Raw genomic sequence first — 230,686 nt, forward strand, 5'->3', positions numbered from 1 at the left:
TCCCTGATAGCTCAGTTGGTAGAGCACTCGACTGTTAATCGAGTTGTCACAGGTTCGAGTCCTGTTCGGGGAGCCATATGGAGAGGTGTCCGAGTTTGGCCGAAGGAGCACGATTGGAAATCGTGTAGGCGCCACAAGCGTCTCGAGGGTTCGAATCCCTCTCTCTCCGCCATAAATTTTTACAGGTATGGCCCGTTGGTCAAGGGGTTAAGACACCTCCCTTTCACGGAGGTAACATGGGTTCGAATCCCATACGGGTCACCATTTTTTCACTTGATTTCATATAGTGAAATTGCTACAATAACAATTGTTCGTTTATGGAGGCTTAGCTCAGCTGGGAGAGCATCTGCCTTACAAGCAGAGGGTCGGGGGTTCGATCCCCTCAGCCTCCACCATTGTAACTTTTAAATGAATACTTTTCTTACTGACGCGGGGTGGAGCAGCCCGGTAGCTCGTCGGGCTCATAACCCGAAGGCCGCAGGTTCAAATCCTGCCCCCGCAACCAATTTGGAACCGTGGTGTAGTTGGCCTAACATGCCTGCCTGTCACGCAGGAGATCGCGGGTTCGAATCCCGTCGGTTCCGCCATCAATACCTTAACAACTTATATGGCTCGGTAGCTCAGTCGGTAGAGCAAAGGACTGAAAATCCTTGTGTCGGGGGTTCGATTCCCTCCCGCGCCACCATTTTCTTTAACTGAATATGCCGGTGTAGCTCAATTGGTAGAGCAACTGACTTGTAATCAGTAGGTTGGGGGTTCAAGTCCTCTCGCCGGCACCATCTGTGGAGGCTTAGCGAAGTGGCCAAACGCATCAGACTGTAAATCTGCTCACGTACGTGTTCGGTGGTTCGAATCCATCAGCCTCCACCATCCTTAGGGGCATAGTTTAAAGGTAGAACAACGGTCTCCAAAACCGTTGGTGTGGGTTCAATTCCTGCTGCCCCTGCCAATGAAAATTTTAAAGCTTAATATGGCGACCGTGGCGAAGGGGTTAACGCACCGGATTGTGGTTCCGGCATTCGTGGGTTCGAGACCCATCGGTCGCCCCATTTCTTTAAAACAAGATTGGCAAATTGTTAGTAACAGCTTCATATGGCGACTGTGGCGAAGGGGTTAACGCACCGGATTGTGGTTCCGGCATTCGTGGGTTCGAGACCCATCAGTCGCCCCATTTTTATCTAAAATGTTATTGGGGATTAGCCAAGCGGTAAGGCAACGGACTTTGACTCCGTCATGCATAGGTTCAAATCCTATATCCCCAGCCATTTTGCGGACGTGGCTCAGCGGTAGAGCATCGCCTTGCCAAGGCGAGGGTCGCGGGTTCGATTCCCGTCGTCCGCTCCATTTTTGTGGCGCCATAGCCAAGTGGTAAGGCAAAGCTCTGCAAAAGCTTTATCCCCAGTTCGAGTCTGGGTGGCGCCTCCATTATTTTTTGAACTGATTGTTATCATTATCTATACGCCGGCGTGGCGGAATGGCAGACGCGCTCGACTCAAAATCGAGTGGGAAACCGTGGAGGTTCGAGTCCTCTCGCCGGTACCAACTACAACCTTTAGAAGTCCATTGATATTATATCAATGGACTTTTTTGTGTAATTATTAAGTACAAACTTGGACATAAGGAGATGTGTGGTGTCGGAGAGTAATGGAATACAATGTCCTGACATATAACATAGTTTCCTTTTCAAATGGATATGTATATGCGCGCGGTGGGCCGTGTGCATATTAACAAGGCATCACTATGCTTTCATAAGGTGAAGGATAAGTGTTAGTTCAAGCTGCTGATGGTAAGTCAGCATCATAGCATTAACTTTATGACGAAGCTCCCCCTCATCCGAGCGGGCTGCCCCCAATACCGTGACGTTGGCCGGGCAGAAGTATCATAATCCCTTTCTCTAGTCATGGCGATTCATCCCACCACAGGATGATTTTAGCCGGAGAAGTGGTTGCTCAAGCCCCGTTTTGGGACTGTCACAGCGCTTCCGCTTCGTCGCTTCTGGATTTCACAGAGGAGAGAGGAACGTACTTGAAACAAGCATTATGAAGTTTTCAAGGATCAAATTGTAATCAAGGAAGTAAATATATGATGATTGCTTCCTGTTATATAAATGGGGATTAGGAGTGAAAAGGGAAACTGTTTCCTGGGAATTTTCTCGAAATAGAGTGTGTAAAAAAGAACTGGCCCCGTGTAGTAAGATACACAGAGCCAGTCCCTTTTTTATTCGTAGTGACTAAGATCAAAGCGATGAACTACCATGATCTAGGCAATCGTCATCTGCTGTTTGCACGCCGGTTCCATTTGTTTTTGCGTACTTAATAATAACTGGCTCATAATGAGCAATTAAAGCTGATAACCTCCATCAGAACAGGCACTTCGCAGAACCAACAAATTGATCCCTAGCCGCACCCAGACCAAAGATACCGAGTAGAGCAGAAGCGCCAACCAATATCAGGAGTGGAACGCTCCAACTATGAGTGGCATCATGCAAGTATCCAATCAGCGCTGGGCCAATTGCTGCTAGTAGATATCCGATGGATTGGGCCATGCCCGATAATTCAGCCGCCTGATGGGCACTTTGGGTACGCAAGCCGAAAAACATCATGGACAAGCCAAAGGCAAAGCCCGCCCCAATACCAAGAATAATAACCCAAAACAGAACCAGATGGATACTGCTATAGAGAAGTCCAAGTGTTCCGATCAAAAGCAGAATCGTTGTAATAACCACTAACAACCGTTGGTTAGGCATGCGTCCAGCTATAACAGGAACGACAAATGCAAAGGGGAGTGAAGCCATAATCAGAATCGAGAGAAACCAGCCGGATTGACTTGAACTGATGCCTTGATCTTTTAGTATTTCAGGCAGCCATGCCACCAGCACATAAAAAATGGCCGATTGTATTCCCATAAAAAGAGTTACCTGCCAAGCCAACGGAGAGCGCCATATATTGATCTGATGGTTGTTCCCTGCGCTGCTGGCAACAGCGGCTGGTTTCGCTGGAGCCTTGAGTTGCGGTACCCAAAAGAGAATGGAGATGACGCTAAGTATCCCCCATACTCCCAAGGCACCTTGCCAGTTCAAGCCTGCCCCCACAGCTAAGGGAACACTAATGCCGGAAGCAATCGCCCCGCATAGATTCATGGAAACAGAATAAACCCCTGTCATAGTACCCATTTGCTGCGGAAATTCCCGTTTAATCAGGCTCGGTAGTAACACATTACATATGGTGATAGCAAACCCCAGAACTGCGGTTCCAACATATAAGGTCACCGCTCCGGATAACGAGCGAACAACAATACCGATGACCAAAAAAATAAGGGAAATCAGGATAATACGTTCTACACCATATTTACGTCCTAATTTTGGTACAAAAGGTGATAATAATGCAAATGCAATCAGTGGAACTGTGGTAATCAGGCCTGCTAAGGTATTTGAAATATGCACGTTCTCCCGAATAATACTGACTAATGGCCCCACCGATGTGAGGGGAGCACGCAAATTCGCTGCGATAAAAATAATTCCTACGATCATGAACCATAATGTAGCTTGCTTGCGAATGCCGGTACTGGATATTTTATCCTGTTTTTTTAACAATTGTTCTGGCGAACTCATAAGGGTTCCTCCTGCGTTTTAAGTTAATTAATCGTCAATTTCATCCATGTGGAGGAAGTAACCTTAAGAGGGAATGTATTGTACATCACCAAACTGTGGGCGAAAAACGACTGTAATGTCCAACAGCGGCAAGCAATGCTTCGTGCTTTCCTTGTTCTTCAATGCTATATGCGGTACGACCACAATTTGATCTGCTCTCTTTATGGTTGCCAGACGGTGAGCAATCATCAAAGTTGTTCTTCTCGCTGAAAGCTCAGCAAGAGAATGCTGAATTGAAGTTCGGTATCCAGTGCAGTGGGGGTCTGGTCCAGGATCAGGATGGGCGAATTCTTGAGGAACATCCGTAAATAGCCAGTCACTGTTTTTGTCCCCCGGACAATCTACCCCACGTTCTCCGATCACTGTATCCATCCCTTCAGGTTGTGCATGGATAAAGGTCTCTAGTTAAGCCCGGTGAGTGGCTTCCCAGATTTCGTCATACGCTATATTCTGTACGGGCCTTTTCAATGTATAAACGAACAGCCTCCTCGGCTTGATGGCAATCCTGATTGGCAATGGCTTGATAAAGCAGGTCATGAGAGTCGTGATAAAAAGCTGCATTTTTGAAGTCCTTCGTTTCCAAAACCATGTTTTGCAGCGCCTCGGAAATATGATTGTACAAATTCGCCATCAATTGGTTATGTGAAGCAGCAATCACCATTTTGTGAAACTCGACATCCCAGTGAGCATAAGCTTTGAGATCCTGCTGGCTGGCTGCTTGTCTGCACTGGTCCAAGCATGTCCGAATCGCCTCCAAATCTTCTTCGCCTCTCCTGAGGGTAGCCAGGACAGCAGCCTCTCTTTCCAATGCATATCGGACCTCCAGGCTCTCTAGCTTATCGGTATGCTGAATCACTTTTTTAATCACTGACCCCAAAACACTTGAGGAGCAGACATAGGTCCCATCCCCTTGTCTGGTCTTCAGCAGACCCGCATACGTTAAAGCCCGAATGGCTTCCCTCAAGGTATTACGGCTGACTTGAAGCTGTTCCATTAGCTCGGGCTCTGGAGGAATACGCATCCCTACTTGCCATTCGCTGTTTTCGATCTTCTCCTGGATCTGGTAGGCCACCTGTTCCACCAAGGTTAAACGTTGAGTTTGAGTTAACAACAGCATTACTCCTTTACGAAACGTAGGATGTTTGGTATTTCGGTGTTATTATATCAGATTGACTTTAACTTGGAAAGATGAAATTGATAATGATTATCATCAAGTTTTTTCATAGAATCCAATTGAAAGGTAGGAATAACTGGCTCATAACGAGTGATCAACGTGGCTTCTGCTTCCTTGTCACCATTTTGCGCTAAATGGAGCAGAGTAGAAGTACTATTCATGTTTATCCTCCTTTTATCATCCAATTGCAAAATATCAGCGCTGTATGATAAAGCGGGAGGAGGGAAGACTGCGACAAGCAAAACGAGCCTTTACTTCTGTTGTGGTGACGAACTAAAAAGTTGATATCGATCTCGAAATTGACAACATCCGAAGGAACAACATAAGAGTGAATCACACCTCAGTTTCTCAAAAAAAAAAAATATTTGATGAATTACTGAACTGAACAGTGAAAAGTTCCTTCAGCTGCTTTCACAGTCAGGCGGATGTCCCGTTGCGCTTTCTCGTCTTCCACCAACTCCAAGGGATGGACCTCTCCCTTTTTCAAATACCGGTTGAGCTTCGGCATGGGTTTGCTACAAAGTGGTTCTGTGGCAGGTGTACCGGGACGTTCCGAAGCATGAGGCCGATGACAATGACACGAACCAATGAAAAGCGACTCCAGAATTGCGTCACACTGAACACAATTGATATTGATAATCAATATCAATTGTGTTAATATGATTTTGTTCTCTTGTGAACAAAAAATAATCTATTGCTGACACTGAACTTGGTCTGCAGCTACTACAAGAGAGGGGAGATTACGAAATTGGAGTTTCAAAATCATTTTAAAGGTCATCTTTACGAGCAATATATTAGAATGCTGCATCTGAATGAGCTGTATACTGAGCAAGAATTTAACTCGTTTCGGCAACAGGCCAGAAAGTACCAGATTGACATGCTCTCCAACAATATTACTAGTGTACACGTTATTGATTGCATTGGTGATTATGAACCGATAAATCATACCGGGATTGTGGAGAAGATGGGGTTGTCCAAAGCTGGCATTACTAAAATTAGTGCAAAGCTGCTGGAAATGGGCTTCATTATGAGAAGTCAACTGAACAACAATCGTAAGGAGATTTACTTTAGTTTAACGGATAAGGGAAGACACGTTTATCATTTGCATAAAGAGCTGCACAAAGAAAAAGAAGAAAGGTTTTACCAATTCATTGAATCCTATTCAGAGGCTGAGCTGCAGATTATTGGAAAATTTATGAGTGATTTGGTGGCACGTGCCGAAGATTACTCCGAAGGGAAGTTTACAATAAATGACGACATTAAAGATTGAGGAATTAAGATCCAAGATTGAAGGGAAAGAAATTTTAAAAGGGCTCACACTGGAGATTCATGGCGGAGAGATTCATGCGATTATGGGGCCTAACGGGACGGGGAAAAGTACGTTGGCTTCAGCTTTAATGGGCCATCCAAAATATGAGGTTACTGGCGGCAAGGTGACATTAGACAATGAAGACCTTCTGGAGATGGAGGTGGATGAGCGTGCCCAGGCAGGCTTGTTCCTCGCTATGCAATACCCAAGTGAAATTGCCGGGGTGACCAACTCGGACTTTCTCAGAAGTGCCATCAATGCACGGCGTGAAGAAGGCGATGAGATATCCTTGATTCGTTTTATCCGTGAAATGGAGAGCAAAATGAAGGGGCTGGAGATGAACCCGGAATTTGCGCATCGTTATTTGAATGAGGGATTCTCCGGCGGTGAAAAAAAGCGGAATGAGATTTTGCAATTGATGCTGCTTGAACCCAAGTTTGTGATCCTGGATGAAGTGGATTCCGGGCTTGATATTGATGCACTGCGTATTGTGGCCAATGGCGTAAATGAGATGCGCAGCCCGGGTAGAGGCTTTTTAATCATCACCCATTATCAGCGCCTGCTGAACTATATTACCCCGGATTTTGTGCATGTCATGATGCAAGGCCGGATAGTTAAATCTGGCGGCCCGGAGCTTGCCCACCGTTTAGAGGCTGAAGGATACGATTGGGTAAAAGAAGAGCTTGGGATTACGGATGAGACGGTAGGCGAGGAAGTTTGAAAGCTGAAGAGGAGGAAAAGCAAGTGGGTATACAAGCAAAAATTTCAATGAATGCGAACGCTTTATGCGCTTGGTCAAGTGCTAAGGATGAACCTCGTTGGTTGCTTGAACGCCGGATTCGGGCACTCGAGCTGGCAGAGACGCTGGAGCTGCCTAAAGTGGAGAAAATCAAACTTGAAAAATGGGATATCTACGAAAGTGGTGGTTACAAAGCTGAGAATGCGTGGTCAGGTTTGGAAGATGCGCCGGAGGTTGTTCGAGGTTTGTTTGCCTCTCCGGTGGAAGGCGGACTCATCGTTCAGATCAATTCGGATGTAGTGTACACAGAATTGTCGGCTGATTTAGCCGCACAGGGAGTGATTTTAACTGATTTGCATACTGCTGCGAGAGAACATGAGGAATTGGTTCAATGTTACCTCGACCGGGCTGTGAAGCCGGAAGAGCACAGATTGTCTGCTGTGCACAGTGCCTTATGGAGTGGTGGCGTTTTTCTATATGTCCCGGACGGTATAGAGGTTGAAGTTCCCATTCAAGCGATCTTTTATAGCGATACGAGCGGGGCGCTTTTTGCTCCTCACATCTTGATTGTGACTGGTAACAACAGCAAGATCAGCTATGTGGATCATTGTATATCGAGCAGAGATGATATCAAGGTTTTGCATAATGGTGTGGTAGAGGTGTTTGCAGGGGCAGGCTCCAAGGTGCAGGTCGCTTCTGTTCATCAGCTTGCTGCAGCAACAACGGACTTCACCCAGCGGCGTGCGATTGTGCTTGCGGATGGCGGTGTAGAATGGATTGTCGGCGAGATGAATAATGGCTATACCGCCAGTGATACGAAGACATTACTCCAGGGCAACGGGTCCATCTCTGACGCTAAGGTGATTGCGATAGGCTCTGGGGACCAGAAATTGAGTTATACTACGCAAGCTCAGCATTTTGGCAGAAGCTCGGTGAGCCAAATGATCACACGCGCAGTAATGCGTGAAGAAGCTACGGCCATTATCAACGGGATTACAAAAATTGAAAAAGGTGCAACCAATTGTGATGGTCAGCAAACAGAACGTGTACTGATGTTAAGTCCAAATGCGCGCGGTGATGCCAATCCGATCCTGCTGATAGATGAGGATGATGTAACCGCCGGTCATGCTGCATCCGTGGGGCAAGTAAATGCGGAACAAATCTATTATCTGATGTCTCGTGGGATCTCACGGAGCGAAGCCGAATATCTTGTTATTTTCGGATTCCTCGCTCCTGTCATTTCGGAGATCCCGCTGGAGGGAATGCGTAGCCGCCTGCAGGATGTAGTGGAGAAAAAGCTTGGCAGATTATAGGGAATCTGAGCCAATCAAAGTGAGTCTTATGAAGGTTAAAAGGAGCGATAACAATGGCTAAAAAAGCGCCGGATATGGGTGAATATAAATATGGGTTTCGCGATGAGCACCAGTCTATTTTTCAATCTGGAAAAGGTCTGACTGAAGAGATTGTCCGTGAAATTTCCCGAATCAAGGAAGAGCCGGAGTGGATGCTCGATTTTCGGCTGAAAGCTTTGAAGCAATTCTACAAAATGCCGATGCCTGGGTGGGGAGCGGATTTGTCCGGATTAAATCTTGATAACATTCAATACTATGTTCGCCCTTCCGAAAAACAAGGAAAGACCTGGGAGGAGGTTCCCACCGAGATTAAAGCAACCTTTGACAAGCTAGGGATTCCTGAAGCGGAGCAAAAGTTTCTGGCAGGCGTATCCGCTCAATACGAGTCGGAAGTAGTCTATCACAGTATGCGGAAGGAACTGGAGGAGCAGGGCGTTGTTTTCCTTGATACGGATACTGCTTTAAAGCAATATCCTGAAGTGTTCAGGCAACATTTTGGAACGATCATCCCTCCCGCCGACAATAAATTTGCAGCGCTTAACAGTGCGGTTTGGTCAGGCGGCAGCTTTGTATACATTCCGAGGGGCGTTCAATGTGAGGTTCCTATACAAGGGTATTTCCGTATTAATTCTGAAAATATGGGCCAATTCGAGCGGACATTAATTATTGCCGAAGAGGGTAGTTTTATCCATTATGTTGAAGGATGTACAGCGCCTATTTATAGTACCAGTTCTCTGCATAGCGGAGTTATTGAAATTATTTGCAGGAAAGATTCCCGTGTCCGTTACACGACAATCCAGAATTGGGCTCCTAATATCTACAACTTGGTAACCCAAAGGGCTGTAGCAGAGGAAAATGCCACAATGGAATGGGTGGACGGCAACATCGGCTCCAAGGTAACCATGAAGTATCCGGCTGTAATATTGAAAGGAAGGGGAGCCAAGGGGTCCATCCTGTCTATTGCCGTAGCCGGTAAAGATCAGCATCAAGATGCCGGTGCGAAGGTAATTCACCTTGCTCCCGAGACAACATCTACGATTATATCCAAATCGATCAGCAAGCAGGGCGGCAAAGTAAACTACCGGGGATTGTCAAGCTTCAGCCGCGATTCCGCAGGATCCAAGTCCAATATTAAGTGTGATACGTTGATTTTGGACAACCTGTCATCATCAGATACGATTCCTTACAATGAAATTAAAAACGATCAGATTACTTTGGAGCACGAGGCAACAGTATCCAAAGTGTCCGAGGAACAATTGTTTTACTTAATGAGCCGCGGGCTTACAGAACAAGATGCCACACAAATGATTGTAATGGGCTTTATTGAGCCGTTTACCAAAGAATTGCCGATGGAATATGCCGTTGAAATGAATCGGCTGATTCAATTTGAAATGGAAGGCAGCATCGGTTGATTCAATAATTTAATAGATCAAACCTTTATCACTCTTTAAAGAAGTACGAGGTGTTGGTAATGAAGAAGAATAATTCGGACAATTCAGAACTAGCTGAAATTACCCGAGAGATACGGAAACTTCAGTTCTACTTCAATATGCTGTCAGGATTGAGCGCAAGTTGTGGTGTGATGATACCTTTAGACTCTATTTATACGCTTATAAGGGAACTTTCGGATCAAGAGGCCATTCTTAGGCAAAAAGCAAAGGATCAGTCAGACTATCTAGGGTGAAAAAAGGCTTGAATTGACTGTTGGTAAAACAATGAGAGGAGCTGGAATAATGGAGGGGAATGGAATTTTATTCGATGAAGTATCGGAAGTGCTTCTCAAACTACGTCCTTTCTTACTGCGTGACGGTGGAGATGCTGAATTAGTCGAGGTTGAGAACGGTATAGCCAAATTAAGATTTTTGGGAGCTTGCAACGGTTGCCCAAGTGCTACGATTACGTTAAAGGCTGCTATTGAGCGCGCAATTCTTGAAGAGATTGAAGAGATTAAAGAAGTTGTACAAGTATTCTGAATTTATTTAGGTAAAAGACACTAAATGTATCCTCAAATGTATGCATACTGTGTGTCTGAGGCATCTTGAGAGAGCTGTCAGCACTCATTCGCTCGTTCTCACCATAGAGAAAGGAGCACACTTGAAGTGAATAATATGAAGGTATAAAAGATCAAGAAGCAGTCAAAGTTATGGCTTCTTATAAATGGGAATATGGAATGAGAAAGGCAACTATATATAGAATAAAATGATAATATTTAGCTAAAATTAAATATTTTTAAAAATGCAAAGCCCTATGAAGTGTACCCCATATGGCTTTGCAAATAATTAGTTGTAAAGATAAAAAACAACTGCCAGTATAAAAGTAATTGTCAACTGTTGTTTGCAATCTTCATGAATGATTTCATTTCATTTTGCTTATTTATTGATAACTGGCTCATAATGGGTAATCAACTTGGCTTCAGCTTCTTTGTCACCTTTTGTGCTAAATGGAGCAGAGTTAAAATGCTATTCATGTTCATCCTCTTTTTATCGTCTAGAAGTGAATGATAGGTGAATTATGACATAAACGGAGGGCTACGACATAGGTTTACCCTTTTTATTATCTATGGGAAACCAGGTGCGGGAATGTGTGTCTATTAGCCTGACGGCAGCATTATCCGTCCCTGCCCGAATTATCGGAAAGCACGCAGTTGCAAGGGTCTGCGTCCGATAGCTCATTTTTTTATTGCATCAAAATTGTAACAACTCATTGAGCTTACTTTCAGGCTCTTCACCATTTTCTACACGTTTTATATTATTGACAAAAAAGTCATATCTTTTCTTATGAAATTTCCGGCCATCAGGCATTCCTGCTGTATGGGGCGTAAGGATCACATTCCCCAGATTCCGGAGCTCACTGTCCAAAGGAAGCGGCTCAGTTTCAAACACATCTAAGCATGAGCCGGCAATATCCCCGTTTTTTAGAGCATTAATCAAGTCTCGTTCGTTGACAATCCCGCCGCGGGCCGTATTGATAAACAAAGCGGTTTTCTTCATTTTTTGAAACATCGTTTTGTTGATCAACTGCTTGGTTTGCGAATTCAAAGGCAAGTGTACACTGACGATGTCCGATGTGCTTACAAGAGTATCAAAATCCGTCATTTTCACAAAACCGTCCGATTGTGCAACGTAATTTCTCTTATAAGCCAGCACCCTCATATCAAACACTCGGCAAAACTCAGCTACTTTTTTCCCAATAGCGCCCAAACCGATAATCCCAATGGTTTTCCCTTCTAATTCATATCCGGTATAGTCCAAATGATGTTCATCCATCCTGTTTTTCATGAACGCATCCAGAAACGGTATGTTTTTATAATAAGACAAGATCAGCGCCATAACGTGCTCAGCTACTGCGTGTGCATTCACGCCTGCAGCATTGGCCACCCAAATGTTACGTTGTGTGCAGGCAGGGATATCCACATTATCAAATCCTGCACCTGTCTGTACTAACTTTAAATCTTTTGCAGTAGAAAGCAGGCTGTGATCTACTTTAATATGTTCAGGGATTATGACCTGACAATCTTCGATATGATGCAGCATATCTTTTCCGGGAGGGGCAATAACTACGTTCCAATCTTGCGGAAAATATCTTGCGATGTTTGATTTTGAGGTTTCGTTAAAATAACCAACTATAAGAATTTTCATGTTAAACCACCCTTCGTTGCTGTTTGTCTTGATTAATGATAATTTTAAATATGAAGAATAATAGTGTAAAACTCAAATATTTTGAGAACTATATTAAGTATTTCTATATATCGAGGGGATATTCTATGTATTTTCCTGGGATTGAAGCATTTTTAGCAATTGTACGGACCCAGAATATAAGCAAGGCGGCCGAATGGCTGCACTTGTCACAAGCGACGGTAAGCTACCGGTTAAAGACATTGGAGGAGCAAATGGGCGGCCTTTTGGTTGAACGGAGAAAAGGGGCATCCAAAATCAGTCTGACCCCAAAAGGTGAAAACTTTTTTAGCATTGCGGAACGATGGGAGGCTCTTTGGAGGGAAACACAAATCTTACAGGCTAGCGGTTCGCAGTTAAGTTTGGCCATAAGCGCTGCCGAAAGTATAAGTCATTTTGTTTTGCCACCTGTGTATAAAATGCTAAATCAGCATACTCCGTCAATTCGTCTGCAAATTCGAACGCAGCATACTCAGGAAGCTTTTGACAGTATTGAACGACGCGAGATGGATGTGGCATTTGTGGTGCGGGAAATCGTGTCGCCTAGTGTCACGGTTAAACCGTTTTTTAAGGAAGAAATGGTACTACTGCGTCTGGCTGTGCCGGGGCGTCAGGCTGGAGGTGCGGTTGAAATGAAAGAATTGGAGGCACAGCACGAAGTCTTTATCAATTGGAACAGAGAGTTTCAATTCAGACATGATCAGTGGTGGGATCCTCTTTGCCCATCCCGTGTTCATCTGGATACAGCGGGACTCATCACTACTTTTTTGAATAACACCAAACAATGGACGATCGTGCCTGCTTCGATTGGCAATTATATGATGCAGATGGGAGATTTTGTTCTCCAGAAACTATCTGTTTCTGTGCCTCCAAGAATGTGTTATAAAGTAACGCATAAGTTTCCAAACCAGGCTTTACACGAGCCCCTTCGTATTCTTGATAACTACCTACAAGATTTACTTGGAATAACATGATCCGGGATATATTTGCAATTGATTATTGGCTTGCAAACTGGTGTATGAAGAAAATAGAGCATTAGACTGAAGCTTGCGAAGCGCTTTAGATAAGTTGGGCTGCAGTAATTGGCAGACTGACATGTGCTGGTACAGGCATGCTGATGATGGCTTTGGAGGATTCTCCTAATAGGCATACTTGACTGAACAAAGCGAATGCAATAGTGAAGGCCCAACTGGTGTTGATCCAGATGGATCATGGCCTGAATCTATACGATATCATCATGCAGCTTTAGAGCGGTTTGTCGGTTATACGAAGGTGCTTGAGAATATGACGGGTGAGAATTGGTTTGAGAGTACTACGCTGTTACATATGTTTAATATAGCGTAGGTATGCAGACTCCGGGGTATGAATACTTCGGCGACGGGATATCCACACCTCCTTTTGGCGAAAGGCCTGTGAAGCCGGTTTCAATGCGGTATAGTTGCTGGTGGCGGTAAGTTCATAAACGGGAAGCGTTAGGGTTTTCGTTGATGGACAAGAAGTTTTAAATAGTTCTGGAGAAGTTCAACGCCTCTATCCCGAGCTGTTCCCGGCAATGTTTAAAATTCCTATTCAAGCAGGTGGTGAACTCACGATAACTATTGAGGAACGAAAAAGTATGGGATGTCGGGTATAGGAAGATGCAATATTCTTGGAATTGAGTCCATTGATTAAATTCGACTTACGAGGACTTCATCATTCCCAAGGCCGATTCGGACTAGGATGTGCGACGGGGCTGAAAAAGGCGGGCATCAGTTCTCGGCCGGGGACGGTTACGCCATTATTGCCATGGTGGAAAAAGGCCTGGGCAGCATCATCCTCCCGGAGCTGGTCACCCGGTTCCAGCATGAGCATGTAGCCATGCTTGAGCTGGAAGAGAGCAGCTTCCGTTCCCTTGGCTTCGCGGGTCAACTCGATGAAATATGCTTCACCAGCAACGCGGCGGTTTCTGCACATGTGCAGAGCTGGTCGTCCGGCAAGGGAGTGATTTGACCCAGTAAATATGCACACAAAAGGCATGTTTTTGAAACTGAAAACATGCCTTTTTGCCAATGGTCATCATTTGCTTAATTTTTGTCCTTCGTTGTCAAGAAACAACAGCTCGTAGTATTTTTTTGGCCGCCCTTTACTGTTGTCCCGTTTTTCAAATACCGTTTGTACGTACTTACTTTCTTCAATTTTGTTAAGGATACGGTTTGCACCTCTGACGGTCATGGACAGGCACTCGGCAACATCCTCAGAGGATAATTTATTGGTTCTCATGATTTCTGCATAGGACATGATTTTTTGCAAATTGATGTTGTTGATTCCGATCCTTTTGGCTAACGCAATGATTTCCGGGTCACCCTGTTCGGAGAACTGGATGACATTCATGCTCCGCATGGGGCCGACAACCTTCTGATTCTCGTCTATAAAAAAGCTGCAACTGCCCGTAAAGGCCTCCGCCTGTCTGTGAGCTTTGGTAGCGTTGACGTTCGCTTGAAAATATTCATGCCCCGAGCCCCACCCAATCTTCACCTTGTCGCTTATGCGCTCTTCCAGATATTCCAGCAGGGTGCAGTTATGCGCGTTAGAGGTGATCCTCATGAAATTTCCGTAGGTAGTGTACAGTCTGACAAAGCCTTCTGAAATTTGGGCCGTGTCTGCCAGATTCATGCTATGCAGAAACCTGCCGACAAGGACTTTTAGCTCATGAAGCTGCTCTTCAGAGGGTGGCTGCTCAGTTATGGCCGATAAGCATGCAACAACTGCCCTCTGGTTCTTAAGCTTGAGGATGGTAATTTCGTTGATGATCTCGCTTATGGTCTCTTTGACGTTCTCCAAGGTGGGGCGGATTAAGATATATCTGACTCCGTGCTTTTGCAGTTCCGGCACAAAATGGCCGAACGCCGTGATGGATAGATCTATTTTCTCATCTTCCCACAGCGTGATATGGTTCTCCAGCATGGTCTCCACCCGTTTGAGCAAATCTCCGCTGTCAATGGGTTTGCCCTCATGAGTCAGGTATTGCTGGAATTCGCTGAAAGACTCGATGATATACGCATAATCCACATAGATCCGAGAGATATCCAGCCCATGTTCTGTAACCAGCAGCCGGAAAAGCTCCCTGTACAACAGGTTCTCATCATCCTGCAAAATGTGAACAGGCACCTTGTCATCCAGGCTTTCCTTATCGATGGACTCGTAAAGCATCCTGCCGCTGATCACAAATCCATCCACCGAATCCAGGTTTTTGAGATAGATGTCTGTTGTTTCCCGGAAATTGCTGATTGTAAGAAACCGGAACTGACATAGTGGCCGCATTTCTTCTTCAATGGCGCGGAAATAGTCCATATGGGTCTCAGGCGTGATAATACCCAGCTTGATTTTCATGATAGATTCCTTTCATAAACAGTTCAATCAAAAGAGTTATATCACAATAAATGTGATATTACAATGTTCCGCCAGCCTCTGAAATAATGTTCTTAAAATGTCTTAATATCTCTTGACAGGGAATAAAAATGCCAGTACGATAAATTCGTTCTTAAAAAGTCTTAAAATACAAAGGGGGGAATGTTAACTCTGTTCTAACGTTCATTTAATTTGTGCTTTGGGAGATGTTCATTGTGTTTGAAGAAGCTGAAGACTTTTTGATTATGGCGCATCAGCTGCAGGACAAATTGGTCAAGTATCGGCATCATCTTCATGCGGTTCCGGAACTTGATCTAAGTTTGCCCAGGACAACCTCATATGTAAAAGAGGCCTTGGAGTCGATGGGCCTTAAGCCCGCTCCCGTAGGAAAATCAGGCTTAATGGTTACCATTGGCGGACAGCATGAAGGGAAGGTGGTTCTGATCCGTGCGGATATGGACGGGCTGCCGATTCAAGAAGAAACGGAGCTGTCTTACGCATCGTTGAATGGAAACATGCATGCTTGCGGTCATGACATGCATACTTCCATGCTGCTGGGAGCTGCGGAGATTCTGAAGGCTAACGAACAGCAGCTTCGCGGGACGGTTAAGCTTATGTTTCAGCCGGGTGAAGAGACGCTGCACGGGGCAAAAATGATGCTGGAGAGCGGGATTCTCGATAATCCCAAGGTGGATGCAGCCATGATGCTTCACGTATTGACTGGAATGCCGCTTCCTACCGGACAATTTGTAGTGCCTGAGGAAGGTGGAGCGATATCTGCTTCTTCGGATTGGTTCGAAATTATCATCCGCGGAAGGGGCTCACATGGCGCAATGCCCGAGGCCGCAGTGGACCCCTTAAATGTGGCTGCTCATCTTCATCTGGCGTTGCAGGGTATCCTTAGCCGGGAAGTTTCGCCAATTGATAATGCAGTGCTTACCATTGGCGTGATGGAAGGCGGAAGTACAAACAACGTGATTCCCGATATGGCCAGAATGAAAGGAAGTGTACGTACCTTTAGCGCCGCATTGCGGGATAAAATGGAGACTCGTATCTGTGAAATTTCCGCAGGAATAGGAGAAACTTTTCAGGCCAAGGTGGAAGTGATCTATACGAGGGGATGTCCTGAGGTGAAAACGGACAGCGGGCTGAACCGGCAAATGAGAACGACGATTGCCAACACTTTTGGCGCGAGTTCCTTCATCGGTATAACCCAACTGGTACCCGGTGGTAAATTAATGGGATCAGAAGACTTCGCATTTGTCTCACAGGCGGTGCCAAGTACGACAGTGTTCCTTAACGCAGGCAATATCGAGGAAGGCTATAGTTACCCTGTACACCATCCAAAGACGATGTTCTCGGATGAGGTGCTTCATAGAGGGGCTGCGGCTTACGCTGCTTTTGCCAGAGATTGGCTTGAAAGTAATAGATAAGTTCTAAACCAAACTTAGGAGGAATTAAGATGACAGAGAGACGTATGATTGGACCCACTAAATTTGAAGAGTACTCGGAGAAATACAAGGAATTCCTGTTAATGACCCGCCGTGACGGAATCATTGAAGTGCGTCTGCACACCGACGGAGGTTCGTACAAGCACAATTGGGAAGCTCATACCGCCTGGTCTCATGCCTGGTCAGATATTGGCCGTGACCCTGAGAACGAAGTCATGATTATTTCGGGAACTGGGGATAAATGGTTGATTGGCGACCCTGAGGTCTGGAATACGAAATTCATGGATTGGCCGAAGCAAAAGAAGCTCGAACAGTATCATGAATCACTGAGACTGCTTGAAAATCTGATCTTCTGCATTGACATCCCGACCATCGGGGCGGTCAACGGGCCGGGAACGCACTGTGAACTCGCAACGCTCTGTGATATTACCATTTGTACAGAAGACGCTGACTTTTTCGATCCGCATTATCTGGGAGGCACGCCTCCGGGAGATGGAATGCTGCTCACACTGCAGAGCATGATCGGTTTCAAAAAAGCAGCCTATTACGCCTACACCGGCAAGAATATCAATGGTCAGACCGCCTTGGATCTGGGTATTGTCAGTGAAGTGCTGCCCCGCGAAAAGCTTCTTCCACGCGCTTGGGAGCTCGCGGAGATGATCATGCAGGCACCGCGTTCAACGAGACATCTGTCTCACTCCATTATCTCCCGGCCATGGAAGCAAGCTCTGGTCGCCGATCAGGGATTCCAGCTTGCCCACCAAATGTACGACATGGCCATTGATGAAGAAGGAGCGCTGGAGCGGCTGAAGAAAATGCAAGGACGCCTGATGGGCAACGATGTTCAATAGAAAGATGACGGGACCTACTCGGCTCGAAGAATACTCGGAGAAGTACAAGGACTTATTCCTCATGACCCGCCGCGGCGGTATCCTCGAAGTGCGTATGCACACTGACGGGGGACCTATACAATTCGACTGGCCGGTCCAAGCGGCATATGGTCATGTATGGTCCGATATTGGCCGTGATCCTGAGAATGAGGTCATGATCCTTACAGGGACAGGAGAGCTGTGGCAGACAGGCAATCCTGAAGTCTGGACAACCAAATTCATGGATTGGCCGAATCGCCGGAAGCTGGAAATGTACCATGAGTCACTCAGAATGATTGAAAATATGATCTATTGCATGGACATCCCCACGATTGGGGCGATCAATGGCACAGGCGCACACTGGCAGTTGGGGACGCTCTGCGATATTACCATTTGTGCGGAAGACACAGCATTCTTCGATGCCCATTATCTGGGCGGTGTTCCGCCTGGAGATGGAATCGTCCTGGCACTTCAAAAGATACTGGGAATCAAGAAAGCGGCATTTTATGCATACACGGGCATGAACATTAATGCTCAAACGGCATTAGAGCTCGGTCTGGTCAGTGAGGTGCTGCCTTATGAACAGCTTCTTCCACGGGCATGGGAGCTGGCAGAGATGATCATGCAGGCACCCCGCTCTACAAGACATCTTGCTCATTCGATTGTATCGCATCCGTGGAAAGAAGCCCTTGCCAATGATCAAGGCTTCCAGCTTACTCACCAATTGTATGACATGGCCATTGATGAAGAGGGAATTCATGAGCGGCTGATGAAGATCAAGGAACGTTTTCAGAGGAGTGGGCAATAGCCGGAAAGGATGTATGGGTGCTATGAGATCGTTGACTGAACTCTATAAGATTGGCAGTGGACCGTCCAGCTCCCATACCATGGGGCCGGAGAAAGCGGCCAGAATCTTCAAGTCAGAAAATGAAGATGCAGACCAATTTAAGGCGTTGATTTATGGTTCCCTTGCCAAAACAGGTAAAGGCCATATGACGGACAAAGCTATTATTAGAGCACTGTCACCCGTTAGGGCGGAGGTTCAATTTGTTCCGCAGGCAGATTTTGTTCTGCCCCATCCCAATACCATGGACTTGTTCGCTTACAAAGGCGGGCGGCAAACCGCATCCATGCGTGCTGTCAGTATCGGCGGCGGGGATATCGTGATTGAGGGGCGGGAGGAGACGCATGGGCCTGATGTTTACCCGGAGAACAGCTTTGCAGAGATCAGTACCTTTTGTAAAGCGAATCATATCCGGCTAAGCGATTACGTCGAGCAGCGTGAAGGCAAACAGATCTGGGAATTCCTCCAAGGAATCTGGGAAGCGATGAAGTATTCGATCGACGAAGGGCTGTCCGTCACAGGTATTCTGGAAGGCGGTCTTAATGTCGAACGCAAGGCGAAATATCTCTATCATCAGGGGCATGTGGATGAGAGCCCGGAGACACGGGAGAACCGGATCGTCAGCGCATACGCTTTCGCCGTCAACGAACAGAATGCCGCCGCCGGCACAGTCGTAACGGCTCCGACCTGCGGAGCCAGCGGTGTTGTCCCTGCCTCGCTTCGTTATATGCAGGGGAAGATGCAGGTCCCGGACGAACAGATTCTCAGGGCTCTGGCCGTCGGAGGGCTCATGGGCAATCTGGTCAAGCAGAACGCCTCCATCAGCGGCGCTCAGTGCGGCTGCCAGGCGGAGGTTGGCACGGCTTGCTCGATGGCATCAGCTGCACTGGCTGAACTGTCTGGTATGGAGATCGATCAGATTGAGTATGCGGCGGAGGTTTCCATGGAGCACCACTTGGGATTAACCTGTGATCCGATTAACGGACTGGTTCAGATTCCTTGCATCGAGCGGAATGCTGTCGGTGCGATGCGGGCGATCAATGCGCTGAGTCTGGCCAAATTCTTGTCTGGTACCCGTAAGATATCCTTTGATTTGGTTGTACAGACCATGTATGAGACAGGCCTGGATATGAACAGTAGTTACCGCGAAACTTCAGAGGGCGGGCTCGCTAAGCTCTATAAAATGGACAGCTAAATGATGCGATGATGGGGCATTAATTCCATACTTATGTAATGAGATTGAAGAACATCCCTAACTGGTGGTTGGCAGAAGGGATGTTCTTTTGTGCGATTGACACCGCATCGTGCTAACGGGTGAAAATCCCAAGTATACCGCGGATGGCTAACGTATCGGCTGCGTGTGTGAACATGGCCTTAACTATGTTCAGACAACCGACCCTGGTCTTTATAAATTTCAGAATATCTCGTTCAGTTAACCCATAGATGATGTGAAACCTAAAAAAACGGATTGTCTCATGACCACCCGTTTTTTTAGGTTAGGTATAGATATATAAGTTTATTGCATAGTCAGATTTTTGGTAATGACGATGCCGATAACTTTCCCATTCTTTATACTGAATTGAATCCAGTACTGATTATCTGTTGAGTGTTGAAGCTATGCATCTTTTGAGCGTATAAACTACTCATCACTTGAAGAAGGAACAGCGTCAGGGTAAGCCTCATTTATTTCCGCAGTAGTGCTTCCAATGTGAATCCCCCGAGGCGTACTTCCTTCAAAGCCACCGATAACATTGAATTGCCAAATTGAGGTTCCAAAATCAATGGTGCCCCCATGATCCTTAAAAATCTAGTACTGCGTATCGCCTAAATTTCAGGGTATAATCTGTTGAGCCTGATCCGAGCATCTTTTGTTGTGAATTGCCAATTAACGGTCGAACGTGCAGTGTTCCGGTCGGATTGCCAAGCCGCTACGCGTGAGATCATTTCTTCTTTGGTGGCCACATAATCGGAAAGCGCCTGTCGGCTCAACACGCCTATCTCAATTTCAGCCATGTTCAGCCAGCTTCCATGCTTCGGCGTATGATGGATTTCCAGTTTGTCCGCTAATCGTTTTGCCTCGGCTGGCTCAAACGCTTCGTATAACGAGCCGATGCTATGCGTGTTGAGGTTGTCCATAACCAAGACGATCTGCTCGGCTTCCGGATAGTGGGTGTCTACAAGTTCCTTGATGCAAGCTGCAAAATCAACACGCGCCCGATGATCACTAACACGTACATGACGCTTTGCTTCCTGCGGCGCGAACATCATAAACAGGTTGACAACACCGTTGCGTTTGTATTCGTAATCGATACGCTTCGGCTCGCCTGGCTTGGCCGGAAAGGAAGGCCTCGTTTCCATTGTGAGCTGGCGGTTCGTTCATCCAAACAAATCAAGGGCCGCTTGGGGTCATAGGGACGTTGGTAAACATCCAGTACATCCTCCATGCGTGCCACGAACTCGCCGGAAGCTTCCGGGATACACCACTGTTTCTTCAGCCACGGTTTAAGTTTGTTTTTTTCATCATACGTTGTATCGTCATGGGCGAAATTTCATCTACAATTTCCAGTTTAACCATGCGATCGGGGAGCAGTCGAACCGACCATCTGCTGTACCCTTCGGATGGCTCACTACAGGCAATGGCGACCAGTTTCGCCTCGGTCTCACCATCAAACTTGATCTTGCGATTGGCTTGTTTTTCAAGCTCCAATGCCGTTTCGAAGCCTTTTTCGACCAGCCGTTTTCGCAAATTTCGGACGGTGCTTTCACTTGTATGATAGGCTTCTGCAATTCGGGTATCTGGCCACGCTGGTCCCAACTCGTCTTCATCGGCTTTCAGTACATATGAGCGTGCTTGATTTTATATCCGACAACTTTACCTTTTTTAATCAGTTGTTCTAATTGCTCACGCTCTTCTTGGCTCAATTCAACGACCCATCTTTTTTCCATTTCCAGTTCCTCAAATCCTTTTTATTGGATTTATCGGCTGGCGAGTCTTTCACTATTAATTCCTGAAGAGAAGTACGAGGTGTTGGTAATGAAGAAAAATAATTCGGACAATTCAGAACTAGCTCAAATTACCCGAGAGATACGGAAACTTCAATTCTACTTCAATATGCTGTCAGGATTGAGCGCAAGTTGTGGTGTGATGATACCTTTAGACTCTATTTATACGCTTATAAGGGAACTTTCGGATCAAGAGGCCAGTCTTAGGCAAAAAGCAAAGGACCACTCAGACTATCTAGGGTGAAAAAAGGCTTGAATTGACTGTTGGTAAAACAATGAGAGGAGCTGGAATAATGGAGGGGAATGGAATTTTATTCGATGAAGTATCGGAAGTGCTTCTCAAACTACGTCCTTTCTTACTGCGTGACGGTGGAGATGCTGAATTAGTCGAGGTTGAGAACGGTATAGCCAAATTAAGATTTTTGGGAGCTTGCAACGGTTGCCCAAGTGCTACGATTACGTTAAAGGCTGCTATTGAGCGCGCAATTCTTGAGGAAATCGATGATATTAAAGAAGTTGTACAAGTATTCTAAATTCATTTTAACAGAAACATAGAAGGTGTCGTCGGAAAGGAACTCTTCATGGGTTCCTTTTTCAATAATCATACCGTTCTTCATCATAAGGATGACATCCGCAGAATTTTATAGCCGATGAGCAATAGTACTCATTATTTTGATTGCCCTCATAATACTATCACCTGATCTGCGTATATACACTCCAGCTATTTACAAAGTGGCCGATGGAGAATATAAGGGCAGGGACAACAAAGAGATAAGAGTGCAGCCAATATGCCAGAAGGACAAAATACAACATTGGGAAGAGGGCCATGGGTATTGGGATAGGACCTAAGGGTTTAAACAATAATGAAAACTCCCGGCCGCCCCCAAAAAAGCGAATCCAGCATAGGTAGTAAATTATGAGGCAGATCCCCATTAGAAGTGTTATATAGTCTATAGGTTGCTCTGCAATCTTTCGCCCATAGAGGATAGGCAGAACAAAACAAGTGATTTGGCCAATCCGTTCGAATACCGTAAAGAGAATAGAGGTAGAGGTTAATTTGGGAATGGATCGTGGTGCAAAGCGTAATAATAGAAGGTTTGGCAACAAAATCAGAAGCGATATCAGAAACCCCTTATAGTGTAACCCCATCTGCAAGCTCCGTTCTACTTATCCTTTAGAAATAAAATATCCCAGTGTATGAAAAAGGTCAATCAGATTATGTACACTCTTGATCCGCATGATAATTTCAGAAAGGATGTTAGTTGTTAATACCAAAAAGTACTCCGGTAACCTTAAGCGGCTTCTGAAGTACTCTTTGTTTGATTTACAGATGTTCTTAAGCTATGGCTGGTCCAGAAATGGGACAAGTTAAGGAAGCTTGTTGCCCGCTGCACGATAAATCTCGTACCATTCCTGACGGGTCAGCGTGATATCCGACGCTTTGGCAATATCAAGCAGACGCTGGGTATTAGTCGTGCCCACGATGGGCTGCATGTTGGCCGGATGTCTGAGCAGCCAGGCAATCGCGATGGCGGTGTCGGCAACCTCTTTTTCAGCGGCCAGGCGGCCAATGACTTCATTTAATTCAGGGAACTTCTCGTTGCCCAGGAATACGCCCTCAAAGAAGCCGTATTGGAACGGTGACCAAGGCTGGATGGTCATATCATGCAGGCGGCTGTACTCCAGAATGCCTCCATCATGTACAACCGAACCGGTGTTGGTCATGTTGACGTTGAAGCCGGCATCAATCATGCCTGAGACCATAATGCTAAGCTGCAGCTGATTGAAGAGCAGCGGCTGTTTGACATTTTTTTTGAGCAGCTCGATTTGCAGCGGGTTCAGGTTGCTGACACCGAAGTGCTTAACCATGCCCTTTTGCTCCAGGAGATCAAAGGCTTCAGCCACTTCCTCCGGCTCCATCAGCGTGTCGGGGCGGTGCAGCAGGAGCACGTCTACATAATCGGTTTTCAGACGCTTCAGGCTGTTCTCCACCGACTGGACAATATGCTCCTTGGAGAAGTCGAAAAAGCCTTGGCGGATTCCGCATTTCGTCTGGATCATCAGCTGATCACGCATGCCCGGGCTGGCGGCAAGTACGCCGCCGAATACTTCTTCAGCTTTACCGGCTGCATAAATATCCGCATGATCAAAAAAGTCTATTCCGGCCTCCAGCGCACTGTGAATATGCATGTCAGCGTCTTGCGGAGACAGATCGGCAAGACGCATGCAGCCTAAAGAAATCTGGGCGACCTCAAGCTGGCTGTTGCCTGCTTTAATTTTTTTTACCATTGTTTGCTCACTCCTCAAATGTAAGGTTCCTAGTAAAGTGTAGACCTTAGAGTTAACTGTAAGTCAATAGATTTTTAAAGCGCTTTTAATAGAACGCGAATGGTGTTACTTTAGAGATGGAACCAAAGCCAAAGGCGGAAGGGAGCTGTTATCATGGGATACAGCATCAAAACCATATCACAAAAAAGCGGTCTGAGCCAATATACGTTACGTTATTACGAAAGAGAGGGCGTACTGCCCGTGGTTGCCAGGGATGAGAACGGAAACCGTTGTTTTCACGATGAGGATCTGGAGCTGATTTCGTTAATTTGCTGCCTGAAGGATACCGGGATGCCGATAGCAGATATCAAACAGTTTATCTTGTTATCCAAGGAAGGAATCAGCACACTATCCGAGCAGCGGAAATTGCTGCAGGCTCATAAGCTGCATATTGATGAGAAGATTAAGTTTTTCCAGACCTTTGCGCAAAAGATAGATCATAAAATTGCTTATTTTTCCTCGCTTGAGGAGGAGGCTAAGGCGGATTGCAAGTAATCTTACAGAGGTAGTCAGCGTCAGCGATGGCTGCGTATTAAGGGATGAGGAGATATACCCATTCGGGTGGGGGATCGGCATCTAAAGTTCAACCTATAGAGAGATCCATAGCCACTATCCGTTAGCTACGGATAGTGGCTTGTTTGCTTGCTGCGGCTATCCACACGGATACCCGCCCATCCGCAGCAGTGCATTTCATCAGGAGAAGCGCTGGCGGTATTGCCGGGGAGAGATCCCTTCCAGCTTCATGAAGCTAGAGCTGAAATAGGGAGCCTGGTTGAAGCCGACTTCTTCAGCAATCCGTGCGATGGGGAAGCTGGTCTGCATCAGCAGCAGCTTGCTCTGTTCAATGCGGTAGCGGAGCAGGTATTCCATTGGAGAGCAGCCGTACTCCCTGTTCATACAGCGGGCAATATAGACCGGATGAAAATTCAGGCTGTCTCCCAGCATGCCCGTCGTGATCTCCTCGCGGTAATGGGCACGCAGATAAGAGGCGGCTTGCTCGGCGCAAGCGGTGGTCAACGAGACGGTCTGCTCCCGGTGCATGGAGGCGGAGAGCTGCTGCAAGCTGCTTAAGACACGGCTCCCCCCGGTTCTATCTTCAATCCGAAGAAGAGCCGGGGGTTATTTGTGTGCTCACGAAGCTGCCGGAAAGGTCCAAATTCTCACGATTCTGCACAAAAGTCCGAAATGTACACTGCACGGTTAGCAACATAATGCAGGAATACCCTCAAGCTGCACTGTTCGCCGGAAGGGGGGGCTCCTATACTTGGGTCATACATTGGACGGAGCCGCTGAGCGCAGCAGGAGTGTCCAAGCGGAGGCGGGAAATCGGGCGCCGCTGCAACTTATATATAGGTATAGGAGAGTGAAGGCTTTGAGACAGCGCAAACGCAAGAATCGAATGCCGCTAGCCATTGAACTTCCCTTAAAGGGAACGGGTCAGCTGTCATCACAGATGGGGGCCGGCATGAAAAAGAAGAAAAAAGGATTTCTGCATGAGCTAATCCATAACCGTGTTCTTTTTCTGATGCTGCTTCCGACACTGCTGTTTTTTCTGGTGAATTCGTATTTTCCGATGGTCGGAGTTTATTATGCGTTCACTCAATTTGATTTCAATTCCGGACTGTTCGATGCACCGTTCGTGGGCCTCAAAAACTTTGAGTTTCTCTGGAAATCCGGGACATTGGTGAAGCTTACGCTCAATACGATCGGTTACAATCTGGCGTTTATCCTGCTGGGCAACATGCTGGCGATTGTCTGTGCCATTCTGCTCAGCGAGCTGCGCGTCAAATGGTTCAAGAAGCTTACCCAGTCGATCATGTTCCTGCCGTACTTTGTCTCCTTCGTGATCCTGAGCGTTATCGTCTACAATGTATTCAATTATGATAACGGTTTCTTGAATACCCTGCTTGCCCAGTTCGGAGCCGGTCCAGTGGATGTCTACAATAAACCGGTCGTCTGGATCTTCCTCATCATCTTGTTCTATCTCTGGAAAAACCTTGGCTATAGCATGGTAATCTATCTCGCGGCCATTACGGGGATCAGCGATGAGTACTATGAAGCGGCCAAAATTGACGGAGCGCATATTTTCCAGCGGATCTGGTATATCACGGTGCCCATGCTGAAATCGACCTTTGTTGTGCTGCTGCTGTTCTCGCTGGGCAGCATTATGAAAGGGCAGTTTGACCTCTTTTATCAGCTGATCGGTAACAATGGCGTGCTCTACAATACCACGGACATTCTGGATACGTATGTATTCCGGTCACTCAAGGTTACCTTTGATATCGGAATGGCGACTTCTGCGGGGCTGTACCAATCCCTGTTCGGCTTTATCCTGATCATGACGGTGAACTACATTATCCGCAGAATCAATGATGACTACGCGTTGTTCTAAAAGGTGCAATAGGAGGAAAAGAGCATGCATATCAAAGATGACCATTATACAAGGATGCTGCAGGGGCTGGCTTACACCGTAATCATATTAGGTTCACTGGCCTGCCTTATTCCATTCCTGCTGATTATTTCGGCTTCCTTGACTGCCAATGATTCTATCATTAAGGATGGGTATCATTTTATACCGGCGCAATTCTCGCTGGAAGGCTACAAGACGGTGTTCACGTTCCCGGATGAGGTGTTGCGGGCTTATGGTGTTACGCTGTTTACGACGGTGACGGGTACGGTGCTGGGGCTGTTTTTTATGACGATGGCCGGGTATGTGCTGGCACGTAAAGACTTCAAATACCGCAATACGTTTTCCTTCTACATCTATTTCACAACCTTGTTCGGCGGGGGGCTGGTGCCTTGGTACATCATGATGACCAAATATCTGCATCTGACCGATTCGTATGGTGCGCTGATTTTTCCGGGGCTGATGACCCCGTTCCTGATTATTCTGATGAAGAACTTTATCCGCTCGGCCGTTCCTGAGGAACTGTTCGAATCCGCCAAAATTGATGGGGCCGGTGATTTCAAAATCTACTGGCGGATCGTGCTCCAGCTGTCGATGCCCGGCATTGCCACGGTAGGCCTGTTTCTTGCCCTGGCTTATTGGAATGACTGGTTCTCGTCTTCGCTGTTCATCAATGATCCGCATAAATATCAGCTGCAGTTCCATCTGTACAATGTAATCAACTCAGCGGCATTCATTGCTAATATGGGCGCTGGTACGGGTGTCAGCCTGGGAGCCGACCTGCCCACCGAGTCGACCAAGATGGCGATGGCGATTGTCGTTACCGGACCTATTCTGTTTCTGTATCCGTTCATCCAGCGTTATTTTGTAAAAGGCTTGACGATCGGGGCTGTAAAAGGTTAGAACCGTATGGTGGAGCATGCCATTACGGTGTGCCTGTTATCCGGCTAACATAGCGTCATATTCTGATAGATGTGCTGACAAACAAACTTTAGGAGGGTTCATCATGAAAAAGAAAGCAGGCAGAAGATCACTGGTAACGCTTACGACAGCTGCGCTGGCTCTTTCGCTGCTCGCGGGATGCGGCGGCAATAACAGCAGCAACAATAGTGCAAGCAGCGAAACAGACGGTAATGCAGGCACAGCCGTGAAAACAGACAGCAGCACGGCAGCCCCGGCAGATACCGGAATCGACACTTCGAAGAAGGTGGAGCTGCAGTTCTATATGCTTGGGGATGCCCCTAAGGATCTGCCGGTGATTCAAGAGGAAATTAACAAGATGGCTCAGGAAGAACTGAATGCTACCGTTAAATTCAACTATACGAGCTGGACGGATTGGGACCAGAAATATAAGCTGCTGCTGTCTTCCGGCCAGGCGATTGATCTGATTTTTACAGCGGACTGGACGCAGTACCAATCCTATGCGAAACGCGGCGCGTTCCTGGCCATTGATGAATTGCTGCCAAAGGCGGCCCCGGAGCTGCAGAAATTTGTACCTGAGTCCATGTGGGAAGATGTGAAGGTGGATGGTAAAATCTATACGGTTCCTGCAACTTATAAAGAGTATGTGACCAACGGTTTCGTATGGCGGGAGGATCTGCGCAAGAAATACAATCTTCCACAGCCTACCGATATGGCCAGCTATGAGGCCTATATGGACGGTATTGCCAAAAACGAGCCGGATATGATGCCTATGTCCCTCAACAGCGATATCGGCAATAATCTGCACTACATTTATACTGAGCTGAACAAAATGGTTGGAGCGCTGCCTTATGGTATGGGTGTGAAGTATGAATCTCCTGCTACCGTATACACCTACTGGGGTTCCGATGAGCAAAAAGAAGAGCTGAAAACGATGAAACGCTGGGCAGAAAAAGGCTTCATTCCTAAAAACGTGCTGAACATCAAAGACACGATGCAGGACCCGGTCACCTCCGGCAAAGCGGCCAGCATGTTCGGGGATAACCCGACACGCTATAATGACATGAAGATGAAGATCAGTACGACGCATCCCGATTGGGAGCTGGGCTATTATCCGTTCGGGAAAACCACAGGTTATGCTACACCGGTACATCCGATACACAATGGTTTTGCCATTCCCAAGAACAGCAAAAATCCGGAAAGAGCACTCGCTTTCTATCAGAAGCTGGTCCTGGACAAACGGTATAACCAGTTGACGGAATACGGTATTGAAGGCAAGAATTACACCGTGGAAGACGGCTACTACAAACTGGTCGGCACGAGCCAATCTAATGGCTTCTCCCGTGAGGGGATGAACGGCTGGGCGTGGAGAAATCCGGAATTCATGCTGTTCGACAAAGGTTTTGATGGTGTGAAGGCTATCTTCGAAGAACTGGACAAAATTCAGAAGCCAGACCTGTTCCTGGGCTTTGCAGAAGACTATTCCTCGTATCAGGCGGAAAAAGCGGCACTGGAGCAAGTGGAGAAGCAATACCTCTTCCCGCTGGAGGCAGGCCTTGTGGATGATATTGATAAAGGGCTGGAAACCTTTATGCAGAAGGCTAAGCAAGCCGGGCTGGAGAAGATTCAGGCCGAATGGACGAAGCAGTGGAACGCTTATGTGGCGGAGAAAGGGATTAAGTAGTGCAGAGATGCCCCGAAAGCCTATGGCTGGCGGGGCTTTTTGCTGCGCTTTGCTCAGGGGGAAGGGCATTTTGGTGCTGGGCAGCTGCGTGGAATGTTTGGACTTTCGGCCGCTGGCGCTCCTACAGTTCCAAACTTCCCCTCCGCTGCTTTCACCTTGAGGAGAGTAGAAGAGGCGGCCACTACCGGGACTATCTCGGGCTCGCCCAAATCAGATGAACCATGTTAAGCCAGTAGCTTTCCACCTTATTGATTTTGAGACCCGACTCTTCGATCAGTCCTAAAATGTTTCTTGTATAGTGACAGCCATAAGCACGATATAATAGCGGATTAAGTGTTTTTTGGACAACAGACACCGCAGGGTTAGAGCTGATCCCATGCTCCATGAGAAGAATTTGCCCATTCGGTCTGCACCACCGGTTGATCTTATTCAACACCAGTAATGGATTATCATAACTGCAGAAGGATAACGTAGAAACAATGGTGTCGAATGAATGATCGGAGAAGCTCATTTCTTCAATATCCGAACAAATAAAAGTACCCTCAATATGGTGATGTTGTGCCGCCCGTTTGGCTTTCTCTAGCATCGCCTCACTAAAGTCAGTTGCGGTAACCTTTATGTCTGGAGGATAAAACGGGAAATTCGCACCTGCCCCCACGGCAAGCTCAAGCACCTCGCCCTTCGCATGACTTAAAAGCTGTTGGCGCCAACGTTTTTGTTGCGGATCTTCTCTTTTGTTATCATATTGGTTTGCCTGCTTATCAAAAATACGTATTAGCTTCTGCTTCTCCACCGATCTCCCACCTTGCAATTGAACTTGGAACTTTCCCTGTTAAAGTCTATTTCGCCAAAAGGCTCACGTTACCTTTTTTTGTAACTGATCTGCCCTTACTTCAATAAAGAGGCTTGCAGAACGCTTTCTTTTTGCGCAAAAAGAAACAGGGGCATCCCAGCAGCCATTTCATGGCTTTTGAGGCAGCCCCTGTTTTCACGCGTTTTTGGAACGCCGGTAATCGGTGGGGGTGGTGCCGAAGCTGCGCTTGAACATCCGGTGCAGGTAGGAGCTGCTGGTAAAGCCGCAGCGCTCGGCGATGATGGTTACCGGAAGATCGGTACTCTCCAGCAGGCTGCATACTTCACGCATGCGCACCTCCAGAATGGTGTCCACGATGCTGGACATGGTCTGCTGCTTGTATAGCCGGCTGATATAGATCGGGGACATATCAAGTTCGTCCGCGATCTGGTTCAGGCTAAGGTTCGGCTCCATATAATTCTCGTTTATTTTCTGATTAATCATGAGGATCAGATCATGCTGCTTGGAGCTTTTTTTCTCAGCGAGCTGCTCCCGCATTTCACTGAACAGCACGAAGAAGGCTTCTTCCAGTTCAGCAACGGTTTCTACGGAATCCAGAGCGGGCAGCCCTGATGTCCCGTCACATTGTAAACGGTTACGTTTTTGGACGGTACTGATGATTTCTTTGATCGTCACACTGAGCCTGGACAATGCTAATTGCACGGTATGGAACGGATAAGATTCCGCTTCACGGAGGATGGCGCTGAAATGCTCCTGGGCGTCCTCCACTTTGCCGCTCATCAGAGCGTCGATAAGTTTCTTTTCCTTCTCGGTAGGATAGTGGTAGGTATTGGCCTGCAGACTGCTAACGGCCTGGGCGCTGATGATGCAGCCATGCCCGTAGAACAGACGATGATTTGAAGCTTCCCGGACCTGCTTATACAGCTGATGCAGCTGCAGGGCATTCCGGTCAATATGGCTGTAGGTAAGGGTGAGGCTCACTTTCAGATAATCCGAGCAGGCCTGCTGAATCTGCCGCAGCAGCGTCTCGATCAGTCCTGTATCGGTGTATTCTACCGGATCAATGATATTCAGCAGCACCAGTATGCCGTCATCATTCATATCTACGGTCTCGACACGGTAAGTCTGGCCGCAGATTTCCGAAGCGATGTTCATAATGGCAAATTTGTAGGCCAGCAAATAAGAGGATCTGGCTTCCCTGAATTCATTATAGTTGTCAATCCGCAGCAGGATGAGGCGGTAATCGTCATTGAACGTAAAGTGAATGCCAAGCTGCCTCAGCTTCTCCACCTGCTGCATGGATTGCAGCGGCTTTAACCCCAGCACCAGATCGCGCACCGTATTTTGTCTAATCATAAACATGCTGTCACGTTTTTCGCTTTCGAGAATATTCATCTCGCTGACGATCCGGTGAATGGGCAGGTACAGCCTTTTGGACATGATCCAGGACAGCCCGATGCCTCCCACCAGAATAATGACGGCAATGAGCAGGGTAGCGTTCCGGATGTTGTCGGTCTGCTCGGTGATGATGTCATACGGTGTGATCCGCACATACTGCCAGCTTAAAGCATCCGGGGCGGTATAAGAAATCAGTGAATTCACTCCTGCAAATTTGCCGATAAAATAACCTGCGGAGTCGCCCTTGACCTTCTGGTCGATCCAGCGGGTTTCCTCCGGGGAAAGCTCCTGCTGCTCCAGGCTGTTGCTGGACAGGAAGGCGCCATGGTCTGCCAGGATAAAGGTTGAGCTTTTGGAATCTATAGAACTGGTAATCTCTTTGTTGATCCAGGGCGCGGAGATGTTCACAATCACTGCTGAATTAATCGCCCGGTCCCAACCGATGGCATCAAAGCATAGAAAGGTATAGGCCCGGACCTGATCGTCCTCCTCGGCACCATTGGAATAGACCCGCGGAATCGGCATAAACGGCTTGTATTCCTCATAGTGGTTCAGGATGTCCAGAATGTTCTTATCCACCAGTTCCTGTTCGGTAAAAACACCGTTTTGTCCGCTGGAGGAGGCAATATAGAGTTTTTCGCTTTTCGGATTATAGACATAAATGGATTCAATGTATGGCATCGAACTTAAGTAATTACCAAGCTCGGACATTGCGGCCGTGACGTCGTAAATATCCGGCTTGTCGTAAAGTACAATTTTGGAGACGGTGCTGTTACGGTAGATTTGAAAGGAAAGCGATTGTGCAGCATCGTTCATGTTTACAACCTCTCTGCTTGTTTTGGTGAGGTCGCTAAGGTCGGAGCGGAAGGCCTGCGTCTTTTCGACGCCAATATAGTAGTTGTAATAAATGATCGTGGAGACGAGGAAGGTTAAGGACACACATAACGTCATACTGACTAATATTTTGCTGTACAGTGCTCTTTTGTTGCCAATCTTATTCAGTCTCATTGACATCCCCCTGACTTCATTGTCTGTACTGGCGATATAAGCCCTCTCTATATTGTTCACAGTATAATTATAAACTTCACCCTATGAACAGAACAGTAGAGCAAGATTACAATAGTGAACAGGATGAATTGCCAGGGAGTGAACAAATCCAATATCTGTGTACAAAAGCTACTATATACGCATGATCTATTGAAAGTGAACTCCACCAGTTATGTGCATGGGATCAGACAGATTTGTTGATATTTCTTTCATTCCGCTGGCAGTACAATACGTTGTATATACCGTTAATCAACAATTTAGGGATTAAACTGCCTGAAGGCAAGGCAGTGCCTGACTACGGATGGAGGAAATAAAGATCATGAGTGCACACAAGCAGGAGAGTTATGATGTGGTCGTCTGCGGGGGCGGGCTGGCGGGAGTCTGTGCCGCCATCGCCGCAGCCAGGCAGGGGGCCAGCACCTGCCTGATTCAAGACCGGCCGGTGCTGGGCGGCAACAGCTCCTCGGAAATCCGGGTGACTCCACATGGTGCGGCGCAATTTCACGCGTATGCCCGGGAAACAGGTATTATCTCTGAACTGCTGATCGAAGAGCGTGCCGCCAATCATGAACCTATACGGGAAAACGGCTGGACGAACAGTGTATGGGATATGGCCCTCTATGATATGGCTATCCGCACTCCGAATCTGACGGTGCATCTGAATTCGACGGTTACGGCGGTGGAGAAGCATGAAACGCGGCGGCTCTCGGCGGTTAAGGTGCGGGTAGCGAATGCAGATACGATGATGACCATACAGGGCAAGGTATTCATCGACTGCACAGGCGACGCCGTGGTTGCTGACCAGGCAGGCTGCGAATGGCGCTGGGGCTCGGAGAGCCGGGAGGAGTTCGGGGAGCCGCATGCACCGCTTGCCGCCAGTACGGATACGATGGGCAGCTCGATCCATTTTAAGGCCAAAGATATGGGCCGGGAGGTTCCTTTTCGGGCACCGGATTGGGCAGTCCGGTATGACGACCCGGCTTATTTCTATGAACAGGGAAGACATTTCTATGATTTGGATGCAGGTTATTGGTGGATTGAAATCGGGGTGCCCTGGAATACGGTGTACGACAATGAACAGATCCGGCATGAATTAACCCGCCATGTGCTGGGCATCTGGGATTGGATCAAGAATAAGGACCCGCTGCTGAGAGAGAAGGCGGCCAATTATGCGCTGGACTGGGTGGGGCAGGTGCCGGGGAAAAGAGAAAGCCGCAGGGTAATGGGGCGTTATCTATTGACCGAGCATAACCCGGCAGGCCGTACGGTATTCGCGGATGAGATCGCCTACGGCGGCTGGTTCATCGACCTGCACAGTGCCGGAGGCTTGCTTGCGGCGACGGCTGAGCCCTCCAGTGCAGAAGGCTACACGGAGACAAGCGATTATGCGGTTCAGAGCTACTGCGGACCGTATGGCCTGCCGCTGCGGATGCTGATCGCGAAGGATATGGATAATCTGCTGATGGCGGGACGCAACATCAGCGCTACGCACGCGGCGCTTGGCACAGTGCGTGTGATGGGGACGACCGCGCTGCTGGGGCAGGCCGCCGGAACGGCGGCGGCTGTCGCCCTGAAGCGCGGAACCGAGGTGTGCGGACTGGAGGCGGAAGGCGTCCGCGAGGTGCAGCAGTCGCTGCTGCGCCAAGGCTGTTTTCTGCCGAACTGCCGTGGCGCAGACCCCGGGGACCTTGCCCGGGCGGCGGATATCCGGGCCAGCAGCGAGGCCCGGGTCTTCGGGGCAGGACCGGAGAGCAGGGACGGCTCCGGCGGTTTCAGCGCGGCCAGGCCCGCACCGCCGCAGGGCGGAGAGCCGTTGTCCAGCCTGCGCGGGCAGTGGATTGCCATCGGCAGACCGGAGATCAGCAAGCTGTCCGTCTGCCTCAGCAATGACTCCGGCATAGAGCAGACGGTTAAAGCAGCGCTACTGCCGGTGGATTCGATCTGGGACTACAACTGCGGTGTCGGTAAACCGCTGGCGAGCGGAACGCTCAAGGTTCCGCCCGGGCAAATGCAGTGGGTAGCCTGGGAGGTGGGGCTGGGTCCGCAGGATGGGCTGTCCGCCGGGCAATACATCCGGCTGGAGCTGGCAGAGAATCCGCAGGTGGAATGGCATATGGCCGGGATGGTCATTCCGGGCCATACCTCGGCTTATGAGATGGGGCTGTCCAGAATGCGCCGCTACCGGGATGGGGGGACGTTAAGCTTCCGCATTGATCCACCGCAGTCGTGTTACAGTCCAGCCAACGTCACCACAGGGATAACCCGTCCCTATGACTATACGAATGTGTGGCGTTCCGATCCGTCAGAGCCGCTGCCGCAATGGCTGGAGCTGCAGTGGGAGGATGCGCAGTGGATCGAAACAGTAGAGCTTACGTTTCCCGGCCATCTATTCCGCGAGTATCATTTGTATGAGCCGTTCTATCGTGATCCGCAGTGTCCCAAAGACTACTGCATTGAGATTTGGATTGCAGGGAACTGGCAGCCGGCGGTCACCGTTTATGACAACTATCAATGCCGCCGCCAGCATGTTCTGCCGGAAATGGTCAAGACAGATCGATTGCGCATAACAGTTCAGTCCACGAACGGTGATCCCAGCGCTGCGATTGCCGAGATCCGCTGCTACGCCTGATCATACATGCTCCAGTGCCGAACGCCGGCAGAAGCATATTGAATTTGGGCAAGCTGTGCTAAAATTTGGGGTATCAAGCAGTAAATATCCAACGGATAGCCGGAAGGAGAGAGGGTATGGGCAGAAGATTAAGCTGGTTGTGGCCTGCAAGCTTAAAAAACCGCTTGTTTATCTCTATTCTGCTGTTCGTGCTCATTCCCTCTGCATTCCTGCAGACCCGCAGCATTACGAAGCTGGAGACGATGATGAAGGACAATATCTCCCAGCAAAATACAGCTCAGCTTGCCTTCCTCAAGAACAACATCGAAAGCCTGAAATTCGGCGTGCTCGGTGCGATGCTGCAGCTTGAGCGTGATCCTAATCTGAAGGACCGCCTGGGCCGGAACGGACAGGAGAGCGGGGAAGACCGCAAGCTGCAGATTGAGAACACACTGTTGCTGGTGAAGCAAAGGCTGATGAATGCGGTGGTTCCCGTTCATATTACGCTGCTAGACAAGCAGGGACAGGTATACAACACGCTGGAGGAGGGCTTAACGGTCCTGCCGGTCCGCGGGAGCGAGATCTTGCAGCAGCCTGGATTCTCTGCACTGGTAAGCTCTTCCGAGTCTTACCTATGGAACGTCCACGAACCGGATTATCTGTTGTCGAGCGCACTGCCGGGTACACAATTGTTCTCCCTGTTTGCCAAGCTGCAGGATACGGGCGGCGGAACATTCGCTTACCTGCGCATTAGTCTCGACATGAAAACCTGGCTGAACTCCATCACCAACGGATTCCAGGTGAAGCAGACATACTACCTGCTGGATGGGAAAGGGCAGCCTATTCTGATGGAGCGCAATGACCGCATCGCCCAGCAGCTGCATGGGATGCTGGCGGCGTTCAAGCAGGATTCCGCCCGTTATTTTACCGATCCGAACGGCCTGTTCATCTATAACGGCATTTATCTGCCCAATATGGATTGGTATCTCATCAACCGCTTTCCACTGGAAGCGCTCTCCGGCAACATTGAGGCGATGAAGCGGCAGGTGATGGTGTCGCTTTTGGTCACAGGAGCCATCTTTGTCCTGATCATGTATGCCATCGTGTCGTCCACCGTCCGTCCGCTGCACAATTTGCAGAAAAAAATGAGCGAACTCGTCGACAAAAATTTGAATGTCAGCATTCCCGAACGTAAATATAGAGGTGAGCTGCTGAGTCTGGCCCGCGCCTTCAATCTGATGACCGGCGATATCCGGAAGCTTATAGAGCGGCTGCGCATGGAGGAACGGCAAAAGGAGGCGATCCGCTTCCAGATGCTGATGTCACAGATGAATCCGCACTTTTTGCTGAACACGCTGAATACAATCAAGTGGAATGCCCGGGGCCACGGTGACACCGGCACCTCGGAGATCTGCCAGAATCTTGGGAAGCTGCTGGAGTCAGGACTGAACAGTGATGCCGATCTGGTCTTCCTAAAAGAAGAAATAGAGTTGATCCGGGCCTATGTCTATATCCAGTCCTTCCGCTATGATCACCGGTTCACTGTCGATTACCGGATCGGCGAGGGGCTGGAGTATGCGCTGATTCCCAAATTCAGCCTTCAGCCGCTAGTGGAGAATGCAATCTATCACGGTCTGGTGCACATGAAGGATGGTGGAAAGATCACCATTCTGATAATCGGCACGGGTGACAGGCTGCGGGTGGAGATCGGGGACAACGGGCAGGGGCTGGAGCAGGGGGCCGCTGCCTCGGGTAAGAGACGGCGTAAGGGCATCGGACTCAGCAACCTCAGAGAACGGATTCTGCTGCTGTATAAAGGCCGGGGGGAGCTGCTTCTCCTCCCGTTGCCGCAGGGAACAGTTGCTGTATTGGATATTCCGCTGCTGAATTCATCGCCTTATGAAGAGGGGGATCACCATGTGGAAAATACTCTTGGTTGAGGATGAGCCGTTCGTCCGCCGCTCGATCCGCCAGGCGATACGATGGGAGGAGCATGGGTTCACCATTGCCGGTGAAGCATCGCACGGGCAGGAGGCGCTGGAGATGATGGCAGAGCATCAACCAGACATTGTGGTATCAGATATATTTATGCCCTACATGGATGGCCTGGAGCTGCTGCAGGCCGCACGCGCCAAGGGTTTCGAAGGCTCATTCATCATGCTAACCTGCGCAGGAGAATTTGAATACGCCAGGCTGGCGCTGGAGCACGGCGCTTCCGGCTATATCCTCAAGCTGTCCATGAGTGATGAGGAACTGCTGCAGGCGCTTAATAAGGCCAAGGCCGGGCTGGTGAAGCAAGCAGAGCAGCAGGACCGCTTGCAATGGCAGTCCTTCCACGAATATGCCGATTGCCTGTGGCGGGAAATGTACGGCAAAGAGCTGTACCCTTACGAGGCGGGCAAACTGGAGGGATTCCGCCGGCTGCTGGAGGCTTCGCCTGGACTGCTGCTGGTTTCGGTATTGAACGGTTCCCGCCCGCTGCATGTTGAGGAGCTTCAGCATCTGCTGCCTCCAGGGGCTGGTGAAGCTGTGCGCAGCTGCCGGTTTAATCATATGGGGCAGACGACGTTTTTTGTCTGGCCCGGAGAAGCGGCTCGCGGTGCAACACCGCAGCTCCGTGGACCCGTTCTTGAGACGGCGTATGAGGGGCTCCCCGTCATCTGCCGATCCATAACATCTGCCTCCGGGTTGAAGGCCGGCTGGCTGCTGAATTTATCCATGCTGGACCGCCACTATTATGGCAGTGTCCCCCTTGCTCATTTTCCGCACGACCTGCCCGGGCTTACCCCTGAATCGTTATCCGTTCCGTGGGAACAGGAGCACGAGGTGATCAGCTGTTTTGAGCGCCTGGAGGTGAAGGAATGCTCCGGCAAGCTTGAGCAGCTCTGGGCCTTCATGCAGACAGCCAACATGCCGATGGCGTCTGTGAAAGAGACGGCGGAACGTCTGGACAAACTGTTTGCACGGATTAGCGGAAAGAACGCGGAACCGCCTGGACCGCTGCTTGATGCTGAGCGCCACTCCGGCCTGCTGGAGCAGATGGACCGGCGGATGCGTGCATACGCCAAGGGTCTCAGCAGGGTGCGTCTGCCGGAGACAGACCATCCCGAGATCAATGCAATGATCCGCTATCTGCTGCAGCACTATGACCAGGACATCTCGCTGCAGGCAATGGCCCATTACGTCAAGATGGATGAGAATTATTTGAGCGGGCTGTTCAAGAAAAAAACCGGGCAGACCTTTATTAACTATTTGCAGCATATCCGGGTGAATGAAGCAAAGTTCTATCTGGAGCAGACCGGGCTCACGGTGGCTGAAATCGGAGAGCGTGTCGGTTTCGCCAACCCCAGCTACTTTTTCAAAATCTTTAAACGCTGGACCGGACTGACGCCCAATGAACACAGGCTGCAGCGAAAGGGTCAGGAAGCCAATTCATAGATCCCGGCGGAGTGTCCCGAAATCCGGGTAGACCTTTCTCAGCTCCCGCTGCTTCACTCATGCCAACTCGAAAAAACGAACCCGTCCTCCGCTTTATTACGGAATACGGGATCGTTTTTTTGTTCAAAGATAATTTATATGTTTCACGCTATAAATTATCCTTCTATTTCTCGCTGAAGCGGATACCATCCTTTTGAGGACGGCAAAGCCGTTTCCACTTGTTTCCCGCTTGCAGGCCCAATCTTAAAATCGTGCACTGAATCGCTGAGATATGAAGATTACGCCAGTCCGCAGCCATCCGCTATGCTATAAGCAGGCCAAAGAATTAGACGGAGAGGTTGAGTATATGGAACAATCTGTTGTCACTACAAGAAGAAAAGCGGGCAAGTGGTCCATGCGCCGCACATGGGCAGGAATTTGGGGAATGAAGACATTCTACCTGATGCTGCTTCCTTGCCTCATCTGGTATTTCATTTTTAAGTATCTGCCCATGTATGGTGTCGTCATTTCGTTCAAGGATTATAATTTTACAGACGGTATTCTGAACAGCCCTTGGGCTGACCCCTGGTATAAATATTTTAAAATGTTTTTTGATTCCCCATACTTCTCACAGCTGATGACCAATACGCTGCTGATCAGCCTCTACAAGCTGGTGTTTGGCATGCTGCCGTCGATTATCCTGGCGATTCTGATCCATGAATGCCGGATAACCTGGCTGAAACGCTGGGTTCAGACGCTAAGCTATATGCCTCATTTCCTGTCGTGGATTATCATCTACGGGATCTCGGTAGCTTTCTTTTCGGAAACGACCGGGCTGGTTAACCGCTGGATCACGGAAGGCGGAGGGTCGAGCATCCCTTTTCTGAACTCGACGGAATGGTTCCGCAGCATGCTCGTCTCAACAGAAATCTGGAAGGACCTCGGCTGGGGCGCGATCATCTACTTGGCGGCGATCAGCAGTATCGACCCGACGCTGTTTGAAGCGGCAAAGGTGGACGGAGCCAGCCGGCTGCGGATGATCTGGCATATTACACTGCCGGGGATCCGGGGGGTAATCATGCTGCTCCTGATTCTCAAGATTGGCAGCATCATGGATGCCGGCTTCGAGCAGATTTATGTCTTTTATCATCCGCGTGTATATGAGGTTGGCGATATTATCGACACCTGGGTGTACCGTACCGGACTGGAGCAGATGAATTTCAGCCTGGCAACAACAGTCGGACTGTTCAAATCCGTCATCGGCTTCGTGCTGGTGGTCGGTGCCAATAAACTGGCCAAAAGATGGGGGGGCGGAATATGGTAAGCGGAAAATCGGATAGAATCTTCAACACGCTGGTCTATATCCTGCTTGCGGCAGTGGCGGCACTTTCAATTTTTCCGCTGCTCTACGTGATTTCGATGTCACTGACCCCGTACAGCGAGGTTATTAAGAACGGGGGGTTCGTGGTCATTCCCCGAAACATATCCTTTGAGGCGTATCACCGGATTTTGACGGATCCCGCGCTTGGCCGATCCATGCTAATTACGGTGCTGGTGACTACGGCAGGCACCACCATTAATATGATTCTGACTACGCTGGCCGCTTATCCGCTCAGCCGGAGGAATTTGCCGGGACGTACGTTCTTTCTGCTCTTCATCGTCATTACGATGTTGTTTAACGGCGGTCTGATTCCTACCTATCTGGTTGTCCGTTCGCTGGGTATGCTGGATACGATTTGGTCACTCATTGTTCCGGGAGCGATTGCTACCTTTAATGTTTTGATTATGAAAAGCTTTTTCGAGAGCCTGCCGGAGGAACTGTTCGAATCGGCCCGGATGGACGGGGCCAAGGAGTTCCGGATCTTGTGGCAAATTGTGATCCCGCTCTCCATTCCGTCAATGATGACGGTCGGACTGTTCTATATGGTCGGCCATTGGAACTCCTTTTTCTCAGCCGTTCTGTACATTACCGATACCCATCTGCATCCGCTGCAGGTAGTGATCCGCAACATGCTGCTGCTCACCCAATCCAATGAGCTGCAGGCAGAAGTGACAGTGCCTACAGCGGCCATGCAAATGGCGGCCGTTATTGCCGGCAGTCTGCCGATTATCGTGGTGTACCCGTTCATACAGAAGCATTTCACCAAAGGCATGCTGCTGGGAGCCATTAAGGGATAAGGCGGAGCCCCGCAAGGGGTTCCAATTCATTCATAAGCTAGTGCAAGGATAAACTTCTTACAGAAGGCAGGGGTTCAAAATGAAGCAGAGAAACAAACGATTCACGGCTTGGGTCACGGTGGCAGCGGCAACAGCGATGATTGGCGGATGCGGCGGCGCGGATAAAGCACCCGCAGCAACGGAGGGCGGGAATGCAGCTGCGCCCTCAGGTCCGGTGGAGCTTGAAGCGGCAGAGATCAGCTGGGGCACGAGCCTGCCGGCAGACGATTTTATTAAGAAAGCACTGGATGAACAATTGGGAACAAAACTGAAGCTGACACTGGTAGGCGACCAGAGCGATTATGAAAATCAGATGAATGTGCGCGCTGCCTCCAACAACCTGCCTGATTTACTGATGGCTACGAGCAAGGCGCACCTGCAGAAGCTGGCCCAATCCGGTTCGCTGCTTGATCTGACATCCTATATGGAGAAGCTGCCGGAATACACCGCCTTTGTCGGTGAGGAAGTGCTGAAGAAGGGCATAGTGGACGGCAAGCAATATGCGCTGCCCAAAGCGGGACAGTCCATTTCCTACACTTACTGGATTCGGAAGGATTGGCTGGATAATCTGAAATTGCAGCCGCCGACTACAGTCGATGAACTGTTCGAAGTTGCTAAAGCGTTTACAACCGAGGACCCCGACAAGAATGGCAAAAATGACACCTTTGGACTGTCCGGCACGAACTTTCAGACCTTTGAGCCGATTTTCGGCGCTTACGGGATTACGAATATTTTCGACACCTCGCAATTATTTGTCCGTGATGGCAAGGTTGTAAGCACGTTCTACCAGCCGGAAATGAAAGACGTGTTGGCGAAGCTCAAGCAGTTTCTTGATGCCGGGGTCGTAGACCCGGAGATTGTCAGCAACAAGGGCACAATGGCGATCGACAAAGCTTTTCAGGGCAAAGTGGGCATTATTAACACAGAATGGGCGCAAATTATGAAGGATGACAAGGTTGAGGTGTGGAAAGGCGCAAATCCAAAAGCGGAATGGCTGCAGCTGGCGCCGCCCAAGGGGCCGACGGGGATTCAAAATGCCAACTCCCTCAACATCGGTGCTTCCAGCGGGTTGTGGGTCATCCCGAAGAAACTGGAAAATGAGCCGGATAAGCTGAACAAGGTGCTGGAATTGTTGAACTACGTATCCACGCCTGAAGGCAACCGTCTGGTCCAATACGGAGTGCAGGATACCCACTACACGCTGGATGGAGACAAGGTCGCCATTACGGACAAAGGACGCTCGGATGCTTCTTTCACCTGGTTGTACCAGTTCACGGGCCGCCCAGAAACCGAATATCTCAAGACGAAATTCAGCAATTTGGCCACCTTTATTGATTTCGAGGCCGGACTGCCGCGGATTCAGACGCTGGATGGTTTTGTGTCCAGTCCGCAGGGCTATAATCCCGCAGATGCCAACCGGTTCATTGAGGAGGAAATGATCAAATTCATCTATGGCAAGGCCAAAATAGAGGACTATGACAAATTCCTCAGCACACTGGAAGGAACATTCAGCTACAAAAATTACCTCGACACGGCGGTTGCCCAACTAAAGGAGCTGGGTTACGGGGAGTGACCGTTACACCCTGTAAGGGTGCTTGCGTTCCATCAGACCAAAAGACAGGAAGCTAAATCGCTTCCTGTCTTTTGGTCTTTATTTCATTTACTCTTCATCCGGAAGGTCCGGGGGGAGAGGCCGACCTCTCTTTTGAACATATTGCAGAATTGGGCATCGTTTACAAACCCTGCCGCAGCTGAAACCTCAGCGATTTGCATTTGGGTATGAAGCAGCAGTGATTTCGCATAATTGATCCGCTTTGACAGAAGATAACGGTGCGGAGAATGCCCGAATCTTTCCTTGAATAAATGCCGGAACCTGTCATAGCTGTAGCCGGACATTTCTGCGAGCGATTGAACCGAAAGCTTATGGCGGTAATGCTCGTCCATATAGTTCAGAACATACTGCATCTGATCCTCTGAAGGAGATGGCGTATGTCCCGTGCCAAGCAGCCGCAGCAGATGAACGATGATCTCACTCATCTGCAGATTCATAAGCTCGGTGTAGCCATCCCGTTTGCGGGAGAACTCCTCTTTCATCCGCAGCATGATCTGCAGCACGGTCTGATCCTTGTCGTCGTCATAGACTCCGGCTAAAGCGCGGAGATTCGGATGGCCGCAGATAAACCCTACGAACAGAACATCCGCCTCCGGCGTGTGTTTCTCATCATGCTTAAAGTTGGGCGGGATCAGCGCGAATGAATAGGGCCGGAAATGATAGTTGCGGGTCCCCACATTCGAGGAACCAAGCCCCTGGATGTAATAAATCAGTTCGAAGCATTCATGCTGATGCGGAGGGATATAAGTATTAGCTTCATGATCTGCACTTACAATATATAGGACTCGATCCATTGTGATCCTCCGTTATTCTGTCATTTAGCCGAATCGTGCAAAAACCTGACCGAATCCATATAAATATTTGCTGCCTTATTTGTTATGATCGTATCAATTAAACCGAAGATTCGCAACCAGACTGGCCATCTCGTTCGGGAATTACCCGGTTTTTCAAGATTTGTATCCATGTAATGTTTGCTTTTGAAAGTAATTCACTAATTTTCATAGTTTTTATGAATTTGCCGAAACTCAACGGGGTCATCGCTATAACACAAAACGTGCAATTGGGACATTCAGCCATTTCTTTAAGGTAAACCAACTACAAACAGGGGTGTGAACAAAAATGAAAAAGAACGTTCTTGCTTTATTGTTGCTCATGGTAATGGTACTTGTCACGGCTTGCGGAAATAATACGTCCGGCAAAGGAAATACAGCAAATCCCGCAAATGATGCAGAAGGCGGAGAAGCGGCTGCAGGGGACAAGCTCAAGGTCGTGCTGCTGATTCCGGGAACGCTTGGAGATAAATCATTTTTTGACGCGGCCAATAAGGGTCTGCAGAAGGTGAAGGATGAGCTTGGTGCGGAAACCAAGGTTGTAGAAATGGGAACCGACAAGACGAAATGGGAGCCTACGTTTAACGATATCGCCGCCGAGGATTGGGATGTTGTCATTTCAGGCGGATCGGAAATTACAGAGATGTTCAATGCAACGGCTGAAGCCAATCCGGATAAAAAATTCATCAACTATGACACGGACATCGAAGAAGCACCTGCCAATATGTACAACATGTCCTATTCCACCAATGAAGTATCCTTCTTGGCTGGTGCAGCAGCAGCATTGGCTACGCAATCCGATATGCCGAATGCGAATAAGGAGAACATCATCGGGTTTGTAGGCGGAATGGATATTCCCGGAATCAATGCTTTCCTGGTAGGTTACATTCAGGGCGCGCAATATGTTGATCCTGAAGTGAAGGTGGCTGTATCCTATGCGGGCGATTTCGTGAACCCGGCAAAAGGGAAAGAGCTGTCGCTCATTCAATACAACTCCGGCGTGGACATCATCTTCAACGTAGCGGGCGGAACAGGGCTTGGAATCTTCGATGCTGCCAAAGAAAAGACCAAATATGCCATCGGCGTCGATTCCGACCAAGCGATGCTGCTGAAAGATACAGACAACGACAAAGCCAACCTGATCGTTACATCCGCGATAAAAAAGATCGACAGTGCCATCCTTGGAGCAGTGAAGAAGCTGCAGGACGGAACGCTTGAAATGGGCAAACGTGATGTGCTCGGCTTTGTGGAAGACGGCGTGGGCATTGCAGAGAACGAGATCTATAAAAGCGTCTACCCGGCTGACCTGCAGGCCAAAGTTGAAGAAGTGAAGCAGAAGCTCATCAACAAAGAGATTACTGTAGACAATGCAATGGGCATGGAAACCTCGGAAGTTGAAGCTATCCGTAATGCCGTTAAACCTTAATCGGATTTAAGATTTAACATGTTAACTCATGCAGTTGGAATTCTTCCGCAAGAAGATTTCCAGCTGCCTATTTTTGCAGACACCTAAGTTGAAAGGCGTTGATGACCCATGCAGAACGCTCTGCTGGAAATGCGGGGAATTACCAAAGTATATCCAAATGGCGTCGTTGCAAACAAAGACGTTCACTTTTCTCTGCGTGAAGGAGAGATCCATGCGATTGCTGGAGAGAATGGGGCCGGCAAATCGACCCTGATGAAGATCATGTTCGGGATGGAAGAGCCGAGTGAAGGCGAGATCTACATCAGGGGTGAAAAGGTGAAGCTGCAATCCCCCCAAGACGCGATTGACCGGGGCATTGGCATGGTTCATCAGCATTTCATGCTGGTGCCTTCCTTTACCGTAGCCGAGAATATGGTGCTTGGCATGGAGCCGCGCAAAGGCGTGAGCTTCAACTACAACGAAGCCGTACGGTTGACCGAAGAGACGGCACGTAAATATAATCTCGCGGTGAATGCCAAAGCCAAGGTCGAGGATCTTACCGTCGGCATGAAGCAGAAGGTGGAGATTCTGAAGGCACTGGTGCGCGGTGCCAAAATCCTGATCCTGGACGAGCCGACAGCGGTGCTGACTCCGCAGGAAACGGAAGAGCTGTTCCATGAGCTGCAGCAGCTTAGGGAGCAGGGTCATACGATTGTGTTTATTTCGCACAAGCTGAAGGAGGTCAAAGCGATCTGCGACCGGATTTCGATCATGCGCGGCGGCAGAAGCGAAGGCGTCTTTCAGACGAAGGATGTAACGGAGCAGGAAATTTCGCGGCTGATGGTGGGCCGGGATGTGGTCCTGAAATATGACAAGGACAACGTGGCTCTTGGGAACTCCGTGCTTTCGGTAGAGAGCCTGGGTGTCCATGACAGTCAGGGCAAGGCGCTACTGTCAGACATTAATTTCTCTGTCCGCGCAGGGCAGATTGTCGGAATCGCCGGAGTGGAAGGCAATGGGCAGTCGCAGCTGATTGAGGCTCTGACAGGCGGACTTCGCGGAGTGTCTTGTACCGGATCAGTCAAGGTAAAAGGGACGGAGGTCCGGGAATCAGATATTCGTGACATCCGCAGCCTGGGCGTTTCTTATATCCCGGAGGACCGGATGCGGCAGGGCTCAGCCGGGGAGGCGAGCATTTCCGATAACCTGATCTCTACCCGTTACCGCTCCAAGGAGATGAATAAAGGCCCTCTTCTGCATGGCTCCAGAATTGCCAGCCTGGCCGCGTCACTGGTGGAGGAGTTCAAAGTGCGCTGCTCAGGACCGCAGCAGCCGATTGCCATGCTGTCGGGAGGAAATATGCAGAAGGTTGTAGTGGCGCGGGAATGTTCGACCGGGCCGGAGCTGCTGATTGCCGAGCAGCCGACCCGGGGCGTGGATATCGGTGCGGCCCAGTTCATTCACCAGAAGCTGCTGGAGCTGCGTTCCGGCAGTTGTGCCATTGTGCTGGTGTCGGCGGACTTGAATGAAATTCTGGAGCTGAGCGATCAGTTGCTCGTGATGTATGAAGGTCAGATTGTTGCCTGCTTCGATGAGCCTTCTAAGGTCAGCGAAGAGGAGCTCGGACTATATATGCTGGGGATCAACCGGCAGGATAAGCAGCACACCGGGAGGGCCGAAAACCATGTTTAAAGTCAAATATTTTGAGGCAATCCGAACTACAGCGGTCATATTGATTGCCCTGGTCATCGCCTTTATGATCATCTCGCTGGTCAGTGACCAGCCGCTCAAGACGATTGGCATTTTCTTATGGGAGCCTATTTCCACGAAAGGGCATATCGGCAACGTGATCGAGATGGCCATTCCGCTGATGTTCACGGGTCTGGCCGTCTCCCTGCTGTTCCGGGCCAATATGTTCAACCTTGGTGCTGAAGGAATCTTTTATTTCTCCGGGGTAGTGACCTCGGTGCTGGCGGTCCATTTGACCCTGAACAGCTGGATTCATCCGCTTGTGGCGATTGCAGCCGGTTCGATTGTAGGTGCTTTGCTGTCGGCGATTCCCGGAATTCTCAAGGCCAAGTGGAATGCCAACGAACTCGTTACCTCTTTAATGTTCAACAATATCCTGTTCGGGATTGGCCTGTATCTGCTCAACTATCATCTTCGTGATGCCAAGGCATTCGCCAACGTTTCTTTTAAATTCGAGAAGACGGCGCAGCTGGATAAAATCTTTCAGGGAACCCGGATTCATACCGGCCTTATTATCGTGCTGGTGCTTATTGTGCTCGCCCATCTGTTCCTTTACAAAACCAAGTGGGGCTATGAGCTGCGGATGACCGGTGTGAACCGGGAGTTTGCCCGCTACTCGGGAATGAAGACCGCCAAGGTCATCATCCTCGTCCACCTGATTGCAGGATTTATCGCCGGCATGGGCGGATCGGTGGAGGTGCTGGGGATGTACAACCGGTTCCAGTGGACCTCACTGCCGGGTTACGGTATGGACGGTGCACTTGTTGCGATGCTGGCCAAAAATAACCCGCTGTCCGTGATTGCCTCGGCGCTTTTCCTTGCGTATATCCGTATTGGAGCGGATCTGATGGCACGCCTGTCCGATGTGCCTTCCGAGATGATCTCGATCATCCAGGCTGTCATTATTCTGCTGATTTCCGCTGAACAGTTCCTGAAATTCTGGAAAAACCGGATGCTGCTGAAGGAGGCGAAAAATAACGCATGAACAGCCTGCTGGATGTTATTTTTACCACGGACTTTGCGTTCTCTCTGCTGCGTGTAACGACGCCAATTCTGTTCGCCGCGCTGGGTGCGCTGATCTCAAACCGGGCGGGGATTATCAATATCGGGATGGAAGGGATCATGCTGGTGTCCGCCTTGGCCGGTGTTATTGTAAGTGCCTATAGCCACAGTGCCTGGATAGGGCTGCTCGGTGCGGTGCTGTCGGGGACGGTCATCGCCGGAATTCTGGCTTTTTTCACCCTGAGATTCAAGACGCATATCATTCTCGGCGGTGTGGCGATCAACATGTTCGCATCCGGAGGGACGGTATTTATCCTGTATCTGCTCAGCGGGGACAAGGGTTCTTCCACCTCCCTGGCGAGCAAGGTGCTGCCGAGTGTGCAGATTCCGCTGCTGAAGGATATTCCGGTGCTTGGCCCGATCCTCTCGGGTCACCATATTCTGACCTACTTCTCTATACTGTCTGTGCTGATCGTCTATTACCTGCTGAACCGTACACCGCTTGGCCTGCGCATCCGTTCCGTAGGGGAGAATCCGCATGCGGCCCAGTCGGTTGGTGTCAGTGTGATCAAGATTCAATATGCGGCTCTGCTGCTTAGCGGATTTTTTGCCAGCCTGGGCGGCGCTTATATGTCGATGGGTTATCTGTCGCTCTTTACCCGCGATATGATTGCAGGCCGGGGCTGGATTGCTATTGCGGCAGAATCAATGGGCCGGAGCACAACGGTCGGAACGGCGCTTACCTCACTCCTGTTCGGGGCGGCTGATGCACTATCCAATGCGCTCCAGGTGCTGAAGATCCCGGCAGAGCTGATTGCGACGCTTCCTTATGTGGCAACGGTCATCGGCCTGGTGATTTACGCGGTCTCCGAGACCCGGAAGAAGAACCGCAAAATAAAAACTACGACCACGAAATAATTCAGAATTCAGATACACACACAAGGGAGCGAACGTTATGCCAACACCTATAATTATTGACTGCGATCCCGGGCATGATGACGCGATTGCCATTCTGCTCGCGCTGGCTCATCCGGAGAAGCTGGAGATCCGGGGAATTACGACGGTTGGCGGCAACCAGATTCTGGACAAAATTACCGACAACGCGTTGAAGGTGCTCAGCTTTGTAAATGCCGACATTCCTGTGGCCAAAGGAGCAGTGGGACCGCTGCTTGGCAAGCTGGTTACGGGCGCAGAAGCGCATGGGGAATCCGGGATGGATGGCCCGGCGCTTCCGGCCAGCACATTCAAGCCTGTAGATCAGGGGGCGGTAGAATTTATGCTGGATATTATCCGCTCTTCGGAGGAGAAGATTACACTTGTGCCGATGGCACCTTTAACGAATATAGCCCTGCTGATCACTGCTTACCCAGAGGTGAAGGAAAGAATTGAGAAAATTTCACTGATGGGCGGCGGCTTGTCATACGGAAATGTAACAGTGACCGCAGAGTTCAACATTTATGTTGATCCGGAGGCAGCCCGGATCGTCTATGAATCCGGTATTCCGATTGTGATGAGCGGTCTGGATGTGACGGATCAGGCGGCTATATTTGAGGATGAAATTCTCGAACTGAAACGCCGGGGACCGGTCTCCGTCATGGTAGGGGAGCTGCTTGATTTCTATTCGATATATGGCAAAAAAATGGGCTATGTCGGCAACGCGCTGCATGATCCGTGTGCCGTGGCCTGGCTGCTGCATCCGGAGCTGTTCGAATCACAACATTTGTATGTCACGGTGGAGACGGAAGGTAAGCTGACCCGTGGGATGACCGTGGCCGACAGAAGGAAGAAACCGGACCGCGCCGCGAACACGGAGGTGCTGCTGGGGATCGACCGGGAAGCATTCATGAAGCTGCTGTTTGATTCGCTGGACAGACTTGACCGTGAGCTTCTGCTTGCGTCCGGGGGGAACTAGCGGATGGCTGGATGGGAACAGCTTCAGGAGACGGTCCGGCTGGAACTGCTGCAGCGGATGGAAGAAGGCTGCCAGGCCGGCAGTCTGACCGAGAAGCTTGCCGCCGCCGGAAGCGATGAAATGAAGCTTATGGAGGTATACCGCGAGCTGATGGAGCTCAAGGTAGCTGAGGATTTCCCGTACCGGGAGCCGTCGGGTCTTGCGGAAATCCGCAGCCTGCGCCCGGATGGACCGCGGAAGCTTGACGCCCGGTGGAGTCCTGCGGAGTGGAGGGACAAGTTCTACGGGGCTTGGCTGGGCAGAAGTGTCGGCTGTGCACTGGGCAAGCCGCTGGAATATTGGGATTACCTGTATGGCAAAGACGGCCGGCCGGGCTGGCAGAATATTGAGCTGTGGTTCCAGGGTGCAGACGCGTGGCCGATTACCGGCTATACCCCGGAGCATTCACGGGCGGAGAAGGAATACGGTCTGGGCTTAAGCGGCTGGTCCTTTACCAGCACCCGGGAGACTATCCGGTACATGGAGAGTGACGACGATATCCGCTATACGGTCCTCGGTCTGATGCTGCTGGAGCAGAAAGGCTTGGACTGGGATTCATGGGATGTCGGCAAGCTGTGGCATGGAAACCTGACGTATAGCCAGGTCTGCACAGCAGAGACCCAGGCCTATATGAATTTTGCCCGGGAAACTTCCCATATGCATGGAGAAAAGCCGGCGGATTGGCCCCAGCGGCAGGAACGTGTGCGCATGTTTCTCAATCCGTACCGCGAATGGATCGGCGCCGCAATACGTGCGGACGGTTTGGCCTACGGGGCGGCCGGGTATCCGGAGCTCGCGGCGGAGCTGGGCTGGCGGGACGCTTCGTTCTCGCATGTGAAGAACGGAATCTACGGCGAGATGCTGAATGCCGCGATGATATCCGCCGCCTTCGCCGAGCAGGATAACGAGCGCATCCTGGAGATCGGGCTCAGCGAGATCCCAAGCACAAGCCGTCTGGCCAGCGATGTGAAACGCGGAATCGATATTGGCCGGAAGGCCAAAAGCGAACGTGAGCTGGTGAGCAAAGTCTGGGATCAATTCAGTCATTATGATCCGGTGCACACCAATAATAATGCTGCGCTGGTCGCCGCCTCACTTGTCTATGGCGGCAATGATTTCGAGAAGGCCGTAGTCACCTCTGTGTACGGCGGGATGGATACGGATTGCAACGGCGCCACAGTAGGCTCGATTATGGGAGCGAAGCTTGGCGCGAAGGAGCTGCCGACGAGCTGGACAACGCCGCTGAATGACACACTATACGCCGATCTGCCCGGCTTCCATCCGATAGCCATTTCGGAATGCGCCGAGCGGAGTTATCAGGTATTTCTGAAGATCCGCAAGGAGCTTGAGACACAAGAACAGCAAGTTTGAGTGAAACATAGGGATGTTCCACAGCCTTGAAAAGAAGGCCGGGAACATCCCTTTTTGTTCCGAAGGATTTGCGGCTCCTGCGGGGGAGCATCTTGGGAAATTCCCGAAATTTACTGAAATGGGAAGTTCTATTGGATACAGTATATATGCCCAGAGCCTATTCCATAACTCAGTCTATCTGTGTTAGCATGATCTATAGTAATTTTGCTATCGTATCTGTCTATAAAAAAAAGGATATGAAGGAGCGAGACTCATGCTGAAAGTCATGCTTGTTGACGATGAACCGTGGGTTCTTGAAGGTCTGAGAACGATGGTGAATTGGAAGAAGTTCGGTTTTGAGATATGCGGGGAAGCCTTGAACGGCCCGGATGCGCTCAGGCTTATCCAGGAGCAGAAACCGGATTTAGTATTAACGGATATCAATATGCCTGTATTCAATGGTCTCGAATTGATTGCCAAGCTGAATGTAAGTATGGCCATGCCGCCAAAGTTTGTCATTCTAAGCGGTTATGATGATTTCCAGTATGCCCGGACCGCGCTCCGTCAACGGGTGGATCAATACCTGCTGAAGCCGATTGACGACGAAGAAATCGAGTCCTTGCTGGGCAAGATGCAAACGATCATCCAAAATGAAATCGCTTCCAATGTGGATCGTCAGAAAAAGCGGGCATTTATCGTAAATAATCTGATCACTCGCCTGATTCAGGGTGAGCATAGTGAAGAGCTGCGGATGATGGCGGTCAATCTGCTGAACCTGCAGCCGGATACGGAGCTGGTATGCATTCTTATCGCCCCGCCTTATACCGCCGTCGATATCGACCAGCGCCTAAACGATTATTTCCCCTGGGAATCCACTTGTTTCTTTCAGGATGCGGCGGGCAGGTCGGGCATGATGATTCAGTCGGCTTCGATCAGCTGCGATAGTCTGGCGGAGAATGCCAGACGGCTCCAGAAAGCACTTGCGGAACAGCTGCTTGAGCCGGCAGCCATTATGATCAGTGACAGAATGACCGGGATAGAGTCCATGCGGGAAATTTATTCGCAGACGCTTGAAGTATGGAAGCTGAAGTACCACCGGGAGAAGGGCGGAGTCTTTTTTTATAGTGACCTCAAGAGAATGAGTGCAGGGACGGAGCTTCAGAATGACAGTCTGGAGAGGCTGCTGGAGAAGGTAAAGGCTAACGATACGGCTGGAATTGAACCCGGCATCAGGGAACTGTTCGCTTCTTTTGCAGAACAGCTGCTGACTGTTGAAGCGGTGCAGGCTCAGGTGGCTCACCTGGAGATGACGTTATGCCGGCTGCTGGCGGAGATGAACGGGGACCCGGCTATCCTTATGAACGAGCTTCAGAAGGAATATGGAGAACTCGGCAGTCTCGGCGATTATTTTATGCTGGGCAAATATGCGGATGGACTATGCAGGCAGACAGCTGTCTATCTGGCAGAGCTGCACAGCGCCAATGAAGGGAATACGATTTTTAACGTTATCCAGTATGTCGATCTTGAATTCCGCAACAAGCTGCAGCTTCAGGAGCTGGCGAGGCATTTCCACATGAATTCCGCTTATTTGGGACAGCTGTTCCGTAAAGAGACCGGCCGCAGCTTCAGCGAGTATTTGAATGAGAAACGGATTGAAGCCGCGAAAGGACTACTTAAGCGGACGCAGCTGAAAATATCTGATATTGCCCTTCAAGTGGGGTTCTCCAATACGGATTATTTTATCGACAAATTCAAGCTGATCGTGGGTGTTGTGCCCTCGGTCTATAAAAATGCCAAAAAGAATAAGCAGCTCTAAGAAAGCCGGGTGCATGAGGCGTGGAAACCAAAAAAGTAAAAAGATTCGGAAATATCGTCAACGACATTCCGCTGAATTATAAGTTCATCCTCATTTACATCGTGGGTGTGCTGTTGCCGATTATGGTGATCAATCTGGTCTTTCTGGACCGGATCTCGGATTTGATCAAATCAAGGGAGCAGCAGAACCTGGAGATTTCTTTGGAGCGGGCGCGAAAGGACGTTCATGATTTTATCGAAGGTGGTGTAGCTGTCAGCTACACGCTGTCTGCGGATAAGAGTCTGTATGAAATGCTGGACCGGACGTATAAGGACTCGATTGACTTTTACAGTACCTATGATGAGCAGCTGCGGGACCGGCTCAACAGCTATATGCCGGTGAATAATCAGATCGAGCGGATCAGTGTGTTCACCAATAATACATCGATTGTGTCCGGCGGCAACTATCAGATCATGAACCAGAAGGTCTGGAAGAGCGAATGGTACAAGCAGGCGAAAGCATCGGGCAACCGGGTTATTGTCACCGCTTACAGGACTAGCGAGAATGAGCTCAGTACCTCCTCCATTCCCACACTTAGCGTAGTTGAGCAGATGGACAATTACAGCTCACTGAATAAATTTGATAAGCTGCTGCGGATTGATCTGGATCTAAGTGAAATTTACGACATCATTGTCAGGGAAAAGGACTATCTTAGCCTATACCTGGTCAATGAGCAGAATCAGATCGTCATGTCAGCGGACGGCGGTTACCAGCGGGTGACAAATGAGCCGTATCCGCTGTTCAAACAGCTGGATGACGGCCAGCAGGAGGACCTTCATGTTGTGGCTGTGGGTACAGCCAATTACCTCAAGGGCTGGAGAATCATTGGAATTACCCAGGGAGAGCGGCTTACCCAGGCCATTCTGGATATGCAGCTGTATGCGGCAGTTCTGGCCACTACAGTCACCTTACTGACCTCCTGCTTTATCTACGTGATGTTAAGATCCTATAATTACCGCGTAAAACGGCTGTCCAGACATATGCAGAAGGTATCGAACGAAAAGTTTGAGCTGATCCGCATCGACGAGGGCCGGGATGAGATCGGCGGCCTGATCCATAATTTCAACCGGATGACCTCCAGGATCAATTCGTTGATTAATGATGTGTATAAGCTGGAGATTCAGAGCAAGAATCTGGAGATGGAGCGGGTCAGGGCGGAGCTCAATTTCCTGCAAAGCCAGATGAACCCGCATTTTCTGTTCAACACCTTAAATGCAATTCTTGTGGTCTGCACCAAAAACAACTACTCCGATGTGACAGATATTGTGAAGAGCTTGTCGAAGCTGCTGCGCAGGCTGCTCAGCTGGAAGGAGGATGTGGTGTCGGTGCAGGAGGAGATGTTGTTTATTGAAATGTATCTGAAGATTGAAAAGTTCAGGTTCAGGGATAAATTTGACTATCAGTTTGACATTGATGAGCAGGCGCTGCGGTACAAGATTCCCAAGCTGAGCATGCAGCCGCTTGTGGAGAATTCCTGCAAGCACGGCCTGCAGACCATAGAGGGGCTTGGCATTATTAAAGTGAAAGCTGCAGTTCAGGATAACCGCCTGCAGATCACGGTTTCGGATAACGGCAAAGGGATGGAAGCCGCGAAGCTGAAAGAGCTGCTGTCCGCGGTCTCCACGGAGGACTCCTCTGGAGCGAACATCGGACTCCGCAACGTGTACCGCAGACTGGAGCTGAATTATGCGGATCAGGTCCGCTTTGAGATTGTCAGTGCGCCGGACCAGGGGACTATAGTTTCCTTCGGTATCCCGCTTAAGCTGCTTGAACAAATTAGTCCGCCGGGAAATGAGGGGAACTTATGAAGTATAAAGTGCTGTTGATTGATGATGAGCCGAGTGCCCTGGAGGGTATGCTGCTGTGGATTGATTGGCAGGAGCTGGGGTTCGAGGTGTGCGGAACCAGCAGCAATGGCAGGGAAGGGCTGCAGCAGATGAAAGAGCTAGAGCCGGATCTGGTCATTACGGATGTGAATATGCCGCTGCTGAACGGGCTGGAGATGATTGCCGCCTGGCAGCGGGAGGGCCAAAGAGAGATTAAATTTGCCATATTGAGCGGCTACAGCGAGTTCGAATATGCCCAGACAGCTATCCGGTATGGCATTAACCATTATCTGCTCAAACCGGTATTTCCGGAAGAGGCGGCGGAGGAATTGCGGGAAATACATCAGGAGCTGAAGCAGGAGACCCGCAGCCGGATGATGAATCTGATCGCGGCGTCGGAGGAGAGCAGTACTCTTATTAAGGAACTGCTGAATGAAAATCCGGTGGACAAGACCTATACTGCGCTGTATGCCAGGCTGTCGGAGGGTATCAGCTACTGGAACCTGTGCCTGATTCAAAGTACGCCGGAAATGTACGCGGAGGTAAGAGAAAAGGCGGCATCCCTGCTGACCGGGAAAGCTGCGATGTATTTGATTGATCTGGAGGCGGGAAGCTTCGGCATTGTGTACGGGAGTTCCCCGCATGCCGTGGAGGGCGACGGCATTCATGAGCTGACGCTTGCCTTGCGTGAGGCGTACCCCGGCCAGCCCTTATTTATTGCAGGTGGAGACTGTGAAGAATCCTTATGCAATATAGCGAACTGCTACCGGACGGCCAAAGAAGCGCTTATGCATTACTTCTACCAGCCGGAGAATCCCGGATTGTTGGCCTATCGGGAGATCCGTGAACAGACATTCAGCTATCACTATGATCCTATCCGGCTAATCGATGCCTTGCTCAGCCCGGTCAATACCTTGGATATTGCCGGTTACCGCCAGGCAGTTGAAGCGGCAGCCCGCGGCTTTCGGGAGAAGCGGGTCGCCCCGGAGGTAGTGAAGAAGTTTGCAATTCATATTATGTACCGCATACAGGAGCTGACCCCTGAAGCGGGCGGAGAACACGGGGAGAATACGGCCAAGGCCTTTAAGCTTCCTGAAATTCAGCATTCCATGATGAGTTTGAGCGGGCTAATGGACCACCTGCGGGTCTTCGGCGAGAGCTGTATTGAACTGCTTCTGCAGGAGCAGGACAAGTGCTCGCACGGGATTGTGCGGGAGATCAATCAGTATATGCAGCAGCATTACCGTGAAAGCCTGAGCATTCAGAAGCTGGCAGAAGTCTTTTTCCTGCACCCGGTTTATCTGGGACAGCTGCTAATGAAGAAGAACGGAATTAACTTCAATGAGCAGCTTCATAACCTGCGGATTGCGGAGGCTTCGCTGCTGCTGCGTGAGCATAAATTAAAGCTTTCAGAAATTGCCGAGCAGGTGGGCTATGCCAATTATGGACAGTTTCTGAAGCAATTTGAGAAGAAAATGCATATGGGTCCGAATGAATACCGGAATGCAAAGTTCTAAACTTTTTGGGGATACACCTTTAATTCAGTCGTATTTTACAGGTATTATCACCTCTATAATTTATGAATGTAAGTGCTTACAAGATGCAGCGTCAAAAAATTATGGAGGTGCTTTATGGGGGGCAAGTCTAAAACAACGTTTAAGTTTTCCCTGATTATGCTGTTATCCCTGAGCTTTACCCTCGCCGGATGCGGCGGGAACAACAACACCAAGAACAACGCTAAAGCGGAAGAGACCGGTGGAGCACAAACTACGGCGGCTGCAACTACGGGCGACAAAGCCGAGCCGTTCAACATCAGCATCTTCCTCGGCGAAGCCGGACAGCAGCCGACACCGGACAATAAGATTTACAAGAAAATCAAAGAAGAAACGGGTGCCAGCTTTAATTTTGAATTTTTGGCGGGCGACATCAACCAGAAGCTGGGTGTTATGATTGCCGGCCAGGATTACCCGGATATGATGACGGGCAATACGAAGCTGACGGCTGCAGGCGCCTACATTCCGCTTGAAGATTTGATTGAACAATACGCACCGAATTTGAAAGCGCATTACGCTGATTACTGGAACATGATGAAAGACCCGAATGACGGACATATTTATATCCTGCCAAATTACGGGGTGTATAACGGTAAGGTCAATAGTGCCTATTACTCGGGGCCTGCCTTCTGGATTCAAAAGGCAATCCTCAAGGAGTTCGGTTATCCAAAGGTCAAGACGCTTGATGAATATTTCGATCTGATTGAAAAATATAAGGAGAAATATCCAAAGATTGACGGAAGCCCGACCATCGGGTTCGAAATTCTTAACTCTGACTGGAGAAACTGGGGGCTGTTCAATGCGCCGCAGCATCTGATCGGCCATCCGAACGATGGCGGTGTAGTTGTAAATGACGGTGTGGCCGAAATTTTTGCAGACAAAGATTATGCCAAGCAATACTACCAGAAACTGAACGAAGTCAACCAGAAGGGCCTGATCGACAAAGAGACCTTTGTTCAGAACTACGACCAGTATATGGCGAAGCTATCCAGCGGTACGGTTCTGGGGATGTTTGACCAGCACTGGAACTTTGGCTCCGCCGAAGAATCGCTGACCACGCAGAATAAAATCGAGCGTACTTACGTAGGTCTTCCGCTTGTATACGACACGGCTACTAAAGACTACTATCGCGATAGAGCGGCTTTGAACCTGAACAACGGCTTCGGGATCAGCATCAACGCTAAAGATCCGGTGAAGATTATCAAACTGCTGGATACACTGATCAGTGAAGACTGGCAGAAGACGTTTGCCTGGGGGATTGAAGGCGAGGATTACATCGTGAACGAGAAAGGCCGCTTCATGAGAACGCAGGAGCAGCGCGATAAAGCTACAGATGCGACATGGCAGCTTGCCAACAAGGCCAAATCGCTGTACAGCTGGATGCCTAAAATCGAGGGCAGCTTCAACGACGGCAATGCCACCGGCGTATCCGAGCAGCCTGAAGAATATCAAGCCGGCTTAAAACCTTTTGACAAGGAGTTCCTGGATGCTTATGGCTTTAACAGCTATGTCGATTTCTTCAGCGAACCCCCTGCCAACCCTGTCTATTACCCGGCCTGGTCCATTGATTTGGTGGAAGGCTCAGATGCCAAAATTGCCAGCACCAAGCTGAATGAATTGTCGACAAAGTTCCTGCCTAAAGCCATCCTTGCCAGCCCGGCTGAATTTGATTCCGTCTGGGGCGATTATGTCGGAGAGGTTAAGAAGGCCAATGTAAAGGCTTATGAAGACAAGATCAATGAGCAGATAAAATGGAGAATTGATAACTGGAGTAAATAACGAAGCAAAGGTGGGGGGCCGGCTCCGGCCTTCCACCTGCTAAATTAAAATAATGGAGTGGGGAGACAACAACTATGGATGAGACCCTAGAAATAGATACCGTCGTCCGGCATCCCAACAAAAAGAAGAAGAAGCGGCCCGTCACCTGGTCGTTGATCAAAAGCCAGAATCAGCTCATATGGATGTCTGTACCTCTAATGCTCTATATTATTCTTTTTGCCTATGTCCCCGTTTGGGGCTGGACAATGGCTTTCCAGAATTACAAGCCGGCCAAGTCCTTCAGCGAACAGGAATGGGTAGGATTGAAGCAATTCAAGTTTCTGTTTACCGATGATAACTTCCTCCGGGTGCTGCGCAATACATTGGCGATGGGGATTATCAATCTTGTGCTTGGTTTTGTTACGGCCATCGTACTCGCGCTGCTGCTGAATGAAATCAAGAAGGTGTTCTGGAAAAGAACCGTGCAGACAATTTCCTATCTGCCGCACTTTTTGTCCTGGATTATTGTTACCGGGATTGTGGCCACCTCGCTGTCCATCAATGACGGGATTGTCAACATCGTTCTGATGAAGCTGCATCTGATTAAAGAACCGATTCTATGGCTCAGTGAAGGCAAGTATTTCTGGGGAATAGTAGGTGCCTCGCATGTATGGAAGGAAGTCGGCTGGAATACGATTATTTATCTCGCGGCCATTGCTTCCATTGATCCAGCACTTTATGAAGCCGCCGAAATTGACGGCGCGAACCGCTACAAGAAAATGATGTTTGTAACTTTGCCTGGTATTAAAGCAACGATCGTAATTCTGATGATTATGTCCATAGGGCATGTCCTGGAAGCGGGCTTTGAGGTTCAGTACCTGCTCGGCAACGGGCTTGTTGTGGACTGGGCGGAAACGATAGATATATTCGTGCTTAAATACGGGCTTGCCCAAGGGAATTATTCACTCGCGACTGCTGGCGGGATTTTCAAAACCGTCGTCAGCGTAACATTGCTGCTTATGGCTAACGGAATTTCTAAGCGGCTTGGGGAAGAGAGGCTGTTATAACCATGGATAACCGACAAATTAGCCCTCAGCAAAAAGCAGGCTTCACGATGAAAAAGAGCTTAGGCACCGGCAGGCTTGAACCGGTTCTATTCACTTCGTTCAATACGGTCTTTATGATCTCCCTGGTGCTTGTGACATTATATCCGTTCCTCAATACCATTGCTGTTTCGTTTAACGCGGGCAATGATACGATCCGCGGGGGCATTTACTTATGGCCGAGAGTCTGGACTGTTCAGAACTACAAGGCGATCTTTGCCTCGGGGACGATTTATGACGCATTTCTGATATCAGTGGCGCGCACAGTAATTTCAACGATTCTAAACATTTTCCTGACGACCATGCTTGCCTACACATTAAGCCGGAAGGAATATGTATTCCGTAAACCGATCACTGTGATCTTTGTACTCACCATGTATTTCAGTGCCGGTTTGATTCCAGGGTATTTCCTGATCAAGGATCTGCACCTGCTGAACAACTTTTGGGTATATATTCTCCCGTCCATGATCAGCGCATTTAATATGATCGTCATCCGTACGTACATCGGCACGATTCCGGAAAGTCTGCTGGAGTCGGCGAGAATCGACGGTGCAGGGGATTTCAGAATTTTCATGAAGGTTGTTTTCCCTTTGTGCAAACCGGTACTTGCTACCATTGCCCTGTTTGTGGCTGTCGGCGCGTGGAACTCCTGGTTTGATGCCTTTATCTATACCTCCTCCAGACAGAATCTTAGTACCCTGCAATATGAGCTGATGAAGCTGCTGTCTTCAACGATGAATTCCAACAGCAATCCGAACGTTTCCGCCGGGGTAGGGATGGATCAGGAATCGGCCAGAGCATTGGTGACCCCGCTGTCGATCCGGGCAGCTATTACCGTAGTGGCTTCGGTACCTATCTTGCTCGTCTATCCGTTCATGCAGAAATATTTCGTGGTTGGTCTAAATGTGGGCAGTGTGAAGGAATAACGCAGCCGTAATTAACGATACAGAAAGGTTGTCTGCAGGAATATGAACCCTTCTTCAACACAATACACGAATCCGGTTCTTCCGGGTTTCTATCCCGATCCGAGCATAACCCGGGCTGGAGAAGATTATTATCTGGTGTGCAGCTCCTTTGAATATTTTCCGGGAGTGCCGATTTTTCACAGCCGGGATCTGATTCACTGGCAACAGATCGGCCATGTGCTGGACCGGATCAGCCAGCTGGATATCCGCGGCTGCGGCAGCTCCGACGGCATTTATGCACCGACGATCCGCTATCATGAAGGAACCTTCTACATGATTACAACGGATGTGCGGGGAAGAGGCAACTTTTACGTTTCAGCAACCGATCCTGCGGGGCCCTGGTCAGATCCGGTCAGTATCCCGTTCGGGGGGATCGACCCTTCCCTGATGTTTGACGAGGATGGCAAAGTTTATGTGACCACTCAGCAGGGAGCTAATTATGATTCCCATGTCATCCAATATGAGATTAATATTACTACCGGAGAGGCGTTGACCGAACCGGTTGTGATCTGGACCGGCGACGGCGGGCCTTGGACGGAAGGTCCGCATTTATACAAGATAAACGGATTGTATTATATTATGGCTGCCTCAGGCGGGACGGCCAAGGAACACCGTGAGATTATCGGGCGCAGCAGTTCCCCGTACGGGCCGTTCGAGCGGCTGCCGCAGCCCATTCTGACACACAGAGGGATTGATCACCCGATTCAGTATTTGGGCCATGCCGATCTGATTGAGGGGCCGGACGGGAACTGGTGGGCTGTCTTTCTGGGTGTGAGGCTTGGAGAACACGGCTACGGGGTGCTCGGACGGGAGACGTATCTTGCACCGGTGCACTGGAATGAAGACGGCTGGCCGATGATTGATAATAATGAAGGAACAGTTGAGCTGGAGATGAACGTGGCGCGTCCGTCAAAAGGTTCGCCGCAGCCTGCCGAGTATAATGGCCGGCATGAATTTGCAGACAGCATACTGCCGTATGCACTGACCTTTCTGCGCAATCCGGCAGAGGGCAGCTGGTCTTTGCAGGCACGTCCGGGCTGGCTGGCGCTTCGCGGACAGCCGTGTAGTCTGAACGAGATCGGCCAGGTGGCATTCGCCGGCAGAAGGCAGCAGCATGTGGCTGCGGAATGGAGCACCCTGCTGGAGCTGGATAGCGGGGCGGACGGTGAAGAAGCCGGTCTATGCGCCCGTATGAATGAGCAGGCGCATTATGAAATTGGCCTGGCACAAAAAGACGGCCAAAGAGTGATATCCGCCTATTTGACGGTGAAAGGACATACACAGCTTGCGGCGGAGGTTCCTGCCCCAACCGGCAAAGCCTACCTGAAAATTGCAGCCGATGCTGCCGGATATTATCTTCTCTATTCCTTGGACGGTGAGAAATGGATCAAGCTGGCTTCGGGAGCTGCCTATGCCTTGTCGCCGCAAGCGGTAGAAGGCAACGGCTTTACTGGTGTCGTAATCGGCCTGTACGCTACAGGCCATGGCAAAACAACGGAAGCGACGGCTTACTTCGACTGGTTTGATTACCGCTCATTATAGGCTCACAAAACTTGAGTCTATGCTAACAAAACTTAGGCGTATGCTTCTGAAGTAAGTTTTGTACGAAGTGAATCCAGTGAAGTAACGCTCACAAAACTTTTAGGAGGGCAACTCATGAGGGGCATTAACAGCTTTACCGAGCCTGCGCTGAAGACGGTGTTCGCGGACGATTTCAAGATTGGAGCGGCGGTGAATCCGCGGACGATAGTGTCGCAGGAACATTTGCTTGCCTATCATTTCAATAGCATTACCGCTGAGAATGAAATGAAATTTGAGAGCTTGCATCCGGCAGAGGATGTGTATGATTTCAGTGAGGCGGACAAGCTGGTTGCCTTTGCCCGGAAGCATCAGCTGGCGATGCGCGGCCATACCCTGGTCTGGCATAATCAGACGACCGACTGGCTGTTCCAGGACAAGGCAGGGAGTCCGGTAAACAAGGAGACGCTGCTGGCCCGGATGAAGTCACATATGGATATGGTTGTCGGACGTTACAGAAATGATATTTACGCCTGGGACGTAGTCAACGAAGTGATTGCCGATGAAGGGAAAGCGCTGCTCCGCCCGTCCAAGTGGCTCGATATTGCCGGGCCGGAGTTTATTTCCAAGGCGTTTCAGTTTGCCCATGAAGCGGACCCTAAGGCTCTGCTGTTCTATAACGACTACAATGAATCGCATCCGCATAAACGTGATAAAATCTATGCTCTGCTGAAGTCGCTGCTGGAGCAGGATGTGCCGGTGCATGGTGTCGGTCTGCAGGCGCACTGGAATTTATATGATCCGGCGCTGGATGATGTCCGCGCAGCGATCGAGAAATACGCTTCGCTGGGGCTACAGCTACAACTAACGGAGCTGGATATGTCACTCTTCCGCTTTGACGACAAACGGACGGACCTGAAATCGCCTCCCGCAGAGCTGCTTGAACTGCAGGCAGAGCGTTATGAGGTGATGTTCCGGCTGCTGAAGGAATACGGTGAGGTAATTACCTCGGTGACCTTCTGGGGAGCGGCGGACGATTATACCTGGCTGGATGATTTCCCGGTCCGCGGGCGGAAGAATTGGCCGTTTCTGTTTGACGAGCAGCATGCTCCGAAGCCTGCTTATAACCGGCTTGCTGTTCGGAACAGCTGAGAACGGAGCGCGTGAGAAGGCAGACGAAACCATGATTACGGCTGGGAGTTTCGGTGCAGAATTCAACTAAGGCATTTCCCCCGTTTGGACGTTTTAGGGCTGCTGCACTGCTGTATTCAATTTTGCAATACTCTTCAAGTGCGGTAAGTCCCGTCAGCCCGAAACTGTGTATGCTATACTGTGGCTAAAGAGGTGGGTCGGCCATGGAAAGCTTTACGGGCAAAGGTGTCCGAGTGTTTGCGGAGAAAATAATCAGAGTGTTCGCCGTATTATCCGTATTCGCTGTGCTGCTTAAAGATTATGCCGCTGATCCCGGATCAGCGGTATTTTTGGCGTGTTTTGCTTTGCTGCTGCTAATCAATGATTATGCCAGAAGCAGATACTTATCCGTAGCGGGGACGCTGTGGTCTTTTTCTTTTGTGTTGAGCAATTTATGCGCTGGTTTTTTGCTGTGGAAAGTGTATTGTACCGGAACACAGCTTTATATCATTATTTTGCTTGTGGAGCTCATCGTGGGTACGCGGAAGGTGCCTGTGCCTCTTTTGCTGTTGCATATGGGGATTTTCAGCGCTTCTCTGGCAGCCGGTCATACCGCAATGAAATACATAATAACTTCCTATGCAATCATGTTCACCATTGTCTACCTATTCAGGAATGCTATGATTGATAAGACCAGAACACAAGTGTTGAATCAGGAACTGGAGAAGGCTAATTTGGCGCTGAAACAGTATTCAGTAACGGTCAGAGAGCTGACGCTGAGCAAAGAAAGGACAAGGATTGCCCAGGAGCTGCATGATTCATTGGGGCATTATCTGACTGCATTAAATATGCATCTAGAATTCGCCCACAAAGCTGTAGACCTGGAAACGGACAAAATCAGGAGTGTTGTTGGCCAATCCTACCAGCTGTCAAGAGAATGTATGGTGCAGCTCAGACAGGCTGTGCTGCTGCTGAATGAGGAGCAGCACGTACAGGAGCTTTCACTCCGGCGTCAGCTCCTTAACCTCTTCGCCCATTTCCAAGCGGCCGGGCAAACCCGGTTTGAACTCAATATGGATGAGGATATAGAAGCTGTGAACTTCGAGATTAAAGACTGCATTTATAAAACGGTTCAGGAATCAATCACTAATGGAATCAAACATGGGAAAGCCACACTGTTCTCCCTGGCTATCCATAAAAGTCCCCGGCAGATTTCATTGCTTATTGCCAACAACGGAACGGGATGCAGGGAGGTTATCAAGTCGAACGGAATTCAGGGGATCGAACAGCGGATTCACGCTTTGGGCGGTACCGTTCAATTCGATTCTAATCAGGATTCAGGTTTTAAAGTGCAGGCGAATATTCCTAAAATGGTTGATTTCTAGCATAGGCAAGGAGGAGCAGCAGTTATGGTGAGTATTATAATTGCAGACGATCAACTGATTGTGAGGGAAGGCTTGAAAATGGTTTTGAGCCTTCAAGCGGATGCAAAGGTAATCGGAGAGGCAGCGAATGGACAGGAACTGCTCCGGCTGCTGGCCGATTACTCTCCTGACGTGATTTTGATGGATATCAAAATGCCGCTGATGAATGGGATTGAGGCGACCAAAGCTGTGAAAGAGGGGTATCCGGGGATTAAAGTAATCATCCTTACTACTTTTAATGACAGGGAGTTTATCCTTGCCGGGCTTAAGCATGGAGCGGATGGATACATCCTTAAGGATTCGGCTTCAGAGGATATCATGGCGGCCATTCGATCGGCCTGCGAGGGTAACATTATGCTGAATCCGCAGATTACCCGGGAATTGGTGGACGCCCTTAACTCGGCAGGGACGATTCATAGTTTGCCAACGGAGAATGGAACTCCCGCTGTCTCCCCCTGGCTCACGCCAAGAGAGCTTGAGGTGGCCAAGGGGATTATGGAGGGGAAAAGCAACAAAACCATCAGCAACGAGCTGTTTATTACAGAAGGCACGGTAAAAAACTATGTTTCCAGAATGCTTAACAAACTTGAATTAAACAACAGAACCGAATTGACCCTGTATTTGCAGAAGCTTAATATATAACTCCGCCGGATAACCCGTTCTTCAGGAGAGAGGGGCTGTTTTGTCTCCTCCTGACCTTCCTTCCTCTAACCTATATGACTAAAGTAATACTGAAATTGCTTACTAAAGCAACCCCTTGATTGGGGACTTAAGTGAATATCCCTGTTCGAAGCGTGGCGATAAAATGATAACAGAGTAAGAGTTATCGTAAAGGGGACCACGCTGATGCTTGAACTGAACCATGTGACGAAGAAATATAAGGATTTTACGGCTGTAAAGGATATTTCGTTAAATGTGCAAAGCGGTGAAAGGTTCGGCTTGCTCGGACCGAATGGTGCAGGCAAATCAACAATGGTGTCGATGATAAGCACTGTGCTAAGGCCAACCGCAGGGACGATTACTGTCGATCACAAACTGCTCAGCGGAAAGCCCGGAGAGATCAAGAAAATAATGGGGATTGTACCGCAGGATTTGGCGTTGTACCAGGCGTTAAGCACCAAGGACAACCTGGAGTTCTTTGGCAGTCTATATGGACTTTACGGCAGCAGATTGAAGAGCAGAACCGAGGAAGTTCTGGACATCATTGGACTCAAAGAACGAAGAAACCAGGCCGTGTCCGAGCTGTCGGGAGGAATGAAGCGCCGGGTCAATATCGGTGCCGCGTTGATGAATGATCCTAAATTGCTCGTACTAGATGAACCTACGGTAGGGATTGACCCCCAGTCCAGGCATCATATTCTGGAAACGGTAAAGAAATTAAACCAGGACAGAGGCATGACGGTTATTTATACCAGCCACTACATGGAAGAAGTGGAGTATCTGTGCAAGCGGCTTGCAATAATCGACCATGGCTCCCTTATTGCGCTGGGGAGCAAAGAGGAGCTCAAGCTGAACTTGAAGGCCTGCGATACGCTGACGGTGGATTATAGTGAAGGAAATGAAGCAGCATTGGGCCAGCTCGAGCAAATCTCCGGTGTCACCAAGGCAACTGTGGAAGGCAAACATATTAGTATGCTTGTCTCTACCGGGGAGAGAAGTGTGATTGATATTGTTGATGATATTAGGAACCTGGGCTTCCGGCTAACCGGATTCAAGTACGAAGAGATGAATCTTGAAAGCCTTTTTCTCCAAATTACAGGCAAAGCCTTAAGAGAGGAGTAGAAGGTGATGCCATGCGAAAACTGATCACATTATTTTTACTGGATTTCCGGTTGCTGACCAAAAATAAATGGTTCTATCTGAAGCTGATTTTGTTTCCTTCTCTACTGATTCTCATTCTGGGCACGGCATTCGGCGGATCAGACTCCAGTGTGAAGGCGTTTGACGTTGCTTTTTATAATGCGCATAAAAGCGTTGCTGCTCAAGGGAGCCCGCTGGCCTTAGGGAAATCCTTAAAGAATGTTTTTATGCGGGAAGATCTGCGGAAAGTCATACATTTGCAGGAAGCGGCCAGCTATGACGAGGGCAAACAAAGAGTCGAAGACGGTCATGCCTCTGTTTTTATATATGTGCCGGATAACTTTACGAATGCTGCAATAAAGCAGGAGGCGGCGAACCTTGTTGTGATCGGAGAATCTGCCAAAACGCTCCAAACGGCAATCGTGAGGACTATACTGGAGCAGTTCTGTGAGCAGCTCAACCTGTTAAATGAAGAGAAGTCTGCGGTTCTCCAGTTCTCAAACGGCGGTAACGGTCTTCCGCAAGCCCAAATCGCGGAGCTTCAAAGCCATATATTCAATTTCAGCGGCCGTTCCCCGGATATCCCGACGGTTTCAACGCAAAAGGATGCGGTGCCGGTAGATGCGATACAGTATTACTCCATTGCCATGGTAGTTATGTTTTCGATCATGACGGCCTTTGTGCTGGTGCACAGCATCGTAGATGAGCGGCAAAACCATACTTTATTCAGAATACGTTCAACGCCTGCTTGGGATGTGCAGTATGTTTTAGGCAAATTGAGCGGAATTATACTGGCGATTGTATTGCAAATGTCTTGCGTAATTCTCATCAGCTGGCTGGTGTTCGCAATGAGCTGGGGCCAGCCCCTTGAGCTTTTGATGATAACGGTTGTGTATGCTTTTGCCATAGGAAGTCTTGTGCTGCTCTGGGGATTTATTGCCAAAGATCATACGACTGTATCCAGCTTGGCTTCACCTGTGCTGTATATTTTCAGCTTTTTGGGCGGAAGTTTTGTCAGTAGAAGCGAATTGCCGGAAAGTCTGCGGATCATTCAGGGGCTGCTCCCCAACGGAAAAGCAATTAATGCGTACCTCAGTATCAGCCAAAATAACGGACTTGCCGGATCGTATAAAGATTTGCTGGAGCTGATAGGGCTGGGAGTCATCTGTATTATCGTATGCATTAGTCAATACAGTGGGAGAAGGTGGAGTTTTCGTGCAATTTATCATCATGCTGAAACATCAGCTGAAACAGATATTTAGCAATCGAATAGCCGTTTTGGCGATGATGGGCCTTCCACTAATTCTAACGTATCTGTTCTCGTTCTCTACAGGCAGCATGCCGGATACTATATATGCTGCAGATGATGATCACAGCATGTACTCCAAGCAATTATTAGAGCTGATTAGTCAGCGCAGCGGCTTGCGGGTGATTAATACCGATGTGAAAAGCATTAAGGATAAGGTGGACGCGCAGGATATTCCTTTTGGATTTGTGATCGGGCAGGATTTCAGCAGCATGTTGCTGTCAGGACAGGAGCTTCCCCTCAGCTTTGTGCAAAATGAGGAGAACGGCGAGGGGGCGCTGCTTAAAGAGGTCATCGCCGGTGAAGCTGGCACAATTCGTAAAGTAGTCAATGACTCGGAGTATATGTCCGGTCATTTACAGCTGAATGCTGATTCAATGTCCAGATATTTATTTACAGCATTAAAAGGTGCTTCGAAACCGAGCATTATTGTGCAGACTCTGAACAGCAGTGAAGAGGGAGAGAACAAAACTACTGCCGAAAGGTTTACAGGCTTTATGGCGATGTTCATTTGGTTTGTAGTCGTTCAGGGCTTAAGATCGCTGGTCGACGAAAAGGAAAACAAAACCGTAAACCGGCTATTGAGCACACCCGTCAGCTATATGAAATATCTGCTCTCAAAAATGGCCGCAGCGTTTTTATTTGGCATTATTTATATTTCAGTCATACTGCTCTCAGGAAAATATCTGCTGAGAGTAAACATGATAAATCATAATCTGCCTGTTCTCGTTATGCTGCTTGCCATGTATTTATTCGCCTTAATTGGATTAACCATGCTAATCCTTCCATTTATGAAGAGCCAGAAGCAGTTTACCTCCGCAGCTTCCATTATTGTCGCGGTTACCGGGATGCTGGGGGGCTCCTTCTTCTCCATGCAATTCGCTCCAAAGGTTATGAGGACTATCGGTAAATTCACACCTGAGGCATGGGTTATCCAAGTAACATCCGTTATGAACATCCGGGACGGTTCGATAGGTTCAGCAGTTATCGCCCTTGCCGGGATTGGATTCTTGGGACTGGCCGGAGCTTATGTATTTATGCGCAAAGAGCTTAGAGGATTAGAGGGATGTTAATAATCATAACGGTGAGTGGGAAGTGATAATATTGGGCATTACAGAGCTTGCAGGAATCATCGAGCTGCTCGCAGGTCTCATCATCAATGTATGGATTGGAGCGTTTGGGAGAATCATCTTTAAAAAGGATGACAAAACCTCCAGAGTTGTACTGAGAATCTTGGGTGTGTTCTTGCTGATTAACGGGATCTCAAGAGCCTTTCATGTCTGAAGTTTGCGTCCTCCTGACCGGGAGGATTTTTTGTTTGTTAATTTCTACTTCTGCGGGCATGTTTTTCTTCCATGCCGCTGATATATCATTTTGAGAAAAATGATGACACAGACGACAAAATACCTTATTATTTAAAGAGATTTTTAATAAAACAGATTTTAAATAATTATAGTACACTGTTTGAGGCGATGAGAGGCAATAGTATAGGCGTTCTGGAGAGGGGGGCTTACATATTCTATCGCTGAGTGGGGTGAGTAAAAGCTTTAAGTTGAAGGAAGGCAGCTATCATGCTGTCCGGCAGGTATCGCTTGAGGTGAAGACAGGAGCTGTCCATGGCATTATCGGAGCAAGCGGGGCAGGCAAATCGACACTGCTGCGGCTGATCAATCTGCTAGAGCGGCCAGATGAGGGGATTGTTACAGTTGACGGCAAGAAGCTTACCGGAATGGCGGAAAAGGCTTTGCGTGAGGAGAGGCAGAAGATCGGTATGATCTTCCAGCAGTTTAATCTGCTCGGCAATGCTACAGTCAGCCGGAATGTCGCCATTCCGCTGGAGCTGGCCGGTATGCCGCGGAGCGGACGGATGAAGCGGGTGGAGGAATGCCTGCAATTCGTCGGACTTGCGGACAAGGCGGAGCAGTATCCCGCCCAGCTCAGCGGCGGGCAGCGGCAGCGGGTAGCCATCGCCCGGGCACTGGCGAACAGCCCGAAGCTGCTGCTCTGCGATGAGCCGACCTCGGCGCTTGATCCGGGAACAACGGCGGATATTCTTGCTGTGCTGAAAGAGATTAACAGCACACTCGGCGTCACGATTGTCATCGTCACCCATGAGCTGGATGTTGTCCGCAGCATCTGCAGTGATGTCTCTGTTATGGAAGAGGGCAGAATCGTGGATTCCTTCTCCCGCGGGGAGATTGGTTTTACAGCGCCCGCCGGCTATACCGGTTCCTACCGTGAGCAAATTACCGGCAAAGCGGGGGAAGCCTATGTTTGAGGCTATGCTGAAATACCAGGATCAAATGTGGCAATCTATTGGGGAAACCTTTGTAATGGTAGGCATTTCGGTAGGTTCAGCCGTACTGCTGGGGCTTCCGCTGGGAACGCTGCTTTATTTTTGCCGCAAAGGCCAGCTGTATGAGAATCAGCTGCTGTCTCTTATCCTCAACAGCATCGTCAACGTTGTCCGTTCGTTTCCGTTCCTGCTGCTTGTTGTGGCTCTGATTCCCGTCACCCGCTTCCTCGTGGGGTCGGCGATTGGTACGGTAGCGGCTACTGTGCCGTTGTCTATTGTTGCTATTGCCTATTACTCGCGGCTGGTAGAACAATCGCTGCTGGAGGTTCCGAAGGGGACGATTGAAGCGGCCTTGTCTATGGGAGCTTCAAAGGTTTCACTGATTTTCAAGTTTCTTTATGTGGAGGCCCGTTCCGGTCTGGTGCTTGGACTGACTGCTTCTACAATAAGTTTTATTTCGTTCTCGACGGTAATGGGCGTTGTTGGCGGGGGTGGAGTCGGAGATTTCGCCATCCGTTACGGGTACCAGCGCTTCGAGACAGAAGTGATGATCTATGCGATTGTCGTGATGATTGTGCTCGTGCAGGTGATTCAATTTACGGGCAGCACTGCGGCGAGGCTGCTGGATAAACGCTGAGGAATTTGCAAGCATCTATGGCCTTGAAATAAAAATATAAAGTTGGGGGTTAGTTGTACTCATGAAAAAAACAATGTTATTCGCGCTTATACTGCTTGTATTGATCGTTGCCGGTTGTGGAAATAACAAGGAGAATGCAGAGGCACCCGCTGCAGGCAGCAAAGAGCCTGTAAAGATTAAAGTGGCTTCGCTGATTCCGCCGATGACGGATATTCTTGATATTGTGAAACCGCTGCTGCTGGAAGACGGTGTGGATATGGAGGTTGTGGTGCTGTCCGACAATGTGCAGCCGAATGAAGCGCTGGCGAATAAAGAAGTGGATGCGAACTTCTTCCAGCATGTTCCCTACATGGAACAGTTTAATGCCAGCAAAGGCTCCAAGCTGGTTGCTGTACAGCCAGTGTATGATGCCATTTACGGCGGGTATTCCAAACGTTACAAGGCGATCAGCGAACTGCCGGAAGGGGCAACACTGGTAATGGCCAACGACCCGTCGAACATTGGACGTTCCCTGCAAATGTTCGCGGACGCTGGACTCATCAAGCTTAAGGAAGGCGTAGGCATTAAGGCTACACAAGCCGACATCACCGAAAATGCCAAGAACTATAAGTTCGAGGAAGTGGACCTGCTGATGCTGGCCCGGATGCTGGATGATGGCGATCTGGTAGCGATGACTCCGGCTTATGCCAGTCCGCTGGGCCTGACGCCGAAGAAGGATGCGCTGATTACAGAACGCGAAGATTCCGAATTCACCATCACCCTGGTAGCACGCGAAGACAACCAGGCTTCGGATGCCATCCAAAAGCTGGCGAAGCGCATCAGCGGACCTGAAGTGAAGAAATTCCTTGAAGATAACTATGCGGAGATCGCATTGCCTGCGTTTTGAGGCAAGGTAGCCGCAGTAAGCTCTGCTTTGTTTTAATCCGGCGCAGCGACTATTGATATCAATGGTATGATGCCGACATGCAAAAGCAGCCTTCACCACTAACGGGAGAAGGCTGCTTTTTGTTATAGCTGTTTTGTTAATGTAACCGGATGTTCCGGACATCGACAAGGTATTAGCTGCGTACATTTAAGGACGTAACCACCTCGTACTGCGCCGACTCAATCCAGCTTCCTGTAGTGAAATCCCGTCCCTTTACAAGGACTTTGTCGGTATAGACCTCCACATAATACCCTTGGCTGCCGGTCTTGTGTTCATCCGCATTCGTCCAGAGGTAAGCAACCGAAGCACTATTGAACATGGTTGCCGTCTCGCCGTTGCCGGGGTACATCGTGTTGTCGACTTCAAGCTCCCAATGCGTATGGCCTGTAAAAAGAAGTGTTTGGGGATATTTGGAGAGGATGGAGCGCAGTTCCTTATCTTGAGTGACGCCAAACCACTCTTGTGACTCCAAAGATCCGGCTACAGTGTCCTTCAGCGGCTGATGCAGGAAGAGAAAAACAGGCTGCTCAGGCTTCGAGTGTCCGTCCACCAGCTTTTCCCCAAGCTTACGGTCCAGCCATCGAAGCTGCTCCTCCGACAGTTTACAGAACGTTGGCAGACCTTCCTCTGTTCCCAGGAAAATAAAATGATATCCGCCGATCCAATGGTCATGATAGGGGCCGGGCATTTCCATGCAGGAAGTGTACATTGCCAGGCGGGATTCCCAGTGGCCAAGGCCCACATCATGGTTCCCCAAGGTGTAACGAATCTCCGGGAGTGCTGCCTGATGCAGCTGCAGAATACGGTGGACTTCCTCATATTCTTCCTGGAAGCCATGATCCGTAATGTCGCCAATATGCATAATCCCGCTGCTGCCCTGGGCATGGTGAGCCAGATCATGCAGCGCCCGCTCGAAATTCAGATTATACTCATGGGATGGATCGGCAGTGACATGGGTGTCGGTGATAATTTGGAAGGTAAACAGCGGCTGTGGTCCGCCTGGTTCATTTGTACTCATTTGCGAGAGAGCCTCCTTGGATTGCATGGTATTAAACTGAATGCAGAGTATAGGAATATAACTTTGTTAATGCCCCTTGGCACTAATGTTCAAGCCCACAATTCCGGCCACAATCACAGTCACCCATAATAGGGAGGACAGTGTCAGCCGCTCCCCGAAATACACTGCCCCCACGACGGAGATCAGGATGATTCCTGTACCTGACCATACTGCATAAGCTACCCCGACCTTGATCGAGGTGAGCGCCACATTCAGCGAGGTGAAGCTGATCCCATAGAACAGGAACATCAGCACGGAGGGCCAGAGCCGGGTGAAACCGTGGGATATTTTCATGGAGATGGTTCCCGAGAGCTCGAACAGAATCGCCAGCGCGAGAAAAACCCAGGCCCACACCCCTTCGGCCCTCACCTAGTATTCCTTCCAATACTTAGTTCTGCATAGGACTGCACCAGAGAATCTGCATCCGGCAAAAGACCGCGCATTGATATATCCGCTGCGCCGGCAATCCCGACGGCTACAGCTGCCCCGGCGGCCTTAGCCATCCGCATATCGCCGTTCGTATCGCCAATCACGGCGGCCCCGCCAGGTTGTACCCCAAGCCGCTCACAGGCGAGCAGCGCCATATCGGGAAACGGCTTGCCCCGCTCGACCTGATCCGTACCGATCACGGCAGAGAAATAATGTTGGATACCGAGCCAGCGGAGGTGATTTTCGGCTGCCGCTGTTTCATCGGCAGTCACTACAGCCAGAGCAATGCCCTTGGCTGTGCAGTCGTCAAGGAACCGGAGCAGGCCGGGAAGCGGGAGCACCGGGCGGCTGCGCTCCAGCATCACATCCGCTTCCTGACGGCAGAGCTCTACCAGTTCCTTGGACTCGGCCCAGGATAAGCCTAGCAGGTAACCCTGCCAGGACAGAATGGCGTAAAGGTCGCTCATCGTCCCCATGGCCAAGGGACCATTCCGGTCATAGTCTGTAATTCTACCCTCAGCATCGTGAACGGTTCCCAGCAGGGAGGCCAGATACTGAACCGGGAATTCTAGGCCGCGTTGTTCCAGCTGCCGGGTGAACTGTCCCAGGAAACACTCACCCCAGCTTCCCCAGAGGGAAACGAACTGCAGCAGTGTGCCGTCCTTGTCGAACAGAATCGCGGATATGGAATGTTCCCCTTGCGGAGTGATGAGCTCAGGCATGCTGCCGCCCCCTTAGATTTAATAATTCACGTCCTATTTCTCGCTGAAACGGATACCGTCCATTTAAGGACGGCGAAGCCGTTTTCACTTGATACGATATACCGCTTATTTTACTTTATCAAGTGCGGTCTGGGCAGTTTGCTGCGCTTCCTTCAGGGCCTCAGCCGCCGGGATATTTTCAATCTGCACCTTGTCCGCAGCAATGGTCAGCGCATCATTGATTTTGCCTCCGGTAGGGTCCTGGAAGGGGGCGGAGGCGTGGGACGCCTGCATTAACGGGATTTTGATCTGCGGATTGGTCTCGCTGAAGGAGACGAATGCCGGATCTTCAAGCGCAGACTGGCGGACGGAAATATATCCGGTGTTGATTGACCAGAAGGCGGTATTCTCGGAGTTCGTGAAGTAGGTCAGCCATTTCATCGCTGCCAGCTTCTCGTCATCCCCGGCTTTGGCAGGAATACCGGCCATGATCGCTTGTGCCACAGGCTTGCCTTCGCCAACTCCGGCCCAGCCCGGCTGCTCCATTGCGGAGACGATGCTGAAATCCAGATCACCCTGATCTCCGCTGGAGCCAATATAGCCCGCCGCTTGGCCTTTCATCACATCGTCAATGGTCTTGTACCAGTACTCCCAGCCTTGTCCGCCGGAGTGGATGCGCATGGTCTTGTCCTCGTGAATCCATTTGCGGAACAGATCCCAGGTTTCAATCCACTCCGGAGAGTCGATCGTTACTTTGGTGCCATCCTCGCTAAGAACGCTGCCGCCCTTGCTGAGCACGGCATCGATCATGTTGCCGGAGCCCCACATCGGCTCCCATCCGAAGAAGGTTGTTTTGCCGCCGTCTTTAACGGCCATTTTCCCAGCGGCTGCCGCCAGGTCTTCCCAGGTCTTCAGCTGGCTGGCATCGATGCCGCTTTTCTCAAAAGCATCCTTGCGGTAATACATAATCTGTGTCGTTCCGTACATCGGAAGGAAATACTGCTTGCCGTCAACCTGGCCCTGGTTCAGAAAGGTCTGGACAAAATCCTCTTTATTAAAATCCGCCTGCTGGGCGATCAGCTCATCCATCGGAGAGAAATATCCCTTGCGCGCCCAGTCCATATTGGAGGAGAGCACGGCTGCAGGAACCTGTCCGGTAGCAATGGCAGCCTGAAGCTTCTGCTCGGTTTCGCTGTAGTCTGCCTGCACGATGCCTTTGACGATGACCTCCTGCTGCGAGGCGTTGAACTTTTGGATGAGCGATTCCATATTCTCGCCAAGCTTGCCGCCAAGGCCATACCAGAATTCAATGGTTACCGGTTCGCTTTGGGCTGGAGGGGCGTCTGCCGCTGGAGCTGCGGAGGCACCGCCTCCCGCCGTAACGTTGTCCGAAGCGGAATTTCCGCCGCAAGCCGTGAGCACTGTGAATCCGGCAATCATAGATACCGCCGACAACCTTTTTAATATGTTCATCATCATTCTCCTCTTTGTTCAAAAATGTAAGATTCAGCCTTTACTGGAGCCTGCCGTCATATTGACACTTTGCATAATTGTTTTCTGCGCCAGCAGGAAGACAAGCAGCAGCGGGGCGATGGTGAAGGCGCTGGCGGCCATGATCAGCGGCCATTGTAATCCGTATGCACCCCCTTCCACGAAAAAGCTGCGCAGGCCAGCCGAGACTAACTGCAGGTCAGGGTCTTTGGTAATCAGCATCGGCCAGAAATAATTATTGTACTGATCAATGAAGGTAATCAGCGCCAGCACGGCAAAGGATGACCTCGTAACCGGCACCAGCACCGTCCACAGAATCCGCATATGAGAGGCGCCGTCCACTTCACCGGCCTCCACCAGCTCATGCGATACCTGCAGGAACGCTTGCCGGATCAGAAAGATCGCGAAGATGCTTACAGAGTTGGAGAGAATCAGACCGCCGTAGGAATTCAGCAGGTGCAGCTCGGACAGCACAAGATAGCCGGGCAGGTAGACCGCTGTAGCCGGAACCATATAACCGAACAGGATCACTCCGGCAAAAAGCCCCTTCAGGCGGAATTTCATATGCGTCAGCGCATAGGCCATCATGCCGGAATTGATGATCTGCAGAATGACGATGGAAGTGGCGACGAAAATGCTGTTGCCCATGTATCTTGCAAACGGGGCCTCATTCCAGGCAGCGGCGAAATTTCCCCAGAGCGGCACTTCAGGCCAGAGTGTAGGCGGGGAACGCCAGATTTCATCATTGGTTTTCAGTGCGCTGGTGACCATCCAGTAGAACGGGAAAGCCATCAGCAGGGCAAGTGTAGCAAAAAAAAGATGACGGGCCGGTCCGCCCAGCCGTGTGAATATACGCAAGCGGTGAGACCTCCTCTTGGAAAATGTACGGATTATTGATAATGGGTCGTCCGTTTGCTGATGCCGAATGAGAATACGGACAGCAGCATGCAGATGATGACAAGGACAACAGCTACACTGGAAGCCTCTCCAATCTGGAAGGATTCGAAGGCGGACTGATAATACAGATACAGCAGCGTGCGGGTGGAGCCGGAGGGGCCGCCTTGGGTCAGCACGTTAATCTGATCGTAGGCCTGAAGGGCCTGGATAAGCTGCACCACGAACAGAAACAAGGTGGTTGGCGAGATCAGCGGCAGAGTGATGCGAAAGAACTTCTGCGCAGCGCTTGCGCCATCAAGCTCCGCGGCTTCCAGCAGGTCTGAAGGCACATTCCGCAGCGCCACCAGATAAAAGATCATCGCCCAGCCCACGGATTTCCAGATGGTCACCAGGAGAACTCCCACAAGCGCCCATTTGGGGTCATGCAGCCAGCCGATTTTCCCGAGTCCGAGGAAATCAAGCACCGTATTGGCAAGGCCGACCTCAGGCTCATAGATCCACGACCAGACAATGGATACAGCGACGGTTGGCGTGACCCATGGCGAGAACAGCAGCACCTGATAAAGTGCGGAGCCTTTCAGCTTGCGGTTCATCAGCAGCGCGAGTCCGAGTCCCAGGAGAATGATCGGCAGCACACTGCCCGCACAGAAGAGCGCGGTCACTCTCAGCGCTTTGTAAAAGGCCGGGTTGCTGAAAAGATCGGCATAATTTTGCAGTCCGACAAAAGTTTTCTCCGGGCTCATAAAGTCCCATTCTGTGAAGCTGAGATACAGCACATACAACAGCGGCGCCAGCCAGAACAGAACGAACGGTACCATCGCCGGCAGCGTGAACAGCATGGGCTTCAAGCCGTTAATAACCTTTGAGCGTGTCATTTTCGTTCCGATACCCCATTCCATCAGCTTGATTTTGCGGTATAATGCAGAGGAAATCTCCTCTGTTCAAAAAAAATTGTACACTCATGAGACGAGCCTGTGGTTAAGCGGAAGTAAACATCGTTCGGAAATTGTGTAAAATTTGCAGAAAACCTGTAACGAAGCTTCAGTATTGTGTAATGTAGAGGGAACGATTCTAAAAAAGAGTGAAGGTGCAGCGAATGAAGCAGGCCGCATTTGGCGAGGGCAACCAGCATTTATCACCACGGGAGCAACTGCTGCGACCGATGATTGATGCGATAGCGCAGACGATGGATTTATATGGAGCGAATTTTTCTTACGGACAGCTATACGGGATTATGTTCTTTGAGGACAAGCCGATGACGCTGGAGGAAATGAAGCAGGTCATGAATATGAGCAAAAGCAATATGAGCTACGGCGTCCGCTCCCTGATCGCTTCCCGGATGGTGACCAAGCTGGACGAGAAACGCGAGCGGAAGGAGCTGTATGTAGCCGAGACTGATTTTTTTCAGGCATTCAAAAACTTCTTCACCCTGAAGCTTCAGCGGGAAATTGATGTCATGCAGGAGGCGATGGGTACGGTGATGCCAGAGCTCCAGGAGCTGATCCAGGCGAAGGACACTCCTGAAGAGGAACGGCAGGCCTGCCAACGGGATCTGGACAAGCTCCAGCATGCGGGAGAATATTATGACTGGCTGCAGCGGTTTGTGTCGGGGCTGGAGGAAGGGGAATTCTTTGGCGGGGCCGGACTGCCCGGCAAGGAATGAATTCCTGAACTCTGAGTACAGCTTCACCTCTTTAGTTAGTTTGTGTACAGCCCAGAGGTGCCATCTTTCAATTGTAACTGCACTCTATGCAACTAAAAGGGAAGAAATCGGCATTAAAACGGAGCTAATTGCACTTGGTACACCTATCTAAAGCTCATCCTGCTAAAAGGAGTATATCGGCCTTTTTTAACTGTACAGAATACATCTAAAGCTAAAAATAAACGGTTGCACGGCGTTTTTATTGTAGCAAATACATTTATCGGGCCAGCAGCGCTTAAGCCACCCTCATACGGTTTCCGTTTTGAGGGTTTTTTGCCTGTACCAAAAACAGCCTGCAATTCGCCTGTTTTCAAGGGGAACAATGGTGTTGTTGAATTTCGCTTTGGTCGATTTATTCTTGGGTTGCTGCAAGGAAAACAGTTACTGTCGTAAGTTTGCTCTCCTATTTCACAGGGCTGCATAAGGTGAGCGAATCATTTATACTGGCGGTATGAGGGGATTGACTGTGGACCAGATATAATTCGAGCGTATCTATGGCTCCGTTGTGCGGAGCGAGCCGACCTATGACGGCGTGTAGTATATAGCGGTGCTGACGACACATATTGCTGCATATCTCGCGGCCCTCGGTGCATCAACGAGTCGGCAAGCTGGAGAAAAGCGGTGTGATCAAAGGGTACAGAGGCATTGTGGACTGGGGCAAGCTGGATCGGAAAATCAAGGTCATGATCTCAGTGAAGGTGGTCAGCCAGAGCTTCAAGGAAACGGCAGGTCAGATCATCGGCCTTCATATCCTCGTCATAAGGCTGTACAAATTTTTATAAGAGAGGAACGTGCAGTATGCGGCAAAAGAATGGAGCAAACGCGATGTATGCGGTTGGCATTGCGCTGTTGTCCGTTTATTTATTTTGGGGAGGAACCTATGTTGGCATGAAGGTGGCGATTGAGTCGATGCCGCCTTTTCTCATGGCAGGGATACGCTTTTTTATCGCTGGAGCCGTTCTGTATGTGATTTCAAGGCTAAGCGGAGCCAAACGTCCTGTAGAACGCGAGTGGAGGTCTTCCGCTATCGTTGGTGCGCTGCTGCTGCTTGGAGGCAATGGGATGGTGGCCTGGTCGGAGCAAAGGGTCTCTTCATCTATTGCTTCTCTGATCGTCGCTGCGGTGCCCGTCTGGATGATGCTGTTCGGGTGGTTTGGCCGCAGCGGCAAGCGTCCAAATCCCGGTGTTATCGCCGGGATTGTGCTTGGATTGCTGGGTATCGCCGTTCTGGTCTTCCAGCCGGGGCAGGGAGACAATGGCACTGCAACCGACCTGATCGGCATTATTACCCTGCTGGCAGCTTCCCTTAGTTGGGCGGCAGGTTCCATGTACTCACGCAGCGCCCGGATACCGGATTCTCCGCTGATGTCAACGGCTGCGCAAATGCTGACAGGTGGCGCGCTGCTGCTGGTTTTCTCCTTCTTTACCGGCGACTGGTCCAAGATGGACGTTCCAGCCATTTCCCTCCGTTCGTACGCAGCTCTGGGTTATCTAATCGTCTTCGGCTCGATTATAGGCTACACGGCCTACATCTGGCTGCTCAAAAACGCCGATGCTACCCTGGTTTCGACCTATGCGTTCGTGAACCCGATAGTCGCCGTATTCTTGGGCTGGCTGCTGGCGGGCGAACAGATAACCGTGAACACCCTGACCGCTGCCGTTATCATTATCGCTGCTGTAATTTTGGTGACCGTTTTCCGCGGCAGGCCGCAGAAGGCAAGAACTCAAGCAGTGCTTGATATGCAAAATCAGCAGCAATCGATACACTGAGGACATCACAGCCGAAGGGGTGGTAACATGTTCGATATGCTAAAGGTAGGCAGGAATATCGTTAAATTAAGAGGGGCCGCAGGGCTCACGCAAATGGGACTCGCGGATAAGCTGGGAATCAGCTATCAGGCGGTCAGCAATTGGGAGAGAGGCGCAAGCATGCCTGATATCTCCAAGCTCCCGGAACTGGGAGAGATCTTTAATGTCTCTATTGAGGAGATTCTGGAAGAGGGTAGGGGGACAGCGATCCTAACAAGTGTGCTGGAAAATGCAACTGAGGATTACCTGCATCAGCATGAGGTATCTGCAATAGAAATATTGGAAGTTGCGCCTCTGCTTAAGACGGAACAAATCGAAGAGGTGTTTGAGCATGTAAAGGCCAATGTGCCGATTGGCGACCTGGTGGCGCTGGCTCCTTTTCTGAGTGATGAAGTGCTGGATGAATGCGCCAGGAAGGTGATAGAGATCGGGCCAATCAGCAATCTGGTGGCACTGGCTCCTTTTCTGAGTGAGGAAGTACTGGATGAATGCGCCAGGAAGGTGATAGAGATCGGGCCAATCGGCGACCTGGTGGCGCTGGCTCCTTTTCTGAGTGATGAAGTGCTGGATGAATGCGCACGAAGGGCCATGGAGAGCGGAGAAATCATTGATCTGGTGGCACTGGCCCCTTTTCTGAGTGATGAAGTGCTGGATGAATGCGCCAGGAAGATGATAGAGATCGGGCCAATCAGCAATCTGGTGGCACTGGCCCCCTTCCTCAGTGAAGAAGTTCTGAGTGAATGCGCCCGTAAGGCATTTACTGAAAAAGACGCAGGGACACTGCTGCAACTTGCTCCATTTCTAAACCAAGAGGTATTGGATGAATGCGCATCCCGTTTGTATGCCAAATAAGCCAGGTCCGCAGGCTGCAAGGAATGAAATTAGGTTAGTTGATCTCGATTGCAAACAAACAGGCCTCGCATCCTACGCGGGCCTGTTTGTTTGGCGATAAACTTATGCTGTTACTGCAACGAAATGCAGCAGCTTGCTGCGGAAATCGCCATGCAGCTCGGGAAGCAGCAGGCCGGCATACATCAGCCGGTCTCCGCCGTATATAACGCCGGTTTCCTTAAGGATGTAATCCTTGTCCGGATCAAGTCCCTGAAGACGGAGACGGGGGCGGGCGGTGTTCGGTCCGGCCAGCACACGGAAGTAGCCGGCCAATGCCTCGGACTGGTCCTCGGCGACGAACATCCAAGCCGTTTCATTGCCTTCAAACGGCGAAAGCAGGCGGTACATATCCCCTTGCTGAACAAGCGAACGGATTTCTTTGTAGAAGGCAACCTGGGCAGCGGCTTCCGCCTGCTCCTGTTCGGTGAACCGGGTCAGGTCCAGCTCATACCCGAAGTTGCCGGACATCGCCACATCGCCGCGCATGGAGAGCGGGGTGCTGCGGTGAACCTGATGGTTCGGCACAGCCGAGATATGTGCGCCCATGGCGCTGGCCGGATAGACAATACTTGTGCCGTACTGGATCTTGAGGCGCTCTACGGCATCGGTATTGTCACTGGTCCAGGTCTGCGGCATGTAGTGCAGGATGCCCGGATCGAACCGGCCGCCGCCGCCGGAGCAGCTCTCGAACAGCACATGCGGGAAGCTGGATGTGATTTCTTCCATTACCCGGTACAGCCCCAGCATATAGCGGTGGGCAGTTTCCCCCTGGCGCCCGGGCGGCAGCGACGCGGAGCCGATCTCCGTCATATGGCGGTTCATATCCCATTTGACATAAGTGATCGGAGCTGATGACAATACGCTGCTAACGGCATCTATAATGTAGTCGCAGACCTCCGGCCGGGACAGGTCGAGGATCAATTGATTGCGGCTTTGACTGCGTCTGCGGTCAGGCACATGCAGGCACCAATCCGGATGGGCGCGGTACAGCTCACTGTCGGGGGAGACCATCTCCGGCTCGAACCAGAGGCCGAACTGCATGCCAAGCCGGTTCACCCGTTCCGCCAGATCGGACAGGCCCTGCGGCAGCTTTCGTTTATCCACGAACCAGTCTCCCAGGGAAGTGGTATCATCGTCCCGGCGGCCGAACCAGCCGTCGTCGAGCACGAACAGCTCAATGCCAAGCGCTTGTCCGGCACGGGCGATATCTTCGATCTTGTCCGCATCAAAGCCGAAATAGGTGGCTTCCCAGTTGTTGATCAGCACCGGACGCGGTTCATCGCGGTACAGCCCTCTTGCCAGACGGGTACGGTACAAGCGGTGGTAAATACGGGACATGCCGCCGATCCCCGCATCGGAATAAGCGAGTACAGCTTCCGGTGTCTGGAAGCTTTCGCCCGGCTCAAGCAGCCAGCGGAAGCCGAAGGGATTGATGCCCATCGTGACCCGGGTGGACCCGTATTGGTCCACTTCGGCCCCGGCGCTGAAGCTGCCGCTGTAGACAAGGCTGAAGCCATAGGCTTCTCCGCTGTCTTCGCCGGCATTCGGGGAGAGCAGGGCCAGGAAGGGGTTCTGCTGATGGCTGCTCGCTCCGCGTTTGCTGTCGATGCCCTGATTTCCGCTGCGCAGCGGGGCACGGACCAAATGGCGTTCCCGGGCCCAGGAGCCGGAAAGATGGATCAGCTCGAATTCATCATGCGGGAAATCGAGCGCCAGGGACAAGGCCCGGTTCAGCTTAAGCGGGGCGGTTCCGGTATTGATCAGCCGGGCCGAGCGGATAATGGTATCGAAACCCTTCATGACCGTGTAAGACAGTTCGGCCCTGAGGCCGGCAAGTGAATCCTCCAGCACCAACTGCAGCGTTTCGGCTTCCTCTTCAGTCTCGGCGTATACAGCCGGCAGGCCTTCCAGCGCCGGTTTTCCCTTGAGGATGCTGTGGGACACGTAAGCGAGTTCCGTGACCGTTGTGCCGTTGGCCAGCTCAGCTACGTAAGCGGGCTCCCTGAAATCGCCCGAACCATAGCCCGGATATTCGTGGGGGAGTGTATCCAGGGAGAGCGAAGGTTCTGCCGGATCAACGGTGCTGCTGAAGCCCATAGCTCCGGGATCGAATAAATCAGAAACGGCAGAGCTGCGGATTTTTTTGCCCCAATGCAGATGTAGGGGATACGTACCGCGGGCCAGGCCGAATACATAACTGGTATTTTCAGTTTGCAGATGGAAGATTTGCAGCTTCGCATCATAGTGAATGGACAAAGAAATAACCTCCTAAGGTGGATGCTGAAGTAATGAGACAGACTCATTATAAGTCTGTTTCGCATTCAAACGTATGGAGGAATGCAGAAAGAATATGGAGGAATGTAGTCTCTTTTGCAACTGGATAAAGGGACTGACCCTAAAAAGCAGACCCGGCTGCCCGGATCTGCTTCATCGTTAGGGGTTATTCTGCTTGCCGCAATCTTTCAACAACCGTCGCCTTGGTTAGTAAGCTGTAGGAGCTTAGCGTTACAGTGTACGCAATAGCGGCCAGGACCGGAATGACCAGAACAAAGGGCAGCCAGCTGAAGTGGTAGACCGTAAAGGCCATATTATCCGCTATGTTTTTGGAAATGATGTAAGTCAGAAATAGGCCTAAGGTGGAGGTGATCGCTACGGTCAACAGGACATTGTACATTCCCTCATAGACCAGAACCCTTTTCAGTTGCCGCTTGGTCATACCGATGCTCTCCAGTAAGGCGAATTCATTTCTGCGGGTAATGACCCCGGTAATAACGGTATTGATATAATTGAGGATGCCTATGAGCGCAATGACAAAGCTGAGACCGTAGCCGACCGTCTGGAAAATGCGGATAAACGAGCCAAGCTCCTCCTTGTAATCTTCTCTTGATTTGAAGACCAGCTCATCACTTGAAGCTACAATGGACTTAACCTCCTGTTCAACACTGCTAAGCTTGGCCGGATCGGCGTGAATGGTTGCTGACAACCCCATAGGCGGATTGCTTCCCGCCGGCAGCGCCTTGGTTAATTCTGAGGCGGGAAGGAAGGTGTTGTACCCATAGATTGGATATGATTGAGTAGTTGCTGCATAAAGGGCATCGAGTTTTAAAACGGCCATGACTTCATAACTCTTTCCCAGACCCGGATGTTTGATCGTGTCACCGGGATGATAATAAGTTTCATAAGTATCTTCCCCATGCATCATAGCTTCTGTCACCAGCACATAGTTACCGGAAGCGAACTTCTGTTTATCGAAGGTTCCTTCAATAACATCCTTCTGCACCAGGTCATACCAGCCGCCATCAATGCCGTACAGATCGAGCATAATGAAGTTATTCTTAAGAGTTTGTACAAGGAAAGGTTCGGGTTTAAGTACCTCTGCTTGAGGTTTCAGTGAAGCGCGTATCGTGTCATCCAAAGTGTATTTTTCGAATTTATAATATACATTGTCCACCTGTTCCACTCCGTCAATCTTATCCAGAGTACTTTTGAACGCTTCCGAAAGTTTGTAAGGATCTCCGGTCTGTTCGCCTTCTGTATACAAGATAGCGTTATTGTGGATTACAAAGTCACCGGCGATATAAGTCTCCAGGTACTTATTGACATCCAGCGATGAGATCACGGTAAAGATAACACTGAACAAGACCATACTTAAGGAGAGTGAGGTCAGCATAAGAAACAGCTTCTTTTTATTGCGAAACAGATTGGAGAAGGCCATACTGTAAAGCTTTGCCCCGCGTGTCGAGCGTTTCTTCATCCGCCGTTTCACGCTCACGCCTGCGAATCTGACCGCTTCCACCGGGGAGATCCGTGCGGCCATCCGGCCCGGCTTGCTGGCAGCGATCCAAAGCGTCAGGTAGGAGAATACGGCAGCCCCAATAAAAATCCACGGGCTGGCTGAATAGGAAGTTTCCATAGTATCAGGAGAGATGTTGCTAAGCATCGGGGTCAACCACCGGCCAATACCATAACCGGAAGCCAGGCCAAACGGCAGTCCTAGAATGTACAGCAGCTGCGCCTGACTAATAATAATTCTCTTCAGTTGTTGCGGCGTGGTCCCGATGGCCTTCAGCAGGCCGTAAAATTTGACATCCCGCACTACCGATATGTAGAAGATATTATAAATCAGCAAATATCCGCTAAGCATGATAATGAGTATGACTCCCATATAGGGAACAAATTTGATGATGTTATCTGAAAGGGAGGAAGTTGTGTAGGCCCAGTTTATTCCGATTGGAGCATCTACACCTGTGTCCTTGAGTACCTTATTGAGCTTTTTTTCGATATCGACGGCATTGCTGAACATCACACTTAGTTCGGAGGTATTCACATAAGAACCGTCAGCTTTGGACTTCACCGGATCGATAGAGGACAGGTTCTTGTTTACAAAAGCCTCCGATACCAAAGCCAGCCCCGACATGGCCAGGTTTCTGTCCGCGTAATAGTACCCCGAAACAATAAATTCCTGCTGAATCACGCGCACCCCTGTATCTATGTCCAGAACAACCCGCTGGCCCAGCGCGTGCCTGATGCCAAGCTTATCCAACACCCAGGTATTTAGCACAACCTCATTTTCTGCGGCAGGCAGCCCGCCTTCAATGAATGTTATAAAACCGTGCTTTGCGCTGTTCTCATCCATCCGTAAGACCTCTACCCGACTATCCTTGAACACATCATTTGTTAACTCTCCAGCTTTAAGAGTGACTCCGTATTCCCGGATGGAGGGATGTTTCTTCAGCGCTTCGACCTGTGCCGGGGCCAGATATTTGAAGCCTCCGTGGAAGTCAGAGCCAACCGTTTTCATCTGGGCTAATTCCATCGATTTGTTGATGCTTAAGACCATGGTGAAGATGGAGGTAATGAGCAGTGTAGTCAGGATGACCGCGCAGATTACGGCCAGATTGCGCATTAGATTGGCTTTCAGGCTTTTTAGAGCAAGGCGGTTTACAATTTTGCGGTTGTTGGTTGTGATCATAACGTCTTAACCCCGGTGGATACCGTCTCGTTGCCGGAAACAATGCGTCCGTCTTCAATTCTAATAATGCGGTCGGCAGTCTGGGCGATGGATTCATTATGAGTAATCATGACAATGGTCTGATTGAATTTCTCGCTTAGCTGCTTCAGCAGAATAAGAACCTCTTGGCTCGTTTTGCTATCCAGATTCCCTGTAGGCTCGTCAGCCAGAATAATGGAAGGTTTAGTTGCCAGTGCTCTGGCAATCGCAACACGCTGCTGTTGCCCGCCGGAAAGGTTAGACGGAAGATTGTGGATTTTCTCCTGAAGTCCCAGGGCCTGGATCACTTCATCCAGATATTTCTGATCAATTCTGCCGCCGTCGAGTTCTATAGGAAGCAATATATTTTCGAGCACATTCAGAATCGGTACCAGATTATAGCTCTGAAAGATGAATCCAACCGATCTGCGTCTAAAAATCGTCAATTTCTCGTCACTCATCGCAAAGATATCGTTCCCATCCACAATCACTTTGCCTTCAGTGGCCCGGTCCAGGCCGCCGAGCATATGAAGCAGGGTGCTTTTTCCGCTGCCGCTGGTGCCGACAATGGCCAGAAATTCGCCTTTTTCTACAGACAGAGAGACATCGTCCAGCGCTTTAACCGTCATCTGCGGATCTTTGCCATAATATTTCTTGAGGTGTTCTATTTTTAATATAGGCATGGGTGATTCATCCTCCATAATCTTTGATGCTCTTAAGATATCAGACAATTCTAACTGGACAGTGTCTGAAATCTGATGATAATGACACAATTAGATTTGGGGTAGAAACATAGACATTTTTGTTCCCCTGCCTGGCTCGGATACCGCTGTAATAAAACCTCCCTGCATGCTGATAATCTTCCGTGTCAAATACAGCCCGATTCCAATGCCTTCATATTCCCTGGCGCTGTGTCCCCGGTAAAATCGTTTGAAGATGTGCTTAAGCTCATCCTGGGGAATTCCTATGCCTGTATCCGATACATCTATCCGGGTAAACATTTCATTGCTTTCAGTCACGATGGAAATTTTACCGCCTGCCTCTGTGTACTTTACCGAATTTTCCAGAAGATTGAATAAGGCCTCGCTGGTCCATTGAGGATCATGACGGGCTTTTGTAAGGTGATTGCATTCGATATGAATATCGATCTGTTTACTTTCCGCACGGGTATAGATATGGGATACAGCCCGGGTTATCGTCTGAATCACCGGATTGACCGCGCTGTGCAGGGTGATCATCCCCGTTTCCAGCCGGGACATTTTGACCAGGGAGGTAATCAGCCATTCGAGCTTTTCTGATTGCGACTGAATATGGCTCACCAGCTGCCGGGATTCTTCATCCAGCTCCGGGACCTCAGCAAGCAGCTGGCTATAGATCATGATATTGGATAGGGGTGTTTTGGTCTGATGCGAAATATCAGAGATCAGTTCTTTGATTCTGTTCTTTTCCGTTTCCAGGTTCTGTTCATTCGCTTTGGAGATCTCAATGTAACGCAACAATTTATGTTCCATGGAAGAGAGGAGGTTTTCTTCAAAATGGGTCATTTTCTCCCGTCCGTAAATTGCCCGGTCCACCATTTCATCCAGCGTATCCACGAAGGATGTAACCTGCCGCCGCAACGACCAGTTCCAGGCAGCCCCCATGACAAGCATTAAAGAGACGAAAAGTGCAGTGAGTTCCGGGAGTGCCGGATGATCCCCTTGTAGAAAAAGGACCACTCCAGCATAGCCGAATACCAGGAGAATGAAGATTGCCGAAAATATAAGGCTAATGCGTTTGGAGTAATGGATCTGTCTGCTGCTGCTGCTGCTCATGGGTTTGGCCTTTCCGCCCATAGATATCCCAGACCGTAGACTGTTTTTATGTATTGTGGAGCCGAAGGCTCGTCCTCGATCTTGGCCCGCAGCCGCTTGACAGCTACTGTCAGCGCGTTCTCATCCACAAACTCAGCCTCCTGCGACCAGATCTTGTCGATTAACTGTTCTCTATTTAAAATAATGCCGGGGTTCGTGACAAATATTTTCAACAGCTTCAGCTCGGTTTTGCTAAGGATCAGTTGCTCTTGGTTCTTATAAAACTCCAGCTTTCCAAAATCGAAGCTTAAGGGTCCTAGCGTTACTTTGTCCTCGCTGTGCGGGGCAGATCTTTTGAGGACGGCCATGACTCTGGCCCTTAAGACCATCAGACTGAACGGTTTCGTAATATAATCATCGCCTCCCAGCTCAAACCCCGTAACGATATCAGGCTCCATGTCGTTTGCGGTCAAAAAGATAATCGGCACCTGCGAGGTTCTCCGGATCTTCTCACAGTAATCCAGCCCGCTTCCGTCGGGAAGATTGATATCCAGAATAATAAGATCAATCTTAAGGGAAGAGAGAATCAGCTCCGCTGAGGCTATGTCGTAAGCCTGCTGTATAGACAGATCATTCTGGGAAAGGGTCAGGGCAATGCCTTTATTGAGACTCCGGTCATCTTCAACGATTAACAATGTCTTCAAGGTGTGTGCTCCTTTGTTCCTCTGCATGCTGCAGAAGCTATATTAAGGGATACCTGCAACAATTATACACACTAGCGATGTTTAAAGTCTCTCCCGGCAGAGAGTTAGGCTTGTTTCCGCCCCCGGCAGCCTGCAGTCCTAACCCTTCCCCGACTAAGGTCCAGTTCATAAAACCGTCCACGGTCTGTTTTGAAAGTCTGCGGTTTACCCTAGAATAAGGTTATAAGGTTGAGGTCAACGAAAGGCGGTGAGAAAATGCAAAATAGAAAAGGTAACGGACTTGCGGTTGTGCTGATCGTGCTCGGAGCAATAATGCTGATGGGTATTGCGCTTCCTCTGATTCACGGAGTCTTCAGACTTCTCTTCCCGGTATTGCTGGTTGTTCTCGGGTACTACGGAATTAAAAGCGGACGCAAAATTATCGGCTGGATCGTAATGTTCATCGGTGTTATGTCGCTGATTGCCAAGCTTTCCTGGATCATCGGACCCCTGCTCGGTATCGCGCTTGTGGTTTGGGGAATCTCAGTACTGAAGGGCAAACAAAACAGAACATACTAAGTTTTTAGAAGTTTACTTACTAAGAAGCAGGGAGGGAGCAGGAAATCATGAGTGTTTTTCGCCGCATGAGGGATATCACCGTAGCTAATCTAAATGAACGTCTGGAACAAAGCCAGGACCCCGTGAAGCTGATTGACCAATTTCTCCATTCAACCCGTGAAGAAATCGGTGAAGCTGAAAGACTGTACCAGCAATATGCTTCCCACACGAAGCAATTGCAGCAGCAAGTCAACCAGGCAACGGCTATGAAGAATAAGCGTGAAGAACAGGCGCTGCTGGCACTTAAGGCAGGAGAGGATCATCTCGCCAAGCTGGCTTTGCAGGAAAAGATCATTCACGAGGAAAAGCTGGAGCAGTACAGCGGGCTGCTGGAACAGAGCCAAGTATCGCTGTATGAGCTGGAAAGCCAGCTTAATGAGCTGAAAGTCGAATATCAGACCGTATATAACAAACGCCAGTATTATGCAGCACGGATGGAGTCGCTGAGACTTCAGCAGCGGATGAACCAAAGAGCCGGAACCTACGGCAACGGCGGTGATGTTCCCAAGATGTTCGGACGGCTCGAGGACCGGATGAACGACTGGGAGCTGGAAGCAAAAAGTCTGCGCGATTTGCGCCGGATGGGGCAGGAATACGCAGTGCAGGCTGGAGAAACTGTAGCAACTGTACTGGAAAGAGAAATGGCCCGTCTGAAGGAGAAGCTTAACAATGACGGAAAGGAGTAGTACTATGAGCCGATTGTACCGTTCAACCCGTGACAAGGTAATGACAGGGCTTGCAGGAGGAGTGTCCGAGACTCTCGGTATTGACTCCACCCTGTTCCGGATATTGCTCTTGGTCAGCATCCCCTTTACCGGGGGCGCAACGATTCTGGTGTACTTTGTTGCAGCGCTTGTCATTCCCAAGGAGCCAACGCAGTATAATCCTTTTGGCCCTGGACCCGGAGCTCCGAACGGCCCTTATGGCGGCCCTTACTCCGGAGGACCTGGATATGGACGCGGCCCGCAAGGCCCGCAGGGTCCTCATGGACAGGGAGGATATGGTCCGAATAACGGTCAGCCGGGCTATAACCCCGGTTATGACAAAGCAAATGCTTACTCGGCCCCGGACTCCGGTCTGGATGCCATGATGAAGGATATTGAGAAGAAGGCCCTGCAGAAAGAAGTCGAAGAGCTTAAACAAAAACTTGCTAAATACGAGAAGGGAGAAGTGTAAAACATGGGAGTATTTCAACGGATTAAAGATATGACAAAGGCGTCGGTAAACGACTTGCTGGATAAGGTAGAGGACCCAATTGTAATGCTGAATCAATATCTGCGCGATATGGAGGCAGAAATTCACGAAGCTGAGGTTACTGTAGCGAAGCAAATGGCCAATGAGCGCCGGATGAAACAGCGCGTCGATGAAGCAGCCAAAATGTCCGGACAACGTGCGGCACAGGCTGAGCTTGCCTTGAAGAATGGTCAGGAAGAAGTAACCCGCAAGCTGCTGGAGGAAAAAATCTACTTCGACCAGAAGCAGGTTGAATACAGCGATCTTCATGCTCAAGCTGAAGTGCAAGCCAAAGAACTGGTACAACAGCTGCATGACATGAAGGATGAGTTCTACAAACTGCGCAACAAACGCAACGAGCTGGTATCCCGTGCACAAATGGCGAAAGCCAAGAAGCAAATGTCGCAAATCAGCAGTGTTCATGCCATCGAAAGCGGCAGCGCATCGCTCGGATTCCACCGTATGGAAGAAAAGATCATGCAGCTTGAAGCAGAAGCAGATGTTATGCGTGCCCCTTACAGCCCTTCGGCCGGTGTATACAGCAAGCCTGTAGATGCCGAGAAGCAGCTTAAAGTGGATGAGCAGCTCGCTGCACTTAAGAGCAAGCTGAACCCAACTTCTTCATCCCCGTCGCTTGACAAAAAAGAATAATAAGCCAGTTCCTAAACAATAGGCGTATATGATATGCTGAACAAGGTAAAGCCATACGGTATGGATTCTCCATACCGGTATGGCTTTTGTAGCGGGATGCGGCTATAGGTGGAAGTTTCTCCAATTCATGATGCATACAATCATTGATTGGAGAAACTTCAACATTAATCAGTTTTGCTGCGCAAAACTTAAGTTTATGCTTACGAAGTCAGTTTTGCTGCGCAAAACTTAAGTTTATGCTTACGAAGTCAGTTTTGCTGCGCAAAACTTTTAGGAGGTGCGAAATGGATAAACGAAACCGTTTGATTGCCATCGGACTGATTGGAATAGGCTGCTTGATGATATTTGGCAGATGGCTCGGCTTTTTCTCCATTGTCGCGCTCCTGTTCCTGCTGCTGGGGATTTACCGGACGACATCGGGCAGGGTGAAGCAGGGTTATACTTTGCTTGGAGTCGGTGCCGTACTGCTGCTGCTGGATCATTTGCTGCTTGTATTGGGGATTTGTCTGATCTCACTGGGGATGTTTTTTGTAAAGTCCAAAAGAATGCAGAAACGCGGCGGGTTCATGCAGAAGCAAAGCTTCTCTTCCCGGTTTGACTGGGACCTCTCTCCATGGGTGATGCGCAGTCTGAGTGCATGGCATGTGATGGGTGAAGCCGATGTGGATCTTTCGCTGGCTATGGCGGAGGATAAAGAGACCATCATGCTGTTTCAGGGCATTTTTGGCGATATGGATGTTCATTTGTCGGAAGACTACGGTGTGGAGATTGAAGCCTTTGTGCTGTTCGGCTCGATCGAATTCGGCAGCCATCGGGATACCGGAATGCTGAACCGGCTCAATTGGAAATCGGCCAATTATGACATCAGCGAGAATAAGGTGAAGATTAATGTATCTTATTTAATGGGCGACCTGGATATAAGCATGTCCTAAAAGGGATGAGCGTTAGCTAAGAAGGGAGGGCTCCCGGCGTGGAGGAAAAGAATAGGAGCATGGTAACGCGCAGCATGGGCGAGGGGGCTCTGTTCTCCTTTGTCATGCTGCTGGTTATCCTGTACATTATGTATACATACGGATATTTGCAGCCCTTTGAAAACTGGAAGATCGGGGTAAGAACGGCGGTGACGCTAATTCTGCTGCCGATGGTTTTCGGAATTGGCTTCGGTTTCTACCAGAGCTTCCGCATCAAGCGCAAGCTGGAGCGGCTGCGGGCAACACTGGTAGCCTGGGAGAAAGGAAATCTTACCCCGGCTATGCCGGAACTGGGTACGGATGAACTGGGCAGGCTTGGCTTGCAGCTTGGCCGGATCAGCGGCAAGTGGGAGAACCAGGTGAACACACTGCAGCGGCTGTCCACCAATAACGCCAAGCTTGCCGAACAGGCGCGCGTATCGGCGATTATGGAGGAAAGGCAGCGGCTGGCACGTGAGCTGCATGATGCTGTATCGCAGCAGCTGTTCGCGATCTCCATGACGGCGACGGCTGTAGGCAGAACGCTGGAGAAGGACTTTGACAAGGCACAGCGGCAGATTGCGCTTATCGAGGAGATGTCCGCCGTAGCCCAGTCGGAGATGCGGGCACTGCTGCTGCACCTGCGTCCGGTGTACCTGGAGGGCAAAGGTCTGGAGCAGGGGCTGCAGGAGTTGATTAAGGAACTGGAGATCAAGGTTCCTATGGAGATTGTGTTTGAGATGGACCCGGATGTACATCTGCTTAAAGGGATCGAGAATCATTTGTTCCGCATTGTGCAGGAGGCCATTTCCAATACACTGCGCCATGCCAAAGCGGATAAGATGGAGATCCGGCTGCACCGCCGGGGAGATACCGTGCGCCTCACACTGCGGGATGACGGGATTGGCTTCGAAATGGATGAAAGTAAGCAGACTTCCTACGGACTCTCCAATATGCAGGAGCGGATCAATGAAACCGGAGGCTCCATTCAATTTATCACCGCACCCGGCAAAGGGATGCGCATTGAAATTACTGTACCACTAGTTAATGAATAAGGGGGCAAGGGCAAACCATGGAGATAGAGGAAGCGGAAGCAATCAAAGTACTGCTCGTGGACGATCATGAAATGGTCCGGATCGGACTTGCTGCGGTGCTTGGTACCGAGGACGGAATCGAAGTCGTGGGCGAAGCAGGGAGCGGCGAAGAAGGCATCCGGCTGGCCCAGGAATATAATCCGGATGTGGTACTGATGGATCTTGTGATGGACGGCATGGACGGCATTGAAACAACGAGACAACTCCTGAAACTTTATCCGGATTGTAAGGTAATCGTGCTTACCAGCTATTTGGATGACGAAAAAATGTACCCGGTCATTGAAGCCGGAGCCTTCAGCTATTTGCTGAAAACCTCGCGGGCCAGTGAAGTGGCGGATGCCATCCGTGCGGCGGCAAGAGGCCAATCGGTGCTGGAGTCGCAGGTAGCTTCCAAAATGATGAACCGTTTCCGTAACAATGCCAAAGGAGAATCACCTGCCTATAAGGAGCTTACCGAGCGCGAAATGGAAGTGCTGAAGCTGCTGGCCCAGGGCAAATCCAATCAGGATATTGCTGACCAGCTGATTATCGGGATCAAAACTGTGAAATTTCACGTAACGAACATTCTCGCCAAACTGGGTGTGGAAGACCGGACCCAGGCAGCTATATATGCTTACAAGAACGGTCTGGCTGAATAACAACCTCAGGAAGTATATATCCTCTTGAACCTGGACATCCTTTCTAGTAGATTACTAGATTGGTTCGAGAGGGAGATGTGGAGATGAAGCTGCGGAACAGAGGAAGAGGGAAGGCCACATTAGCGCTGCTATTCATGTGTATTGCGGCACTATTACTGGCGGGGTTCCGCAGTGGGGCAGGCGGAGAGGCTGTGACGGCATCTGCTGCAGCTGATGTTATCATTTCCGAAGGGGCTGGACTGGAACAAGGTCTGGAACTGCTGGTTACAGCCGGACGGAAATCCACTGAACCGGGATCTCCGCTGCGGCTTGTGCTGAAATGGCAGGGGGAATACAGCGGTAACGCTGCAGAATCTGCGGAAGCCGCTGCCGGCCTGGCTGAACGTCTCGGACTTGGAACGCCGGAGCACAGTGAAGAAGATGGACACACAACCTTCCGTGCTGCCGCATCCTTTAACCCATCAGGGAAAACCTCCCTGTTCTGGAGCGGGATTGACCAGAGCCGCAGCTATGTGATCGTAACCCTTGAAACGGCTGATCTGCTCAAGGCAACGGCATTTCAGGCAGCGGCGCAAGAAGCGGGTGTGCAGATGCAGGCTGCCGGCATCGAGCCGGAGTGGAATGTTTCCCTTCAGGGCGTGGCTTCCACACAAGGAACCCCGCGCGAAGCGCTTGTTCATACAGAACAGGCCATCGCTGCCGCGATCTCCGGTTTGCAGGCGGTGGAAGATTATGAAGACGAAACCACGTACAGCCGCTCTTACAGTGTCCCGGGTTTGGCGCGTTATGTGAGCAGCGGGAAGCATGCTGTCGCTATGCAGACAGCTGTTCATAAGAACGGCAACAACAACAGCAACCGGGTAACGATTGGGTTGCCGCTGATCACGATTGAATATTAGGGCAGATTCGATGAAATCCGAAGGTAATAGACATTAATTGTTATATAAGCTGGACTATGTAAACGAATAAGAAAGATTAATGGAAAATTACGAAATCCCGAGAAAAACTGTCAGGAATGTGATAGCATCCTTTCTGCGAATATGATAAAATGACATCACGCCGTCATGCGTTTTTTATAATTTGACGGACGTTGAGAATGATTGTCAACTATATTACATACAGAGAGATGAGGAGCCATGGCTGAAAATCAAACCCTTGATGCACTGCATACACCCGGCGCTGTATTTTTTATCTTTGGGGCAACCGGAGATCTAGCCCGGCGTAAGCTTTTTCCGGCGATTTACAGTTTATACCGTGAAGGTAAGCTGACACATGATTTTGCGGTAATTGGCGTGGCTCGGCGTCCCCGCACCCAGGAGGAATTCCGGGAAGATGTGAAAGAGTCCATTCGCGAATTCTGCCGCTACCAGGCGGGAGATGCTGCTGAATGGAATGAGTTCGTGCAGCATTTTGAATACAAGTCTTTGGACATCAATAATATCGACGGCTTCCGCGAGCTCAACGCGCAAACGGAGGCAATCGAAGAGAAATTCCGCATTCCTGGCAACCGTCTGTTCTATCTCGCCCTTGCTCCTGAGCTGTTCGGCAGCGTATCGTTCAACCTCAAAGCCGGTGGCATGCTGCAAAGTTCAGGCTGGAACCGTCTGGTGATCGAGAAACCGTTCGGTTACAATCTTGAGTCTGCTGAGCAGCTGAACGAACAGATCCGCCAGGTGTTTAAGGAAGAAGAGATTTACCGGATCGACCACTACCTGGGCAAGGAAATGGTGCAGAACATCGAAGTCATCCGTTTTGCGAATGCCTTCTTTGAACCGCTCTGGAACAACAAGCATATCGCCAACATTCAGATTACCCTCGGTGAAACCGTTGGGGTGGAAGAGCGCGGCGGATATTACGATCATGCGGGAGCGCTGCGCGACATGGGCCAGAACCATATTTTGCAGCTGCTGACGATGATCGCTATGGAACCGCCAAGCCGTTTGCTGGCTGAAGATATCCGTGATGAGAAGGTCAAGGTACTTCGTTCGTTGCGTCCGTATGCTTCCTCCGATGAAGTGCGCGAGAACGTGGTGCGCGGTCAGTACACCCAAGGCTTGTATAAAGGCAAGACCCTTCCGGCTTACCGCCAGGAAGACAAAGTGGACCCTGAATCCAATACCGAGACGTATTTCGCGGCGCGTGTATTTGTGGACAACTTCCGCTGGGCAGGCGTTCCTTTCTACATCCGTACCGGTAAACGTCTCCCGGTGAAGACGACGGAAGTGGTTGTAGAGTTCAAGGGTATGCCTACCAATGTTTATTTGGGTCAAAAGCATAACCTCGAGCCCAACCTGCTCGTTATCCGCGTGAATCCGATGGAAGGCATCTATGTGAAGATTAATGCCAAGAAACCGGGCTCGGAATCAGAAATTCAGCCGCTGGCTATGGATTTCTGCCAAAGCTGCATGGTGGGGATCAACTCGCCGGAAGCTTATGAGCGTCTGCTGCATGATGCGGCGCGTGGAGATTCGACCTATTTCACCCGTTGGGATGAGGTTTCATCGGCATGGTCGTTCGTGGACCGTATTGCCAAAGCGTGGAAGGAAGAAACGGCTGATCTGGCTTCGTACCCTGCAGGTTCGTGGGGGCCGGTGGAAGCCGATCAATTGCTGGCTCAGGAAGGTTTCCATTGGTGGCCAGTGAACGGACAGGAAGAAGACAATGTGGTCTGGCGGGTTAACAGCTAAGACCTGAATAAGCTGCAAGATTTTAAGCTCCCCCTGCAGAGGCTGCAGGGAGAGCTTTTTTGCGATACCCCCGTTAGCGTGGGGACGGGTTTGTCCAAATATAAGAATTTATATGTTTCACACGATAACTTATCCTTCTATTTCTCGCTGAAACGATACTGTCCTTAAAAAGGACGGCAAAGCCGTTTCCACTTGGTGAAATTCACGCAAAATAGCCTCATATGGGCCGAGGGCTGTACAGAATAGGCTGCAATCGCTGTTTTTCTTATAAGATATTTGGTATAAGCCGCTTTTTTGTAGATAAAGTTTGCCGGATTTTGATATACTTTAAAGGATGCTTTCACTAGAAGCGGAACTGGAGACTATTATGGGATAACAATGAATTCACCAATGAAGGGATTTGTACTCATGAGCAGAGCGCCGATTTGATGAACAACCCGTGTGATATAAGCAGAAGAATGAATTTATATATGAAGGGATATGTGCAATGAATAAGGCACCGGATCAGAAGCTGCAACAGGAAGTGGACAAACGCAGAACCTTTGCGATCATTTCCCACCCGGATGCGGGTAAAACAACACTTACGGAGAAGCTGCTGCTGTTCGGCGGAGCCATCCGGTTAGCGGGAACGGTTAAAGCCCGCAAGGCAAGCAAACATGCAACAAGTGACTGGATGGAAATAGAAAAACAGCGCGGGATTTCCGTTACTTCCTCTGTGATGCAGTTCGACTATTTAGACCATCGGGTGAACATTCTGGATACCCCGGGTCACCAGGATTTCAGTGAGGATACCTACCGTACGTTAACGGCTGCGGATAGCGCGGTGATGCTGATCGACGTGGCGAAGGGCGTAGAAACACAGACCATCAAGCTGTTCCAGGTCTGCGCCAAACGCGGCATTCCGATCTTTACGTTCATCAACAAGCTGGACCGTGAAGGGCAAAGTCCGTTTGATCTGATGGAAGAGCTTGAGAATGTACTGGGCATCCGTTCTGTTCCAATGAACTGGCCGATCGGCAGCGGACGTGAACTGTGCGGCGTGTACGACCGGATGAAGAATCAGGTGGAGCTGTTCCAGGGTGATGACCATTCCGTAATTAAAGTGCAAAAGGTGGAAAGCTACCGTGACCCGATTATCCGTGAGATGGCCGGTGAGTACCTGCATGATCAGCTGTGCCAGGAGCTGGAGCTGCTGGACGTTGCGGGCGATGCTTTTGACTATGAGAAGGTACTTCGCGGAGAGCTTACTCCGGTATTCTTTGGCAGTGCGATCAACAATTTCGGGGTGCAGACGTTCCTGGACAACTTCCTGGACCTCGCGCCGAAGCCGGAGCCACGCCGCAGCACAGTTGGCTCCATTGAGCCGACCAATGAGAAATTTACCGGCTATGTATTCAAAATCCAGGCAAACATGAACCCGGCCCACCGCGACCGGATTGCTTTCCTGCGGATCGTGTCCGGCAAGTTCGAGCGCGGCATGAGCGTAAAGCATGTCCGTGCAGGCAAAGACATCAAGCTGTCCCAGCCGCAGCAGTTCCTGGCCCAAGACCGCGATATCGTCGAAGAGGCGTATCCGGGCGATATTATCGGGCTGTTTGACCCGGGTATTTTCCGGATCGGGGATACGCTCAGTCAAGCCGGGGATATGGAGTTCGATGAGCTGCCGACGTTCTCACCGGAGATTTTCTCCAAAGTAAGCATCAAAAACGCACTGAAATCGAAGCAGTTCCAGAAGGGTATTGATCAGCTGACGGAAGAGGGCATGATTCAGGTGTTCCGCACGGTCAACTTTGACGATATTCTGCTGGGAGTAGTCGGACAGCTGCAGTTTGAGGTGTTTGAGTACCGGATGAAGGGGGAATACGGCGTGGATGTTCAGCTGCAGCGGATGTCATATCAGTTCGCACGCTGGATCGTGGATGAGAATAAACCGGACCCGGGCAAATTCCGCATCAACTCTACGCTGGTTACCGATAAGAAGGGCAACTACGTGGTGCTGTTCGAGAACGAATATGCGATGCGTACAGCGATGGAGAAGAACCCGACCGCGAAGTTCCTGGAAACAGCTCCTTGAGTGTAGGCTGTTGACGAATTCAGGCTGCAGGTGCAGTTGCAGATGATATAGCTGTACCTGCGGCAGTTTCAAATAGGTAGAAAAAACCTCCGCCCCCAAGTGTGCAGATGCACCTTGGGTGACGGAGGTTTTTGGCTCATGAGGTTTTCTAGGATGTGATGGATCCGGGAGTAACCTCCTCCAGATGTCTGTGGAGCAGACTAATCACATGATCCTGCTTGGCCTCTCCGAGGTCCTTCCAGACCATTTCAAACACGACGCCAAGCCCGGGAAGCGCAGCTTCCGGCCCGTCCACGGAGCCTTCAATCATGTGCCGCAGGTCTTCTTCGGACTGGCCGTGCACTTTATGGAGAATCGCCTGGCGCAAATCAATGGTAACCGGCATAATGTACCCCCTTACAAGTTTTGTGAGCAAAGCTTCCTGCATTCCTTCGTACAAAACTGCTTCGAAAGCACATGCTTAGTTTTGTGAGCAAAGCTTCCTGCATTCCTTCGTACAAAACTGCTTCGGAAGCATGTGCTTAGTTTTGTGAGCAAGGCTTCCTGCCAATGGTTCGCATAACTGGCTTTGGAAGCCTGCTCATGCTGAAACGCCCTGTACTAATGTGCCCTGCGGCGATGCTGAAAATTCAAGTTTGTGTGTGCTTATGCTATACTGTGTGAGATATAAAATGTGAGCGGGAGGTACACGGACATGGCTAAAAAACAATATGCCATCATCGGAATGGGACGTTTCGGCTCAAGTGTAGCCAAGGCGCTCAGCGGGATGGGATTTGATGTGCTGGCCATCGATTCGGATGAGCAGCGCACACAGGAAATTTCGGGAATTGTTACCCATGCCGTATCCGCGGATTCCACCGATGAGGAAGCGCTGCGCGCACTGGGCATTCGAAATTTCGATGTTGTCGTTGTGGCAATCGGAGAAGATATTCAGGCGAGTATTCTTACAACGCTGATCCTGAAGGACCTTGGGGTGCCGGCGATTCTGGTCAAGGCCAAAAGTGAGCTGCACGGCAAGGTGCTAAGCAAGATCGGTGCAGACAAAGTCATTTATCCCGAACGGGATATGGGCATGCGGGTTGCGCATCATCTGGCCTCGCCTAACATCCTTGACTATATTGAGCTGTCGCCGGATTACAGTATTCTGGATATGAAGGTTCCCAGGCCGATGCTGGGCAAAAACCTGCAGGAGCTGAATATCCGCGCCAAATATGGCTGCAATGTGATGGCGATCCGCCGGGGCGAAGAAATGAATATTACTCCAAGAGCCGAGGACCGGCTGGCCGATGGCGATGTTCTTGTCATCGTTGGCCACAAGGACAACCTGACCAAGCTGGAGATGGCATATCAATAACGCACGAGCATACGAAGTGTAACGTGGCTCTCGTGGTGCTGTAGGAAGTGTTAAATGCGCTGCCGATAGTGGCCGGATTTGCTTAGTTGCACTCAGTACAGCTATTTGCTTCGTTAACCGCTTGTTCAGAAGGATAGATGTATTTCGTGCAATTATAATTTAGCAAACCCCCGGTTCATAGCCATAATGATGATTATAAATGTACAGACTACAACTAAATTGGAATTAGCGGTAAAAAGCGTTATTTTAGTTGCAGGAAATACACTTAAAATGAAGCTGTGTGCAGCGTATTAGAGAAATACATGGGAAGATCGTAGTGACTGCAAGGAAAAAGGCAGCAAAGATGCGATAACTAAGCTGCAGGTGAACAGAAAGGTAGGACCTCATGGAAATTATGTCTCCGCAAAATACGCGGGTGAAGGAATGGGCCGGACTGCAGGAGAAGAAACACCGCGATAAGTCCGGCAAATATATTGTGGAAGGTATTCATCTCGTACAAGAGGCGCTGCTGGCCGAAGCCGATGTGGAAATATTGGCGTATGACCTCGATAAGGGCATGCCGTCTGAGCTGAAGGAACTGCTGCAGGCGGTACAGGGTATGGAGGTCATCGGCGTATCAGCACCGGTGATTGCAAAGTGCAGCAGCACCAATACGCCGCAGCCGGTATTTGCGGTGGTGCGCAAGGAACAGCAGGGCGTGGAGACGATCCTTGCGAAGCCGGATAGTCTAGTCGTTGTGCTGGACGGAGTTCAGGACCCCGGCAACGTGGGGACGATCATCCGCAGCGCGGATGCGGCAGGCGCAGACGGCGTGATCCTCGGCCAAGGCTGCGCCGATCTGTACAACCCGAAGACCATCCGTTCCACGATGGGCTCGATGTTCCATCTCCCGGTGGTGGAGGGCGATTTAAGTGTTGTTCTGCCGCAGGCACGGGAACGCGGCGCACTCTTAGTCAGCACCTCGCTAACCGGTGAGGACTCCTGCTACACCCACGATTTTCGTGGCAGCCAGTGGCTGCTGATCGGCAGTGAAGGCAAGGGCATCTCACCGGAAACAGCCGCACTTGTTGATAAGAGCATTATCATCCCGATGGCTGGCCGTGCCGAATCCCTCAATGCGGCGATGGCAGCGACCATTCTGCTGTTTGAGGGGATGCGGCAGCGGGGGTATCCGCGCAAATAAACCCATCTCACTGTGAGTTATAACATAAAGTAAGACTGTTTTTAAGCATGCATGAGACCTTTTCTATAGCTTCAAAATGAGATCAAGAAATAGCAGCAATCCCTTGTGTGACAAGAGATTGCTGCTATTGGTATGTGGGCAGGGCTTATACCACACTGAATTTTTATATCAGGTGGTAAGTCATACCGGACTAATTTGTACTTCTGAAATCAAATTATTAGCGGAAACCTATTTAGTTTTCAAGCCTGAACAACTTAACAAAATATACGTAACACCGTCTCGTTCGCAGGTTGTTTACTCTCGCTTACAACCTCGACCCGCGATATGGTGTCTTGTCCTCCTGGAACAACGATGGGCGTAACAGTAGAACAGCCGTTTTCCCGGAGAGTCTCTATATCAAATTCCAGTAGAAGCTGCCCTTTTTTCACCCGGTCGCTGTTGCTTACATGAGCTGTAAAACCCTTTCCTTTAAGAGAAACGGTATCCATGCCAACATGAATGAGCAATTGAACGCCGGAATCGTGCTCGATGAGAATAGCATGCTTACTCTTTTCCATGATATGGGCGATAATGCCGTCAAAAGGAGCAATGACCTTGCCGGAATCTGGCAGGATGGCGAATCCCTCGCCCATCGCTTTACTTGAGAACGCTTCGTCCTGAACTTCATCCAGAGCTAAGAATTGACCGGAGAGAGGCGATGAGATTTCTATGGAAGGCGATTCCATCTTTTTTTTCTTAAATCCAAACATAGGTTTTCCTCCTGTAACTGTGTGTTAGAATAGGCAATGGAACAACGAATAGGGGGCCTGCCTTGTGAACAAAAGAGACTTTGTTATCCATGATCTGCTCAGTAAAATCTATCAAAAACATTATTCAGACTGGAAGCTTCCTACAGAAAGAGAACTGGCGGCGCAATATAAGGTTTCCAGATTTACAATACAAGAATCTATTAAGAAGCTGAAATATATGGGTATGGTTAAGGTTGTCCAGGGCTCGGGTATTTTTATTAACAAAAATATTCAAGCCAGTCCGCTGATCTACAACTCACTTACGGAGAATCCTTATTCCAATATTCAGTCTAAGGTCATCGAGCTGCAGAAGCTTCCCTCCACCCCTAGTGACCAGCAAATCTTTAATATAACTGCCGAGGATGAAGTGTGGATGTACCAGCGCTTGAGAATCGTTAACTATCAGACAATGCAGATTGAGCAGTCGAGATTACCTGCGACGTTATTCCCTGTATTAACACAGAAGGATGCCGAGAATTCCATTCAGTCATTTGTGAAAAAGCATAAGTTCACTATCTCACATTACCTGAATACTTATGAGGCAATCTCGCTTGATAAAGAACAAGCGATGTTCTTGCAGCAAAAAAAGAAAAGTCCAGCAATGAAAATTTCAAGCCGTGGAATACTGAATAACGGTACCATTTTTGAAATCAGTGAAATTGTGGCTGTCGACTATAAGTGCACGTATTTGACGGCCTTCAACAACGAGCATCACAAAAGAAGAAACCTCTGATACGCAGCTAATCATTGACCTGAAACTCTCCGTGCTGACCGCCTGTGCCGGAGAGTCTTTTGCTGCGCCTTAGTTAAGGTGTCATTAGCGTACCGTCGGGTAATCTGGCCTGTGTCCATTCATGCATACGGTATTCCACCGGGAAGGCACCTGCCTGTTCCTCATTGAACTCCACGCCGATGCCCGGCAGATCAAGCGGATAAATATAGCCATCAATGGCGTCAATAATGGGCGAAAATACGCTGCGGGTGTTTGCCTTAATCGGAATATTCTCCTGAATTGCTGCATTATGCAGATGAATGTTGAGATGTGTATTGACGGCAATTCCAATTGGCGTAATGTCGGACGGTGTATGCCAGGCGATACGAACCCCGAAAGCCTCGCATAATGCTCCAAGCTTCAGCGCAGGTGTAATTCCCCCGATTTGGGACACATGGCAGCGGATGAAATCAATCTGTCTACCCGCAATCAGGTTTCTCCATTCCAGCGGATTGTTGAACAGTTCGCCTGTGGCAATCGCCGTTGACGTTTGTGAGCGGATCTGCCCTAACCATTCATTCTGATCCGGCGGCAAAATATCCTCGATAAAGTAGGGTTTATACGGTTCGACCGCTTTGGCAAACTGTACGGCCTGATTGGGGAATAACCGCTCGTGAACATCATGAAGAATATGGAACCGGTTGTTATACTTTTCCCGCAAAAGAGCAAACATTCTGACCGTAGTCTCCATATACTCGTCCTGATCATAATAGGAGCCCGCTGTGGAAGTGGCCGGAGAGTGCAGCTGTGAAGGGTTCCCTCCGTAGAAGCCAAGCTGGCAACGGATGTGCTTGTATCCTTGATCAAGGAGTCCATCGATCTCGCTGTACAGATCTTCAATATTGTCAGCAACTGCATGAGTATATGCCGGAATGGCATCCCGTGATTTGCCGCCAAACAGCTGATACAATGGCATACCGGCGAGCTTGCCTTTAATATCCCATAGAGCCATATCAACACCGGAAACCGCATTATTCAGAATAGGTCCGTTGCGCCAGTATGAATTGACCATCATCATATGCCATAAGTCTTCAATATGGTTGGCGTCACGGCCAAGTAAAATCGGTCTGAGGTATTCCTCTATGACGAGCTGGACGGCTTTGGGCCGTTGCTGAAAAGTGGCGCAGCCATATCCAATGACTCCATTATCCGTAGTTACCCTGACAACCACCAGATTATGACGGTCAGGTTTTAGTATAAAGCTTTCCACATTAGTGATGATGGAAGGGTTCATGTTTCTCCTCTTTTCTACAATTTCTAAGAGTATTGAACCATAGTTTGAAAGGAAGAATCAATTTGGTTTGGTAAACCGGTTGAATAACGAAAGATATCAGTCCAATTATGATGGAAATTGAATAAAAACCCTTTGTTATAAAGGTTTTTTTGATAAAGGCGAACCATTTTGGACTGCTTTTATTAGAAGTTTCTTTATGATACTATTCAGTGTGTAAACGGAACCAATATCCATTAGGACAGGAGAATTCTTGATGAGCAAAGAGAAAGCGATTAAGGACATGATTGCAGGTATAGGCGGTGAGGAGAATATTGAAAACGCTTGGCATTGTATGACACGACTTAGATTTGAGCTGAAAGATAAAAATAAAGTAGATATTGCGAAAATCAAAGAGTTGGACCCAGTACTTGGTGCACAGTTCAATCAAGACCAGTTTCAAATCATACTAGGTCCTAAAGTCGGAGAATATTACACCGTTCTGGCTAATGAGCTCAAGCTGAAGGATGCGCAGAGTCCTGAAGAGGAGAAGGGAAGCAAGCAAAAAGTAGGTTTCGTTACGCTCTTCATGAACATAGTATCTGGCGTATTCGGGCCCATTGTACCGGCAATTGCTGGTGCGGGATTAATCAAAGGGCTTATTGCCGGTTTGACTGCACTTCATTACATCTCGGATAAAAGTGAAACCTTTCAAATAATAAATATGATGGCCAGCGGTGTGTTCACTTTCCTGCCATTCTTCCTGGCAGCCTCAGCGGCCAAGATTTTTAAGACCAATCAGTATTTGGCCATTGCCATAGCAGCAACTATTATGTTCCCAACGATGGTGGATGCGGCGAAAGCCGGTGAAATATCCTCCTTTCATTTCCTTAATCTGCTCCCGATTCCTGTTTTCAACTATAGCGGAACCGTCATCCCGATTATTTTTGCCGTTTGGGCGATGAGTTATATTTATGGCTGGGTTAACAAGATTGTTCCGGAAGTGCTCAGAACGGTAGTTACACCAACATTGACTCTATTTATCTCTGGATTTATGGCTTTAGCTGTTATTGGTCCAATTGGTGTCTATTTAGGAAACGGACTGGCTTGGCTGGTTCAAGGCTTGTTTGACATCTCCCCTGTTCTGGCTGGTGTGGTTGTTGGTGCGATTCGTCCAATAGCTGTCTTTACGGGCATGCACCATGCTATGACCCCAATTGCGCTGCAGAACTTTGCAACACAAGGCTACGATATGTTAATGCCAATGATGTGTATGGCTAACTTCTCGATTGTAGGCGCAACCTTTGCCGTGTATTTTAAAGTGAAGACCCCGAAAGAAAAAACAATTATCGTCTCCGCTGCCGTCTCCGGCTTGCTGGGAATAACAGAGCCCGCTTTGTTCGGGGTGTTAGCAAAGTACAAAAAAGCCTTCTTGGCTGCCACGATTGCCAGTACGGTTGCTTCCGCTTACATTAGTTTCTTCGGTGTCCGTTTGTACGGATATGTACTGTCCAGTATTTTCAGTATTCCGGCATACATCGGCCCCTACTTTGTCTATGCAATTTCGGGAATGTTCATTGCGGTTGTGGTAGGTTTTACTGTCTGCAATCTACTTTTGAGTAAAAGTGATGTTGAAAATGCCAATAAAGCCTCCCTGCAGTCTGCACAGTAATGCAGCAAATATGTTAGGGTACCGAACTTAAATTTTGCTGTATAACGTTTTCGAAAGATATTGAAAAGCCCGCACTCGGCCTAACTGGCTGACTGTGGGCTTTTGTTTTAGATAAGATCCTGTCCGAACAAGGCAAAGCAAGAAGGGGGGAGAATTTATACCTTGACCGGTTCGTAAGCGGTACTGCTTTTAGCCAATGCGACTAGCATTCGCGCTACTTTACCGATTAATTTCATAATGGATTTCATCTTCTTCAGTTTCTTTTCCTCTACATTGTAACGATGTGCTGCTCGTAATTCCGGATGCTAGTTAAAGTTCTAAACAATAAGTACTTCAACTAGCCAATTACTTTATGGCGTTACAAGCTCATGGTGATGCCCATTCAGCTCGATTCTATAAATTCCAATCGTTTTTTTTCTTTCATCAGAGCTTAGACCGCCAAAGCGTTGATAGCCAAATGTAGTAATACCGTTATCAGTAATTGGCCAGTCATAGACCTTAGCTAATGTGTCAAAACTATAATAAAATCCAGGCATACCTAAATAATCAGTAGACCATTGTCCATTGTTAAATGTTGCAGATTTTAAATTGCTTGTTTCTTGAGGATTGGGAATACCACGCCCATATCTAATCAAATAATAGACATCGTTTAAATATGTTTTTACCGCCTCTATCGGTGCTTTTTCAATCGCTACCCTTGTAATCTCTTCTCCTTCCACACGGTATAAAATAAACTCCTGCGTTTGGTTAAAGGCATAATTCAAATAAAAATTGCCCATATCTGTATTAAACCATATATTCCCCAGTCGAACTAAGTTTTTATCCTCAATCAAATCCTGATAAACAAAAGGCTCGAATTGATTAAAAGTATTGCTAAATAATAATTGACCGTTTTCTTTAATGACTGCCATAAAACGATCACTATAGACAATGGACTTTCCTTGGTACAGTAATTTTAAAACACGGATGAGATTAAGGTTTTCGATTGCTGTGGCGTTAACATCCCTAATTATAATCAAGCTATAGGGTTGAATCTGTGCATTTTTTAAATACAAGACTCTTTTATTAAATGCCTCACCCATATATCTTAAAGGAATATACGTTGTATTGTTATAAATGCTTGCAGCCACGTCCATTACGCTTGATTTACCGTTTATAGAAATATTTTTATTTCCTATTTTCAAGAAAACGGTATTCGTAGCGTACTTCATGGTAATGGACTGTTCTTTTGTATTAAAATCTACCTTTGCACCAAATCCTTCAGAAATAAAACGAAGGGGTACCAGTTTACGTCCATCTTTCACAATCGGCTTAACGGCTGATACTTTCTGCCCATTAATAAATGCCATGGAGCTTTCAGGAGAAAGAATCATACTATTTTTCAAGTCGGATTCTGTTACATCTTCATAATAGTCATGAAGATTTTCCGCGTGTGCCGCAGAACCAAAAGCCAGGAATAATGTAAAAGTAAATAATGTGATGATAATTTTCACTTTCATTACTACACCTCTCAATAATGAATGTTTTATAGATACATATATGTCAGATTTACAAATATTTGTTTTATCCATATTGTACACTTTTCCGTCAGGGGCTGCTACCTCACTGCAGTCTTATCCCTCTAGCAACCTTCGAGCATCATGATCCCCTTCAATTGATTCAAGTAATAGGAGAACATTGTCCTCGATTTGGAAAAATCCAGTAATAATTTGATCAGAGAATAGTGATTTATTAATAGCTTTGTAATGACAAAATTTCTCTTTTTGGATTCTAAAGCCTTGAGTTCAATCTATATAATCAACAGACTTGCTTTAAAATGTTATAGTTATATAAAAAAATATGATTATCAATTTCGCTGAAATATTTAACATACAACGGAGGGGAATATGAAGAGGTTTAGATCATACCATACCCTCGTGAAGGAATTTTGGGCCATCGTTTCTTTTCCGGTCAGACGAAACATGCCGCTGCGGCAAAAGATTCTAATCAGCAACATTCTTATCGTATCGCTGGCCCTGGTAATCTTTATAATCAGCATTCATAGAATTGTCTTTAATCAGACCCTGGAAAGGACTTCAGCAAGCTCGCAGCAAGAAGTGAAACTGATAAAACAATCTATGGAGACCTTGTTTCAATCTGTTCAGAACTTCTCGAAATTCGTCTTGATAAATCAGGATACACAGAAGGTGCTCAGTAGAGATACTATAGCAAGCGATGACGTTTCTGCTCTGAAGTCCATACATAATACGCTGGCTGCGATGCTGGAGACTGAGCCGAATATTGATTCCGTTATTATCGAATCCTTAAGCGGCGAACTCTATTATACCTCCAATTTGACCGGTGTGACTTTGCAGAGTCTCAGCATTTATCCCAAAGAAGCGATTGATGCTGCAAAAGGTGGAGCGGTCTGGGGAGATACACTGCAGCCATCATTTCTGTCCGGTATGAAGAAGAAGAATATGATTAGTGTGTGCAGAGTTATTATGAGCATGGAGAAGGGGACTCCGCTTGGTTATATTTATGTGAATATTGACGAGCGGACACTCGCCCGGATGTACCATAATGAACATTCTAATCAGAATCCTACTCTGGTCATTAACCAGGACGGAATTATTGTATCCGCGAATGAAGCTTCACTGGTCAGCCAAGCGATTGAAGATGACTCTCTTGCCAAATGGACGAAGTCAGCTTCTGAAGGGAGCAAGACCGATCAAGTCGATGGAATGCGTTATTTAGTGTCCTTACAAAGCCTTGATCCCTATGGTTTGAAGGTTGTCCACCTGGTTACCACTTCAGAGTTGACCTATGGGTATTGGAAAATCGCATTATTAATGGTCGGCTTCGGACTGATCAGCATGCTCTCGGCAGCGTTTTTGTCCTTTGTGTTCTCGCGGCTTCTAACTCGGCCCCTCAGCCAGCTCAGTGAGGTGATTGTTGAAGTAGGTGCCGGGAACTTTGATGTACGTGCATCCGCCGAAACGCAAGACGAAATTGGCAGGCTGGGTGCGACATTTAATGAAATGGTGGAGCATATTCAGGGATTGATGCTAAGAATTGAAGATGAAGAGAAGACGAAGCGGCTGCTGGAGCTAAGGCTGCTGTATTCGCAGATCAAACCACATTTTTTGTATAATACGCTGGACACGATACGTGCGATGGCTGTGATGACGAATGCTAAAGAAATAAGCAGCATCCTGAAGGCGCTCGGCGAATTCTACCGGATTTCACTTAGCAATGGGCAGGAGCTAATTGCTGCTGCACAGGAAAAAAAACATCTGGAAAGCTATTTATACATTCAGCAAATCCGCTTTAAAAAGCTGGATTACCGGATTTCGTTTGAACCGGGAATAGAGGCCTGCCAAGTGCCCACAATGCTGCTGCAGCCTCTTGTCGAGAATGCGATCCACCATGGAATCAGAGGGATGCCTGACGGAGGACTGTGTGAAATCATAGGCTATACGGAAAGGACGGACGAGCAGAGCAATCTCTGCTTTATTGTACGTGACAACGGCAAAGGCATGAGTGAAGAGGAAATGCGGCTTATCTGGTCGGACAATGGCGAAGAAGAGGTATACAGCTTCGGACTCAAAAATATTCAGGACCGGATTCAACTGAGGTTCGGTGAATCCTATGGCATTGTCCTGGTATCTGAACCAGGCCATGGATTGGAAGTACAGGTACGCTTGCCGCTGATCTTGAAAACGAGCGGACAGGAGGAGGGGACAGCTAGACTATGAATACAGCGCCGGTAGCCCGCGTCCTGATTGTGGATGACGAATATTATTTCAGGCAGCTTTTGATCCATTTGATTGATTGGACTTCTGCCGGTTTCGAGGTGGTTGCAGAGGCTGAAGAGGGTTCGGCAGCCTTGAAGATTATGGAGGAACAGGCGATTGATCTCATCATTACAGATATTGAAATGCCGAATATGAATGGGCTCGACTTTGTAAAGGCCGTCCGCGCCTTAGACTCAGCTGCAAAGCTGATTTTCATCACAAGCTACGACAACTTTACTTATGCACAGCAGGCCATTTCGCTCGGAGCGGATCATTATTTGTTGAAGCCCATTGATGAGGAAGCGGTTGAACAAGCACTTATAACTATCCGTACGCAATTGACTGAGAAATGGGAAGCAGAGCGTTATATTAATCGTTTGAAAAAAGAAGCGGGTTATGTACAAGAACCGGAAGCAGGGCAGTCCACTGATGAGGGAAGGCGTCAGGGCAGCGGTAAACGGCTGGTCCGCAAAGCGGTTGATCATGTGACTGCACATTATGCCGATGACAGCTTGTCGCTTCAGAGTACAGCGAGTGTCCTCTTCGTGAATCCGAGTTATTTAAGTCACATGTTCAAGAAGGAGACAAGTGAGTCTTTTGTGGAATATGTGACCCATGTCCGCCTTGGCAAAGCTATGGAGCTGTTGCGCCAAGGGGCTGCTGCGGAGGAATCCTTGGCTCCAAAGGTAGCGACGATAGCCCATCAGGTCGGCTATAGAGATCCGTTCTACTTTAGTAAATGCTTCAAGAAGAAGTACGGAATTACCCCAAATAAGGTATACGAGGGATCCAATGTTGAGAGAGATTGAGCAGTTGCTAGTTGAAGTCCGGTTTTCCAGCCGGGCTTTTTTGTTTGTGTAGAGTAAAAGTGATGTTCAGGGGATGTTAACACGGGTGTGGTTTGTAAACTCAGTGTTAAGTAATATGACATACCTAAAAATTTTACTGTCAAAACCAATATATATCCATTCGAACCTGGCTTCACACTTGTTAAGATTGTACCTGTAGCTCGTATCCGTAAATTTTGAAAGGTGGTCCAAATCAGATGTTTGGTAAAAAGTTTGGGGTTATTGCAGCATCCGTCGCGCTTGTTAGTGTAGTGCTTACTTCTTGTGGAGGTGCAGAAGTAAACAATGGAGGGACTCAGAACAAGGAAGCGGCAGCAGCGGATAGTAAGAAATCTATCACGTTATGGATATTCGATGCAGATCCGATGTACCAAGCAACTGCCGAAGCTACCGCAGCGGAGATTGGCGCTGAACTGAATTATGAATACATACAAGATGAGACATACAAAACTAAACTAAGTGTTGCGCTTGCCGCAAATGAACTCCCGGATGTTTTCCAACAGCATGCCGGAAAGTCATACCGCACCCCTGTTCTGCAGTCGAAGACAGTTGCTCCATTGAACGATACGCTGGATTCCACGGGTCTAGGCTCGCAATTTCTGGACAATCAGTTGGTAACAGAGGAAGATGGCAACATCTATTCCGTGCCTTCCAACATCAGTACAACACTGGTTCTTTACTATAACAAAAAGCTGATGGGCGAGCTTGGCGCTTCTGCTCCAACAACGTGGGATGAACTTCAGGCATTGATTAAAACCGCAAACGATGAAGGCGTGATCCCAATCGCACTCGGCGGAAAAGAAAGATGGCAGGCAGATCTGCTCTACAACATGCTTGTAGCGCGTGAGGACGTTAATGCCTTCGATGAGGCAATTAAAGGACAAGCTAAGTTCACAGACGCACCATTTGTTGATGCAGCGAATCAGGTGGTAACATTGGTGAACTCAAATGCCTTCCAAAAGGGTTTCCTCGGCTCCGCCTACCTGGATGCACAAGAACTGTTCAAGAATGATAAAGCCTTGATGTGGATCGACGGCAGCTTTAACTTCACTTCTCTGTCGACTGCAATGGGCGACAATCTGGGATATATCGCATTTCCGAAAACAGGTGCAGAAGAGATCCACAGTGCAACAATCGGTTTCCAGAATGCTGAGGCGCCTTACTCATTGTTTGTCAACAACAGCTCCAAAAATGTGGATGCAGCCAAAGAATTTGCCATTCGCATGTCTTTGAAGCTCAATGACGAATTTGTTAGAAAAGGTCTGCCCGGATATGCCAAAAGCGATGTTAAGTCTGAATCACAGAATGAGCAGCTTTCAGCTTACGCTACAGATATCGGTAAAACCACTAAAACGCAGGCGATGTGGTTCGGTCTGCTTTCAGCAGATGCAGGTCAGGAATATCGTGATCTGACACAGCAGCTATATGGTGGCGTGTTGACAGCTGAGCAGTTCACAACTGAACTGGAAACCTTGCTTCGCAAGGCAGAGTAAGCTATAGCGTTTCACAAAAATATTCTGGGGAAAGCGATGCAGTCAGTTGGACGCATCGCTTTTCTGCAACTTGACAGGTGGGTAAGTGATGGAAAAAGCGCTCTCTAATAAAAAAATATTAGCTTTGTTTTTATTGCCCGGATTAACCGTTTTTCTGATTTTTTATTTTGTGCCTATTTTGATTACAGCCTATTACAGTCTCCAAGATTGGGATGGCATCAATCCCATGACCTTCATTGGACTAGACAACTACACTAAGATGTTTACGGTTGATAAAAGTTTTTGGCAGGCGGTATGGAACAGCTTCGCCTTTTTGCTTGTAGGTGTGTTTATCCAGTTGCCGATTTCGTTTGCCTTGGCGATGCTGGTCTCCCGAAAAATGAAGGGGCGTAAATGGTTCCGCAATATTTACTTTTTCCCTGTAGTGATGTCAACAACAATGGTGAGCCTGCTATGGGTCAAAATTTATGATCCGAACATCGGCATGCTGAACACGTTAATGGATGCCATGGGACTGGGCAGCTGGACACAAGCGTGGCTTGGGGATACTAAGACGGCACTACTGTCCGTACTAATCGTAACCACTTGGCATTACGTTGGTTACAATATGCTAATCCTGTTCGCCGGAATGCAAGGTATCCCGGAACAGTATTATGAAGCAGCGAAGCTGGACGGAGCGACAGGCTGGAAAGCGGTTCGTTATATTACTTTTCCTTTATTATCCGATGTGTTACGGATCTGTATCGTCCTGAACGTTATATATGCACTGAAAACATTCGAAAGTGTGTATGTGATGACTAACGGAGGACCGCTTGATTCAACGACTGTGATTGCGCTGAAAATGTTCCAGGAAGCGTTCCTGAAGCAGAATTTCGGTTACGGCAGCGCGCTTGCTGTATTTATGGTGCTGGAATGTCTCATTATTGCCTGGGTGATTAATAAGCTGTTGACCCAGGAGAAAATTGAATATTAAGGAGGACAGGTCATGCTCAATAAAACGAGAAATACAGCTATTTACATACTGATGATCATCATCGCCGTCCTCCAGTTGTTCCCGCTCTACTGGCTTGTGGTAAGTGCGTTTAAGGATAACTCGGAGATTATTGGCGGAGCGGTCTGGGCGTTGCCCACCAAATGGCGTTTAGACAATTTCACAGATGCTTGGGTAAGCGCTAAAGTCAGCCAATACTTTTTCAACAGTGTGACTGTCACGCTGGTTACACTCTTTTTTGTGCTTCTGTTTGCTTCTATGATGGCGTATGCTTTGACACGCATGAAATTCAAATATAACGGTGTGATTTTGTTCGTTCTATTGATGGGCGTCATGGTTCCAATTCACGCTACGCTAATCCCGCTCTTTATGATACTCAAGAATCTTGGCATTCTCAGTTCGAGATTATCTATTATTTTGCCGTATATTGCTGTGAATTTGCCTATTGCCGTATACATGCTGTCGGCTTTTCTGCGGACCATGCCGAAGGAACTGGAGGAAGCTGCGTTTATGGACGGCTGTGGAGTCGTTAAGTCCTTCTTCAAAGTTGTGCTGCCCCTGCTGAAGCCACCACTCGCTTCGGTAGCGATCTTCGTGTTTTTAGCCGTATGGAATGAGCTCCTCATGGCTGCGACCTTTATTCAAAAGCAAGAGCTGCGGACTTTGCCGCTGGGCCTGATGAATTTCAGCGGTCAATACAGCATTAGCTGGGGACCGCTCGCAGCAGCCATGGTCATATCGACTCTTCCCATTCTGCTGGCTTACGTGCTGTTCAGTGATCAGATGGAGAAGAGTTTTACCGCAGGTGCAATTCTGAAGTAAAGAGACGAGAGAAGGATGGAATTATGATCGAACGGGCGGACACCAGTAATATATTGAATATCGTAATTATTGCCACCTCGGATCTTCACGGAAATCTGTGGGGCTATCGTTACGAAGAGGGTGTGGATACAACGAATGACGGGATGGCCAGAGTTGCCTCCTATGTCCGGGAGATCAGACAGAGTGGAGCCGAGGTCATTCTGATTGACAATGGTGATGTGTTCCAGGGGAATATGCTGACTGATGATGTCTTCAATAAGCGGCTGGATAGTGTACATCCGGTCTCTGTGGCGCTGAATGCAATGGGATATGCGGCCATGACCTTGGGCAATCATGAATTTAACTTTGGTCTTGCCCTGATTGAGAAATTCAGGCGGGAGCTTGAATTTCCAGTGCTTGCTGCGAATGCCTGTTATCAAAGTGGGGAACTGTTTGCAGAACCTTATACGCTTGTTGAGGTACAAGGTATTAAGATTGCTGTTATCGGTCTGACTAACCCTAATGTCCCGCGCTGGGACGGCGGGAAGGTGGAGGCTCTGCGCTTTGGCCCCATGGCTGAAACGGCACAGAGAATTGCAGCCTCACTGAGTGCTGAAGGTAAGGCTGACATCATTATGATTAGCGCCCATGCGGGAATGGTGGCGGAATTCGACGAAGAAGGCGGTTCGGATGCCGCTGAACACATTGCCGAGCTGGTTCCTGAGGCTGATGTGCTTCTGGTCGGTCATATGCACATTACGGTTATAGAACGTATCGGTGATACCGTCATTGGAGGGCCACGCGACCGGGGGCGGGAAGTGGTACGCTTCGACCTTGCGGTCGAGCTTGGCGGTGAAGGCCCCCGGGTTGTGAACCGGGAAGTCACGATTGTTGATATGGCCGGCTGGGAGCCGGACCCGGAGTTGCGGAGTCTGGTCTCAGAAGCGCATGAAGAGACGCTTCGCTTCATCGAGCAGGGAGGTGGAGTCTCCTCAACAGATATGGACGGTGGCATTCTGGGCTATGCGACAGCCGACTTCCAGCCACAGGATGAAATCAGTGGCCTGCCAGCGGGAAGATTGCGGGATACAGCAGTCATTACATTGATTCAGAAGGCGATGCTTGAGGCCAGTGGAGCGGATGTTGCCGCCACGAGCCTTTTTTCGGACAAGGCCGATTTGAAGCAGGGCCCATTGACTTACGCTGATGTGTACCGCATTTATCCATTCGATAATTTGCTGTACGTTGTCAATGTAACCGGCAAAGAGCTTAAGGCTTACATGGAAGCCTCGGCAACGCATTTCAAACAGTGGCAACAAGGTGACTCTGCGATTAGTATTAACCCCGAGGTGCCGAGTTATCTCTATGATATGTTCGCTGGTATCGATTATCAGATCGACCTGTCGCAACCCTCCGGTAGCCGGATCATAAATGTGATCTACAAAGGCAAACCGCTTGCCGATACCGAACAGCTGCAGCTTGCTGTCAACAATTATCGCTACAGCAGCTTATTGAAGGCGTCCAAATTGGTTAGCGCGACAAAACATTGGGAATCGGCATGCAGCATCCGTGATATGCTTGTAAGCTACATCAGGGATCGTAAGACGTTATCGCCGGAAGTTGATGACAACTGGTCCATTGTTGGGATCGGCAGGCAGATTGTTTCAGAAATTAGTGATAAGAATAAATAATCAAGAAAAAACACCTTAAAAAGACAACAGAGCAGCGTTTCTCCCGTTATTGGAGAGTCGCTGCTCTGTGTTTTTGATCAGCGGCTGCTTGCTTGAGTGAATTTGGCGCAAGAGAAAGCCACCCGACCTCAAGCGTCACTTTCTCATATATTCAAATTTTAACTTTGACATTCTGGGAAATCGCATATAAGATAGCTAATATGAATAGAAATGATAATCATTATCAATATAACGATAACGATTATCATAGAGAACTTATATCTGAATATCAGGGGGATTTACAAAATGCACAAAAGGTTGTTGAGTTTAGTTCTGGTTATTGCTGTCATACTGGTTGTGGCAGGTTGTGGATCCAACAATACGAAAAGCCCGGCAGCTAACGAAAGCGCAACTGGCAATGCAACTGCAACGAATGCTGGCAGTGAAGCGGCGAGTGGCCCGATTGTACTGAAAGATGCTAAAGGTGAGGTTAAGCTGGACAAGCCTGCGCAGAAGGTCGTAGTGCTGGAGTGGACATTTACCGAAGATATTATTGCCCTCGGCATGCAGCCGGTAGGGAATGCCGATAACGAAAATTATAAGATTTGGGTAACTGGCGAAGCGCCCCTGGATGCAGGCGTGACTGATGTCGGTACACGCGGTGAGCCGAATCTGGAGACGATTGCGGCGCTGAAGCCGGATTTGATTATCGCGAATACAGACAGCCATGAAGCCATCTATGAGCAATTGAAGGGCATTGCGCCAACGCTGATCTTCGGCCTGTATCCGCCTGAAGGCCAAGGTGATCAATACACGATGATGGAAGATACTTTCAAAACGATTGCAGCCGCTGTCGGCAAGACCGCGGAAGGTGATAAGGTCCTGGCAGATTTGGATGCGCATTATGCGGATGCTAAGACGAAGCTGGCCGCTGCAGGCAAGGAAGGCTTGAACTATGTACTGACGCAAGCCTACAGCTATCAGAATGCAGCGACGATGCGTCTCTTTACGGATAACTCTCTGGCGGTGCAGACGCTGGACCGGATCGGCTTGAAGAACGACTGGAAACCCGAAGCTTTTGAGGCTTACGGATTCAGCACATCGACAGTTGAAGCATTGCCTGCGGTTCAGGATACCAATCTGATCTATATCGTCCAGAAGGATGATGATATTTTCTCGAACGAACTGAAGGATAATTCCGTCTGGAAAGGCCTTACCTTCGTGAAGGAGAAACGCACCTTTGGATTAGGCAGCGCAACTTGGGTGTTCGGCGGTCCGGTCTCCTCCAAGGTTATCGTGGATGAAGTTGTAAATAGTTTAACGAAATGAGTACTTTGATGAACGAGAATAGTAGCAAGGAATCCTCAATCGGAATAACCTGGCGGCTAATTGGAATATTTGGGGGCGGTCTTGCCGTCCTCTTCGTTCTATTCCTCCTGAGCCTCGGCTTCGGAGAGGCCAAAATTCCGGCAGCCACCCTATTGGATGGATTGCTGAACCGCCAGGACGTGATGGAGCATAATCTGCTCTGGGATATCCGGATGCCGCGAACGGTTATCGGGATTCTGGCCGGGGCTGCTTTAGCTGCGGCGGGTGCATTACTGCAAACCATAACGAAGAACCCGCTCGCATCCTCGGATACGCTGGGGATTAATGCCGGGGCTTACTTTATGGTTGTCCTGGGTATGGTTGCTTTCCCGGCTATGCAGCAGCAGTTCCCGTTTTTGCTGGCAGCGGGAGGGGGACTTCTGGCGGCAATGGCCGCCTATTTCCTGGGTGGAGGCAAGGCAGCCACGCCTGTCCGGCTGGCATTATCGGGTATGATCGTATCCATGGTATTAGGTGCGTTCACATCTGCCTTACATATCTTCAAACAGACGGAAACACAAAATTTGTTCTTATGGGGCGCAGGTTCCCTGATTCAACTGGACTGGGATGGTGTCCGGTACGCTTGGCCTTTCGTCCTTGCGCTGATTGGGGCAGCAGTCTTCGCCGGCCGGCAATTCGATGCGCTTGAGCTTGATGAGTCAACCGCCCGCTCGCTGGGACAGCGTGTGGGGTTAACCCGGGCAGTGGGCCTGGGCATATCCGTGCTCATGGCTGCGATCGTGGTCAGCGTGGTCGGACCGATAGGTTTCGTCGGTCTGGTCGCTCCACATCTGGTCCGGCTTAGCGGTATCCGCAAGCATCGCCTGCTTATTCCCGCGAGCGCCTTATGGGGAGCATTGCTCATTACCGCAGCGGATACGCTTGCGCGTGTGGTGCGGAGCAATGTAGGTGAGATACCAGTCGGTGCGGTTATGGCGATTATTGGAGCGCCATGGCTCATTTGGCTGGTGCTTACCAAGATGAAGAATATATCCGGTTCAGGCTCCGGACAGTCATCCATGAGTGTTGGGGGAGCCGCGCTGCGTATGCGTTTTGTTCCTACGGCGATATTCATGACCGCACTGCTCCTCGTTGTCATCCTTGTGAGCTTATCGCTTGGGGGAACGAGAATTCCGCTGGCTGATTTGCTGGGCAGTCTTATCCCCGGGGGAGATCAATCGTTTTCTGTGCTGCTGAATCTGCGGCTTCCGCGTACTCTGGTTGCAGCTTGCGGCGGTATCGCGCTGGCCATCAGCGGTGTCTTAATTCAAAGCGCTGTCCGCAATCCGCTGGCTGACGCTTCGATTATTGGCGTGACCTCAGGCGCCGGGCTTGGTGCGATGATCGTACTGTTCGCATGGCCTGCATTGACGGTAGTTGTCTTACCTTTAGCCGCAATTGCGGGTGGGGTTGTCGCAGCAGCCTTTGTATTCTTTCTGGCCTGGCGCAAAGCCTTGAATCCATCCGTGCTCATCCTGCTCGGAATCGCTGTATCGGCGGTCGGCTCTGCGGGCATACAGGTTATGATCGTTAAGGCAAGCCTGTGGAGCAGCAGTTCCTTTATTTGGCTGACGGGTTCGACCTATGGCCGGGGCTGGAATCAGCTTTACAGCCTGTTTATCTTTCTGATTGTCCTTGTGCCGATTGCATATTATCTGGGCCGGAAATTTGATTTGCTGGCGTTTGGCGACGAGAGTTCAACAGGTTTTGGCTTGCCGGTTCGGGGAACGCGGTTGTGGGCTATGATTATCGGCGTTTTGCTTGCAGCGGGAGCCGTTGCCAGCGTAGGGACAATCGGATTTCTCGGGCTTATGGCACCGCATGCAGTACGGATGATGATCGGGCATCACACGAGACGCTCCATTATTTTGTCGGGACTGCTGGGGGGATTAATGCTGGTCATTGCCGATACGATCGGAAGAACCATAATGGCCCCGATAGAAATACCATCAGGCCTGATTATTATGCTCATTGGAGCTCCATATTTCCTGTTTCTGATGTACCGTTCACTTGTCAGCAAGAAGTAAAAGGGATGAAGAGAACTGGAATGACTTAAAACCGGTACCTTTTTAGGTATCGGTTTTTTTGTTTGTACGCTCAGTTGATTGTATAAATCACCCAGTCTTGCTGGTCGTTCTAACCGAGAGCGTACATCATTTTGACGCTCATCACGGTCTGATTCAACGTCGCAAGAAAGGCAACCAAATTCATAATGAATAAGAGGGGCCCCTTTTATCTGGCCAGACAAATACCGTTGCTCCGCTCAGAATAACAGATCAATAGAATATAGGTGCTCTTGACTTCGGTAGTACATTCAAATATAATCTAACCAGTTAGTTATAAAAAGAGGTGGAAACCATGACGCCAGCAGAGAGCGGGAGCAAGAGCGACGGCAAGCGAAGTTCACGGACTTATGATGCAGCCCGAACTAAGGGGATGATTCTTGACGCAGCGGAGGAGACGTTTGCAGAGCTTGGTTATTCAGCAGCACGAATCGACGGGATTGCGAAGGCCTCGGGGTATAACAAAAGCCTGATCTATCAGTATTTCGGCGATAAGCTGGGACTTTATACCGAAGTAGTCAAACGTGCCGACCAGATTAGTGAACAGGTAACCGGGGCGGCAATCGCCGAACTGTTGAAGAACCCAGGTCTCATGAGTGACCCTGTTGTATTCAAGAGTTTTCTGGAGAAGATTACCCGGCATATGTATGAGTTTCTCCTGGAGTACCCGCGATATTTGAAAATTCTGTTCTGGGAGGCCGCAGAGGATTGGAAGACCTGGAATCAAATCACCTACCGTCCGGATGATATGACTCAGCTGCATGAGCTGGCCATAGCCGCGAAGCAGAATGGAATCCTCCGGCAGGATTTCGATCCGGCGATGTTTCCGATTCTGATTCTAAATGTGACGACAGCGACGCTTCAGTCCTTTTCACGCTATAAGGAAGTGATGAGCAAGCTGGACTCCCCTGAGATGAAGGAGCACACCATGGATCAGATTGCGAAGTTTGTCATGTATGGTGTCATGGAGCCATCTTTACTGTAGAAGATGGCTTTTATTTTCATCAAATATAACTAACTAGTTAGTTTATAGAGGAGGCGATAATGTGAATGCTATTATTCAGACTGAAGGCTTAACGAAACATTACGGAAGCCATCATGCTGTTGACGGAATATCACTGCATGTTGAGCAAGGGGAAATCTACGGATTTCTGGGATTGAATGGGGCGGGCAAAACGACGACGATACGAATGCTGCTGGGGATGATCCGGCCGGATTCCGGAGCTTCCTATTTGTTCGGACAACGTGTGGATGCCGGCAGTCACAAGCTGTGGGCGAACGTCGGATACATGGTGGAGACCCCTTATTCTTATCCTGAGCTAACGGTCCGGGAGAATCTGGAGATCATCCGCCGTCTGCGGGGCATACCGGAACATGATGCGATAGATTCTGTAATGGACAAGCTGCAGCTAACCGCCTACCGGGACCGCAAGGCCGGTAAATTGTCACTCGGCAACGGACAGCGGCTGGGCCTCGCCAAAGCAATGCTGCATAATCCAAAAGTGCTGATTCTGGATGAGCCGACGAACGGATTGGACCCCGCTGGAATTGTTGAGGTTCGGCAGCTGCTTAACGAGCTTGCCCTGACTCACGGGGTGACAATATTTATCTCCAGCCATATCCTGGGCGAGGTCGCCAGACTGGCGACACGGATCGGTATTGTTCATCATGGCAAGCTGCTTCAGGAAACGGAGGTCAGGGAGCTGCAGCATATTCTCCGGAAACATCTGCTTGTGCAGACCCGTAATCCTGAAGCTGCCCGGATAAAGCTGGTTCAGCACGGCTATAAGGTGGAATTGTCCGAGGAAGGGCTGCGGCTCTCCGACGATCATGCGATAGCTAGTCCGGAGCAGATCGCGAAGCTGCTGGTCCATGCAAATATGCCGCCCATTCAGTTGAGTGTAGAAGAAGAAGATCTTGAAGCTTATTTTCTTAGAAAAATTGAAACCGGAGGGGGAGCAACAGAATGAATCAATGGTTATCAGCCATAGGGGGAGAAATCTTGAAGCTTCGCCGGTCCAGGCTGCTATGGATATCACTTGGTGCCAGCATCCTGCTTCCGGTTATGCTGGGGCTCGTTTTTTCCGGATCGCTGGGTTCCCAGAACAACATAGAGAGTATATTGGATGTGCAGGGGTTTATGGATGAGCTTGGTTATGTGGTTTCGATTGGAGGATTAATCGGCTTCGGTTTTATATACAGTTGGATATTCGGCCGGGAATACTCCGACCGTACGGTTAAGGATTTACTGGCATTGCCGCTTTCCCGTTACAGTGTGGCAGCCGCTAAATTAATGGTTGCCACAGTTTGGTGTGAGGTCCTGGCACTCCTCATGTTCGCGGTTGGAGGCCTTACCGCCTGGTTTGTACAGTTGGATGGCTGGAGCCTTGAGATCATCGCGCAAAGCTTCAGGGAATATGTATTGCTCTGTTTCATGGTTATCTGCCTATGCATCCCGGTAGCCTGGATGGCCAGCGTTGGACGCGGGTATATGTCTGCGTTTGGGTTCATTATGCTTACCATCGTGATTTCCCAGCTTGGCGGAGGCCTTGGAATTACAGAATATATTCCATGGGCCATCCCCGGGCTCCTCAGCGGCGCTTCGGGGGAGGGGAATGTCCATTTGCAGACTCTGAGTCTCAGCCTTCCGTATCTGACCGGTGGTATTGGCTTGATCGGCACACTCTCCTGGTGGCGTTATGCTGACCAGGCGTAATAGATAAAAGGGGCGCCTCACTCCACCGGGTAGCGCGGCAGCTCTACGATGACTGAGGTTCCCTTGGTGAATTCGCTCTCGATGCGCAGGAGGCCGCCATGCAGTTCGATAATTTCCTTGCAGATGGCAAGGCCCAGTCCGCTTCCAGACTGGCGTGATCTGCCTTTGAAGAATTTGGTCCCGAGCTTTGTGAGGTCGTCAGCTTCGATGCCTTCCCCGTTGTCCGTGACTGTGATGATAATTAGGGTTTCATTTAAGTCCGCCGTGAGGCGGACCTCCCCCTGGGCAGGAGTGAATTTGAAAGCATTGTCCAGCAGATTTACAAAAACCTGCTTCAACCGGTTGAAATCGCCGTCCACGGGCAGCGGCTGATCGGGAATATCGGCATAGAGCCGGATTTGTTTGGTCTGGCCCCGGTACCTGAACTGCAGCAGCAGATCCTCAAGAAGACCCCTTAGGTCATAAGGCTGGAGCGAGACCTTTATCTCCCCAGCCTGGAATTTGGAAAAATCCAGCAAATCCTCGACCAGACCGATCAGACGATCTGTTTCCCCGGTCATTACCTCAAGACCCTGCAGGGTCTCTTTTTTATCAGACAAATCACCCACAAGCAGCGTTTCGCCCCAGCCTTTGATCGAGGTAAGGGGAGTGCGCAGCTCATGCGTGACGGAGGAGATGAAATCATATTTAATTTTTTCGCTTTTGATCATTTCCTCTGACATGTAATTCAGTGTGACCGCCAAGGTGCCGACCTCATCGTCATACCGCTTTTCCGCCCTTACGTCAAAGTTTCCGGTGGCCATCTCTTTGGCGACAGAGGTTAATTGCTGAATAGGTCCCACAATCCGTTTAGCGATAATCAGGCTGAGTACGAAGCCAAAAAGAATGACGAGCAGCCCGACCCAGGCGGCATTCAGGACAATGTTGATAATAACGTCGTAGAGGGGCTCTGCTGAAACAGAGTAGCGCAGTACACCAATGTTCTCCCCGGATTCCCTCAAAGGAATGGAAACGGCCATTATCCGTTCACCGTTGAGAGGGGTAATACTCTGATAGGTCCCCTTGCCGCTGATCAAAGCATCTTTGACATCAGGGGTCTCAATATGCTCCGAGCTTGCGAAGCCGAATGAATTGATAATGACATCACCTGCCGGACTGAGCACTTCAACCTTGCTGCTCTCTTCAGTCGAAAGATTCTCCAGAATGTACCTGGCCCGTTCATTGATCGAGTAGCCCTCCAGATACTTGTTGAAAAAGGTGGCGGAGGTGACGGCCCGGGAAGACAGGGTCTCCATCGCGCTACCCAGGTAGTAGTAATGGACTGCTACAATAAATACCCCCTCCAGCAGCAGGACGATCAGGAGCAGAACAATGGTGATATAGACGATAAGCCTAGACCTGATTCCCTTCAGCAATGTTAGACCCTCCATAGATAGCCGAATCCCCAGACCGTTTCGAGGTATTGTGGTCCGGAAGAGCCCTGCCCGATTTTTTGGCGGATTCGGCTGATATTCACATCTACAATCTTAAGCTCTCCCATAAAATATTGCCCCCATACGGAGGTTAGAATATCATCACGGTTCATGGCCTTGTTAGGCTGCTCCATAAGCAGTTTGACGATGGAGAATTCTGTGGGCGTCAGGGGAATCTCGAGCTTGTCTTTCAGTAACTTGCGTTCATCCAGCATCAGTGTAAATGGAGGAAGCTCGATATGGTTCTCTTGTGCGGACACTTCTCCCGGATACATCCGCCGGTAGAGCGACCGGACCCGGGCAACCAGCTCAACCGGACTGAAGGGCTTAACCACATAGTCGTCTGCACCGGATTCCAGCCCCATCACCTTATCGACTTCCTGGCTTTTGGCAGTCAGCATAATAATACCAAGCCGGGGGAACATGCCCCGAAGGCCTTCACACACCTCGAAGCCGCTGACACCGGGAAGCATCAGGTCCAGAATAGCAATATCAAAATCCTTCTGATCCCGGGCGGCAGCCAGAGCCTCTTCGCCTGTGGAGGCTTCGACAACTTCGAAGCCCGCACGCTTAAGGTTAATAAGCAGGAAATCGCGTATGGGCTTCTCATCTTCCAGTACCAGCACTTTCATGGGTGCCCTCCTTGTCATACCTATTGCTGGGGCTTCTGCGGCGTACCGGCCAGCTGCTGCACTTCGTCAAGCGTCAGCTTTAGCTGTTCATACTCCTGAAGGGAGGAGCCGGTCAGCTTGCCGGCTGCATCTGCAGATGGAAGAACAGCAACAAGCACGGTTGGCGCAGTACTATCCTCCGTATTTTGCAGCTCATACAGCAGTTTATAGGTTGCGTTCTTCGCCAGCAGTGCCGCTTCGGCAGTCTGCCAATCCTTTTTGGAGATCTGGCGCAGCTCCAGAAGCGGGGCCTGCTCAGCAGACGCTGCATTGGTGTAGTTAAACTGGATATGCTCCCAAGCCGTAGGGGATTCCTCCGGGGCCACCAGCTTGTATTTACCGGTCCAGGATTGCGGAATGTGGAAATTGTAGCCCCATCTGTCGAAATGCTCCTCCACAAACTTCAGTCCCGATTGCCCATCCCACTGATAATATTTGGTGATAAAGGGAGTGGCCAGCGGGGAAAAGCTCTCTGTACCCGCAGGAGGAACAAGGAAACCGATCTCGACAATGCCATCACCGTTAATATCTGAGCTATACAGCGGGTAATCCTTGATCGCCATATTGTTCTCACCCAGCAAACCGGTTGCTTCCGAAGCAAGTGGCCTCAGCACAATATCCCTGCTGTCTGCCAATTCGTCACGCTGATAATCCTCTGTTGCAAGTATATCAATAAATTTGCCATTTTCCCAAGTCAGCAAAGAAGTGTAGGAGGAATGTGCACCAACCGCCGCATCAATGATCAGGGCGTTTTTGGATGGCGCTGCTTTTGTAAACAAGGCTTGGAACACATACCCGTCGATGGTCTGGTCAGACAAGGTCTGCAGCTTGCCGTCATGAAGCCGGATTACCTGCAGGTGGGATTGCGGCTGGGTGTCCGTGGTGAACGTTCCCTGGATCAGGGCGATATCAGTCTGACCTTCATTGGTCAGATTGCCGACAACCAGCTGGTCATAAGGCTGCTTGAGCTTTTCGGTCAGCTCACCACCACTCAGACTGTAGACGGACAGTTCCTTGCTCAAGCCTTCGCCGCCGCTGAACCCGAGCAGCATATCCGCTGCTCCGTCTGCGGTAACATCTATAAACTGTACGTAATCCAGCTCACTGCCGACTCCCGTAATCGTAGTCAGCTTTTTCCAGTCGGCGCCGGGTTTGGACAATACGAGGGTATTGATTTCATAATCCGTTTTGTCCGTCTTATAGAAGGCCAGAATTTCATCCTGACCATCCTTGTCGAGATCCTGCAATTGAATGGCACTGCCGGATTCGGAATTGATGGGCACCGTCAGGTGGGCATTCGCCGGAAGAAAAGACTTCACAATACTTGTAATGGTGCCATCGGCACTGCCCTGCGAAGGGGCCCGGAGTAGATCACTGGGAGTCTTGGGTGCACCGCAGCCTGCAGCAATAATGGATAATAAGAGAAGGGCGCTTAGGCCTGATTTGTTCATAAGATATAATCTCCTTTAGTTCATCTGTGGCTAGTATATCCCAACCTTTCGGCAAAGTAGTTTCAAAATGGTAAAGGCTAAAGGAGTCTGTTTGGATAGTGCCTTGTATATAAGGGTCCAGCAAAAAGCTAGAGCAGCGGCGGATCGGTCATTATTATTCCTTGAAGTAACCCCTCATAAAACGCTCTGACATCCATCTGCTCGGGCAGCCCCGAAACTCCGCCGTCTCCCAGCTCTACAATAATCCAGCTTCCCTCTGCAGTTTTGGCGATGTCCATGGTGAAGAAGCGGCTTGTAATCGTGCGGGCAATTTCCATAAAAGGGGTCAGATCCGGCTGATCCTCATCGTAGGTAACATCATCCCAGTAATTCAGAAAAGCTATGATTTGATGATCCAGAAAAAATATCCGGTATTCCTTGGAAAGCGGCATGCCGCTCTTATCGTGTGATTGCAGGTACTCCAGAGGAACGAATTCACGGATAACAATTCCTTCGCTCAGTCCAGCCCCCTGTCTTTCGATGAAGTTCCACACCACCCGCTGTACATTGCCGTGGTCTGAAGCATCCGGGATATAGCAGGCATCAACCCATTCGTGCTTTCTTGACTTCACATAGTCCTTGACGATTAAAGGAGATTCGCCGAATACGGTGATTTGTTCGAACAGCTCCTCCCAGTCGGCGGGCTTGCTTGGACTTGTACGCCAAATGGTGCGCGGTGTCAACGATGCGATCATCGAATAGGAGTAGGGCAAGTAGTGACAGTGAGCATAGGCGGTAGGGTCATTGATGAGTTCAATATTCTTTGATTGGAGTGCATGGTAGAGCTGCTCATAATGCTGCGGCTTCATCATCCAGCCCCGGTAAATTGCAGATTCCATAGAGAGTGCGGGTGTAATCTGCCGGATGGATCGGGTAGCCTGGCCTTCCATTAAGGCCTCCAATGAAACAAGCTCCGTCTTGGAGCCGGCAGCTTGAGCTGCGTGCCACTCCGTTTCATAATCCATGTCAACTCTCTTGGCATCCAGCGGATCCTGGCAGAAAATAATCCTCATAATAATCTTCCTCATCCTTCAAGCTAGTTTACCTTCCATTATACTCTCTTTGGTAGCTCTGCGAAGCCAGCATGCTCAGCAACTTCGAAAATCAGGGAACCGGGACATATTGGCGGGACAAATGCCCGCAGCTCACGAGCAGCTATAAGCATTCAGTGTGTGACATAAGTTAATTACAGATTTTATTTGCAAACTTATAATTATTTGGCATCAGATAAATAAGGGGATGAAAAGCAGAAAATGAAGAGGGGCGCCGTGTTTTACATTGTAGCAGGAATGATTGCAATTACTCTGCTGTCTAATTTTATTGCGTATCGTTCATTACCGGACCAGATGGGAATACAGGTGAAATCATTCCAGTTCAAGGCTGATGATTTCACAAATTATATTCCTAAGCGGGTATTCCTTTTCTTGATACCGGGTATTCAAATTGTTGCATCTATTTTTAGGGGAGAAAGGAAATCTAAGACCTCTCTGTTAGTGTTAAACACGATTTTAGTAATTGTGAACAGCTTCACCATTTATATAAATCTTTAGCTATATCCACTCCGGCAGTTTTGCAAGCCAGTAGGAGATATATGAAGAAACAAAAGCATCCCTTACGTGAAAGGGATGCTTTTGTTGAATGTAAGCGTTTATAGGTTCCACAATATAAAAGGTCCTATTATTTCTTCCTGCGAGTATCAGCTAATATTCGGGGTGGAATCTCTAATGATCGGTTTCGTGTAGATATGAGAGACCTGATAGGGCTGCTCTGGATGGGTGATGCGTGACAGCAGTATTTCGGCTGCTTTGACGCCCATTTCATTACTGTAGATATGAACGGTGGTAAGATGAGGCTCAATAATTTTTGATTCCGGGCCGTTATCAAAACCGCAGACGACAATATCACCGGGAATGGAATGATTCAGATTCTTCAGTGATTTCATAAAGTTTACGGCGATGTAATCGTTCGCACATACAAAAGCGGACGGGAGCCCGGCAATGTCATTCAATCTTTCATCCGCCCAGCCGGGGCTGGAGAAAAAGAGATTATCCTCATCGAGAACGCACTGGCCGGGATCGAGCGGGATTCCAGCCTCGGTCAGAGCACGATTAAAACCTACCCATCTTTCATTAAAGCTCCGGCAATGATTATAATCCCCGATAAAGCCCAAGGTTTTGTAACCGCCCTCAATCAACTTTTTGGTAAGCTGATAGGTACTGTGTTCGTTCTCCATTAACAACACGTCCGCCCGGAATTCAGGGTAGCAGACATGTGCGGAACAGTCGATGAAAATGGTCGGGATCTCAAGGCTTGTAATCAGGTTGCTGTATTCCAAGTTAAACAGCTCAATACATATGATTCCGTCCACATTGGATACATCGAAATTGTTAGGGAGGGACAGAGATTTCTGTTCAATCTCCCGGATGATGTGAATGGATAAATTATATCCTTCCGCGCTGATCCGCTTTTCCAGGCCGCTGATCAAAGTCGATCCAAAATGCGAAGTGTTCGGCAAATTCTCTGTTAATAAAGCAATGTTTCTCGAGCTCTTTGGCAGGACACTTTCGGTTTCCATTAAAGAAAACTGCTTGTATTTCAACTCAATTGCCTTTTTGATCACTTTATTTCTGGTTTCTTCAGGCAATCCCTCTGTTCCGTTCAAGGCTTTGGAGGCCGTGTTTCTGGAGATTCCCAGAGCATCAGCGATATCCTGTATCGTTACTTTTCCCCGTGCCATATATGTAATTTCACCTCTATATTATTGTTTTCTTTCACTCTGCAAATAGCGATCGGATACGCTTCGCTTTACTCCCTTAAATGTATAATAGTTTTCTCAAAATAGCAACGTTAATTTTACAAATGCACAATGTATTTTACATTATGTAATAATATTGTTTGGTGATTATTTCTGCTTCGTAACTTGAAGTGAATATATTAAGTTGAATAAATGCTATTTTTCTAAGAAAAACCTCCTGTTTATCAATTTTGACAATATTTTCAGGATTTTAGAGGCAAGATAATTGTCAAATGAACAAATATATTTTTACAAAATGTATTGACTCACGGAGAAGTCTTTGATAAATTGTAAATGAAGAAGGGCGCGAACGTCAAAATGTAAGCCTTTCACTGATGAAAAACATTGTATAAGAATGGAGGTCAAGGCATTGCATAACTCAATTGAAGTGGATCACAGAAAACTGGTGACGGGGCGGAAGATTTCCCTGTTTGAATATTTGAAGAAACATTACTTCCTTTATTTAATGCTTGCACCGGCACTGATCCTGACCCTTATTTTTAAATACGGTCCTATGTATGGTGCGATTATTGCCTTTAAGGATTTCAGCCCAATCAAGGGAATTATGGGAAGCGAGTGGGTAGGTTTTTACAACTTCGAGAAATTCCTGTCTTCCCCGAACTTCGAAGTGATTTTTATGAATACGCTTAAATTAAGTTTTTTCGGCCTAATCCTGAGCTTCCCTGTTCCTATCCTGCTGGCCTTGATGCTCAATCAGGTTCGCCGGGCCGGAGTCAAAAAGAACATACAGTTATTCTTGTATGCCCCTAACTTCATATCCGTCGTTGTCGTGGTCGGTATGTTGTTTATCTTCCTGTCCCCGACAGGACCTATCAACCAGCTTTTTAGCTGGGCTACCGGTGAACCGGTGATGTTCATGTCCCGTCCGGAATACTTCCGCTGGATCTATATTCTTTCGGATATATGGACGGGTGCGGGATGGGCCTCCATTATCTATGTTGCGGCTCTTGCCAATGTGGACCCTGAGTTACATAACGCAGCCAATTTGGATGGTGCTAATCTTCTTCAAAGAATACGTCATATTGATATTCCGACCATTCGTCCGATTATGGCCATTGTATTTATCCTTGCCGCGGGCGGCATCATGTCGATCGGGTTTGAAAAGGCTTATCTCATGCAAACGGCAACGAACATGCCAACCTCTGAGATTATTCCGACGTACGTTTACAAGATTGGTTTACAGTCCGGTGACTATGCATACTCAGCCGCAGTAGGACTATTCAACTCTATTATCAACATCGTCCTGCTCATTACGGTGAACTTCACGGTGAAGAAACTAAACGAGGGCGAAGGTCTTTTATAGAAAGGAGCAACAAGTCATGTTCATTAAACATTCCCGGCTGGACCGCTTTATTCTTGTGCTGAACGCCACCTTTTTGACCCTTGCTGTATTGATTGTGGTGCTTCCGCTCATTTATGTAGTGATTGCATCCTTCATGGATCCGTCAATCCTGCTTAGCCAAGGGCTGTCGTTCAAAATTTCGGATTGGTCATTGGATGGTTATAAGATGATTCTTACCAATCCGGCGATGATCCGAGGATTCGGGAACGCTGTTTTTTACGCCTCTTCCTTTGCCATTCTTACCGTTCTGGTCTCGATCTGTGCGGGGTATGCCTTATCGGATGACCGGATGAAGGGTAGAGGTTTCTTCATGACAGTGTTCCTCTTTACGATGTTCTTTGGAGGAGGACTGGTCCCGACTTATCTGCTGGTTAAGAATCTGGGGCTGCTGGATACGGTCTGGGCTGTAATCATTCCTGGGGCGGTCAATGTATGGAATATTATTTTGTCCAGAACATTCTTCAAAGGCGTGCCGAATGAATTGAAGGAGGCGTCCAATGTGGACGGAGCTTCAGAAATGAGGATTTTCTTCAGCATTGTATTGCCGCTCTCTAAGCCGATCATCTTCGTGCTTGCGCTGTATGCCTTTGTCGGCCAGTGGAATTCTTACTTTGATGCCATGATTTATCTGGATAATCCGAACCTTCACCCGCTGCAGCTCGTGCTTCGTTCCATCCTGATTCAGAATCAGGTAGATCCCGGCATGATCGCTGACCAGATGGCTATGGCGGAAATGAAACGATTGTCTGAAATCATCAAGTATGCCGCGATCGTTGTCTCCAGCTTGCCGCTCATTATTATGTATCCGTTCTTCCAGAAGTACTTTGAAAAAGGTGTCATGGTCGGTTCCATCAAATAGGACACGGCTGCACATAGATAAAGTTCTTTCAATCCTATTCACTTTGGAGGTCATATCCTATGAAAAGATCAAAAAGATCAAAGGTGTTGTCAAAAGCTGCTTCTGCGTCTGTACTTGCTTCATTTATGTTCCTTGCCGCATGCGGCGGCGGGGGAGGGAATGCTGCCGGTGAAAAACAGGATTCAAGCGGCAAAGTCACCTTGAACTTCATTACCCAAAGCTCCCCGCTGGCACCGGCCGATCCGAACGAAAAGCTGATTAATAAACGTCTCGAAGAAAAAACGAATGTGCATATTAACTGGAAAAGCTTCACCAAAGACGTGTTTGTGGAAAAAAGAAACCTGGCTGTTGCAAGCGGTGATCTCCCCGATGCTATTTTCAATGCCGACTACAGTGATTATGAGCTGCTGAAGCTTGCTAAAGACGGTGCTATCGTGCCACTGAATGATCTGATCGAGCAGAATATGCCCAATTTCAAAAAAGTGCTCGAAGAAGCCCCTCAATACAAAAGTATGATTACGGCACCCGACGGTAAGATTTATGCATTTCCTTGGATTGAAGAGCTTGGGAACGGAAAAGAAAGAATTCAGGCTGTAGACAGCATCCCTTGGATCAACGTGGAATGGCTTAAGAAGCTGGGTCTCGACATGCCGACAACCACGGAAGAATTGAAAAAGGTGTTGATTGCCTTCAAGACACAAGATCCGAACGGCAACGGTCAGGCAGATGAAATTCCCTTATCCTTTATCAACAAGCCGGGTGCGGAAGATATAGCATTCCTCTTCGGTTCGTTCGGATTGGGAGAGAATCCCGACCATGCGGTCGTAAGCAATGAAGGCAAAGTGATATTTACGGCTAAGGAAGAAGGCTATAAAAAGGCGGTGTCCTTTATCAATGACCTTTATAAAGAAAAACTCATTGATATTGAAGCCTATACCCAAGATTGGAGTACTTACCTGGCCAAAGGCAAAGATCAGAAGTACGGCCTCTACTTCTCTTGGGATAAAGCCAATATCTCCGGAGCAAACGCTGCTTATGAAGTGATGCCGCCGCTCGCAGGTCCGGATGGCGAAGTCAACGTAACCAGAACCAACGGTCTCGGCTTACACCGCGGTAAGATGGTTGTGACAAGCGCCAATAAAAACCTGGAAACGACAGCGAAATGGGTGGATCAGCTGTATGATCCGATCCAATCTGTGCAGAACAACTGGGGAACCTACGGGGACGAGACACAGCAGAACATCTTCGAATTTGATGAAGCAAAAGGAATGCTGAAGCATTTGCCACTGGAAGGCGCTGCTCCTGTGGAGCTTCGTGAGAAAACAAGTATCGGCGGGCCGCTGGCTATCCTTGATTCCTACTATGGCAAATATACGACCATGCCGGATGATGCCAAAGGCCGTATGGACATCATCAAGAATATCATGGCTCCAAAGATGAAAGCAGAGAACGTAATGCCGAGCGTATTTCATTCGATTGATGAGCTTGACCGCCTGACGACGATTGAAACCGACTTGTTCGCCTATGTACTCAGAATGCGTACAGAATGGTACCAGAACGGAAAAGTCGATGCACAGTGGAATGATTATTTGAAGGAACTGGACCGTCTTGGCCTGCAGGAATGGCTTGAAATTAAACAGGCAGGCTACGACAGAGCGACGGGAAAGTAAATATATAAAAAAATATATATAAGCTGAACTAAAGTACACCTAGAGGCGAAAGCGGCGGAGGGGAAGTTTGGAACTGTAGGAGCGTAAGCGTTCGCCTTTAGGTTTGGATTTCTACCGCGATGAGCGGTTCAAATCAGGAAATCCAAACCTAACAGCGGCCGGAAGTCCAAACATTCCCCGCAGTCCGCGTACTACGCCAATTGGATAATCTAAAGTTCAGCTTATCCAGGAGCAAAGGAGAAATCATAATGTCAGCTATTACAAAACAAAATTACCGGGGTGCTTATCATTTTTCACCCAAAGAAAAGTGGATGAACGATCCAAACGGCTTGGTATATTTCGAGGGAGAATATCATTTGTTCTTTCAGCATCATCCCGGCGGAATGACCATGGGGGACATGCATTGGGGCCATGCGGTCAGTAAGGATCTGGTGACCTGGGAAGAGCTGCCGATCGCGCTGGTGCCGGATGAACTGGGCATGATTTTCTCGGGAAGCGCCGTTGTCGACTGGAATAACACGACAGGATTTTTTGAGGATCAGCCGGGGCTGGTAGCCATTTTTACCCATCACTTGGACATGCCGGAAGGACAACCTGCCGTTCAGCGTCAAAGTCTGGCCTATAGCAAGGACAAAGGCAGAACCTGGACCAAATATGAAGGGAATCCGGTGCTTGAACAGGATAAATTTATTGATTTTCGTGATCCTAAGGTGTTCTGGAACAAAGAGAAGAGCAGTTGGGTGATGATCGTAGCCTGTGGTCAAACGGTAGGTCTGTATCATTCTCCTGATCTGATCAACTGGACCTTTGCCAGCGAATTCGGCGAGGGCATCGGATCTCATGACGGTGTGTGGGAGTGCCCGGATTTGTTCCAGCTGGCTGTTGACGGAACCAAATCGGATACCAAATGGGTAATGCTTGTCAGTATTGGTGCAGATCCCGCTTTTGAGGAAGGCTCAAGAACGCAGTATTTCACGGGTGACTTTGACGGAGCTGTATTTACTCCTGACGAAGAGTCCCGGAGCATCCGCTGGCTCGATTACGGCAGAGATAATTATGCCGGTGTGAGCTGGTCCGATCTGCCCGAGGAAGACGGAAGACGCCTGTTTATCGGCTGGATGAGCAACTGGATGTATGCCCGCCAGACGCCGGCGGAAGGGTTCCGCGGAGCAATGACGATTCCCCGGGAGCTTTATCTGGAATTAAGGAACGGGCAAACAATACTCATTCAGAAGCCTGCAAAAGAACTGGAAGCCGCGCGTATCCCGGTCCTTTCCCTGAAAAATGTCTCTGTTCAAGAAATTAATGCAGCCTGTGCCAAGCTTCATCTTGAGGCTTACGTTATTGAGGCGGAGGTCGCTCATGGGACATCTGCCGGCTTTAAAGTAAAGGTAGGTGCAAAGCAGCAAACTGTGGTCGGGATTGATACGCAGACAGAAGAATTGTATGTAGACCGGACAGCTTCCGGGAAGCATGATTTCCACAAATTGTTCCCGGGACGCCACTCTGCGAAGCTTACGGCACCGGGCACAGCCTATGATCTGCATATTTATGTGGACCGTTCCTCCGTTGAAGTGTTTAGTGGTGGAGGCCAGGCAGTTATTACAGATCTCATTTTCCCTGAACCCGAATCTACCGGTCTTGCTGCGTTTGCCGACAATGAAGAGGACTTGTTCCTTTCGCTGGATATCTACAATCTGGCTTCATCTACCGCAAACGGCAGCAACCAGTAACCGGGAGGGTTAAGTGACATGCGTATAGGAGCAATTGAAGCAGGCGGGACGAAATTCGTATGCGGGGTCGGGGATGAAAACGGGAGATTTGAACATCGGATCAGCTTTCCGACCGAACATCCGGATCAGACCTTGCCCAGAGTCATAGAGTATTTTCAAGACAAAGGGGTAGAAGCGATGGGGATTGGATCATTTGGTCCAATTGACATTCGCCAAGACAGCCCGACCTACGGTTACGTTACGACAACACCTAAGCCGGGGTGGGGAAATTACGATCTGCTCGGGACTTTAAAGCAAGCCTTTCCGGTCCCGTTCGGCTTTGACACTGATGTGAATGCGGCGGTATATGGCGAGGTGAAATGGGGGGCTGCTCAGGGCCTGTCAAGCTGCTTGTACATTACTGTAGGCACGGGCGTTGGCATCGGTGTGTATTCGGAAGGCCAATTAGTTCATGGTCTTGTACATCCTGAGGGCGGGCATCTGTTGACGAGGCGCCATCCTGAAGATGATTTCGTTGGTAGTTGTCCTTACCATGGGGACTGCCTTGAAGGGATGGCGGCAGGTCCTGCTATTGAAGCTAGATGGGGGAAGAAAGGGCACGAGCTTCCGGTGGATCATAGGGCTTGGAAGATGGAAGCCTTCTACATCGCCCAGTCCATAACGGGTGCTATTCTACTGCTCTCTCCGCAAAAAATAATTTTGGGCGGCGGGGTTATGCAGCAGTCGCAGCTGTACCCGCTTATCCGGGAAGCAGTGCTCCTGAACCTGAACGGTTATGTCAGTTCAAGCGCCATTCTGGACCACATGGATGAGTATATTGTTTCTCCGGGCCTGGGCCAGCAGGCGGGATTAGGTGGCGCTCTCGCATTAGGACTCACAGCATGGAATAATCGGGTTTCTTCTATATAATACAGCAATAGATAAGGCCGGCCAGTTATGATGTGTAATTGGCCGGCCTTGCTCTTAGTAAAGGCGACATATCATTTACAGGAAGTGAGGGTAAAGGATGAACCGGAAATCAAAATTTGCACTATCCATTCTGTTGGCTGCGGGAGTCATGATGACTTCAACAGGGATTGTTGCCGTTAATGAGGATACAGGCTGGGCCGCACCGGCGGAGCAGAAGTCCGGCAGACTGATAAAGGAGGGGGTTTCTATTTCTGAAACCGTTACCAAAGCAGCTGCAAATTTGACGGGATGGCGAACAGCCGGAAAAGGCAAGCTGGAGGATACGCCCGAAGGGCTTTTGCTGACATCTGATCCTGAAGAAAAAGTGCTGGCGATTTCCGAAACGTCAGCAGATGATTTTATATATGAAGCGGATGTAATGATCAAGGACCGGCAGCCGGATGCTGCGCTGCTTTTCCGTTCCAGTGAGGAAGGTCAGCGTTCATATATGCTGCAAATCGTACCGGATGCCGGACTAATCCGCTTAAAAGACGGAAGCAGTGAAAAAGGCAAATTGCATGAGGAACGTAAGGTTTCCCTGGTACAAGGTGAAATCTACCATCTTAAAGTGAAAGCGGAAGGGCCCCTACTGAAAGTGTATTGGGGGAATCAATACAAGCCCGTGATTGATATCCAGGACAATGCACATCTCTCCGGACGGCTTGGACTCCAGGTCTCGGGTGGAGCGGCCTTGTTCCAAAATATTAACGTAAGCGATCTGAAGGGGAATCTGGATACGGTGCTGGCAAGTCAGGGACAGTGGCAGCCGGATATCAGCGGTAAAAAAGGGATCTCTGTAAATCAGAGCAAGGCGCAGCAGATCTATAGCAGGCAAGCTGCTGATCTGGTGTATGAAGGAGTTATCTCATTTCGTTCCGCTGCTGTTGCAGGCCTGGCCTTCCGTTCCTCTTCTGACGGTGCGAAGGGATATGAAGCCTCTCTTGCGAAAGAAGGAAATCAGGTACATGTCACTTTAACAAAAGCAAACGGCACAGTAATTGCCAGTTCCAAGCAGACTTATCCGAGTCCAGCGGGGGCAAAACATGCGGTGGAAGTGCAGGCGAAGGGGAACCGGATTCAGATTTTCGTGGACGGGTATACTCCGGCAGCAATAGATGTTAAGGACAGTTCATATGCTACCGGATACGCCGGACTTGTCGTAAATCATGGAACCGCTTACTTTCAAGACACCTATGTTACGGACGCTGGCAGTTACAATAATGAAAAATACCGGCCCCAGTATCATTATACGCCGATCCGCGGTGCCGTTAGTGATCCGAACGGGCTTGTCTATTTCGAAGGGGAATATCATCTCTTTCATCAGGATGGAGGCACATGGGCTCATGCCGTCAGCAAAGATATGCTGAACTGGAAACGCCTGCCGATTGCCCTTCCATGGAATGAGTACGGACATGTCTGGTCCGGGTCTGCTGTGGCAGATTTGAAGAATGCCTCCGGTTTGTTCTCGGATTCAGGCGGCAAAGGCCTTCTTGCCTACTACACCTCCTTTAATCCGGATGCCTCTAACGGCAACCAGCGTATAGGTCTGGCCTACAGCAAGGATCAGGGGCGGACATGGGATTATGCCAAGGATCGTCCAATTGTCATTGAGAACCCCGGAAAGAACGGAGAAGAACCCGGGGGATGGGATTTCCGTGATCCCAAGGTGATCCGTGATGAGGAGAATAATCGCTGGGTCATGGTGGTATCGGGCGGTGATCATATCCGCTTTTTCACATCAACTAATTTGCTTGACTGGACGTTGACCGATAATTGGGGTTATGGGGCTTATGTCCGTGGCGGGGTGTGGGAATGCCCCGACTTGTTTCCGCTTACTGTACAGGGAACGACAGAGAAGAAATGGGTTCTAATGATTAGTACAGGAGCGAACCCGGCAACAGGTGGTTCAGATGCGGAATATTTTGTAGGGAGCCTGACTAAGGAAGGTAAATTCGTGAACGACAACCCGGCTGGAACCGTGCTGAGGACAGACGCCGGCAAGGAGTTTTATGCATCCATGTCCTTCTCTGATATGCAAGACGGGCGCAGAGTGATGCTGGCCTGGATGTCCAACTGGGATTATCCCTTCGCCTTTCCGACATCTAACTGGAAGGGAGAACTGACGATCCCGAGAGAAGTTACCCTAATCAACACCCAAGACGGAATTCGTCTTGCCCAGAGTCCGGTGAAGGAGCTGGAATTCCTGCGCAGTGAACTCTATTCCGCAGCTAACAAGGTGGTCATTCCTTCTTCTCCTAATCTGCTGAAAGGCATGACCTCAGGTGCCTATGAAATTGAAGCTACCCTGGAGATTCCCGCCGGCAGCAGCGTATCGGAGTTCGGCTTCAACGTACGTGAGGGAGCGGATCAGAAGACAGTTGTAGGTTATAAGCCGGGCGGGAGCACAATGTTTGTGGACCGCTCTCTTTCCGGGGAAACAGATTTTTCCAGCCTGTTCAGTACGAGACATGAAACGAAAATGCCGACAGAGAACGGCCAAATCAAGCTGCGGATTCTGGTGGATGAATCTTCGGTTGAGGTTTTTGTAAATGAAGGGAAGTCCGTGTTCTCCGAGGTCATTTTTCCGGACCCGGCCAGCAGGGCAATGAGTTTCTACACCAAGGGCGGCAACGTGAAGGTTGTTTCTCTGAAAGTCTATAAGCTTGGGTCGGTATGGAATCCTGAGTCGGGTTCGGCAACACGGATTGCTCTGGATACCAGTGACCGTGAACTGGGGGTTGGGCAAAGCGAAACAGTGCAGGCGATCGTAGAAAACGGACCCGGCAACGGCGCCCAGCCTTTGAAGTGGAAGTCCAGCAATGAAGATGCCGTAATCATAAAAGCGGCAGGCAATTCCCGTGCAACCCTTGAGGCAAAAAAAGCGGGCGAGTCCATCATTACGGTATCTACACCGAATAGAAAGGCATCCGCAAGTTTCCGTGTGAAAGTGTTCGGCGGAACATTTCATACCAACCTCAGCGGCTGGATGCAAGACGTGTCCATGGCTTCCTGGCTGGTTAGCGGGGACGGAATTCGCGGAAGTCACTCCAGCGACGCAAATTATGTTGCTGAGGAGAAGGCGGGAGACTTCTCGTATGAAGCCGAGATGAAACTTGGCAAGTCCGGCGGCGCAGGTTCCCTTCTGTTCCGTGCAAGTCCGGACGGACGCAACGGTTATTACTTGAATCTGGATCCTAATATGAAGGCAATCCGTTTGTTCTACAAAATCGATGGACGTTTTGAAGAACGGCAGGTTCTGGCGAAAGTTCCAGCCTTCATTCTGCCGGACCGGACGTATAGTTTAAAGATACAAGCGGACGGACCTCATATTGTGGTGTATCTGGGCGGGCAAAAAATAATGGATCTGCAGGACGGAACTTTTGCAGCAGGCCATTTTGGACTTCATGTCTTCGGCGGATCTGTCTCCTACCAGAATGTAAATGTGAACGGGGCAGCACCGGAGAACTTGATAACATCAAGCCTGGTAAACGAAACGTTCCTGAAATCCATTTATACAGCAAATCCGGTGAAGGGTGAAGCCGTAACGGTTCAGGATGCAAATGAAATATCCGATCAGAAGTGGGTATTTGTGCCGACGGGAGATGACATGGATTCCTACTCGATCCGTACGGCCTCAGGTCAAGCCCTTGATCTGAACATAGAACATAATTCAATTCAGCTTTATGACTATCTGGGTTACAATAACCAGCGCTGGATCATCCATAAGAATGGGGATGGTTCAGCGGCCATCCTCTCTGCCCATAATCAGTTGGCGCTGGCTGTATCTGAGGATGGCTCGAAACTGACGTTAGAGGTTCCTCAAACCGGTGAAGCCCGTCAAAAATGGCATATCAAATTCTGAATGTAATTTCAGCACAGTAGAAATTACTTGTAATACGTTAAACAGTCCCGATGCAGATCAAAGGCATCGGGACTGTTTTTATTGCTGGAAAGCAGGAATAGGGAATTTAAATTTGCTTGCCGTTCTCGCCCTTTATCTCCTTGCGCAGCAGGAGGGATTCGGCATAAGTAATCATGGCCTGAAGGAAAAGGATCAGGATTTGATTAAGCCGTCCCATGTCCGAAGTGATGATGATGACGAAGGCGATGAGGCCGGTAAGCAGCGACAGAAGGATCAAACCTACAGACGGAGTCCGGCTTCTGCTGGACCTGAACAAATTCAGGAGAGTAATAAACACACCCTGGGAGAGGATACAATTCACTAATAAAGTGAATTTGGTCCACATTATTTCATCAAGTGAATTGCCAAATACATTAATGAGCACAAGCGCCACGACTAGAATAACAAGAGAGACACCGTCCTTTTTGTTAAGCATGGCGAACATCCTTTCTTGAAATGCTCTGAATATATACCCACTATTACCCATGGCGCCGGGCAATCAAGCAAAGTTTATGCGCTTTGCACAGCACTGTTTACCGGGTAGATCCGGGTGAACAGGAAGCGGGTCAGCGGCCCTACAACAATCAGCTGCAGCGGCAGGGCGCAAATGATGTTCAGTCCGGCAGTGGACAGATAGTGACGGAGGAAGTTGTCTCCGAATCCGTAGTGTGCTAGTGTGCCATATAGGGACATGCAGAGCACCATACCGCAGACCATGAAGAAGGAAATGAACAGCACCTTTTTAATCACGGGATCGGCCGGTTTAACCAATCTAAAGGCCAGACCTTTGGCCGCTTTACTGACGATGATAACATCACAGAATAAGGCGACGACGAGTGCCGGAAGTAAACCGACCGCAACATCACGGAATAAAGTATGGGTTAAGCCAGTGTTTAACATCACGTTGTAAAAGCTCATTCCTACGACCATCAACACACACATCATACAGGTGAATACTAAAGCTTCTTTCTTGTTTCTGCCCATTGTTCAAACTCCCTTAACATATAAGTTTTTCAAACTTCACTCATAGTATCAGGGGGTGGAATTATTGTCAACCTAGTTGACAATAATTCAATCTGTATAGAATGAACTTAATAACTACATAAAAGGGCAAAAGTAACGGAGGGGAATTTTGGAACTGTAGGAGCGATAGCGACCGCCTTTGTCACCGGATTCCCACCGCAAATAGCGGGTTAGATCAAGAAATCTGGGGACAACAGCGGCCGGAAGTCCAAATATTCACCGTAGTTACGTCCTCGCCCAAATGGGGAAATCTTAAATTCATTCTATATGGTTGTTTATTCTAATTGTATCTTTATATTGGGGGCCTTTTTTATGAAAGACTATATCCTTAGTTTGAACTTGATAGATTTAGTCAGTGAGAAGCATAATGCTCTGCGGGAAAAAGTAAATGAAACCAGCGGTGAGCAGCTGAACAAGACTGAAACGCATATTCTGGCGAAGCTGGAGCTGCATGGCATGCTCACGATTTCGGAAATCAGCAGGCAGATCAGCATTTCCCGCCAGGGTGCGCAAAAAACGATTAACGTTCTGTTGTCTGAAGGATATGTGGAAACTGCCGTGGTAGAAGGGAACTCACGTGACAAGCATATTGTGCTCACTCCCAAAGGTATTGCGGTCTGTCAGAGCATGCTGGAGATCAAACAGAGCATCGAGGCGGAGATCGCCGCCAAAATTGGCCGGGACCAGGTGGAAACGTTGAGAAAGCTGCTTACGGAGGATTGGCTCTGAGACTGTACGGGTCAGCTGAGGAGCTGAGGTTCTAAAAGACTCTGGTTCTAAGCACTAAGGTTTCTGGGTTCTAAAGCGCACAAGCGGGTTCAAGAAGAAACGTTACTTTGGAGGCGGCGGGCGTAAGTTATAACGGACTGAGGAGACGCTATTGTCCCGAAAAACGCCAATTATTCATCCAAGCGGACCTGAGAGGCAAAAAAGCAGCTGCCGCGTTGTGAAATAAGCAAATAAGGCCGCTGGGGTCCGCAAGACTCCGCCATTAGCCCGATTTCAGCAAATAGCATCTCTGGAGTCCGTTACGAGGAGAATGGTGGCCGGGGAGGGCAGTTTGGTCACCAGCAGAGCGAGCGCAGCTGTCCGTCTGCCTGCAGGATTTTCAAAGAAACCTTGCCCGGGAGCCTATGGAGACTTCGGATTCAAACGCACAACGCTGCGCATTAAGGATATGAGTGTTCCGATCCAATCCTCAGCTGCTCGCGAAGCCGGATGTGTGAATCCGATAAATATTTTTTTCGGATTAGATGAGTTCGATAAATCAAGGTTCCCGGTGGCTTACGGTGAGCCTTTTTGTTTTGGGCGGGATGTTTCCTTTTCCTGTCTAGGCAGGGAAGAAGCTTGCAGGTTTCAGCGGGAGTTATGCACACGTTAAAAATCCTTGGATTTCGATTCGTGAAAACGCTATAATTGAAAATGATTACTTATTGAAGGAGCCTATGTATGAAAAAAGGCAGGATGTTTTATAAGATTTTTATTCCGATTCTGGTATTGGGCGTCGGCCTCGTCATCAGCTTCGGCAGCTATATTTATTTGACGACGATTCATTCGGTTATTGATAGTGTTGCCAGCGGCAAGCAAAGCCTGATTACCCAAATCAAAAATACGCTGGAGCAGAAAATTAAAACCATAGAGTATGCCTTCAATACTTACAGTACGACCAGTTCCTTCAGCGAGGTCATCAACAATCCGATGACAGAGGAGGACTTTCAGGCGTACCGGGATATCAATTCCCAGCTCAACTATATCGCTACGATGGGGATGGATGTCGGCGTAAAATATTCGCTGATCAGTCTGGTGCAAAACTGGAAAATTTCTGATGGAAGCCTTTCTCTTCTAACAGAGGAAAACCGGAAGAACCTGTACGAAAGTTATATCAACAATCAGAACAAGGGATTGTTCTGGATCAAGACGGATAAAGGAATCCGTTTTGTGAATACGCTTCCTGTATTCTCTCAGAACAAGCAGGCGATTGGCCTAGCCGATATTTCGCTGCAGACACTGCGGAATATCCTGCAGACGGAGGACAACACCACGGTGTTCATTCTGAACCGGCAGGGTGATCTGCTGTATGAATCGGCAACCGGAAAGAACCTGTTGACCAGCGGGCAAATGAAACGCATCACGAATATTGCCGAGAATGAGAGCCAGACGGGGACAGTAGCCCTGGAGAAGGCCAATTATCAAAAGGTTGAAGCCATTTATGCCAAATCTTCTTATAATAATTGGATTTATGTCACGCTTCTGGACCAGCAGGAAATCTCCAATGCCCTGGCCACGACCCGTGTCGGCTTAATCATCCTGGGAGTGGTGATCACCTTGCTAATTGTTGTGGTGGCCTATGTAATCTCCTTGCATTTCACCAAGCCGATCCGCCAGATTCAGCGCAGGCTGGCGGTCAGCACCCAGCCGGAGGACAAGAATGAGATCGACTGGATTATCAATTCGATTGATACGATTCTGTCGGAGAAGGAAAGTCTGGAGGGACTCTTAGAGTCAGAATTGCCGCAGCTGGAAACGCAGTTTATGCTGAACCTGTTCCGCAGCCGGATTACCGCCGAAGAGCTGGAGCTCAATATGTCCCGCTTCGGTTATTCCCCAACGGAGGATTCAGTGTATTCCACCATGCTGATCCAGCTTGATAATTACGGGGAACGCCAGGCCAGCGATAAGGATCTGCTGCTTGTCGCAGTCAACAAGATGGTGGAGGAATTGATTCCGAAAGCGCGGAGAATGATTCCAATCTTGCTGAATGACCGGACGCAGGCAACCATTCTGATCTATGAGGGAATGAACGAGCAGGAACACCGGAAGCAAGCGCTCGAGGATGCGAAGAAAATTATTAAAACAGTCAGGGATATCCTGAAGCTGTCAGTCAGTGTTGGCATTAGTAATCTCTATCAGGATCTGGCTTCCAGCAAGGAAGCCTGCGAAATGAGCAAGCAGGCACTGCATCATCGTCTGAATCTGGGCAAAGAGTCAATTATTTTTTATGAAGATATAGCAACGGTTATTTCAGGGCCTGTCCTGCTGCATTATCCGGTAGAACTGGAATCACAGCTGTTTGACGCCATCCGGCTCGGGGATGAGGAGCTGGTATCGCGATCCTTGTACCCGCTTCTCGGCGAAATGATGAAGCATAGCAAGAACCCGCTCAATTTCGAGGTTACGCTGATCCGGTTCGTGAACAATCTGATTCAGCTGGAACAACTGATCGGCGTAGAGGTGCTGCTGACCCAGGACAATTATGCTTTGTATCACCGGCTGCTGGATATCCGCAATCCGGAGGAGATTGAACGAATTCTGGTGAAGGAAGTCATCCAGCCGATGGTAACCAGCATGAAGGAGAAGACGACCCGCCAATTCCGCAGCCTCTCCGACCAGATTGCGGCCATTGTACGCGCTGAATTTGATCAGGAGCTGTCTCTGGAGATTATCGGCGAACGTCTGCATTACAGTCCGAACTATTTGAGCAGCATCTTCAAGAAGGAGTTTGGTATGACTTTCAGTGAATATGTCATGAGCTACCGGCTGGAAATGGCCAAGAAATGGCTGGTGGAGAGCGAGATGACCATTAAAGAAATTGCCGAGCGGTTGCAGTACCATAATCCGCAGAACTTCATCCGCTCCTTCCGCAAGAAGGAGCATGTGACACCCGGTGCGTACCGCGCAATGAAGCAGGACAAGTAGTCGGTGGAGCAGACCAAAACAGCCAGTCTCCGGGATACCGGAGGCTGGCTGTTTTGTTTACTGTAAGTGCGGGAAGGTAAAGGGGATAGCGTATCAGCCCTTTACCGCGCCCAGCAGTGCGCCTTTCGTGAAGTGCTTCTGCACAAACGGGTAAGCAATCAGCATCGGGACGGTGGCAACAACGATAACTGCCATCTTGATTGTTTGTGCAGGAGGAACGACATCGACCGAAGTGCCTTCCGCCTGCATCCCGCTGGAGACAATAACAATCTGGCGCAGCAGGACCTGAATCGGCCATTTTAAAGAGTCCGTGATATACAGAATGGCGGTAGTGTAGGTATTCCAGTAAGACACCCCGTAGAACAGGGAGAGGGTCGCAATCGAAGGCAGTGCGAGCGGCAGCATGATTTTGAGGAATACACCAAAATCATTCGAGCCGTCGATCTTGGCTGACTCCTCCAGACTGTCCGGAAGCGCCTGGAAGAAGTTGCGCATGATGATCAGGTTGAAGGCATTGATGGCCACAGGGAAGATCAGCGACCAGTAAGAATCAATCAGCCCGAAATACTTAACAACGAGGAAGGTAGGTATCATACCGCCGCTGAACAGCATGGAGAACACCACGACAAAATTGATGAAGTTTCTACCATATAAATATCTCCGGGATAATCCGTAGGCCATCAGAGCTGTAAGGATCATACTTACCACCGTACCTACCAGGGTTACTCCGATGGATACGGCCAGTCCTTTAAAGATCGTAGGAGTTGAAAGGATGTAGCGGTAAGCGTCCAGGGAGAATGTAGTCGGAAACAGAATGAACCTCTTCTCTACTACCTCCTGCGTTGAGGCAAAGGAGCTGGCAAATACATTGATAAAGGGTAAAAGACAGACGAGGGCAATGAGAGTCAGCAGGGTGGTGTTTACTATGGTAAACAGCCGGGAGCCTAAAGTTTCTTTTTTGAATGATGATTGCGCCATGCGGTTTTCCTCCTTGTAATCGTTTCAATGAAACTTTATCAGGGGTGTTGTATTCCGTATATAATCATTAGCTATGGCTTTGTTTGGGCTGGGAAAATGGGTAGAAAGGGACCATGATCTTTAGATATCATAGTAATCCCAATAAGGGATAGAAGCTGGAAAAACAGCATAGTAGCACGGTTTGCGGCGCCTCCGTAACTAATGATTATATACGTAATCGGCAAATGACCGTAATCTGGGAATCGTAAAGAAACGCGATCAAGGAGGCCGAACATTGAAAGAAGTAAATGTCACCATGGAGTTGAACGCTGCGCCGCTGAGGAAAAAGAAAACGGCACACAGCCTGCTGAGTTTAAAAAGACACAAGCTATTGTATCTGATGATACTGCCGGGATTTTTGTATTTTGTTATTTTTAAGTACCTGCCTATGGGCGGAATGATTATTGCCTTTCAGGATTATCAGCCGTATCTGGGCATCACGGGAAGTCCTTGGGTGGGGCTCAAGCATTTCATCCGTTTGTTTACGGAACCTACCTTCTTTATGCTGCTGCGCAATACACTCATCTTGTTTGCGCTGAATATTGTAGTCTTTTTTCCGTTGCCGATTATTTTGGCACTGATGCTGAATGAGGTCCGGAACAAGATGTTTAAGAGTGCGATCCAGACGATCATTTATATCCCGCATTTCCTGTCATGGGTTATCATTGTCTCCATTACTTATGTATTCATGAATGTGGACGGCGGGGTGCTGAATGAAATCATTGCTTCGTTTGGCGGACAGAAGATCAGCTTCCTGACTTCGCCAGAGTGGCTGCGTATCGTGTATATCGGACAGATCATCTGGAAAGAGCTTGGCTGGTCGACTATTATCTATTTGGCAGCTATTACTGTAGTAGATACCCAATTGTATGAAGCTGCAGAGATGGACGGTGCAGGAAGATTGCGCAAAACCTGGCATGTCACCCTGCCGGCAATCCGCCCGGTAATCATCACCCTGCTGATTCTGAAAATCGGACATACGCTGGATCTTGGATTTGAGCACATGTATCTCTTGATCAACTCCCTGAACCGCGAAGTCGGGGAAATCTTCGATACTTATATTTACACCGCCGGTCTCAAGAATGGCCAATTGAGCTTCAGTACCACAGTCGGCCTGTTCAAGGGCGTGGTTGGCCTCGTCCTGGTCATGCTGTCAAACAAGCTGGCCAAGAAGGTTGGAGAAGACGGCGTATATTAAGCCATGCACACACTGAATTCAACCCCTGCCTTTGGCGGGGGTGGAAGATACAGCAACACCATTACGTATAAAAAGGGGTAGTGTACATGAATCGCAATTACAAGAAGCTGGCAGCTCTGATGTTGTGCAGCGGGCTTGTGCTCTCAGCTTGCGGAGGAAACTCTAATAACGCGAACAACGGACAGGCGGAAGCCACGAATGCAGGGGGGAACTCATCCGAGGCAACAACGGAGACGGCCAAAGCCAAGATTAGCTGGCTGAACATCCTGCATACGGCATCACCGCCAACGGACACCGTGCTGAACAAAATTGAAGAATTGACGAATACGGACATTGAATTCTCCTGGATTCCTGATGCTTCCAAAGAAGAGCGCATCAATACTTCACTTGCTTCCGATTCCCTGGCGGATATGGTCACGTTGACGATCCTGGATAACTCTTCAGTCCGCAATGCCTTGAAATCGGGCATGTTCTGGGAAGTAAGCCCTTATCTGGATGAATTCCCGAATCTGGCGGCGATTTCCCAGGATACCCGCACCTCGGCATCGATCGAAGGGAAGCTATATGGCATACCATTCCAGAAAGCGGTAGCCAGAAATGGTGTCATCATCCGCAAGGACTGGCTGGATAAGCTGGGTCTAGCGGTGCCGAAGACTACAGACGAGCTGATGGAAGTTGCGAAAGCGTTTACGGAGAAGGATCCTGACGGCAACGGCAAAAAGGATACAACCGGCTTTATGGACCGCAGCGACCTCGTCTACGGAGCATTCAAAACATTGAGCTCTTATTTCGGAACCCCAAACATCTGGGCTGCGGATGAAGCGGGCAAGTTGACACCGGAGTTCGATACGGAATCTTACATTAAAACCATGGATTATATGAAAGCCTTGTATGAAGGCGGCTACATCAACCAAGACTTTGCCGTAACGGCCAAAACCGACCAGCAGCAGAACTTTGCACAAGGTAAAGCCGGAATTTATGTAGGTGCTCTGTTTGACAGCAAAAACCTGATGAAATCGGCCAAGGGCATCCAGGATAACATGGAGCTGGTTATGGTCAATGACATCACCTCAACGGGCAATGAAGCGGACCGTGCGATTTGGGCGGGCGCCAACGGCATTGGCGGCTTGCTGTCCTTCCCGAAATCGGAAGTCAAGGATGAGAAAGAGCTGAAGCGTATTCTGAAATTTGTGAACGATACCATGAGCGATGAAATCTACGCCCTTATGACTTACGGTATACAGGATGTTCATTATACGGTGGATGCCGATATGGCTGTTACTATTAAAGATGCCGATCTGTGGCAGCAGGAAGTTCAGCCGTTTGCGTCCTCCCGTGTGAAAGAAACCGGATATAAGATTCATGATTCCGATCCGCTTAAGGTTGAGGCAGAGCGGCTGATCGAAGAAAATGCCAAGTATGGGGTGCTTAATCCTGCCTTTTCGCTGGAATCCGAGACCCACACAACCCAAGGCTCGGAGCTGCAAAAGATTGTTACGGATGCCACTTATAAATATATCCTCGGGAAAATTGACCTGAACGGCTATAAATCTGAGATCGAAAAGTGGAAAAAATCAGGCGGCAGCAAGATTATTACCGAATATGAAGCTGCCTACAAAGCAGTTAACCCTTAATAGAGTGAAAGCTGGCGGTACTGTGAATTAAGCATAGCAAAGAGGTCCTATCTGCCGATGATGGCGGATAGGACCGTATTTTATCCAACCAAGGAGGAACACATGGCAAACACGACTAAATCTTCAGCAAACTTGAACTGGGCTGTAAAGATGGCGGATTCCATCATGGAACGGACGCCTAGATTATATGATGACAAAGGGTATCAGGGCAAATGGTCTTATGATTACGGTGTTATTCTGAAAGGCTTCGAACTGCTGTGGAAACAGACCGGTGAAGCGAAGTATTACCATTATATTCAGGAAAACATGGACTATTTCATCGGGGAAGACGGCTCAGTGAAGGGCTACCGGCTCGAAGAATACAATATTGATCATCTCAATAACGGAAAGCTGCTGTTCGTTCTTCACCGGGAAACAGGCCAGGAGAAATACAAAAAGGCAGCCGCATTGTTAAGAAAGCAAATCACAGCGCATCCCCGGACCTCGGAAGGTGCATTTTGGCATAAAAAAATTTATCCCTACCAAATCTGGCTTGATGGCTTGTATATGGGATCGCCCTTTTATCTGGAGCATTTGCTCGCCTTCGAAGAAGGGAAAGGTCTGGATGATGTAACCCGCCAGTTCATCCTGTGCGCGCGCCATACCAAGGACGAACACACGGGACTCTTGTATCATGCCTGGGATGAACAGCGTGTTCAGCCGTGGTGTGATCCTGAAACCGGACTGTCACCGAATTTCTGGGGGCGCTCCCTGGGCTGGTATGTGATGGCACTGGCTGATGTACTTGAGATGCTTCCGGCCGGACATGCCGATTACGGCACGCTGGTGAGTATTCTTCAAGATACGCTCTCCACTTTGCGCAAGTATCAGGATCAAGACAGCGGGGTATGGTATCAGGTTGTTAATGAGGGTGGACGCAAAGGCAATTACTTGGAGGCCTCCGCTTCCAGCATGATTACCTATGCGATCGCCAAGGGCATCCGGCTTGGTGTGCTGGATAACAGCTGGCTCGAAACGCTGGACAGCGCCTATCAGGGGCTGATCGCGGAATTCGTGCTTGTGACCAATAGCGGCTGGGTTAACCTGAACAAAAACTGCCAAGTCGCCGGACTCGGCGGGGATGACCGGAGAGACGGCAGCTACGCCTACTATATCAGTGAGCCGATCATCACCAATGATCAAAAAGGGCTTGGCGCATTCCTGCTCGCTTGCGGAGAGTACGAATTCCTGCAGCGTCCGGCCGCCGGGAAGGAATAGGTGAAGCCATATGTCATTCTACAGCATTGATGATTTTGGAGCACACAAGAACAGCACGGAGCTGTCGACGGCAGCTATTACCGGGGCGATTCAAGCGGCGAGCGAAGCCGGGGGCGGTACTGTTTATATTCCTTCCGGCACCTATCGTACAGGCGCGGTCATTCTTAGCAGCAATATCGAACTGCGTCTAAGCCCCGGTGCTGTCCTCTCCTTCAGCTCGGACCCTGAGGATTATCCGGTAGTGGAGTCCCGCTGGGAGGGAGTGAAGCAGGGGGTTCATGCTTCCTGCATCTTCGGCATGAACTTGGTTAATGTGTCAGTGACCGGCGGCGGCAAACTGGATGGTAACGGCGGGCCGTGGTGGGAGAAGCAGCGCAATTCCCCCGAAGAGCTGCAGTATCCCCGGCCGAAGCTGATCAGCTTCGACGGCTGCAACAGGGTTACGCTTAAAGATTTGACCTTGGTAAACTCCCCGAGCTGGACGGTCAATCCCATCCGCTGCCAGGATGTGACCATTGATAATCTTTCGATCCACAACCCGGCCGATTCACCCAACACAGATGGCATTGATCCGGAATCGTGCGTGAATGTGCGAATCAGCAACTGCCATATCGACGTGGGTGATGACTGCATCGCCATTAAGGCGGGGACAGAGGACACGAAGGAACGGATTGCTTGCGAGAATATTGCAATTACGAACTGCACCATGATTCACGGTCACGGCGGTGTGGTGCTGGGCAGTGAAATGAGCGGTGATATCCGCAATGTTGTCATCAGCAACTGCGTGTTCAAGCAGACGGACCGCGGCATCCGGCTGAAGTCCAGACGCGGGCGCGGGGGTGTGGTCGAAGACATCCGTGTCAGCAACATTGTGATGGAGGACGTAATCTGTCCGTTTATTCTGAACCTCTATTACTTCTGCGGTCCACGCGGCAAGGACAAATATGTCTGGGACAAAAATCCCTATCCGGTAACGGAGGAAACTCCAAACTTCAGACGGATTCATTTTGCCAATATTACCGCGCGGCAGGTTCATGCGGCAGCAGGTTTTCTCTACGGTTTGGCAGAGCGATATATTTCGGAAATTACCTTCTCCGATATCGATATTTCCATGGCGGAGAATGCCGTACCGGGGCGTCCGGCGATGATGTCCGGGATTCAGGAGATGAATAACCGCGGCTTCTATCTCGGTAATGTCAGGGATATCCGCTTCCGGCAGGTAACGATAGAGAATCATGAAGGGCCGGCGTTTTATATTGAGAACGGGGAAGAGGTGGAAATCAGCGGCTGCCAGTCCCGAAATACGCGCCAAGCGGAGGAACTGGTGCAGCAGGTTACAGTAGCCCCTTCACAGGAAGATCTCAGCAGTCTGGAAGAATGATGTTGGAACATGACAAACGGAAGGAGCCAGGGAATGATTTCAGAGCACACGAAGACCGGCATTATACAGAATCCAATATTAAGGGGCTTTAACCCGGATCCTTGCCTGGTACGGGCAGGAGAAATGTATTATATTGCGGTATCCTCGTTTGAATGGCTGCCTGGTGTGCGGGTGTACCAGTCCGCAGATCTGGCCGAATGGGAGCATTGTACGGATATTCTGACCCATCAGGTGGATCTGAGGGGAAATCCGAAAAACTGCAGCATCTGGGCGCCGCAGCTCAGCTATCAGGATGGATTGTTTTACCTGATCTATACAGATGTGAAGAGCACGAAACGGCCGTTCAAGGACTGTCATAACTACCTGATCACCGCCCCGGACATCGAAGGACCCTGGAGTGAGCCGGTGTATCTGAACAGCAGCGGCTTTGATCCGTCGCTGTATCATGATGAGGACGGGCGGAAATGGCTGCTGAATGAACTTTGGGATTACCGCATCACCGAAGGCAATAAATCCTCCGGCATCGTCATTCAGGAATACGCTCCGGAGCAGCGCCGGTTAATCGGTGAACCGGTCAAAATCTTCGACTGCACCGAACTCAAGAAGACCGAAGCACCGCATATTTACAAGCGCAGCGGCTATTACTACCTGATTACCGCGGAGGGCGGCACCGGTTCCGGCCATGCTGTAACTGTGGCGCGTTCCACTTCACTGCTTGGACCATACGAAGTAGATCCGCTCAATCCGATGCTGACCTCCCGGAATAATCCTGAGCTGCCGCTGCAATGCGCCGGTCACGGCAGTCTGGTCGAGACACCGGACGGGGAATGGTATATGGCACATTTATGCACACGTCCACTGGAGGGTGAATATGCCATTCTCGGGCGTGAAACTGCCCTGCAGCAGGTATATTGGACCGAAGACGGCTGGCTGCGGCTGACCTCCGGGGGCAGCACACCTCTGCTGGAGGTGCAGGCACCGAAAGGAACGAAGGTCGGGAAGCAGAACCGCGCCTTAGATTTCGAGGATGATTTCAGCGGTCCGGTGCTGAAGAAGAACTGGAATACACTGCGGATAACGGCAGATGAAAGCTGGTGTTCTCTGGCAGAAAGACCGGGATGGCTGCGGATCAGGTCCGGAGAATCGGTGCAAAGCCTGTTCCGGCACCATATTCTGGCCATCCGCCAGACGGACAGCAGCTTCCGCGCAGAGACAGCGCTTGAAGCCGAGCCAGCCAGCTATCTGCAGATGGCCGGTCTCCTGCTGTACCTCAATGAAGATAATTATCTGTACGCCTATATCAGTCATGAAGAAGGACGCGGTAAAGTGCTGCGGTTGATGCGCTGCGCAGCCGATGAATTTACTGCCGAGCCTGTCATCATTGATCTGAATGCAGGTGAAACTGTGCAGATTGCAGTGGAAGTGAGCGAAGTGAACGCGCAGTTTATGTATCTCGCCGGTCAAGCGGCGGCGTGGAAGCCGCTGGGCGGAGAATATAATATAAGCTTCCTTTCTGGAGGCTTCACAGGCAACTTCGTAGGTATTGCTGCGCATGATATGGGGCAGTTCGGAGGCAGCAGCGCCGATTTCTCGTATTTCCGCTATCAAGGGAAGGCATAGAGAAGGCTTCACTTTCGGAGAGTTCCGGCAACTGCCGGAGCTCTCCGCATTCTCATATAACCTAGGAGGTTTTGTATGAAGAAAAAATGGTTGGCGGAGCTGCTGATAGCCGGTCTCCTTGCGACAAGTGTTCCATTCGGCACTGCTGAGGCAGCACTTTTGGAAGCGCTTCCCGCTTTCCCTGGTGCAGAGGGCGGCGGCAAATATGTAACCGGCGGCAGGGCACAGGCTGTGTATGAGGTTACAACGTTGGCTGATTACGGGCGCAACGAAACGCCGATTCCCGGTTCTCTCCGCGATGCGGTAAGCGGGAGCAACCGGACGATCGTATTCCGTGTGGGAGGAACGATCCGTCTGAAGGAGTCGCTGAAGATCACCGGCTCCAATCTGACGATTGCCGGCCAGACCGCACCGGGTGATGGCATTACCGTAGCCGATTATACGACATCCATAGAAGCCGACAATATCATTATGCGTTATATGCGCTTTAGACTCGGAGACCGGATTGTCAGTGAAGATGATGCCTTCGGTTCGCGGTATCACAAGAACATCATCATTGACCACAGCTCGTTCAGCTGGTCGGTCGATGAAGTGGTCAGCCTGTATGACAACGAGAATACTACGGTGCAATGGTCGATCTCCGCAGAAAGCATGCTGATGACCAGCCATCATAAAGGGCGGCACGGCTACGGCGGCATCTGGGGCGGCAAAAATGCCAGCTATCATCATAACCTTATTGCCCATAGTACCAGCCGCAATCCCCGACTGCCCACGATAACGAGGCTGGTTGATCTGACGGAAATGACGAACAATGTTATTTACAACTGGGGTTTCGCATCGACCTATGGCGGCGGAGCTGAAGGTTATTTGTACAATATCAGCAACAACTATTATAAAAATGGCCCCAATACTTACAGCAGCGTGAAAAAGCAGTTATTCGGGGAAGTAGCGCCGGTTACGAAGCTTTATCTGGCAGGAAATGTGATGGACGGCAGTCCGGAGGTCACAGCGGATAACTGGAAAGGCGTTCAGAGCTACTCGGACAGTTCAAAGCTGGCGGAGCCGGCAGTGATGCCGAACCCTTATGCGGAAGAGCCGGCCAGCGATGCGTATGCGAATGTTCTGGCCGATGCAGGAGCCACTTTGCCGAGACGGGATGCCTACGATGCGCGTGTGATGAATGATGTAAAGAACCGTACCGGGCAGCATATCAATTCTCCATTGGAAATTGGCGGGTATCCCGACTACCCGGAGACCGCTTCAAAGGTGGTTGACCAGGATCATGACGGAATGGACGACGCCTGGGAAACAGCAAGAGGCCTGTCGCCGTCCGATCCTGCCGACGGCAACGGAACGTTGCTGTCAAGTGAAGGCTACACCAATCTTGAAGTTTATCTGAATGATCTGATTGTTCAGGCCACAGCAAGCGGAGAACATACCGGCAATCCTGTAACCGCTATCAGTTATCCAACCAACAATCAGATTCTGGAGGCGGGCAGTGATGTCACCTTAACGGCTTCCGCCAGCGACAAAGACGGGATAGCCAAGGTTGAATTTATCGTAAATGGTGTGAAGCAGGGAGAAGCTGCCACAGCGCCTTACCGTTTCGAATGGAAAAATGTGCAGGACGGAACTTATTATCTCGTTGTTCAGGCCACCGACAACAAAGGCCTTAAGACGCAGTCGGACAATGTTGCAGTTCACGTCAATACCTCAGGCAGTACCGGTCCATGGACCTCAGCGGATATCGGAAATCCGGGCATTGCCGGACAGACCTCGGTTAATGCAGAGACCGGGCAGGTCACGGTTAAATCGGCGGGGCTGGTTGGTGCCACCTCGGAGAGCGTTAAAACAGAGGATAACTTCCACTTTGCCTATCAGACCCTGGAGGGCAACGGAGAACTGATTGCCAAGATTGATTCCGTAACGGCGACAGATGACGATGCGAAAGCGGGAGTGATGATCCGCGACAGCCTGCAGCCTGATGCCAAGATGGCGATGATGGCGATTCCTTATGTAAAATATGGAAAAAAAGGAGTTCTGATTACCCGCTCCGTTACAGGGGCCAAGGTAGTTAGGACGGAACCTGATAGTTTTATCACCACCCCTTATTGGGTGAAGCTGGTCCGGCTTGGCGATGAAGTGACAGGGCTGATCTCGCCGGATAAGGTGGCATGGAGCAAGGTGGGCACAGTGAACCTTGGGCTGAAAGAGACGGTTTATATGGGTCTTGCCGCCGATGCTGCCAAGGCGGATAACGAAGTCAACCGCTATAATATCTCCCGCTTCAGCGGTGTGGAACTGAAAATCCTTGACGATAAGTACCCGGTAACACCCCTTGGACTTACAGCTGCGGGAGGCAGCAAGAAGGTGGAGCTGAAATGGGAGCCGGTCCCATATGCCAAGACCTACGGCATTAAACGAAGTGAGGTTTCGGGCGGGCCTTATACCCTGGTAAGCAAAGACAACTCAGGCAACCTCTATACCGATCTTGATGTAAGTCCGGGAAAAACCTACTATTACACGGTCAGTGCCGTGAACGAATTCGGTGAAAGCTTCGATTCGGACGAGGCGAGTGCCGAGCCTAAGGCTGAAGCGGGCAATATCTATTATGTGGATGAGGATTTCGAGCGGGTGGCTGCGGGTACCACGCCGGAGTATTATGAGGTATCTCCGAATCCACAGACCGATGCGCAAAAATTGGTTGTGTCTGCCACACCATCCGGAAGCAAGGGGAACTCGTCGGCACAAGTGCTGAATGTGTATGATTCCGCGAACGGCAATGTGCAGTTTATCCGCAGGTTCACCCCAATGACAGGTGCGCTGGTGATTGATACCGATTTTATGTTCGCTGCGGAATCGGGCACTTCAGTGTTCCTGCAGGCCCAGAGTGCGGATGGAAGCAAAACCGCGTTCTCCATTGAGAGCCGCAAACCGACGCTTCCGGCCGCAGCGGGCAAATACACACTGACGATGAGCAGGGGGAGCAGCCAATACCATCAGCTGATGAACGCCTACGCACTCAACCAGTGGTATAACCTGAAGCTGAAGGTGGACGTGCAGGGTGATGAAGTCGATGTCTATATCGACAACCAGCTTGCAGGCTCTTTTCCGTTCACCACCACAAATTTTGCGGGATATGGTATCGGGCGGATCCTGTCCAAAACACCGGGCGGCGGGTCCGGCAATTATTATCTGGATAATCTGAAGGTTTACGTGGAGCCAGTCGCAACGCCGCTCGGCTTAAACGGTCTTCCCGGCAACGGAGCGGCGCAGCTGAAATGGCCTGCACTTGAAGGGGCAGCCTCCTATAATGTTAAACGGGCACTTACGGCCGGCGGCCCCTATGATACAGTTGCCAGTGCCATTACGGAGACTTCCTATGTGGATAAGGAGCTCACCAATGAAACCACGTATTATTACGTTATTACAGCCGTGGCTCTATCCGGCGAATCGGGCAACTCCAATGAAATCAGCATAACTCCTTCCGCTTCGGCAGTGAAATTGCCCGCGCCGGAGCAGCTTGCGGCGGTAAGCCGGAATGCCCAGCTAGAGCTGAGCTGGAATGCGGTGAAATATGCGGAGAGCTATACCGTCAAGCAATGGAATGCAGCAGCGGACCGCTATGAACCGGTGGCGGAGGGCCTCACGGATACCGCTTACCGCATCGGCGGGTTAACCAACGGGCAAACTTACCGTTTTATCATCTCAGCGGTCAATGTTGCCGGGGAGGGTGAGGACTCACTGCCTGTGGAAGCAAAGCCGCTCCCGGCCTTGGCAACGCCTGAAGTAACCGTCCAGGCCGGTGATAGTGCCGTTAAGGTAAACTGGACGGCCGTCGGGGACGCGCAAAGCTATAGAGTAACGCGGGCATTGTCGCCGGAAGGCCCATATGAATTGCTCGCTGCCGAGATCAGCGGCCCCAGCTATGACGATACCGGACTGGCGAATGGTACGCCATATTATTATAAGGTGGCCGCCGCCGATGGTACCCGCAGCGGGCTGGCGTCGGATGCAGCCGGAACGGTTCCGTTCCAGAATGCCGGCCAGCCCGGAATTCCTCAAGGGGTTGCGGCTGAACCTGGCAACGGGGAAGTGAAGCTGAGCTGGGCTGCATCTGCAGGCAACAGCAGCTACCGGATTATCCGTTCGGAGACTGGCGGCGACTATAAGGTAGTTGCTGAAGGAATCGGTGAAGCAGCGTATACCGATACCGGACTGGCAAATGGAACCGCTTATGATTATGCAGTAATCGCCGTTGACGGCAGCGGAGGCGCGGCAAGTCTTCCGTCCATGGCAGTCAGCGCGGTTCCGGCCCCGGTTATAGTAGTCGATCAGAGCGGGGCGGGAGATTACAAGACCCTCAACGAAGCAATCCTGGCTTCACCCGATAACAGCACGCTCATGACGATCATCAAGGTGAAGAACGGAACGTATCCAGAGAAGGTGCTGGTGCCGGCAGGCAAGAAGAATCTGCGCATCATCGGCGAAAGCCGGGAAGGCACCTTGCTCGTCAACGCAGACTCGGCCAAGACGATAGGGCCGGACGGCAAAGAAATGGGCACCAGCGGCAGTTATACGCTTAAAGTGGCGGCAACAGATTTCACGCTGGAGAATATGACGGTTCAGAACAGTGCTGGCCGGACTGCCGGGCAGGCTGTAGCGCTATATGCCGAAGGGGACCGGGGCGTATACCGCAACGTCAAGCTGCTCGGCTATCAGGATACGCTGTTCGCAGATAAAGGAAGAGCTTATTTCGTAGATAGCCATATTGAAGGGACTGTGGATTTCATCTTCGGCAACGCCGCTGCGGTGTTCGTGGACAATGTCATTCAAAGCGCGGGCGCCGGCTATGTAACTGCTCCTTCCACGGAAGCGGGTAAACCGGGATATGTATTCCTGAATAACCGCCTGACTGCCGGTGAAGGGGTGGCCGCGGGGAGCGTGGACTTGGGCAGACCGTGGAGAGACTATGGCAGCTCCACCTTCATCAATACGGATATGGGAGCCCACATTAAGCCAAGCGGCTGGCATGAATGGTATGAAGGCCGTTCCCGGACGGCACGTTTCTCCGAGTATATGAGCTATGGGGAGGGGGCCAACGCAGCCGCACGCTACAGCTGGTCCAAGCAATTAACGGCAGAAGAGGCGCAGGCCATTACCGTTCAGGCTGTGCTGGCCGGCAGCGACGGCTGGAATCCGCAGCCGCCGATGCGCCTCTTGAGCCAATCTCAAGTGCCAGGAGAGAAGGTCTCTTCCATTACTGTAAGTAGTGAAGAGGGGAGGAAGACGATCGAAACGGATAAAGGTGTTCTTCAGCTCCAGGCAGTTGTGCTTCCGGAGAATGCGGCCAACCGCAACGTGCACTGGACTGTGACGGAGGCTGACGGAATAACTTCTACCCCTAAGGCCTCCATTGATGAGAATGGGCTGCTTGCGGCAAAAGCAAACGGGACCGTTCTAGTGACCGCGGCTGCGCTCGACGGCAGCCGGATCAGCGGCAGTCTGGAGGTGGTAATTAGCGGCCAGGCGGAAGTTGCGGCCGGGTTGCCTTCGGCGACGCTGAACGGGCCTGTCACCGTGTCGCCCGGGCAGGAATTTGCCTACCGGGTCGGTATTGCCAATGTTACTGATTCCGTCTACAAGTCGGTATACTCCGCAGACTTTACGCTGGATTATGCTGCGGCAGGGATAGAATTTATCTCCGCCCGGAGTCTCGTTGAGGGGATTACGCTTACTCCTATCTCCGCAGATCATCCGGGGCAACTCAGCGTCAGTGCAGCAGCGGCGGAAGGAGTAGCTCTGACCGACGCCAAGGAATTTATCGAAATCAGCTTCCGGGCCAAGGAGACGGCAGCTGAAATTTCAGTGCCGCTGAAATTCGCTGCTTTCAGCGGTTCGAATGGGATCCTGAATTTCCCGATTAAGCATGAGACGCAGGCTGTTGTCCGGGTCATTCCTAAAGTTGCTACCCAAATAAACGTCACTTCTGCAGGCAACGTGAGTGTACTGCAGACCGGGCAAAAGCTGCAAATGCATGCGGCTGTCCTGCCCGTAGGTACCACCGGTACTACGGTTACGTGGTCCGTGTATAATGCCGACGGTTCTTCTACGGTCAGGGCAACCATTACGGAAACGGGTCTGGTCACTGCAATAGCTGCCGGAAAGATCACCGTGAAGGCAGCCTCCAGTGATAGTCCGGGCGTTGCGGGGACGATGAATCTGGAGATCAAGGATGGCCAGACCCCGCAACCGGGCGGAAATCTGCCGTCTACCGTGACAGCCGGCAAACAACCGCAAATTGCAGCAGGTGCCAATGGAATTACAGTTTCCCTGGCAGCAAATGTGAATGGAAAAGCCACGGCAGAGCTATCCGCAATAACGATCACACAGGCGGTGGAAGCCGTTCAGACAGACACACTCCGGATTGAAGTGCGCTCCCCTGCGGATACCACGGCCGTGCAGCTGACGCTGCCGGCGCAGGCAATGGTTCAAGCCGTTTCCGGGAGAATCCGGACGGTGGAGATAGACTTGGGACTGTCCAGCCTCCGGCTGGATGCGGAACTTATTCGGCGGGCAGCCGGATCAGCTTCCTCAAGCCTGACATTTGCTGTTGCCAACTCAGGCAGTGAACAGATTGCGGTTCAGGGTAGCCTTGGCAATATCTATGAACTGGGATTCTCCGTTGACGGGCAGCTGGTGAAGCAATTTGACGGCGGCCTGAAGGTATCGCTGAATTATGACCGTCCGGCTGCAGCTGCAGCCGAGAAAATAGTCATTTATCATATCCTTGATAAGGGTCAGGCGGAGGTCATCAGAAATTCCAAATACAACCTGCTGACCGGGAAAGTGGACTTCAGTCCGGCACATTTCAGTAAATATGCTGCAGGTTATGCAGAGAGTATCTTCGGCGATATTGCCGGACTGGAATGGGCGAAGGGCAGTATTGAAGCACTTGCCGTCAGGGGAATCCTTGAGGGGACGGATACACATACTTTCGGGCCCGGCTTGAAGGTAACCCGGGCGGAGTTCCTGAAGATGCTGATGCTGGCGCTGGATTTGGACGATAGCGAAGCGGCAAGCACCTTCACCGATGCGGCACCGGATGACTGGTATTACAGTTCCGTTGCGGCAGCCCAGCGGCTGGGGATCGTACTGGGCAGACCTGACGGAACCTTTGGTGCGGACGCACCCATCACCCGTGAGGAAATGGCGCTGCTTGCATTCCGCGCAGCCCGGCAGGCCCATCTGCCGCTTCAGGGTTCGGGCCAATCCGCTGCATACAAGGATGCATCCAACATTTCCGAATACGCACTGGCAGCAGTTCAAGCTATGAGCGGAGCGGGGATCATTCAAGGCGTAGGCAATAACAGCTATGCGCCTAAAGCGCAGGCTTCCCGGGCGCAGGCGGCAGTTATTGTACAGCATTTGTTCCTGTTAAGACCGTGATTTCTTAAGCAATCCGTTGTCATCCACCAGTCAGCCTGAACCGCAGCTCACAACGAGCAGCCGGTTTAGGCTGATTGTTTTTGGCTGTCCAGAGATAGTCATAATTAAATCTATTGCGCAATCCGTTGCTGAAATGTATATTTATGGGATGGATTGTACCGATCAAGATATACTTTAAGCAATAAGGTAATTTATACTCCGGTCGGACTGAGATTATTTTTTACTTCCAAGGGTAATATAACATTAAAAAAAGTGCGGGTGAGGCTGATGATGTCTTCGGTAAAAAGATTGCTAATTGGACGTCCGCTTAAGTCGGATCAACTGGGCGACCAAAAACTGAACAAAACCAAAGCGCTGGCTATTTTATCTTCGGATGCTTTATCCTCCGTCGCTTATGGTCCTGAACAAATCCTGCTGGTTCTGATCACCATTAGTGCAGCAGCCTTCTGGTATTCCATCCCGATTGCCATCGGTGTTCTGGTGCTGCTGACGGCCCTGATTTTATCTTACCGGCAAATTATTTATGCTTATCCTCACGGCGGCGGAGCCTACGTCGTTTCCAAGGAAAACCTCGGGAATTATCCCGGCCTGATTGCGGGCGGCTCGCTATTGGTCGACTATATATTGACGGTTGCGGTGAGTGTATCCGCCGGTACTGACGCGATTACTTCGGCTTTTCCAAGCTTGCATCCGTATAATGTAATTATTGCCGTTCTATTTGTCCTGCTGATTACGACGCTGAATTTGCGGGGGGTTACAGAATCGGCCTCCTTCCTTGCTTATCCGGTCTACTTATTTGTTCTTGCATTGTTTATTATGATCGGACTTGGTCTGTTCAATGTTCTAACAGGCCGGGTACCTGCTGAACTGCATACCCCCATCGGTACACCGGTAGCCGGGATCAGCCTGTTTCTGCTCCTGAAGGCTTTTTCCTCCGGGAGCTCGGCGCTGACGGGAGTGGAGGCCATTTCCAATGCCATTCCTAACTTCAAGGCTCCGGCACCGAACAATGCGGCCAAAACATTGGCGGCGATGGGGATCCTACTTGCGGTCCTGTTTTCCGGAATTGTGCTCTTGGCTTATTATTACGGGATCATCCCTAATGAAGAGGTTACGGTGGTCTCACAAATTGCCGAGCAGGTCTTTGGCCGGAACTTTATGTATTTCTTTGTGCAAGGCACAACGGCCTTGATTCTGGTTCTGGCGGCTAATACCGGATATTCGGCTTTTCCGCTGCTTGCGGTCAATCTGGCCAAGGATAAATTTATTCCGAGAATGTTCACGGTCCGCGGCGACCGGCTGGGGTATTCCAACGGGATTGTCAGTCTTGGCGTATTGTCCATTATTCTGATCATTGCTTTTGAAGGCCGGACTGAACATTTGATTCCGCTGTATGCGGTGGGCGTATTTATTCCCTTCACCCTCTCACAGACCGGAATGATGATCAAATGGATCCGCCAGAAGCCGGAAGGCTGGGTTCCTAAGCTGATTATCAACACAACCGGGGCAGTCATCAGCTTTGTCGTCACGATGATGTTTTTCATGACTAAATTTACGCAGGTGTGGCCAGTGCTGATCTTTTTACCGCTGATTATCCTGCTCTTTTACCGTATCCGTAAGCACTATGAAGCGGTGGCTGATCAGCTGCGGATTACGACCTGCGAACCGCCTCTGGCGATTGAGGGGAATATTATCATCCTTCCGGTTGCCGGAATTACGCATGTGGTGGAGAATTCGCTGCGTTATGCCAAGTCGCTGTCCGCCGAACAGATTATTGCCGTCCACGTTCCTTTCGAGCGGGAGGATGATGCTATATTCGAAGAGAAGTGGAAGAAATTCCATCCCGAAGTGAGGCTGGTGACGTTGTATTCGCCTTACCGCAGCATCATTCATCCGCTGACCAAATTTATCGACACCGTGCAGCGCAAGGCGAGTGAATCGAATTACCAGGTGACCGTGATTGTACCGCAGTTTATTCCGAAGAAGGGCTGGCACAACATCCTGCATAACCAGTCCAGCCTGCTGATCCGTGCACATCTGCTTTACCGCAGGAACGTTATCATAACTACAGTGCCTTATCATTTGAAAAAATAGTATTCCGAAAAAAGGAATGGCAAGAAACACTTTCCGGGTATGCCCGTATAATCTCGAAAGGGGCTGATTATATGCTTACCGGAATTGTCATCATGATTCTCGGACTCTCCACTGTAGCGTTCGGGATATATATCCGCAAGAATCCAGCCAGTGGATGGCGGATGAATGTGGGATGGAAAGTGAAAGGGGATGCCGATCCCAGCGATTACTATCTGGAATCGGTTAAATTTTCCGGAACAATTGCCATATGTGCGGGTGCGCTTTTTACGATATTAGGAATCTTACCGATGCTTTAAATGCTTTAATTACAGGAAACCTTGATTGGCGAAATGCCTTTCAAGGTTTTTTTGTCGTTTTTGTATCCGGTTACAATTGGGAGAACGGTGGAGACCAATGAAGTGGGAACCAATGAATTTATCCGCTGGGCAAAAGAATAATGCCGAGGTGATGATGGCCGTCAACCTCGGAACCAGAGGTGCCGATGCTGCCCGCAACCTGCTGGAATGCCTGCACTGCCTGCCGGCGAGTGGAAACATGTGGCCGTGACGCTCACGGGTACTCAGGGTGTCCTGTATATCGACGGTGTGGAGGCGGGGAGAAATGACCACATGACGCTCCGGCCTTCCGACCTTGGCAAGACCAAAAATAATTACATCGGCAAATCACAATTCGCAGATCCGTATTTTGACGGTCTGGTTGACGACTTCCGCATTTACAGCAGAGCCCTTAGTGCTGCCGAAATTGCAGCTCTAATCGCGCCTGCCGGAAATATTGTTTCGGTCGAGGATGCCATGCTGACTACTCCGGCTCAGGAGGCGCCGAAGCTTCCGGCAACGGTCAAGGCGACACTGGAGGACGGCAGTGTGTCCGAGGCTCCGGTACAATGGGAGCCGGTAGACCCTAGTCTGTATGACAAGGAATGCAGCCTGTTCACAGTGAATGGAACCGTTGTGGGCACGGAAACGAAAGTCCAGGCTCATGTAACAGTGACGAAACGGGTTATTGCTCCCTTCCCGGAGCTTGCACTCCGCTATACCTTTGATGAAGGTCAGGGAATTACGGTTCAAGATGTTTCGGGAAGCGGGCGTGACGGAACACTTCACGGCTCGCCCGATTGGAGCGGACAGGGACACAAGAACCAGGCGCTCACCTTCAGCGGAACAAGCGGCAACTTTGCCCATGCGGGCAACGATCCAAAGCTGCAGCCGGGCAGCCTGACGCTGTCCTACTGGATTAAGCGCACCGGCGCCATGAATGACAAGGAGAATGTGCTGTTATGGTTCAAACCGGAGGGCAGCTTTGCCGGCAACGGATTTTTTGTCACCTACAACGGCAATTCCAGCATTGTATTCGTTGACGGAGCTAACGGCTTCTATGTGAAGCAGTCACCGGAGGAGTTTCTGCCGCTGAATGAGTGGACGCATATTGTCTTTACCTATTGTGAACGGCACGGTGGAGGGAACGGGTGTGGCAGCCAAAGCAACAGTTACTGTAATTGGTGCTGCCCCAACGCCGACGCCAACGCCAGCACCACTTTGTTTAAAATATAAGCCTCTTTCTGAACACAGGATAAAATGATTGGGTTTGAAACCACGCCGCGAATGGTTTAGACTTCTACGAAGCGGACTGCTATCATTAGAACTGTGAAAGACCATAGAAAGCCACTCTGCCCATGGAATGAAAGCTAAGCACCGATATAAATGTATTTCCTGCAACTATATCAGGCAGAATCTGCTTTTTTTGAGAGATAGTTGCAGCTTGTGCAATTAAAAAATAGTTTTGTGTGTTTTTAGCTAGATTTGGTTCATATAAGTGTATGGAGTGCAACTAACCTCCCCAACGCAGCGAAACGGTCGGTTTTAGCTGTACAAAATACAACTATATAGATTGAACAAAAACTTGAGATAAAGGAAAGGAGCAACGGAGGGGATTTTGGAACTGGAGGAACGGTAGTGTCCGTCTGAAAGCTTTCTGAAGGAAAGCTGGCATCGAAAACATAAGCAGTCTTCGGATTTCTACCGCTAAATAGCGGTTAAAATCAAGAAATCCTTACGACAACAGCGGCCGGAAGTCCAAATATTCACCGCAGTTGCGACTGATCCTGTACTCTAAAACCACAAATTCAATCTATATAGTTTGCCCGGTAGAAGAACTACTCTGGCGGATGAATACCGGATAACTTGCTGACTTGCTGACTTGCTGACTTGCTGACTTGCCAGGATAAAGGAAAAAGAGGTGCAACTGAAGGAGAGCTTTTGGTGGGGCGGATATGAGGAATGATTAGAATAAACGCGTATCGCATATACAGCATCATAAAAAGACGAAAAAGAAGAATGGAGGTGCGGCATTGAACTTAAGACAACAGCAGCAATCGATGCTGCCCTCGTTAGGGCGGCGCAGACGTTACTTTGTGGTTCTGATGATTACAATGGTTGTTCTGCTTACCGGCTGTGCCAGTGGTACGGCGCATATGACGGTGAAGAAGGATGGGAGTTTGGAGCTTGCATTCAGCATTTTATTGGATTCCCGGGCGGAGGCGATGGTTGGCGGAAAGCTGGAAGAGGTGCTGACCACCAGGCTGGAGGCTGCCGGGATTGAATTGAAAAAAAGCCAGAACGGTAAATCTACAGAATATCAATTCCTCAAAGCCTATGCTTCGCTGCAAGACCTGCAGGCAAACGCTGGCAAGCTGGACATTGTGGACACGCAGGTTGAACAGGTTAATAATTGGCTGTACACCAAATACGATGTGGTAGCCCAGCCGAAGCTGAATGCCTATTCGGATGAAATTATTGACGGGATCGGAAGTCTGAGCGTGCCGAAATCTCTGGTCCGCATGCTGCTGCAGAACCTTGCGGTCGATTTTAAATTAACGCTTCCTTATGATTTGTATGGGGCCAACAATGCCGCCGAACAGGACGGAAATACGTTGACTTGGCATATTACAATGGCTGATTCGCAGCCGCTCGAGATGGTCGTTTACGTGCCAAACGTCAGGAATATCGTCATTGCCGGTGGCGGCGTAGTGCTAATCCTGGCAGTTGCCATCATTTGGTTCATAAGAGCAAGAAAAGCGCGCAAGCCTAAGAGTGCCTGAAAGTAACCCCAATGGGGCCAACACCCTATCCCTATTATCATCCAAAAGAGCCGTCAGCCTCAGCGTACACCTGCTGGAATGTTGACGGCTTTTGTCAAAATATAAGAATTTATATGTTTCACACGATAACTTATCCTTCTATTTCTCGCTGAAACGGTACCGTCCTTAAAAAGGACGGCAAAGCCGTTTCCACTTGTCTAAATCTGGCTATTTAGGATTCACAACCGGCAGAGGATTCCCCGATACTTATCCGGTCCCGCCTTGGGCTCTGGAGCTTACGTTGTCACGGTACTGGCCGGGGGTCATCCCTTCCTGCTTCCGGAAGGAGCGGATGAAATTTTGCGAATTGTTGTATCTGAGCCTTGCGGCAATGTCCTTAATTGGCATGTCGGTTTCTTCCAGCCATTTTTTGGCCATTTTGAACCGGTACATCGCCAGGTACTCACTGAAATAATATTGGGTCTCCTTGCGGAAGACGCTGCTGAGATAGTTGGCGTTGTAATGAAGGCGTGAAGCGCACTCCTCCAGCGTAAGATCCTTGTCATAATCATGCTGGACAATATCAATAATTTTCTCTGAAATGTTGTGATATTGGGCATTTTGCCGGCTGTGAAAAATCCGGATCATCGGCAGAATAACCATACTCCAGAACCAGTCCTCGATTTCGGCTACAATGTGGAGGTCGGTCAGCTCTTCGAATAAGGAGCCGTTCACATGATAAATCTGCTTCAGGCTAATTCCCGATTCCTGCATCATAATGAGGATATTATTGAGCAGACGGGTCAGCGGAATCTGGTACTCCTGCGGGGACAGTCCCAGCGCAAAAATACACTTGAACAGCTTATGCAGCAGCTCCTTCGCTTTTTCAGTATCGGCCAGCTTGATGGCGTCCATCAGATCATTTTCGGTATGCGAAGGATAGTTTAAGTTCAGATAATGTTTGCCGGAGTTGATGTTCTCGTATTGGATAATGATGCCTTTGCCGAGCGTAATCCGGTATTTGAGAGCTTCCAGGCCTTCTCTGTAGGCGATAGATATTTTATCAAAGGAATGGAAGGGCAGACTCAGGCCAATACTGACCTGCAGCTTCAGGTAGTTATTGATCTCCTGCTGCAGATTCTCTGTCAATGAATAGAGCGACCGGTGAAAAGCTTCTGCATTGCCCTCCTTGCTGCCAATCAAGGTCACCACGGCATGATCCATAATGACAGGCGCAAGCCTGCTGTCCGGGGGTACCAGTTCCTCGATCATATTATGCGCGGCAAATAACAGCAGATGGAGATCCTTTTTCTCATAGCTGGTATCCTCAGAGAAGTCGATGCTCAACGTGATGACAGCCATCGTCTTCCATTCTTCCATCTGAGTGTGATAGCCATATTGCTCCAGCTCTTCGAGCAGCTCGCGTTTTTTGACATTGCCCTGAAAGGCTTTGGTCAGGAAAAAGGTGCGGACCTGCCGGATATGCTGGCTGACCTCCTTCTCCAGCTGTGATTTGGACTGAAATAAATGATGCACCTGTTCGCCGATAAACTGGAACTCATCCGTATGCCGGGATTTGATTCCGGGTCTGCGCAGCCCCATCTGGTTGAGCAGTCTTTCGATCGGGCTGTACATACGGCGGGAGCCGAGCCATGCGAACAGGATGGACAGCAGCAGCATCACGGCACATACATACAGGGTATAGGTTCCGATTTTGTTGGATTCCTTCGTAAAACTCTCAATGGAGGTGACCGAGAGATAGATCCAGCCGTTCAATTGGGAACGCAGATAAGTGACGGAATAGTCCTTTTCGTCCATGACGGCTTTGAATTGTCCCGAAGGTTTATTGAGATCGGAGACGAGCGAAAGATCCGCAAATCCGCCCTTTTGCACAGGCTCTCCGATCATCGAACGGTCCGGGTGAAGCAGTATGGTGCCGGACTCATTCAGCACAATAATGCTGTCCAGCGGATCTACTTCCGAGTTGATGAAGTCCTGCAGGCTGCAGGCTGGAATATTTGCCAGGGCAAGTCCGTATTTTTGCAGTTTGTTGGTCGGCAGCTTTTTAATCAGACTGATGCTGTAGTCGCAGCCCGTCACATTGATGCTCTCCTCACTGTAGAACAGCGAGGAAGGGTTCAGCACCCAGGAGGTGTTGTCGGGAACATTCATCAGATTGGAGAGCTGCTCATAATTCTTATATTCGTTCAGGCGGTAGAGGCCGGAGTTTTTGATCATCCAATTTTGCCGTTGATTTAACAGGATCACATCTTCGAGCTTTGTATCAAAGGACTGCATATTACGGATTTCGTTTCTTAAGTCATTATATAAAATGAAATCGGTTACATTTAACGGGTTATTTAGTGCTTTTTTTAATACCGAAGAATTCACAACCTGGTTTAAGGTTTGGTTGACAGTAGTCAGCTTATGCTCTACATTTGAGTTAATTTGTAAAATAAGTTCCATTTTGCTTTTGTTAACATTTTTTTGAATTTCGCTGGAGGATGTGAGATAGGAGAAAGAGCCAATGAACACCACAGGCAGCGTACTGATGACAAAGGCGAATAAAGTTAATTTACTCAGGAAGCTTAAGTGTTTCACTGATTTTCAGCACCTTTACTTGGGTAGTAGCAACCGCCTCATTTAAGTGTATTCATCAGCTAGGATAATAACAATAATCATCTGGTGCCGCAATAATCATTATCTCTAATTATTACTTTGTATAGAAGATTATTCAATAATTAGCAGTTATATTTCACAAATGAGCGTAATTATGCTAGGTATGTACTGACCAAACTTTTAGGAGGATAAAGGGATGTCCAGAGTTTTTGCAGGGAGAACGGTGCGCCGATATTGCTGTTGGGTGTTGCTGCTCTCGTTCATTTTGTTAAGCGCTTGCAGTGACAACGAGTCACCCCGGACCGGTCCCGGAGAGACCGCGCCGTTCATTTCCATCCTGGCACCTCTGCATTTCCCTCAGCAGCCCTCCAAGGATATTATGGCAGAACTTGAGAAGCTGACAGGGGCTAAGCTCGACATTACCTGGGTTCCTGAAGGTGTCTACACAGATAAAATGAATACAGCATTGACAACCAATTCGTTAGGCAAAGTCACCTTTGTGAAGTTCACGGATTATAATCTGCTGAAAAGTGCGATCCGCTCAGAAGCTTTCTGGGAGATCGGGCCTTATCTGCAGGAGTTCCCGAATTTGAAACAGCTGGACCCTGCGATTCTTAACCAGGCTGCTGTAGACGGCAAAATCTATGGATTGTATACCGAGCGCCCTTCCTCCAGGCAAGGAATCATCATCCGCCAAGACTGGCTGGACCATCTTCAGTTAAGCAAGCCGCAAACACTGGATGAACTGTATGAGGTCATGAAGCAGTTTACGTATAATGATCCGGACGGAAACGGCAAACAGGACACCATTGGCCTGGTCGACCGCAACGATCTCGTGTACGGCGTGTTTAAGACACTCAGCTCCTATTTCGGTACTCCGAATAACTGGAAGCTGGAGAATCATCAGTTTATCCCTGAGTTCGTGACCCCTGAATATATGAACACCATGAATTTCATGCGGAAATTATATAATGAGAAAATGATAAATCAGGATTTCGCCTTAACCAGCAAGGAGGTCCAGCGGGATAAGTTTATCCGGGGAACGGCCGGTGTTTTTATTGGCAGCATGACGGATGTGCAGCGGCTCTCCAGTGAGGCTCAGACGATCAATCCGGCTGCTGAATTTACACTAATTAACCGGATTAAGGGGCCAAACGGATATAAAGTATGGTCCATCCCGAACTACAACGGCCTTTACCTGTTCTCCAAAAAAGCCATAGCCACGGAGCAGGAGCTGAAGCAGGTGCTTGGTTTTTTTGACCGGACTATGGACCGGGATGTCGCCAATCTGATGAAATACGGGTTCGAGGGCCGGCATTATAAGCTGGAAGGCGGGAAGGTGATTCTTCCGGAGGAGACTTCACAGCTGCGTGTAAATGAAGTGAATCCGCTCTACTCCCTGATGATCGCCGACTTCGGCAACAAGAACATTATGGAAGTGGAGAAAAAAGAGCAGCTGACCGCCCTGGCCGACCAGCTCAGCAAGGACAACGAACAGTTTCTCGTGGATGACCCGACCCTGCGCTTAAGCTCTCCAACCTATGATGAGAAAAATGTGGAGCTGTCGACGATTATCGTAGATGCGACCTACAACTACATCATCGGCAATATCACTGTTGAGGAATTCAACGAGCAGGTGGAAAAATGGAGAACAAGCGGCGGCAACCTGATCATCCAGGAATACACCGCCGCTGAGGCCCGGGCAGAGGCGGGCAAGTAGGATAGAAGGGCGGGGGATTGTAATCAGTCTCTTGGATTGACCCAGCCAGACTGCAGATTTCTCTCATTAGTAACTGTACATGTTCCCAATAATCTCCCCGCCCATGCCATGACGTTTCAACTAACTGTTCCTTGCACGCCCTATTGTTCACTCTACCTAACCCATTCCCACTAACAACAACTGCTACACATCCTAAATTCCATCCATCGCAAGTAACTTCTCCCCACTGCTCCAGGTTTTCTTCCCGACTAATCCCCACCGATTGTCCCCCACCGCAGAAACCAGCGGTGGTTTTTACTCTGCTCCCTTTCCATATGAATGGAAAGGAAAACCCTTGGAGAGGTGAAAGTAACGAAGGGGAAGTTTGATCCTTACGGAGCGGCAGCGTTCGCCTTTATGTTTGGATTTCTACCGCCGCCAGCGGTTCAAATCAGGAAATCCAAACATAACAGCGACCGGAAGTCCAAACATTCCCCGCAGTTACCCCCACCGCTCCCAACCTCCGATCCCGATTAATCCCACCAATCCTACAGTCCCTCCTCACAGCATCCCCACCCAACCTCCGGTTTTCGTTTCCATTTATAACCCAATAATCATTTGCTCACACCCCACCCCCAAACGCCCCATTATGAGTAAATGATTGTATTCGAAACCTGGCCGAGGCTGTAGTCTGTTGCTTGTAACCAATACAAGTCAAACGGAGGTCAAAATGGTATGAATAAAAAATCCTTCACCCTGCTCTTGAGTGCATTGTTAACGTTCAGCATGTTGACAGCGTGTTCAGGCAACAACAACAACAATAAGGAAGCAGCGGCGACAAAAGATCCCGGTACAAGCGGGGGGACCAACACCGCGACAACAGAACCGGCACCAGAGCCGGAGAAACCGACAGAAATTAAGATTATGCTTCCCCTGAACACGACAGAGACTCCACCGGACACAATCAAAGCGGAAGTGGAGAAATTGACCAATACGAAGCTGACCTATCAATTTTTCCCGGCGGATACCTATGAAGAGAAGCTGAATTCATCGTTTGCCACAGGTTCATTGCCGCAGGTGACCTATTTGAAGAATCAGACGACCTTCCTGCAGATGAAGGAAGCGATCAAGGATGGACAGTTCTGGGAGATCGGTCCTTATCTGACGGAATTCCCGAACCTGAACAAGCTGAAGCCGGAAATCCTCAATAACACCAAAGTGGACGGCAAGCTGTACACCGTGTATATCGGACGGCCGCTGGCGCGTCAAGGGATCATTTACCGCAAGGACTGGGCAGATAAATTGGGGCTGAAGGCACCTGCGAATCTAGATGAGCTGTTCGCCATGGCGAAGGCTTTTACGGAACAGGACCCGGATGGCAACGGCAAAAAAGACACCACAGGGATTGTGGACCGGAATGAGCTGGTATACGGAGCTTTCAAAACCGTCTCCTCCTGGTTCGGAACCCCGAACAACTGGGGCGAGAAGGATGGCCAGCTTGCACCGGAATTTATGTTCCCGCAATATATCGATGCGATGGACTACTTCAAAAAGCTTCGTGATTCCGAGTACATGAACCAGGATTTCGCGGCTACCAGTAAAACAGATGCTGTAAATATGTTCACCAGCGGTAAAGCGGGCCTGTATATCGGCGGATCCATGCCTGATATTGATAACCTCAATAAGGATCTGATCAAGAATGTCCCGGATGCCGTTTTGGATGCGCACAGTATGGTCGCCGGACCGGATGGCAAGATTACCCAATGGATGATTCCGGGCTATAACAACGTGGTCCTCTTCCCGAAAGGCGCAGTCAAGGATGAAGCCGAGCTGAAGAAGATTCTGGCGTTCTTTGACAAGATGATGACTCCTGAGGTTGCCAACCTGATGTACTGGGGGATTGAAGGCACACACTACACCGTTGAAGACGGCAAAGCGAAGCCGGCGGATGACAAAGAGCTGATTGAACGCGAGGTTAAAGGCTATAAGGACAGCGTTATCGGTGAATACGAAACCAACGGGATGTACCAGCCTTTGAACGTGCTGCCAGGCCGGATTCATGCTGATGAACTGGCGCTGGAGAACGTCAAATTCGGAGTGGCTGACCCTACGGCTGCCCTGGATTCGGCGACCTATACCTCCAAGGGCGTTGAGCTTCAACAGATTATTACGGATGCTACCTACAATTATATCTATGGACAGCTGGACAAGGCCGGATTTGAAAAAGAAGTGGAATCCTGGAAGAGCCGGGGCGGTGCAGCCATTATCGAAGAATACAACGCCGCATACAAGAAATAGGATGACAGTCGTGAACGGTTAGGCTAAGGCCCAGTGAAGAAGGCTGCCGAAGCAGCTTCAGCAGCCTTCTGATTCATACGAAACCGGCAGTCAGATGATCAATTTATGAAGCAGAAAGGAAGAGTATTATGCAGGAAGTCACCGCTCAGCCCAGCGCAATTCCTGAGCTGGAGCCCAAAAAATACAAAAGCAGCAGTGAACTCAAAAAGCGGCTGTGGAGAAATAAACTGCTTTACGTCATGCTGATACCGGGAGTGCTGTTTTTTGTTATTTTTAAATACTTTCCAATGTACGGCTTGGTCATTTCCTTTCAGGATTACAAGCCTTATCAGGGGATCCTCGGCAGCAATTGGGTAGGGCTTGAGCATTTCAAGCGGCTGTTCTCGGAGCCGGATTTTCTCAATATCCTGGGGAATACGCTGATTTTGTTCGGAATGAATATCATCTTTTATTTTCCGATTCCGATTATCCTTGCGCTGATGCTGAATGAGCTGAGAGGCACATTTTTCAAAAGATTGTTCCAGACACTCGTTTATCTGCCCCACTTTATGTCATGGGTTATCGTCGTTTCCATTACTTTCGTTATGGTCACGATGGACGGAGGAATTATTAACGAGCTATTGGTCTATTTCGGCCTTCCCAAGGTGAATTTCCTGCTGAATCCCGACTGGTTCAGGCCAATGTATATCATTCAGGTCATTTGGAGAGAAGCAGGCTGGGGCACCATCATTTATCTCGCAGCCATTGCGGCTGTGGATCCCGGACTTTACGAAGCTGCGCGCATGGACGGAGCCGGCCGGCTGAGACAGGTCTGGCACATTACCCTTCCGGCGATCCGAAGCGTCATTATTACACTGCTGATTCTGAAAATCGGTTCCGTGCTGGATCTTGGATTTGAACACGCCTATCTGCTGCTCAACTCCATGAACCGGGAAGTGGCGGAAATTATTGATACGTACGTGTATACCGCAGGTTTGAGACAAGGACAATTCAGTTACAGTACGGCTATTGGCTTCTTTAAATCAGTGATTGGACTCATTATGGTCATGTCGGTCAACAAATTATCGAAGAAAATGGGAGAAGAAGGCGTTTATTGAGAGAAATGCGGGAGGAATTCAAATGGTAGAAGACAGAACGATCGGCGGCCGGATCTTTGCTGCTGTTAACTTTACGCTGTTGGCCCTCATTGCACTTGTGACGGTGCTTCCATTTATCCACGTGGTAGCAGGCTCCTTCACAACCAGTGCGGAGCTCGCGGCCAACAAATTTGTACTGATTCCAAAAGTATGGAGCTTTGAGGCGTACAAGTTTATTTTCTCGACGGATACGATTTTTAGAGCGCTGGGAGTTTCGATTGGGGTTACGCTCATCGGTACAGCATTCAGTATGTTTATAACAGCTTTAATGGCCTACGGCCTCTCCAGAAGGGATCTGGACGGGCGCAATGTTATTAACTTTTTGGTCGTGTTCACGATGCTGTTTCACGGCGGGATGATTCCTACGTTCCTGGTGGTGAAGGAGCTGGGGCTGATTGATTCCTATGCGGCTCTAATTCTGCCTTCGGCAATCAGTGCGTTTAACATGATTATTCTCAAGAACTTCTTTCAGAATATCCCGGAGGGTCTTGAGGAATCCGCCAAAATTGACGGCTGCAACGACTTCGGCATCCTGTTCCGGATTGTATTGCCGTTATCTTTGCCCTCGATTGCGACAATTTCCCTGTTCTATGCGGTGACGTATTGGAACACCTATATGAGTGCCATTCTCTACCTGGATGACAGCGCCAAATGGCCGATCCAGGTGCTGCTGAGACAAATTGTCGTGCTGGCCAGCGGGATGGATTACAGCTCTTCGCTCGATGCTGCGGTTCCGCCGCCGGATCAGACGATCAAGATGGCCGTTATCGTGGTGGCAACCCTGCCGATTCTGATGGTTTATCCGTTCTTGCAGAAGCATTTTGCCAAAGGGGCTATGCTGGGATCAATGAAGGGTTAACCGCCAAAGGACAGGTATTCTTATGTTGGAAGGGGTAGTAAGATGATTGGCAGTCTGCCGAAAACACCCATGGAATGGGCAAAAAAAGCCTGTGACTCTTTAATGGATACTTATCAAGCGGGAGAGCTTCCTCCTGCACATCGCTGGCATTACCATCAAGGCGTGTTTCTATGCGGGATGGAGCTGCTCTGGGAAGCTGTCCGGGAGGACCGCTATCTGGAGTACATCGGTCAATATGTGGATGATCTGGTGGATGATCAGGGCAATTTCTATTTTGCCCGCGATGAGCTGGATGCGGTTCAGGCAGGACTGCTGCTGTTCACACTGCATGAACGGACCGGCAAGGGCAAGTACCGGACGGCTGCCGATAAGCTGAGAAATCTGCTGCTGACAGTAAACAGAACCGCCGAAGGCGGATACTGGCACAAGGATAAGTATCCTTATCAAATGTGGCTTGACGGGCTCTATATGGCTGGAGTCTTCTCGCTGAAATATGCTAATGCTTACGGGGAAGCCGGCTTGCGGCAAACCGTGCTGCATCAAGAGAAGCTGATGCGCAAATATATGAAGGATGAAGCTACCGGCCTCTTGTACCATGCCTGGGATGAGAGCCGGCGGATGCCTTGGGCCCATCCCGAAACGGGCTGCTCTCCCGAGTTCTGGAGCCGGTCCCTGGGCTGGTACGGTCTGGCATTGTCGCAATTTCTGGACCTGCTGCCGGCGGATGAACCGGGCCGGGCGGAGCTGGCTGCTGCGCTGAGCGAATTCGTGCAGGCCTTGATCCGTTATCAGGATAAGGACAGCGGACTGTGGTACCAGGTCGTGGATAAGGGCGATGAGCCGGATAACTGGCTGGAAACGTCGGGGTCCTGCCTGTTCGTCTACACCATCGCCAAAGCGGTGAAGTTGGGTCTGGCTACTGAAGAAGCAGCAGCGGTGACAGCAGCCCAAAAAGGCTATGAAGGCCTGATCTCGGTGCTTCAGCAGGATGATCAGGGCCGCGTGATCCTGCCGGATATCTGCATCGGCACTTCGGCGGGCGACTATGAGAATTATGTCACCCGGCCTAAGGTCAGCAATGATCTGCATGGAGTGGGGGCGCTCGTCATGGCTTGTGTGGAGATGGAGTCTTTGTACAGAATGTAAGAGGATGAAGCGGGAAGCTCTGCAGCGGTTGGAGCGCTGCTCGGGAGGAAGGGAGACCCATGTATAACATTGCGGATTACGGAGCGCTGCGGGATAGTCCAGTGCCGGCAACGGGAGCTATTGCGGATGCCATTGCGGCTGCGAGCAGAGACGGCGGCGGAACGGTAGTTATCCCGGCCGGGACTTTCCGGCTGTGGAATCCAGATGGGAAGGCGTGAAACGGCAAGTGCATGCGTCCTGCATTTACGGGGAGGATCTAGTGAATGTATCCATTACCGGAAGCGGAACTCTGGAGGGCAATGGCGCCCCCTGGTGGAACAAGCACCGGAATCACCCGGAGGCGCTGGAGTATCCCCGTCCAACGCTGATCGGATCTAACAACTGCACCCGGGTTACGATCAAGGATGTAATGCTGCTGAACTCACCGAGCTGGATGGTGAATCCGATCTGCTGCAGCAATGTGACGATCGACAATATCTCTTACACCGGAAGGTTCACGGTGCTGTACCTAAGCTATGCTGCTGCTTACCTTTACCTTTTGTTCAATAGGTTTACTAGGAACTGTGGCCCTTTTGGGCCATAGTTCTTTTTTTGATCTTCGGAGAGTCCAGGGAAATATTTACTTTACGGCTTTTTCCTTTGCAATATAAGCAGGTATCGCATATAATTAGTACCAAGTACTAATACCAGATACTATTAATGAGGTGATTTCATTGGCGGGTGCGAAAATTACAGCGATTGGATCTTATGTGCCAGTCCGGAGGCTAACCAATAGCGATTTGGAACAGATGGTAGAGACGAACGATGAGTGGATTGTCCAGCGAACCGGAATCCGCGAGCGGAGAATCAGCCGTGAAGATGAATATACCAGTGATTTATGTGTTTCTGCCGCGCAGGATCTGCTGAAGCGTTATGGCAAGTCTGCCGGGGACGTGGATATGGTTATTGTGGCTACCAGCACGCCTGACTTTTCTTTTCCTTCTGTAGCATCCATAATTCAGCACCGTCTTGGGATTCCGCTTACAGCCGGAGCTGTCGATATGAGTGCCGCCTGTGCAGGTTTTGTCTATGCCTTGCATACGGCCCACGCTTATGTCGCATCAGGATTGCACCGCAAGGTTCTGGTTCTTGGGGCAGATGCGCTGTCCAAAATTACAGACTATACCGACCGCAGCACCTGTATCCTTTTTGGGGATGGGGCCGGGGCGGTTCTTGTGGAGAGCGATGAGCCCGAGGACAGCTTCCTCGGCTTCCATCTGGGCAGTGACGGCGGCGGAGCACATCATGTGTACCGCACGGGCCTGTCGCATAAGGTGAACGGGATTGAACTGATGAATTCAGGCAAGCTGGTGCAAAATGGCCGGGAGGTTTTCCGCTGGGCGGTAAGAACCGTACCCCAAGGCATCCAGCAGGTGCTTAAAAATGCGGGGGCAGAGCTTGCGCAAGTGGACTGGCTGATTCCGCACAGCGCCAACCTGCGGATGATCGAGCCCATTTGTGAGCGCTTGGATTATCCTCTTGAGCAGGCACTGTACAGCCTTGAATATTTCGGCAATACGTCGGCCGCAAGCATACCACTCGCCCTGGACCTGGGTGTCCGCGAGGGCAAAGTGCTGAATGGCCAGCAGATTCTATTGTACGGATTCGGCGCGGGTCTGGCCCATGCAGGTCAACTTCTAAAGCTGGCACTGGACCCGCAGGTCGAGCTTCCGGCGCAGCTTTAACAGGTACCAGCCGTCTTCCCAGGAAGCGGCTGTTTTTATTGAAATATTAGAATTTAAATGCTTCAAGCTATAAATTATCCTTCTATTTCTCGCTGAAACGGATAATACACCGGCTCGGTTACTTCTGCTGAGTAAAAGTGTCAGGAACATTGTTAGTATTCTGCACAGTACAACTGGACTGCTGGGTGAAATTTGAGGCATAAGTGCATTTGAATTTGCCGCATTTGTGTTCAGATCTCCACTTGCCCCCTATAGTCTTGACAAGGACAGACTACTCGCTGCATACTAATTAAACAGGGTTTATTAAGTGACTTTATTATATGTCGGAGGATACTTATGGAGAAGGCTAACGGTTATTTAATCAAAGATATTAATCTCAACCTTGTGCGGCAGGCCATGAAGCAGATTGGAACGGGATCTAAGTCACAGCTGGCAGTTTTGACCAAGCTAAGCGTGGTTACTATTAATTCACTGGTCAAGGAATTGGTTCAGCTCGGTGAATTGTCGGAAGACGAAACGGTCCCATCCAATGGGGGCAGACCTGCGCTTACTTACCGCTACAATTACGGATTTAGCCTGGCGCTGGTCATTCATATGAATGAGAAGCAGGGTGAGGATGTAGTTGTTGTGACAGTAATTAATTTAGGGGATGAGATTATAGAGCAGGAAGAATACGGCATACCGCTGTTCAATCTTGAACGGTTTTTTAAATTGATTGAGCAATATTTGTCGAAACACCCTACCATCAAGGTGATTGGGATCGGTATTCCCGGCCAGTCAGTCAATGGGGAAATCAAAGTAAGCAGTCATGACCAGCTGAAAGGCGTAAGATTGAGCGAAGTTATACAGGAGCAATTTGGATTGCCGGTTGTGTTGGAAAACGATGTGAATGCTGCGATCAGCGGGTACTGTTCCCGAACCGAGAAAGATGATAATCAATGTGTGCTTGGTGTATATTTTCCAAGATCCTATCCTCCTGGCATGGGGATTTATTTGAACGGGAGTGTAGTGAAGGGCAAGGACGGCATGGCTGGTGAAATTAAGTTTCTTCCGGTGGAGGTGGACTGGAACAATCCGGTCAAGCCTGAGGTGTTTATTGAGGCAGCCTGCACGATTATTCATACGGTGAATGTTGTGCTTGCTCCGGATGAAATTGTTATTTACCAGAGCCTGATGGATGAGGAAACCTGGGGCAGCGCTTGGGAATTGTACAGAACTCAGCATGCAATGCCTTCCATGCCGAGCATCATTCTGCTTGATTCATTTCATGAAGACTTTGAGGCAGGGATGCGCTGGCTAACCTTAAAGCAGCTGGAGCCTGATATTTGGGGCAATTGATGCCCTGTTATCCGGGAAATCACAGAGAGGAAGAAACATAACTATGGCAACTTGGTTTCTAATCATTATCTATCTTTCATTTATCAGCTTGGGCATTCCTGATTCGTTGCTGGGATCGGCCTGGCCGGTGCTGCATCTGGAAATCGGCGCTCCCTTTGGATCGGCAGGTCTCATCTCTATGATCATTGCCGGAGGGACCATCGTCTCAAGTCTGGTAAGCGGCAGCATCATTAAAAAACTGGGCACAGGGACGATTACCCTGATCAGCTGCTGTATGACCGCTGGTGCGCTGCTGGGCTTTTCCTTTGCGCCTTCACTGGTTTGGTTGGCGGTTCTGGCCATTCCCCTGGGACTTGGAGGCGGAGCGGTAGATGCTGCGCTCAACCATTATGTAGCCGATAATTACAAAGCCCACCACATGAGCTGGCTGCATTGTTTTTGGGGTGTCGGTGCGACGGCGGGGCCGATGATCATGTCCTATTATATGGCGAACCACAATTCGTGGAGAGAAGGCTATTCGGCCGTTTCGATCATCCAGTTGGGTCTGGTAATCATTTTGCTTGTCACCCTTCCGTTATGGAAGCGGGTAGCGAAGCTGCATCATGCTGCAGAGGTTGTGAATTCGAACGAAGCCCAGTCTGACGGGCTCGAGGGGAGTAGAACCGGCATATCTTCCCCGCCTGCCAAAGAGAAGGTTCATCCCATTCGCCTCAAGGGCGTTAAATTCTCGCTTCTCGCATTCTTGTTTTATTGCGGTGTCGAATCCACAGTAGGGTTATGGGGGGCCAGCTATTTAGTAGGGGCAAGAGAGGTGTCAGCCGAATTAGCCGCAGGCTGGATTTCTATGTACTATGGCGGAATCACCATCGGCAGATTGATTACCGGATTTGTGACCCTAAAGATCAGCAACCGGGTGCTGATTCTGGCGGGTCAGCTTACAGCTGCCCTAGGTGGATTGCTGCTGCTGCTTCCACTGCCTGACGTTATGACCCTCGTTGGACTCATCCTGATCGGGCTGGGGCTTGCGCCGATATATCCCGGGCTGCTTCATGAAACACCGGCCCGTTTCGGCAAAGAGAACTCCGCGCAATTAATGGGGTACCAGATGGCAGTTGCCTATACAGGAACAACCTTGCTGCCCCCATTGTTTGGTCTGATTGCTTCCGGAATTAGCATCAGCCTGTTTCCGGCCATCGTATTGGCGTTTTTGCTATTGATGATGCTGAGTTCAGAGCAGGTGAACCGGGTCCTGAAACGAAGCCGGTCAGAAGCGTAGGCCGGGTGCAAGAGATCAGCCGGTATGATTATTCTTATAGGTAAAAGCTGTTCAAGCTTTTAATCTATAAGACAAAGGAGGCACGACTATTGCTAGTGATCGAAATCTTGTTTGGTATCGTATTTCTTATAGTGTTGTATTGGATCGTCCGTAAAATTGTCAATTCTCCTTCGGTGCAGAAACATGCGGCAGAGAGGGACAAAAAGTTTAAGGACGAATTCGAACACGGGGCTTATAAAGAGGATTGGTGAGGTTAAGCATTCAACCGGCTGCCGCAGGATTCGCGGACGATTAGCGCCGGTTCAACGACAAACGAACCGCCTTCTGATTGATTGTTAATTAGATCGAACAGCATATGAGCCGCAAGTACGCCAAGCCGTTCTTTGTTCTGGCGGATCGTTGTCAGCGTAGGACTGGTGTATTTGCAGGCCTCAATATCGTCACAGCCGATGATGGCGATATCTTCAGGGATGCGCAGTCCGTGTTCCTTCAAGGCGCGGATGGCCCCAAGTGCCAGCAAATCGGAAGCGGCAAAGACCGCTTGCGGCAGGCGGCCTTTCCCGATGAGCGTCTGCATGGCCGAATAACCGCTGGCTTCAAAGAAATCCTCTCCATGTACGAACCACGTGGGATTCATCACCAGACCAAAATCTTCGATTGCCTTGATATACCCTGCTTCCCGCCGGTTGGAAATATCTGAATCCGCCGTACTGCCGATAAAGCCAAGCTCCCTGTAGCCAAGCAGATAGAAATGCTCCACGACCTTGGAGGAGATTTGATAGTTGTCCGACATCACATATCCCGATTTTTTACCCTTAAGCTCCAAATCTACACCGATGCAGGGAATGCTGCTCATATCAAGGTCGCGGATCGAGGACTCCATCTTCTGCCCGGAGATAATCACGCAGCCGTCCACATGAAAATGCTGGCAGCGCGCGAAATAATCACCGCTGCTGATAAATTTCTCGTTGGAGAAAAAAATCAGATCGTACCCCAGCACACCCATCTGTTTCTTGAAGGAGTTCAGCACCTCGATGAAAAAGGGATGGGTAAATTCGACATTAAATTCACCGGCAAAAATGACCCCGATCAGACTCGACTTTTTGGTGGCCAGTGTTTTCGCAGAATTCGAGGGGGAATATCCGGTTTGTTCGATAATCTCCAGCACCCGCTGTTTCGTTTTTTCCGAAACATCGCTGTAATTATTCATGATTTTCGAGACCGTTGAGACGGAGACACCTGCCATTTCGGCAATTTTCTTAATATTCATTTGCATGGTAAAGCCACCCTCCGACTGATCATGAATTCTGGGAAAACGACTGATATACTGCGGTTTTGGTCCATCGATAACACTTTATCCGTTGCGAAAATCAGTTATTCCTAGTCTATTAAACTTGTTGGTACAAGTCAATCCGCAGCTGTTATTTCCGAAACCGATTTCGGCCTGGATTTACATTTATAAATCCGCAGCAAATAGTAAATAATAAACGGCCATGGCCCCTTTGCGGGGCCATGGCCGTATTTATTATGCGGAGCAGCAGGGAGCTCACGCTCCGTGTTTACTTTTCTTTGGGAATGAAGTCGAATATCTTGCCGGTTTCCAGGGCTTCAATCAGCTTCAGCAGCCAGCGGTAGTACTTAATGGCTTCTTCAATCTTTGCTTCATCTGTATTCAGGAGCTTCTCAATATCCGGATTGTCAGCATATTCGGTTTTTATTTGTTTGATTTCAGCAAGCGATTTAGCCAGTGCGGACATATTTCCCTCTACGGCTTTTCTCCATTTAATTGAAAAATAATCACTGAAATTCTGATGCCAGTCGGGAACGACCTCGAACAGATCCTTTCGGGTTCCTTTTCCCCACACCTTGTCGATCATCTTCAGGTCAAGTAAGGTGCGCACTCCTGTACTCATGGATGTTTTGCTCATTCCCATTGTACGGCTTAGCTCGTCCAGCGTTACGGGGCCTTGATTAAAGTACATGTAACCGTATAAATGCCCAATGGATAGGGTGATCCCGTACAAATCCATATTTTTGCCAATGGAATCAATGACCCGCTCGCGGACCTTGCTGATTTTCTCTATTTGCTCGGGCGGAAGCCCTTCTAAATCGTTCATGATGTCCCTCCTGAGGATTAGGCTAATAAACTGCAAACCTCTCCAATGTATTGTAATCAAATCTGCTGCAATAAGTAAAGAATTCATGCAGAACGGAATATGGCGTAAAACAGAGTATTCTATACGTAAAGTATGTAAAGTTAAAACTGTACACTAATTTTTTAGCGAATATGCACTTTGCGTCGCTTTTCACAACTCCGTTACACTTGTTGAGAAGCACAAACGTGAAATATAAGGGGAAGAAGGAGGTCACCATGGCAATTATAGAGGTAAAAGAACTTACCAAAGTATTCGGTCATGATGCGGGACGGGCACTTCCATTACTAGCACAAGGTTGGTCTAAAGAGAAGATTGCCCGTGAGGCCAAGCTGACGGTTGGTGTCAACAAGGCTGAATTCAGCATCAAAGAAGGAGAAATATTTGTCATCATGGGTTTGTCAGGCAGTGGCAAATCCACGCTAGTCCGTTTATTGAACCGTCTGATTGAGCCCACAGGGGGCCAGGTCTTTTTTAAAGGCAATGATGTGGTCAAAATGAATCCTGAAGAGCTGCGCCGGTTCCGGCGTAAAAATATCGGCATGGTCTTCCAGAAGTTTGCATTGTTTCCGCATCGCACGGTGCTGGCTAATGCCGAATATGGTCTTGAAGTACAGGGTGTGGAGAAAAAAGAGAGAACCCGGCTTGCCATGGAGGCACTGGAGCTTGTAGGACTTAAAGGCTGGGAGGACCACCGCCCTGATCAATTGAGCGGAGGCATGCAGCAGCGTGTGGGTCTTGCACGCGGTCTTGCCAATGACCCGGATATCCTGCTGATGGATGAAGCCTTCAGTGCGCTTGATCCGCTGATCCGCAAGGATATGCAGCAGGAGCTGCTGGAGCTGCAGGCAAGAGTGAAGAAGACGATCGTATTCATTACGCATGACCTGGATGAGGCCCTGCGGATCGGTGACCGGATTGCTTTGATGAAGGATGGTGTGATCGTCCAGATCGGCACTCCGGAAGAGATCCTTATTCAGCCTGCAAACAAATATGTGGAGCGGTTTGTGGAGGATGTAGACTTGTCAAAAGTCCTGACAGCTGCGCATGTGATGCGCCAGCCGGAAATGATCCGGCCGGAGCGCGGTCCGCGTGTTGCGCTTCAGCTGATGCGGGACAGCGGCGTATCCAGCCTCTATGTGGCGAGCAATGAAATGAAGCTGCAAGGTGTACTTACGGCAGAGAAAGCGCTGGAGGCACTCAAGGAGAATAAAAGCATTCTTGAAGTGATGGTCCGTGAAATTCCCCGTGTACGTCCGGACACGCTGCTGAACGACCTGTTCGAGCTGATGTCTGAGACACATCTGCCGGTTGCGGTAGTGGATGAAGAGGATAAGCTAAAGGGCATTGTGATTAAAGGGGCAGTACTTTCCGCCCTTGCAGGCAATGCGGTACCGGAAGGAGGCATCGGTTCATGAATTTACCTAAATTACCTATAGGCAAGGGGATTGAATGGCTGGAGGACTGGCTGACTACGTATTTCGGGCCGTTCTTTGATCTCATTCATGCGGTTATTGGAGGCATGGTGGACGGAATCGATGCGGCTTTAACCTTCCTTCCGGCTATCGTCCTCACGGTGATTATCGCCGCCTTGGCTTACTGGATCGGCAAATGGCGGATGGCTTTATTCGCAGTGATCGGGCTGCTGCTGATCGACAATCTGGGTCTATGGGATCCTTCTATGCAGTCCCTGGCCCTTGTGCTTACTGCATCACTGCTTGCTGTGCTGATTGGTGTTCCGGTTGGCGTGTTTTGCGCGCAAAGTAAGACTGTTCAAAATATTGTGACTCCGATACTGGACTTCATGCAGACGATGCCTGCATTTGTGTATCTGCTGCCGGCGGTATCCTTTTTCTCGCTTGGCGTAGTTCCCGGAGTCATTGCTTCTATTATATTTGCTATTCCACCTACGATTCGTCTGACGAACCTGGGGATACGCCAGGTGTCGCCGGAACTCGTAGAGGCTGCGGATGCGTTCGGTTCGACGGCGGGCCAGAAGCTGTTTAAGCTGCAGCTACCGATTGCTATGCCTACGATTATGGCCGGCATTAATCAGACGATTATGCTGTCGCTGTCGATGGTCGTCATTTCGTCGATGATCGGCGCACAAGGGGTAGGGGCCTATGTATACCGGGCGGTATCACAGGCTAAGACTGGCGCAGGCTTCGAAGCAGGGATTGCCATTGTAATTATAGCGATCCTGCTTGACCGTTTGACGCAGAAGCTGGTTAAACCTAAACAATAATGACGGGAGTGTTTTATTTAGATGAAGAAAAAAGGATTCGGATTGCTGTTGACGGCGTTGCTGGTATTTGCAATTGCCGGCTGTTCATCAAGTGAAGGAAAATCTGTGAAGCTGGCATATGTGGCCTGGGATTCGGAAATTGCCAGCACGTATGTAGTCAAAGAGGTTCTGGAGTCCAAGCTGGATGCGAAGGTGGAAATGCTTCAGGTTGATGCTGGACCGATGTGGGCCGGGGTTGCGGATGGAAGTGCAGATGGAATGGTAGCTGCCTGGCTGCCGAGCACCCATGCTTCCTACCTGGAGCAGTATGGAAAAGATATAGAGGATCTCGGGGCCAACCTGGAAGGAACCAAGACAGGTCTGGTTGTTCCCACTTATATGGACATCAACTCCATTGAGGATTTGAACAATCCGGAAATGGCAGCAGCGCTGAACAACCGGGTTATCGGGATTGAACCCGGAGCAGGAATTATGATGGCCACCGAAAAGGCGCTCACTGACTATAAACTGAGTGATTATAAGCTGCTGGAAAGCTCGTCGGCCGCTATGGTTCAAGAACTGGAGAAGGCATATACCAATAATGAGCCGATTGTAGTAACGGGCTGGACGCCGCACTGGATGTTCGCTAATATGGATCTGAAGTATCTGGAAGATCCCAAAAACGTATATGGCGGAGCAGAGCAGATTCACACTATGATACGAAAAGGATTGAAGGAAGATATGCCGGAGGTGTACAACTTCCTCGATAAGTTCACTTGGACACCTGAGGAAATGGCCCAGGTTATGGTGGAGATTCAAGCCGGGAAATCGCCTGAGGATGCTGCCAAGAGCTGGGTAGAAGCGAATGAGGATAAAGTGAATACTTGGATTGCTGCAGAATAATAATAACTGTGCCGGTACTGCAGAGTCATTTTGCAGCGGGTTAAGATGTGTGCTATGATTAGGCCAACATAAGGCTACAATTTTGTAACCTGTAGCCGGACATTGTTCCCGCCATAACACATTCTTTAGCAGGATCATCAACAAACACCCCGTAAGGGGTGTTTTTCTTGAAGAATTAGTGATTTATAAGGACTCAGCGGAGCTGATGCTGAAAGGAGTCACGAAAGGGGACGGCTCCATGACGGAGGTCATAAACGGCTGGATTGATTGGCTGCTGCAAAGTCTTGGGCTGAACGGGCCGTATATTCTGTTAGCGACGATTCCGCTTACGATTCTGCAGAGTTTGTTCGGATTTTTTCCGCTGGCGATATTGATTGTTCTGCATGTCTCCGAGTTTCATGTGATCGGCGGCATGCTGGTCAGCTGGCTGGCTTGTAATTTAGGCGCTATACTCGTGTATTTTCTCTTCCGGCGGTACCTCTATGGCTGGTTCGACGAGAAATGGAGATCCAAGCTGAAGCGCTATGACAAGTGGCAGCGTTATTTGGACCGCTACGGCATCTGGACGCTGGTGCTGCTTCGCACCATTCCGATTGTTCCCAGCAACGTAATCAATTTCATGGCGGCGGTCTCGCCGATCAAAGCCTCGTCTTATATTTGGGGTACGGTGCTCGGCAATCTGTCCTTCATCTGGCTGTTCGGAACGATCGGCTCTTCACTGGTTGTCCCCAGAGAGGAATGGAACGGATTTCTTGCCTGGTATGCGGTTTTTATTATTATTTTGCTGGGTATCTTTATCCGGCGGCATTGGGGCCATCTGCAGGAGGATAAGCGGAGCCGGATGCAGTGATAGCTTTAGGAATTATGGACATGAACGTTTCTCACGGTACTTCGCACCGTGAGAGGCGTTCTTCTTTTTTGTCCTCTTCCCGAATAGCTATAGTAAGGGGCGGCGGCTTGACCGCAGGAATGCAGGGGGGACTTAGACTCATGGGCAGAATAAAAAAATGGGGAAGCCGCAGGGCAGTTATGCCAAGCCTGCGCCTGCGGGTGCGGCTGCCGAAATTCAGCTTGGGCAGCATGCCAAGACCGGCCGGGCGAAGCCCCGCGTTTAAGGCGAAACCGGCCAAGCCGGGAATCAGAGCCGCTGGACAAGGAGCGCGGTTCTCGCCAAAAAGACGGGGGAGCAGGTTCAGCTTCTCCGGAGGAGGAGAGCGGAAGAAGGCGGTTTCCGTTTCCGTCCAGAAGCCGCAAAAGCCGCGCAGACGGGGCCGCTTCTGGATCATCCTAAGCCTGCTGCTGATATTGGCGGTGCTTCAAGGGCTGCGTTATGTCGAGCAGCATTTAAAGCCGCCGATTATTCATCTGGCGCAAATCCGGGTGAAGCAAATTGCCACGGAGTCGATCAACAAGGCGATTACCTCACAGGTGGCCGATGCAGGAGATGCCGAAGCGCTGATTGACTGGAAGACGGATAAGGAAGGCAAAATATCGGGCTTTATGCTCAATTATAGAGAGCATATGCGGATTACCTCGCAGGCTGCGGAGGTCATTCAGTCCACGCTGCAGGAGCTGCATAATCAGACGGAGCATATCCCGCTCGGCCAGGCGCTGGGCAGTCCGCTCATCGCTTCCTTCGGGCCGGATGTGCCGATCAAGATCGAACCGCAGGGTGCAGTTAAAGTAGAGCTGAACACCCGCCAAAAAAATGCCGGAATTAATATGATTCTGGTTGAGGTCTTCATTCATGTTGTCACTGAGGTTGCGGTCGTCATTCCGTTCGACATGGAGCCGCAGGTGGTGGATACGGAAATTCCCGTATCTTATCTGATGGTTGTCGGCGATGTTCCGATGTACTATTACGACAATCAAGGCCAGCCAGTCGGTGAGAATGGAAATAACGCACCGGGCATTGCCATTCCGGCTCCGCAGGCAAGCGGGGAGAAGAGCGGAGCTGGCGAGGGCGAGGGCGAGGGCGAGGGCGGTTCAGATACTGATGAAAGCGGCGAGAGCAAAGATCCGCAAAGCGGCAGCACGAATGATCCGCCCGCGGGCAGCAATACTTCCGGCAATGCCGGAAACGCAGGCAATGGCGGAGCGGAGACGGAAGGCGGCGGCGAATAGCTTAGGAAAATTGGATTTAATTTGGGATAATCAGGAAAAATCCGCCAATGGAACAGGGATATCACCGCGTAGCGTTCATACACTATAGTTAGCAAAGTTTTAACTAATGGAGTGTGAGCCTGATGCCGTATGATTCTATGGATTCTGTCCGCTTGGAGCGTCTGGCCGGAAGATACAGCTATCTGGAGCGTGAAGGATTACTGCCGCTTCCGGTAATAGACGGAATAACAATTGTGGTTGAACTGCGCTGTGCCGCGTGGGCGGAAGAATGCTTGCGGCTGCTGCTGCTGCATTCCGGCCCTGGCGTCCGTGTGATTGGCGTTCCGCTGGAAGAGGATTTTGCTTTGCTGCCCCTCTCGGAGCAGTTCTCTGGAGAACATGCCGTGTCTTTTCTCCCCTACAGGAATGGGGAGTATAGGGTGAATGAGGCCTTGGCATATGCCGAGACCTTATTTGTCGTATTGCTTCAGGATTCCGTCATGGTTACTGCAGGCTGGCTCGCAGATCTGCTCTGGCCGGCCATTGATGATCCGGTTGTCGGGGTAGTTGCCCCGCGTTCCTCTACGGAAGAAGCGGAAGGCAGGGAATTGCAGCTGTTTGACGATTTTTCTAAACTGTCCGCATACGTAAGCCATACCCGGCTTCGGCGGCAAGGCGAATGGCGTAGTGTGGATGTGCTGAGCGGTGCCTGCCTGCTCTTCACCCGGGAGCTGCTGCTCAGGGTGGGCGGTTTCGATGCATCGCTCCGCCAGCGGCGCCTAATGGTGGCCGATTGGTGCCTGCGGGCCCGGCAGCTGGGGAGAAGGCTCGCGCTCAGTGATGCTCTGTATGTTCACACGCTTCATCCGCTTGAAGACGGAAGTTATTCTTTGAATGGCATAGACCAAGGGGCTGAAGAGGAAGGCAGGCGGGCGTACTGCGCCAAATGGAATTTGCCCGGCGTCTCTGGGAGTGGAGGAAGTCTCCAGGTACCTGCGGAGCTTTCCGTCTATCCGCAGCAGCCCGCCATACCGCTCGGCCATTCTTCCGTGATCGTTCCACTGGTGACAGCGGTTGTTTATTTTGAAGAGAAGTGGAACACGGAAACATCGCTTAAGCGATGTCAGTTGCTGCAAGAACAACAGAGTTATGACAATATCCGCTGGGTATGGATCAGAGACAGTGCAAACGATGTTGCTTCCGGATTTCCGGTCCAGGAGAGGGACGCAGTGATTACGGTACAGGGAGAAAAACCTTGGCTGCATGCGCTGGAGAATGTATCCGCACTCTACGAAAGCGAAGCAGTAGTGTATTTGTCCGCTTCTGCAGAATATGACCACCGTTATGTGGAGAGAATTGTGCAGGCTGTGCGGCAGGGTTCAACCGATATTGTGGTGAGCCAGGAAGATGAGCTGCAGGGGCCATTGACCGGAGGTCTTCCGCTGTTTCTTCCGCTTGAGCATTCCGCCCACCGGGGCGGAATTATGCCTGGCCGAATTGGGCGGCGGGAGGAGCCGACCCGCCGCAGCCTGCAGCTCGTTCCCGCAGAAAAGCTGACTATAGGGTATACTGCCGGGCTTCGCGGCGGAGAAATATCGCCATCCCCGAGTAACGGAGGGGGACGGCTATGAACTATCTTATCCTCAGTTCTGTTCCCTGGGAGGCTTATAAATATAAGAGGCTGCTCGACCTCCTGTCAGACCGCGGGGAAGTTTTGTTTGCGGGGGGAATGACACCGGGCCAGCAGGAGGAATATGACATCCATTCCTTGAGCCTGGCGGAGATTTACAAGCTGAATGCCAAGGAATACACGGTGCTCGTCTCCTCCCCGTATTGGCTGCCGGATGTAATGACACTGGAGCCAGCCTATACCGTGGCACTACTGGAAGCTTGTCCCGAAGGCGAAGACAGCGGACTGTGGGACAAATACAGCGCGCTGCTTGCTGCCAGAGCCGATCTGGTGGCCACCGCTTCAGAACGGCTATATCTGGAGCAGAATCTGCGCAGAGACGGGGTCGTCTATCTCAGCGGGGACAGTCCCTTATCGTATGGAATCATCCGCCGGGGAGACGGGCTGTTCTTTCTCTCCGGCTATGAAGCGATATGGACGAGAGCGCTGGGAGAACTGTGGCAGCCATCCGCAGGATCGCCTGTGTCTTGGCTTGATATCCAGCGGCGGCATCGTGCGGATTTCTATCTGTCCATGTGCGAGAAGCTGCCCGATCAGCCGACCGTGCATTATCTGGCAGCCTCCTATTTATATTTGCTTGGGGACGAGGCGGCCTCCCGGTATTTGACGCAATCCTTCGAGCTGATGCTGCTGCATGATTATACGGACTGTCTGCATTCCCATTACCGGTTTTTCTCGGCTATTGAAGCCAAGCAGGGCCATCTGGAGCTTGCTGCCGCGCAGTATGCCATTACAGCCTTTACAGACGAAGAAAGGGCGAGGGCAGCGGAGATGCAGAACTGGCTGGACCATGGCCAAAAAGAGCTGCTTCAGGCGGAAATCTGCCGTGTGAACGAGGATTCGGCGGCGGCGATCATAATTTTGTCCGGTTCATCCTATACGGAGGCGAAACTGCTGCTGCTGCTGAACTACATTGAAACCTATCAATGGGAAAAAGCACTGCAGCTCCAGCGTGAAATGGAAGCCGGCAGCGATGCGGGGGTAGGTAATGCTGCGGCAACGTCACCTCCAGCAAAAGGCGCGGCGGCGGCAAGCCAGCAGCTGCCGGTGATCGAAGGTACGCTGCATCTGCTGCATGGCAGGCGGCATGCCGCCATCCGCAGCTTTCTGCGGGCGGCCGGAGCAGACCATCAAGCCCGGCCACTGTTTGCCGAAATGGCCGATCTGGAAGAGGCAGTCGGACGACTGAGGGGGAGAGTAGATGAGTAACCGTGAACCTCTGCGCAAATCCTCCGGCAACCGGCTGACCGCGATGATGCAGGTGCGCAATGAGAGCGGGCGACATCTGGAGCGGGTGCTTGAGGAACTGAGCGATTTTGTAGACGATATCGTCATTGTCGATGACGGAAGTACGGATGGTACGGCGCGGCTGTGCAATTCTTTCGCCAAGGTGTCAAAGCTGGTGACGCTGGAAAGCTCGCTGTTCAGCCGGGAATGGGTGCTCCGGCAGACGCTCTGGGATCTGGCGGTGTCCACCGGACCAGACTGGCTATTATCTGTCGATGCCGATGAATTCTACGAGGAAGAGGCGAAGCGGGAGATGCGGCGCCTTATTGATCAGGATGTTTACGACTGGGTAGCCTTCCGCCTGTATGATTTTTGGGGCGGAACTACCCATTACCGTGAGGATGAACATTGGAATATTCACATGAAGCATACCCGCACGCTGGTCTATCTGCCGCATTTTCATTATTTTTCGCCCCGGATGGATCATCATGTTCCCCGGCTCCCGCTTTCCTACGCCATCCTGCCGGGTTTTCTAGCCGAACTGCGTGTGAAGCATTACGGCTGGGCTGTGCCGCCGGAAGAGCTCCGGCAGAAATACGAGCGTTATCTGGAGCTTGATCCTGAGGGGAAATGGGGGAGTCTGGAGCAATACCGTTCCATTCTGGATGAGAATCCCCGTGTAATAGAGTGGAAAGAAAAGCGCGGCACGTAAACAGCCGTAGTAAGGGGAAGATCATTAAGTGAGACGGGGTCCCGGCCGAAAATAAGCGTGCGCAAATTATCCGGATTGGACTGAAACGAACTAAAGTTAGGCAAAGTTATTCATCCTTTCTTCATAGAATAGGAACAGCAGGCTTACCCGTAAAAAGACCCAAACCGTCGTCTGGGTCTTAAACATTTTTGCTTCCATCCTAGCTAGAACACAGCCTGTACGGATAAAATATGGTGGATTGAAGAGGATGACTGGGTTAACATAGCAAAATACGCAGATTCCCAAACAAGCCGGTTAAAACGGCATAATAGGAGAATATTATTAATGACATAATGATGAAGTGAACCTTAACGATTGGACGTTAAGGTTTATTTTTCTTAAAATGGTTAAAATAAGGCAGATACATATAAACCTATATAGATTGAACTTGAGAATTACATGTAGGGAAAAGTGGTGGAGGGGAATTTTGGAACTGTAGGAGCGACAGCGTCCGCCTTTAGGTTTGGATTTCTACCGCGATTCGCGGTTAAATTCAGGAAATCGAAACCTAACAGCGGCCGAAAGTCCAAACATTCTCTGGAGTCACGGCCAATCCCAAAATAGAAGAATTATAAGTTCAATCTATATAGCTTTAAAAAAATCTAAACGAAAAGAGGGATGGTTATGGATAGCTGTTTGTTTATTCATGGCTTCACCGGGGGAGAACACGAAATCTCTCCGTTGTCACGGTTTATGGAGCAGCATAATTACCATTCCAGGACCTTCACGCTTAAAGGGCACGGCGGCAGCAGAAAAGATCTGCTTCACTCGGACAGGCATGATTGGCGGCAAAGTGCCGAAGATGAATTAAAGAGTTTGCTGAACCAGACGGAGAGCGTTCATCTTATTGGTTTTTCTACCGGAGCGTTGATCGCTTCCCATCTTTCGGTACAATACCAAACCCGGATTAAGTCGCTTACGCTGCTGTCGGCGCCTGTGTTTCCGCTGAACGTGCTTGAGATTCTCAGAACGTTGGGCAGCCCAGCCATGCTCAGAAATTATTTCAGCAAATTCGGCTCGACGCCGGCGAAGGCCACCCGGGAGTTTCAACGGCTGGTCCGCGAAAGCTTTGAGGTCTATCCGCGCATCGAGATTCCGACCTTGATCGTGCAGGGCAGAAGAGATCATCTGGTGAAGACCAAAAGCGCCGGTTACCTGCAGCAGACCATTCCTTCCGGCCGCAAACAGGTGCTGATGGTGGAGAACAGCGGTCATATGGTTTGCCATTGCGATGATAGTGAGCGGATCATGAACGAAGTACTCCAGTTTATCGAGCGCTCAGGGGTTTCCTGAATAGTGTGTGGAAATAATATATCAAGCGCGGCTTGCAGAGCCTCTTTCACCGATTAGTGTGAAGCAGGCTCTTTCTTATTTATCAGAGTTGATTTGCATTGACAACGTATATAGTGCATGGTAATTTTTAAAGGGAAACCGGTTTCCCTAACGGTTGAGTTTGTCCGGAAAATTCCGGGAATGATAACAAAAAGGAGACTAAAAAAATGTCAAACCACTGGTTTTTGTACCATACGTCAGAAGATCCTTTTGCCTTTCCCGCTGGACCGGGAGCCCTGAAATTGCGGCTGTTTGTGCCTGCCGGACAGCATTTAAGCTGTACTGTGGTTCACTCCGACCGCTATGATTCCCCGGGCAGTGAACAACCACAGTCTATGGAGAAAATCGGTTCAGCCGGTGCCTATGAGATTCATGAGGCGGTAATCCGGACGGAAACCGGCAAATGCAGATATTTGTTCTATGTAAAAAATCCTGCGGGTGATTATACATGGTACGGAGAACGGGGAGAGTCCCAAAACCGCGAACGTGCCGGGTCTTTTCAATACGCTTATCTGCATGCCGACCAGGCGCTGGAGCTGCCTTCATGGACGAGCGGAGCCATTGTTTATCAGATATATCCCAGCAGCTATAACCGTGGAACACTGCAGGGAATTACAGAAAAAATACCCTATCTGCAGGAACTCGGCGTGACCGCCGTCTACATGACACCTATCTTTGAATCTCCTTCAGAGCATAAATATAATACATCGGACTATTACAAGATTGATCCTGATTTTGGTACAGCAGAGGATCTCAAGGAGCTCGTCGCTGAGGCACACCGTCACGGGATCAAGGTGCTGCTTGATGCTGTGTTTAACCATTCCGGCGATACTTTTTTTGCTTTCAGAGATGTGCTTGAACATGGGGAGAATTCGCGGTATAAGGATTGGTTCTTTATCCATTCCTATCCGGTTGAGCAGTCTCCGGTTCCAACCTATGAGACCTTTGCAAAGGCCGAAGCCCAGATGCCCAAGCTGAATATGAATCATCCTGAAGTTGCTGATTATATGCTCGGTGTGGCCAAGCATTGGATTCGTGAAGCGGGAATTGACGGCTGGCGTCTGGATGTGGCCAATGAGGTCCATCCGCTGTTCTGGTCCCGGTTCCGCCGCGAACTGAAGGATGAATTTCCCGAACTGCTGCTGATTGGGGAAATCATGCATGCGTCCGGTCCGTGGTTAAGGGGTGACCAGTTTGATGGCGGGATGAATTATGTGCTGCGTGATGCGGTGCTGGAATTTTTTGCGGAACAATCCACGGGCCCGCAGCGGTTCATGGAGCAGCTGCTCCATATCGAAGCACTCTGCAATGATCAGGCTAACTCGGCAATGTTCCAGCTGCTTGGCAGCCATGATACCCAGCGGTTTCTGACAGCCTGCAAGGAAGGCGGCCGCGGCTGGAACCGGGCGGGTACGGCCCTCCAGCGGATGAAGCAGGCTATATTTTTTCAGATGACCTATATTGGCCTGCCAATGATATATTACGGAGATGAAGTCGGAATGGAAGGGGCCACCGATCCGCATTGCAGAAGACCGATGCTTTGGCACAGGCAGGAGCAGAATGAGGAACTTCGCAATTGGTACAAGGAGCTGATTGCCCTGCGGAAAGCACATAACGTCCTGCAAAAAGGCGCATTCCGTCCCTGGTTCACTGATGAGGCGCGTAATGTTCTCGGCTTTGTGCGGCAGGGTGATCAGGACCCAATAGGGCTGATTCTCAACAACTCCCCGAATCATTATCAGCTTGAGCTGAGCAGTTTCCGCCCTGACCCAAATGAACTGACCGACTTGTTGAGTGGAAGGACCATCCGGAATGCCAAACAGATTCTTGTGGAGATTGAACCGTTCGGCTGCCTGATGTTGAACTAGCCGAACGGTGCGGATGAAATTGCAAGGCCGGGCTCAGGTTCATGATTTGTTTTTCTTATTTTTCCTAAGTGTCCGGTACTCCTGATTCTCCCATTGCTTGAGCAAAGGATAAGGATCGAAGGCCCACTCTGTAATTCCCCGGTCGCGGTAGATGCCGTAATGCAGATGGGGAGGGAATTTGCCCTGAGTTCCGGGTTTGCCGTACCCCGAGCTGCCGACCCAGCCAAGAGTTTGCCCGGGTGTGACGATATCTCCGCGGGAGATGGATTTCTCATACCCGGCCAAATGGGCGTAATAATGATACCGGTTCTCGATATCGCGAATGCCTATTCTCCAGCCGCCAAAGCGGTTCCATCCCTTCGTCTCCACTACTCCAAAGCAGGTGCTGCGCACAGTCATTCCATGCGGGGTGAACAGATCCGTTCCCTCATGAATGCGCGCACCTCCCCAGCTTCTGCCGGTGCCCCATGTACTGCGGTAGGCATACAACGTTCCGACGGGCAGCGGAAAAGCGCTGCCTGACAGGTCGAGCCGTCCGAAATGCTCATACAGCTTAGAGAATTGCGCCACCCGCTGGGCCGCGCGGCCATTATGATAATACTCCCAAACTCCAATATTGAAGTCATTCACAGAGTTTCCATAATTCAGAAGGTGACGTGCCATGCTGTAGAGCACGTCGGCATCATTTGTGGGATCGGCGAGATCGTCCCCGGACCCGTCCTGCCCGAAACCGCCGAAGAAGCTGATGGAATCAGGCGATTTATCGGCCTGATCCGGATTCAGCGGACCGGACCATACCGGTGCAGGAATGGTGATGCTGGTAAGACGGGAAGAAGCGGACACTTCCGTGCTTCCCTTCTTCTTAGCAATCGTCCGCTCATACTGGTCAATCGCAGCGAATCTGAACCAGGGAATGCCGGTAGCAGCACTCATTTGCTCATAAAGCTCCTTGCGTGCAGTCTCAACATTCACCTTGCTGCCGGCAGGAACGCCGCTGGATTTGACGGGCGGGGGGTTATGCCCCCGGGTGGCAGCCGCAACAGCCGCTTCCCCGCCGCCCGACAGCAATAGGGCAGCCGACAAACAGGATACGGTGATCACTTTTCTATAATTTCTGAATGGGGCCAGCATGATAATAACCTCCTAAGTTCCGCCGTGGAATTGTATAATACATCGGACAGGTATTGACAGATGCACTTATTTTCTTTTAATTTGAAGCAAAAGGGATGTTTTTATCCGTACTTGTCTAAAGCTGCCAAGTTTGAACAAAATACCCTGCAGCTAGAGCAGCCGTCTGTCTGAAGTACAGAGCAATCAAGCTTGCAAGCTGTATTTCACAAAAACAGGCAAATGCCAATGGCACATGCTATAATATGAGGCAGCAACTTTTTAACAATGGAACTTATATTCAGGCGAAAGCGGGGTTCACCACTTTGACTAATAGAACAGCCAAACAACCCAAGCCGGAATGGATTAAAATCAAGTTAACGACCGGTGATAATTATCAGGATATTAAAGGCATGATGCGATCCAAAACTTTACATACCGTATGTGAAGAAGCACGTTGTCCCAATATTTATGAATGCTGGGCGAACCGTACGGCTACATTTATGATCCTGGGAGACATTTGTACACGGGCCTGCCGTTTCTGTGCCGTGAATACAGGTCTGCCCACGGAGCTTGACCTGCTGGAGCCGGAGCGTGTTGCTGAAGCTGCAGAAGGCATGAAGCTTAACCATTGTGTGGTGACAAGCGTGGCCCGCGATGACTTGAAGGATGGCGGTGCGGCGATTTTTGCCGAGACTGTTGCTGCTATTCGAAGACGTCTTCCGCTATGCAGTGTGGAAGTACTGATCCCGGATTTTCTCGGAGACCGGGACAGCCTGGAAATTGTAATGAACAGCCGCCCGGACATCCTGAACCATAATATAGAGACGGTAGAGCGGATGTCGGACCGTGTGCGGGCCAGAGCCAAATACCGCCGCTCTCTGGAGCTGCTGAGCCGGGCGAAGGAGATCAAACCAGATATTCCTACCAAATCCAGCATCATGCTAGGCGTAGGAGAAGAATGGGACGAAATACTTCAGGCGATGGATGATCTGCGGGCGGCAGATTGTGATATATTGACATTAGGGCAATACCTGCAGCCTTCCCCTAAGCATTTAAATGTGGAGAAATATTATCCGCCGGAGCAATTTGCTTTGCTCAAGGAAGAAGGACTGAACCGGGGCTTCAGTCATGTAGAAGCGGGCCCGCTCGTCCGCAGCTCTTATCGTGCGCATGAGCAGGTCAAGTCCGCTGCGAAAGCCCGTGAGGAGCGTTCAGTTTCACAGTAATAATTAAAATTTAGGGAAATAAAATTGCCTTCGTGACGGAGTCATAGGGTTTGTCTTTAGTCTTTAGTCTTTAGTCTTTAAGGTTTAGGTTTAAGGTTTTAGAGGGAAAAGGGCCGATTGTGAGCCGTAGGTGATCAGAGGCCCTTGGGTTAATGTTGTAGGTCCACCCCATCACGCGTTGATGGAGCCGTGGAGCTGAATTTCGAAATTGGAGGAGCGCCAGCGTTCGCCTTTGTTGTCCGATTTCAACCGCATGGCGGTTTAAAATGAAGAAATCGGACAACAACAGCGGCCGGAAATTCGAAATTCCGCGGAACGGCGGCTTATCAACGCCCCCGCTCCCATTATGCAAAAGAAAGGCAGGCGACACACGCTTGATCGTTATAGGTGGAAAAGGCTACGAGCTCATGTTGGATCATAAGGACGGCTGGAATCCGGAGGCGTTTCGCGGGAGATACAGCGAGGTGCTGGACCGTTACGATTATATTATCGGTGACTGGGGATACAGCCAATTACGTCTGAAAGGCTTTTACCGGGACAACCATCCGAAGGTGAACCGGGATACAGCTATTTCTGGCATGGTGGATTACATTAATGAATACTGCAATTTCGGCTGTGCCTATTTTGTTCTGCACAAATTGAAAGAGCAGCCGAAGGAAGGTACATTCAAGGATATCTTGATTAAAGAAATACCGGAGCCGGTGCTGGAGGAAGACCTTGAACAAGAGCCTGCCGAACCGGATGCTGTAATTAAAGAGCAGCGGGAATCGAAATCTTCCTACCCTAACCCGGCCCGCGACAAGGGTACTGGCGGAAACGGCAGGGATCATTCGTCTAAGGATAGACCTGTGCGGGAACATCAAAGCCGGAACCACCGGAATAAAGACAAAAAAGGCAATAAAGATTTTCAGGGCAGACAGCAGCAGAACCAACAAAGCCCGCAGAACCCGCAGAACCCGCAGAACCCGCAGAACCCGCAGAACCCGCAGAACCCGCCCCAGAATTCTTCCAACTAAGCAAAGGCGGCAACTGTCTTCTGTTCTGGGATTGGTACAAAACAAGGATGCCCCTCGCCATACATACATGGCTGCAGGGCATCCTTTGTTTCTGCTGTGCGATATAATCCGCTATTTAACGGATAATTTCAATTGTTTGAGTGCGGCGTCGTAGCTCCAGGTTAGCGCAGGGAACTTCTTTTTGAATGCATTGAGTTCAATGTAGGTCTCATCATTCTGGGACAGGGCTTCTTTGGAGGCCAAGGCGAAGCTGGAGATGCTGCCGGCTCCGTTCGTGACAAGCACTTTTTTGTTCTTTGCATCCCAGGCAACATCGCTCTCGACAAGGGTTGCCAGCACGCGTGCCGAAGCATAAACCTTGTCCCCTTGCTTCAAGAGACCGACATTTCCGGCAAAAGGACTTCCATTGATGTTCAGAATATGGTTATCTCCGGACGCTGTAATGTTGGTCATTCCAGCAATTTGCAGGGCGGTAATCAGCTGCGCGGTTTTGCTTTGGACTTCAATATCCGGCTTCAGGCCGATCTGGTTAAAGTCCTCCTTGTTCGGGGTCAGGTACTTTAAAGTCGTGAGCTTCAGTTCCCCGCCGTTGGATACGGGCACAAGGTTTTGAATTCTGGCTTTGCCGTATGTGCGGGTACCGACGATAGTCGCGAGCTTATTATCGCGCAGAGCACCGGTCAGGGCTTCGGAGGCACTGGCGGAGTTCTCATTCGTCAGGACGACGACAGGCACGCCGATTTTACTGCCACCTTTTATAATTTCCGGAGTTAGAGCGCCACTTTGGTCAGAGGTGTACATCATAATGCCCGATTCCATAAACTTGGCGGTAATGTTCTTGGCAACATCGATATAGCCGCCTCCGTTATTGCGCAGATCCAACACGAGCGATTTCATCCCGGCTGCCCGCATCTTATCCAGCATAGCGGAGAATTCCTTGTCGGCATTCTGCGTGAAGCCGCTTAATGCGATGTAAGCGATTTTCTGGCTGATAATTTTGCCGGTGACAGAGGTTGTTACCATACTTTTCAGGGTTACGTTAACGGATTTGGCCGCCCCGTTTCGGTTAACGGTTAGGGTCAGCTTGCTGCCTGGCGCTGCGCTAAAGGGATCGGCCTCAAGATCAGCGATGCCCGTACCGTTGATCTTCAGAAGAACGTCACCGCGTTTCAGACCCGCTTGTTCGGCGGGAGAACGGGGGGTGATTTCTTCAATGTACACCTCATTCCCATTTCTCGCCAGCGAAAAACCGATACCGACATATTCAAGCTCAAGCTGATGTTGAAATTCAGCGGCTTCGTCACTGTCGAGGTACATGCTGTAAGGATCATTGAGCGTATAGATCATTCCGTCAATTGCACCACGGATCAGGGTATCCTTGTCTACCCCTTCCACGTTGTAGGATTCAATATAGTCCATAATTTCGTTAATAATTTCTGTGTTTGAATCGGTCTGTGCGCTCTCTGCCGCTGAAGCAGCAGGTGCTAAGAGGAGGGAGAACACAAGACAGCCGCTAAGAACGGCCGACATGATTTTTCCGGATTTCATAAGTGCATACGCCCTTTTTTATTATATTTGATGATGCATTACAGCTGTCTGTCTTAAGATTATAATTGATCACCATCAAAACTAAGATTATAGGTTTCGTCAACCGTCCACGCACCGTCTTCTGACTTCACAAAGAGGAAGATGAGTGACTGCTTGTAGCTCTCCCCGCTATCGGCATCCTTAATGGTGGTTTCCGCATACACAGCGGCTTCTTCGTTAGAATAATAGAAGATATTCGAGTTATCCAGGGTATAGCGGTGATCATAGGTATCAAAATAGTCCTGCATATCCGACTTTGTTGCCGCATCGTACTCCTCCCCGTATGAGGTCATCAGGGCGGAGATAGCATCCGTATTCTCAGCACTCATATATTGATAATACTTGCTGAGGTTATCTTTGAGGGTTGCTGCTGTAGCTTGCGGCACAACTGCTGCTGTCATTCCCTGTTCACGGGTAAGGAGCACCGTTCTGTCTTGCACCTCCATCGAGGCGATCTTCCATTTCCCGTCCTTACGGACGAGCTCATACAAATATTCAATGTTCTCGTCAGGAATATAAACGCCGCCGGTTCGAACGGCTTTCTCAACCGTGACGGCAGTTGCTTCATTTCCCTGGATTTGCAGCACCATAAGGCTTTCAATTGTATTCTTGACATCATACAGCTCAAAGGATGAATCCATATCGGCTACCATTCCCTTAACGTCCTCACCTGCCTCCACAAGCGAATAAAAGCGACTGGCTTGTTCAGTATTATAATATTGATTGGCCAAATGAATTAAGGCCGTAATATCCTTCTCGTCGGTGATAGTGGACACAGCGGCTTTGATCTTGACGCTTCTGCTGCCTGAGTCCCAGACGGCTGTGCCGCCGGTAGCTTCAGCAATGAAACGCAAAGGAATATAAGTAGTGCCGCCGATGGAGAGGGGCGCTGTACTCATTTTTTTGACGGTTCCGTTCAGGGTAGCCCGGTTGCTGCCGATTTTGAGGCTGAGCTTAAGCGAGGAGCTGGTGCCGGTGATGGTTCCCGTCTGGGCATTATAGAGCACCTGAAGTCCAAGCTTTTCGAAGATGACACGGAATGGAACGAGTACAGTATTATTCTTAAGGTAAGGATTACCCGCAGTGAATGAAACATTGCTGCCGTTAATATAGACCTTAATCGGTTGTTCTGCGGCAAAAGCGGGGACTGCCAGCACAAGTGCCAGCAGGCTGGTGCCTAATAAAGATATTAATTTTTTCAACGGTTGTTCTCTCCTTTAAAATAAACATAACTATGTAAAATAGGTTCATTATACCAATGGAAATTCTCCCTGTCTATCAACTTGTGTTAGCTGTAATAGAAGAGTTTGTTAAACACCCCCAAGCATAAAAGAGCCGGGAATGTCGTTGCATTCCCGGCTTTCCCACCTCTGAAATTAGGACCAGCTCCCTAGACCAGAAAGGCTTCACGGACACGGTTCCAGAAAGGAAACGGGCGGTATCTGGCAAAGCTGATTTTTTTGTCGGATACCTGGCAACGGACGGACACCAGGTCATCCACTGGAATATTGTTATGGTCAATCGTCAGCAGCAGGCGCTGGTCTTTGCGGGAAAAGATGTCGCAGTGATGGTGCTTGGGCAGCAGCAACGGCGAACCCATCGTACGGAACACACGATTGTTGATCGATGCAATTTCGGCAATTTGCAGCGCTTCAATCGACGGATGCACCATAGCACCTCCAAGACTTTTGTTGTAGGCGGTGCTGCCTGATGGCGTGGAGAGGCATAAGCCATCGCCGCGGAACATCTCGAAGGTTACGTCATTAATGTCAACCTGGATGACCACCGTTCCGTCAACACCTTTAAGGGTGAACTCATTCAGGGCAATATGCGAGGTGGAACCTGATTTTTTATGAATTTCCAGTTCTAGCAGCGGATACTGCACGATACGCGGTTTATGTGGCATGGAGTCACCCACTCCGCACATATAGTCGATCAGTGTCGGAAGCTCTTCCGCTTTCCAATCCGCATAGAAGCCTAAATGTCCGGTATGCACACCTACAAAAGCCAAATTGGAAATCTGATCGATAAAGGTATGAAAAGCGTGCAGCATAGTTCCGTCACCGCCAATGGAAATGACGATTTCAGGAGATTCGGCATCCAGCTCCAGGTTCCGCTCCGCCGCCAGCTTGTGAAATTGCTCCGCAAGTTTAATGGACAATTCGTCTCCGCGGTCCAGAACATAATATCTCAAGATGTACAGGCTCCTTTGTATGATTCAGTCATACACCGATCATAATCAATCTTGACCCGGAACACAATATTAGAGCGATGAAAAGACTGTCCTTCTTGCGTATATTGTTCAGTATCCTTTCAGGATTAATGCCGCCGCCATGTGCGTGCTGCTATGCCGGATAACATTATAAGCAGCGACAGCAGCAAAGCCCCACCCAGCAGCAGGCCAAGCAGGCTTAGACTGGAAACGAAAGCAGAGGCGGGAGAAGCAAGCCCGGAAGCGGCAGGCAGTGCATTCCAATGCTCTGACAACCCTGAGCTTATAACAGGCTTCCAGAGCAGCAGCAGCAAGCCCGCTGACAGAAAGGCGTGGACCAGTCTGGCAAGCATGAAGGGGAGATAACGCAGTCCTGTGCCATTCAGGATGCTTGCGACCTGGGCATGTACGGATAATCCGCCCCAGGAGAGAATAAAAGCAGCTGCAGCTGCTTTGAAATGCAGCGGAATTGAAGCCGTCGCCTCACCGGCGGAACGGGCACCCAGGGTAACCTCGAACAGGCCGCTGACCAGAGCCGCCGACAATTCAGGCGGGAATCCTGCCAGAGAGAGGATACGGTCGGTCAGTCCAAACAGTGTCGACATGATTCCGGCTCGGGCCAGCAGCTCCATCAGCACGGTGAAGAATACAACCAGCCCTCCTACGACAATAATAAGCAGCAGCGAGGATTGCACAGCACCCATAAGCAGCTCGCCGAAGCTCCGCCCGTCCCTGTGCCGGGCTTCGGCCATGGAGCTCAGTGCCATGCGCAGCCGCCCGGAGTTTTGTCCACTAGGGGGAGTCTGATTTTTAGCGGATAATGTATGCTCTTTCCGTCCATGGAAGGACATCAGCAGGCCTACGATCAAGCCCCCTCCGTAATGGGCAAGCGCCAGGACTAGTCCTAAAGAAGCATCATGAAAAAAACCGACCGATACGGCACCCAGCAGAAAAATAGGATCGGAGGAGGTGGTGAACGCAACGAGGCGCTCCCCTTCTACCCGGTTGACCAGGCCCTGTTCCCGCAGCTTTGCGGTTAATTTGGCACCAACTGGATATCCTGATACATATCCCATGGCCGCCACAAATCCGCCGCTGCCGGGAATATTGAACAGCGGCCGCATCAAAGGGTCCAGCAGCGCCCCGAAGAGATGAACTATGCCGAGGCCGAGCATGATTTCGGAAATGACAAAGAACGGAAACAACGAGGGGAACAGCACGTCCCACCAGATGGCCAGCCCGCGCAGCGCTGCAGCCAGAGCGCTTGCCGGATGAACCAGCATCAGCAGCATGCAGCCGGCAAAGATGAGGCCTAGCAGGGGGCCGGTAATCTTCTTCAAGATCATAGTCAACGCCTCCAAGCTCTATGGTTAGATGTATGCCAAAAGAAGGACAAACAGCACAAAAAAAATGCAGAAAGCGGTTACAAGACGCGATGCATTTTTGCTTGAATTATGATATTATTAAATTAATCAATGCACACCTTTTTTAGAGTAATAATTAGGGATGGAGTGATGGTGATGAGCGTAGTTGCCGGAGTTCTCGTTTGTGCTTTTGTATATGTTATCCGGATCTCTCTCGTCCCTCCTGGTGATGAGGAATTTCGGACCTATTAAATATGATGTGACGCTAAACACCGGGTTTAGCGTCTTTTTTTTGCGTTCTACAGGATGAGATAAGCCTAAAGTCATTGTTTAACGGTGCAATGCTTTTTTTGGTATAATAAAAAAGACGCTTCAATTAAAATGAAAGAAAGCTGGTAACCTCCAATGAATCCAAATGACAGCTTATTCGACAATCTGGGGGGCGCAGAGGGGCTTCACCGTCTGGTTGAAGTATTCTATGCAAAGGTGCAGCTTCATCCGCAGCTGAGCCCGTTATTCCCTGCTGATATTACTCCTGTCCTGGAGAAGCAATATCAATTCCTCAGTCAGTTTTTCGGCGGACCGGCGCTCTATTCCGAGCTCCATGGCCATCCGATGATGAGAGCAAGGCATATGCATATTCCTATCACGCCGGCACATGCCGAGCAGTGGCTGGGGTGTATGAAGGAAGCACTGGAGGATACCGGTGTTCAGGAACCGCTGCGTTCATTTGTGCTCAGTCGGCTTGCAGGACCTGCACACCATTTTGTTAACATGCCCCAGGAGTAAGGAGCAGTTGATCGCGAAAGGATGAGGGCATTTGCCAGAATTAATACCTTTGTACTCGATTAAAGTTATGTGCTGCAACTGTGAACAGGAGTTCTCAACCTCACGGGTACGCCCGAGCCTCAAAAGAGCAATACGCCGGGATGCGGATTTCTGCTCCTATTACAAGGAGGAAAATCCGGATTATTATGTTGTGCGTGTCTGTCCGAAATGCGGTTTTGCCTCTACGGAGAACTCTGCCGACAAGCTGGTCGACTGGCAGCGCAAAGCTTTTAATGAGCAGGTGGGGACCCGTTGGAAGACCCGGGATTTCGGGGAGAAACGCAGCTGGGAGCTCGCACTTGAATCGTACAAGCTTGCACTGATTTGCGCTCAAAGCATCAAGGATAAAGACCGGATTATCGCTAGCCTCCTGCATCATATTGCCTGGATGTACCGCTACCAGGGGGATTCTGCACAGGAGCAGCGCTTTTTGCGTTATTCGCTGGATGAATATGTAAAGGTGTTTGAGAATGACGGGATGGGTGGAAATGACGCCCGGCTGATGTATCTGATCGGTGAGCTGAACCGCCGTATCGGGGAGTTCCATAGTGCGGTGAAATGGTTCTCACGTCTGATCAACGACCAGAGAATCACCGATGCCGCGATGATCCGGGCTGCGCGCGAGCAGTGGGCCCTGCTGCGCGAACAAATGCGTGGAGAAGATATTGACCCGGACACATTGTCTACGGGAATCTGATGCTTTTCCGCAGCTCCATGAACGGCAAAAAGCGCAAAAGCGACAAACTCGCTTTTTGCGCTATGCAGGTGTGCCTGATTGAGGGAATGCGAGACCATAGGCGGTCAGCGGACCGCACGGTCAAACAGCAGATAGTCCCCATCGTTGTCGATGACTGTCGGGCTAGTGCTGCAGCATGGAAAGACAAGCAGTTTCTTTTTGCCGTCGCGCACGATTTGCAGTTCCTTCGGTTTCATGGGGAGAAGCACATTCTCCGAGTTGCAGAACGGGCAGTACTGCACGTACAGATCTCCAAGAATAATGTCATAAGGCCAGGTATGGCTGAAAGGGATCATTGCTCTTCCTTCTCAGCTGGCGGCGTCTCTGCAGCCTTACCATCGGTCTCAGCGCTTTGCTGCTTCGATAATTCAGCGATCTTTTGCAGCAGGATATGTTGAGGCATATGCATCAAGTGTTCCAGGGGAACGCCGAGCTGTTTGGATAAAGTTATAGCCGTTTCCGGTGAAATTTGCAGTGGCTTCATGTTGATGCCCTCCTAAAGGTTTAATGAGCATAGCTGCTTAGAGTCATTTCGTACAAAGCTGCCTCAGAAGCATATGGCGGTACCCATTAGAATAAATATGACTATTTGGCCTCGAAAGCAGAGGATTGGGGTTATCGTAATTCACTTTACCATGGCTTCAGGCCAAATACAAAGAAAACCAATTCAGAGCAAAGGAATGGTGGGAAGACATGAAACAACCATTATCACTGACATGGGAGCTGGAGTCTATTTTTCCGGGCGGTTCATCCTCTCCCAAGTTTGAAGAATTCTTGAAGCAGCTTGAAGCGGATATTGAGACCTTGCGGCAGCAGGTTGCCGCTTCCGTCTCCCCGGCTGATTCCGAATCCACCAAATCCCTGGATGCTGTGATCGAATTGCTGCAGAGCTGTTCCGGACGTCTGATCCAGGCGTCGGAATTTGCCGGCTGTCTGGGTGCCCAGAATCAGCAGGACAAGGGTGCTGTCCGGTTATCCTCCAAAGTGACCGGTTTGCGCGCCGGATTCGAAGGCATCAGTTCGCAATTTGACAATGTGCTGCGTCAAACGTCGGATGCGGTATGGACGGAGTGGATGGCCCGGCCGGAAATTGCTCCGCTTGCTTTCGTACTAAGCGAAAGCCGCGACTTAGCCCGCGAGAAGATGAGCCCGGAGCTGGAAAGTCTGGCGCTTGAGCTCGCCGTTGACGGATACCATGGTTGGAGCGAGCATTACGAAACGATTGTCGGCTCCATTCAAATCCCGTATGAGGATGAGGAAGGAACCAAACAGTTGTCTGCCGGGCAGGCCTTCAATAAGCTGGATGATGAAGATCCGAAAGTACGGAAGGCCATGTTCCGCAAATGGGAGGAAGCCTGGGGCGGAGCCGCGGATTATTGCGCGGATACCCTGAATCATCTGGCAGGATTCCGGCTGAAGTTGTACAAAGGCCGGGGCTGGGAAGATGTGCTGAAGGAGCCGCTTGGCATCAACCGCATGTCACACACAACATTGGACGTGATGTGGGACGTCATTACCAAGAGCAAACCGGCGCTTGTCTCCTACCTCCAGCGCAAAGCCAAACTGCTGGGTATGGATGCACTGGCTTGGGTGGATGTAGAAGCGCCTGTCGGCAAATCCTCCGGCAAAATCCCTTATGATCAGGCAGCAAAAGACATTGTTACGCAATTCCGCAAATTTAGTCCGAAGCTGGCGGATTTTGCTGAGCATGCCTTCGACAATAACTGGATCGAGGTCGAAGACCGTCCGGCCAAACGTCCCGGCGGATTCTGCGTCTCCTTCCCGGAGAGCAAGGAATCCCGCATATTTATGACATACAGCGGCACGCCTTCCAATGTGTCGACATTGGCGCATGAGCTTGGACACGCCTATCACTCTTTCCTGCTGGATGACCAGCCGCTGTTCAACCAGAATTACGCGATGAATGTAGCAGAGACCGCCTCTACCTTCGCAGAAGTCATTGTATCTGATGCACAGGTGAAGGCAGCTGCTGATCCGGAGGAGAAGCTGGCGTTGCTTGAGGCGAAAATACAGAACAGCGTAGCCTTTTTTATGAACATCCACGCCCGATTCTTGTTCGAAACCCGCTTTTACGAAAAACGCAAGGAGGGTCTTGTGAATGCGGAAGAGCTGTCGGCACTGATGGAGGAAGCTCAGAAAGAAGCCTTCTGCGGTGTGTTGTCAGAGTATCACCCGCATTTCTGGGCCTCTAAGTTGCATTTCTACATTACGGATGTGCCGTTCTACAACTTCCCTTACACCGTAGGATATATGTTCAGCACGGGATTGTACCGGCTTGCGCTGGAGCAAGGGGCTTCATTCGCTGACAAATATGATAATTTGCTGCGGGATACAGGAGTAATGACACTGGAGGATCTGGTCTCCAAACATCTTGGGGTAGATCTTGCAGAGCCGGATTTCTGGCAGGGAGCCGTAGATCTGATTGTAGCGGATATCAACGAATTTCTTGCAATGACAAACTAATCGACCGAGAATATGACAGAACTAAGACGAGAATTTTTTGTCGAATGGAAATCGATCCGCTCAGAATTGGTGTGAATACGCAAAAGCCCCTTGATCGGGGCTTTTTTTTGCGCTGTGTAGTGTCGAAAGCGATCGGTTTATAGTGGAATTTATTGGATTTTTAATAAAGTTTGCGCACATATAGGGATTTTAACCCAATTATGTTGAATAATGTTGTACCTTGTAAAGTACTGCCCTATAATGAGCCTAAAGCCTTATATAAGGCCTGCTAGGAAAGAAATACGAAGGCAGTTTGTACGAAGAATAATCAAGAAGCAGTGCTCTCACAAAACGAAGCGGAAGCTTACGAAGCAAGTTTTGTACGAAGAATAGAACTTCAAGAAGCAATGCTCACAAAACTTTTAGGAGGTACAATATGCTCAGGACAGAAGAGCTATCGCTGGCAAGACAGATGGATTTGGTATTCAAGGAACTGCAAGAGGAATTGTCTGGACTGTCTTCCGGCACGGTTTTTGTGCAAATCAGAAATAATGTCATCGGTAAGTTTGGGATCCGCCATAATCCGCTGTCTGGACGAAGTGGTGTATTTAAGGAAGAGCAGGAGGGGTTGAACTCAGGCCAGTTGTCCTCCTTCCGGCTTATGGCGCTGGAGAGTCTGAAATACAAACGTCGCTGGACGCATGGTGAGATCAGCTATGAGTTCGCCATCCGCCAGGGGATGGTGGTTGTAGATGCGATCCTGGAGTCCAATTACAATATGGCCAACCTGATGATCCGCTATCCCCGTAATTCTGCTGACAATTCTGATCAAAATTACGGCTGAAATTATACATAGCGACACAAGCTAAAAGCCCGCCTGCGCTTCGACGAGAAGCGCAGACGGGCTGAGAAGCTACTCCGTTTCAGGCGTTAAGCCCTACCGGATAAATCACTTAATGATAAGGCGATTACGAACGACCGGACAGTTGTTGCTCTGCCAGTTGTACCAGACGTTTGGTGATGTATCCTCCCAAAGAACCGGTTTCGCGGGAAGTGTAGTTACCATAATAACCGTCTTGAGGAATCGTTACTCCAAGCTCTTGTGCTGCTTCATATTTCAACTGCTGCAGCGCTGCATTCGCTTGAGGCACGACCAGGTTATTACTACGGCTGCTACGACCTTGTTGACCTGCTTGACCCATGTGTGTCACCTCCTTCGCCCGTTGTGAAGATAGTATGAGCGCGAGGAGATGAAATCATGCACGATTTCGAAAGGATTTAAGGATGGTAATTATATGAAATTAAGAAGTTAAGGATAGAGTATTTCGAGCATGCTGGAAAGCGCAAGCGTCTGGCCGGGCTGCAAGGTAATGAGTCCTGTAAAGGAAGGGCACTTTGGAATATTCGGTGCATCCGGCAGCCATGTGTAGGGCTCGATGCACAGAAACTGCTCTGCAGGCCCTTTCGTATATACCACCCAATGACGGAAGTAATCTTTGTCTGCAGTATAGCGAAGCCCATATCCGTCATCGCGGATCAGCAAGGCTTCAGCGGGCTGCTCTTTTCCGATCCTTAGCACAGTATCCAAATTAGTACCTTGAAGATTCATACCTTGGTTCAAGGCTTCCAAATCACCAAGTGGCAGCAGGCTGCCGCTGGGCAGGAGCTCGTTATTCAGTTCATAAATGCTTTCTACGGGCAAATTCAGTTTCCAGCGGCCGGGCTCACCGTCAATCATGAACCATGTGTGATAGCCAATCCCGAATGGAATGACTGTGTCTCCTAAGTGAGTGACCTTGAGTGTTTGCTGAACGCGGGCATCCTGAAGCCGGAACGTCATTTCGAATCTCAGAGGAACAGGAAATTGTCTCATCCAGTTAGCGTCGTCGCCGGTATTGAATTCCGTCGTCACCGCACAGCCTTCTTCGTCCTCTTCAATATCGCTGACACACCAGCTCTGCGTCCGGTGCAGTCCATGAATATGATTGTCTCCGGCCGTATTCTGATCAAACTGGTAGCTTGTGCCCTCAAACTGAAATTGACCCTTGCGGATTCGTCCGGGCGGAACTAAGAGCGGAATACCGAAATGGTAAGGCTTCTGCAGGTAAAAAGATATGTCGCTTTCATCAGGCCGGCGCAGGATTTCCCGATTCTCCTTACGGTCCCACAAGGAGATAATGTTGTTTCCCAGTCGCGGCAAAAGCGTGAGTTCAAGTTCGCAGCTATGCAAAATATAGGTATCATAGCCGCCCCACTGCCCTTTGGTCACCTGTTTCATGAGAGATATGCTCCTTTAACTTAATCTGAAAGAATGCGAATAACCTTATCATAACAGATTTATATTTTTGTGGTTAACGGATTTGACATCTTCTCAGTATCGCTCTATGATGAATGCATTAATGAACGATGACAATGCGATGACAGGGACAAGTAGGCGGGAACTGCACCTTCAGAAAGCCGGTGGCTGATGTGAACCGGCGGGACACTTCCGTATGAATGGACCCTTGAGCGCCGCGCTTGAACGGGCTGGAGAGCCTCAGTAGACCGGCCGGCACTTCCCCGTTACCGGAAGCAAAGGCTGTTTGCTGATGTCCTCTATGGACTCCTCAAGCAGCGAATAAGGGTGGTACCACGGTCTCACGTCCCTTGCGGATGTGGGGCCTTTTTGTGTTCTTCGAAAGTGGAAATTACATTTTATGGAGGGTAATTCGATGGCTAAAAAAGTATTGTCGGGCATTCAGCCCAGTGGTTCACTGACACTCGGGAACTATATCGGAGCAATCAAAAATTTCGTAAAACTGCAAAAAGAGTATGAATGCTTTTTCATGGTAGTGGATCTCCATGCCATTACTGTTACTCAGGAGCCTGCCGCACTGCGGGAAAACTCAGAATCGGTAGCGGCACTTTATCTTGCTGCAGGCATTGATCCGGCAATCTCAAATGTCTATATGCAGTCCCATGTACCACAGCATGCCGAGCTGGGCTGGATCATGACTACGCTGACTGCAATGGGTGAGCTGGAGCGGATGACCCAGTTCAAGGACAAGTCTTCCGGGAAGGATTCTGTGGGCTCAGGCCTGTTCGTTTATCCATCGCTGATGGCTGCCGATATCCTCATTTACAATGCCGATCTCGTACCGGTTGGCGAGGATCAGAAGCAGCATCTGGAATTGACTAGAGATCTGGCCGGACGTTTCAATCACCGGTTTGGGGAATTCTTCACGGTTCCGGAGCCGTATATTCCTGAAGTAGGCGCACGCATTATGTCGCTGGACGACGCCAGCAAAAAAATGAGCAAAAGCAATCCAAACGCGGGCAGCTATATCGCACTGCTTGATCCGCCGGATGTAATCCGCAAAAAAATCAGCCGTGCTACGACCGACTCCGGCCGTGAAGTGGTGTATGATCCCGCTAACAAGCCTGAGATAAGCAATTTGATGAGCATTTATGCCGAGTGCTCGGGAATGAGCCTGCAGCAGATTGCCGACCGTTATGAAGGCCAAATGTATGGAGGTTTCAAAAAGGATCTTGGTGAAGTGCTGGTGGCTACGCTAGAGCCGCTTCAACAGAAATATTATGAAATACGCAGCTCCGGCACGCTTGGTGATATTCTTGCCGAAGGCGCGGAACGCGCCCGCATCGTGGCGGCGCAGAACCTTGCCGGTGTTAAGGAACGGATGGGCTTCCTCCCGCTACGTTAAGAGGCCTGCCTTGTCTCCGCTTTGCGTCTCAGTCTGGCTTTGAGAATAAACCCCCAGCCGATGTTCAGGACACAGAGAACGCCAAGCAGGAGCGCCAGCCAAATGTTAAAGCTGATGGAGATAGAAGCAGCTGTTAGCATTAGAATCGAAGAACATGCGAACCAAAGCGACAGACCTTTACCCATAATTGCCAGCCTTCCTTTCTAATGGTAGTAAGTGAATGATCCCGCAGCGCTTATGTGCTGCGGAGTTTTTTTATAATATAAGGAACTATATAATATACAGTAATAAATGATGCTTAAAAACATCTAAAATTCATTGAAAACGCTTTATGGTGATTGTGCCTTATGTTGCGGCAGGCGTCAAGAGCGGTAATTCATGGCAGAGCAAAGAAGGCGTCCGGAAACCGGACGCCTTCTGCTATTGACTACAGCTTTACGGAGCCCGGATCAATGGCGAACCGTTCATCCAGTTTCTCGCTGCTGAGCCAGCCTACATAAGTGTTGAGCGGATGATATTGGTTATCCATTACAAGCACCGCTACGAAAGGGAATTGCTTGCGGTGTAAATAACGCACATCGCCCCAGCGTACAATATAACCGGAGGGCAATTCCTCGACCTCGGCTACAGCATAAGAGGTGAAATAAAGAAATGCCTGAATGTCCGGATGGGATTTGGAATGTTCTACAGCGGGGTGGGTGGAGCACACCGCATGTTTGAACCATTCCAGCCGCCCGCCGCTCAGCAATCCGACGTTATAGCTGCCGTCCGGTTTGGCTTTGACCACATTCCAGCGCGATGGCGAGATCGTGGGGATGACATAATAATGGTCGCCGGTATTATGATGCATATCTTTGTTCTTGATATTGCGCGTAATCCGGGCATGCACGAGGGTCCGCCAAATATAATAAATCACGATACTGGCATACAGGGTGATAAATAAAGGTGCCGGTGGAATCATCCCGCTGATCCAGAGAATAATTGCCGCGGCATGGCTGCCGAATATAAACGGATCAAAGATGTGGATAATGTTCCAGGCAATCCATTTCTCTGTGAAGGGACGCGCGGCCTGTGTCCCATACGTGTTGAACAAATCGGAGAATACATGAACGGCTACGCCGATGAAGCTCCACAGAGCAATATGGCTAAGAGAATGTACATCGGTAAATCCGAATAGCGGTCCGATCACCAGTGTGATCAAAGCCGGCCACAGCAGCAGGAATGGCAGGGAATGGGTGATTCCCCGGTGATTGCGGATATAAAGCGCATTGTCCTTGAGACGCAACGCAGTATCGGCATCCGGTGCTTGCGAGGCCAGTACAGTGGCTACCATGACAGCCCCGGCCAGTGTTCCATGGGAGGCGACGGCGGGATCAACGAAGGAAAGGCCGGCCAGTCCCAGGCCCATAACAAAATGTGTAGCAGTATCCATTGGTCAGATCTCCTTTGTACGGAAGTTCTCTATTAATAACTACCCAATTTTGCGTCCAGTTATTTAGGGAGGAGGAAATAAATAATTTCACGTAATTGTCAAATTGATGAACATCTTGGTCAATGATTGTCAAAGTCTTTCCCTGTTTGATATGATAAAGTTAACAGCGGAGTGGTAAAAATTCTTAATTAAGAACGGAAAAATGGTTCTTGACTCCGGCGGAACGTTAGAAGTCCCTTAGAAGGAGGAACACCAAACGTGGACAATCAATTGAGATATCAAGCTTCTTCTGATTCCGCAGCCATGTCTGCCAAATCACCCAAGGAAGGTGCAAGTTGGCGTGACTTTATTACAGTGACGAAACCCGGTATTATCCGCTCCAATCTTATCGCTGCTTTTGCAGGATACTGGGTGGCTTCGGGCTGGGACGTGCAATACGGCCGATTAATTCTGACCTTGCTCGGTACTATGCTAGTCATGGCTTCGGCCTGTGTATTTAATAATTATTTTGACCGCGACCTGGATATGAAGATGGAACGAACACGTGAACGCGGACTGCCTACGGGCCGACTTAAACCGAATACGGTTCTGCTCTATGCCATCGGGCTTGGCATTGCCGGTCTTGCTGTGCTGTTTGCATTCTCCGGTGTGCTCAGCGGGCTGTTCGGCATACTCGGCATGTTCGTTTACGTAGTAGTTTACACCCTTTGGCTGAAAAGAACATCTACTTGGAGTACTTCTGTAGGTGCAATCTCCGGAGCCATGCCTCCGGTTATCGGATATGTTGCAGTTACAGGTAATGTGGATCTCGGTGCCTGGCTGCTGTTCGCAATGCTGTTTCTTTGGCAGCCGCCCCATTTCTGGGCTCTGGGCATCCGCCGGAAAGAAGAGTACAGAGCTGCGGGATTTCCGCTGCTTCCAGTCGTTAAGGGAACACGCCGCACCAAGTTCCAGATGATTCCCTATGTGGCATTGCTGCTGCCGATTCCGGTTCTGATGTACGTTTATGATTATGCAGGGATATTCTACCTTGTTATTTCTGCCACGTTGTCCGTGGCCTGGCTGTACTTGACATTGACGGGCTTCAAAGCAAAGGATGACGATGCCTGGGCGAAGAAGAACTTCTTCTTCTCCATTAATTACCTGACCGTCAGTCTGATTGTGCTTGTGCTGAATACGACTCACGTTTAAGAGGGGGAGAGTACACCTGTGCATACCTTGAAACGTTACAAATGGACCTGGCTGCTGTTGGCTCTGGCTTTGGGTATGGCCCTTTACTTAGTGATTCAATCCTTGGATTTAGGGGAAAAGCAGCTGCCGGTCATCGGGGAGGTACAGGACTTCTCTCTTGAAAATGTGGATGGCAAGCAAGTAACACTTGCGGACACGCAGGGGAAAGCACGGTTGGTTTATTTCTTCTTTACGGAATGTCCGGATGTATGTCCCATCACTACCTATATGCTGTCACAGACCCAGGATTTGCTGGTTAAGGACGGCAGCTTCGGCAAGGATGTGGAATTTGTCTCCATCTCATTTGATCCCAAGAATGATACACGCGAGGCCATCAAGACGTTCGCAGACCGGTTCCACGCCGATTATAATGGTTGGTATTTTCTGCGCGGAGATCAGGAGCAGGTGCGGCAATTGGCTGCCGATTCGTTTAAAGTGCTTATTTATGGAAATGACAAGGATAACTTTGCCCACGCTAATCTTATAGGTCTTGTAGACCCGGAGAACCGGTTGCGCGGACTATATGATGCGGGAGATACAGAAAATGTGACACCTGAATTCCTTGCCGATGCTTTGAAGAAGCTGGCACCCAATTAAAATGCAATGAACTTAAAAACGCCTTACTTCATCCTCCGGTTACATGCGAAGGGTGAACAAGGCGTTTTTTTCTGCCGCTATGGTTCCAGAAAAGGGAATGGCTGCGGCTGCGGATAGATGATATATTCCTCCAACCCCGCTTTTTCAAGCTGGGTGAGATTGTATTCATTGGGAGTGCCTTCTACTCCCGCATAGCCTTTCCGGGTATAAATATGGACTGCATCCGGAAAGGCGTCGCGCAGAATTCCGCGGATTTTCTTACCCGAGCTGTCGTTGTCCATATACAGATAAACTTCTCCGTCTCCGATTTTACGCCGCAGCGATTCCAGCTTGAGTGTATTCAACGTACCGAAGGTGCACAGGATGTCGACCTCCGGCGCCAGCAGTCGCCGCAATCTGCTGCGGTCGTTTTTGCCTTCGACAATGATGGTAATGGACATAATTTGCCGCCCCCCCGGATAATAAGTGGTAATAACGGGATTTGTGATCTTAAGCATGTTAATGAACACGGTCATATGCTTATTAAGTATATTACCTAAGCTTCGTCATTTTTAACAAGTTGAGGGACAAAATGCGTTCATTCCCCGGGAAATGTCGTAAAAAGCAACAATCACCCGGCTCAAGGAGAGGCCGGGTGATAGCGGTTTTGACTGGCAGATTTAATTCTGCGGGCTGAATCATTATCTTCAGCAGATAAACGAGGGGAACTGTAGCTCTTTTTTTGCCGGATCAAGCGGCATGGCTGTTCAAGTCCGCACGGTAGGCCGCGCTTTTCCCGGTATCTCTTGGAGGTAACAGCAGAAGTGCGGTCATGAGCAGGACAAATGCAATGAAGTAAGGAGAAACGAAGTCCCTTAGCTGTCCTGCAGCCACCGGTCCGGCAAAAGCGCCGAGAGACATCGCAATGGATTGCAGCGAGAAGGTGCGGCCCAGATGGCCGCCTGCCCCGAGACTGATGAACAGCGAAGCCATCGCCGGAAACAGTACACCTTTCGCTGCTCCCAGCAGGAAGAGGACAACCCCTGCGGGAATGCTGGTGAATGCTGCAAGTGCGAAGAAACACAGCGCCATGCCCAGCAGTGCCACAGCAATTCTTGCAACCGGAGAGAGCCGGTTCAGGAAAAACAGGCTGAGCGTTAAGAGTGCCCCCAGACTGAGAAGCGAAAGCAGAATCCCGGTGGATACGATCCCGTTGCTCCCCTGTGATAAAGGAAGCTCAAAGAACAGTACCCCCTGTGAGCAGGAGACGAAAAAGGGCAGCAGATAATATCGCTTGGTAACGGATGAATGGGGTTTTTCGGATGCAACCTGGTGCTCCTGCAGCGGCTGTGATGGTTTGGCGGCTGCCATACTGCCGGAGAATTTAGGTACACTGAAGAAAGCCATCACGCCAGTGGCGATCAGCAGCCAGCCCAAGGTGGTAAAGGTGCCGGAATATCCGGCCTGGTGGACGATAAAGGCTCCGGCAGCTGGTGATACGACCGAAGCCAGCGTATGGATAATGCCATGGCCGGACATATACTTGCCCTGAGTAATGGGATCTGACGAGAGGGAAGCCAGCAGGGTCATGCAGGCCGGGGACAGAAATGCCAGGGCGAAGCCGCTGGCCGCCCGAAGCAGCAGCAGATGCCAGGGAAGCTGAGCGTGGGCCTGAAGCAGCAGGATGGCGCCTGCAACCGTCAGGCTGAAGACGATATAGCGGCGGCTGCCGTTGCGGTCAACCAGTACCCCGGCCAGAAGGTTGCCGGGAAGATGGGTCAGGGAATACATGCCCATCATCCAGCCGATGAAGGCCGGTCCCGCCCCCAGTGAGATAGCAAAGGGGGTAAGAATGGGATACTGGGCGTGCAGATCAAAGAATGCCAGGAAAAGAAATAAATACAGCCACAGTGCGGTTTTCACGGAATACACCTCCGAAAGGGCCGTTTCTGCGCAGGCGCAGGGTGGCGCTTTTTAATGGGGAATGGTTAAGCCTACTTGTACTTTACGTGAGTCGAGGGGGGCTTATACCATTTTATTGGGGGATTCCACCTGAACGGGCGGGTAATCATGAATTATAAGAGGCATTCATGTATAATAATTAGTATTAATGGGGACTCGCTCCCTGGTATGACGAAATTTTTGATAGGGGTGTTGGGAAATTGATGGATCCAGAAGTATGGTCACAGTTTATTAGAGAGAATTGGCTAGTTATCGTTATTGCGCTTGTGCTGCTGTTTGCCGTTGTTAATCTGGTCAAGACGGTTCTGAAATGGGCGATTGTTATTGTTATCGTTGCGGGTCTGTTCATTTACAGCGGGGTTACAATGGATCAGATTGGAGACGCTGTGAATAAGGTGGCGGATGGAACGGTCAGCACCCTGAAGAGCGAAGCGCAGGAAGTTATGCTGAAAGAAGCGAAAGAAGCAAAATATACTTCCGGCGGTGACGGTACGTTTACGATCACAACGCCCAATCTTGAAGTGAAGGGTGAAGCCGGTGAGGATAAAGTGGAAGTGACTTTCCGCGGAGTCAGTCTTGGAAAGTGGAGTGTTAACGATACTACCAAAACCTTTATTGATGAAGCCCGGAAGAATGGGGCCGGGAATTAAAATACAAGTTGATGCGATGGAAAGGGAGGAGAGGTTATGCTGAACAGCTGGATGGACAGTATTAGTGATGCCAATATCATCACTATCCTCCTTCTGCTGATCGTGCTCTTCTCGCTGCTGCAGGGCTGGAGCCGGGGGTTTGGCCGCTCAGCGGGAAGGCTGTTTGGGCTGCTCGGAACCGGGCTGCTTGCCATAGCTGCATTGGCCCTGGCCATTCCGGCCGCCTTTTACCTTTCGCCCCGTGTACAGGCCTGGGCAGGTGGAATTGAGCTTCCGGGTATCCAATTAAGCCAGTGGCAACAGCTATACTATACGGTGGTGTCTGTTCTGGCGGGTTCACCGCTTGTGCGTTTTTTGCTGCTGCTGCTCTTGTCCTACAGTCTCATCCGCCTGCTGCTGGGCCTGCTGTTTATGCTGCTTCCGATTTCCCTTCCGCGCCTTTCGGGCAGGTCCGGAAACAGGAGGATTACTCAGGTGAGCCGTCTCAGCGGAGCTGTCATCGGTCTGGCTACCGGCCTTGTGCGCTCCCTGTTGCTTGTTTTTGTCTTGTACATCGGTGTGGGCTTGAACCCGGACAGCACGTTCAGCCGTTATGTGGAATCATCCCCGATCTACCGGCAAAGCGCATCTGCGGTCTTCGAACCCCTTACCGGTGAGAATGTACGCAGTAAGTTACCGGTTCTGACCAAGGCGGTTGCCGCCGAGATGACGGATATCCTCCGGCGGAAATACGAAGTGCTCGACCATGAGATTTCACCCGACATTGTGGGTGCTGCCTCCGATATAGCGGGACAAGCCGGGGACGATGAGAAGAAGGCCAGACTGCTCTATGATTGGGTCGGCTCCAGGATCTCTTATGATTATGCCAAAGCCGAGAATTATGAGCAGAACCGGATTTGGAAGGAGCAGTCTCCGCAGGATACCTTTGATACCCGGATCGGTGTATGTATTGATTATGCACGTCTTTATGCAGTGATGGCCCGCTCCCAGGGGCTTCAAGTGCGCGTAGTGACCGGTCAGGGCTACGACGGCCAAGGGGGATCCGGCCCTCATGCCTGGAATGAAGTGTACATCACGGACCGGCAGGCCTGGATTCCACTCGATTCCACCTGGGCAGTCAGCGGGGAGTGGTTTAATCCCAAGGATTTCGATAAAACCCATGTCAAAGAAAGTATGCTCTGAGCAAGGAAGCAGAATGGCTTAAATCTATGATACAATACAGCATGTGAAACGATGTTGAGGAATAATATGATCACTCTCGTGCGCAGTACTGGCCGCACGTGCAATTTTTGATGCCTGTGACTGGAATAGAGACTGGACTCAAGCGCCTGTAAGGAACCTTCCGGCGTTACATGGAGTCAGCACAGGTACAAAGGTTTATTTTAGATGTAGAGGAGTGAAAAACTGTGAGTTTTTTCCGTAAGCAGGCCTCACCCCCAGAGGAAAGCAACAGCAAAAGTTCGCTTGGCCTACGGATCAATGTATTCTTTTTTAGCACATTTGTGATCTTTTGTGTAATCATTGTCCGTCTTGCCGTTTTACAGTTCGTCGAAGGGCCAACTCTGACTGAGGTGGAGACAAGCCGTGATACCAAAAATGTGCCGCTCGCCGCAATAAGAGGGAACATTCGTGCAGCGGGAGGGGAGCCCATTGCTTACTCCACTTCTGTGCAGTCGCTGTATATTACACTTACTAAAGAATACACGGCCAAGGTTACGGATAAGGTGACGGGAGAAACCGTGCTTACGCCGGAGGCGCAGGCCCAATCAGATGCCCTTGCGGCCAAGCTGGTTAAGGACTTTAGCGCCTATGGTGATCCGAATGCTGAGAAGCTGACTGAAAAAGATATTATTGATTCCCTGGATTTGTACTTCCGGAAATATTCGGGTTTTATGGCGCGGCGCATCAAGGCCGGCCTTACTTCGCAGGAAGTGGCCTACTTTATGGAGCACAAGAGCGAATATCCCGGACTTGAGATTGTGGAGGAAAGTAACAGGCATTATGACAAGGAATCTGTAGCCGCACAGACTGTCGGATATATCAAACCCTTTAAGTCGTCCAACAGCTTGAATATTTATAAGAATATTCAGAATGCGATGAAACAGTTGGATGCGGACCCCGGCCTCACTTATAAAGACGATGAATTTGTCGGATTCGATGGCCTGGAACTGCAGTATCAGCGGGAGCTGCGCGGCAAGAACGGATATCAGGTGATCTCGGTGAGTCCGCAGAATATGGCTGAGAAGGTGGAGGCGGTCGTGCCCCCCGTCAAGGGTAACGATGTCTGGATGACGATCAACAAGAACATTCAGCTCAAGACCGAGCAGGCTATTACAGAGCAAATCAGATGGCTGCACTCGAATTCGGTACAAGGCAAGACACACCCGAATGCATTGACCGGCTATGCCGTAGCTATGGAAGTCGATACTGGCAATATTGTTGCGATGGCCAGCATGCCTGATTATGACACCAATGTGTGGACTGCCGAGAAAATGGACACCGAGGTATGGAAGAAAATAATGGGCAACTACCAGAACGGAACCATTACACCGTATTCCTCCGGGATGTCGGGTCATGAGTTCGGCTCCACGGTACTGCTCGGTTCAACCATCAAACCTCTGAGTGTGCTTGTAGGACTGAATGAAGGCCTTTTTACTACTTCGACTATCTATACAGACAGAGGGATTGCCCACTTCGGGAAAAATGACAAATCCTCCGTGCGAAATTCTTCCGGCCACGTGTATGGCTCTATGGACCCGGCCAGAGCGATTGAGAAATCCTCCAATGCGTTCATGGTGGACATGGTCGGCAAGAAATTGTGGGAGAAATATCATAGTGAAGGTATTAATATCTGGGATAAATATATGAAGGAATTCGGCCTCGGTGTATCTACAAAAAGCGGACTGCCCAATGAATATCTCGGACAGATCAACTATACCGATACCAAGGCTGCCGGCAGTGCCCAGGCTGCGCTGGTGTATGCTTCCTTCGGACAGCAAGGACGCTATACAGTGCTGCAGCTCGCCCAATACGTAACGACACTGGCGAACGAAGGAGTACGGATCAAGCCTCAGCTGGTGAGCAAAATCACCGATGCCAAGGGCAACGTGGTTAAACAGTTCAACCGCGAGGTACTTGATGAAGTAACAACCTTTGATAAGTCTTTCTGGAACGAAATCAAAAAGGGTATGAACAGTGATGTTACTGCGTTTAACGATTTCCCTTATGACTTTGCCCGCAAAACGGGAACCTCACAGCAGCTGGGTAAAGGGGAATTGCGCGATAACGGGGTATTTATTGCCTATGCTCCGCGCGAGAATCCCAAGCTTGCTGTAGCGGTTGTTATACCGGAGGGCGGGTTCGGCTCCAGTAGTGCCGCTCCGGTTGCACGGAAAATTTTTGACGCGTATGACTATGAATACGGACTGGATGGAGTGCCGAAGAAAAGTCTGAAAACCGACGACAATGCAGAGGGCTCAGACTCGGCAAGCGGAACAGACGGAACGACGAACAACTGACGCGGCCATGCTGCCGGGTCGAGTGACCAAATAATTAGCTCTTAAAATGAGCATACAAATTGGAGGGGTGGCAATGACTGCCAAATACCGCCTGTTAGCACTGGATATGGATGGAACCTTACTGAATGATGAACAAATCATTACCCCCAAAACGGTAGAATGGATTCAAAAGGCAGTTGATGCAGGCGTTCACGTCTGTCTCTCCACAGGCCGCGCTTCCAAAAGCGCCATGCCTTATGCTGAACAGCTTGGACTTAAGACCCCGATGATTATGGTGAATGGTAGTGAAGTATGGCGGGCTCCGTATGAGCTGTACCGCCGCTCGCTGATGGACCCGGTGCTGGTGCAGCAGATGTATGATATTGCCCAGGAATACGATATCTGGTTCTGGGCATATTCGGTGGATGAAGTGTACAACCGGAACAACTGGGATGGGGAGATTCTAAGCAGGGAATGGCTCAAATTCGGTTATTCCACAGAGGATGATGAGATCCGCCATAAGCTGCTGATGCGGCTTCAGGATATGGGCGGTCTCGAAATTACCAATTCATCGCCGCATAATCTGGAGATCAATCCGCTTGGTGTCAACAAGGCATCCGGTATACGCGAGGTTTGCAAGCTGCTGGGTCTCGAGATGTCACAGGTTGTGGCCGTTGGCGATAGCCTGAACGATCTGGCTGCCATCCAGCAGGCCGGATTTGGGGTTGCTATGGGCAACGCCCAGGAGACCGTCAAGCAGGAGGCGGATGCTGTGGTAGCGTCTAATAATGACGATGGGATTGCTGAAGTGATTCAAAAGTATATCCTGTAGTAAATGCTATCAAAACTTTGAAGGAGATGAGCCAATGGCCATTCTGGGTTGGATTCTGATTATTGCTTTATTCGCGGTCGGACTGGCCGGGGCTGTATACCCGATTCTCCCTGGTGCGCTGGCGATTTATCTGGCCTTCTTTGTATACGGGTGGTTCTTCAGCTTCGAACCCTTCGGAGTCTGGTTCTGGTTGTTCCAGACGCTAATTGTAATTATCTTGTTTGTGGCTGATTACGTTGTCGGGGCTTGGGGAGTCAAGAAATTTGGTGGCTCGCGCGCCTCAGTCATCGGCAGCACCATCGGTCTGATTCTGGGGCCGATTCTGACGCCTATCGGACTGATCCTCGGTCCTTTTATTGGGGCGTTCGTGGGTGAACTGATGGCTGGTTCAAATCCCGGCAAAGCAGTCAAGGTTAGCTTCGGTGCATTGCTTGGCCTATTCAGCAGTACGGTAGTCAAAATCATACTGCAAATTGCCATGGTGATCCTTTTCTTTATCTGGATCGTAATAAATTAACAGCGAAGAAGGCGAAACAGTTTGTCCAAGAAAGAATCTTTTGTCAAAGGCACGCTTATTCTGGCTGCGGCTGCGCTCGTGGCCCGGGTGCTCGGGCTTGTCCAGCGGGTGCCGCTGGAGCATTTATTTGATGTTAAGGGGAACGCTTCGTTCACGCAGGCGAACAACGTCTACCTGCTGCTGCTGCCGCTGGCAACAGCCGGAATCCCCAGTACACTAAGCAAAATGGTATCCGAGCGTTACGCCCTGAACCGGCCGCATGAAGCGCAGCAGGTGTACCGGGCCGCACTTATATTTGCCGCTATTGTAGGTGTGCTGATGAGTACAATCTTGTACATAGCTGCTCCTTATTATGCGGAACATACCAAGGTTCCTGAGAGCACCCTGGCCATCCGTGCTATTGCCCCGGCGCTGCTGCTGTTTCCCTGCATCGCGATGATGCGCGGTTATTTCCAGGGACGTAACAATATGATGGCTGGAGGAATCTCGCAAATTGTCGAGCAGATTGCCCGGGTATCCACGGCCGTGCTGCTCGCTTTTATTTTGCTCCGCCAGGGATACAGCAATACATGGATGGCAGCCGGCGCTTCATTCGGCAGCGTGCTCGGCAGTATCGGCGCATTTGGCGTCATGCTTTATTATGCAGTAAAGCTGCGCCGCAGTGAGGAGCAAGTGGCCCTCTATAAAACCAATGAAGCCAAATTGCCGCTGCTGGGCATTTACAAGGATATTTTTAAGCTTTCTATACCCATTGTGTTATCTTCAATTACAGTTCCGGTAGTGAACTTTATCGATACTTCCTTCATTGTGCCACTGCTTAGTGGACAAATCGGCATGGCAGAAGCGACCCAGGCTTTGGCGATCTTTGGCAGCCGGGCGCAGAGTATCGCGGGAATACCTCCTGTGTTGTCCATTGCGCTAAGCACCTCGCTGATTCCGATTATCTCAGCCGCCTACGCCCGGCGCGATGAAGAGCATTTGAAACGCCAGGTGACGCTCGCGATGCGCATTTCGATATTAACGGGAACACCGATTGTACTTGCTCTCGTTGTCTCAGCCTATTCTGTGAACGGACTGATCTTCAGCAGTCTTGATGGCAGCGGGATTGTTGCGATGCTGACGCTTGGAACGATTTTTCAGATTACAATGATGACGACCAACTCCATTCTGCTGGGAATGGGGAAATCACGAATTTCCATGTATTATGTTATGGCAGGTCTTCTCGTGAAATTGGGTTCAAACTTCCTGCTGAGCCGCGCCTTCGGGATATACGGCATTATCGCAGCAACGGCGCTTTGCTTCTTCATTATTACTTATCTAAATCTGCGCATGCTCAAAACGATTGTTCCTTTTGAGATTATGGGTAAACGGTGGGGCGGATTTGCCATTGCGGTCCTCGCTTCCGGCGGAATTGGTTACGGCCTGAACGAAGCTGGAGTTATGCTGACCCATCTGATGCCTGCACGGATTGCTTTCCTGATTACCTGTCTGGTTGTGGGAGCGGCTGTTGTTGTAATTTATCTTGTACTCCTGATTGTGCTGGGTGTGCTGAGCCGCCAGGAGGTTGCCAGTTATCCGCGTGCTTTGCAGAAGCTGCTCAAACCACTGATGAAGCTTCAGCCTGAACGTGTTCGTACTAACGAATAATGCTATGATTAATATCTTATTTCGTCTATTTTATTTGACTTCCTGAGCACATTTTGCTTCACTTAAAGGGTAACCGACTCAATGATGAAGAAAGGATTGGATAATCCATGGATAAAATTTCTTCCCCTGCGGAATTTCAGGTAGCGATTCAATCACCGCGCTTGAGCGTAGCTATATTCAAGGCGGATTGGTGCTCCGATTGCAAGTTTATTGATCCTTTTATGCCTGAAGTGGAGCAGAAATACGATGGACGTCTTACGCTTGTAGAGGTGGATGTTGATGCGGTAGGCGATGTCAGCCAGGAACAGAACATTCTTGGAATTCCCAGCTTTGTCGCTTACACCGACGGGCGTGAGCTTGTAAGATTCGTTAATAAGCTGCGCAAATCCCGTGAGGAAATTGAGAGTTTTCTGAATACGGCGCTTGAGGTTTATCTGAGTATTCACAAGTAATGATGTTTGCACACCGCTTTCGCCTTGATAGAGCAGAAGCGGTGTTTTTTTTAAAATAAAAGAATTTATATACTTCATGCTATAAATTATCCTTATATTATCCAGTTCATTCCTATGAAAAAAGCGGGTGATCCTATTGACGACAAATCAATTGAAAACGCTTAGCTATATCACTTGTCTCACAATGTTTTTCGCCTTGCTTGGAGGCGCTGTGGTCACGAAGACGGGATCGGGACTGGAGTGCGGACATGATTGGCCGCTCTGCCACGGAAAGCTGATTCCAGCCTATACCGTGGGATCAATGATCGAGTACACCCACCGCTTGTTCAGTGGGTTGGCGGGTTTGATGTCGTTAATATCGGTGTTTGCCTTTTGGCGTTATGCCCGCAGACAGAAGGAACTGCTCGTTTATGCTGGGCTGACACTTTTTTTTGTAGTGGTACAGGGTGGAATGGGAGCGCTTGCGGTCATGCAAGCGCAGTCTGCTGCGGTGATGGCCCTGCATATGGGCTTCTCTTTAATTGCTTTCGCCAGCTCACTCATGCTCGCGCTGGGGACGAAGAGGCGGCATGAATCTAGAGCCGTAGAGGAAGCTTACGGTCAAGGGGTAAGCCGGGGGTTCCGCAACTTAACGTGGTTTACGGCGTTATATTCATATATTGTCGTTTATATCGGAGCTTATGTTAGCCACACAGATTCACAGGGAGGCTGCTCCGGCTGGCCGCTCTGCAATGGGGAATGGATTCCCGAGCTGTCTGGTGGTGTAGGCATTGTGTTTGTACACCGGGTTGCGGCGGCGCTGCTGTTTGTTCTGATTGCACTGCTTGGACATTTAGCCTATTGGAAACACAGAGCATGGCCTGAGCTGAGGGCTCTGGGCGTTGTCGCGGTTGTGCTCTGCCTGCTGCAGGTACTCAGCGGTGCGGCTGTGGTGCATACGCTGTATAACGAACAATTGTACATATTTGCTGCGCTGGCCCATATTTTGCTGATTGCTGGACTGTTCGGAGTCTTGTGCTACATGAGTGTGCGTGTAGGGCAGCTGAGCAGAAAGAATAAATCAAACTAAATGCAGGGGAAATGTTCGTCTGTCCTGTATCGTTAGTTCTCAGTAGAGACTGCCAATCAGACTTTGGGCACTCAGCCAGGTTTGAGGAGGAACAATAAAGTGGGATACGATAATTTGCGTCAATGGATCGAGCAGTTGAGAAAGGATAAGGATCTCGCTGTGATTGATACTCCGGTGGACCCCTATCTTGAACTGGCGGAGATTCATCGGCGTGTGGTTCGGGAAGAAGGGCCGGCATTGCTCTTTACCCATGTAAAAGGAACACCTTTTCCGGTCGCGACAAATTTATTCGGGACGGTCCGCAGGGTAAACCAGGCATTTGGGACCCGGCCCGAACAGCTGATGAAGTCGCTGACGGGGGCGGTGGAAACTTTGCTGCCGCCCACCCCCTCGGCGATATGGAAAGAAAAAGGGCTGCTGTATGATCTGCTCAAGGTCGGCGTCAAAGATGTGCCGCAGGGTGAAGCGCCTGTGCTGGGCATATGCCGCAGTACCGACCCGCTGCAGGAGTTGCCCAGAGTGACAAGCTGGCACGAGGATGGCGGGCCGCTGATTACCCTTCCGTTAGTATATACCGAGAGTATTACCAATCCGTTGAACCGTAACCTTGGAATGTACCGTGTGCAAATTTATGATGATAATACAACAGGTGTCCATTGGCAAATCCATAAAGGCGGCGGTTTTCATCACCGTGAGGCTGAACTGCTCGGCGAGGCGCTGCCAGTCTCCGTATTTCTCGGCGGCCCGCCGGCGCTGATTGCCTCAGCCATTGCTCCCCTGCCGGAGCGGCTGCCTGAACTGCTGCTGGCTTCGCTGATGCTTGGCCGCCGGCTGCCCATGGTTAAGGATCCCATGGGCGGACACCGAATTCCCGCTGAATCCGAATTTGCCATCCGCGGTCTTGTAACGCCGCTGGAGCGTCGCCCGGAGGGACCTTTCGGAGATCCCTACGGATATTATTCCCGGCAGCATGATTTCCCTGTCCTGCATGTTCAGCGGATGTGGCATCGCAAGGATGCGATTTATCCGGCAACGATTGCCGGCAAACCCCGCCAGGAGGACTATTATTTGAAGGATTTTCTTCAGCGACTCCTGTCCCCGGCCTATCCGCTGCTGATGCCGTCAGTCAAGGCGCTGTGGTCTTATACCGAAGCCGGCTCGCATTCGCTGGCAGCCGCCGTTGTACGCGAAAGCTATTCGCGCGAAGCTCTGGCATCGGCTTTTCGCATTCTGGGAGAAGGCCAGCTGTCTTTGACCAAATTTCTTCTGCTGACGAATGAGCCGGTGGATCTTTGCGATTTCCCCAAGCTGCTGGAGACGGTACTGGAGCGTTTCGATCCGAAAACTGATCTGGTTGTGCTGAATAATACGGCTCAAGATACCTCTGATTATACTGGACAGCAGCTGAATCGCGGCAGTAAAGGCATAATGATGGGAACCGGATCCCTGGTTCGGGTTCTTCCCCGTATCTATAATGAGGGAGTGCTTCCCGGAATTACCGGCGTTGTTCCTTATTGCGGAGGATGTTTAACAGTATCGGGTGCATCCTATATAGACGACCCTGAGCTTCCGCTGAGACTGATCGCCGAACTGCGCCAGAACGAAACGGAATGGCCGCTCGTCATCCTGGTGGATCACGCCGCTGAAACCGCTCAGACGCAAACCTCCTTTCTGTGGACTGTGTTCACCCGGTTTAATCCGGCGAGCGATATTTACGCAGAATCCGAGGTTAACCGCCATCACATTGGCTATAAGCTGCCGATTGTTATCGACGCCCGCATGAAGCCCGATTATCCGGATGAGCTGGAACCATGCGGGGATATTGTGAAGGTGGTCGACCAAAACTGGAGGAACTATTTCCCGATGCTCACAAAACTAAGTTAATGCTTCCGATGTTAGTTTTGTACGAAGAAGAATCAGGAAGAATTGCTCACATAACTAAGCGAATGCTTCCGAAGCGAGTTTTGTACGAAGTAGATTCAGGATGTAATGCTTACAAAACTTTAAGGAGGACAAAACATGCTGCGGATATTACTGGGAGAACCGCCGCGCGAGAACGGCGGTGTACTGGCTGAAGCCATGGACAACATGGCGAAGCTTGCAGCGATGCTGCGCAAGGAGATGAACGCGTATGAGGACCACGACCATGAATACCGCAAGCTGGAGATATGGACGCGCGGGCTGATTTCCTCCCTGGACGAGTTGGAGCAAAGCTGGTTCGCGGCAGCCTTTTACAGGAAATTGGTTGTTGCCGGTTATATGGATGATATGACGGTGATCGAGCAGGGCGATTATGCCCGGTACGTTTATTTTTATAAAAACGGCTTTATTCGTGTCTTCTCACTGCTGGACAAGCTTGGAACTGTATTGAACAGTTTGTATAATCTCAACACGACCAAGGTCAAAGCCCATTTCTCGTATTTCACCGTACTGCGGCAATTTCAATTGCTCAAAGCGCATGCGCCGCTGGCGGAAGAACTGGAGAATATCAAGAACTCTTACCGGGAGCCGCTGCAGAATCTGCGTAAACGCCGCAACGCCGAAATTCATTATATGAATGCGGAAATGCAGGATGATCTCTGGCAAAGACATCAAGGGCTGCATGACAAAATTCAGCTTGAAGATTTGGACAGTCATCTGGAGGATTTAAAGCAGTGCCTTGAGATGGTGTGCAAATCTTTAAGGGCTTCGTTCCGTTACAGCAATGAGCAGTGGCGTAAAAACGCGGCAGCCTTGAAAGCAAGAGACGGCTCTAAGTAAAACTTTCCCTTTGACAAAAAACCTGAAACTTACTATACTTAGGCATGCATTCGTTTCTCACAGAGAACGGCAACTAATTTCATATCATAATCTTATCGAGAGCGGCGGAGGGATAGGCCCGATGAAGCCCGGCAACCGATTTGTGTAATACGCGTCAACCCGCGTTTTAGATGAATGTCATGGTGCTAATTCCTACAATACCGCGTGGTTTGCGGTCTTTGGCAGATGAGAAGGCATTGTTAATATACGCACAGGGCCTCTTGCGATCTGCAATCGATCGTAAGAGGTCTTTTTGATGTTATAGAAAGAAATAAAGAGAGGGGGACATCAATTGATAGAGCTAAAAGGTTTAACCAAGGTCTACGGAAAAGGCAGCAAGGCCGCTACAGCGCTCTGGGATCTGAACCTGTCCATCAAAAAAGGTGAGGTTTTTGGAGTAATCGGTCATTCCGGAGCGGGAAAAAGCACCCTAATCCGCTGCATTAACCTGCTGGAGCGTCCGACAGAGGGTGAGGTATGGGTGAACGGTGTGGATCTGACGGCGCTGAATCAGAGGCAATTGCAGGAGCAGCGGCGCAAAATCGGAATGATTTTTCAGCATTTCAATCTGCTCACTTCGGCTACAGTATACGATAATATCGCTTTTCCGCTGCGGCTGATGGGCACTCCGGGAAAAGAAATTGACCATAAAGTGAAGGAACTGATAACACTGGTTGGTCTCGAACAACATCTGAACAAATATCCTGCCCAGCTGTCCGGTGGACAGAAGCAGCGGGTGGGCGTGGCCCGTGCCTTGGCTAGTGATCCCGATGTGCTGCTATGCGACGAAGCGACCTCAGCGCTGGATCCGCAGACAACAGATTCCATTCTGCGTTTGCTGCTCGATATCAACAAGCGATTTAATCTGACCATTGTGCTGATTACGCATGAAATGCATGTTATACAGAGCATCTGTGACCGGGTCGCAGTCATTCATGGCGGCGGTATTATCGAGCAGGGGAATGTTGCAGAGGTATTCCTAAAGCCCAAGCATGAAGTAACCAAGGAATTTATCCGTAGTGAAACTCAGCAGGACGGGCCTCTTCGGGCGGCCATTGATGCGGTGAACGGTGAATTCGGCAAGGCCGTCAAGATTACCTTTTTGGGACAAAAAACGTACGAGTCTACCTTGTCCCATGTGGCCCGCGATACCGGAGTCAACTTTGCGATTTTGCAGGGGACAATCTCCACAATTAAAGATGTGCCTTACGGCCAGCTGATTGTCCGTTTTGAAGGGTCTCCTGAAGCGGTTGAAGCCACAATCGCCGAGTTAACGGCGCAGGGGCTTGATGTGGAGGTGATTTCATAGTGGGCGGATTGAATTTTAATACGATTAATTGGGAAGAAATGCTTGATGCAACAGTGGCTACACTAAAAATGTTGGCATTTTCCGGAATATTCACAATTATTCTTGGTTTACCACTCGGAATTGTGTTATATTTATGGGGAAGATCAAATAACATTGTTATCAGGGTTATTTACTCGGCATTATCGCTGCTTGTAAACATCCTGCGTTCCGTTCCATTTCTTATTCTAATGGTAGCATTGATTCCTTTCAGCAAGTCAATTATGGGGACTTCGATAGGCGTGCTCGGTACAATTCCGGCGCTGGTCATCGGTGCGGCTCCGTTTTTTGCCAGGCTGGTAGAGACAGCACTGCGTGAGGTTGACCGGGGCGTGATTGAAGCAGCACAAGGAATGGGAGCTTCCACAGGGCAGATCGTTATGCGTGTACTTTTGCCCGAGGCTCGTCCAGGCTTGCTTGCCGGAGTGACCATCACTCTCGTTACGCTCGTTTCCTATACCGCGATGTCGGGTATGATCGGCGGCGGCGGTCTTGGTGACCTGGCAATCCGCTACGGTTATTACCGGTATGAGAAAGAAGTTATGATTATCTCCGTAGTGCTGATGGTTATACTAGTTCAGCTGCTGCAAATGGCCGGAGACCGGCTGGTCAAATTTTTTACCCGGAAATAAGGTACGTCCATATATAGCCTTATTCATACACTTAATAAAGGGGGATTTACAGATGAAGAAAGTACTGCTCACATTTTTCAGTTTGACCTTGGTATTGGTGCTGGCTGCTTGCGGCAACAATAACAATACCAATAACGTGGCTAATTCCGCCGCAACGAATGCACCAGTAACAGATGCTTCTGCAGAGCCAACGACCGAACCAGCTGCAGAACCTGTAACCCTCGTGGTCGGCGCATCTCCTGTGCCGCATGCTGAAATTCTCAAGGCTATCGCTCCGCTGCTTGAAGCACAAGGCATCAAGCTGGAAATCAAAGAATTTACAGACTATATCCTGCCGAACACACAGCTTGCGGAAAAGGCACTGGATGCGAACTTCTTCCAGCACAAGCCTTACCTTGATGACCAGAACAAAAAGAACGGCTCGGAACTGGTATCGGTAACTGCTGTTCACGTTGAACCTTTCGGCGCTTATTCCAAAAAAATCAAATCGATTGATGAACTGGCTGACGGCGCGAAAGTAGCCATTCCGAACGATGCCACCAACGGTGGACGCGCACTGATCCTGCTGGCCAAAAACGGTCTGATCACCTTGAAAGACGACACTAATATTACTTCCACCAAAGCGGATATTACCGAAAACAAAAAGAAACTTGAGATCATTGAATTGGATGCAGCAATGCTGCCACGCCAGCTTGATGAAGTGGATATTGCTCTGATCAACACCAACTTTGCACTTGAAGCGGGCCTTGTTCCAACCAAAGATGCATTGTTCATTGAAGGAGCAGATTCCCCTTACGCCAACCTGCTGGTATCCCGTCCTGATAACAAGGATTCCGATGCTATCCAGAAACTGGCTGCAGCTTTGAACTCTGCGGAAGCTAAAGCATTTATCGAAGAGAAATACGAAGGTGCGATTATCCCTGCATTTTAAGCTAGTGCCTTAGCCGACTTAACAGATTACAACGAAAACCCCCGCATGCCAGAAAAAGGCATGCGGGGGTTTTTAGCACTCCGGTTGTTGCGAAATGTGAAATCCTCTATAATATATATAACAAGTGGAAACGATAATTTATAGTGTAAAGCCTATAAGTTCTTATACTTCAAAAAAATCCCGGGTCTTCTTCTCAGAAGATCCGGGATCGGTATCAAACGGGATTAGAATACTTGAACAACTTCTTCTACGCCTTCTACTTCTTCAAGGAGGGCGCGTTCGATCCCGGCTTTCAACGTGATCGTGGAGCTGGGGCAACTGCCGCAGGCACCCATAAGCTTCAACTTAACAATGCCGTCTTCAACATCGATCAGTTCGACGTCACCGCCATCGCGCTGCAGGAACGGACGAAGTTTATCGAGCACTTCCAGTACTTCATCATACATGGTGGTGCTTTGTACATTCTCACTCATTTCTCAATCACTCCTTTCGTAAGTTCATTATAGTACAAAAAGTTAAAAAATAAAATGGTTAGTGCAGAATAGGGAGAGCATCATGAGACCAATTATTGAATTTTGTGCCAGTAATATTGGCCATGGCACGGAACCGCTGAAACAAAAGCTGGAACAAAATCCGGAATACGATGTAATTGAATACGGTTGTCTGAACAACTGCGGCGAGTGCTACCTGCAGCCATTCGCCATGGTTGACGGCGAAATTATTGAAGCAGCTTCTCCGGAGGAACTGGAAGCAGCTATCGAGGCCGCAATTAAGGAACAGGAAGCATGGGACAATCTGGAACTGGACTAGCCAAAGGCTAGTCCTATCCTTGGCCTACCCTTAACTTAACCCAAAGGCCGTTTGGACATCCAAAGTACGCCGCTTTTCAGCAGACGGGGGACACGTCCCATGACGGAGCGGCGGCCCATCAGCCCGAAACCGGCATGTTTGCCCAGGGAACCAAGCGTTCCCTTCAGCTTGATCGCATGGAGCTTCGGCGTTTCGCCGCGCCACAGCGCCTGAAGGATATGTGCTACCTGTTCCCCTTGCGCTCCGGCTGCCTGGGCACTTGGAGCGAATGGAAGGCTGGCGCAGTCGCCGAGCACGTACACTTCCGGATAATCCGCTATATTGTAATATTGGTCCAGCATGATCCGGCCACTCCGGTCTTTCGCTACTTCGAGCTGCTGGACTACCCGGACCGGCTGAATTCCGGCGGTCCATACAGTAACATCAGCAGGAATAGCCTGGGTGCCATTGTAGATGGCATCCTTTTCTACATGAGATACGGAAATTTTGCCTAGCGTCTCGACATGGTGTTCGCTGAACCATTCTTCCACATACTTGGACAGCTTCGCCGGAAAAGCCGACAGCACCCGTTCCCCGCGATCCAGTATAGAAATATTCAGGTCAGGACGGCTTTCACGCAGCTCTGCAGCAATTTCCACTCCGCTTAATCCCCCGCCTACAATATTAACTGTTCCATAAGGCTTCACATCATTCAGCCGCCGATACGTTTCCCGCGTTCCCGAGAAGCTCTGGATACTGCAGGTATATTGCTCTGCTCCTTGAATGCCATGATAATTATCTGTACAGCCGAGAGCGATCGCCAGGATATCATAGGAAACCGGCTCACCGGTCTCCATGAATATCATTCTGCTCTCCAGATCAATGGAGCCTACCTCACCATATCGGACGGTCAGACGCGGATGCACGGGAAATTGGATGCGTAAATGGTAATCGTTCACCGTCCCTGCAGCAAGCGCATAATACTCCGTCTTGATTCCCTGATAAGGCATCCGGTCGATTAGGACGATCTCCATATCATGAGGGAGATGGTTGTTGAGCAGTTCTTGGATAAGGGCAAGGCCGCCGTAGCCGCCGCCCAGGACGAGTAGTGTTCTCATGCAGACCGATCTTCCTTTCGAGTCGTGCTCAAATATGGTTTTTGCAGCAGCGAAGGATAATTCCGGCTAACTCAGTTATTTAATTATTCGTAAACCTTAATTTCATTGTAGAAGGTATCCCGTTCAACCGGAATCCGTCCGGCGCCTTTTACGAGCCAGATCAATTCTTCGCGTGTCAGACCTTCGGGCGTTAAAGCACCCGCGGCGTGACTGATCCGTTCTTTTAAGATCGTGCCATGCACGTCGGAAGCTCCAAAGCTTAAGGCAACTTGAGTGAGCTGCGCGCCAATATTAATGAAGTAAGCTTTAATATGGTCAATATTATCCAGCATCAAACGGCTGATCGCAATCGTCTTAAGATCCTCGTACGCGGAGTTGCGGCGCATAATCCCGGCGTTTTTGTTCTTGGGCTGCATGGACAGCGGGATAAATACCATAAATCCATTCGTCTCATCCTGCAGCTCGCGGATTTGCAGCATATGGCGGATGCGGTCCTCATGCGATTCGATGGAGCCATAGAGCATAGTGGTGTGCGTCTTCATGCCCATCTGATGGGCAACCCGGTGCACTTCCAGATACTCTTCGACGTTTGCTTTATCAACACGCATTTTTTTACGGTATTGGTCAGAGAGAATTTCAGCTCCGCCTCCGGTAAGTGATTGGAGTCCGGCTGCGCGCAGCTGCTCCAGCACTTCACGGATGCTGAGTCCGCTGATCCGGGTGAAGAAATCAATTTCCGCCGCAGTATAGGCTTTTAAGGTAACTTCAGGAAACCGCTCATGCAGAGCTTTCAGCGAATCAACGTAATATTGGAAGGGCACCTTATCATTATGGCCGCCGACAATATGGAATTCGCGTACGCCGGGATGAATATGCTGTTCGACATATTGCACCATTTCCTGACCGGAAAGCGTATAAGCGCCTTCTTCTCCGTCATCCTTGCGGAAATTGCAGAATGCACAGTGGGATTCGCAAACATTGGTGAAATAAAGACTCATGTTTTCGATAAAATATACCTTGTTTCCATTCTTGCGCTGGTTGACCTCATTAGCCAGCTGGCCGATCGTTAGCAAATCGTTGCTCTCATATAAATAAACGCCGTCTTCCAAATTTAATCGTTCTCCGCCGCGAACCTGTTCGATAATGTTCGCCATTCTGGCGTCTGTGTGGGGGGTGATAAGAGTAGACATATGATTTCCTCCTGAAGGTTTGGCGAGGTGAATACACCCGCAGAATCGTAACCGAAAATTACTAAAACACACGTTGTCCAGCGTAAAAAATGGAGGCTTTGATGGCCTCCGTGACAATTTTCCGAATTTTTACGTATATTGCTTCCCCTATTATAAACCTCTCTCCAAGGGTGAGCAACCGCTGAGACTTGAAGTATAGAGCGGATAAATCGTATCCAAGGCAGCAGATATGACTTGAGGGCATGGGAAGAGTGGGGTATACTTAATTTAATATAGAAAATTACTTTTGGCCGGAAGGCTGTCATAGCATAAGAAGCAGATAGGCTAACCAAACTTTCAGGAGGTTGAGATCATGATTACAATTAGTGAAACAGCGGCAGAACAACTCAAGACAATGCTGGCTGAGCAGGAGCTTCCCAACATGTTCCTTCGCCTTGGCGTAACACCGGGGGGCTGCAGCGGGTTCTCCTACGCTATGGGCTTTGACGATAACGAGAGCGAGCAGGATGTCTACCTGGATGTCGCTGATCTCAAGGTAGTTGTAAGTAAAGACGACATCCGTTATCTCAACGGTCTGGAAATCGACTTCGAAGAATCCGGCATGACCGGCGGGTTCACCATTAATAACCCGAATGCCACCGCCACCTGCGGCTGCGGTTCCTCCTTCCGAACGAAGGACGATGCCGGCAAGCCTGCAGCTGAGCCTTGCTGAATGGGAAGAGTCGTTTAGTGTCAAAGATACAACCCTTCATGACATACAAAATAAGACTTCAAGGTTAATCGCCTTGGAGTCTTTTTGTATTTCCAATATTTGGTGTGCCTGATATACTGGAGCATAAATGAACCATACGGCACATTACTATTCTTATTAAGGAAGTGATTTGAATTGATCATTGAAACGCAGCGGCTGATCATCCGGGAATTTACAAGTGAGGATTGTGCAGCAGTTCACGGCTACGCATCGGACCCAAGGGTAGTAAAGCATATGATGTGGGGGCCCAACACCGAAGAGGAAACAATAAACTATCTTCATTTAACAATCAGCCAGCAGCATCAGGAGCCGCGTAAAGCTTTTGAATTTGCAGTGGTTCTGAAAGAGACCCATCAGCTGATTGGCGGCTGCGGAATTCATACGCCTGAGCAGGGCCAGGGAGAGATAGGTTATTGCTTTAATTCCCGGTATTGGGGGCAGGGGTTTGCGGCGGAAGCTGCTTGTGCTCTAATATCTTTCGGCTTCCGGCAGCTTGCTCTTCACAGAATATATGCGACCTGCCGTCCGGAGAATACAGGCTCTGCCAAAGTACTGCAAAAGGCCGGAATGAGGTACGAGGGGCATTTGAGAGGACATAAGTGGTACAAGGGAAGTTGGCATGATTCTTACCAGTATTCCATTCTGGAGGAAGAGTACGTATCAAGCAAATAATTACATATAAGAACAGGAGCGGCCACATGGAGCGATGGGAATACAGAACAATTAAATTTAAGACCGGCGGATTTTGGGGCGGCAGAGTTGATAATTCGGAATTCCAGGGGGGCTTCCAGAGATATTATTGTTGTCTTTAAGAGAAAGCTGATAGGGTCGTAAAGTACGGGAATAGGCATGAACCCTGCTATTTGTGGTAAAAATCAAGAAATCCGAAGATAACAGCGGCCGGAAGTCCAAATATTCATCGCAGTTGCGTTCTATGCCGGCTCGGTAAGT

At 49.7% G+C, this 230,686-nt stretch carries 189 protein-coding genes, 16 tRNA genes, 4 pseudogenes and 1 riboswitch; of the genes and pseudogenes, 154 read left to right on the forward strand and 55 right to left on the reverse strand.

Annotated elements, in window-relative coordinates; translation table 11 throughout:
- The 16 genes from AC3WT9_RS18465 to AC3WT9_RS18540 all read left to right on the forward strand — a co-directional run bounded on the left by AC3WT9_RS18465 (nt 1) and on the right by AC3WT9_RS18540 (nt 1,542).
- Nucleotides 1-76: transfer RNA gene (locus AC3WT9_RS18465), tRNA-Asn, on the forward strand.
- Between the two features lie 3 nt (nt 77-79).
- Nucleotides 80-172: transfer RNA gene (locus tag AC3WT9_RS18470), tRNA-Ser, on the forward strand.
- A 17-nt stretch (nt 173-189) separates the two neighbouring features.
- A tRNA-Glu gene (locus AC3WT9_RS18475) sits at nt 190-264 on the forward strand.
- Between the two features lie 55 nt (nt 265-319).
- A tRNA-Val gene (locus AC3WT9_RS18480) sits at nt 320-395 on the forward strand.
- Between the two features lie 33 nt (nt 396-428).
- Nucleotides 429-505, forward strand: a tRNA-Met gene (locus AC3WT9_RS18485).
- Nucleotides 506-509: 4 nt separating this feature from the next.
- A tRNA-Asp gene (locus AC3WT9_RS18490) sits at nt 510-587 on the forward strand.
- 22 nt (nt 588-609) lie between these two features.
- Nucleotides 610-685: transfer RNA gene (locus AC3WT9_RS18495), tRNA-Phe, on the forward strand.
- Between the two features lie 18 nt (nt 686-703).
- Nucleotides 704-779 (forward strand) — tRNA-Thr (locus AC3WT9_RS18500).
- 5 nt (nt 780-784) lie between these two features.
- Nucleotides 785-870: transfer RNA gene (locus AC3WT9_RS18505), tRNA-Tyr, on the forward strand.
- 5 nt (nt 871-875) lie between these two features.
- Nucleotides 876-949, forward strand: a tRNA-Trp gene (locus tag AC3WT9_RS18510).
- Nucleotides 950-973: 24 nt separating this feature from the next.
- Nucleotides 974-1,049: transfer RNA gene (locus AC3WT9_RS18515), tRNA-His, on the forward strand.
- A gap of 46 nt (nt 1,050-1,095) precedes the next feature.
- Nucleotides 1,096-1,171: transfer RNA gene (locus AC3WT9_RS18520), tRNA-His, on the forward strand.
- Nucleotides 1,172-1,190: 19 nt separating this feature from the next.
- Nucleotides 1,191-1,265, forward strand: a tRNA-Gln gene (locus tag AC3WT9_RS18525).
- Nucleotides 1,266-1,269: 4 nt separating this feature from the next.
- Nucleotides 1,270-1,344 (forward strand) — tRNA-Gly (locus AC3WT9_RS18530).
- Nucleotides 1,345-1,351: 7 nt separating this feature from the next.
- A tRNA-Cys gene (locus tag AC3WT9_RS18535) sits at nt 1,352-1,425 on the forward strand.
- Nucleotides 1,426-1,460: 35 nt separating this feature from the next.
- Nucleotides 1,461-1,542 (forward strand) — tRNA-Leu (locus tag AC3WT9_RS18540).
- 817 nt (nt 1,543-2,359) lie between these two features.
- Here AC3WT9_RS18540 and AC3WT9_RS18545 read toward each other — a convergent pair.
- The 4 genes and pseudogenes from AC3WT9_RS18545 to AC3WT9_RS18560 all read right to left on the reverse strand — a co-directional run bounded on the left by AC3WT9_RS18545 (nt 2,360) and on the right by AC3WT9_RS18560 (nt 4,984).
- Complete coding sequence (locus tag AC3WT9_RS18545) at nt 2,360-3,610, reverse strand: CynX/NimT family MFS transporter (protein WP_341096371.1); 1,251 nt, start codon at nt 3,608-3,610, stop codon at nt 2,360-2,362.
- Nucleotides 3,611-3,695: 85 nt separating this feature from the next.
- Nucleotides 3,696-4,102 (reverse strand): annotated as a pseudogene (locus AC3WT9_RS18550) (multidrug ABC transporter ATP-binding protein); the annotation flags it as partial.
- The gene (locus AC3WT9_RS18555; protein WP_341096370.1) at nt 4,086-4,760 is read right to left on the reverse strand and encodes a FadR/GntR family transcriptional regulator; all 675 of its coding nucleotides are present in this window, start codon (nt 4,758-4,760) and stop codon (nt 4,086-4,088) included. The gene AC3WT9_RS18555 and the pseudogene AC3WT9_RS18550, both read right to left, overlap by 17 nt.
- A 53-nt stretch (nt 4,761-4,813) precedes the next feature.
- Entirely contained in the window at nt 4,814-4,984 is a 171-nt protein-coding gene (locus tag AC3WT9_RS18560; protein ID WP_341096369.1) for a hypothetical protein, read from the reverse strand.
- Nucleotides 4,985-5,571: 587 nt separating this feature from the next.
- Here AC3WT9_RS18560 and AC3WT9_RS18565 point away from each other — a divergent pair.
- The 5 genes from AC3WT9_RS18565 (at nt 5,572) to AC3WT9_RS18585 (ending at nt 10,196) form a co-directional block, all read left to right on the forward strand.
- Nucleotides 5,572-6,093 (forward strand): MarR family transcriptional regulator, encoded by a 522-nt coding sequence (locus AC3WT9_RS18565; RefSeq protein ID WP_341096368.1) that lies wholly within the window; start codon nt 5,572-5,574, stop codon nt 6,091-6,093.
- Nucleotides 6,074-6,853 carry a Fe-S cluster assembly ATPase SufC gene (sufC, locus tag AC3WT9_RS18570; protein WP_341379807.1) on the forward strand — a complete coding sequence of 260 codons (780 nt, stop codon included), beginning with the start codon at nt 6,074-6,076 and terminating at the stop codon, nt 6,851-6,853. The genes AC3WT9_RS18565 and sufC overlap by 20 nt, the downstream gene beginning before the upstream one ends.
- A 23-nt stretch (nt 6,854-6,876) precedes the next feature.
- Nucleotides 6,877-8,184 carry a Fe-S cluster assembly protein SufD gene (sufD, locus tag AC3WT9_RS18575; protein ID WP_445935360.1) on the forward strand — a complete coding sequence of 436 codons (1,308 nt, stop codon included), beginning with the start codon at nt 6,877-6,879 and terminating at the stop codon, nt 8,182-8,184.
- 53 nt (nt 8,185-8,237) lie between these two features.
- Nucleotides 8,238-9,635: a Fe-S cluster assembly protein SufB gene (sufB, locus tag AC3WT9_RS18580; protein WP_341096366.1), complete on the forward strand. Its 1,398-nt coding sequence runs from the start codon at nt 8,238-8,240 to the stop codon at nt 9,633-9,635.
- 321 nt (nt 9,636-9,956) lie between these two features.
- Nucleotides 9,957-10,196, forward strand: a complete 240-nt coding sequence (locus AC3WT9_RS18585; RefSeq protein WP_341096365.1) for a NifU family protein — start codon at nt 9,957-9,959, stop codon at nt 10,194-10,196.
- A 711-nt stretch (nt 10,197-10,907) separates the two neighbouring features.
- Here the strand turns inward: AC3WT9_RS18585 and AC3WT9_RS18590 are convergent.
- The gene (locus AC3WT9_RS18590) at nt 10,908-11,861 is read right to left on the reverse strand and encodes an NAD(P)-dependent oxidoreductase (protein ID WP_341096355.1); all 954 of its coding nucleotides are present in this window, start codon (nt 11,859-11,861) and stop codon (nt 10,908-10,910) included.
- Between the two features lie 125 nt (nt 11,862-11,986).
- Here AC3WT9_RS18590 and AC3WT9_RS18595 point away from each other — a divergent pair, with 125 nt between their 5' ends.
- Nucleotides 11,987-12,871, forward strand: coding sequence for a LysR family transcriptional regulator (locus tag AC3WT9_RS18595; RefSeq protein ID WP_342480677.1), 885 nt, complete (start codon nt 11,987-11,989; stop codon nt 12,869-12,871).
- A gap of 745 nt (nt 12,872-13,616) precedes the next feature.
- Nucleotides 13,617-13,886, forward strand: a complete 270-nt coding sequence (locus tag AC3WT9_RS18600) for a type 2 periplasmic-binding domain-containing protein (protein ID WP_341096353.1) — start codon at nt 13,617-13,619, stop codon at nt 13,884-13,886.
- Between the two features lie 66 nt (nt 13,887-13,952).
- On the opposite strand, the gene AC3WT9_RS18605 is transcribed toward AC3WT9_RS18600, so the two are convergent.
- A complete protein-coding gene (locus AC3WT9_RS18605) occupies nt 13,953-15,266 on the reverse strand; it encodes a transcriptional regulator (protein ID WP_341096352.1) in 1,314 nt (437 codons plus the stop codon).
- 224 nt (nt 15,267-15,490) lie between these two features.
- Between AC3WT9_RS18605 and AC3WT9_RS18610 the strand changes: the two genes are divergently transcribed.
- Genes AC3WT9_RS18610 through AC3WT9_RS18625 form a run of 4 tightly spaced genes read left to right on the forward strand, consistent with a single transcriptional unit; the run spans nt 15,491 to nt 19,643 of the window.
- The gene (locus AC3WT9_RS18610; RefSeq protein WP_341096351.1) at nt 15,491-16,717 is read left to right on the forward strand and encodes a M20 metallopeptidase family protein; all 1,227 of its coding nucleotides are present in this window, start codon (nt 15,491-15,493) and stop codon (nt 16,715-16,717) included.
- A 29-nt stretch (nt 16,718-16,746) separates the two neighbouring features.
- The gene (locus tag AC3WT9_RS18615; RefSeq protein ID WP_341096350.1) at nt 16,747-17,586 is read left to right on the forward strand and encodes an enoyl-CoA hydratase/isomerase family protein; all 840 of its coding nucleotides are present in this window, start codon (nt 16,747-16,749) and stop codon (nt 17,584-17,586) included.
- Nucleotides 17,576-18,412 carry an enoyl-CoA hydratase/isomerase family protein gene (locus tag AC3WT9_RS18620; protein ID WP_492407780.1) on the forward strand — a complete coding sequence of 279 codons (837 nt, stop codon included), beginning with the start codon at nt 17,576-17,578 and terminating at the stop codon, nt 18,410-18,412. The genes AC3WT9_RS18615 and AC3WT9_RS18620 overlap by 11 nt, the downstream gene beginning before the upstream one ends.
- Before the next feature lie 22 nt (nt 18,413-18,434).
- On the forward strand, nt 18,435-19,643 hold the full coding sequence (locus AC3WT9_RS18625) for an L-serine ammonia-lyase, iron-sulfur-dependent, subunit alpha (protein ID WP_341096347.1): 1,209 nt from the start codon (nt 18,435-18,437) through the stop codon (nt 19,641-19,643).
- A 629-nt stretch (nt 19,644-20,272) separates the two neighbouring features.
- Here the strand turns inward: AC3WT9_RS18625 and AC3WT9_RS18630 are convergent.
- Together AC3WT9_RS18630 and AC3WT9_RS18635 are read right to left on the reverse strand one after the other, a co-directional pair.
- Nucleotides 20,273-20,806: an IS630 family transposase gene (locus AC3WT9_RS18630; protein WP_341097784.1), complete on the reverse strand. Its 534-nt coding sequence runs from the start codon at nt 20,804-20,806 to the stop codon at nt 20,273-20,275.
- A gap of 133 nt (nt 20,807-20,939) precedes the next feature.
- A complete protein-coding gene (locus AC3WT9_RS18635; RefSeq protein WP_341096346.1) occupies nt 20,940-21,263 on the reverse strand; it encodes a helix-turn-helix domain-containing protein in 324 nt (107 codons plus the stop codon).
- Between the two features lie 481 nt (nt 21,264-21,744).
- Here AC3WT9_RS18635 and AC3WT9_RS18640 point away from each other — a divergent pair, with 481 nt between their 5' ends.
- A complete protein-coding gene (locus AC3WT9_RS18640; RefSeq protein WP_341096343.1) occupies nt 21,745-21,984 on the forward strand; it encodes a NifU family protein in 240 nt (79 codons plus the stop codon).
- Nucleotides 21,985-22,819: 835 nt separating this feature from the next.
- Here the strand turns inward: AC3WT9_RS18640 and AC3WT9_RS18645 are convergent.
- Nucleotides 22,820-23,740: an aldo/keto reductase gene (locus tag AC3WT9_RS18645; RefSeq protein ID WP_341096341.1), complete on the reverse strand. Its 921-nt coding sequence runs from the start codon at nt 23,738-23,740 to the stop codon at nt 22,820-22,822.
- Nucleotides 23,741-23,893: 153 nt separating this feature from the next.
- Here AC3WT9_RS18645 and AC3WT9_RS18650 point away from each other — a divergent pair, with 153 nt between their 5' ends.
- On the forward strand, nt 23,894-24,274 hold the full coding sequence (locus AC3WT9_RS18650) for a MerR family transcriptional regulator (RefSeq protein ID WP_341096339.1): 381 nt from the start codon (nt 23,894-23,896) through the stop codon (nt 24,272-24,274).
- 198 nt (nt 24,275-24,472) lie between these two features.
- On the opposite strand, the pseudogene AC3WT9_RS18655 reads toward AC3WT9_RS18650, so the two are convergent.
- Nucleotides 24,473-24,841 (reverse strand): annotated as a pseudogene (locus AC3WT9_RS18655) (helix-turn-helix transcriptional regulator); the annotation flags it as partial.
- Nucleotides 24,842-25,232: 391 nt separating this feature from the next.
- On the opposite strand from AC3WT9_RS18655, the gene AC3WT9_RS18660 reads away from it, so the two are divergent.
- From AC3WT9_RS18660 to AC3WT9_RS18670, 3 genes are all read left to right on the forward strand, one after another.
- Entirely contained in the window at nt 25,233-26,171 is a 939-nt protein-coding gene (locus AC3WT9_RS18660) for an ABC transporter permease (protein ID WP_341097783.1), read from the forward strand.
- Between the two features lie 24 nt (nt 26,172-26,195).
- On the forward strand, nt 26,196-27,089 hold the full coding sequence (locus AC3WT9_RS18665) for a carbohydrate ABC transporter permease (protein ID WP_038596468.1): 894 nt from the start codon (nt 26,196-26,198) through the stop codon (nt 27,087-27,089).
- A gap of 103 nt (nt 27,090-27,192) precedes the next feature.
- Nucleotides 27,193-28,791, forward strand: a complete 1,599-nt coding sequence (locus tag AC3WT9_RS18670) for an extracellular solute-binding protein (RefSeq protein ID WP_341096337.1) — start codon at nt 27,193-27,195, stop codon at nt 28,789-28,791.
- A 190-nt stretch (nt 28,792-28,981) separates the two neighbouring features.
- On the opposite strand, the gene AC3WT9_RS18675 is transcribed toward AC3WT9_RS18670, so the two are convergent.
- Nucleotides 28,982-29,584 carry a class I SAM-dependent methyltransferase gene (locus tag AC3WT9_RS18675; protein WP_341096335.1) on the reverse strand — a complete coding sequence of 201 codons (603 nt, stop codon included), beginning with the start codon at nt 29,582-29,584 and terminating at the stop codon, nt 28,982-28,984.
- A 195-nt stretch (nt 29,585-29,779) separates the two neighbouring features.
- A complete protein-coding gene (locus tag AC3WT9_RS18680; RefSeq protein ID WP_341379797.1) occupies nt 29,780-32,011 on the reverse strand; it encodes an AraC family transcriptional regulator in 2,232 nt (743 codons plus the stop codon).
- 358 nt (nt 32,012-32,369) lie between these two features.
- On the opposite strand from AC3WT9_RS18680, the gene AC3WT9_RS18685 reads away from it, so the two are divergent.
- The 6 genes from AC3WT9_RS18685 to AC3WT9_RS18710 all read left to right on the forward strand — a co-directional run bounded on the left by AC3WT9_RS18685 (nt 32,370) and on the right by AC3WT9_RS18710 (nt 41,865).
- Nucleotides 32,370-34,679: an FAD-dependent oxidoreductase gene (locus AC3WT9_RS18685; RefSeq protein ID WP_341379796.1), complete on the forward strand. Its 2,310-nt coding sequence runs from the start codon at nt 32,370-32,372 to the stop codon at nt 34,677-34,679.
- A 116-nt stretch (nt 34,680-34,795) separates the two neighbouring features.
- Nucleotides 34,796-36,598, forward strand: a complete 1,803-nt coding sequence (locus AC3WT9_RS18690; protein WP_341379795.1) for a sensor histidine kinase — start codon at nt 34,796-34,798, stop codon at nt 36,596-36,598.
- A complete protein-coding gene (locus AC3WT9_RS18695; protein WP_341379794.1) occupies nt 36,576-38,096 on the forward strand; it encodes a response regulator in 1,521 nt (506 codons plus the stop codon). The genes AC3WT9_RS18690 and AC3WT9_RS18695 overlap by 23 nt, the downstream gene beginning before the upstream one ends.
- Before the next feature lie 394 nt (nt 38,097-38,490).
- The gene (locus tag AC3WT9_RS18700; protein WP_231578518.1) at nt 38,491-39,399 is read left to right on the forward strand and encodes an ABC transporter permease; all 909 of its coding nucleotides are present in this window, start codon (nt 38,491-38,493) and stop codon (nt 39,397-39,399) included.
- On the forward strand, nt 39,393-40,253 hold the full coding sequence (locus AC3WT9_RS18705) for a carbohydrate ABC transporter permease (RefSeq protein ID WP_038596454.1): 861 nt from the start codon (nt 39,393-39,395) through the stop codon (nt 40,251-40,253). The genes AC3WT9_RS18700 and AC3WT9_RS18705 overlap by 7 nt, the downstream gene beginning before the upstream one ends.
- Before the next feature lie 79 nt (nt 40,254-40,332).
- Nucleotides 40,333-41,865, forward strand: a complete 1,533-nt coding sequence (locus tag AC3WT9_RS18710; protein ID WP_341096329.1) for an extracellular solute-binding protein — start codon at nt 40,333-40,335, stop codon at nt 41,863-41,865.
- 83 nt (nt 41,866-41,948) lie between these two features.
- Here the strand turns inward: AC3WT9_RS18710 and AC3WT9_RS18715 are convergent, their stop codons facing one another.
- Nucleotides 41,949-42,698, reverse strand: coding sequence for an AraC family transcriptional regulator (locus AC3WT9_RS18715; protein WP_038596451.1), 750 nt, complete (start codon nt 42,696-42,698; stop codon nt 41,949-41,951).
- A 325-nt stretch (nt 42,699-43,023) separates the two neighbouring features.
- On the opposite strand from AC3WT9_RS18715, the gene AC3WT9_RS18720 reads away from it, so the two are divergent.
- From AC3WT9_RS18720 to AC3WT9_RS18830, 23 genes are all read left to right on the forward strand, one after another.
- Nucleotides 43,024-44,160, forward strand: coding sequence for a BMP family ABC transporter substrate-binding protein (locus AC3WT9_RS18720; protein WP_341096326.1), 1,137 nt, complete (start codon nt 43,024-43,026; stop codon nt 44,158-44,160).
- 108 nt (nt 44,161-44,268) lie between these two features.
- Nucleotides 44,269-45,831: an ABC transporter ATP-binding protein gene (locus AC3WT9_RS18725; RefSeq protein WP_341379791.1), complete on the forward strand. Its 1,563-nt coding sequence runs from the start codon at nt 44,269-44,271 to the stop codon at nt 45,829-45,831.
- Nucleotides 45,824-46,873 carry an ABC transporter permease gene (locus tag AC3WT9_RS18730; protein WP_341096322.1) on the forward strand — a complete coding sequence of 350 codons (1,050 nt, stop codon included), beginning with the start codon at nt 45,824-45,826 and terminating at the stop codon, nt 46,871-46,873. The genes AC3WT9_RS18725 and AC3WT9_RS18730 overlap by 8 nt, the downstream gene beginning before the upstream one ends.
- Nucleotides 46,870-47,808 carry an ABC transporter permease gene (locus AC3WT9_RS18735; RefSeq protein WP_341096320.1) on the forward strand — a complete coding sequence of 313 codons (939 nt, stop codon included), beginning with the start codon at nt 46,870-46,872 and terminating at the stop codon, nt 47,806-47,808. Before AC3WT9_RS18730 ends, AC3WT9_RS18735 begins: the two co-directional genes overlap by 4 nt.
- Before the next feature lie 37 nt (nt 47,809-47,845).
- Nucleotides 47,846-48,802: a nucleoside hydrolase gene (locus AC3WT9_RS18740; RefSeq protein WP_341096318.1), complete on the forward strand. Its 957-nt coding sequence runs from the start codon at nt 47,846-47,848 to the stop codon at nt 48,800-48,802.
- A 3-nt stretch (nt 48,803-48,805) separates the two neighbouring features.
- Complete coding sequence (locus AC3WT9_RS18745) at nt 48,806-50,212, forward strand: ADP-ribosylglycohydrolase family protein (protein ID WP_492407782.1); 1,407 nt, start codon at nt 48,806-48,808, stop codon at nt 50,210-50,212.
- 253 nt (nt 50,213-50,465) lie between these two features.
- Nucleotides 50,466-52,007 carry a response regulator gene (locus AC3WT9_RS18750; protein ID WP_341096315.1) on the forward strand — a complete coding sequence of 514 codons (1,542 nt, stop codon included), beginning with the start codon at nt 50,466-50,468 and terminating at the stop codon, nt 52,005-52,007.
- Nucleotides 52,008-52,027: 20 nt separating this feature from the next.
- Nucleotides 52,028-53,854, forward strand: a complete 1,827-nt coding sequence (locus tag AC3WT9_RS18755; RefSeq protein WP_341379790.1) for a cache domain-containing sensor histidine kinase — start codon at nt 52,028-52,030, stop codon at nt 53,852-53,854.
- Nucleotides 53,851-55,389, forward strand: a complete 1,539-nt coding sequence (locus AC3WT9_RS18760) for a response regulator transcription factor (protein WP_341379789.1) — start codon at nt 53,851-53,853, stop codon at nt 55,387-55,389. Before AC3WT9_RS18755 ends, AC3WT9_RS18760 begins: the two co-directional genes overlap by 4 nt.
- 114 nt (nt 55,390-55,503) lie before the next feature.
- Nucleotides 55,504-57,204 carry a type 2 periplasmic-binding domain-containing protein gene (locus AC3WT9_RS18765; RefSeq protein WP_341096309.1) on the forward strand — a complete coding sequence of 567 codons (1,701 nt, stop codon included), beginning with the start codon at nt 55,504-55,506 and terminating at the stop codon, nt 57,202-57,204.
- 74 nt (nt 57,205-57,278) lie between these two features.
- Nucleotides 57,279-58,250: an ABC transporter permease gene (locus AC3WT9_RS18770; protein ID WP_341096307.1), complete on the forward strand. Its 972-nt coding sequence runs from the start codon at nt 57,279-57,281 to the stop codon at nt 58,248-58,250.
- Nucleotides 58,251-58,297: 47 nt separating this feature from the next.
- Entirely contained in the window at nt 58,298-59,212 is a 915-nt protein-coding gene (locus AC3WT9_RS18775; protein ID WP_341379788.1) for a carbohydrate ABC transporter permease, read from the forward strand.
- 42 nt (nt 59,213-59,254) lie between these two features.
- Nucleotides 59,255-60,793 carry a glycoside hydrolase family 43 protein gene (locus tag AC3WT9_RS18780; RefSeq protein WP_341379786.1) on the forward strand — a complete coding sequence of 513 codons (1,539 nt, stop codon included), beginning with the start codon at nt 59,255-59,257 and terminating at the stop codon, nt 60,791-60,793.
- 114 nt (nt 60,794-60,907) lie between these two features.
- On the forward strand, nt 60,908-61,921 hold the full coding sequence (locus tag AC3WT9_RS18785; protein ID WP_341096300.1) for an endo-1,4-beta-xylanase: 1,014 nt from the start codon (nt 60,908-60,910) through the stop codon (nt 61,919-61,921).
- 203 nt (nt 61,922-62,124) lie between these two features.
- Nucleotides 62,125-63,285: a sensor histidine kinase gene (locus AC3WT9_RS18790; RefSeq protein WP_341379785.1), complete on the forward strand. Its 1,161-nt coding sequence runs from the start codon at nt 62,125-62,127 to the stop codon at nt 63,283-63,285.
- 27 nt (nt 63,286-63,312) lie between these two features.
- Nucleotides 63,313-63,966 (forward strand): response regulator transcription factor, encoded by a 654-nt coding sequence (locus AC3WT9_RS18795; RefSeq protein WP_341097782.1) that lies wholly within the window; start codon nt 63,313-63,315, stop codon nt 63,964-63,966.
- Between the two features lie 204 nt (nt 63,967-64,170).
- Nucleotides 64,171-65,106: an ABC transporter ATP-binding protein gene (locus AC3WT9_RS18800; protein ID WP_341096297.1), complete on the forward strand. Its 936-nt coding sequence runs from the start codon at nt 64,171-64,173 to the stop codon at nt 65,104-65,106.
- A gap of 11 nt (nt 65,107-65,117) precedes the next feature.
- On the forward strand, nt 65,118-66,386 hold the full coding sequence (locus AC3WT9_RS18805; protein WP_341379784.1) for an ABC transporter permease: 1,269 nt from the start codon (nt 65,118-65,120) through the stop codon (nt 66,384-66,386).
- A complete protein-coding gene (locus tag AC3WT9_RS18810) occupies nt 66,340-67,503 on the forward strand; it encodes an ABC transporter permease (RefSeq protein ID WP_341379783.1) in 1,164 nt (387 codons plus the stop codon). The genes AC3WT9_RS18805 and AC3WT9_RS18810 overlap by 47 nt, the downstream gene beginning before the upstream one ends.
- A gap of 31 nt (nt 67,504-67,534) precedes the next feature.
- Entirely contained in the window at nt 67,535-67,714 is a 180-nt protein-coding gene (locus AC3WT9_RS18815) for a hypothetical protein (RefSeq protein WP_340896542.1), read from the forward strand.
- 232 nt (nt 67,715-67,946) lie between these two features.
- Nucleotides 67,947-68,708 carry a methionine ABC transporter ATP-binding protein gene (locus tag AC3WT9_RS18820; protein WP_341097780.1) on the forward strand — a complete coding sequence of 254 codons (762 nt, stop codon included), beginning with the start codon at nt 67,947-67,949 and terminating at the stop codon, nt 68,706-68,708.
- Nucleotides 68,701-69,363 carry a methionine ABC transporter permease gene (locus AC3WT9_RS18825; protein WP_341096290.1) on the forward strand — a complete coding sequence of 221 codons (663 nt, stop codon included), beginning with the start codon at nt 68,701-68,703 and terminating at the stop codon, nt 69,361-69,363. Before AC3WT9_RS18820 ends, AC3WT9_RS18825 begins: the two co-directional genes overlap by 8 nt.
- A 61-nt stretch (nt 69,364-69,424) precedes the next feature.
- Nucleotides 69,425-70,249, forward strand: a complete 825-nt coding sequence (locus AC3WT9_RS18830) for a MetQ/NlpA family ABC transporter substrate-binding protein (RefSeq protein ID WP_341096287.1) — start codon at nt 69,425-69,427, stop codon at nt 70,247-70,249.
- 172 nt (nt 70,250-70,421) lie between these two features.
- Here AC3WT9_RS18830 and AC3WT9_RS18835 read toward each other — a convergent pair whose 3' ends face one another.
- The 6 genes from AC3WT9_RS18835 to AC3WT9_RS18860 form a co-directional block, all read right to left on the reverse strand.
- Nucleotides 70,422-71,306 (reverse strand): metallophosphoesterase family protein, encoded by an 885-nt coding sequence (locus tag AC3WT9_RS18835; RefSeq protein WP_341096285.1) that lies wholly within the window; start codon nt 71,304-71,306, stop codon nt 70,422-70,424.
- A gap of 66 nt (nt 71,307-71,372) precedes the next feature.
- Nucleotides 71,373-71,714, reverse strand: coding sequence for a DMT family transporter (locus tag AC3WT9_RS18840; protein WP_341096284.1), 342 nt, complete (start codon nt 71,712-71,714; stop codon nt 71,373-71,375).
- Nucleotides 71,711-72,496 carry an HAD family hydrolase gene (locus AC3WT9_RS18845; RefSeq protein ID WP_341096282.1) on the reverse strand — a complete coding sequence of 262 codons (786 nt, stop codon included), beginning with the start codon at nt 72,494-72,496 and terminating at the stop codon, nt 71,711-71,713. The genes AC3WT9_RS18840 and AC3WT9_RS18845 overlap by 4 nt, the downstream gene beginning before the upstream one ends.
- A gap of 105 nt (nt 72,497-72,601) precedes the next feature.
- Nucleotides 72,602-73,948, reverse strand: a complete 1,347-nt coding sequence (locus AC3WT9_RS18850) for an ABC transporter substrate-binding protein (RefSeq protein ID WP_341379782.1) — start codon at nt 73,946-73,948, stop codon at nt 72,602-72,604.
- Nucleotides 73,949-73,981: 33 nt separating this feature from the next.
- On the reverse strand, nt 73,982-74,824 hold the full coding sequence (locus AC3WT9_RS18855; RefSeq protein WP_052092313.1) for a carbohydrate ABC transporter permease: 843 nt from the start codon (nt 74,822-74,824) through the stop codon (nt 73,982-73,984).
- A 32-nt stretch (nt 74,825-74,856) separates the two neighbouring features.
- Nucleotides 74,857-75,738: a carbohydrate ABC transporter permease gene (locus tag AC3WT9_RS18860; protein WP_492407784.1), complete on the reverse strand. Its 882-nt coding sequence runs from the start codon at nt 75,736-75,738 to the stop codon at nt 74,857-74,859.
- A gap of 221 nt (nt 75,739-75,959) precedes the next feature.
- Here AC3WT9_RS18860 and AC3WT9_RS18865 point away from each other — a divergent pair, with 221 nt between their 5' ends.
- The 4 genes from AC3WT9_RS18865 (at nt 75,960) to AC3WT9_RS18880 (ending at nt 79,226) form a co-directional block, all read left to right on the forward strand.
- Nucleotides 75,960-76,526: a GbsR/MarR family transcriptional regulator gene (locus tag AC3WT9_RS18865; protein WP_341379780.1), complete on the forward strand. Its 567-nt coding sequence runs from the start codon at nt 75,960-75,962 to the stop codon at nt 76,524-76,526.
- Between the two features lie 602 nt (nt 76,527-77,128).
- On the forward strand, nt 77,129-77,347 hold the full coding sequence (locus AC3WT9_RS18870) for an Lrp/AsnC family transcriptional regulator (protein ID WP_341379779.1): 219 nt from the start codon (nt 77,129-77,131) through the stop codon (nt 77,345-77,347).
- A gap of 16 nt (nt 77,348-77,363) precedes the next feature.
- Nucleotides 77,364-78,335, forward strand: coding sequence for an EamA family transporter (locus AC3WT9_RS18875; protein WP_341379778.1), 972 nt, complete (start codon nt 77,364-77,366; stop codon nt 78,333-78,335).
- 27 nt (nt 78,336-78,362) lie between these two features.
- Nucleotides 78,363-79,226 carry a helix-turn-helix domain-containing protein gene (locus tag AC3WT9_RS18880; protein WP_341379776.1) on the forward strand — a complete coding sequence of 288 codons (864 nt, stop codon included), beginning with the start codon at nt 78,363-78,365 and terminating at the stop codon, nt 79,224-79,226.
- A 102-nt stretch (nt 79,227-79,328) separates the two neighbouring features.
- On the opposite strand, the gene AC3WT9_RS18885 is transcribed toward AC3WT9_RS18880, so the two are convergent.
- From AC3WT9_RS18885 to AC3WT9_RS18905, 5 genes are all read right to left on the reverse strand, one after another.
- Nucleotides 79,329-81,521 (reverse strand): alpha-galactosidase, encoded by a 2,193-nt coding sequence (locus AC3WT9_RS18885; protein WP_341379775.1) that lies wholly within the window; start codon nt 81,519-81,521, stop codon nt 79,329-79,331.
- 184 nt (nt 81,522-81,705) lie between these two features.
- Nucleotides 81,706-84,237 (reverse strand): FtsX-like permease family protein, encoded by a 2,532-nt coding sequence (locus tag AC3WT9_RS18890; protein ID WP_341379774.1) that lies wholly within the window; start codon nt 84,235-84,237, stop codon nt 81,706-81,708.
- Complete coding sequence (locus AC3WT9_RS18895) at nt 84,234-84,938, reverse strand: ABC transporter ATP-binding protein (RefSeq protein ID WP_341379773.1); 705 nt, start codon at nt 84,936-84,938, stop codon at nt 84,234-84,236. The genes AC3WT9_RS18890 and AC3WT9_RS18895 overlap by 4 nt, the downstream gene beginning before the upstream one ends.
- A 90-nt stretch (nt 84,939-85,028) precedes the next feature.
- Nucleotides 85,029-86,069, reverse strand: a complete 1,041-nt coding sequence (locus tag AC3WT9_RS18900) for an ATP-binding protein (protein WP_341379772.1) — start codon at nt 86,067-86,069, stop codon at nt 85,029-85,031.
- Nucleotides 86,066-86,752 (reverse strand): response regulator transcription factor, encoded by a 687-nt coding sequence (locus AC3WT9_RS18905; protein WP_341379771.1) that lies wholly within the window; start codon nt 86,750-86,752, stop codon nt 86,066-86,068. The genes AC3WT9_RS18900 and AC3WT9_RS18905 overlap by 4 nt, the downstream gene beginning before the upstream one ends.
- A 255-nt stretch (nt 86,753-87,007) precedes the next feature.
- Here AC3WT9_RS18905 and AC3WT9_RS18910 point away from each other — a divergent pair, with 255 nt between their 5' ends.
- The 10 genes from AC3WT9_RS18910 (at nt 87,008) to AC3WT9_RS18955 (ending at nt 96,676) form a co-directional block, all read left to right on the forward strand.
- Nucleotides 87,008-87,310, forward strand: coding sequence for a LiaF transmembrane domain-containing protein (locus AC3WT9_RS18910; RefSeq protein ID WP_341096257.1), 303 nt, complete (start codon nt 87,008-87,010; stop codon nt 87,308-87,310).
- A 47-nt stretch (nt 87,311-87,357) separates the two neighbouring features.
- Nucleotides 87,358-88,035, forward strand: coding sequence for a PspA/IM30 family protein (locus AC3WT9_RS18915; protein WP_341096255.1), 678 nt, complete (start codon nt 87,358-87,360; stop codon nt 88,033-88,035).
- Between the two features lie 4 nt (nt 88,036-88,039).
- The gene (locus AC3WT9_RS18920; RefSeq protein ID WP_341096253.1) at nt 88,040-88,525 is read left to right on the forward strand and encodes a PspC domain-containing protein; all 486 of its coding nucleotides are present in this window, start codon (nt 88,040-88,042) and stop codon (nt 88,523-88,525) included.
- Nucleotides 88,526-88,528: 3 nt separating this feature from the next.
- Nucleotides 88,529-89,233: a PspA/IM30 family protein gene (locus tag AC3WT9_RS18925; protein ID WP_038596377.1), complete on the forward strand. Its 705-nt coding sequence runs from the start codon at nt 88,529-88,531 to the stop codon at nt 89,231-89,233.
- Nucleotides 89,234-89,517: 284 nt separating this feature from the next.
- Complete coding sequence (gene liaF / locus AC3WT9_RS18930) at nt 89,518-90,165, forward strand: cell wall-active antibiotics response protein LiaF (protein ID WP_341379770.1); 648 nt, start codon at nt 89,518-89,520, stop codon at nt 90,163-90,165.
- 59 nt (nt 90,166-90,224) lie between these two features.
- Nucleotides 90,225-91,238, forward strand: coding sequence for a sensor histidine kinase (locus tag AC3WT9_RS18935; RefSeq protein ID WP_379145701.1), 1,014 nt, complete (start codon nt 90,225-90,227; stop codon nt 91,236-91,238).
- A 17-nt stretch (nt 91,239-91,255) separates the two neighbouring features.
- Nucleotides 91,256-91,915: a response regulator gene (locus AC3WT9_RS18940; protein ID WP_341096248.1), complete on the forward strand. Its 660-nt coding sequence runs from the start codon at nt 91,256-91,258 to the stop codon at nt 91,913-91,915.
- An 83-nt stretch (nt 91,916-91,998) separates the two neighbouring features.
- Nucleotides 91,999-92,814: a YwmB family TATA-box binding protein gene (locus tag AC3WT9_RS18945; protein ID WP_341379768.1), complete on the forward strand. Its 816-nt coding sequence runs from the start codon at nt 91,999-92,001 to the stop codon at nt 92,812-92,814.
- Between the two features lie 237 nt (nt 92,815-93,051).
- The gene (gene zwf, locus AC3WT9_RS18950) at nt 93,052-94,602 is read left to right on the forward strand and encodes a glucose-6-phosphate dehydrogenase (RefSeq protein WP_341096244.1); all 1,551 of its coding nucleotides are present in this window, start codon (nt 93,052-93,054) and stop codon (nt 94,600-94,602) included.
- A gap of 487 nt (nt 94,603-95,089) precedes the next feature.
- Nucleotides 95,090-96,676, forward strand: a complete 1,587-nt coding sequence (locus tag AC3WT9_RS18955) for a peptide chain release factor 3 (RefSeq protein ID WP_341096242.1) — start codon at nt 95,090-95,092, stop codon at nt 96,674-96,676.
- Nucleotides 96,677-96,824: 148 nt separating this feature from the next.
- On the opposite strand, the gene sspI is transcribed toward AC3WT9_RS18955, so the two are convergent.
- Nucleotides 96,825-97,061: a small acid-soluble spore protein SspI gene (gene sspI / locus AC3WT9_RS18960; protein ID WP_038596368.1), complete on the reverse strand. Its 237-nt coding sequence runs from the start codon at nt 97,059-97,061 to the stop codon at nt 96,825-96,827.
- A 309-nt stretch (nt 97,062-97,370) separates the two neighbouring features.
- Between sspI and AC3WT9_RS18965 the strand changes: the two genes are divergently transcribed.
- Together AC3WT9_RS18965 and AC3WT9_RS18970 are read left to right on the forward strand one after the other, a co-directional pair.
- Nucleotides 97,371-98,030 (forward strand): potassium channel family protein, encoded by a 660-nt coding sequence (locus tag AC3WT9_RS18965; RefSeq protein ID WP_038596366.1) that lies wholly within the window; start codon nt 97,371-97,373, stop codon nt 98,028-98,030.
- Between the two features lie 385 nt (nt 98,031-98,415).
- Nucleotides 98,416-99,213 carry a TrmH family RNA methyltransferase gene (locus AC3WT9_RS18970; RefSeq protein WP_341379766.1) on the forward strand — a complete coding sequence of 266 codons (798 nt, stop codon included), beginning with the start codon at nt 98,416-98,418 and terminating at the stop codon, nt 99,211-99,213.
- Between the two features lie 254 nt (nt 99,214-99,467).
- On the opposite strand, the gene AC3WT9_RS18975 is transcribed toward AC3WT9_RS18970, so the two are convergent.
- Nucleotides 99,468-99,962, reverse strand: coding sequence for a PTS sugar transporter subunit IIA (locus AC3WT9_RS18975; RefSeq protein WP_341379765.1), 495 nt, complete (start codon nt 99,960-99,962; stop codon nt 99,468-99,470).
- Between the two features lie 64 nt (nt 99,963-100,026).
- Between AC3WT9_RS18975 and AC3WT9_RS18980 the strand changes: the two genes are divergently transcribed.
- On the forward strand, nt 100,027-100,734 hold the full coding sequence (locus tag AC3WT9_RS18980) for a GntR family transcriptional regulator (RefSeq protein ID WP_076112612.1): 708 nt from the start codon (nt 100,027-100,029) through the stop codon (nt 100,732-100,734).
- Nucleotides 100,735-100,807: 73 nt separating this feature from the next.
- Here AC3WT9_RS18980 and AC3WT9_RS18985 read toward each other — a convergent pair whose 3' ends face one another.
- Nucleotides 100,808-102,007, reverse strand: coding sequence for an enolase C-terminal domain-like protein (locus tag AC3WT9_RS18985; protein WP_341096238.1), 1,200 nt, complete (start codon nt 102,005-102,007; stop codon nt 100,808-100,810).
- Between the two features lie 253 nt (nt 102,008-102,260).
- Here AC3WT9_RS18985 and AC3WT9_RS18990 point away from each other — a divergent pair, with 253 nt between their 5' ends.
- Nucleotides 102,261-103,655: a PTS transporter subunit EIIC gene (locus AC3WT9_RS18990; RefSeq protein WP_341379764.1), complete on the forward strand. Its 1,395-nt coding sequence runs from the start codon at nt 102,261-102,263 to the stop codon at nt 103,653-103,655.
- Between the two features lie 350 nt (nt 103,656-104,005).
- Here the strand turns inward: AC3WT9_RS18990 and AC3WT9_RS18995 are convergent, their stop codons facing one another.
- Entirely contained in the window at nt 104,006-105,154 is a 1,149-nt protein-coding gene (locus AC3WT9_RS18995; protein WP_492407786.1) for a copper amine oxidase N-terminal domain-containing protein, read from the reverse strand.
- A gap of 387 nt (nt 105,155-105,541) precedes the next feature.
- Here AC3WT9_RS18995 and AC3WT9_RS19000 point away from each other — a divergent pair, with 387 nt between their 5' ends.
- The 11 genes from AC3WT9_RS19000 to AC3WT9_RS19050 all read left to right on the forward strand — a co-directional run bounded on the left by AC3WT9_RS19000 (nt 105,542) and on the right by AC3WT9_RS19050 (nt 119,381).
- Nucleotides 105,542-107,392: a cache domain-containing sensor histidine kinase gene (locus tag AC3WT9_RS19000; protein ID WP_341096235.1), complete on the forward strand. Its 1,851-nt coding sequence runs from the start codon at nt 105,542-105,544 to the stop codon at nt 107,390-107,392.
- Nucleotides 107,389-108,240 (forward strand): response regulator transcription factor, encoded by an 852-nt coding sequence (locus AC3WT9_RS19005; RefSeq protein ID WP_341096232.1) that lies wholly within the window; start codon nt 107,389-107,391, stop codon nt 108,238-108,240. Before AC3WT9_RS19000 ends, AC3WT9_RS19005 begins: the two co-directional genes overlap by 4 nt.
- Nucleotides 108,241-108,476: 236 nt before the next feature.
- Entirely contained in the window at nt 108,477-109,772 is a 1,296-nt protein-coding gene (locus AC3WT9_RS19010) for an ABC transporter substrate-binding protein (RefSeq protein ID WP_341096231.1), read from the forward strand.
- Nucleotides 109,773-109,860: 88 nt separating this feature from the next.
- The gene (locus AC3WT9_RS19015; protein ID WP_341096229.1) at nt 109,861-110,745 is read left to right on the forward strand and encodes a carbohydrate ABC transporter permease; all 885 of its coding nucleotides are present in this window, start codon (nt 109,861-109,863) and stop codon (nt 110,743-110,745) included.
- Between the two features lie 12 nt (nt 110,746-110,757).
- Complete coding sequence (locus AC3WT9_RS19020; RefSeq protein WP_492407788.1) at nt 110,758-111,585, forward strand: carbohydrate ABC transporter permease; 828 nt, start codon at nt 110,758-110,760, stop codon at nt 111,583-111,585.
- A 23-nt stretch (nt 111,586-111,608) separates the two neighbouring features.
- Nucleotides 111,609-113,255 (forward strand): bifunctional metallophosphatase/5'-nucleotidase, encoded by a 1,647-nt coding sequence (locus AC3WT9_RS19025; protein WP_492407789.1) that lies wholly within the window; start codon nt 111,609-111,611, stop codon nt 113,253-113,255.
- Between the two features lie 285 nt (nt 113,256-113,540).
- Nucleotides 113,541-114,563, forward strand: coding sequence for an ABC transporter substrate-binding protein (locus AC3WT9_RS19030; protein ID WP_341096223.1), 1,023 nt, complete (start codon nt 113,541-113,543; stop codon nt 114,561-114,563).
- An 8-nt stretch (nt 114,564-114,571) separates the two neighbouring features.
- The gene (locus AC3WT9_RS19035; protein WP_341096222.1) at nt 114,572-116,629 is read left to right on the forward strand and encodes an iron ABC transporter permease; all 2,058 of its coding nucleotides are present in this window, start codon (nt 114,572-114,574) and stop codon (nt 116,627-116,629) included.
- A 331-nt stretch (nt 116,630-116,960) separates the two neighbouring features.
- The gene (locus AC3WT9_RS19040; protein ID WP_341096221.1) at nt 116,961-117,650 is read left to right on the forward strand and encodes a TetR/AcrR family transcriptional regulator; all 690 of its coding nucleotides are present in this window, start codon (nt 116,961-116,963) and stop codon (nt 117,648-117,650) included.
- 61 nt (nt 117,651-117,711) lie between these two features.
- Nucleotides 117,712-118,635 (forward strand): ABC transporter ATP-binding protein, encoded by a 924-nt coding sequence (locus AC3WT9_RS19045; protein ID WP_341096219.1) that lies wholly within the window; start codon nt 117,712-117,714, stop codon nt 118,633-118,635.
- Nucleotides 118,632-119,381, forward strand: a complete 750-nt coding sequence (locus AC3WT9_RS19050) for an ABC transporter permease (RefSeq protein WP_341096217.1) — start codon at nt 118,632-118,634, stop codon at nt 119,379-119,381. The genes AC3WT9_RS19045 and AC3WT9_RS19050 overlap by 4 nt, the downstream gene beginning before the upstream one ends.
- Before the next feature lie 17 nt (nt 119,382-119,398).
- Here AC3WT9_RS19050 and AC3WT9_RS19055 read toward each other — a convergent pair whose 3' ends face one another.
- The 5 genes from AC3WT9_RS19055 to AC3WT9_RS19075 all read right to left on the reverse strand — a co-directional run bounded on the left by AC3WT9_RS19055 (nt 119,399) and on the right by AC3WT9_RS19075 (nt 125,751).
- A complete protein-coding gene (locus tag AC3WT9_RS19055; protein WP_341096215.1) occupies nt 119,399-120,796 on the reverse strand; it encodes an ATP-binding protein in 1,398 nt (465 codons plus the stop codon).
- A 2-nt stretch (nt 120,797-120,798) separates the two neighbouring features.
- Entirely contained in the window at nt 120,799-121,485 is a 687-nt protein-coding gene (locus tag AC3WT9_RS19060) for a response regulator transcription factor (RefSeq protein ID WP_341096214.1), read from the reverse strand.
- A gap of 20 nt (nt 121,486-121,505) precedes the next feature.
- Nucleotides 121,506-122,975 carry a VCBS repeat-containing protein gene (locus AC3WT9_RS19065; protein WP_341096212.1) on the reverse strand — a complete coding sequence of 490 codons (1,470 nt, stop codon included), beginning with the start codon at nt 122,973-122,975 and terminating at the stop codon, nt 121,506-121,508.
- A gap of 128 nt (nt 122,976-123,103) precedes the next feature.
- Complete coding sequence (locus AC3WT9_RS19070) at nt 123,104-124,027, reverse strand: ATP-grasp domain-containing protein (protein ID WP_341096210.1); 924 nt, start codon at nt 124,025-124,027, stop codon at nt 123,104-123,106.
- 683 nt (nt 124,028-124,710) lie between these two features.
- Nucleotides 124,711-125,751, reverse strand: coding sequence for a LacI family DNA-binding transcriptional regulator (locus tag AC3WT9_RS19075; RefSeq protein WP_341379761.1), 1,041 nt, complete (start codon nt 125,749-125,751; stop codon nt 124,711-124,713).
- Nucleotides 125,752-126,274: 523 nt separating this feature from the next.
- Between AC3WT9_RS19075 and AC3WT9_RS19080 the strand changes: the two genes are divergently transcribed.
- The 6 genes from AC3WT9_RS19080 to AC3WT9_RS19105 all read left to right on the forward strand — a co-directional run bounded on the left by AC3WT9_RS19080 (nt 126,275) and on the right by AC3WT9_RS19105 (nt 136,243).
- Entirely contained in the window at nt 126,275-127,132 is an 858-nt protein-coding gene (locus AC3WT9_RS19080) for an ABC transporter permease (RefSeq protein WP_341097779.1), read from the forward strand.
- A 16-nt stretch (nt 127,133-127,148) separates the two neighbouring features.
- Nucleotides 127,149-128,030, forward strand: coding sequence for a carbohydrate ABC transporter permease (locus AC3WT9_RS19085; protein ID WP_341096205.1), 882 nt, complete (start codon nt 127,149-127,151; stop codon nt 128,028-128,030).
- Nucleotides 128,031-128,089: 59 nt separating this feature from the next.
- Nucleotides 128,090-129,700 carry an ABC transporter substrate-binding protein gene (locus AC3WT9_RS19090; protein WP_341096204.1) on the forward strand — a complete coding sequence of 537 codons (1,611 nt, stop codon included), beginning with the start codon at nt 128,090-128,092 and terminating at the stop codon, nt 129,698-129,700.
- Between the two features lie 248 nt (nt 129,701-129,948).
- Nucleotides 129,949-131,433, forward strand: a complete 1,485-nt coding sequence (locus AC3WT9_RS19095; RefSeq protein WP_341379760.1) for a glycoside hydrolase family 32 protein — start codon at nt 129,949-129,951, stop codon at nt 131,431-131,433.
- An 18-nt stretch (nt 131,434-131,451) separates the two neighbouring features.
- A complete protein-coding gene (locus AC3WT9_RS19100; protein WP_341096201.1) occupies nt 131,452-132,342 on the forward strand; it encodes an ROK family protein in 891 nt (296 codons plus the stop codon).
- 97 nt (nt 132,343-132,439) lie between these two features.
- A complete protein-coding gene (locus AC3WT9_RS19105; protein ID WP_341379758.1) occupies nt 132,440-136,243 on the forward strand; it encodes a GH32 C-terminal domain-containing protein in 3,804 nt (1,267 codons plus the stop codon).
- A 106-nt stretch (nt 136,244-136,349) separates the two neighbouring features.
- Here AC3WT9_RS19105 and AC3WT9_RS19110 read toward each other — a convergent pair whose 3' ends face one another.
- The gene (locus tag AC3WT9_RS19110) at nt 136,350-136,718 is read right to left on the reverse strand and encodes a hypothetical protein (protein ID WP_341379757.1); all 369 of its coding nucleotides are present in this window, start codon (nt 136,716-136,718) and stop codon (nt 136,350-136,352) included.
- A gap of 74 nt (nt 136,719-136,792) precedes the next feature.
- Complete coding sequence (locus AC3WT9_RS19115; RefSeq protein WP_341379756.1) at nt 136,793-137,266, reverse strand: DUF2798 domain-containing protein; 474 nt, start codon at nt 137,264-137,266, stop codon at nt 136,793-136,795.
- Between the two features lie 351 nt (nt 137,267-137,617).
- Here AC3WT9_RS19115 and AC3WT9_RS19120 point away from each other — a divergent pair, with 351 nt between their 5' ends.
- Together AC3WT9_RS19120 and AC3WT9_RS19125 are read left to right on the forward strand one after the other, a co-directional pair.
- The gene (locus tag AC3WT9_RS19120; RefSeq protein WP_341379755.1) at nt 137,618-138,034 is read left to right on the forward strand and encodes a MarR family winged helix-turn-helix transcriptional regulator; all 417 of its coding nucleotides are present in this window, start codon (nt 137,618-137,620) and stop codon (nt 138,032-138,034) included.
- Nucleotides 138,035-138,754: 720 nt separating this feature from the next.
- A complete protein-coding gene (locus AC3WT9_RS19125; RefSeq protein ID WP_341379754.1) occupies nt 138,755-141,001 on the forward strand; it encodes a helix-turn-helix domain-containing protein in 2,247 nt (748 codons plus the stop codon).
- Between the two features lie 93 nt (nt 141,002-141,094).
- Here the strand turns inward: AC3WT9_RS19125 and AC3WT9_RS19130 are convergent, their stop codons facing one another.
- A complete protein-coding gene (locus AC3WT9_RS19130; protein WP_341096190.1) occupies nt 141,095-141,979 on the reverse strand; it encodes a carbohydrate ABC transporter permease in 885 nt (294 codons plus the stop codon).
- Nucleotides 141,980-142,274: 295 nt separating this feature from the next.
- Here AC3WT9_RS19130 and AC3WT9_RS19135 point away from each other — a divergent pair, with 295 nt between their 5' ends.
- From AC3WT9_RS19135 to AC3WT9_RS19185, 11 genes and pseudogenes are all read left to right on the forward strand, one after another.
- Nucleotides 142,275-143,216 (forward strand): ABC transporter permease, encoded by a 942-nt coding sequence (locus AC3WT9_RS19135; RefSeq protein ID WP_341380418.1) that lies wholly within the window; start codon nt 142,275-142,277, stop codon nt 143,214-143,216.
- An 86-nt stretch (nt 143,217-143,302) separates the two neighbouring features.
- Nucleotides 143,303-144,850 (forward strand): extracellular solute-binding protein, encoded by a 1,548-nt coding sequence (locus AC3WT9_RS19140; protein WP_341096188.1) that lies wholly within the window; start codon nt 143,303-143,305, stop codon nt 144,848-144,850.
- Nucleotides 144,851-144,952: 102 nt separating this feature from the next.
- Nucleotides 144,953-146,107, forward strand: coding sequence for a glycoside hydrolase family 88/105 protein (locus AC3WT9_RS19145; RefSeq protein ID WP_341379753.1), 1,155 nt, complete (start codon nt 144,953-144,955; stop codon nt 146,105-146,107).
- 10 nt (nt 146,108-146,117) lie between these two features.
- Nucleotides 146,118-147,488: a glycoside hydrolase family 28 protein gene (locus AC3WT9_RS19150; protein ID WP_341379752.1), complete on the forward strand. Its 1,371-nt coding sequence runs from the start codon at nt 146,118-146,120 to the stop codon at nt 147,486-147,488.
- A 33-nt stretch (nt 147,489-147,521) separates the two neighbouring features.
- The gene (locus AC3WT9_RS19155) at nt 147,522-149,108 is read left to right on the forward strand and encodes a glycoside hydrolase family 43 protein (RefSeq protein WP_341379751.1); all 1,587 of its coding nucleotides are present in this window, start codon (nt 147,522-147,524) and stop codon (nt 149,106-149,108) included.
- Between the two features lie 75 nt (nt 149,109-149,183).
- Nucleotides 149,184-156,557: a pectinesterase family protein gene (locus AC3WT9_RS19160; RefSeq protein WP_492407792.1), complete on the forward strand. Its 7,374-nt coding sequence runs from the start codon at nt 149,184-149,186 to the stop codon at nt 156,555-156,557.
- Nucleotides 156,558-156,824: 267 nt separating this feature from the next.
- Entirely contained in the window at nt 156,825-158,651 is a 1,827-nt protein-coding gene (locus AC3WT9_RS19165) for an APC family permease (RefSeq protein ID WP_341379749.1), read from the forward strand.
- Between the two features lie 71 nt (nt 158,652-158,722).
- A complete protein-coding gene (locus AC3WT9_RS19170) occupies nt 158,723-158,947 on the forward strand; it encodes a DUF6199 family natural product biosynthesis protein (protein WP_341096178.1) in 225 nt (74 codons plus the stop codon).
- Between the two features lie 81 nt (nt 158,948-159,028).
- Nucleotides 159,029-159,191, forward strand: a pseudogene (locus tag AC3WT9_RS19175) (alpha-N-arabinofuranosidase); the annotation flags it as partial.
- 2 nt (nt 159,192-159,193) lie between these two features.
- Entirely contained in the window at nt 159,194-160,201 is a 1,008-nt protein-coding gene (locus AC3WT9_RS19180; RefSeq protein ID WP_492407940.1) for a LamG-like jellyroll fold domain-containing protein, read from the forward strand.
- Nucleotides 160,202-160,998: 797 nt separating this feature from the next.
- Nucleotides 160,999-161,748, forward strand: a complete 750-nt coding sequence (locus AC3WT9_RS19185; protein WP_341096176.1) for a hypothetical protein — start codon at nt 160,999-161,001, stop codon at nt 161,746-161,748.
- A 246-nt stretch (nt 161,749-161,994) separates the two neighbouring features.
- Here AC3WT9_RS19185 and AC3WT9_RS19190 read toward each other — a convergent pair whose 3' ends face one another.
- Nucleotides 161,995-164,328: an AraC family transcriptional regulator gene (locus AC3WT9_RS19190; RefSeq protein ID WP_341379747.1), complete on the reverse strand. Its 2,334-nt coding sequence runs from the start codon at nt 164,326-164,328 to the stop codon at nt 161,995-161,997.
- Between the two features lie 214 nt (nt 164,329-164,542).
- On the opposite strand from AC3WT9_RS19190, the gene AC3WT9_RS19195 reads away from it, so the two are divergent.
- From AC3WT9_RS19195 to AC3WT9_RS19240, 10 genes and pseudogenes are all read left to right on the forward strand, one after another.
- On the forward strand, nt 164,543-166,066 hold the full coding sequence (locus tag AC3WT9_RS19195; protein ID WP_341379746.1) for an extracellular solute-binding protein: 1,524 nt from the start codon (nt 164,543-164,545) through the stop codon (nt 166,064-166,066).
- Nucleotides 166,067-166,780: 714 nt separating this feature from the next.
- On the forward strand, nt 166,781-168,343 hold the full coding sequence (locus AC3WT9_RS19200) for an extracellular solute-binding protein (RefSeq protein ID WP_341096173.1): 1,563 nt from the start codon (nt 166,781-166,783) through the stop codon (nt 168,341-168,343).
- 128 nt (nt 168,344-168,471) lie between these two features.
- Nucleotides 168,472-169,440 carry an ABC transporter permease gene (locus AC3WT9_RS19205; protein ID WP_341096171.1) on the forward strand — a complete coding sequence of 323 codons (969 nt, stop codon included), beginning with the start codon at nt 168,472-168,474 and terminating at the stop codon, nt 169,438-169,440.
- Between the two features lie 22 nt (nt 169,441-169,462).
- Complete coding sequence (locus AC3WT9_RS19210; protein WP_038596255.1) at nt 169,463-170,338, forward strand: carbohydrate ABC transporter permease; 876 nt, start codon at nt 169,463-169,465, stop codon at nt 170,336-170,338.
- Nucleotides 170,339-170,380: 42 nt separating this feature from the next.
- Nucleotides 170,381-171,484 carry a glycoside hydrolase family 88/105 protein gene (locus tag AC3WT9_RS19215; protein WP_341096169.1) on the forward strand — a complete coding sequence of 368 codons (1,104 nt, stop codon included), beginning with the start codon at nt 170,381-170,383 and terminating at the stop codon, nt 171,482-171,484.
- Between the two features lie 59 nt (nt 171,485-171,543).
- Nucleotides 171,544-171,965, forward strand: a pseudogene (locus AC3WT9_RS19220) (glycosyl hydrolase family 28 protein); the annotation flags it as partial.
- 232 nt (nt 171,966-172,197) lie between these two features.
- Nucleotides 172,198-173,208, forward strand: coding sequence for a ketoacyl-ACP synthase III (locus tag AC3WT9_RS19225; protein WP_341096167.1), 1,011 nt, complete (start codon nt 172,198-172,200; stop codon nt 173,206-173,208).
- A gap of 336 nt (nt 173,209-173,544) precedes the next feature.
- The gene (locus tag AC3WT9_RS19230) at nt 173,545-174,546 is read left to right on the forward strand and encodes an ROK family protein (protein ID WP_341096165.1); all 1,002 of its coding nucleotides are present in this window, start codon (nt 173,545-173,547) and stop codon (nt 174,544-174,546) included.
- Nucleotides 174,547-174,589: 43 nt separating this feature from the next.
- Nucleotides 174,590-175,822, forward strand: coding sequence for an MFS transporter (locus AC3WT9_RS19235; protein ID WP_341096163.1), 1,233 nt, complete (start codon nt 174,590-174,592; stop codon nt 175,820-175,822).
- 89 nt (nt 175,823-175,911) lie between these two features.
- Entirely contained in the window at nt 175,912-176,073 is a 162-nt protein-coding gene (locus tag AC3WT9_RS19240; protein ID WP_341096161.1) for a hypothetical protein, read from the forward strand.
- 2 nt (nt 176,074-176,075) lie between these two features.
- On the opposite strand, the gene AC3WT9_RS19245 is transcribed toward AC3WT9_RS19240, so the two are convergent.
- Both AC3WT9_RS19245 and AC3WT9_RS19250 read right to left on the reverse strand, forming a co-directional pair.
- On the reverse strand, nt 176,076-177,092 hold the full coding sequence (locus tag AC3WT9_RS19245) for a LacI family DNA-binding transcriptional regulator (RefSeq protein WP_341097777.1): 1,017 nt from the start codon (nt 177,090-177,092) through the stop codon (nt 176,076-176,078).
- A 289-nt stretch (nt 177,093-177,381) separates the two neighbouring features.
- Entirely contained in the window at nt 177,382-177,939 is a 558-nt protein-coding gene (locus AC3WT9_RS19250) for a GbsR/MarR family transcriptional regulator (protein ID WP_341096159.1), read from the reverse strand.
- A 254-nt stretch (nt 177,940-178,193) separates the two neighbouring features.
- Between AC3WT9_RS19250 and AC3WT9_RS19255 the strand changes: the two genes are divergently transcribed.
- The 10 genes from AC3WT9_RS19255 (at nt 178,194) to AC3WT9_RS19300 (ending at nt 190,073) form a co-directional block, all read left to right on the forward strand.
- Nucleotides 178,194-179,393, forward strand: a complete 1,200-nt coding sequence (locus AC3WT9_RS19255; RefSeq protein WP_341096157.1) for a quaternary amine ABC transporter ATP-binding protein — start codon at nt 178,194-178,196, stop codon at nt 179,391-179,393.
- Nucleotides 179,390-180,220 (forward strand): ABC transporter permease, encoded by an 831-nt coding sequence (locus tag AC3WT9_RS19260; RefSeq protein WP_038596241.1) that lies wholly within the window; start codon nt 179,390-179,392, stop codon nt 180,218-180,220. The genes AC3WT9_RS19255 and AC3WT9_RS19260 overlap by 4 nt, the downstream gene beginning before the upstream one ends.
- Before the next feature lie 21 nt (nt 180,221-180,241).
- Entirely contained in the window at nt 180,242-181,102 is an 861-nt protein-coding gene (locus AC3WT9_RS19265; RefSeq protein WP_341096154.1) for a glycine betaine ABC transporter substrate-binding protein, read from the forward strand.
- 238 nt (nt 181,103-181,340) lie between these two features.
- Nucleotides 181,341-181,952: a TVP38/TMEM64 family protein gene (locus tag AC3WT9_RS19270; protein ID WP_492407796.1), complete on the forward strand. Its 612-nt coding sequence runs from the start codon at nt 181,341-181,343 to the stop codon at nt 181,950-181,952.
- 140 nt (nt 181,953-182,092) lie between these two features.
- Nucleotides 182,093-183,226 (forward strand): sporulation protein YunB, encoded by a 1,134-nt coding sequence (gene yunB, locus AC3WT9_RS19275; protein WP_341096151.1) that lies wholly within the window; start codon nt 182,093-182,095, stop codon nt 183,224-183,226.
- A 122-nt stretch (nt 183,227-183,348) separates the two neighbouring features.
- A complete protein-coding gene (locus AC3WT9_RS19280; RefSeq protein ID WP_341096149.1) occupies nt 183,349-184,836 on the forward strand; it encodes a glycosyltransferase family protein in 1,488 nt (495 codons plus the stop codon).
- Nucleotides 184,833-186,104, forward strand: a complete 1,272-nt coding sequence (locus tag AC3WT9_RS19285) for a hypothetical protein (protein WP_341096147.1) — start codon at nt 184,833-184,835, stop codon at nt 186,102-186,104. The genes AC3WT9_RS19280 and AC3WT9_RS19285 overlap by 4 nt, the downstream gene beginning before the upstream one ends.
- On the forward strand, nt 186,097-186,834 hold the full coding sequence (locus tag AC3WT9_RS19290; protein ID WP_492407797.1) for a glycosyltransferase: 738 nt from the start codon (nt 186,097-186,099) through the stop codon (nt 186,832-186,834). The genes AC3WT9_RS19285 and AC3WT9_RS19290 overlap by 8 nt, the downstream gene beginning before the upstream one ends.
- Nucleotides 186,835-187,497: 663 nt before the next feature.
- Nucleotides 187,498-188,166 carry an alpha/beta hydrolase gene (locus AC3WT9_RS19295; protein ID WP_341096145.1) on the forward strand — a complete coding sequence of 223 codons (669 nt, stop codon included), beginning with the start codon at nt 187,498-187,500 and terminating at the stop codon, nt 188,164-188,166.
- A 206-nt stretch (nt 188,167-188,372) separates the two neighbouring features.
- Nucleotides 188,373-190,073, forward strand: a complete 1,701-nt coding sequence (locus AC3WT9_RS19300; RefSeq protein WP_492407798.1) for an alpha amylase N-terminal ig-like domain-containing protein — start codon at nt 188,373-188,375, stop codon at nt 190,071-190,073.
- A 39-nt stretch (nt 190,074-190,112) separates the two neighbouring features.
- Here the strand turns inward: AC3WT9_RS19300 and AC3WT9_RS19305 are convergent, their stop codons facing one another.
- Nucleotides 190,113-191,204, reverse strand: a complete 1,092-nt coding sequence (locus AC3WT9_RS19305) for a M23 family metallopeptidase (RefSeq protein WP_341096142.1) — start codon at nt 191,202-191,204, stop codon at nt 190,113-190,115.
- A gap of 302 nt (nt 191,205-191,506) precedes the next feature.
- Between AC3WT9_RS19305 and lipA the strand changes: the two genes are divergently transcribed.
- Both lipA and AC3WT9_RS19315 read left to right on the forward strand, forming a co-directional pair.
- Nucleotides 191,507-192,409: a lipoyl synthase gene (gene lipA / locus AC3WT9_RS19310; protein ID WP_341379740.1), complete on the forward strand. Its 903-nt coding sequence runs from the start codon at nt 191,507-191,509 to the stop codon at nt 192,407-192,409.
- Between the two features lie 266 nt (nt 192,410-192,675).
- Complete coding sequence (locus AC3WT9_RS19315) at nt 192,676-193,425, forward strand: YutD family protein (RefSeq protein ID WP_492407799.1); 750 nt, start codon at nt 192,676-192,678, stop codon at nt 193,423-193,425.
- 111 nt (nt 193,426-193,536) lie between these two features.
- Here AC3WT9_RS19315 and AC3WT9_RS19320 read toward each other — a convergent pair whose 3' ends face one another.
- The 4 genes from AC3WT9_RS19320 to ylbJ form a co-directional block, all read right to left on the reverse strand.
- Complete coding sequence (locus AC3WT9_RS19320) at nt 193,537-194,973, reverse strand: S41 family peptidase (protein ID WP_341096136.1); 1,437 nt, start codon at nt 194,971-194,973, stop codon at nt 193,537-193,539.
- A 59-nt stretch (nt 194,974-195,032) separates the two neighbouring features.
- A complete protein-coding gene (locus AC3WT9_RS19325) occupies nt 195,033-196,214 on the reverse strand; it encodes a copper amine oxidase N-terminal domain-containing protein (RefSeq protein ID WP_341096134.1) in 1,182 nt (393 codons plus the stop codon).
- A 188-nt stretch (nt 196,215-196,402) separates the two neighbouring features.
- Nucleotides 196,403-197,206 (reverse strand): NAD kinase, encoded by an 804-nt coding sequence (locus tag AC3WT9_RS19330; RefSeq protein WP_341096132.1) that lies wholly within the window; start codon nt 197,204-197,206, stop codon nt 196,403-196,405.
- 125 nt (nt 197,207-197,331) lie between these two features.
- Nucleotides 197,332-198,570, reverse strand: a complete 1,239-nt coding sequence (ylbJ, locus tag AC3WT9_RS19335) for a sporulation integral membrane protein YlbJ (protein ID WP_341096131.1) — start codon at nt 198,568-198,570, stop codon at nt 197,332-197,334.
- Nucleotides 198,571-198,993: 423 nt separating this feature from the next.
- On the opposite strand from ylbJ, the gene AC3WT9_RS19340 reads away from it, so the two are divergent.
- Together AC3WT9_RS19340 and AC3WT9_RS19345 are read left to right on the forward strand one after the other, a co-directional pair.
- Complete coding sequence (locus tag AC3WT9_RS19340) at nt 198,994-199,377, forward strand: globin domain-containing protein (protein ID WP_076112530.1); 384 nt, start codon at nt 198,994-198,996, stop codon at nt 199,375-199,377.
- A 31-nt stretch (nt 199,378-199,408) separates the two neighbouring features.
- Nucleotides 199,409-200,113 (forward strand): DUF2225 domain-containing protein, encoded by a 705-nt coding sequence (locus AC3WT9_RS19345; protein WP_341379738.1) that lies wholly within the window; start codon nt 199,409-199,411, stop codon nt 200,111-200,113.
- A gap of 104 nt (nt 200,114-200,217) precedes the next feature.
- On the opposite strand, the gene AC3WT9_RS19350 is transcribed toward AC3WT9_RS19345, so the two are convergent.
- Together AC3WT9_RS19350 and AC3WT9_RS19355 are read right to left on the reverse strand one after the other, a co-directional pair.
- The gene (locus tag AC3WT9_RS19350) at nt 200,218-200,448 is read right to left on the reverse strand and encodes a hypothetical protein (RefSeq protein WP_038596195.1); all 231 of its coding nucleotides are present in this window, start codon (nt 200,446-200,448) and stop codon (nt 200,218-200,220) included.
- Nucleotides 200,445-200,636 carry a YycC family protein gene (locus tag AC3WT9_RS19355; RefSeq protein WP_038596193.1) on the reverse strand — a complete coding sequence of 64 codons (192 nt, stop codon included), beginning with the start codon at nt 200,634-200,636 and terminating at the stop codon, nt 200,445-200,447. Before AC3WT9_RS19355 ends, AC3WT9_RS19350 begins: the two co-directional genes overlap by 4 nt.
- A 209-nt stretch (nt 200,637-200,845) precedes the next feature.
- On the opposite strand from AC3WT9_RS19355, the gene AC3WT9_RS19360 reads away from it, so the two are divergent.
- A complete protein-coding gene (locus tag AC3WT9_RS19360) occupies nt 200,846-202,636 on the forward strand; it encodes a M3 family oligoendopeptidase (protein ID WP_341379736.1) in 1,791 nt (596 codons plus the stop codon).
- 415 nt (nt 202,637-203,051) lie between these two features.
- Nucleotides 203,052-203,459: an O-methyltransferase gene (locus AC3WT9_RS19365; RefSeq protein ID WP_341096120.1), complete on the forward strand. Its 408-nt coding sequence runs from the start codon at nt 203,052-203,054 to the stop codon at nt 203,457-203,459.
- A gap of 124 nt (nt 203,460-203,583) precedes the next feature.
- Here AC3WT9_RS19365 and AC3WT9_RS19370 read toward each other — a convergent pair whose 3' ends face one another.
- A complete protein-coding gene (locus AC3WT9_RS19370) occupies nt 203,584-203,817 on the reverse strand; it encodes an alpha/beta-type small acid-soluble spore protein (protein WP_038596187.1) in 234 nt (77 codons plus the stop codon).
- 107 nt (nt 203,818-203,924) lie between these two features.
- A complete protein-coding gene (locus tag AC3WT9_RS19375; protein ID WP_341096119.1) occupies nt 203,925-204,893 on the reverse strand; it encodes an aldose 1-epimerase in 969 nt (322 codons plus the stop codon).
- A gap of 433 nt (nt 204,894-205,326) precedes the next feature.
- Between AC3WT9_RS19375 and trpS the strand changes: the two genes are divergently transcribed.
- Nucleotides 205,327-206,316, forward strand: a complete 990-nt coding sequence (gene trpS, locus AC3WT9_RS19380; RefSeq protein WP_341096117.1) for a tryptophan--tRNA ligase — start codon at nt 205,327-205,329, stop codon at nt 206,314-206,316.
- Here the strand turns inward: trpS and AC3WT9_RS19385 are convergent.
- Together AC3WT9_RS19385 and AC3WT9_RS19390 are read right to left on the reverse strand one after the other, a co-directional pair.
- Nucleotides 206,313-206,501 (reverse strand): hypothetical protein, encoded by a 189-nt coding sequence (locus AC3WT9_RS19385; RefSeq protein ID WP_341096116.1) that lies wholly within the window; start codon nt 206,499-206,501, stop codon nt 206,313-206,315. The genes trpS and AC3WT9_RS19385 overlap by 4 nt on opposite strands.
- A 242-nt stretch (nt 206,502-206,743) precedes the next feature.
- Entirely contained in the window at nt 206,744-207,748 is a 1,005-nt protein-coding gene (locus tag AC3WT9_RS19390; protein WP_341096114.1) for a metal-dependent hydrolase, read from the reverse strand.
- Between the two features lie 258 nt (nt 207,749-208,006).
- Between AC3WT9_RS19390 and cyoE the strand changes: the two genes are divergently transcribed.
- Together cyoE and AC3WT9_RS19400 are read left to right on the forward strand one after the other, a co-directional pair.
- Entirely contained in the window at nt 208,007-208,939 is a 933-nt protein-coding gene (cyoE, locus tag AC3WT9_RS19395; RefSeq protein WP_341379735.1) for a heme o synthase, read from the forward strand.
- 18 nt (nt 208,940-208,957) lie between these two features.
- On the forward strand, nt 208,958-209,575 hold the full coding sequence (locus AC3WT9_RS19400; RefSeq protein ID WP_341096113.1) for an SCO family protein: 618 nt from the start codon (nt 208,958-208,960) through the stop codon (nt 209,573-209,575).
- A gap of 77 nt (nt 209,576-209,652) precedes the next feature.
- Here the strand turns inward: AC3WT9_RS19400 and AC3WT9_RS19405 are convergent, their stop codons facing one another.
- On the reverse strand, nt 209,653-210,015 hold the full coding sequence (locus AC3WT9_RS19405) for a DNA primase (RefSeq protein ID WP_341096111.1): 363 nt from the start codon (nt 210,013-210,015) through the stop codon (nt 209,653-209,655).
- Between the two features lie 289 nt (nt 210,016-210,304).
- Nucleotides 210,305-211,477: an MFS transporter gene (locus AC3WT9_RS19410; protein WP_341096110.1), complete on the reverse strand. Its 1,173-nt coding sequence runs from the start codon at nt 211,475-211,477 to the stop codon at nt 210,305-210,307.
- A gap of 242 nt (nt 211,478-211,719) precedes the next feature.
- Here AC3WT9_RS19410 and AC3WT9_RS19415 point away from each other — a divergent pair, with 242 nt between their 5' ends.
- From AC3WT9_RS19415 to AC3WT9_RS19475, 13 genes are all read left to right on the forward strand, one after another.
- A complete protein-coding gene (locus tag AC3WT9_RS19415; protein ID WP_341096108.1) occupies nt 211,720-212,166 on the forward strand; it encodes a hypothetical protein in 447 nt (148 codons plus the stop codon).
- 36 nt (nt 212,167-212,202) lie between these two features.
- On the forward strand, nt 212,203-213,348 hold the full coding sequence (locus AC3WT9_RS19420; RefSeq protein ID WP_341096106.1) for a transglutaminase domain-containing protein: 1,146 nt from the start codon (nt 212,203-212,205) through the stop codon (nt 213,346-213,348).
- A gap of 224 nt (nt 213,349-213,572) precedes the next feature.
- Nucleotides 213,573-215,684 carry a peptidoglycan D,D-transpeptidase FtsI family protein gene (locus tag AC3WT9_RS19425; protein ID WP_341096105.1) on the forward strand — a complete coding sequence of 704 codons (2,112 nt, stop codon included), beginning with the start codon at nt 213,573-213,575 and terminating at the stop codon, nt 215,682-215,684.
- Nucleotides 215,685-215,757: 73 nt separating this feature from the next.
- Entirely contained in the window at nt 215,758-216,495 is a 738-nt protein-coding gene (locus AC3WT9_RS19430) for a Cof-type HAD-IIB family hydrolase (protein WP_340896700.1), read from the forward strand.
- A 34-nt stretch (nt 216,496-216,529) separates the two neighbouring features.
- Nucleotides 216,530-217,012, forward strand: a complete 483-nt coding sequence (locus AC3WT9_RS19435; protein WP_341379734.1) for a DUF456 domain-containing protein — start codon at nt 216,530-216,532, stop codon at nt 217,010-217,012.
- A gap of 21 nt (nt 217,013-217,033) precedes the next feature.
- Entirely contained in the window at nt 217,034-218,659 is a 1,626-nt protein-coding gene (locus AC3WT9_RS19440) for a putative polysaccharide biosynthesis protein (protein WP_341096101.1), read from the forward strand.
- A gap of 107 nt (nt 218,660-218,766) precedes the next feature.
- Complete coding sequence (locus AC3WT9_RS19445; RefSeq protein WP_341096098.1) at nt 218,767-219,111, forward strand: thioredoxin family protein; 345 nt, start codon at nt 218,767-218,769, stop codon at nt 219,109-219,111.
- Nucleotides 219,112-219,247: 136 nt separating this feature from the next.
- Nucleotides 219,248-220,180: a COX15/CtaA family protein gene (locus AC3WT9_RS19450; RefSeq protein WP_341096096.1), complete on the forward strand. Its 933-nt coding sequence runs from the start codon at nt 219,248-219,250 to the stop codon at nt 220,178-220,180.
- Nucleotides 220,181-220,279: 99 nt separating this feature from the next.
- Nucleotides 220,280-222,064 carry a UbiD family decarboxylase gene (locus AC3WT9_RS19455; RefSeq protein WP_492407800.1) on the forward strand — a complete coding sequence of 595 codons (1,785 nt, stop codon included), beginning with the start codon at nt 220,280-220,282 and terminating at the stop codon, nt 222,062-222,064.
- Nucleotides 222,065-222,199: 135 nt separating this feature from the next.
- The gene (locus tag AC3WT9_RS19460; protein WP_341379731.1) at nt 222,200-222,940 is read left to right on the forward strand and encodes a Cthe_2314 family HEPN domain-containing protein; all 741 of its coding nucleotides are present in this window, start codon (nt 222,200-222,202) and stop codon (nt 222,938-222,940) included.
- An 89-nt stretch (nt 222,941-223,029) separates the two neighbouring features.
- Nucleotides 223,030-223,172, forward strand: a riboswitch (SAM riboswitch).
- 99 nt (nt 223,173-223,271) lie between these two features.
- Complete coding sequence (locus AC3WT9_RS19465; protein WP_341096090.1) at nt 223,272-224,288, forward strand: methionine ABC transporter ATP-binding protein; 1,017 nt, start codon at nt 223,272-223,274, stop codon at nt 224,286-224,288.
- A 38-nt stretch (nt 224,289-224,326) separates the two neighbouring features.
- Complete coding sequence (locus AC3WT9_RS19470; protein ID WP_445935398.1) at nt 224,327-224,956, forward strand: methionine ABC transporter permease; 630 nt, start codon at nt 224,327-224,329, stop codon at nt 224,954-224,956.
- Between the two features lie 52 nt (nt 224,957-225,008).
- Nucleotides 225,009-225,887: a MetQ/NlpA family ABC transporter substrate-binding protein gene (locus tag AC3WT9_RS19475; RefSeq protein WP_341096085.1), complete on the forward strand. Its 879-nt coding sequence runs from the start codon at nt 225,009-225,011 to the stop codon at nt 225,885-225,887.
- A gap of 224 nt (nt 225,888-226,111) precedes the next feature.
- On the opposite strand, the gene AC3WT9_RS19480 is transcribed toward AC3WT9_RS19475, so the two are convergent.
- Nucleotides 226,112-226,360, reverse strand: coding sequence for a NifU family protein (locus AC3WT9_RS19480; RefSeq protein ID WP_038596139.1), 249 nt, complete (start codon nt 226,358-226,360; stop codon nt 226,112-226,114).
- Between the two features lie 82 nt (nt 226,361-226,442).
- On the opposite strand from AC3WT9_RS19480, the gene AC3WT9_RS19485 reads away from it, so the two are divergent.
- Nucleotides 226,443-226,697, forward strand: coding sequence for a YuzB family protein (locus tag AC3WT9_RS19485; protein ID WP_341096083.1), 255 nt, complete (start codon nt 226,443-226,445; stop codon nt 226,695-226,697).
- 35 nt (nt 226,698-226,732) lie between these two features.
- On the opposite strand, the gene AC3WT9_RS19490 is transcribed toward AC3WT9_RS19485, so the two are convergent.
- Together AC3WT9_RS19490 and mqnE are read right to left on the reverse strand one after the other, a co-directional pair.
- Complete coding sequence (locus tag AC3WT9_RS19490; protein WP_341096082.1) at nt 226,733-227,794, reverse strand: NAD(P)/FAD-dependent oxidoreductase; 1,062 nt, start codon at nt 227,792-227,794, stop codon at nt 226,733-226,735.
- A gap of 83 nt (nt 227,795-227,877) precedes the next feature.
- On the reverse strand, nt 227,878-228,984 hold the full coding sequence (gene mqnE, locus AC3WT9_RS19495; RefSeq protein WP_492407801.1) for an aminofutalosine synthase MqnE: 1,107 nt from the start codon (nt 228,982-228,984) through the stop codon (nt 227,878-227,880).
- A 352-nt stretch (nt 228,985-229,336) separates the two neighbouring features.
- Here mqnE and AC3WT9_RS19500 point away from each other — a divergent pair, with 352 nt between their 5' ends.
- Together AC3WT9_RS19500 and AC3WT9_RS19505 are read left to right on the forward strand one after the other, a co-directional pair.
- Entirely contained in the window at nt 229,337-229,696 is a 360-nt protein-coding gene (locus AC3WT9_RS19500; protein WP_038596130.1) for a HesB/IscA family protein, read from the forward strand.
- Nucleotides 229,697-229,870: 174 nt separating this feature from the next.
- Complete coding sequence (locus tag AC3WT9_RS19505; RefSeq protein WP_341379728.1) at nt 229,871-230,407, forward strand: GNAT family N-acetyltransferase; 537 nt, start codon at nt 229,871-229,873, stop codon at nt 230,405-230,407.
- Nucleotides 230,408-230,686 lie beyond the last annotated feature (279 nt).

This window comes from Paenibacillus sp. EB106-06-01-XG199 (assembly GCF_058791575.1).

Excerpts from the sequence above, each read along its gene's own strand:
- AC3WT9_RS18700 (WP_231578518.1), top strand. The coding sequence starts at position 38,491 with ATGCGCCGCACATGGGCAGGAATTTGGGGAATGAAGACATTCTACCTG.
- AC3WT9_RS19295 (WP_341096145.1), top strand. The coding sequence starts at position 187,498 with ATGGATAGCTGTTTGTTTATTCATGGCTTCACCGGGGGAGAACACGAA.
- AC3WT9_RS19405 (WP_341096111.1), bottom strand. The coding sequence starts at position 210,015 with ATGTCCATTACCATCATTGTCGAAGGCAAAAACGACCGCAGCAGATTG.
- AC3WT9_RS19260 (WP_038596241.1), top strand. The coding sequence starts at position 179,390 with ATGAATTTACCTAAATTACCTATAGGCAAGGGGATTGAATGGCTGGAG.
- AC3WT9_RS18915 (WP_341096255.1), top strand. The coding sequence starts at position 87,358 with ATGAGTGTTTTTCGCCGCATGAGGGATATCACCGTAGCTAATCTAAAT.
- AC3WT9_RS18895 (WP_341379773.1), bottom strand. The coding sequence starts at position 84,938 with ATGCCTATATTAAAAATAGAACACCTCAAGAAATATTATGGCAAAGAT.
- AC3WT9_RS18750 (WP_341096315.1), top strand. The coding sequence starts at position 50,466 with ATGCTGAAAGTCATGCTTGTTGACGATGAACCGTGGGTTCTTGAAGGT.
- AC3WT9_RS19215 (WP_341096169.1), top strand. The coding sequence starts at position 170,381 with ATGATTGGCAGTCTGCCGAAAACACCCATGGAATGGGCAAAAAAAGCC.
- AC3WT9_RS19040 (WP_341096221.1), top strand. The coding sequence starts at position 116,961 with ATGACGCCAGCAGAGAGCGGGAGCAAGAGCGACGGCAAGCGAAGTTCA.
- AC3WT9_RS19065 (WP_341096212.1), bottom strand. The coding sequence starts at position 122,975 with ATGAACAAATCAGGCCTAAGCGCCCTTCTCTTATTATCCATTATTGCT.
- AC3WT9_RS19090 (WP_341096204.1), top strand. The coding sequence starts at position 128,090 with ATGAAAAGATCAAAAAGATCAAAGGTGTTGTCAAAAGCTGCTTCTGCG.
- AC3WT9_RS19230 (WP_341096165.1), top strand. The coding sequence starts at position 173,545 with ATGGAGAAGGCTAACGGTTATTTAATCAAAGATATTAATCTCAACCTT.
- AC3WT9_RS19025 (WP_492407789.1), top strand. The coding sequence starts at position 111,609 with ATGATCGAACGGGCGGACACCAGTAATATATTGAATATCGTAATTATT.
- AC3WT9_RS19170 (WP_341096178.1), top strand. The coding sequence starts at position 158,723 with ATGCTTACCGGAATTGTCATCATGATTCTCGGACTCTCCACTGTAGCG.
- AC3WT9_RS18800 (WP_341096297.1), top strand. The coding sequence starts at position 64,171 with ATGCTTGAACTGAACCATGTGACGAAGAAATATAAGGATTTTACGGCT.
- AC3WT9_RS19110 (WP_341379757.1), bottom strand. The coding sequence starts at position 136,718 with ATGCTTAACAAAAAGGACGGTGTCTCTCTTGTTATTCTAGTCGTGGCG.
- AC3WT9_RS18900 (WP_341379772.1), bottom strand. The coding sequence starts at position 86,069 with ATGAGCAGCAGCAGCAGCAGACAGATCCATTACTCCAAACGCATTAGC.
- AC3WT9_RS18760 (WP_341379789.1), top strand. The coding sequence starts at position 53,851 with ATGAAGTATAAAGTGCTGTTGATTGATGATGAGCCGAGTGCCCTGGAG.
- AC3WT9_RS18765 (WP_341096309.1), top strand. The coding sequence starts at position 55,504 with ATGGGGGGCAAGTCTAAAACAACGTTTAAGTTTTCCCTGATTATGCTG.
- AC3WT9_RS18785 (WP_341096300.1), top strand. The coding sequence starts at position 60,908 with ATGAGGGGCATTAACAGCTTTACCGAGCCTGCGCTGAAGACGGTGTTC.
- AC3WT9_RS18600 (WP_341096353.1), top strand. The coding sequence starts at position 13,617 with ATGTGCGACGGGGCTGAAAAAGGCGGGCATCAGTTCTCGGCCGGGGAC.
- AC3WT9_RS19070 (WP_341096210.1), bottom strand. The coding sequence starts at position 124,027 with ATGAGGATTATTTTCTGCCAGGATCCGCTGGATGCCAAGAGAGTTGAC.
- AC3WT9_RS18745 (WP_492407782.1), top strand. The coding sequence starts at position 48,806 with ATGGCTGGATGGGAACAGCTTCAGGAGACGGTCCGGCTGGAACTGCTG.
- AC3WT9_RS19315 (WP_492407799.1), top strand. The coding sequence starts at position 192,676 with ATGAAGAAATCGGACAACAACAGCGGCCGGAAATTCGAAATTCCGCGG.
- AC3WT9_RS18790 (WP_341379785.1), top strand. The coding sequence starts at position 62,125 with ATGGAAAGCTTTACGGGCAAAGGTGTCCGAGTGTTTGCGGAGAAAATA.
- AC3WT9_RS19475 (WP_341096085.1), top strand. The coding sequence starts at position 225,009 with ATGAAGAAAGTACTGCTCACATTTTTCAGTTTGACCTTGGTATTGGTG.
- AC3WT9_RS18975 (WP_341379765.1), bottom strand. The coding sequence starts at position 99,962 with ATGTTTGGATTTAAGAAAAAAAAGATGGAATCGCCTTCCATAGAAATC.
- mqnE (WP_492407801.1), bottom strand. The coding sequence starts at position 228,984 with ATGTCTACTCTTATCACCCCCCACACAGACGCCAGAATGGCGAACATT.
- AC3WT9_RS19370 (WP_038596187.1), bottom strand. The coding sequence starts at position 203,817 with ATGGGTCAAGCAGGTCAACAAGGTCGTAGCAGCCGTAGTAATAACCTG.
- AC3WT9_RS18705 (WP_038596454.1), top strand. The coding sequence starts at position 39,393 with ATGGTAAGCGGAAAATCGGATAGAATCTTCAACACGCTGGTCTATATC.
- AC3WT9_RS19120 (WP_341379755.1), top strand. The coding sequence starts at position 137,618 with ATGAAAGACTATATCCTTAGTTTGAACTTGATAGATTTAGTCAGTGAG.
- AC3WT9_RS19075 (WP_341379761.1), bottom strand. The coding sequence starts at position 125,751 with ATGGCACGGGGAAAAGTAACGATACAGGATATCGCTGATGCTCTGGGA.
- AC3WT9_RS19300 (WP_492407798.1), top strand. The coding sequence starts at position 188,373 with ATGTCAAACCACTGGTTTTTGTACCATACGTCAGAAGATCCTTTTGCC.
- AC3WT9_RS18955 (WP_341096242.1), top strand. The coding sequence starts at position 95,090 with ATGAATAAGGCACCGGATCAGAAGCTGCAACAGGAAGTGGACAAACGC.
- AC3WT9_RS18735 (WP_341096320.1), top strand. The coding sequence starts at position 46,870 with ATGAACAGCCTGCTGGATGTTATTTTTACCACGGACTTTGCGTTCTCT.
- AC3WT9_RS18630 (WP_341097784.1), bottom strand. The coding sequence starts at position 20,806 with ATGGAAACGAGGCCTTCCTTTCCGGCCAAGCCAGGCGAGCCGAAGCGT.
- sufC (WP_341379807.1), top strand. The coding sequence starts at position 6,074 with ATGACGACATTAAAGATTGAGGAATTAAGATCCAAGATTGAAGGGAAA.
- AC3WT9_RS19115 (WP_341379756.1), bottom strand. The coding sequence starts at position 137,266 with ATGGGCAGAAACAAGAAAGAAGCTTTAGTATTCACCTGTATGATGTGT.
- AC3WT9_RS18910 (WP_341096257.1), top strand. The coding sequence starts at position 87,008 with ATGCAAAATAGAAAAGGTAACGGACTTGCGGTTGTGCTGATCGTGCTC.
- AC3WT9_RS18670 (WP_341096337.1), top strand. The coding sequence starts at position 27,193 with ATGAAAAAGAAAGCAGGCAGAAGATCACTGGTAACGCTTACGACAGCT.
- AC3WT9_RS19340 (WP_076112530.1), top strand. The coding sequence starts at position 198,994 with ATGAATCCAAATGACAGCTTATTCGACAATCTGGGGGGCGCAGAGGGG.
- AC3WT9_RS19390 (WP_341096114.1), bottom strand. The coding sequence starts at position 207,748 with ATGGATACTGCTACACATTTTGTTATGGGCCTGGGACTGGCCGGCCTT.
- AC3WT9_RS19245 (WP_341097777.1), bottom strand. The coding sequence starts at position 177,092 with ATGAATATTAAGAAAATTGCCGAAATGGCAGGTGTCTCCGTCTCAACG.
- AC3WT9_RS19470 (WP_445935398.1), top strand. The coding sequence starts at position 224,327 with ATGCTTGATGCAACAGTGGCTACACTAAAAATGTTGGCATTTTCCGGA.
- AC3WT9_RS18715 (WP_038596451.1), bottom strand. The coding sequence starts at position 42,698 with ATGGATCGAGTCCTATATATTGTAAGTGCAGATCATGAAGCTAATACT.
- AC3WT9_RS19020 (WP_492407788.1), top strand. The coding sequence starts at position 110,758 with ATGCTCAATAAAACGAGAAATACAGCTATTTACATACTGATGATCATC.
- AC3WT9_RS19085 (WP_341096205.1), top strand. The coding sequence starts at position 127,149 with ATGTTCATTAAACATTCCCGGCTGGACCGCTTTATTCTTGTGCTGAAC.
- AC3WT9_RS18615 (WP_341096350.1), top strand. The coding sequence starts at position 16,747 with ATGACAGAGAGACGTATGATTGGACCCACTAAATTTGAAGAGTACTCG.
- AC3WT9_RS18695 (WP_341379794.1), top strand. The coding sequence starts at position 36,576 with ATGTGGAAAATACTCTTGGTTGAGGATGAGCCGTTCGTCCGCCGCTCG.
- sspI (WP_038596368.1), bottom strand. The coding sequence starts at position 97,061 with ATGCCGGTTACCATTGATTTGCGCCAGGCGATTCTCCATAAAGTGCAC.
- AC3WT9_RS19265 (WP_341096154.1), top strand. The coding sequence starts at position 180,242 with ATGAAGAAAAAAGGATTCGGATTGCTGTTGACGGCGTTGCTGGTATTT.
- AC3WT9_RS19010 (WP_341096231.1), top strand. The coding sequence starts at position 108,477 with ATGTTTGGTAAAAAGTTTGGGGTTATTGCAGCATCCGTCGCGCTTGTT.
- AC3WT9_RS19485 (WP_341096083.1), top strand. The coding sequence starts at position 226,443 with ATGAGACCAATTATTGAATTTTGTGCCAGTAATATTGGCCATGGCACG.
- AC3WT9_RS18880 (WP_341379776.1), top strand. The coding sequence starts at position 78,363 with ATGTTCGATATGCTAAAGGTAGGCAGGAATATCGTTAAATTAAGAGGG.
- AC3WT9_RS18965 (WP_038596366.1), top strand. The coding sequence starts at position 97,371 with ATGGCTAAAAAACAATATGCCATCATCGGAATGGGACGTTTCGGCTCA.
- AC3WT9_RS19255 (WP_341096157.1), top strand. The coding sequence starts at position 178,194 with ATGGCAATTATAGAGGTAAAAGAACTTACCAAAGTATTCGGTCATGAT.
- AC3WT9_RS19005 (WP_341096232.1), top strand. The coding sequence starts at position 107,389 with ATGAATACAGCGCCGGTAGCCCGCGTCCTGATTGTGGATGACGAATAT.
- AC3WT9_RS18780 (WP_341379786.1), top strand. The coding sequence starts at position 59,255 with ATGAACCCTTCTTCAACACAATACACGAATCCGGTTCTTCCGGGTTTC.
- AC3WT9_RS18945 (WP_341379768.1), top strand. The coding sequence starts at position 91,999 with ATGAAGCTGCGGAACAGAGGAAGAGGGAAGGCCACATTAGCGCTGCTA.
- AC3WT9_RS18730 (WP_341096322.1), top strand. The coding sequence starts at position 45,824 with ATGTTTAAAGTCAAATATTTTGAGGCAATCCGAACTACAGCGGTCATA.
- AC3WT9_RS18850 (WP_341379782.1), bottom strand. The coding sequence starts at position 73,948 with ATGAACATATTAAAAAGGTTGTCGGCGGTATCTATGATTGCCGGATTC.
- AC3WT9_RS18805 (WP_341379784.1), top strand. The coding sequence starts at position 65,118 with ATGCGAAAACTGATCACATTATTTTTACTGGATTTCCGGTTGCTGACC.
- AC3WT9_RS19000 (WP_341096235.1), top strand. The coding sequence starts at position 105,542 with ATGAAGAGGTTTAGATCATACCATACCCTCGTGAAGGAATTTTGGGCC.
- liaF (WP_341379770.1), top strand. The coding sequence starts at position 89,518 with ATGGATAAACGAAACCGTTTGATTGCCATCGGACTGATTGGAATAGGC.
- AC3WT9_RS18985 (WP_341096238.1), bottom strand. The coding sequence starts at position 102,007 with ATGAACCCTTCCATCATCACTAATGTGGAAAGCTTTATACTAAAACCT.
- AC3WT9_RS19355 (WP_038596193.1), bottom strand. The coding sequence starts at position 200,636 with ATGAAGCCACTGCAAATTTCACCGGAAACGGCTATAACTTTATCCAAA.
- AC3WT9_RS18890 (WP_341379774.1), bottom strand. The coding sequence starts at position 84,237 with ATGATCACAACCAACAACCGCAAAATTGTAAACCGCCTTGCTCTAAAA.
- AC3WT9_RS18645 (WP_341096341.1), bottom strand. The coding sequence starts at position 23,740 with ATGGTAAAAAAAATTAAAGCAGGCAACAGCCAGCTTGAGGTCGCCCAG.
- yunB (WP_341096151.1), top strand. The coding sequence starts at position 182,093 with ATGGGCAGAATAAAAAAATGGGGAAGCCGCAGGGCAGTTATGCCAAGC.
- AC3WT9_RS18725 (WP_341379791.1), top strand. The coding sequence starts at position 44,269 with ATGCAGAACGCTCTGCTGGAAATGCGGGGAATTACCAAAGTATATCCA.
- AC3WT9_RS19125 (WP_341379754.1), top strand. The coding sequence starts at position 138,755 with ATGAAAAAAGGCAGGATGTTTTATAAGATTTTTATTCCGATTCTGGTA.
- AC3WT9_RS18935 (WP_379145701.1), top strand. The coding sequence starts at position 90,225 with ATGGTAACGCGCAGCATGGGCGAGGGGGCTCTGTTCTCCTTTGTCATG.
- AC3WT9_RS19280 (WP_341096149.1), top strand. The coding sequence starts at position 183,349 with ATGCCGTATGATTCTATGGATTCTGTCCGCTTGGAGCGTCTGGCCGGA.
- AC3WT9_RS19270 (WP_492407796.1), top strand. The coding sequence starts at position 181,341 with ATGACGGAGGTCATAAACGGCTGGATTGATTGGCTGCTGCAAAGTCTT.
- AC3WT9_RS19420 (WP_341096106.1), top strand. The coding sequence starts at position 212,203 with ATGCTGAACAGCTGGATGGACAGTATTAGTGATGCCAATATCATCACT.
- ylbJ (WP_341096131.1), bottom strand. The coding sequence starts at position 198,570 with ATGATCTTGAAGAAGATTACCGGCCCCCTGCTAGGCCTCATCTTTGCC.
- AC3WT9_RS18875 (WP_341379778.1), top strand. The coding sequence starts at position 77,364 with ATGCGGCAAAAGAATGGAGCAAACGCGATGTATGCGGTTGGCATTGCG.
- AC3WT9_RS18685 (WP_341379796.1), top strand. The coding sequence starts at position 32,370 with ATGAGTGCACACAAGCAGGAGAGTTATGATGTGGTCGTCTGCGGGGGC.
- AC3WT9_RS18545 (WP_341096371.1), bottom strand. The coding sequence starts at position 3,610 with ATGAGTTCGCCAGAACAATTGTTAAAAAAACAGGATAAAATATCCAGT.
- AC3WT9_RS18775 (WP_341379788.1), top strand. The coding sequence starts at position 58,298 with ATGAAAAAGAGCTTAGGCACCGGCAGGCTTGAACCGGTTCTATTCACT.
- AC3WT9_RS18605 (WP_341096352.1), bottom strand. The coding sequence starts at position 15,266 with ATGAAAATCAAGCTGGGTATTATCACGCCTGAGACCCATATGGACTAT.
- AC3WT9_RS18940 (WP_341096248.1), top strand. The coding sequence starts at position 91,256 with ATGGAGATAGAGGAAGCGGAAGCAATCAAAGTACTGCTCGTGGACGAT.
- AC3WT9_RS19080 (WP_341097779.1), top strand. The coding sequence starts at position 126,275 with ATGCTTGCACCGGCACTGATCCTGACCCTTATTTTTAAATACGGTCCT.
- AC3WT9_RS19320 (WP_341096136.1), bottom strand. The coding sequence starts at position 194,973 with ATGAAATCCGGAAAAATCATGTCGGCCGTTCTTAGCGGCTGTCTTGTG.
- AC3WT9_RS18920 (WP_341096253.1), top strand. The coding sequence starts at position 88,040 with ATGAGCCGATTGTACCGTTCAACCCGTGACAAGGTAATGACAGGGCTT.
- AC3WT9_RS19165 (WP_341379749.1), top strand. The coding sequence starts at position 156,825 with ATGATGTCTTCGGTAAAAAGATTGCTAATTGGACGTCCGCTTAAGTCG.
- AC3WT9_RS19135 (WP_341380418.1), top strand. The coding sequence starts at position 142,275 with ATGGAGTTGAACGCTGCGCCGCTGAGGAAAAAGAAAACGGCACACAGC.
- AC3WT9_RS18990 (WP_341379764.1), top strand. The coding sequence starts at position 102,261 with ATGAGCAAAGAGAAAGCGATTAAGGACATGATTGCAGGTATAGGCGGT.
- AC3WT9_RS19160 (WP_492407792.1), top strand. The coding sequence starts at position 149,184 with ATGAAGAAAAAATGGTTGGCGGAGCTGCTGATAGCCGGTCTCCTTGCG.
- AC3WT9_RS18995 (WP_492407786.1), bottom strand. The coding sequence starts at position 105,154 with ATGAAAGTGAAAATTATCATCACATTATTTACTTTTACATTATTCCTG.
- AC3WT9_RS19015 (WP_341096229.1), top strand. The coding sequence starts at position 109,861 with ATGGAAAAAGCGCTCTCTAATAAAAAAATATTAGCTTTGTTTTTATTG.
- AC3WT9_RS19155 (WP_341379751.1), top strand. The coding sequence starts at position 147,522 with ATGATTTCAGAGCACACGAAGACCGGCATTATACAGAATCCAATATTA.
- AC3WT9_RS18665 (WP_038596468.1), top strand. The coding sequence starts at position 26,196 with ATGCATATCAAAGATGACCATTATACAAGGATGCTGCAGGGGCTGGCT.
- AC3WT9_RS19430 (WP_340896700.1), top strand. The coding sequence starts at position 215,758 with ATGACTGCCAAATACCGCCTGTTAGCACTGGATATGGATGGAACCTTA.
- AC3WT9_RS19365 (WP_341096120.1), top strand. The coding sequence starts at position 203,052 with ATGCTCAGGACAGAAGAGCTATCGCTGGCAAGACAGATGGATTTGGTA.
- AC3WT9_RS19435 (WP_341379734.1), top strand. The coding sequence starts at position 216,530 with ATGGCCATTCTGGGTTGGATTCTGATTATTGCTTTATTCGCGGTCGGA.
- AC3WT9_RS19285 (WP_341096147.1), top strand. The coding sequence starts at position 184,833 with ATGAACTATCTTATCCTCAGTTCTGTTCCCTGGGAGGCTTATAAATAT.
- AC3WT9_RS19145 (WP_341379753.1), top strand. The coding sequence starts at position 144,953 with ATGGCAAACACGACTAAATCTTCAGCAAACTTGAACTGGGCTGTAAAG.
- AC3WT9_RS19375 (WP_341096119.1), bottom strand. The coding sequence starts at position 204,893 with ATGAAACAGGTGACCAAAGGGCAGTGGGGCGGCTATGATACCTATATT.
- AC3WT9_RS18865 (WP_341379780.1), top strand. The coding sequence starts at position 75,960 with ATGAAGCAGGCCGCATTTGGCGAGGGCAACCAGCATTTATCACCACGG.
- AC3WT9_RS18970 (WP_341379766.1), top strand. The coding sequence starts at position 98,416 with ATGGAAATTATGTCTCCGCAAAATACGCGGGTGAAGGAATGGGCCGGA.
- AC3WT9_RS19415 (WP_341096108.1), top strand. The coding sequence starts at position 211,720 with ATGGATCCAGAAGTATGGTCACAGTTTATTAGAGAGAATTGGCTAGTT.
- AC3WT9_RS19130 (WP_341096190.1), bottom strand. The coding sequence starts at position 141,979 with ATGGCGCAATCATCATTCAAAAAAGAAACTTTAGGCTCCCGGCTGTTT.
- AC3WT9_RS18590 (WP_341096355.1), bottom strand. The coding sequence starts at position 11,861 with ATGAAAATTCTTATAGTTGGTTATTTTAACGAAACCTCAAAATCAAAC.
- AC3WT9_RS19460 (WP_341379731.1), top strand. The coding sequence starts at position 222,200 with ATGCTGCGGATATTACTGGGAGAACCGCCGCGCGAGAACGGCGGTGTA.
- AC3WT9_RS19105 (WP_341379758.1), top strand. The coding sequence starts at position 132,440 with ATGAACCGGAAATCAAAATTTGCACTATCCATTCTGTTGGCTGCGGGA.
- AC3WT9_RS18585 (WP_341096365.1), top strand. The coding sequence starts at position 9,957 with ATGGAGGGGAATGGAATTTTATTCGATGAAGTATCGGAAGTGCTTCTC.
- trpS (WP_341096117.1), top strand. The coding sequence starts at position 205,327 with ATGGCTAAAAAAGTATTGTCGGGCATTCAGCCCAGTGGTTCACTGACA.
- AC3WT9_RS19030 (WP_341096223.1), top strand. The coding sequence starts at position 113,541 with ATGCACAAAAGGTTGTTGAGTTTAGTTCTGGTTATTGCTGTCATACTG.
- AC3WT9_RS19035 (WP_341096222.1), top strand. The coding sequence starts at position 114,572 with ATGAACGAGAATAGTAGCAAGGAATCCTCAATCGGAATAACCTGGCGG.
- AC3WT9_RS18560 (WP_341096369.1), bottom strand. The coding sequence starts at position 4,984 with ATGAATAGTACTTCTACTCTGCTCCATTTAGCGCAAAATGGTGACAAG.
- AC3WT9_RS18925 (WP_038596377.1), top strand. The coding sequence starts at position 88,529 with ATGGGAGTATTTCAACGGATTAAAGATATGACAAAGGCGTCGGTAAAC.
- AC3WT9_RS19195 (WP_341379746.1), top strand. The coding sequence starts at position 164,543 with ATGTCCAGAGTTTTTGCAGGGAGAACGGTGCGCCGATATTGCTGTTGG.
- AC3WT9_RS19445 (WP_341096098.1), top strand. The coding sequence starts at position 218,767 with ATGGATAAAATTTCTTCCCCTGCGGAATTTCAGGTAGCGATTCAATCA.
- AC3WT9_RS19060 (WP_341096214.1), bottom strand. The coding sequence starts at position 121,485 with ATGAAAGTGCTGGTACTGGAAGATGAGAAGCCCATACGCGATTTCCTG.
- AC3WT9_RS19500 (WP_038596130.1), top strand. The coding sequence starts at position 229,337 with ATGATTACAATTAGTGAAACAGCGGCAGAACAACTCAAGACAATGCTG.
- AC3WT9_RS18845 (WP_341096282.1), bottom strand. The coding sequence starts at position 72,496 with ATGCCTGAGCTCATCACTCCGCAAGGGGAACATTCCATATCCGCGATT.
- AC3WT9_RS19050 (WP_341096217.1), top strand. The coding sequence starts at position 118,632 with ATGAATCAATGGTTATCAGCCATAGGGGGAGAAATCTTGAAGCTTCGC.
- AC3WT9_RS19095 (WP_341379760.1), top strand. The coding sequence starts at position 129,949 with ATGTCAGCTATTACAAAACAAAATTACCGGGGTGCTTATCATTTTTCA.
- AC3WT9_RS19235 (WP_341096163.1), top strand. The coding sequence starts at position 174,590 with ATGGCAACTTGGTTTCTAATCATTATCTATCTTTCATTTATCAGCTTG.
- AC3WT9_RS18825 (WP_341096290.1), top strand. The coding sequence starts at position 68,701 with ATGTTTGAGGCTATGCTGAAATACCAGGATCAAATGTGGCAATCTATT.
- AC3WT9_RS18690 (WP_341379795.1), top strand. The coding sequence starts at position 34,796 with ATGGGCAGAAGATTAAGCTGGTTGTGGCCTGCAAGCTTAAAAAACCGC.
- AC3WT9_RS18660 (WP_341097783.1), top strand. The coding sequence starts at position 25,233 with ATGGGGGCCGGCATGAAAAAGAAGAAAAAAGGATTTCTGCATGAGCTA.
- AC3WT9_RS19250 (WP_341096159.1), bottom strand. The coding sequence starts at position 177,939 with ATGAACGATTTAGAAGGGCTTCCGCCCGAGCAAATAGAGAAAATCAGC.
- AC3WT9_RS19290 (WP_492407797.1), top strand. The coding sequence starts at position 186,097 with ATGAGTAACCGTGAACCTCTGCGCAAATCCTCCGGCAACCGGCTGACC.
- AC3WT9_RS19360 (WP_341379736.1), top strand. The coding sequence starts at position 200,846 with ATGAAACAACCATTATCACTGACATGGGAGCTGGAGTCTATTTTTCCG.
- AC3WT9_RS18680 (WP_341379797.1), bottom strand. The coding sequence starts at position 32,011 with ATGAGACTGAATAAGATTGGCAACAAAAGAGCACTGTACAGCAAAATA.
- AC3WT9_RS19385 (WP_341096116.1), bottom strand. The coding sequence starts at position 206,501 with ATGGGTAAAGGTCTGTCGCTTTGGTTCGCATGTTCTTCGATTCTAATG.
- AC3WT9_RS19200 (WP_341096173.1), top strand. The coding sequence starts at position 166,781 with ATGAATAAAAAATCCTTCACCCTGCTCTTGAGTGCATTGTTAACGTTC.
- AC3WT9_RS19205 (WP_341096171.1), top strand. The coding sequence starts at position 168,472 with ATGCAGGAAGTCACCGCTCAGCCCAGCGCAATTCCTGAGCTGGAGCCC.
- AC3WT9_RS18740 (WP_341096318.1), top strand. The coding sequence starts at position 47,846 with ATGCCAACACCTATAATTATTGACTGCGATCCCGGGCATGATGACGCG.
- AC3WT9_RS18860 (WP_492407784.1), bottom strand. The coding sequence starts at position 75,738 with ATGACACGCTCAAAGGTTATTAACGGCTTGAAGCCCATGCTGTTCACG.
- AC3WT9_RS18620 (WP_492407780.1), top strand. The coding sequence starts at position 17,576 with ATGTTCAATAGAAAGATGACGGGACCTACTCGGCTCGAAGAATACTCG.
- zwf (WP_341096244.1), top strand. The coding sequence starts at position 93,052 with ATGGCTGAAAATCAAACCCTTGATGCACTGCATACACCCGGCGCTGTA.
- AC3WT9_RS18770 (WP_341096307.1), top strand. The coding sequence starts at position 57,279 with ATGGATGAGACCCTAGAAATAGATACCGTCGTCCGGCATCCCAACAAA.
- AC3WT9_RS19100 (WP_341096201.1), top strand. The coding sequence starts at position 131,452 with ATGCGTATAGGAGCAATTGAAGCAGGCGGGACGAAATTCGTATGCGGG.
- AC3WT9_RS18830 (WP_341096287.1), top strand. The coding sequence starts at position 69,425 with ATGAAAAAAACAATGTTATTCGCGCTTATACTGCTTGTATTGATCGTT.
- AC3WT9_RS18720 (WP_341096326.1), top strand. The coding sequence starts at position 43,024 with ATGAAAAAGAACGTTCTTGCTTTATTGTTGCTCATGGTAATGGTACTT.
- AC3WT9_RS19305 (WP_341096142.1), bottom strand. The coding sequence starts at position 191,204 with ATGCTGGCCCCATTCAGAAATTATAGAAAAGTGATCACCGTATCCTGT.
- AC3WT9_RS19150 (WP_341379752.1), top strand. The coding sequence starts at position 146,118 with ATGTCATTCTACAGCATTGATGATTTTGGAGCACACAAGAACAGCACG.
- AC3WT9_RS18640 (WP_341096343.1), top strand. The coding sequence starts at position 21,745 with ATGGAGGGGAATGGAATTTTATTCGATGAAGTATCGGAAGTGCTTCTC.
- AC3WT9_RS19480 (WP_038596139.1), bottom strand. The coding sequence starts at position 226,360 with ATGAGTGAGAATGTACAAAGCACCACCATGTATGATGAAGTACTGGAA.
- AC3WT9_RS19140 (WP_341096188.1), top strand. The coding sequence starts at position 143,303 with ATGAATCGCAATTACAAGAAGCTGGCAGCTCTGATGTTGTGCAGCGGG.
- AC3WT9_RS18595 (WP_342480677.1), top strand. The coding sequence starts at position 11,987 with ATGTATTTTCCTGGGATTGAAGCATTTTTAGCAATTGTACGGACCCAG.
- AC3WT9_RS18710 (WP_341096329.1), top strand. The coding sequence starts at position 40,333 with ATGAAGCAGAGAAACAAACGATTCACGGCTTGGGTCACGGTGGCAGCG.
- AC3WT9_RS19210 (WP_038596255.1), top strand. The coding sequence starts at position 169,463 with ATGGTAGAAGACAGAACGATCGGCGGCCGGATCTTTGCTGCTGTTAAC.
- AC3WT9_RS19490 (WP_341096082.1), bottom strand. The coding sequence starts at position 227,794 with ATGAGAACACTACTCGTCCTGGGCGGCGGCTACGGCGGCCTTGCCCTT.
- AC3WT9_RS18835 (WP_341096285.1), bottom strand. The coding sequence starts at position 71,306 with ATGAGTACAAATGAACCAGGCGGACCACAGCCGCTGTTTACCTTCCAA.
- AC3WT9_RS18625 (WP_341096347.1), top strand. The coding sequence starts at position 18,435 with ATGAGATCGTTGACTGAACTCTATAAGATTGGCAGTGGACCGTCCAGC.
- AC3WT9_RS19350 (WP_038596195.1), bottom strand. The coding sequence starts at position 200,448 with ATGATCCCTTTCAGCCATACCTGGCCTTATGACATTATTCTTGGAGAT.
- sufB (WP_341096366.1), top strand. The coding sequence starts at position 8,238 with ATGGCTAAAAAAGCGCCGGATATGGGTGAATATAAATATGGGTTTCGC.
- AC3WT9_RS18650 (WP_341096339.1), top strand. The coding sequence starts at position 23,894 with ATGGGATACAGCATCAAAACCATATCACAAAAAAGCGGTCTGAGCCAA.
- AC3WT9_RS18610 (WP_341096351.1), top strand. The coding sequence starts at position 15,491 with ATGTTCATTGTGTTTGAAGAAGCTGAAGACTTTTTGATTATGGCGCAT.